Origin of the sequence: Streptomyces sp. DT2A-34, assembly GCF_030499515.1 — a bacterium.
In the GTDB taxonomy this organism is placed as follows: Bacteria; Actinomycetota; Actinomycetes; order Streptomycetales; family Streptomycetaceae; genus Streptomyces.
Genome location: NZ_JASTWJ010000001.1, coordinates 5,607,603 through 5,835,660, shown reverse-complemented (window position 1 = coordinate 5,835,660; position 228,058 = coordinate 5,607,603). Strand labels below are relative to the sequence as shown.

206 protein-coding genes, 1 tRNA gene and 14 pseudogenes (1 of these 221 running past the window's edge) are annotated in these 228,058 nt (G+C 70.0%); 97 read left to right on the top strand and 124 right to left on the bottom strand.

What is annotated here, in order from left to right; translation table 11 throughout:
- The 3 genes from QQM39_RS26160 to QQM39_RS26150 all read right to left on the bottom strand — a co-directional run.
- A protein-coding gene (locus tag QQM39_RS26160; protein WP_301999977.1) for a hypothetical protein crosses the window boundary here: on the bottom strand, positions 1–81 show its beginning. The gene continues 111 nt to the left of window position 1, outside the view; only the first 81 of its 192 coding nucleotides appear in the window; it begins with the start codon at positions 79–81; the stop codon falls past the left edge of the window.
- Positions 82–416: 335 nt separating this feature from the next.
- Entirely contained in the window at positions 417–746 is a 330-nt protein-coding gene (locus QQM39_RS26155; protein ID WP_301999976.1) for a hypothetical protein, read from the bottom strand.
- Positions 747–836: 90 nt separating this feature from the next.
- On the bottom strand, positions 837–2,528 hold the full coding sequence (locus QQM39_RS26150; RefSeq protein ID WP_301999975.1) for a recombinase family protein: 1,692 nt from the start codon (positions 2,526–2,528) through the stop codon (positions 837–839).
- A 42-nt stretch (positions 2,529–2,570) separates the two neighbouring features.
- On the opposite strand from QQM39_RS26150, the pseudogene QQM39_RS26145 reads away from it, so the two are divergent.
- From QQM39_RS26145 to QQM39_RS26130, 4 genes and pseudogenes are all read left to right on the top strand, one after another.
- A pseudogene (locus QQM39_RS26145) lies at positions 2,571–3,572 on the top strand (low temperature requirement protein A); the annotation flags it as partial.
- 86 nt (positions 3,573–3,658) lie between these two features.
- The gene (locus tag QQM39_RS26140) at positions 3,659–4,687 is read left to right on the top strand and encodes a P1 family peptidase (RefSeq protein WP_301999974.1); all 1,029 of its coding nucleotides are present in this window, start codon (positions 3,659–3,661) and stop codon (positions 4,685–4,687) included.
- A gap of 167 nt (positions 4,688–4,854) precedes the next feature.
- Positions 4,855–6,072, top strand: coding sequence for an Ig-like domain-containing protein (locus tag QQM39_RS26135; protein WP_301999973.1), 1,218 nt, complete (start codon positions 4,855–4,857; stop codon positions 6,070–6,072).
- A gap of 178 nt (positions 6,073–6,250) precedes the next feature.
- Positions 6,251–6,997, top strand: a complete 747-nt coding sequence (locus QQM39_RS26130) for a DUF6227 family protein (protein ID WP_301999972.1) — start codon at positions 6,251–6,253, stop codon at positions 6,995–6,997.
- A gap of 48 nt (positions 6,998–7,045) precedes the next feature.
- On the opposite strand, the gene QQM39_RS26125 is transcribed toward QQM39_RS26130, so the two are convergent.
- From QQM39_RS26125 to QQM39_RS26105, 5 genes are all read right to left on the bottom strand, one after another.
- Positions 7,046–7,300 carry a hypothetical protein gene (locus QQM39_RS26125; protein WP_301999971.1) on the bottom strand — a complete coding sequence of 85 codons (255 nt, stop codon included), beginning with the start codon at positions 7,298–7,300 and terminating at the stop codon, positions 7,046–7,048.
- Positions 7,301–7,419: 119 nt separating this feature from the next.
- Positions 7,420–9,492, bottom strand: coding sequence for a fructose-specific PTS transporter subunit EIIC (locus QQM39_RS26120; protein WP_301999970.1), 2,073 nt, complete (start codon positions 9,490–9,492; stop codon positions 7,420–7,422).
- 247 nt (positions 9,493–9,739) lie between these two features.
- The gene (gene pfkB, locus QQM39_RS26115) at positions 9,740–10,687 is read right to left on the bottom strand and encodes a 1-phosphofructokinase (RefSeq protein ID WP_301999969.1); all 948 of its coding nucleotides are present in this window, start codon (positions 10,685–10,687) and stop codon (positions 9,740–9,742) included.
- On the bottom strand, positions 10,684–11,445 hold the full coding sequence (locus QQM39_RS26110; protein WP_301999968.1) for a DeoR/GlpR family DNA-binding transcription regulator: 762 nt from the start codon (positions 11,443–11,445) through the stop codon (positions 10,684–10,686). Before QQM39_RS26110 ends, pfkB begins: the two co-directional genes overlap by 4 nt.
- A 204-nt stretch (positions 11,446–11,649) precedes the next feature.
- Positions 11,650–13,101, bottom strand: a complete 1,452-nt coding sequence (locus QQM39_RS26105) for an MFS transporter (protein WP_302003731.1) — start codon at positions 13,099–13,101, stop codon at positions 11,650–11,652.
- A 203-nt stretch (positions 13,102–13,304) separates the two neighbouring features.
- On the opposite strand from QQM39_RS26105, the gene QQM39_RS26100 reads away from it, so the two are divergent.
- Complete coding sequence (locus QQM39_RS26100) at positions 13,305–14,276, top strand: YafY family protein (protein ID WP_301999967.1); 972 nt, start codon at positions 13,305–13,307, stop codon at positions 14,274–14,276.
- Positions 14,277–14,532: 256 nt separating this feature from the next.
- Here QQM39_RS26100 and QQM39_RS26095 read toward each other — a convergent pair whose 3' ends face one another.
- Entirely contained in the window at positions 14,533–15,195 is a 663-nt protein-coding gene (locus QQM39_RS26095; RefSeq protein WP_367669106.1) for a TetR/AcrR family transcriptional regulator, read from the bottom strand.
- A 395-nt stretch (positions 15,196–15,590) separates the two neighbouring features.
- Positions 15,591–16,586 carry an RNA polymerase sigma factor RpoD/SigA gene (locus tag QQM39_RS26090; RefSeq protein WP_301999966.1) on the bottom strand — a complete coding sequence of 332 codons (996 nt, stop codon included), beginning with the start codon at positions 16,584–16,586 and terminating at the stop codon, positions 15,591–15,593.
- Positions 16,587–16,755: 169 nt separating this feature from the next.
- Between QQM39_RS26090 and QQM39_RS26085 the strand changes: the two genes are divergently transcribed.
- Positions 16,756–17,286 (top strand): GNAT family N-acetyltransferase, encoded by a 531-nt coding sequence (locus QQM39_RS26085; RefSeq protein WP_301999965.1) that lies wholly within the window; start codon positions 16,756–16,758, stop codon positions 17,284–17,286.
- 39 nt (positions 17,287–17,325) lie between these two features.
- On the opposite strand, the gene QQM39_RS26080 is transcribed toward QQM39_RS26085, so the two are convergent.
- A complete protein-coding gene (locus QQM39_RS26080) occupies positions 17,326–18,111 on the bottom strand; it encodes a dioxygenase (RefSeq protein WP_301999964.1) in 786 nt (261 codons plus the stop codon).
- Positions 18,112–18,232: 121 nt separating this feature from the next.
- On the opposite strand from QQM39_RS26080, the gene QQM39_RS26075 reads away from it, so the two are divergent.
- Positions 18,233–18,766, top strand: coding sequence for a MarR family winged helix-turn-helix transcriptional regulator (locus QQM39_RS26075; protein WP_301999963.1), 534 nt, complete (start codon positions 18,233–18,235; stop codon positions 18,764–18,766).
- A gap of 116 nt (positions 18,767–18,882) precedes the next feature.
- On the opposite strand, the gene QQM39_RS26070 is transcribed toward QQM39_RS26075, so the two are convergent.
- On the bottom strand, positions 18,883–20,424 hold the full coding sequence (locus tag QQM39_RS26070; protein WP_301999962.1) for an MFS transporter: 1,542 nt from the start codon (positions 20,422–20,424) through the stop codon (positions 18,883–18,885).
- Positions 20,425–20,595: 171 nt separating this feature from the next.
- Complete coding sequence (locus QQM39_RS26065; protein ID WP_301999961.1) at positions 20,596–21,240, bottom strand: TetR/AcrR family transcriptional regulator; 645 nt, start codon at positions 21,238–21,240, stop codon at positions 20,596–20,598.
- 273 nt (positions 21,241–21,513) lie between these two features.
- Here QQM39_RS26065 and QQM39_RS26060 point away from each other — a divergent pair, with 273 nt between their 5' ends.
- Together QQM39_RS26060 and QQM39_RS26055 are read left to right on the top strand one after the other, a co-directional pair.
- Positions 21,514–22,794 carry a M6 family metalloprotease domain-containing protein gene (locus tag QQM39_RS26060; RefSeq protein WP_301999960.1) on the top strand — a complete coding sequence of 427 codons (1,281 nt, stop codon included), beginning with the start codon at positions 21,514–21,516 and terminating at the stop codon, positions 22,792–22,794.
- A 133-nt stretch (positions 22,795–22,927) separates the two neighbouring features.
- Positions 22,928–24,610 (top strand): IclR family transcriptional regulator C-terminal domain-containing protein, encoded by a 1,683-nt coding sequence (locus tag QQM39_RS26055; RefSeq protein WP_301999959.1) that lies wholly within the window; start codon positions 22,928–22,930, stop codon positions 24,608–24,610.
- Positions 24,611–24,702: 92 nt separating this feature from the next.
- On the opposite strand, the gene QQM39_RS26050 is transcribed toward QQM39_RS26055, so the two are convergent.
- A complete protein-coding gene (locus QQM39_RS26050) occupies positions 24,703–25,314 on the bottom strand; it encodes an NADPH-dependent FMN reductase (protein ID WP_301999958.1) in 612 nt (203 codons plus the stop codon).
- Between the two features lie 204 nt (positions 25,315–25,518).
- Between QQM39_RS26050 and QQM39_RS26045 the strand changes: the two genes are divergently transcribed.
- The 3 genes from QQM39_RS26045 (at position 25,519) to QQM39_RS26035 (ending at position 26,780) form a co-directional block, all read left to right on the top strand.
- Positions 25,519–25,591 (top strand) — tRNA-Arg (locus QQM39_RS26045).
- A 113-nt stretch (positions 25,592–25,704) separates the two neighbouring features.
- A complete protein-coding gene (locus tag QQM39_RS26040; RefSeq protein WP_301999956.1) occupies positions 25,705–26,052 on the top strand; it encodes a hypothetical protein in 348 nt (115 codons plus the stop codon).
- Between the two features lie 176 nt (positions 26,053–26,228).
- Positions 26,229–26,780, top strand: coding sequence for a hypothetical protein (locus QQM39_RS26035; RefSeq protein ID WP_301999955.1), 552 nt, complete (start codon positions 26,229–26,231; stop codon positions 26,778–26,780).
- On the opposite strand, the gene QQM39_RS26030 is transcribed toward QQM39_RS26035, so the two are convergent.
- Positions 26,737–27,045: a transposase gene (locus QQM39_RS26030; RefSeq protein ID WP_301999953.1), complete on the bottom strand. Its 309-nt coding sequence runs from the start codon at positions 27,043–27,045 to the stop codon at positions 26,737–26,739. The genes QQM39_RS26035 and QQM39_RS26030 overlap by 44 nt on opposite strands.
- A 70-nt stretch (positions 27,046–27,115) precedes the next feature.
- Positions 27,116–27,376, bottom strand: a pseudogene (locus QQM39_RS26025) (IS5/IS1182 family transposase); the annotation flags it as partial.
- 197 nt (positions 27,377–27,573) lie between these two features.
- Here QQM39_RS26025 and QQM39_RS26020 point away from each other — a divergent pair.
- A pseudogene (locus tag QQM39_RS26020) lies at positions 27,574–27,705 on the top strand (transposase domain-containing protein); the annotation flags it as partial.
- 339 nt (positions 27,706–28,044) lie between these two features.
- Here the strand turns inward: QQM39_RS26020 and QQM39_RS26015 are convergent.
- The 6 genes and pseudogenes from QQM39_RS26015 to QQM39_RS25990 all read right to left on the bottom strand — a co-directional run bounded on the left by QQM39_RS26015 (position 28,045) and on the right by QQM39_RS25990 (position 33,498).
- Positions 28,045–28,371, bottom strand: coding sequence for a hypothetical protein (locus QQM39_RS26015; protein ID WP_301999951.1), 327 nt, complete (start codon positions 28,369–28,371; stop codon positions 28,045–28,047).
- Complete coding sequence (locus tag QQM39_RS26010) at positions 28,356–28,826, bottom strand: hypothetical protein (RefSeq protein WP_301999949.1); 471 nt, start codon at positions 28,824–28,826, stop codon at positions 28,356–28,358. The genes QQM39_RS26015 and QQM39_RS26010 overlap by 16 nt, the downstream gene beginning before the upstream one ends.
- Before the next feature lie 114 nt (positions 28,827–28,940).
- Positions 28,941–29,060, bottom strand: a pseudogene (locus tag QQM39_RS26005) (IS5/IS1182 family transposase); the annotation flags it as partial.
- Between the two features lie 151 nt (positions 29,061–29,211).
- A complete protein-coding gene (locus QQM39_RS26000; protein ID WP_301999947.1) occupies positions 29,212–31,956 on the bottom strand; it encodes an amino acid adenylation domain-containing protein in 2,745 nt (914 codons plus the stop codon).
- A 16-nt stretch (positions 31,957–31,972) separates the two neighbouring features.
- Positions 31,973–32,797 (bottom strand): SDR family oxidoreductase, encoded by an 825-nt coding sequence (locus tag QQM39_RS25995; protein ID WP_301999945.1) that lies wholly within the window; start codon positions 32,795–32,797, stop codon positions 31,973–31,975.
- Entirely contained in the window at positions 32,788–33,498 is a 711-nt protein-coding gene (locus QQM39_RS25990; protein WP_301999944.1) for a thioesterase II family protein, read from the bottom strand. Before QQM39_RS25990 ends, QQM39_RS25995 begins: the two co-directional genes overlap by 10 nt.
- Positions 33,499–34,117: 619 nt before the next feature.
- Here QQM39_RS25990 and QQM39_RS25985 point away from each other — a divergent pair.
- The 3 genes from QQM39_RS25985 to QQM39_RS25975 all read left to right on the top strand — a co-directional run bounded on the left by QQM39_RS25985 (position 34,118) and on the right by QQM39_RS25975 (position 38,901).
- A complete protein-coding gene (locus QQM39_RS25985) occupies positions 34,118–36,679 on the top strand; it encodes a type I polyketide synthase (protein ID WP_301999943.1) in 2,562 nt (853 codons plus the stop codon).
- A complete protein-coding gene (locus QQM39_RS25980) occupies positions 36,672–37,454 on the top strand; it encodes a thioesterase II family protein (RefSeq protein WP_301999942.1) in 783 nt (260 codons plus the stop codon). The genes QQM39_RS25985 and QQM39_RS25980 overlap by 8 nt, the downstream gene beginning before the upstream one ends.
- Before the next feature lie 211 nt (positions 37,455–37,665).
- Positions 37,666–38,901, top strand: coding sequence for a condensation domain-containing protein (locus QQM39_RS25975; RefSeq protein WP_301999941.1), 1,236 nt, complete (start codon positions 37,666–37,668; stop codon positions 38,899–38,901).
- Between the two features lie 275 nt (positions 38,902–39,176).
- Here QQM39_RS25975 and QQM39_RS25970 read toward each other — a convergent pair whose 3' ends face one another.
- The gene (locus QQM39_RS25970; RefSeq protein WP_301999940.1) at positions 39,177–40,508 is read right to left on the bottom strand and encodes a condensation domain-containing protein; all 1,332 of its coding nucleotides are present in this window, start codon (positions 40,506–40,508) and stop codon (positions 39,177–39,179) included.
- Positions 40,509–40,829: 321 nt separating this feature from the next.
- Here QQM39_RS25970 and QQM39_RS25965 point away from each other — a divergent pair, with 321 nt between their 5' ends.
- The 4 genes from QQM39_RS25965 to QQM39_RS25950 all read left to right on the top strand — a co-directional run bounded on the left by QQM39_RS25965 (position 40,830) and on the right by QQM39_RS25950 (position 45,139).
- Positions 40,830–41,591: an AMP-binding protein gene (locus tag QQM39_RS25965; RefSeq protein ID WP_301999939.1), complete on the top strand. Its 762-nt coding sequence runs from the start codon at positions 40,830–40,832 to the stop codon at positions 41,589–41,591.
- Positions 41,588–42,556, top strand: coding sequence for a non-ribosomal peptide synthetase (locus QQM39_RS25960; protein WP_301999938.1), 969 nt, complete (start codon positions 41,588–41,590; stop codon positions 42,554–42,556). Before QQM39_RS25965 ends, QQM39_RS25960 begins: the two co-directional genes overlap by 4 nt.
- A 117-nt stretch (positions 42,557–42,673) precedes the next feature.
- Positions 42,674–43,870, top strand: coding sequence for an MFS transporter (locus QQM39_RS25955; RefSeq protein ID WP_301999937.1), 1,197 nt, complete (start codon positions 42,674–42,676; stop codon positions 43,868–43,870).
- A gap of 273 nt (positions 43,871–44,143) precedes the next feature.
- Positions 44,144–45,139, top strand: a complete 996-nt coding sequence (locus QQM39_RS25950) for an aldo/keto reductase (protein ID WP_301999936.1) — start codon at positions 44,144–44,146, stop codon at positions 45,137–45,139.
- Positions 45,140–45,308: 169 nt separating this feature from the next.
- On the opposite strand, the gene QQM39_RS25945 is transcribed toward QQM39_RS25950, so the two are convergent.
- The 3 genes and pseudogenes from QQM39_RS25945 to QQM39_RS25935 form a co-directional block, all read right to left on the bottom strand.
- Positions 45,309–45,554, bottom strand: a complete 246-nt coding sequence (locus QQM39_RS25945) for a phosphopantetheine-binding protein (RefSeq protein ID WP_301999935.1) — start codon at positions 45,552–45,554, stop codon at positions 45,309–45,311.
- 7 nt (positions 45,555–45,561) lie between these two features.
- Entirely contained in the window at positions 45,562–47,577 is a 2,016-nt protein-coding gene (locus QQM39_RS25940) for an amino acid adenylation domain-containing protein (RefSeq protein ID WP_301999933.1), read from the bottom strand.
- Positions 47,578–47,734: 157 nt separating this feature from the next.
- Positions 47,735–48,070, bottom strand: a pseudogene (locus QQM39_RS25935) (transposase); the annotation flags it as partial.
- Between the two features lie 145 nt (positions 48,071–48,215).
- Between QQM39_RS25935 and QQM39_RS25930 the strand changes: the two are divergent.
- Both QQM39_RS25930 and QQM39_RS25925 read left to right on the top strand, forming a co-directional pair.
- Positions 48,216–48,437, top strand: a complete 222-nt coding sequence (locus QQM39_RS25930) for a hypothetical protein (RefSeq protein ID WP_301999932.1) — start codon at positions 48,216–48,218, stop codon at positions 48,435–48,437.
- 332 nt (positions 48,438–48,769) lie between these two features.
- Complete coding sequence (locus QQM39_RS25925; RefSeq protein WP_301999931.1) at positions 48,770–49,009, top strand: hypothetical protein; 240 nt, start codon at positions 48,770–48,772, stop codon at positions 49,007–49,009.
- Between the two features lie 7 nt (positions 49,010–49,016).
- On the opposite strand, the gene QQM39_RS25920 is transcribed toward QQM39_RS25925, so the two are convergent.
- Both QQM39_RS25920 and QQM39_RS25915 read right to left on the bottom strand, forming a co-directional pair.
- Positions 49,017–50,255, bottom strand: a complete 1,239-nt coding sequence (locus QQM39_RS25920; RefSeq protein WP_301999930.1) for a site-specific integrase — start codon at positions 50,253–50,255, stop codon at positions 49,017–49,019.
- Positions 50,256–50,537, bottom strand: coding sequence for a helix-turn-helix domain-containing protein (locus QQM39_RS25915; protein ID WP_301999929.1), 282 nt, complete (start codon positions 50,535–50,537; stop codon positions 50,256–50,258). It lies immediately after the preceding gene.
- Positions 50,538–51,003: 466 nt separating this feature from the next.
- Between QQM39_RS25915 and QQM39_RS25910 the strand changes: the two genes are divergently transcribed.
- From QQM39_RS25910 to QQM39_RS25890, 5 genes and pseudogenes are all read left to right on the top strand, one after another.
- Complete coding sequence (locus QQM39_RS25910) at positions 51,004–51,246, top strand: AlpA family transcriptional regulator (protein WP_301999928.1); 243 nt, start codon at positions 51,004–51,006, stop codon at positions 51,244–51,246.
- Positions 51,247–51,382: 136 nt separating this feature from the next.
- Positions 51,383–52,641, top strand: a pseudogene (locus QQM39_RS25905) (DUF3631 domain-containing protein).
- 216 nt (positions 52,642–52,857) lie between these two features.
- Positions 52,858–53,715, top strand: coding sequence for a DUF2637 domain-containing protein (locus QQM39_RS25900; RefSeq protein ID WP_302003729.1), 858 nt, complete (start codon positions 52,858–52,860; stop codon positions 53,713–53,715).
- Between the two features lie 146 nt (positions 53,716–53,861).
- A complete protein-coding gene (locus QQM39_RS25895; RefSeq protein WP_367669101.1) occupies positions 53,862–54,464 on the top strand; it encodes a MobC family plasmid mobilization relaxosome protein in 603 nt (200 codons plus the stop codon).
- A 4-nt stretch (positions 54,465–54,468) separates the two neighbouring features.
- The gene (locus QQM39_RS25890; RefSeq protein WP_301999927.1) at positions 54,469–56,169 is read left to right on the top strand and encodes a relaxase/mobilization nuclease domain-containing protein; all 1,701 of its coding nucleotides are present in this window, start codon (positions 54,469–54,471) and stop codon (positions 56,167–56,169) included.
- A 262-nt stretch (positions 56,170–56,431) separates the two neighbouring features.
- On the opposite strand, the gene QQM39_RS25885 is transcribed toward QQM39_RS25890, so the two are convergent.
- Positions 56,432–57,337: an FkbM family methyltransferase gene (locus QQM39_RS25885; RefSeq protein WP_367669099.1), complete on the bottom strand. Its 906-nt coding sequence runs from the start codon at positions 57,335–57,337 to the stop codon at positions 56,432–56,434.
- Between the two features lie 110 nt (positions 57,338–57,447).
- On the opposite strand from QQM39_RS25885, the gene QQM39_RS25880 reads away from it, so the two are divergent.
- Positions 57,448–57,984, top strand: coding sequence for an ATP-binding protein (locus QQM39_RS25880; RefSeq protein ID WP_301999926.1), 537 nt, complete (start codon positions 57,448–57,450; stop codon positions 57,982–57,984).
- Here QQM39_RS25880 and QQM39_RS25875 read toward each other — a convergent pair.
- From QQM39_RS25875 to QQM39_RS25860, 4 genes are read right to left on the bottom strand one after another with little or no spacing between them, the layout of a single operon-like run.
- A complete protein-coding gene (locus QQM39_RS25875) occupies positions 57,921–58,844 on the bottom strand; it encodes a glycosyltransferase family 2 protein (protein WP_301999925.1) in 924 nt (307 codons plus the stop codon). The two genes, QQM39_RS25880 and QQM39_RS25875, sit on opposite strands and share 64 nt — an antisense overlap.
- The gene (locus QQM39_RS25870; protein WP_301999924.1) at positions 58,838–60,073 is read right to left on the bottom strand and encodes a glycosyltransferase; all 1,236 of its coding nucleotides are present in this window, start codon (positions 60,071–60,073) and stop codon (positions 58,838–58,840) included. Before QQM39_RS25870 ends, QQM39_RS25875 begins: the two co-directional genes overlap by 7 nt.
- Positions 60,070–60,777 carry a hypothetical protein gene (locus QQM39_RS25865; protein ID WP_301999923.1) on the bottom strand — a complete coding sequence of 236 codons (708 nt, stop codon included), beginning with the start codon at positions 60,775–60,777 and terminating at the stop codon, positions 60,070–60,072. Before QQM39_RS25865 ends, QQM39_RS25870 begins: the two co-directional genes overlap by 4 nt.
- Positions 60,774–61,931 carry a glycosyltransferase family 1 protein gene (locus QQM39_RS25860; protein WP_301999922.1) on the bottom strand — a complete coding sequence of 386 codons (1,158 nt, stop codon included), beginning with the start codon at positions 61,929–61,931 and terminating at the stop codon, positions 60,774–60,776. Before QQM39_RS25860 ends, QQM39_RS25865 begins: the two co-directional genes overlap by 4 nt.
- A gap of 145 nt (positions 61,932–62,076) precedes the next feature.
- Between QQM39_RS25860 and QQM39_RS25855 the strand changes: the two genes are divergently transcribed.
- From QQM39_RS25855 to QQM39_RS25845, 3 genes are all read left to right on the top strand, one after another.
- Positions 62,077–63,051, top strand: a complete 975-nt coding sequence (locus QQM39_RS25855) for a helix-turn-helix transcriptional regulator (RefSeq protein ID WP_301999921.1) — start codon at positions 62,077–62,079, stop codon at positions 63,049–63,051.
- The gene (locus tag QQM39_RS25850; RefSeq protein ID WP_301999920.1) at positions 63,048–63,611 is read left to right on the top strand and encodes a peptide deformylase; all 564 of its coding nucleotides are present in this window, start codon (positions 63,048–63,050) and stop codon (positions 63,609–63,611) included. Before QQM39_RS25855 ends, QQM39_RS25850 begins: the two co-directional genes overlap by 4 nt.
- 284 nt (positions 63,612–63,895) lie before the next feature.
- Positions 63,896–64,978, top strand: a complete 1,083-nt coding sequence (locus QQM39_RS25845) for an IS630 family transposase (RefSeq protein WP_301999919.1) — start codon at positions 63,896–63,898, stop codon at positions 64,976–64,978.
- Positions 64,979–65,022: 44 nt separating this feature from the next.
- On the opposite strand, the gene QQM39_RS46270 is transcribed toward QQM39_RS25845, so the two are convergent.
- The 3 genes and pseudogenes from QQM39_RS46270 to QQM39_RS25840 form a co-directional block, all read right to left on the bottom strand.
- Positions 65,023–65,634 carry a WD40 repeat domain-containing protein gene (locus QQM39_RS46270; protein WP_367669703.1) on the bottom strand — a complete coding sequence of 204 codons (612 nt, stop codon included), beginning with the start codon at positions 65,632–65,634 and terminating at the stop codon, positions 65,023–65,025.
- Positions 65,586–65,780: pseudogene (locus tag QQM39_RS46265) on the bottom strand (WD40 repeat domain-containing protein); the annotation flags it as partial. The gene QQM39_RS46270 and the pseudogene QQM39_RS46265, both read right to left, overlap by 49 nt.
- Before the next feature lie 305 nt (positions 65,781–66,085).
- Positions 66,086–67,189: an IS701 family transposase gene (locus tag QQM39_RS25840; protein ID WP_302003726.1), complete on the bottom strand. Its 1,104-nt coding sequence runs from the start codon at positions 67,187–67,189 to the stop codon at positions 66,086–66,088.
- Between the two features lie 965 nt (positions 67,190–68,154).
- Here QQM39_RS25840 and QQM39_RS25835 point away from each other — a divergent pair.
- Positions 68,155–68,316, top strand: coding sequence for a hypothetical protein (locus tag QQM39_RS25835; RefSeq protein ID WP_301999918.1), 162 nt, complete (start codon positions 68,155–68,157; stop codon positions 68,314–68,316).
- Positions 68,317–68,853: 537 nt separating this feature from the next.
- On the opposite strand, the gene QQM39_RS25830 is transcribed toward QQM39_RS25835, so the two are convergent.
- Together QQM39_RS25830 and QQM39_RS25825 are read right to left on the bottom strand one after the other, a co-directional pair.
- Positions 68,854–70,452, bottom strand: coding sequence for a DUF4041 domain-containing protein (locus QQM39_RS25830; protein ID WP_301999917.1), 1,599 nt, complete (start codon positions 70,450–70,452; stop codon positions 68,854–68,856).
- Positions 70,453–72,049: 1,597 nt separating this feature from the next.
- Entirely contained in the window at positions 72,050–72,343 is a 294-nt protein-coding gene (locus tag QQM39_RS25825) for an AbrB/MazE/SpoVT family DNA-binding domain-containing protein (protein WP_152169615.1), read from the bottom strand.
- Between the two features lie 914 nt (positions 72,344–73,257).
- On the opposite strand from QQM39_RS25825, the gene QQM39_RS25820 reads away from it, so the two are divergent.
- From QQM39_RS25820 to QQM39_RS25800, 5 genes are all read left to right on the top strand, one after another.
- Complete coding sequence (locus QQM39_RS25820) at positions 73,258–75,282, top strand: type I restriction-modification system subunit M/S (protein ID WP_301999914.1); 2,025 nt, start codon at positions 73,258–73,260, stop codon at positions 75,280–75,282.
- A 38-nt stretch (positions 75,283–75,320) separates the two neighbouring features.
- Entirely contained in the window at positions 75,321–75,539 is a 219-nt protein-coding gene (locus QQM39_RS25815; RefSeq protein ID WP_301999913.1) for a hypothetical protein, read from the top strand.
- Positions 75,540–76,357: 818 nt separating this feature from the next.
- Positions 76,358–76,924, top strand: a complete 567-nt coding sequence (locus QQM39_RS25810) for a Uma2 family endonuclease (protein WP_301999911.1) — start codon at positions 76,358–76,360, stop codon at positions 76,922–76,924.
- A 157-nt stretch (positions 76,925–77,081) separates the two neighbouring features.
- Positions 77,082–77,273 carry a hypothetical protein gene (locus QQM39_RS25805; protein ID WP_301999910.1) on the top strand — a complete coding sequence of 64 codons (192 nt, stop codon included), beginning with the start codon at positions 77,082–77,084 and terminating at the stop codon, positions 77,271–77,273.
- A 104-nt stretch (positions 77,274–77,377) separates the two neighbouring features.
- Positions 77,378–77,713, top strand: a complete 336-nt coding sequence (locus tag QQM39_RS25800) for a deoxyxylulose-5-phosphate synthase (RefSeq protein ID WP_301999909.1) — start codon at positions 77,378–77,380, stop codon at positions 77,711–77,713.
- 30 nt (positions 77,714–77,743) lie between these two features.
- Here the strand turns inward: QQM39_RS25800 and QQM39_RS25795 are convergent, their stop codons facing one another.
- A complete protein-coding gene (locus tag QQM39_RS25795) occupies positions 77,744–78,247 on the bottom strand; it encodes a response regulator transcription factor (protein WP_301999908.1) in 504 nt (167 codons plus the stop codon).
- Between the two features lie 117 nt (positions 78,248–78,364).
- Complete coding sequence (gene chvE, locus QQM39_RS25790) at positions 78,365–79,450, bottom strand: multiple monosaccharide ABC transporter substrate-binding protein (RefSeq protein ID WP_301999907.1); 1,086 nt, start codon at positions 79,448–79,450, stop codon at positions 78,365–78,367.
- A 791-nt stretch (positions 79,451–80,241) separates the two neighbouring features.
- On the opposite strand from chvE, the gene QQM39_RS25785 reads away from it, so the two are divergent.
- Positions 80,242–80,637 (top strand): hypothetical protein, encoded by a 396-nt coding sequence (locus QQM39_RS25785; RefSeq protein ID WP_301999906.1) that lies wholly within the window; start codon positions 80,242–80,244, stop codon positions 80,635–80,637.
- Positions 80,638–80,799: 162 nt separating this feature from the next.
- On the opposite strand, the gene QQM39_RS25780 is transcribed toward QQM39_RS25785, so the two are convergent.
- From QQM39_RS25780 to QQM39_RS25770, 3 genes are all read right to left on the bottom strand, one after another.
- Positions 80,800–81,822, bottom strand: coding sequence for a DNA-directed RNA polymerase subunit alpha (locus tag QQM39_RS25780; RefSeq protein WP_301999905.1), 1,023 nt, complete (start codon positions 81,820–81,822; stop codon positions 80,800–80,802).
- Between the two features lie 29 nt (positions 81,823–81,851).
- Entirely contained in the window at positions 81,852–82,286 is a 435-nt protein-coding gene (locus tag QQM39_RS25775; RefSeq protein WP_301999904.1) for a hypothetical protein, read from the bottom strand.
- A gap of 155 nt (positions 82,287–82,441) precedes the next feature.
- Positions 82,442–82,795 (bottom strand): hypothetical protein, encoded by a 354-nt coding sequence (locus QQM39_RS25770; protein WP_301999903.1) that lies wholly within the window; start codon positions 82,793–82,795, stop codon positions 82,442–82,444.
- A gap of 196 nt (positions 82,796–82,991) precedes the next feature.
- Between QQM39_RS25770 and QQM39_RS25765 the strand changes: the two genes are divergently transcribed.
- Positions 82,992–83,462, top strand: a complete 471-nt coding sequence (locus QQM39_RS25765; protein WP_301999902.1) for a DUF3592 domain-containing protein — start codon at positions 82,992–82,994, stop codon at positions 83,460–83,462.
- Positions 83,463–83,469: 7 nt separating this feature from the next.
- Here QQM39_RS25765 and QQM39_RS25760 read toward each other — a convergent pair whose 3' ends face one another.
- The 3 genes from QQM39_RS25760 to QQM39_RS25750 form a co-directional block, all read right to left on the bottom strand.
- On the bottom strand, positions 83,470–83,610 hold the full coding sequence (locus QQM39_RS25760) for a hypothetical protein (RefSeq protein ID WP_301999901.1): 141 nt from the start codon (positions 83,608–83,610) through the stop codon (positions 83,470–83,472).
- A 100-nt stretch (positions 83,611–83,710) separates the two neighbouring features.
- Positions 83,711–84,598 (bottom strand): hypothetical protein, encoded by an 888-nt coding sequence (locus QQM39_RS25755; protein ID WP_301999900.1) that lies wholly within the window; start codon positions 84,596–84,598, stop codon positions 83,711–83,713.
- Positions 84,599–84,755: 157 nt separating this feature from the next.
- On the bottom strand, positions 84,756–85,001 hold the full coding sequence (locus QQM39_RS25750) for a hypothetical protein (RefSeq protein WP_301999899.1): 246 nt from the start codon (positions 84,999–85,001) through the stop codon (positions 84,756–84,758).
- 149 nt (positions 85,002–85,150) lie between these two features.
- Between QQM39_RS25750 and QQM39_RS25745 the strand changes: the two genes are divergently transcribed.
- Complete coding sequence (locus QQM39_RS25745; protein WP_301999898.1) at positions 85,151–85,582, top strand: SRPBCC family protein; 432 nt, start codon at positions 85,151–85,153, stop codon at positions 85,580–85,582.
- Between the two features lie 61 nt (positions 85,583–85,643).
- On the opposite strand, the gene QQM39_RS25740 is transcribed toward QQM39_RS25745, so the two are convergent.
- Both QQM39_RS25740 and QQM39_RS25735 read right to left on the bottom strand, forming a co-directional pair.
- A complete protein-coding gene (locus QQM39_RS25740) occupies positions 85,644–86,441 on the bottom strand; it encodes an SAM-dependent methyltransferase (protein ID WP_301999897.1) in 798 nt (265 codons plus the stop codon).
- 105 nt (positions 86,442–86,546) lie between these two features.
- Positions 86,547–87,755, bottom strand: coding sequence for an MFS transporter (locus tag QQM39_RS25735; RefSeq protein ID WP_301999896.1), 1,209 nt, complete (start codon positions 87,753–87,755; stop codon positions 86,547–86,549).
- 91 nt (positions 87,756–87,846) lie between these two features.
- Here QQM39_RS25735 and QQM39_RS25730 point away from each other — a divergent pair, with 91 nt between their 5' ends.
- From QQM39_RS25730 to QQM39_RS25720, 3 genes are all read left to right on the top strand, one after another.
- The gene (locus tag QQM39_RS25730; protein WP_301999895.1) at positions 87,847–88,866 is read left to right on the top strand and encodes a helix-turn-helix transcriptional regulator; all 1,020 of its coding nucleotides are present in this window, start codon (positions 87,847–87,849) and stop codon (positions 88,864–88,866) included.
- A gap of 9 nt (positions 88,867–88,875) precedes the next feature.
- A complete protein-coding gene (locus QQM39_RS25725; RefSeq protein ID WP_301999894.1) occupies positions 88,876–89,379 on the top strand; it encodes a glutathione peroxidase in 504 nt (167 codons plus the stop codon).
- A gap of 65 nt (positions 89,380–89,444) precedes the next feature.
- Positions 89,445–90,314 (top strand): MerR family transcriptional regulator, encoded by an 870-nt coding sequence (locus QQM39_RS25720; protein WP_301999893.1) that lies wholly within the window; start codon positions 89,445–89,447, stop codon positions 90,312–90,314.
- Positions 90,315–90,438: 124 nt separating this feature from the next.
- On the opposite strand, the gene QQM39_RS25715 is transcribed toward QQM39_RS25720, so the two are convergent.
- The 3 genes from QQM39_RS25715 to QQM39_RS25705 all read right to left on the bottom strand — a co-directional run bounded on the left by QQM39_RS25715 (position 90,439) and on the right by QQM39_RS25705 (position 92,853).
- Positions 90,439–90,630, bottom strand: coding sequence for a DUF397 domain-containing protein (locus QQM39_RS25715; protein ID WP_301999892.1), 192 nt, complete (start codon positions 90,628–90,630; stop codon positions 90,439–90,441).
- Positions 90,631–90,880: 250 nt separating this feature from the next.
- The gene (locus QQM39_RS25710; RefSeq protein WP_274239962.1) at positions 90,881–91,738 is read right to left on the bottom strand and encodes a helix-turn-helix transcriptional regulator; all 858 of its coding nucleotides are present in this window, start codon (positions 91,736–91,738) and stop codon (positions 90,881–90,883) included.
- 359 nt (positions 91,739–92,097) lie between these two features.
- Complete coding sequence (locus tag QQM39_RS25705; RefSeq protein WP_301999891.1) at positions 92,098–92,853, bottom strand: GPP34 family phosphoprotein; 756 nt, start codon at positions 92,851–92,853, stop codon at positions 92,098–92,100.
- A gap of 252 nt (positions 92,854–93,105) precedes the next feature.
- Between QQM39_RS25705 and QQM39_RS25700 the strand changes: the two genes are divergently transcribed.
- Positions 93,106–95,868: a D-alanyl-D-alanine carboxypeptidase gene (locus tag QQM39_RS25700; protein WP_301999890.1), complete on the top strand. Its 2,763-nt coding sequence runs from the start codon at positions 93,106–93,108 to the stop codon at positions 95,866–95,868.
- Positions 95,869–96,075: 207 nt separating this feature from the next.
- Positions 96,076–97,932 (top strand): MFS transporter, encoded by a 1,857-nt coding sequence (locus QQM39_RS25695; RefSeq protein WP_301999889.1) that lies wholly within the window; start codon positions 96,076–96,078, stop codon positions 97,930–97,932.
- 129 nt (positions 97,933–98,061) lie between these two features.
- Here the strand turns inward: QQM39_RS25695 and QQM39_RS25690 are convergent, their stop codons facing one another.
- Positions 98,062–98,916 carry a hypothetical protein gene (locus QQM39_RS25690; RefSeq protein WP_301999888.1) on the bottom strand — a complete coding sequence of 285 codons (855 nt, stop codon included), beginning with the start codon at positions 98,914–98,916 and terminating at the stop codon, positions 98,062–98,064.
- Positions 98,917–98,992: 76 nt separating this feature from the next.
- On the opposite strand from QQM39_RS25690, the pseudogene QQM39_RS25685 reads away from it, so the two are divergent.
- Together QQM39_RS25685 and QQM39_RS25680 are read left to right on the top strand one after the other, a co-directional pair.
- Positions 98,993–99,777 (top strand): annotated as a pseudogene (locus QQM39_RS25685) (SDR family oxidoreductase).
- Positions 99,778–99,903: 126 nt separating this feature from the next.
- Positions 99,904–101,472 carry a sodium:solute symporter family protein gene (locus QQM39_RS25680; RefSeq protein ID WP_301999887.1) on the top strand — a complete coding sequence of 523 codons (1,569 nt, stop codon included), beginning with the start codon at positions 99,904–99,906 and terminating at the stop codon, positions 101,470–101,472.
- Positions 101,473–101,654: 182 nt separating this feature from the next.
- Here the strand turns inward: QQM39_RS25680 and QQM39_RS25675 are convergent.
- The 5 genes and pseudogenes from QQM39_RS25675 to QQM39_RS25655 form a co-directional block, all read right to left on the bottom strand.
- Positions 101,655–102,769: pseudogene (locus QQM39_RS25675) on the bottom strand (ADP-ribosylglycohydrolase family protein).
- A gap of 135 nt (positions 102,770–102,904) precedes the next feature.
- Positions 102,905–103,166: pseudogene (locus QQM39_RS25670) on the bottom strand (hypothetical protein).
- Positions 103,163–103,510 carry a DUF6247 family protein gene (locus QQM39_RS25665; protein WP_301999886.1) on the bottom strand — a complete coding sequence of 116 codons (348 nt, stop codon included), beginning with the start codon at positions 103,508–103,510 and terminating at the stop codon, positions 103,163–103,165. Before QQM39_RS25665 ends, QQM39_RS25670 begins: the two are co-directional and overlap by 4 nt.
- A gap of 100 nt (positions 103,511–103,610) precedes the next feature.
- Positions 103,611–104,399: a helix-turn-helix domain-containing protein gene (locus tag QQM39_RS25660; protein ID WP_301999885.1), complete on the bottom strand. Its 789-nt coding sequence runs from the start codon at positions 104,397–104,399 to the stop codon at positions 103,611–103,613.
- Between the two features lie 364 nt (positions 104,400–104,763).
- The gene (locus QQM39_RS25655; RefSeq protein ID WP_301999884.1) at positions 104,764–105,201 is read right to left on the bottom strand and encodes a tetratricopeptide repeat protein; all 438 of its coding nucleotides are present in this window, start codon (positions 105,199–105,201) and stop codon (positions 104,764–104,766) included.
- A 243-nt stretch (positions 105,202–105,444) separates the two neighbouring features.
- On the opposite strand from QQM39_RS25655, the gene QQM39_RS25650 reads away from it, so the two are divergent.
- A complete protein-coding gene (locus tag QQM39_RS25650; protein ID WP_302003725.1) occupies positions 105,445–105,954 on the top strand; it encodes a DUF2165 domain-containing protein in 510 nt (169 codons plus the stop codon).
- Between the two features lie 6 nt (positions 105,955–105,960).
- Here QQM39_RS25650 and QQM39_RS25645 read toward each other — a convergent pair whose 3' ends face one another.
- From QQM39_RS25645 to QQM39_RS25630, 4 genes and pseudogenes are all read right to left on the bottom strand, one after another.
- A complete protein-coding gene (locus tag QQM39_RS25645) occupies positions 105,961–107,142 on the bottom strand; it encodes a DUF418 domain-containing protein (protein WP_301999883.1) in 1,182 nt (393 codons plus the stop codon).
- An 82-nt stretch (positions 107,143–107,224) separates the two neighbouring features.
- On the bottom strand, positions 107,225–107,776 hold the full coding sequence (locus QQM39_RS25640) for a hypothetical protein (RefSeq protein ID WP_301999882.1): 552 nt from the start codon (positions 107,774–107,776) through the stop codon (positions 107,225–107,227).
- Between the two features lie 78 nt (positions 107,777–107,854).
- The gene (locus tag QQM39_RS25635; protein ID WP_301999881.1) at positions 107,855–110,440 is read right to left on the bottom strand and encodes a bifunctional FO biosynthesis protein CofGH; all 2,586 of its coding nucleotides are present in this window, start codon (positions 110,438–110,440) and stop codon (positions 107,855–107,857) included.
- A 166-nt stretch (positions 110,441–110,606) separates the two neighbouring features.
- Positions 110,607–111,479: pseudogene (locus QQM39_RS25630) on the bottom strand (TIGR03619 family F420-dependent LLM class oxidoreductase).
- A gap of 223 nt (positions 111,480–111,702) precedes the next feature.
- Between QQM39_RS25630 and QQM39_RS25625 the strand changes: the two are divergent.
- Positions 111,703–113,238: a CehA/McbA family metallohydrolase gene (locus QQM39_RS25625; protein WP_301999880.1), complete on the top strand. Its 1,536-nt coding sequence runs from the start codon at positions 111,703–111,705 to the stop codon at positions 113,236–113,238.
- A gap of 24 nt (positions 113,239–113,262) precedes the next feature.
- Here the strand turns inward: QQM39_RS25625 and QQM39_RS25620 are convergent, their stop codons facing one another.
- The 5 genes from QQM39_RS25620 to QQM39_RS25600 all read right to left on the bottom strand — a co-directional run bounded on the left by QQM39_RS25620 (position 113,263) and on the right by QQM39_RS25600 (position 119,336).
- Positions 113,263–117,681 (bottom strand): trypsin-like peptidase domain-containing protein, encoded by a 4,419-nt coding sequence (locus QQM39_RS25620; RefSeq protein WP_301999879.1) that lies wholly within the window; start codon positions 117,679–117,681, stop codon positions 113,263–113,265.
- Positions 117,682–117,755: 74 nt separating this feature from the next.
- The gene (locus QQM39_RS25615; RefSeq protein WP_301999878.1) at positions 117,756–118,130 is read right to left on the bottom strand and encodes a CU044_2847 family protein; all 375 of its coding nucleotides are present in this window, start codon (positions 118,128–118,130) and stop codon (positions 117,756–117,758) included.
- 109 nt (positions 118,131–118,239) lie between these two features.
- Positions 118,240–118,521: a hypothetical protein gene (locus QQM39_RS25610; RefSeq protein WP_301999877.1), complete on the bottom strand. Its 282-nt coding sequence runs from the start codon at positions 118,519–118,521 to the stop codon at positions 118,240–118,242.
- A 111-nt stretch (positions 118,522–118,632) separates the two neighbouring features.
- Complete coding sequence (locus tag QQM39_RS25605; RefSeq protein ID WP_301999876.1) at positions 118,633–118,797, bottom strand: hypothetical protein; 165 nt, start codon at positions 118,795–118,797, stop codon at positions 118,633–118,635.
- 92 nt (positions 118,798–118,889) lie between these two features.
- The gene (locus QQM39_RS25600) at positions 118,890–119,336 is read right to left on the bottom strand and encodes an ATP-binding protein (protein WP_301999875.1); all 447 of its coding nucleotides are present in this window, start codon (positions 119,334–119,336) and stop codon (positions 118,890–118,892) included.
- A 213-nt stretch (positions 119,337–119,549) separates the two neighbouring features.
- On the opposite strand from QQM39_RS25600, the gene QQM39_RS25595 reads away from it, so the two are divergent.
- From QQM39_RS25595 to QQM39_RS25585, 3 genes are all read left to right on the top strand, one after another.
- Positions 119,550–120,401 carry a helix-turn-helix transcriptional regulator gene (locus QQM39_RS25595; RefSeq protein WP_301999874.1) on the top strand — a complete coding sequence of 284 codons (852 nt, stop codon included), beginning with the start codon at positions 119,550–119,552 and terminating at the stop codon, positions 120,399–120,401.
- A gap of 10 nt (positions 120,402–120,411) precedes the next feature.
- Complete coding sequence (locus QQM39_RS25590) at positions 120,412–120,597, top strand: DUF397 domain-containing protein (RefSeq protein WP_301999873.1); 186 nt, start codon at positions 120,412–120,414, stop codon at positions 120,595–120,597.
- Positions 120,598–121,035: 438 nt separating this feature from the next.
- Complete coding sequence (locus QQM39_RS25585; RefSeq protein WP_301999872.1) at positions 121,036–121,482, top strand: hypothetical protein; 447 nt, start codon at positions 121,036–121,038, stop codon at positions 121,480–121,482.
- 45 nt (positions 121,483–121,527) lie between these two features.
- Here the strand turns inward: QQM39_RS25585 and QQM39_RS25580 are convergent, their stop codons facing one another.
- Together QQM39_RS25580 and QQM39_RS25575 are read right to left on the bottom strand one after the other, a co-directional pair.
- Entirely contained in the window at positions 121,528–122,331 is an 804-nt protein-coding gene (locus QQM39_RS25580; RefSeq protein ID WP_301999871.1) for an LPXTG cell wall anchor domain-containing protein, read from the bottom strand.
- Between the two features lie 117 nt (positions 122,332–122,448).
- The gene (locus QQM39_RS25575; RefSeq protein ID WP_301999870.1) at positions 122,449–123,276 is read right to left on the bottom strand and encodes an endonuclease/exonuclease/phosphatase family protein; all 828 of its coding nucleotides are present in this window, start codon (positions 123,274–123,276) and stop codon (positions 122,449–122,451) included.
- A 102-nt stretch (positions 123,277–123,378) separates the two neighbouring features.
- Between QQM39_RS25575 and QQM39_RS25570 the strand changes: the two genes are divergently transcribed.
- Complete coding sequence (locus QQM39_RS25570; RefSeq protein ID WP_301999869.1) at positions 123,379–123,774, top strand: nitroreductase family deazaflavin-dependent oxidoreductase; 396 nt, start codon at positions 123,379–123,381, stop codon at positions 123,772–123,774.
- Positions 123,775–123,843: 69 nt separating this feature from the next.
- Positions 123,844–124,260 (top strand): hypothetical protein, encoded by a 417-nt coding sequence (locus QQM39_RS25565; protein WP_301999868.1) that lies wholly within the window; start codon positions 123,844–123,846, stop codon positions 124,258–124,260.
- Positions 124,261–124,353: 93 nt separating this feature from the next.
- On the opposite strand, the gene QQM39_RS25560 is transcribed toward QQM39_RS25565, so the two are convergent.
- The 4 genes from QQM39_RS25560 to QQM39_RS25545 all read right to left on the bottom strand — a co-directional run bounded on the left by QQM39_RS25560 (position 124,354) and on the right by QQM39_RS25545 (position 129,705).
- Complete coding sequence (locus tag QQM39_RS25560; RefSeq protein WP_302003724.1) at positions 124,354–125,820, bottom strand: aldehyde dehydrogenase family protein; 1,467 nt, start codon at positions 125,818–125,820, stop codon at positions 124,354–124,356.
- A gap of 44 nt (positions 125,821–125,864) precedes the next feature.
- Positions 125,865–127,595, bottom strand: a complete 1,731-nt coding sequence (locus QQM39_RS25555) for an amidohydrolase family protein (protein WP_301999867.1) — start codon at positions 127,593–127,595, stop codon at positions 125,865–125,867.
- A gap of 96 nt (positions 127,596–127,691) precedes the next feature.
- Positions 127,692–128,810, bottom strand: coding sequence for an LLM class flavin-dependent oxidoreductase (locus QQM39_RS25550; RefSeq protein WP_367669087.1), 1,119 nt, complete (start codon positions 128,808–128,810; stop codon positions 127,692–127,694).
- Between the two features lie 124 nt (positions 128,811–128,934).
- Positions 128,935–129,705 (bottom strand): SDR family NAD(P)-dependent oxidoreductase, encoded by a 771-nt coding sequence (locus QQM39_RS25545; protein ID WP_301999865.1) that lies wholly within the window; start codon positions 129,703–129,705, stop codon positions 128,935–128,937.
- Between the two features lie 196 nt (positions 129,706–129,901).
- Between QQM39_RS25545 and QQM39_RS25540 the strand changes: the two genes are divergently transcribed.
- Together QQM39_RS25540 and QQM39_RS25535 are read left to right on the top strand one after the other, a co-directional pair.
- Positions 129,902–130,645: a hypothetical protein gene (locus QQM39_RS25540; RefSeq protein ID WP_301999864.1), complete on the top strand. Its 744-nt coding sequence runs from the start codon at positions 129,902–129,904 to the stop codon at positions 130,643–130,645.
- 34 nt (positions 130,646–130,679) lie between these two features.
- A complete protein-coding gene (locus tag QQM39_RS25535; RefSeq protein ID WP_301999863.1) occupies positions 130,680–131,471 on the top strand; it encodes a hypothetical protein in 792 nt (263 codons plus the stop codon).
- A gap of 17 nt (positions 131,472–131,488) precedes the next feature.
- On the opposite strand, the gene QQM39_RS25530 is transcribed toward QQM39_RS25535, so the two are convergent.
- From QQM39_RS25530 to QQM39_RS25520, 3 genes are all read right to left on the bottom strand, one after another.
- Positions 131,489–132,124, bottom strand: a complete 636-nt coding sequence (locus QQM39_RS25530; RefSeq protein WP_301999862.1) for a response regulator transcription factor — start codon at positions 132,122–132,124, stop codon at positions 131,489–131,491.
- A gap of 109 nt (positions 132,125–132,233) precedes the next feature.
- Entirely contained in the window at positions 132,234–133,154 is a 921-nt protein-coding gene (locus QQM39_RS25525) for a TIGR03619 family F420-dependent LLM class oxidoreductase (RefSeq protein ID WP_301999861.1), read from the bottom strand.
- Positions 133,151–134,392, bottom strand: a complete 1,242-nt coding sequence (locus QQM39_RS25520) for an amidohydrolase family protein (protein WP_301999860.1) — start codon at positions 134,390–134,392, stop codon at positions 133,151–133,153. Before QQM39_RS25520 ends, QQM39_RS25525 begins: the two co-directional genes overlap by 4 nt.
- Before the next feature lie 186 nt (positions 134,393–134,578).
- Between QQM39_RS25520 and QQM39_RS25515 the strand changes: the two genes are divergently transcribed.
- Positions 134,579–137,545 carry a BTAD domain-containing putative transcriptional regulator gene (locus tag QQM39_RS25515; protein WP_301999859.1) on the top strand — a complete coding sequence of 989 codons (2,967 nt, stop codon included), beginning with the start codon at positions 134,579–134,581 and terminating at the stop codon, positions 137,543–137,545.
- A gap of 217 nt (positions 137,546–137,762) precedes the next feature.
- On the top strand, positions 137,763–137,951 hold the full coding sequence (locus tag QQM39_RS25510) for a hypothetical protein (RefSeq protein WP_301999858.1): 189 nt from the start codon (positions 137,763–137,765) through the stop codon (positions 137,949–137,951).
- Positions 137,952–138,110: 159 nt separating this feature from the next.
- Here QQM39_RS25510 and QQM39_RS25505 read toward each other — a convergent pair whose 3' ends face one another.
- Positions 138,111–139,661: a FadD3 family acyl-CoA ligase gene (locus QQM39_RS25505; RefSeq protein ID WP_301999857.1), complete on the bottom strand. Its 1,551-nt coding sequence runs from the start codon at positions 139,659–139,661 to the stop codon at positions 138,111–138,113.
- Positions 139,662–139,766: 105 nt separating this feature from the next.
- Between QQM39_RS25505 and QQM39_RS25500 the strand changes: the two genes are divergently transcribed.
- From QQM39_RS25500 to QQM39_RS25490, 3 genes are read left to right on the top strand one after another with little or no spacing between them, the layout of a single operon-like run.
- Positions 139,767–140,915, top strand: a complete 1,149-nt coding sequence (locus QQM39_RS25500; protein WP_301999856.1) for a lipid-transfer protein — start codon at positions 139,767–139,769, stop codon at positions 140,913–140,915.
- A gap of 6 nt (positions 140,916–140,921) precedes the next feature.
- Positions 140,922–141,338 (top strand): Zn-ribbon domain-containing OB-fold protein, encoded by a 417-nt coding sequence (locus QQM39_RS25495; protein ID WP_301999855.1) that lies wholly within the window; start codon positions 140,922–140,924, stop codon positions 141,336–141,338.
- Positions 141,335–142,105: an enoyl-CoA hydratase/isomerase family protein gene (locus QQM39_RS25490; RefSeq protein WP_301999854.1), complete on the top strand. Its 771-nt coding sequence runs from the start codon at positions 141,335–141,337 to the stop codon at positions 142,103–142,105. Before QQM39_RS25495 ends, QQM39_RS25490 begins: the two co-directional genes overlap by 4 nt.
- 1 nt (position 142,106) lies before the next feature.
- Here QQM39_RS25490 and QQM39_RS25485 read toward each other — a convergent pair whose 3' ends face one another.
- The 3 genes from QQM39_RS25485 to QQM39_RS25475 all read right to left on the bottom strand — a co-directional run bounded on the left by QQM39_RS25485 (position 142,107) and on the right by QQM39_RS25475 (position 146,237).
- Positions 142,107–142,610: a hypothetical protein gene (locus QQM39_RS25485; protein WP_301999853.1), complete on the bottom strand. Its 504-nt coding sequence runs from the start codon at positions 142,608–142,610 to the stop codon at positions 142,107–142,109.
- Between the two features lie 242 nt (positions 142,611–142,852).
- The gene (locus QQM39_RS25480) at positions 142,853–145,228 is read right to left on the bottom strand and encodes a PQQ-binding-like beta-propeller repeat protein (RefSeq protein WP_301999852.1); all 2,376 of its coding nucleotides are present in this window, start codon (positions 145,226–145,228) and stop codon (positions 142,853–142,855) included.
- A 238-nt stretch (positions 145,229–145,466) separates the two neighbouring features.
- On the bottom strand, positions 145,467–146,237 hold the full coding sequence (locus tag QQM39_RS25475) for a VOC family protein (RefSeq protein ID WP_301999851.1): 771 nt from the start codon (positions 146,235–146,237) through the stop codon (positions 145,467–145,469).
- Between the two features lie 134 nt (positions 146,238–146,371).
- Here QQM39_RS25475 and QQM39_RS25470 point away from each other — a divergent pair, with 134 nt between their 5' ends.
- The gene (locus tag QQM39_RS25470) at positions 146,372–147,007 is read left to right on the top strand and encodes a TetR family transcriptional regulator (protein ID WP_302003723.1); all 636 of its coding nucleotides are present in this window, start codon (positions 146,372–146,374) and stop codon (positions 147,005–147,007) included.
- Positions 147,008–147,073: 66 nt separating this feature from the next.
- On the opposite strand, the gene QQM39_RS25465 is transcribed toward QQM39_RS25470, so the two are convergent.
- Positions 147,074–147,526 carry an Lrp/AsnC family transcriptional regulator gene (locus QQM39_RS25465; protein ID WP_128431729.1) on the bottom strand — a complete coding sequence of 151 codons (453 nt, stop codon included), beginning with the start codon at positions 147,524–147,526 and terminating at the stop codon, positions 147,074–147,076.
- Positions 147,527–147,608: 82 nt separating this feature from the next.
- On the opposite strand from QQM39_RS25465, the gene QQM39_RS25460 reads away from it, so the two are divergent.
- Complete coding sequence (locus tag QQM39_RS25460; protein WP_301999850.1) at positions 147,609–148,232, top strand: LysE family translocator; 624 nt, start codon at positions 147,609–147,611, stop codon at positions 148,230–148,232.
- Positions 148,233–148,271: 39 nt separating this feature from the next.
- On the opposite strand, the gene QQM39_RS25455 is transcribed toward QQM39_RS25460, so the two are convergent.
- Positions 148,272–148,745 carry a nitroreductase family deazaflavin-dependent oxidoreductase gene (locus tag QQM39_RS25455; protein ID WP_301999849.1) on the bottom strand — a complete coding sequence of 158 codons (474 nt, stop codon included), beginning with the start codon at positions 148,743–148,745 and terminating at the stop codon, positions 148,272–148,274.
- On the bottom strand, positions 148,742–149,977 hold the full coding sequence (locus QQM39_RS25450; RefSeq protein ID WP_301999848.1) for an acyl-CoA dehydrogenase family protein: 1,236 nt from the start codon (positions 149,975–149,977) through the stop codon (positions 148,742–148,744). The genes QQM39_RS25455 and QQM39_RS25450 overlap by 4 nt, the downstream gene beginning before the upstream one ends.
- 76 nt (positions 149,978–150,053) lie before the next feature.
- Here QQM39_RS25450 and QQM39_RS25445 point away from each other — a divergent pair, with 76 nt between their 5' ends.
- Genes QQM39_RS25445 through QQM39_RS25435 form a run of 3 tightly spaced genes read left to right on the top strand, consistent with a single transcriptional unit; the run spans position 150,054 to position 152,369 of the window.
- Positions 150,054–151,226, top strand: coding sequence for an acetyl-CoA acetyltransferase (locus tag QQM39_RS25445; RefSeq protein WP_301999847.1), 1,173 nt, complete (start codon positions 150,054–150,056; stop codon positions 151,224–151,226).
- 38 nt (positions 151,227–151,264) lie between these two features.
- Entirely contained in the window at positions 151,265–151,723 is a 459-nt protein-coding gene (locus QQM39_RS25440; RefSeq protein ID WP_301999846.1) for a pyridoxamine 5'-phosphate oxidase family protein, read from the top strand.
- Positions 151,707–152,369, top strand: coding sequence for a pyridoxal 5'-phosphate synthase (locus tag QQM39_RS25435; protein ID WP_301999845.1), 663 nt, complete (start codon positions 151,707–151,709; stop codon positions 152,367–152,369). Before QQM39_RS25440 ends, QQM39_RS25435 begins: the two co-directional genes overlap by 17 nt.
- Positions 152,370–152,440: 71 nt before the next feature.
- Here QQM39_RS25435 and QQM39_RS25430 read toward each other — a convergent pair whose 3' ends face one another.
- Positions 152,441–153,322 carry a GNAT family N-acetyltransferase gene (locus QQM39_RS25430; protein ID WP_301999844.1) on the bottom strand — a complete coding sequence of 294 codons (882 nt, stop codon included), beginning with the start codon at positions 153,320–153,322 and terminating at the stop codon, positions 152,441–152,443.
- A gap of 294 nt (positions 153,323–153,616) precedes the next feature.
- On the opposite strand from QQM39_RS25430, the gene QQM39_RS25425 reads away from it, so the two are divergent.
- A complete protein-coding gene (locus QQM39_RS25425) occupies positions 153,617–154,645 on the top strand; it encodes an NAD-dependent epimerase/dehydratase family protein (protein WP_301999843.1) in 1,029 nt (342 codons plus the stop codon).
- A 10-nt stretch (positions 154,646–154,655) separates the two neighbouring features.
- Here QQM39_RS25425 and QQM39_RS25420 read toward each other — a convergent pair whose 3' ends face one another.
- Complete coding sequence (locus tag QQM39_RS25420) at positions 154,656–155,978, bottom strand: DNA-binding protein (protein ID WP_301999842.1); 1,323 nt, start codon at positions 155,976–155,978, stop codon at positions 154,656–154,658.
- 550 nt (positions 155,979–156,528) lie between these two features.
- On the opposite strand from QQM39_RS25420, the gene QQM39_RS25415 reads away from it, so the two are divergent.
- From QQM39_RS25415 to QQM39_RS25400, 4 genes are all read left to right on the top strand, one after another.
- Positions 156,529–156,978: an ATP-binding protein gene (locus tag QQM39_RS25415; protein WP_301999841.1), complete on the top strand. Its 450-nt coding sequence runs from the start codon at positions 156,529–156,531 to the stop codon at positions 156,976–156,978.
- Positions 156,979–157,205: 227 nt separating this feature from the next.
- Positions 157,206–158,231, top strand: a complete 1,026-nt coding sequence (locus QQM39_RS25410; RefSeq protein WP_367669702.1) for a radical SAM protein — start codon at positions 157,206–157,208, stop codon at positions 158,229–158,231.
- Complete coding sequence (locus QQM39_RS25405) at positions 158,228–158,365, top strand: hypothetical protein (RefSeq protein WP_301999839.1); 138 nt, start codon at positions 158,228–158,230, stop codon at positions 158,363–158,365. Before QQM39_RS25410 ends, QQM39_RS25405 begins: the two co-directional genes overlap by 4 nt.
- A gap of 70 nt (positions 158,366–158,435) precedes the next feature.
- Positions 158,436–159,215 carry an aminoglycoside phosphotransferase gene (locus tag QQM39_RS25400; RefSeq protein ID WP_301999838.1) on the top strand — a complete coding sequence of 260 codons (780 nt, stop codon included), beginning with the start codon at positions 158,436–158,438 and terminating at the stop codon, positions 159,213–159,215.
- Positions 159,216–159,286: 71 nt separating this feature from the next.
- On the opposite strand, the gene QQM39_RS25395 is transcribed toward QQM39_RS25400, so the two are convergent.
- From QQM39_RS25395 to QQM39_RS25385, 3 genes are all read right to left on the bottom strand, one after another.
- Complete coding sequence (locus QQM39_RS25395) at positions 159,287–159,703, bottom strand: Zn-ribbon domain-containing OB-fold protein (RefSeq protein ID WP_301999836.1); 417 nt, start codon at positions 159,701–159,703, stop codon at positions 159,287–159,289.
- Positions 159,703–160,149, bottom strand: coding sequence for a DoxX family protein (locus QQM39_RS25390; RefSeq protein WP_301999834.1), 447 nt, complete (start codon positions 160,147–160,149; stop codon positions 159,703–159,705). The genes QQM39_RS25395 and QQM39_RS25390 overlap by 1 nt, the downstream gene beginning before the upstream one ends.
- An 80-nt stretch (positions 160,150–160,229) precedes the next feature.
- Positions 160,230–161,087, bottom strand: coding sequence for a helix-turn-helix domain-containing protein (locus tag QQM39_RS25385; RefSeq protein WP_301999833.1), 858 nt, complete (start codon positions 161,085–161,087; stop codon positions 160,230–160,232).
- A gap of 240 nt (positions 161,088–161,327) precedes the next feature.
- Here QQM39_RS25385 and QQM39_RS25380 point away from each other — a divergent pair, with 240 nt between their 5' ends.
- The 4 genes from QQM39_RS25380 (at position 161,328) to QQM39_RS25365 (ending at position 165,309) form a co-directional block, all read left to right on the top strand.
- Positions 161,328–161,999 (top strand): DUF4097 family beta strand repeat-containing protein, encoded by a 672-nt coding sequence (locus tag QQM39_RS25380; RefSeq protein ID WP_301999832.1) that lies wholly within the window; start codon positions 161,328–161,330, stop codon positions 161,997–161,999.
- A 32-nt stretch (positions 162,000–162,031) separates the two neighbouring features.
- Complete coding sequence (locus QQM39_RS25375; RefSeq protein WP_301999831.1) at positions 162,032–162,994, top strand: ATP-binding cassette domain-containing protein; 963 nt, start codon at positions 162,032–162,034, stop codon at positions 162,992–162,994.
- Positions 162,991–163,809 (top strand): ABC transporter permease, encoded by an 819-nt coding sequence (locus QQM39_RS25370; RefSeq protein WP_301999829.1) that lies wholly within the window; start codon positions 162,991–162,993, stop codon positions 163,807–163,809. The genes QQM39_RS25375 and QQM39_RS25370 overlap by 4 nt, the downstream gene beginning before the upstream one ends.
- A 282-nt stretch (positions 163,810–164,091) precedes the next feature.
- Positions 164,092–165,309, top strand: coding sequence for an NAD(P)/FAD-dependent oxidoreductase (locus QQM39_RS25365; RefSeq protein WP_301999828.1), 1,218 nt, complete (start codon positions 164,092–164,094; stop codon positions 165,307–165,309).
- Positions 165,310–165,382: 73 nt separating this feature from the next.
- On the opposite strand, the gene QQM39_RS25360 is transcribed toward QQM39_RS25365, so the two are convergent.
- Positions 165,383–166,603, bottom strand: a complete 1,221-nt coding sequence (locus QQM39_RS25360; protein ID WP_301999827.1) for a transposase — start codon at positions 166,601–166,603, stop codon at positions 165,383–165,385.
- Positions 166,600–167,028 (bottom strand): IS200/IS605 family transposase, encoded by a 429-nt coding sequence (gene tnpA / locus QQM39_RS25355; RefSeq protein WP_302003721.1) that lies wholly within the window; start codon positions 167,026–167,028, stop codon positions 166,600–166,602. The genes QQM39_RS25360 and tnpA overlap by 4 nt, the downstream gene beginning before the upstream one ends.
- Before the next feature lie 278 nt (positions 167,029–167,306).
- Between tnpA and QQM39_RS25350 the strand changes: the two genes are divergently transcribed.
- The gene (locus QQM39_RS25350) at positions 167,307–169,553 is read left to right on the top strand and encodes an acetate--CoA ligase family protein (RefSeq protein WP_301999826.1); all 2,247 of its coding nucleotides are present in this window, start codon (positions 167,307–167,309) and stop codon (positions 169,551–169,553) included.
- A 16-nt stretch (positions 169,554–169,569) separates the two neighbouring features.
- Entirely contained in the window at positions 169,570–170,460 is an 891-nt protein-coding gene (locus tag QQM39_RS25345; protein ID WP_301999825.1) for an enoyl-CoA hydratase-related protein, read from the top strand.
- A gap of 142 nt (positions 170,461–170,602) precedes the next feature.
- On the opposite strand, the gene QQM39_RS25340 is transcribed toward QQM39_RS25345, so the two are convergent.
- Positions 170,603–171,442 carry a hypothetical protein gene (locus QQM39_RS25340; RefSeq protein WP_301999824.1) on the bottom strand — a complete coding sequence of 280 codons (840 nt, stop codon included), beginning with the start codon at positions 171,440–171,442 and terminating at the stop codon, positions 170,603–170,605.
- A gap of 81 nt (positions 171,443–171,523) precedes the next feature.
- Between QQM39_RS25340 and QQM39_RS25335 the strand changes: the two genes are divergently transcribed.
- The gene (locus QQM39_RS25335) at positions 171,524–172,162 is read left to right on the top strand and encodes a flavin reductase family protein (RefSeq protein ID WP_301999823.1); all 639 of its coding nucleotides are present in this window, start codon (positions 171,524–171,526) and stop codon (positions 172,160–172,162) included.
- A gap of 84 nt (positions 172,163–172,246) precedes the next feature.
- On the opposite strand, the gene QQM39_RS25330 is transcribed toward QQM39_RS25335, so the two are convergent.
- On the bottom strand, positions 172,247–173,575 hold the full coding sequence (locus QQM39_RS25330; RefSeq protein WP_301999822.1) for an MFS transporter: 1,329 nt from the start codon (positions 173,573–173,575) through the stop codon (positions 172,247–172,249).
- 72 nt (positions 173,576–173,647) lie between these two features.
- On the opposite strand from QQM39_RS25330, the gene QQM39_RS25325 reads away from it, so the two are divergent.
- Positions 173,648–174,793: a GlxA family transcriptional regulator gene (locus QQM39_RS25325; protein WP_301999821.1), complete on the top strand. Its 1,146-nt coding sequence runs from the start codon at positions 173,648–173,650 to the stop codon at positions 174,791–174,793.
- On the opposite strand, the gene QQM39_RS25320 is transcribed toward QQM39_RS25325, so the two are convergent.
- The 4 genes from QQM39_RS25320 to QQM39_RS25305 form a co-directional block, all read right to left on the bottom strand.
- Complete coding sequence (locus QQM39_RS25320) at positions 174,713–175,954, bottom strand: MFS transporter (protein ID WP_301999820.1); 1,242 nt, start codon at positions 175,952–175,954, stop codon at positions 174,713–174,715. The genes QQM39_RS25325 and QQM39_RS25320 overlap by 81 nt on opposite strands.
- A 214-nt stretch (positions 175,955–176,168) precedes the next feature.
- A complete protein-coding gene (locus QQM39_RS25315; protein WP_301999819.1) occupies positions 176,169–177,218 on the bottom strand; it encodes an alcohol dehydrogenase catalytic domain-containing protein in 1,050 nt (349 codons plus the stop codon).
- Entirely contained in the window at positions 177,218–178,369 is a 1,152-nt protein-coding gene (locus QQM39_RS25310; protein ID WP_302003720.1) for an acyl-CoA dehydrogenase family protein, read from the bottom strand. The genes QQM39_RS25315 and QQM39_RS25310 overlap by 1 nt, the downstream gene beginning before the upstream one ends.
- Positions 178,370–178,482: 113 nt before the next feature.
- The gene (locus QQM39_RS25305) at positions 178,483–179,394 is read right to left on the bottom strand and encodes an SDR family oxidoreductase (protein ID WP_301999818.1); all 912 of its coding nucleotides are present in this window, start codon (positions 179,392–179,394) and stop codon (positions 178,483–178,485) included.
- 95 nt (positions 179,395–179,489) lie between these two features.
- On the opposite strand from QQM39_RS25305, the gene QQM39_RS25300 reads away from it, so the two are divergent.
- The gene (locus QQM39_RS25300) at positions 179,490–180,416 is read left to right on the top strand and encodes a cyclase family protein (RefSeq protein WP_301999817.1); all 927 of its coding nucleotides are present in this window, start codon (positions 179,490–179,492) and stop codon (positions 180,414–180,416) included.
- Positions 180,417–180,784: 368 nt separating this feature from the next.
- Here the strand turns inward: QQM39_RS25300 and QQM39_RS25295 are convergent, their stop codons facing one another.
- The 3 genes from QQM39_RS25295 to QQM39_RS25285 form a co-directional block, all read right to left on the bottom strand.
- Complete coding sequence (locus QQM39_RS25295; protein ID WP_302003719.1) at positions 180,785–181,246, bottom strand: ATP-binding protein; 462 nt, start codon at positions 181,244–181,246, stop codon at positions 180,785–180,787.
- A 507-nt stretch (positions 181,247–181,753) separates the two neighbouring features.
- Positions 181,754–182,632: an acyl-CoA dehydrogenase family protein gene (locus QQM39_RS25290; RefSeq protein WP_301999816.1), complete on the bottom strand. Its 879-nt coding sequence runs from the start codon at positions 182,630–182,632 to the stop codon at positions 181,754–181,756.
- A gap of 3 nt (positions 182,633–182,635) precedes the next feature.
- Positions 182,636–183,769, bottom strand: coding sequence for an acyl-CoA dehydrogenase (locus QQM39_RS25285; protein WP_301999815.1), 1,134 nt, complete (start codon positions 183,767–183,769; stop codon positions 182,636–182,638).
- 151 nt (positions 183,770–183,920) lie between these two features.
- Between QQM39_RS25285 and QQM39_RS25280 the strand changes: the two genes are divergently transcribed.
- Positions 183,921–185,426 (top strand): class I adenylate-forming enzyme family protein, encoded by a 1,506-nt coding sequence (locus QQM39_RS25280; RefSeq protein WP_301999814.1) that lies wholly within the window; start codon positions 183,921–183,923, stop codon positions 185,424–185,426.
- Positions 185,427–185,464: 38 nt separating this feature from the next.
- Here the strand turns inward: QQM39_RS25280 and QQM39_RS25275 are convergent, their stop codons facing one another.
- Together QQM39_RS25275 and QQM39_RS25270 are read right to left on the bottom strand one after the other, a co-directional pair.
- The gene (locus QQM39_RS25275) at positions 185,465–185,977 is read right to left on the bottom strand and encodes an EF-hand domain-containing protein (RefSeq protein WP_301999813.1); all 513 of its coding nucleotides are present in this window, start codon (positions 185,975–185,977) and stop codon (positions 185,465–185,467) included.
- Positions 185,978–186,158: 181 nt separating this feature from the next.
- On the bottom strand, positions 186,159–186,539 hold the full coding sequence (locus tag QQM39_RS25270; protein ID WP_302003718.1) for an STAS domain-containing protein: 381 nt from the start codon (positions 186,537–186,539) through the stop codon (positions 186,159–186,161).
- A 356-nt stretch (positions 186,540–186,895) separates the two neighbouring features.
- Here QQM39_RS25270 and QQM39_RS25265 point away from each other — a divergent pair, with 356 nt between their 5' ends.
- On the top strand, positions 186,896–187,480 hold the full coding sequence (locus QQM39_RS25265) for a sigma-70 family RNA polymerase sigma factor (RefSeq protein WP_301999812.1): 585 nt from the start codon (positions 186,896–186,898) through the stop codon (positions 187,478–187,480).
- Positions 187,481–187,605: 125 nt separating this feature from the next.
- Positions 187,606–188,880, top strand: a complete 1,275-nt coding sequence (locus QQM39_RS25260) for a zf-HC2 domain-containing protein (protein ID WP_302003717.1) — start codon at positions 187,606–187,608, stop codon at positions 188,878–188,880.
- A 191-nt stretch (positions 188,881–189,071) separates the two neighbouring features.
- Here the strand turns inward: QQM39_RS25260 and purU are convergent, their stop codons facing one another.
- Together purU and QQM39_RS25250 are read right to left on the bottom strand one after the other, a co-directional pair.
- A complete protein-coding gene (gene purU, locus QQM39_RS25255) occupies positions 189,072–189,953 on the bottom strand; it encodes a formyltetrahydrofolate deformylase (RefSeq protein WP_301999811.1) in 882 nt (293 codons plus the stop codon).
- Between the two features lie 47 nt (positions 189,954–190,000).
- Positions 190,001–190,501, bottom strand: coding sequence for a hypothetical protein (locus QQM39_RS25250; protein WP_301999810.1), 501 nt, complete (start codon positions 190,499–190,501; stop codon positions 190,001–190,003).
- A 117-nt stretch (positions 190,502–190,618) separates the two neighbouring features.
- On the opposite strand from QQM39_RS25250, the gene QQM39_RS25245 reads away from it, so the two are divergent.
- Positions 190,619–191,929, top strand: coding sequence for an ABC transporter substrate-binding protein (locus QQM39_RS25245; RefSeq protein WP_301999809.1), 1,311 nt, complete (start codon positions 190,619–190,621; stop codon positions 191,927–191,929).
- A 14-nt stretch (positions 191,930–191,943) separates the two neighbouring features.
- Here QQM39_RS25245 and QQM39_RS25240 read toward each other — a convergent pair whose 3' ends face one another.
- Together QQM39_RS25240 and QQM39_RS25235 are read right to left on the bottom strand one after the other, a co-directional pair.
- Positions 191,944–193,761, bottom strand: a complete 1,818-nt coding sequence (locus QQM39_RS25240; RefSeq protein WP_301999808.1) for a hypothetical protein — start codon at positions 193,759–193,761, stop codon at positions 191,944–191,946.
- Positions 193,762–193,963: 202 nt separating this feature from the next.
- A complete protein-coding gene (locus QQM39_RS25235) occupies positions 193,964–195,349 on the bottom strand; it encodes a transcriptional regulator (RefSeq protein ID WP_301999807.1) in 1,386 nt (461 codons plus the stop codon).
- Between the two features lie 321 nt (positions 195,350–195,670).
- Here QQM39_RS25235 and QQM39_RS25230 point away from each other — a divergent pair, with 321 nt between their 5' ends.
- The 3 genes from QQM39_RS25230 to QQM39_RS25220 all read left to right on the top strand — a co-directional run bounded on the left by QQM39_RS25230 (position 195,671) and on the right by QQM39_RS25220 (position 198,814).
- Positions 195,671–196,333, top strand: a complete 663-nt coding sequence (locus QQM39_RS25230; protein ID WP_301999806.1) for a bifunctional DNA primase/polymerase — start codon at positions 195,671–195,673, stop codon at positions 196,331–196,333.
- Between the two features lie 121 nt (positions 196,334–196,454).
- A complete protein-coding gene (locus QQM39_RS25225; RefSeq protein ID WP_301999805.1) occupies positions 196,455–197,225 on the top strand; it encodes an ABC transporter ATP-binding protein in 771 nt (256 codons plus the stop codon).
- A complete protein-coding gene (locus tag QQM39_RS25220) occupies positions 197,222–198,814 on the top strand; it encodes a transporter (RefSeq protein ID WP_301999804.1) in 1,593 nt (530 codons plus the stop codon). The genes QQM39_RS25225 and QQM39_RS25220 overlap by 4 nt, the downstream gene beginning before the upstream one ends.
- A 136-nt stretch (positions 198,815–198,950) precedes the next feature.
- Here the strand turns inward: QQM39_RS25220 and QQM39_RS25215 are convergent, their stop codons facing one another.
- Together QQM39_RS25215 and QQM39_RS25210 are read right to left on the bottom strand one after the other, a co-directional pair.
- Positions 198,951–199,832: an alpha/beta fold hydrolase gene (locus QQM39_RS25215; RefSeq protein ID WP_301999803.1), complete on the bottom strand. Its 882-nt coding sequence runs from the start codon at positions 199,830–199,832 to the stop codon at positions 198,951–198,953.
- A gap of 617 nt (positions 199,833–200,449) precedes the next feature.
- A complete protein-coding gene (locus tag QQM39_RS25210) occupies positions 200,450–201,142 on the bottom strand; it encodes a metal-dependent transcriptional regulator (RefSeq protein WP_062703554.1) in 693 nt (230 codons plus the stop codon).
- Positions 201,143–201,397: 255 nt separating this feature from the next.
- Between QQM39_RS25210 and QQM39_RS25205 the strand changes: the two genes are divergently transcribed.
- The gene (locus QQM39_RS25205) at positions 201,398–202,153 is read left to right on the top strand and encodes an SIS domain-containing protein (protein WP_301999802.1); all 756 of its coding nucleotides are present in this window, start codon (positions 201,398–201,400) and stop codon (positions 202,151–202,153) included.
- A 10-nt stretch (positions 202,154–202,163) separates the two neighbouring features.
- On the opposite strand, the gene QQM39_RS25200 is transcribed toward QQM39_RS25205, so the two are convergent.
- The 4 genes from QQM39_RS25200 to pdxH form a co-directional block, all read right to left on the bottom strand.
- On the bottom strand, positions 202,164–203,630 hold the full coding sequence (locus tag QQM39_RS25200; protein ID WP_301999801.1) for a PAS domain-containing protein: 1,467 nt from the start codon (positions 203,628–203,630) through the stop codon (positions 202,164–202,166).
- Between the two features lie 146 nt (positions 203,631–203,776).
- The gene (locus QQM39_RS25195) at positions 203,777–204,178 is read right to left on the bottom strand and encodes a GNAT family N-acetyltransferase (protein ID WP_302003716.1); all 402 of its coding nucleotides are present in this window, start codon (positions 204,176–204,178) and stop codon (positions 203,777–203,779) included.
- A gap of 40 nt (positions 204,179–204,218) precedes the next feature.
- On the bottom strand, positions 204,219–204,629 hold the full coding sequence (locus QQM39_RS25190) for a RidA family protein (RefSeq protein ID WP_301999800.1): 411 nt from the start codon (positions 204,627–204,629) through the stop codon (positions 204,219–204,221).
- Positions 204,630–204,962: 333 nt separating this feature from the next.
- Entirely contained in the window at positions 204,963–205,652 is a 690-nt protein-coding gene (pdxH, locus tag QQM39_RS25185) for a pyridoxamine 5'-phosphate oxidase (protein WP_301999799.1), read from the bottom strand.
- Between the two features lie 291 nt (positions 205,653–205,943).
- On the opposite strand from pdxH, the gene QQM39_RS25180 reads away from it, so the two are divergent.
- Both QQM39_RS25180 and QQM39_RS25175 read left to right on the top strand, forming a co-directional pair.
- Positions 205,944–207,044: a citrate synthase 2 gene (locus QQM39_RS25180; protein ID WP_301999798.1), complete on the top strand. Its 1,101-nt coding sequence runs from the start codon at positions 205,944–205,946 to the stop codon at positions 207,042–207,044.
- A gap of 239 nt (positions 207,045–207,283) precedes the next feature.
- Entirely contained in the window at positions 207,284–208,624 is a 1,341-nt protein-coding gene (locus QQM39_RS25175) for a serine/threonine-protein kinase (RefSeq protein WP_301999797.1), read from the top strand.
- Positions 208,625–208,627: 3 nt separating this feature from the next.
- Here QQM39_RS25175 and QQM39_RS25170 read toward each other — a convergent pair whose 3' ends face one another.
- From QQM39_RS25170 to QQM39_RS25115, 12 genes and pseudogenes are all read right to left on the bottom strand, one after another.
- Entirely contained in the window at positions 208,628–209,209 is a 582-nt protein-coding gene (locus QQM39_RS25170) for a hypothetical protein (RefSeq protein WP_301999796.1), read from the bottom strand.
- 34 nt (positions 209,210–209,243) lie between these two features.
- Positions 209,244–209,867: a TetR/AcrR family transcriptional regulator gene (locus QQM39_RS25165; protein WP_301999795.1), complete on the bottom strand. Its 624-nt coding sequence runs from the start codon at positions 209,865–209,867 to the stop codon at positions 209,244–209,246.
- Entirely contained in the window at positions 209,855–210,589 is a 735-nt protein-coding gene (locus QQM39_RS25160) for an enoyl-CoA hydratase family protein (protein WP_301999794.1), read from the bottom strand. Before QQM39_RS25160 ends, QQM39_RS25165 begins: the two co-directional genes overlap by 13 nt.
- Positions 210,586–212,163 carry a 4-coumarate--CoA ligase family protein gene (locus tag QQM39_RS25155; RefSeq protein WP_301999793.1) on the bottom strand — a complete coding sequence of 526 codons (1,578 nt, stop codon included), beginning with the start codon at positions 212,161–212,163 and terminating at the stop codon, positions 210,586–210,588. The genes QQM39_RS25160 and QQM39_RS25155 overlap by 4 nt, the downstream gene beginning before the upstream one ends.
- 24 nt (positions 212,164–212,187) lie before the next feature.
- The gene (locus QQM39_RS25150; protein WP_301999792.1) at positions 212,188–213,321 is read right to left on the bottom strand and encodes an acyl-CoA dehydrogenase family protein; all 1,134 of its coding nucleotides are present in this window, start codon (positions 213,319–213,321) and stop codon (positions 212,188–212,190) included.
- A gap of 82 nt (positions 213,322–213,403) precedes the next feature.
- Positions 213,404–215,245, bottom strand: a complete 1,842-nt coding sequence (locus QQM39_RS25145) for a biotin carboxylase N-terminal domain-containing protein (protein WP_301999791.1) — start codon at positions 215,243–215,245, stop codon at positions 213,404–213,406.
- Positions 215,246–215,250: 5 nt separating this feature from the next.
- Positions 215,251–216,849: an acyl-CoA carboxylase subunit beta gene (locus QQM39_RS25140; protein ID WP_301999790.1), complete on the bottom strand. Its 1,599-nt coding sequence runs from the start codon at positions 216,847–216,849 to the stop codon at positions 215,251–215,253.
- A complete protein-coding gene (locus tag QQM39_RS25135) occupies positions 216,846–218,549 on the bottom strand; it encodes an acyclic terpene utilization AtuA family protein (RefSeq protein WP_301999789.1) in 1,704 nt (567 codons plus the stop codon). Before QQM39_RS25135 ends, QQM39_RS25140 begins: the two co-directional genes overlap by 4 nt.
- A complete protein-coding gene (locus tag QQM39_RS25130; protein WP_301999788.1) occupies positions 218,546–219,340 on the bottom strand; it encodes a TIGR03084 family metal-binding protein in 795 nt (264 codons plus the stop codon). The genes QQM39_RS25135 and QQM39_RS25130 overlap by 4 nt, the downstream gene beginning before the upstream one ends.
- 130 nt (positions 219,341–219,470) lie before the next feature.
- Positions 219,471–219,692, bottom strand: a pseudogene (locus tag QQM39_RS25125) (DUF2637 domain-containing protein); the annotation flags it as partial.
- Between the two features lie 62 nt (positions 219,693–219,754).
- Entirely contained in the window at positions 219,755–220,153 is a 399-nt protein-coding gene (locus tag QQM39_RS25120; protein WP_302003715.1) for a DUF6195 family protein, read from the bottom strand.
- Positions 220,154–220,171: 18 nt separating this feature from the next.
- The gene (locus QQM39_RS25115; RefSeq protein WP_301999787.1) at positions 220,172–220,528 is read right to left on the bottom strand and encodes a DUF4326 domain-containing protein; all 357 of its coding nucleotides are present in this window, start codon (positions 220,526–220,528) and stop codon (positions 220,172–220,174) included.
- 128 nt (positions 220,529–220,656) lie between these two features.
- Here QQM39_RS25115 and QQM39_RS25110 point away from each other — a divergent pair, with 128 nt between their 5' ends.
- The 6 genes and pseudogenes from QQM39_RS25110 to QQM39_RS25085 all read left to right on the top strand — a co-directional run bounded on the left by QQM39_RS25110 (position 220,657) and on the right by QQM39_RS25085 (position 224,301).
- Positions 220,657–221,052, top strand: a complete 396-nt coding sequence (locus QQM39_RS25110; RefSeq protein WP_301999786.1) for a hypothetical protein — start codon at positions 220,657–220,659, stop codon at positions 221,050–221,052.
- Between the two features lie 130 nt (positions 221,053–221,182).
- Positions 221,183–221,383 carry a hypothetical protein gene (locus QQM39_RS25105; protein WP_301999785.1) on the top strand — a complete coding sequence of 67 codons (201 nt, stop codon included), beginning with the start codon at positions 221,183–221,185 and terminating at the stop codon, positions 221,381–221,383.
- A 130-nt stretch (positions 221,384–221,513) separates the two neighbouring features.
- Positions 221,514–221,792 (top strand): hypothetical protein, encoded by a 279-nt coding sequence (locus QQM39_RS25100; protein ID WP_301999784.1) that lies wholly within the window; start codon positions 221,514–221,516, stop codon positions 221,790–221,792.
- 19 nt (positions 221,793–221,811) lie between these two features.
- On the top strand, positions 221,812–222,819 hold the full coding sequence (locus QQM39_RS25095) for a hypothetical protein (RefSeq protein WP_301999783.1): 1,008 nt from the start codon (positions 221,812–221,814) through the stop codon (positions 222,817–222,819).
- 139 nt (positions 222,820–222,958) lie between these two features.
- A pseudogene (locus QQM39_RS25090) lies at positions 222,959–223,198 on the top strand (ATP-binding protein); the annotation flags it as partial.
- A gap of 446 nt (positions 223,199–223,644) precedes the next feature.
- A complete protein-coding gene (locus tag QQM39_RS25085; protein ID WP_301999782.1) occupies positions 223,645–224,301 on the top strand; it encodes a pectinesterase family protein in 657 nt (218 codons plus the stop codon).
- A 596-nt stretch (positions 224,302–224,897) separates the two neighbouring features.
- On the opposite strand, the pseudogene QQM39_RS25080 reads toward QQM39_RS25085, so the two are convergent.
- Positions 224,898–225,425: pseudogene (locus tag QQM39_RS25080) on the bottom strand (ATP-binding protein); the annotation flags it as partial.
- Positions 225,426–225,675: 250 nt separating this feature from the next.
- On the opposite strand from QQM39_RS25080, the gene QQM39_RS25075 reads away from it, so the two are divergent.
- A complete protein-coding gene (locus QQM39_RS25075) occupies positions 225,676–227,010 on the top strand; it encodes a cytochrome P450 (protein ID WP_301999781.1) in 1,335 nt (444 codons plus the stop codon).
- Positions 227,011–227,092: 82 nt separating this feature from the next.
- Here the strand turns inward: QQM39_RS25075 and QQM39_RS25070 are convergent, their stop codons facing one another.
- Positions 227,093–228,049 carry a DMT family transporter gene (locus QQM39_RS25070; RefSeq protein WP_301999780.1) on the bottom strand — a complete coding sequence of 319 codons (957 nt, stop codon included), beginning with the start codon at positions 228,047–228,049 and terminating at the stop codon, positions 227,093–227,095.
- Positions 228,050–228,058: the final 9 nt, after the last annotated feature.

Below are 228,058 nucleotides of genomic sequence, written 5' to 3'. Positions count from 1 at the left end.
GGCGTCAGCGCTTGTCAGTTCGTCGCGCAGTCGCTTTCGGCGGGCGCCGATGGACCGTACGCGCTGTGTGATTTCGTCCATGTGGACTCACCTCCTAGCGGTGATTGGGGCAGGCAGAAGGGCAAAGGAAAAGCCCCAGTCGTAATGACTGAGGCTCTGCCCTCCCACCGGCCAAGGCGGAAGCTGTGTGAGGCGCTGTGCGCTGTCCTCTGCTGAGTAACTAGCGAGTCGGTTACCTGCCGCCGTGTCCCGCTCTACTGAGTAGCTAGCGAGTCGGTCACCTGCCCCGCTCTATGGGTATCTGTCGAGTCGGTTAGCTGGGGCGCCACGCAGCCGTCAGAGCGCACAGCAGAACCCCGCCCGACCACAGGGGCCGGACGGGGCTCAGAGGTTCTTAGCGGGGCGCGTAGCGGCGTCTATGCGGCCAGCGCCGACGGGTTACCCAACAGCGCCTGCTGGAGGCACTCAAGTCTGGCTATGCGGCTCGCCAGGTACATCGATCTGTCCCCAGCGCGCTGGGCTGCCTCCAGAGCTTCGAGACGCCGGGCGATCGTTTTCCACTGGTAGGTCAGCTCCAGTTCGGCATCGCCCATGTGTCGGACAGCGTCGCCGGACCAGGTGCCGCCCGTGTCGTCGATGTGGTCGTCCTGATGACCGGCTGCCAGCGTGCAGGGGAAATGCGTCGGGCCGATCGGCGGACGCCGGGAAAAGACCAGCCGACGTGCACCGCAGACATTCTCAGACATAGGATTGCCCTTCCTCGATGAGGAACACGGGCCCGGCTGATCTACCGCCAAGTTGATGTTGCCGGGCCCGTGCCATTGGTTACTGCTCCATCAGACTGCGGGTTGCGAGCGCCGAGCTTCCCAGCCATCCCACGCGGCCTCTACCGCTGGGTTCATGCTGTCGTCGTGCCATTCGGGCTCTAGCCGATCGAGAATGGGCGTACGGTCCCCCACGGATTTCGGCGCCGACAGGGTGACGCGCTTCAGTGCAGCTTGCAGTAGCGCGCGCTGTCCGTCGATTCCGGCGTCCTCCCACATCTCTGCCAGCGAGAAGGGATCCATCAGCGGGGTGAGGTCTGCCTCTTGTGACAGCTCGGCCAACTCGGCTTTCAGCCCTGCAATCTGCGCGGACAGCTCAGCGCGAAGCGATTCGTACTGCGCCTCGGCCATGCTCCCGCCGATGAAGAACTCCTTTTGCAGGCGAAGCTCACGCGCTGCCGCATTGTCCAGTGCTGCACTTACGCCACGCTTCCGAGTTTCCTTGGCAGGGTCGTTGTACGACAGCCAGCGGCGGGCAATAGCGTGGATGGTCGGAGACTCGGGCGGCAGCGCAAGCACGTGGTTGATCCACAGAACGGCAACCGCTTCGTCAGCGCGCTCGCGCAGGGTGGCAATTCCCTTGCACACGGACGGCCCCTGATTGATACGGGCCAGACAGCGGTAGTTGCGCCCGCCATTCCCCATCGGCCCCTTACAGCGCGGACAGCGCAGAACGCCCGTAAGTATCGTCGCTGCCTTGCGCTTACCGCGCGTCCGGTCGCCAATCGCTGTGCCGGGACGACTGCGCGCTGCGAACTTAGCCAGAATTGCCTCACGCTCGGCGAAGGTAACAACACCCTGCCCGCACTGGATTGGGTGCCCGTCCGGCCCCATCAGCGGAGTGCCGCCACGGTGCCACTTGTCCAGCGTTTCACGGGTTCCATCCTCGTAGACCTTTACAGCGCGCTCGCGTACAGGGACGAGGCCCGCCCAACTCGGCGACTGCGCCAGGTGAATTACGGTCTGTGCGCGCCATTGCTTGCCCTTACGGGTGCGTACCCGCTTACTGTTGAGTTCCTCCGCGATGGCCGCTGGGGTTTTACCGTCCAACAACGCCTCAGCGATACGGCGGGCAGTCGGATATTCGGCGGGATCGTGCTCCAGCTTCCCCGTTCCCTTGGGGCAGCGCAGACCGTAGGGCACCACTCCCCCTGGCCAACGTCCCTCACGCTTGTGCGCGTCGCCACCTGCCTTCGTCCGAAGCGCAATGTCCTTGGCTTCTTCCCGAGCGCGCTCACTGAGAATGGCGAACACCATGCGCGAACCCTTGGATGAATCCAGTCCCTCAGTCACGCTGACCAGTCGCGCAGACCGCTTATCGAAATCGTCGAGCAACAGACCCACCTGGCCCATGCCTCGGCGCGAAAGCCGGTCGGTTTTCCAGACATAGAGAGCCTTGGAGAGCCCGACCAGCACAGCACGAATGCAGTTGTCGAACTCCTCACGCCGAACATACGCCTTGCTCGCGCTGAGCTGCTCGAACCAGATTCGCCGAATGCGCACGCCGTCAGCGGCGGCAGCCCGGCAGACATCCCGGACATGGGCCCGGAGGGTGGCAAGGTCGTCGCGCTTCTTACTGCGCCGGATATAGGCGTCTGCCAGCGAGGCAGGGTCGCCGGTTGCTGGCTCCCAGAGTCCGAGCGCGCGAAGCTCTTCGTCCTTGAACCCCAGCGCGCGCAGGGTGGGTAGGTCGTCCCGTTCCATGTCTCTCCGTCGTTCGCAGGTCAGAGCAGTGTTGCACCCTTAGCTCACGGGTGGGCCTGGATGAACTTCACCTGGTTCGCCTCGGCGTACGACAACGACGACGTGCTCTACCGGGTCGTCACCCTGATCCAGATCGCCGGTGTGCTGGTGCTGGCGGCCGGGGTCTCGCGGGCGTTCGAGGGTCACGAGTACCAAGCGGTGCTGGTGGGCTATGTGATCATGCGGCTCGCCCTGGTGACGCAGTGGCTGCGCGCGGCCAGGACAAGTGCGGGGCCGGAACGGACGATGGCCCTGCGGTACGCCGGCGGGGTGCTGCTGTGCCAGATCGGATGGGTCGGCCTGGTGGTCGCGCCCGAGGACGCCAGGGGCTGGGTGTTCCTGGTGATGGCGATCCTCGAGATGTGCGTGCCGCCGTACGCGGAGAAGGACCACCCCACGTCCTGGCATCCGCGTCACATCGCCGAGCGGTACGGGCTGTTCACGATCATCGTGCTCGGCGAGACCATCGCCGCGGCCACGGTCGGCGTGAAGACCGGCATCGACGAGAACGACGCGCTGGGCGATCTGCTGCCGATCGCCGCGGGCGGGCTGTTGATCATCTTCGCCGCCTGGTGGATCTACTTCGTGGTGCCGATCCATGGCCACCTGCGCTCCAACAAGCAGGCGTTCCTGTGGGGTTACGGCCACTACCTGGTCTTCGCCTCGGCGGCGGCGATCGGCGCGGGCCTGGAGGTGGCGGTCGAGCAGGTCGTCGGCAAGGCGCACATCTCGACGCTGGCCGCGGCGGCGGCGGTGACCCTGCCCACGGCGCTCTACCTGCTCACCGTCTGGGCGCTGCACTCGCGTTACTTCAAGGTGGGCATCGCCCAGCAGCTGGTGCTGCCGACCACGGCCCTGCTGGTGATCTGCTGCACGTTCCTGGGCGACTGGGCGGTGCTCGCGGCCGGCCTCGTCTCGGCGGGGGCGGTGGCGACCGGGGAGACGCTGTCGGCACGCGGGACGCCCCGGGAGCGTGGGACGGCGGCGCGGGCGCCGGTCGCCTGACCGGTCCCGCATGGCCCGGACGCCTGACCGGCCCTACATGGCCGGACATCGCGGGCCCGCGCCGGTGACTGGACGAGACTGGGCGCATGACAGTTGACGCTCTGACAGATGTCGCCGGGCTGCGGGTGGGGCACGCGACGCGCATCGGCGACGGTTGGCTCACCGGCACCACGGTCGTCCTCGCACCCGAGGGCGGGGCCGTCGCAGCCGTGGACGTACGCGGCGGCGGTCCCGGCACCAAGGAGACCGACGCCCTCGATCCGCGCAACGTCGTGCAGAAGGTCGAGGCGATCGTGCTGACGGGCGGCAGCGCGTACGGGCTCGACGCGGCGTCGGGGGTGATGGCGTGGCTGGAGGAGCGGGGGCGGGGGGTGCGCGTCGGGGTGGATCCGGCGCATGTCGTGCCGGTGGTGCCCGCGGCCTGCGTCTTCGATCTGGGCCGGGGCGGCGACTTCCGGGCGAGGCCGGACGCGGCCACCGGGCGGGCGGCGGTCGAGGCGGCCGCGGCGAGCGAGACGGGGGCGCCCGTGCGGCAGGGGTGCGTGGGCGCTGGTACGGGGGCGACGGTCGGGGCGGTGAAGGGCGGGGTCGGCACGGCGAGCGTCGTTCTCGACTCGGGGATCACGGTGGCCGCGCTCGTGGTGGCCAACGCGGCGGGGGCGGCGGTGGACCCGGAGACGGGAGTGCTGTACGGGGAGTTGTTCCAGGGGCGGGTGGAGTATCCGCAGGAGCAGGTCCATGAGGCCGCGCGCCTGCGCCTCACGGAGATCGCCGCGAAGAACGCGCCGCCTCCGCTGAACACCACGCTCGCGGTGGTCGCCACCGACGCGGACCTGTCGAAGGCGCAGGCGCAGAAGCTGGCCGGCACAGCGCACGACGGCATCGCACGCGCCGTGCGGCCGGTGCATCTGCTCAACGACGGGGACACCGTGTTCGCGCTGGCCACCGGGGACCGTCCGCTCGGCGCCGGGCACCCGCTCGCGCTGAACGAGCTTCTCGCGGCGGGCGCGGACGCGGTGACGCGGGCGATCGTGCGTGCCGTGCGCGCGGCCGAGTCGGTGGACGGACCGGGTGGAGTGTGGCCGTCGTACGGGGAGTTGTACGGGGAGCCGTGACGACTGGGAGCGACACTGAGGGGTGACGCCTGCTCCGCGCGGGCGATTGTCGCGGTTGTGTCACGTGATGGCATTCACCGCGAACGACGGGAACCCGGCCCGGTGACGGTGGCTCTTCCACCGTGGAACGGAACGGATCCCGCAGATCGCAAGAACTGGAGCAGCTCGTGACAACGCCGGACATAGCAGCGCGGCGCGCACTGGGGGCCTGTGCCGCCCTGATGATCGGCGCCCTGACCCTCACCGCCTGTGGTGGGAGCGCCAACGCCGACCACGACGACAAGGGGGGCAGCGACTCCTCCAAGACGTCCGCCGCGAAGATCGCGATCTCGGCGAAGGACGGCTCGACCGGCGCGTCGATCAACACGACCGGCGTGAAGGTCAGCGACGGCAAGCTGACCGACGTGAAGATGACGGTGGCGGGGACCGGGCAGGCCGTGCCGGGTTCGCTCTCCGCCGACGGGGGCAGCTGGCAGCCGAAGGAGCAGCTGGAGCGGGGGACGAAGTATCAGATATCGGCCACCGCGAAGGATGCCGACGGGCGTACGGCCGCCGCCGACTCCCACTTCACCACGGTCACTTCGGCCGACAGCTTCATCGGGACGTACACCCCCGACGACGGCACCACGGTCGGTGTCGGCATGCCGGTGTCGTTCAACTTCGACAAGGCGATCAGCGACCAGAAGGCCGTGCAGTCGCACATCAAGGTCACCTCCAGCAGTGGGCAGAAGGTGGTCGGGCACTGGTTCGGTACGCAGCGGCTCGACTTCCGGCCCGAGGAGTACTGGAAGGCCGGCTCCAAGGTCACGATGAAGATCGACCTGGACGGCGTCGAGGGCGCGAACGGCGTGCGCGGGGTGCAGAAGAAGACGGTCACCTTCACCATCGGCCGCTCGCAGGTGTCCACCGTCGACGTCAACACGCAGACCATGACGGTCGTGCGCGACGGCAGGACCGTCAAGTCCGTTCCGATCTCGGCGGGCAGCTCCGAGTTCACCACGTACAACGGGCAGATGGTGATCTCCGAGAAGTTCACGAAGCTGCGGATGGACAGCAGGACCGTCGGCCTCGACAACGCGTACAACATCCCGGATGTGCCGCACGCGATGCGGCTGACGCAGTCGGGAACCTTCCTGCACGGCAACTACTGGTACAACAAGGGCAACCCGCCGTTCGGCAGCCAGGGCACCAGCCACGGCTGCGTCGGACTGCGGGACGTGCAGGGCGGGCAGGGCGACACGCCCGCCAAGTGGTTCTACGACGACTCGCTCCTCGGCGACGTGGTGATCGTCAAGAACTCCCCCGACAAGACCGTGGCGCCGGACAACGGGCTCAACGGCTGGAACATGTCGTGGAACGAGTGGGTCGCGGGCAGCGCCGTGTGACCCAGGGAAATACCGTCCCGGCAGGGATTTTTGACAGTTCGTCGGGCCGCGCGGGAACTTCTCGCGCGGCCCGTGCGTTTTACCGGACGTACGTTTTCTCGGTTCCCGGACATGATGTCCGCCCGAGGGGCTACGGTATGCACCCACAAGGTGACATGCAGCAACGCCGGGAGAAACCTTGAGCGTTCCGTACGAGACGGCAGCGTACGAACCACCCGAGTCTCCGGAGTCTCCGGAGGAGCACCTCGCGCGACTCCTCGGCCGCGCCCTGAACTCCTTCGAGCTGCCCGACGAGACGATACGGCTGCTGGACTGTGCGCTGGCCCATGATGGCTCACTGCACTCCGCGCACCACAGCGCGGGGCTGCACCGCGAGACGTACCGGCACACCTGGCTGCTCGCCGACGGCTCGGCGCTCACACTGTGGGAGCTCGTACACAACACCGCGCGGGGCCGCGCCCCGCAGCACGAGGTGTACGTCGACGAGGAGGAGCTGCGCGCCGCGACCGCGCGGCTGCCACTGCCGCCGGACGCTCCGGACTTCGAACTGCCGGTGACGGTACAGCTGTCGCCGATACCCGCGCCTCGGCACGCGTATGTGCCGGACGACTCGGCCGACCACGCGCGCCGGCTGCTGCGCCGGGCGGAGAACCACGACCGGCCGGACGCGGCGACGGCCGCCCTGCTGGCCACGGCGTTCGCGCACCGGATCACGCAGGCGTTCGGGCGCCCGAGCCGCACCGGGCGCGCCGGCTTGTCCTTCTCGCTCTACGAGCACGCCTTCTTGCTGCACGACGGCAAGGAGGTCTCCCTCTGGGAGGTCGAGCACACGGCCACACCGGACGGGCGGCACATGTGCGAGGTGTACGTCAGCGAGGACGCGGCACGGGATGCGATGGAGCGACGGGCGGCGCAGGTGTCGTAACACCGGCTCCACCGCTGAGCGCAGGTGCTGTGCCGCCGGGTCCTCCGTTCAGCGACCGTCGCCGAGCTGGCGTACGAGTCCCGCGAACGCGTCCCGTTCCGCCGGGGTGAGCTCCACGGCCTCCAACTCGGGGGCGGGCTGCCGCTGCTGCGGGAGCGCGGAGAGAGCCGGGCCCGTGCGCCACGGCGATGACTCGGTGCGGGCACGGCGCAGGACGCGGGTCAGGCCGATCACCCAGAGCACGGCCGCCAGCGCGAGGACGACCGGCCCCAGCAGCTGGAGGAACGAGACATGCTCAGGCATACACCCCAGTAGACACCACGGTCCGGGCCTTTGGGCCCGGACCGTGACGTATCTCGCAGGTGCCGTGAACAACTCACAGCGCCCCAAAGGGACAAGCGGGAGGCTTGCCCGGCGGAGGCTTACGCCGCCACCGGCTGCTTCGCCTCCGTGGTCGCGGCCGCCGGAGACTCGGCCGTCGAGGCCTCCGGCGCCGTCTTGCGCATGCCCTTCAGGACGATGACCAGGCCGGCCGTGATCGCCGTACCGATCGCGATGGCCAGCAGGTAGAGGAACGGCTTGCCGATCAGGAAGGTGACCCAGATGCCGCCGTGCGGGGCGCGCAGGGTCGAGCCGAACGCCATGGTCAGCGCGCCGGTCACCGCGCCGCCCGCCATGGAGGCGGGGATGACGCGCAGCGGGTCGGCCGCGGCGAACGGGATCGCGCCCTCGGAGATGAAGGAGGCGCCCAGCACCCAGGCCGCCTTGCCGTTCTCGCGCTCGGCCGTGGTGAACAGCTTCTTGCGGACCACGGTGGCCAGGGCCATGCCCAGCGGCGGGACCATGCCGGCGGCCATCACGGCGGCCATGATCTTCATCGCGGAGTCGCTGGGGGACTGCACGGCGATACCGCCGGTGGCGAAGGCGTACGCGACCTTGTTGACCGGTCCGCCCAGGTCGAAGCACATCATCAGGCCGAGCAGGATGCCGAGCAGGACCGCGTTGGTGCCGGAGAGGCCGCTGAGCCAGTCGGTCATGCCCTTCTGCGCCTCGGCGATGGGCTTGCCGATGACGACGAACATCAGGAAGCCGACGACGATCGAGGAGAACAGCGGGATCACGACCACCGGCATGATGCCGCGCAGCACCGGAGGAATCTTGATCCGCTGGATGCCGAGGACGACCGCGCCGGCCAGCAGACCGGCGGCCAGACCACCGAGGAAGCCGGCGGCGATGTTGGAAGCGATCATTCCGCCGACGAAACCGGGGACGAGACCGGGGCGGTCCGCCATGCCGTACGCGATGTATCCGGCGAGGACCGGGATCAGGAAGCCGAAGGCCACGCCACCGATCTGGAACAGCAACGCCGCCCAGCTGTCGATCTGGATCCAGTCGAAGTGCTCGGTGACCGGCTTGGCCTCCGTGATGTCCCAGCCGCCGATCGCGAACCCGAGCGCGATCAGCAGACCGCCCGCCGCGACGAACGGGACCATGTAACTCACGCCGGACATCAGCCACTTGCGCAGCTTGGTGCCGTAGCCCTCGCCGGGCTCGCCGGCGCGCTCGACGGGGGTGCCGCCGCCGGGCCTGGCCGCCGCCGTGACCTCACCGCGGGCCGCCTTCTCGCGCACCTCGGCGATGAGTTCGGCGGGACGGTTGATGCCCGCCTTCACGCCGACGTCGACGGTCGGCTTGCCCGCGAACCGGTCCTTCTCCCGTACGGACACGTCGTGGGCGAAGATCACGCCGTCCGCCGCCGCGATGACGGCCGGGTCGAGCCGGGTGAAGCCGGCCGAGCCCTGCGTCTCGACGACGAGCTCGACGCCCGCCTCGCGGCCCGCGTTCTCCAGCGACTCGGCCGCCATGTACGTGTGGGCGATGCCGGTCGGGCAGGAGGTGACGGCGACGATACGGAAGGGGCGCTCGCCGGCCGTCTCGGCGGGGGCCTCGGAGGTGGTGCCCGTGGCGGCGTCGGCGGAGGCCGCCACCGACGACGCCACGGAGTCTTCGGAACCGGACGCGTCGGAGGCATCGGCGGCGTCGGCCGCCGGGGGCTCCTCGCCCCGGATCAGCGCCGCCGCCGACGCCGCGTCGCCCGCCGACCGCAGCGCGTCCGTGAACTCGGCGTTCATCAGCTGGCGGGCCAGCGACGACAGGATCGTCAGGTGGGCGTCGTCCGCGCCGGCCGGGGCGGCGATCAGGAAGATCAGGTCGGCAGGACCGTCCGCCGCGCCGAAGTCGATACCGGCGGCGCTGCGCCCGAAGGCGAGCGTCGGCTCGGTGACGTGCTCGCTGCGGCAGTGCGGGATGCCGATGCCGCCGTCGAGGCCGGTGGGCATCTGTGCCTCGCGCGCGGCCACGTCGGCGAGGAAGCCGTCGAGGTCGGTCACCCGGCCCAGGGCCACCATGCGCTCGGCGAGGGCACGCGCCGCCGCTTCCTTGGTGTCGGCGGACAGGTCGAGATCGACCAGGTCCGCGGTGATCATGTCGCTCATCGCGGGCTCCTTCGCACGCGTATCGCCCGGGGAGTCTGGTGGGCGGTGAAGGGGACGGGGGTGCCGTGGGGGGCGGCGTGAAGGTGGGGGGTGGTGGGGGTGGGGGAGGCGAGGTCGGGGAAAACCCGCCTCCCCCGGGCGGCAGAGCGGCTCAGGAGGCCCTGCCGTCCGTCGGCGGGCGTGAGTAACGCCGAGCTTCGCCGCTTACGGGCCGGATCGGCAAGAACTGTGACAACCACGACATTCGTCATGACACCGGCTCCTTCAGTGCGCGATCCACCGGCACCTCGGCCGTGACCGTCACCGCGGCCATGTCCAGGTCACCCGGGGACGGCATCACACTGCCGGGGAGCTGTACGGCCGCCGCGCCATGGGCGACCGCCGAGGCGAGGGCCTCCGGGCCGCTGCCGCCGGCGATCAGGAAACCGGCGAGGGAGGAGTCGCCGGCACCGACATTGCTGCGTACGACGTCGACGCGCGCACTGGCGAACCAGGCGCCCGCGTCGTCCACCAGCAGCTGCCCGTCGGCGCCCAGGCTCGCGAGCACGGCGCGCGCGCCCATCTCGCGCAACTCCTCGGCCGCCTTCACCGCATCGCCCACGGTGGCCAGGGGGCGCCCAACGGCCTCCGCGAGCTCCTCGGCGTTCGGCTTCACCACGTCGGGCCGCGCGCGCAGGGCTTCGAGGAGGGCGCGCCCGGAGGTGTCCAGTGCGATTCGCGCGCCGCCCGCGTGCGCCCGGGCGACCACATCGGCGTACCAGGACGGCGCGAGCCCCCGGGGCAGGCTCCCGCAGCAGGCGATCCAGTCGGCTTCGCCCGACTGCTCGCGGACCGTCTCCAGGAGCAGCTCCTGCTCGGCCGCGGACAGCTCGGGACCGGGCGCGTTGATCTTCGTCAGTACGCCGTCCGACTCCGCGAGCGCGATGTTCGAGCGGGTGGCCCCGGCGACCGGGACCGGCGCCACCTCGATGCCCTGCGCGTCGAGCAGGTCGGCGACGAGCGCGCCGGGCGCACCACCCAGGGGCAGTACCGCGACCGTGCGCCGCCCGGCCGCCGCGACGGCGCGCGAGACGTTCACACCCTTGCCGCCCGGGTCCATGCGCTCGCCGGTGGCGCGTATGACCTCGCCACGGTCGAGGGAGGGGACCTCGTAGGTGCGGTCCAGAGACGGGTTCGGGGTGACGGTGAGGATCATGCGCGCACTACTTCCGTGCCGCCGCGCTCGATCGCGGTGGCGTCTTCGGGGCTCAGCCCGCTGTCGGTGATCAGCAGGTCCACGTCGCTCAGGTCACCGAAGCGGGCGAAGTGCTCCTGGCCGTGCTTGGAGGAGTCGGCGAGGAGGACGACACGGCGGGCGGCGGCGACGGCGGCGCGCTTGACCGCGGCCTCGGCGAGGTCGGGGGTGGTCAGACCGTGCTCGGCGGAGAAGCCGTTGGCCGCGACGAACAGGACGTCGGCGCGGATCTCGCCGTACGCGCGCAGCGCCCAGGCATCCACGGCGGCGCGCGTACGGTGCCGTACGCGCCCCCCGATGAGGTGGAGCTGGATGCCGGGGTGGTCGGCGAGGCGGGCCGCGATGGGCAGGCTGTGCGTGACGACGGTGAGGGACGTCTCCAGCGGCAGCGCGGCGGCGAGGCGGGCCACCGTCGTACCGGCGTCGAGGATCATCGTGCCCTCGGTGGGCAGTTCGGCGAGGGCCGCCTTCGCGACGCGGTCCTTCTCGTCGGCCGCCGTCGACTCGCGCTCGGCGAGGTCCGGTTCGAAGTCCAGGCGCCCGGCCGGGATCGCACCGCCGTGCACCCGGCGCAGGAGCCCGGCGCGGTCGAGGGCCTTCAGATCCCGGCGGATCGTCTCCGCCGTCACCTGGAACTCCTCGGCCAGCGACAGGACGTCCACTCGGCCGCCGTCACGGGCGAGCCGGAGGATTTCCTGCTGCCGCTCCGGTGCATACATGTCCGTTCGCCTCCGAACTGTGCCCGAGCTTGTGGTTTCGCTGGGAGGCTACGCCGGGATTTCCGGAAAGTAAACAGGTTCGGGCGCAATCGGGCATGAACGGGCTTCTGGGCTGGGGAGATACGGATCCGAGCTGGGGGATACGGACGGCGAAGGGCCCGGCACCGAAGCGCCGGGCCCTCCCCCGCTCTCTGGACATCGCCCTCAGGACACCAGCGCGGGCTCCTTCTCCGTCGTCGGCGACGGCGCCTCGGCCGCTCCCTCGAGGTGCTGCGCCGGACGCCCCGGCAGCGCGAACATCAGCAGGAAGATGACGCCCATCACCGCGGCCACCCACCCGAGCGCGTGCTGGAAACCGTCCGCGAAGGCCGGGCCGGCCGCCGTGCGCTCCCTGGCCTCGGTCAGCCGGTCGTCGACCACCCCGAAGAAGACCACCGAGACCAGGCCGAGGCCGAGCGCGTTGCCCATCTGCTGGACGGTGCTGATCAGGCCCGACGCCGAACCCGCGTGCTCGCGCGGCACCTCCGACAGGATCGCGTCCGTCAGCGGGGCCACGATCAGGCCCATGCCGACGCCCATGACGACCAGGGGCAGGGCCATCTGCCAGGGAGCGATGGACAGGCCGTAGCGGCCGGACTCCCAGATGTAGAGCAGCACGCCGATCGCCATCACCAGCGCGCCCGCCTGGAGCACCTTGCGGCCGAAGCGCGGGACCAGCTTCTGCACGGACAGGCCGGCCGCCATCGAGACGGCGATCGAGAACGGGATCCCGGTCAGGCCGGCCTTCAGGGGGGACCAGCCCAGGCCGAACTGCATGTACAGCGTCCAGACCAGGAAGAAGATGCCGAGTGCCACGCCGAAGACGGTCTGTACGGCGATGCCGGCCGCGAAGCTCTTCACCTTGAACAGGGACAGTTCGATGAGCGGGGAGCCGTCGCGGGCCGCTTTCCGCCTCTCGTACGCCACCAGCGCCCCGAGGACGACGAGGGCGCCGGCCATCGACACGTACCCCCACGTCGGCCAGCCCAGCTCGCGGCCGCGGGTCAGCGGGTAGAGCAGCATCAGCAGGCCGAGGATGACGAGCGAGACGCCGACGAGGTCGAGCTTCAACGCCTTCGGCGCCTTGGACTCGGTGATGAAGCGACTGCCCAGGATCAGGCCCGCGATGCCGACCGGGAGGTTGATCAGGAAGATCGGGCGCCATTCGAGGCCGAAGAGGTTCCACTCCGTCAGGAGTGCGCCGAGGAGGGGGCCGGTGACCGCGCCGAGGCCGACCACGGCCCCGAACAGGCCGAAGACCTTGCCGCGTTCGTGCGCCGGGAAGGTGGCGTGCACGATCGACAGGACCTGCGGGACCATCAGCGCCGCCATCGCGCCCTGCAGGATGCGGGAGGCGACCAGCATCTCCGGGTTCGCGGCGAAGCCGCACAGGGCGGAGGCGAGGGTGAAGCCACCGATGCCGATGAGGAACAGCCGTTTGCGGCCGTGGATGTCGCCCAGGCGGCCGCCGGTGATCAGGCCTGCGGCGAAGGCGAGGGCATAGCCGGCGGTGATCCACTGGATCTGGCTGAAAGTCGCGCCTGCCTCCCGCTGGATCGACGGGATCGCGACGTTGACGATCGTGACGTCGACCAAGTCCATGAAGGCCGCGGTCATCACGATGGCCAGGGCGAACCATCGGCGGCGGTCGGCTGTGGCTGCTGTCGCGGCTGTGGCCGCTGTGGCCGCTGTGGCGGGCTGGGCGCCGCGGTTGGGCCGGGGTGATGGTTCGGTCTCGGCTGAGGTCCTTGAGGTCATGGGTTGAAGCTATGGCTTCATTAGGTCAGATCACGTCCTAGTTGTGCGGCATCCTCGGACTCATGACGACGGACACTCCGGCACGGCTCCTGACGCTCCTCTCCCTTCTGCAGACGCCCCGCGAATGGCCCGGCGGTGAGCTCGCCGATCGGCTCGGGGTGTCCCGGCGTACGGTGCGGCGGGACATCGACCGGCTGCGGGAGCTGGGGTATCCCGTGCAGGCGACCAAGGGGGCCGACGGTGGTTATCGGCTCGTGGCGGGCAAGGCGATGCCGCCGCTCGTCCTCGACGACGAGGAGGCCGTGGCGATCGCGGTCGGGCTGCGGGCCGGGGCCGGGCATGCGGTCGAGGGGGTGGAGGAGGCGTCTGTGCGGGCGCTGGCGAAACTGGAGCAGGTGCTGCCGGCGCGGCTGCGGCACCGGGTGACGACGCTTCAGGCCGCGACCACGCCGCTGACCAGTGGGGACGGGGCGAGTATCGCGCCCGAGACGCTGACCGTGATGGCCTCGTGTGTGGCGGGGCGGGAGCGGTTGCGGTTCGCGTACCGGGCGGGGGACGGGACGGAGTCGCGTCGCTTGACCGAGCCGTATCGGCTCGTGTCCACGGGGCGGCGTTGGTACCTCGTCGCGTACGACCTCGACCGGGAGGACTGGCGGACGTTTCGGGTGGACCGGGTGAGCGAGCCGTTCGCGACGGGGGCGCGGTTCGCTCCGCGGGAGTTGCCGACGGGGAGCGCGGCGGAGTATCTGCGGCAGTCGATGTGGCGGCGGCAGGAGACGTACGACTTCTCGGTGACCTTCGAGGCGCCTGCGGAGTTTGTCGCGGCTCGGTTGCCGGGGTGGTTGGGGGTGCCCAAGCCGATCGACGGGCGACGGTGCCGGCTGCGGGGTACGGGTGCGGACTCCGTGGAGTGGATGGCGGTGCGGTTGGCGATGGTGGACTGCGAGTTCGTGGTGGAGTCGCCGGGGGAACTGGTGCGGTGTGTGCGGGAGTTGGGGGGGCGGTTGAGTCGGGCCGCTGCCTCCGGCGGTTAGGCGAGGGTGCCTGCGGGTGCCTCCGGCGGGTGGGCGGGGGGTGCCTGCGGCGGCCTGTGCGGGTGAGTGGGGGTGCGCGTAGCGCCTGCGGGTGGGGGGTGGGTCGGGGCCGTGCCGGGGGGTGTCCGTCCTCGGTCCGGTGGTTGGCGTTGGGCGAGAGGTGCCGTTTCTTGACACCGGACTCTGCGGGCGGACACCCCCCGGCACGTCCCCTTCCCGCCGTACGCGACTGCGGGTACGTCCATCCCCCTCGGCTTCACGCCGGGCGTACGGCCATGTCCTCCCACGGGAAGTCCCTCAGCGCCGCCAAGTTGCGCATCGCCAGGGCGGCCGGGCCCTGGGGGCCCTGTGCGGGGGCGTCTCCCGCTGCCCAGGTTTCTACGGCCACGCGTACGGAGGCGGCGGCAACTGCGGCGGCGAAGTGGAGGGCGGGGGTGTCGGCAACGTTGTCGTCGGCCTTGCTCCTCGTCGCCAGTACCTCCGCCAGCCTTGTCTCCGCCTCATGGCATACCTCCGCCCACACCTTGCGCAGGGCGGGGCTCGTGTCGGCCAGGCGGACCAGGGTGCGGATCCACTCCCAGGAGGGTGCGGAGACTCCGGCGCCCGGGGTGAGGGTGCGGCGGGCCGCGTGTTCCAGGGCTTGGGGTAGGGGCAGTTCGGGTGGGGCCGTGCGGACTGCTTCCGCCCAGCGGTCGGCGCCGGCCGCGTAGAGCGGGGCCACCGCCTCCTCCTTGGTGGCGAAGTAGCGGTAGAAGGTGCGGGGCGCTATGCCGGCGGCCTGGGCGATGTCCTCGGCCCGGGTGGCCCGTAGGCCCTGCTTCACGAAGAGAGCGGCCGCGGCGCGGGCGATCTCCATGCGGGTCGCTGCCTTGCGTCGCTCCGTGAGGGAGGGGGCGTGTGCGGGGATGGGGCTGCTCACGTTCGGCAGGCTATGCCTGTGTGGCACAATCTGCCATTCGGGTGGGTCACCCCGTGGTTCAGGTACGGGGTGACCCGCCCCTCTGCCTGCGGGCCCACAAAAGAGCCGGGCCCCGGCACCCAGGGGGGATGGGCGCCGAAGCCCGGCTCGGGGAAAGTCCCGGCGCCGGGGGGAGTGCGTCGGGACTTGGTCTGTGGGTGGTCGTGGGGCTCCGTGGTCTTTGTCCGGGGGCCCGAGGGCGGTCGCCTCAGGGCCCGAACTCCCTTACCCGGTTGTCTTGTTCCCGGTGGCCCGTGCATTGAAGCGGCGTTACATCGCCATGTTTGCGCGGTCTTTGGCCACCCGGCGTACGCGGCGGCACGGGTCGTACGCCCCCGCCCCGTCGGCCGGAGGGGCTACGCGGCCGCGTCGAAGCCGGTGCTGCGGGCCAGCTTCTTCAACTCCAGCAGGGCGTGCTTCTCGATCTGGCGGATGCGCTCGCGCGTCAGACCGTGCTCCTTGCCCACCTCGGTCAGGGTGCGCTCGCGGCCGTCCTCGATGCCGTACCGCATCTTGATGATGGACGCCGTGCGCTGGTCGAGGCGGCCGATCAGGTCGTCCAGTTCCTCGCTGCGCAGGAGGGTGAGGACCGACTGCTCGGGGGAGACCGCGGAGGTGTCCTCCAGGAGGTCGCCGAACTGGGTCTCGCCCTCGTCGTCGACCGCCATGTTCAGCGAGACCGGGTCGCGGGCCCAGTCCAGGACGTCGATCACACGGTCCGGGTTCGAGCCGAGCTCGGCGGCGATCTCCGCGGGCTCCGGGTCACGGCCGTGCTCACGGTTGAACTCGCGCTGGACGCGGCGGATGCGGCCCAGCTCCTCCACCAGGTGGACGGGGAGGCGGATGGTGCGGGACTGGTCGGCTATCGAGCGCGTGATGGCCTGGCGGATCCACCAGGTCGCGTACGTCGAGAACTTGAAGCCCTTGCGGTAGTCGAACTTCTCCACCGCGCGCACCAGGCCGGCGTTGCCCTCCTGGATCAGGTCGAGCAGGGGCAGGCCGCTGCGGGGGTAGCGGCGGGCCACCGCGACGACCAGGCGGAGGTTGGAGCGGATGAAGATGTCCTTGGCCCGCTCGCCCTCGGCCACCAGGGCCTCGAGCTCTTCACGGGTGGCGTCCGCCCTGGCCTCCTCGCACCCGTCGAGGACCTGCCTTGCGAACACACCCGCCTCGATGATCTGCGACAGCTCGACCTCTTTGGCAGCGTCGAGCAGCGGCGTGCGCGCGATCTCGTCGAGGTACATGCCGACCAGGTCGCGGTCCGCGATCTCGCCGCCATGGGCGCGACTGCTTGCCGCGTCGGCGGTCCCGCCGGTGGCGGACTGACGACGGGCGACGGCACGGGTTGCCATGCGTGCTCCCTTGCGATGTGGGCTGGCGGGTGGTTCTTGAACGCTTGGGACTCTTCTCGAGTGCCCGCCGTTCGATGGAAACAACGACTGGAATCAGGACAGAATTCCCAACCCGCACCCCTATTTTTCTGATCTTGCAGTACCCTGTCCGGCCACATGAGGAGGCACGATGCCGTCGGAACGTACAGAGGTGCAGGTCAGGCCGGGAGTCGAGGATGACCTCGAAGCTCTCACCAGCATCTACAACCACTATGTACGTGAGACGCCCATCACATTCGATACTGCGGTCTTCACGCCGGAAGAGCGCCGCCCTTGGCTGCTCTCCCACCCTGAAGACGGCCCGCACCGGCTGATGGTTGCCGAGGAGAACGGGCCCGGGGACGACTCACAGCGGATTCTTGGCTACGCCACATCCAGCGCCTTGCGGGCGAAGCCCGCCTACGAGACCTCCGTCGAGGTCACGATCTACCTCGCTCCGGACGCCGGCCGGCGCGGCGTCGGCACCCTCCTCTACAAGGCCCTCTTCGAGGCGCTGGCGGACGAGGACCTGCACCGCGCCTACGCCGGGATCGCCCTGCCGAACGAGGCGTCCACGCGTCTGCACGAGCGGTTCGGCTTCCGGTACGTCGGCACGTACCGCGAGGTGGGCCGCAAGTTCGGCCGGTACTGGGACGTCGCCTGGCACGAGAAGGAACTCTGAGCCCCGTCGGCGAGGAGGCGCCCGCCGACGGGGAGGCCCTCAGCCGAACTGCACCGAGCGCTTCGCCAGCCCCAGCCAGAACCCGTCGATCACCGACTTCTGCGCCGTCGCCTCCCCGGCCGCGTCCGCCGCACCCATCGCCACGAACAGCGGGGCGAAGTGCTCGGTGCGCGGGTGGGCGTAGCGGCCGGCCGGCGTCTTGTGGAGGAAGTCCAGCAGGGCGTCCCAGTCGCCGCTCTCCAGCGCCCGGCGGCCCCAGTCGTCGAACTCCACGGACCAGGCGGGGATGCCGCTCTGCCGCAGGGCGGCGAGGTTGTGGGTGAAGAAGCCGGAGCCGACGATCAGTGCGCCCTCGTCGCGCAGCGGCGCCAGCTTGCGGCCGATCTCCATGAGCCTCACCGGGTCGAGGGTCGGCATGGAGACCTGCAGGACGGGGATGTCCGCCTCGGGGTACATCTCGACGAGCGGGACGTAGGCGCCGTGGTCGAGGCCGCGGTCGGGGATGTCCTGCACGGGCGTGCCGGGGGCGCGCAGCAGTTTCCGTACGGACTCGGCGAGTTCGGGCGCGCCGGGGGCCGCGTACGTCACCTTGTAGTAGTGCTCGGGAAATCCCCAGAAGTCGTAGACGAGAGGAACGGTCTCGGTGGCACCGATGGCGAGCGGGGCCTCCTCCCAGTGGGCGGAGACCATGAGGATCGCCTTGGGGCGCGGCAGCCCGGCGGACCAGGCGGCGAGCTCGCCGGGCCAGATCGGGTCGTCCGCGAGCGGCGGGGCGCCGTGGCTGAGATAGAGAGCGGGCATGCGCTCCTGCGTGGCGGCGGACATGGCGGCGACTCCCTCCGGAGACCTGAAGCGTTATTTGCTTCAAATCTAAAGCTTATCTGCTCACAAGACGGTACGCCGCAGTAGTTAAAAATTCAAGGAGAGCTCTCGTACAGTGGAGTACATGAATACGGCACCGACCTCCGCACCCTCGCCCGCATCCGCATCCGCGGCGGAACCGCGCTGGCTCACCGACGAGGAGCAGCACGTCTGGCGCTCCTACATCGACGCGACCACCCTGCTCGAGGACCACCTGGACCGCCAGCTCCAGCGGGACGCGGGGATGCCGCACGTCTACTACGGCCTGCTGGTCAAGCTCGCCGAGTCCCCGCGCCGCCGGCTGCGGATGACCGAGCTGGCGATGTACGCCAAGATCACCCGCTCCCGTCTCTCGCACGCCGTCGCCCGGCTGGAGAAGAACGGCTGGGTCCGGCGCGAGGACTGCCTCGACGACAAGCGGGGCCAGTTCGCGGTCCTGACCGACGCGGGCATGGAGGTGTTGCGGGAGACCGCGCCGGGCCATGTGGCGGCCGTGCGCCAGGCGATGTTCGACCGGCTCACCCCCGAACAGCAAAAGGCCCTCGGCGAGATCATGCGGATCGTCGCCGAGGGCCTGCAGCCCAGTGAAGCGGGTGCGGACCTGCCCTGGCTCCGCTGAACCGCTCATTCAGCGGCGAGCCGGGGCAGGTCCTGGGGGTCGTACGTACGGAGCGTCCCCATCCCCGTACGTACGCCTGGTCCCGAAGTGGTACGGCCGTACGGTCGTCGCCGGCCTCAGTGCGCGACGACCGGCACCCGCACCTCGTCCTCGGTGCCCTCCTCGGAGGACGCCACCGTCGCACCGTCCGGGCGGCCGGCGTTGACGAAGGTCACGACGATCACCGCGGCGAGCACCAGCATGCCGACGGCGAACCAGATCGCGTTGGTGTAGCCGTGCACCATGCCCTCCAGCTGGACCAGCTGCTGCTGGGAGCGGGAGCTCGCGGAGCCGATGTGGTCGGCGATGTAGGAGGTCGTGGCCGAGGCCGCGATCGTGTTCAGCAGGGCCGTGCCGATCGCGCCGCCCACCTGCTGCGAGGTGTTGACCATCGCGGAGGCGACACCCGAGTCCCGGGGCTCGACGCCCAGGGTGGCCAGGGACATGGCCGGCATGAACGCCGTACCCATGCCGAGACCGAGCAGCAGCATCGCCGGCAGGATGATCGAGGCGTACGACGAGCCGATCTCCAGCTGCGTCATCAGCAGCATGCCCACCGCGGCGACCAGGAAGCCGGGGCCCATCAGCATGCGGGCCGGCAGGCGGGTCATCAGACGGGTGCCGATCTGGGTCGAGCCGACCATCATGCCGACGATCATCGGCATGAAGGCGAAGCCGGTCTTGATCGGCGAGTAGCCCTTCACGATCTGCAGGTAGTAGGTCAGGAACAGGAACGTGCCGAACATCGCGATGATCGCGATACCGAGCGAGAGGTAGATCCCGCCGCGGTTGCGGTCGGTGACGACGCGCAGCGGCAGCAGCGGGGCCTTGACCTTGGCCTCGGTGACGACGAAGGCGAGCAGCAGGACCACGGAGGCGACGAACATGCCCACGGTCACGGAGTCGCCCCAGCCGTCGGACTCGGCGCGGGTGAAGCCGTAGACCAGCGCGACCAGGCCCAGGGTGGAGAGCAGGACGCCGGGGATGTCGAGCGGGTTGCGGTTGCGGCCGCCCTCCGGCTCACGGATGACGAAGTACGCGCCGGCCGCGGCCGCGATCGCGAACGGGATGTTGACGAAGAACGTCCAGCGCCAGTCCATGTACTCGGTCAGCACACCGCCGAGGATGAAGCCGACGGCGCCGCCGCCACCCGCGATCGCACCGTAGATGCCGAACGCCTTGGCGCGCTCCTTGGCGTCCGTGAACATCACGGCGAGCAGCGAGAGCGCGGCGGGTGCGAGCAGCGCGCCGAAGACACCCTGCAGGGCGCGGGCGCCGAACATCATCGCCTCGTTGGTGGCCGCACCGCCGAGCGCGGAGGCACCGGCGAAGCCGATGAGACCGACGACGAAGGCGTTCTTGCGGCCCCACAGGTCGGCTATCCGGCCGCCGAACAGCAGCAGACCGCCGAAGGCGAGCGCGTAGGCCGTGACGACCCACTGGCGGTTGCCGTCCGAGATGCCCAGGTCCTGCTGGGCGGAGGGCAGGGCGATGTTCACGATGGTCGCGTCGAGGACGACCATGAGCTGGGCCAGCGCGATGAAGACGAGCGCTTTCCAGCGGTTGGAATCGGCGGCACCGAGGGTGCTGCCGGGGGCCTTTGCGGCCGTTTCAGACATGGGGGTACCCACTTCGGGACTTCGTGACGGAAAAAGTGAAAGGTAAAGGGGACGGCTCGTCGGCTGTGACGGCCGGTGAGATTCGGTGTGGTGACTTCTGCCAGGTAGTGACTGCTGCCGAGTAGCGACTGCTGCTGAGTAGCGACTGCTGCCGCGCTCTGAACTGATCGGTCAGGCCTGGCGCAGGTCCTCCATGGTCATCGCCGTGCCCGGCAGGACCGAACGGGCCGGGGCCCGCAGTCCGTCCAGGAACAGCTGCAGATGGCGGTGGACGAAGCGGTCGACGCTCTGGCACCCGGTTCCGGCCGGGGGCCGGCTGAGCTGGGCCACGGCGACCATCAGGTCACCGACCTCCACGTCGGAGCGGAGTTGGCCGGCCGCCCTGGCGCGGTCCATGACCTCCGTGACGAGCTGCTCGAACCGCTCTCGTGCGGCTTCCAGGTCCGGATGATGCTTGTCGAAGGCGCTCTGGACCATCGGGCACAGCGCGCTGATCCGCTCGTCGGCGGCGGCGTGCACGAAACGCTCCAGAGCCTCGAAGGCGTCCCCGGTCTGCGCGAGCGCCAGTTCGACCGCCGCCACCGTACGGTCCATGACGGAGCAGACGACCTCGCGGACCAGCGCGTCGCGGTCGGGGAAGTTGCGGTACACCGTGGCATTGCCGACGCCGGCCCGGCGGGCGATCTCGTCGAGCGGCACATCGGGGCCGAACTCGACGAACATCTCCCGGGCGGCGGTGACGATCCGCTCCCGGTTGCGCAGGGCGTCGGCGCGCGGCCGGGTCGCCTTGCGCGCTACGGGGGTCGCGGTCTGCACGGCGTACTCCTGAGTTCCAGTGGAACGAGTTCCAGTGTGAGGCGATCCGGGGAAGGTGTCCCCGTTTCGCTCGGACACATGGCTAAACGGGGAAGACCTCCCCGGTTATTTCCCGCCTCGCGAAAAGATTCATGTGACCTGAGTCACAAGTTCGCGTGCCAGGTACCCACGTTCGGTCTCATCCAGCGCGCGCCGGCGCACCCCTCGACACAGGGTGATCGAGAGGGTGCAGCGCGCAGTACGGGCGGCTGCCCTGGACTGAAGGGCCCATGCATGCAGCTGAGCCGTCGGATACGCCCCCGCCGTGTGGCCGCCCTCGCCTCCGTGACCGCCCTGACCCTGGCGGTCAGCACCTCGGCAGGCACCGGGCACCTCACGGCGGGCACCCCGACGGCCACCGGAGCGGGCCCGATCGCGCCGGCCCGCTCCTCCCCCCTCGGCCCCTGCATGATCAACGGCCGCCCCACGGTCCAGATGTCGGAGGGCATACCGACAGCGCGCGGCTACGCCCGCTCCACCGGCACCGTCCGCGCCCTCACCCTGATGGTCGACTTCCCCGACACGCCCGGTCCCGGCCGCGCGCTCGACCGTTTCGCGGAGTTCTTCCCGAAGACCCAGGAGTGGTTCCGCACCAGCTCCTACGGCCGCCTCGACTACCACGCCCGGACCCCGATCCGCGGCTGGCTGCGCATGCCCAAGTCCTTCCACGCGTACGGCATAGAGCGCGGCGCGCCCTTCGACCCCGGGTACCGGCAGCTGGTCCAGGACATCGTGGCCGAGGCCGATCCCAAGGTGGACTTCCGGTCGTACGACTTCCTGAACGTGCTGGTGACGCCGAACGCCGGCCCCTCGGCCCTGGACACGGTCCTGTCGGTGTCCTTCGCCGGCAACATGGAGGCCCCGGTCGCCGACGGCGTCTCGGTGGCCAACGCCTCCTTCGTCTACTCCCGCCAGGACGACGGCTCCGGCACCTACCACCGCACCGGCTACCGGGTCCTCCCCCACGAGAACGGCCACGTCTTCGGCCTGCCCGACCTGTACACCGCCGAGGGCGGGGGCGCGGTCGGCCACTGGGACATCATGAGCGAGGACTGGGGGGCCAACAACGACCTGCTCGGCTGGCACAAGTGGAAGCTGGGCTGGCTGGACGCGGCACAGGTACGGTGCGCGGCCGCCCCCGGGACGACCGAGTACGCCCTGACCCCGCTGGCCCTCAAGGGCGGCCCGAAGCTGGTGTTCGTACCGCTGGACCGCCGCAGCGGCTACGCCGTCGAACTGCGCACCCGCGAGGGCAACGACGAGACCGTGTGCCGCCCCGGCGTCCTGATCTACAAGGTCGACGCGGACGTGGACACCGGGATGGGCCCGGTGAAGGTCCACGACTCCCACGAGGACAGCGGCGGCTGCACCCGCAGCCCGAACGTCCACGCCGAGCTGTCGGACGCGACGTTCGTGCTGGGGGAGGAATTCCGGGATACGAAGCGGGGGGTGCGGATCGCGGTGGTGGGGGCGGATGTGGGGGGTGAGTATCGGGTGCGGGTGTCGCGAAGGTAGGGGTAGGGGTAGGGGCGGTGACGGGGATGGCATGCCCGGCGATGTCGTACGCGCGCGTGGGTCCACGTCGGCGTACGCGCGCGTGGGTCGCATTACGGTGAGAGCCTGCCGCGACCGCCGTACCGGAGAGCCGATGCCCGCGAAGACGACCATGGACGCCGCCCCCGCCGTACCGGCGGAGGCGGTGACGCCGTTGATCCGTGGCGTCGCGGTGCTGCGGCAGCTGACGGAGGCCGGCGGGACGCTGAGCGCGAGCGGGCTGGAGCGGGCCACGGGACTGGCCCGCTCCACGGTGGACCGGATCGCGTCCACGCTCGCGCGCACGGGATACGTCCGTCTCGACGGCCGCGACGTCGTCCTGGCGCCCCGGGTGATGGAACTGGGCAACGCCTACCTTGCCGCCCTGGGCCTGCCCGCCCTCCTCTCCTCCCACGCGGACGCGCTCGCCGACGAGTGGGACGAGTCGGTGTCGCTGGCGGTCGGCGACCGCGACGGCATCCGCTTCATCCACCAGGCGACCCGCCGCCGCGCGATGTCCCTCAGCTTCCGCATCGGCGACCTGCTCCCGGCCGAACGCACCGCACCGGGTCCGCTGTTCGCGACGGAGTGGACGGACGCGGAGTGGCACGCCTGGCGCGAGCGCCGGGCGGCGGACCCGCGGGACCGGGGCTTTCCCGCCGTACCGCCCCGGGAACACGCCTCGCCCGACGAGGACTTCGAGCGCCGGGCGGAGCGGGCACGCAAGGACGGCTGGGCGTTGGACGACCAGTTGATCGAGCCGGGTCTGGTGGCCGTGTCCGTACCGGTACGGGATCCCCGCGCGGGCGGCCGTATCGCCTGCGTGGCGAGCGTGGTCAGCCACACGAGCCGCCACACCGCCGCGAACCTGCGCGACACGCTCCTCCCCCGCCTGCGGGCGGCGGTGACGAAGATGGAGCGCGAGCTGCGCGAGGCACCGCAGCCGAAGCCCGGGGCGGCACCGGCGGGCCTGGCGATCTGGACGGGCGCCTCCAAGCAGGAACTGGGCCGGGAGTTCGTCGAGTCGCTGGCGCGCGGGCTGACCGTACTGACCGCCTTCGGCGAGGGCCGGGCCGAGCTGACCCTCACGGACGTGGCCCGCGCGACGGGCCTGGCCCGGGCCACGGCACGCAGGGCACTGATCACATACGAGCATCTGGGCCTGGTACGCCAGTCGGGGAACCGCGGCTTCACACTGACCCCGCGCGTACTGTCGCTGGGCTACCCGCCCCTGTCCCGCACGTCCCTCTCCCAGATCGCGACCCCGCATCTGGCCGAACTCGCCGAACGCGTCCACGAGTCGGCGTCCCTGGCGGTGCTGACGCCGTCGGGCGAGGAGATCCAGTACACGGCCCGGGCCGCCACCAGCCGCGTGATGAGCGTCAACATCACGATCGGCACGCGGCTGCCGGCGTATGCGACGTCCCTGGGCAGGGTGCTGCTGGCGGATACCGGGCCCGGGGAAGGGCAGTCGGCTGCCGCCCTGACCGAGCTGCACCCGCTGACCCCTCGTACGATCACGGACCCCTCGACTCTCGCAGCGGTACTGGAGGACGTCCGCGAGCGCGGATACGCCCTGGTCGACGAGGAGTTGGAGGAGGGCCTGCGCTCGGTGGCGGTACCGGTGCGCGACCGGACGGGCCGGGTGGTCGCCGCGGTGAACGTGGCGATGCATGCGGCGCGGCGGTCGGTGGAGGAGTGCGTGCGGGAGGTGCTGCCGGAGCTGGTGGAGACGGCGGCGCGGGTGGAGGGTGATCTGCGGGTGGCGGGGCGGTTCGCTCGGGTGGCGGTGTCCTGACCCCTTTGTTTTTTGAGGTTCGTTTTTGAGATTCGTCTTTGAGGTTCGTCTTTGAGGTTCGTCTTTGAGGTTCTTCTGTTCGTATTCGAGGTTCAGCCGTCGTACGGCCTGACGGCACGGCCCTCGCGCAGGGTCAGCCCCCACCAGGCGAGCTGGTCCAGCAGCACGGCGGCGGCCTTGGCGGTGCCGTCCTGGTCGTACGGGCGCCCCTCGTCGTCGAACCGCTCCCAGGCCATGTGGAAGCTGACCGTGTCGCGCAGGGTGACGGCGTGCAGCTCGGCGAAGACCTGCCGCAGCTGCTCCACCGCCCGCTGTCCGCCGGCCATACCGCCGTACGAGACGAAGCCGACCGGCTTGGCCCGCCACTCCCGGTAGACGTAGTCGATGGCCAGCTTCAGCGCTGCGGGGTACCCATGGTTGTACTCGGGCGTGACGACGACGAACCCGTCGAGCCCACCGATGCGCTCGGCCAGCGTCGGGGCGCCGTCCTCGGCGTCCGGCCGCTCCAGGGTCAGCTTGAGTTCATCGGCGAGAGCAGGTTCGGACAGGTCGATGACATGCGTCTCCATGTCGTCACGCCGCCCGACCTCGGAGACGAACCAACGGGAGACCTTGTCGGCGAAACGCCCGGGGCGGACGCTGCCGATGAGGACGCCGATCTTGAGCGGGGGGTGGGAGGTGGAGGTGCGCGGGGACTGGGACATGGGGGTGCCTCGATTCCGGGTGGTCGGGAGAGTCCGTGATTCGGCCCTGGGTGGGCCCGCGCAAGCAACGTAAAATCTCAAGTTCGCTTGAGGTCAACCGCGCCCCGGAGCAGATCGAAGAAGATCGACGAGGCGCGTCACCGATCACCGACAACCGGCGCGAACCCCGAGGGACGGATCCGCTACCCTGTCAGGGCACCTTCTGCCTTCGTAGCTCAGGGGATAGAGCACCGCTCTCCTAAAGCGGGTGTCGCAGGTTCGAATCCTGCCGGGGGCACAGAGAAACACCTGGTCAGAGGCCCTTCCGTCCGTCGGACGGGAGGGCCTTCGTACTCGCAGCACACATATGGCACACATGCGGCTGCGGGCAGAGGTGGGGAGCTGTGCGAGATGCCCGCGAAGGACGAGCCGGCTCGGCGCCGGCACGAGAAGCTGGTCGACCGCCTCGAGTCGCTGATGCGGGCCGCACTGAAGCCCGAGTACGAGGGCTACTACGGGCAGCTGATCCTCGGCGCGGACGATCTTGCGGAGATGGGCGAGCTCAAGGATGTCCGGCGTGCCGCCAGGGAGGCAGGACGGCGTCTCGGCTGGAAGACAACCACGCACCTCGTCGGCGGGAGGCTCTTCGTCCTCGACGAGCGCGAGGTGCCCGAGAGGATCGAGCGGCTGGCCGGGGATGCGGCCGCTGCTGCGATGGACCGGTTCTGGGAGGAAAGCCGCCGGCCGCGACTGACCTGATCAGAGGGAGACGCAAGGGGCCACCCCACCGCATGAGCGCGGTGGGGTGGCCCCTTCGCTTAAGAAGCTGTTGTCGTTCCGGACGTGAGGGCTGCGTTTTCGCTGGTGGGGCATAGGTTCGGCAATCTCGTGGGAGTGACGGCTTGTCATGTCGTCGCTGCTGTGGGGGGGCGTGGATGCCGTCGGTGGTCGGGCTGCTGGAACAGCGCGAGCTGGGTGCTCGCCGTCGGGTGGACGAGCTGCGGGAGGAAGCAGACCGTGTCCAGGCCGAACTGGCCGTGGCCGAGCGGGAATGGCAGGAGTGGACGATTGCCCGCTCGAAGGTCGGCGAGGTGCTGGCCCCGGAGGAGGAGACCGGGCGCGACCGTGCCCGGGCTGATGAGAGGGTGCCGGCCGCTGAAGGGCAGCCGGGAACGGCCCCACAGTCGGCGGAGGCGGTGAAGCCGAAGTCGCAGGTGCCCGTGTGGCGTGAGGGGCTGTCCTGGTCGGCGCTGTCGGTGGACTACCAGCGCATCCTGCAGTTGGGGGCGGACCGGGCCCGGCTCGGGCAGGGGCCGGTGACCTGCCAGGGGATGGCCGCCGTGTTCGGCATGGACGTGGTGCCAGCAAGGGTGGAGGCGCTGCGGTCGAAGGCGAAACGCCTGGTGGCCCGGGGCTGGCTGGCCGAGCCCGCGCCGGGCCGGTTCACGCCCGCGCCGGGCGTGGCCGGGCCAGGCGGCGGGTCATGACCATGGTCATCGACCACAGGATCATCGCCTCGGCACTGGTCGTGCGGCGCTCGTAGTCGCGGGCCAGGCGGCGGCTTCGCATCAGGTGGGCGAAGAGACGCTCGACGATCCACCGCTTGGGCAGCACCACGAACCCCTTCTGGTCGTCGCTGCGTTTGACGATCGCCAGCACCAGCGCGAATGCGGCCAGGCAGTGCTCGACCAGGCTGCCGGTGTAGCCGCCGTCGGCCCAGACGAGGGCCAGGCGATGGCGTGCATCGGCCACCCGCACCAACAGGACCTGCGGCGGTGCGGTCGCCGACAGCGGCGCTGGTGACCATCACGCCGAGCAGCAGGCCGAGGGCGTCGACCACGACGTGCCGTTTACACCCGTTGATCTGCTTGGCGCCGTCGTAGCCGCGGCTGTCCGCGCCGACGACGGCGTCCGCCTTGACCGACTGTGAGTCGATCACCCCGGCCGTGGGCTCCGTGTCCTTGCCCAGCTTCTCGCGGACCCGCTCACGCAGCCGGTCGTGGAACTCCCTGGCCAGGCCGTGGTCGCGCCAGCGGCGGTAGAACGCGTACACCCGGTCCCACGGCGGGAAGTCGCACGGCATGGCGCGCCACTTGACGCCGTTGTCGACCAGGTAGCGGATCGCGTTCAGTATCCAATGCCACGAAGTTAAGGCCCAGTTGACGGTGTCAAGCACGACCGCGACGTGAGACGTGCCTCTGCTATCCAGGGGATCGACCAAGATCTTCCTGAGAGAGCAGAGGCCCTGCGACACAGTCTGTCACGCACAGAAACGATGACGTGTTCGCGCCCGGACACGTCGGTGAATTGACGCAGGTCATCCCGACCGAGCTGGTGGATGCGGTGCTGGAGGAGACAGGGACGCGCGAGCGCCGGCTGCGCAGTCTCCCCTCGCGCGTCGGGGTGTACTTCGGAGACGTGAGGGAGCTCCAGGCCGAAGTCAACGGCCTGGACGGCGAGCTGTGGGAAGCGTTGATGAAGCACGTGGGTCAGTGAGCCGATCCGGCGGGCTGACCCTACGTCTATGGCACAGCCCTGGAGTACTACAGCGTGTAGCCAGCGGCTACGGACTGGCTCGCTGGGCGAAACCCTCGGTCGACACTTCCGCCGTGACGCCCTTCTTCCTCGGGTGGCTCAGGCAGGTTGCCGGGCGCCGACGTGCCCGTACTGACGTCGGAGGCAACCACGGAACCCCGTCTGATCAGCACGGACAACTTGGAAATAGGTACCGAGGGCTCTTTGCCTCATGTGTCAGTATTCGGTGAGATCCACGATCACATCGCAGTGTGGATCGTCGGAAGGCGCATGCAGGTTCTCGTTCGCCAGGAACGCCGGGGAGACCAGAGAGCCGAGCAGGCCAGGGCCTGTATTGCTGATCAGGACGTCCACACCGTACACACGGTCCCGCTCAGGTGAACGGAAATAGAGGCGCATGAGGTCGTCGCCGGTGATGACCGCGCCGATGAACATCGGCTTCCACGACACGTGCGTGGTGACGAAGGAGCGCACGAGATCGAGCAGATGACCCGCGGCTGTCTGCTCGGTGCCTGAGTCGGGAGAATTCACATCTTGGCCCATGCCGGACACTTGTTCCCCGGTTGGTTGTGGCAGTACGCCGTGATGACGCCGATCTTCTGACCGCGACCGGCATCATAATCGCCATCCGTGGTCTTGCGCGTGTACTGCACGACCACCGTGAACTTCACCTGCCGCGGCCTCGGGCCTGTCTCGATCACAACCCCGTCGTACTCCAGGTGCCCGTGGTGGTCGTTCCGGTCCACACGGTCTCGCAGGGCCGCATCCAGGGAGGAGCACTTCTTGATGTTGTGGCGGCCGGTGAAGTGGTGCCAGCCCAACTTCGAGTTCCCGTAGCGGGTGACGATTTTCCTGCCTTCCTTGTCCTTCGACTCGCACTTGACGCGCTTGTCCCACGGGTTCGGCTGCGCCGGCCTCAGATCGGCAGCATCGGCAGTCCCCGACATCAGCGAAGCGGCGAACACCGTGGCGGCAGCGACTATCGTGATCTTCTTCATGGACGTGATCACATCATCGCGCACCAGAAACTCAACAGGCACCTATCGGACAAAGTGAGGCTGGCCCGCGGCTGCGCGTCTCCGGGATCCCTTGGCCTGACACCCCGCTGGTGCGGCTGGCACACCGATGACCGCGCTGGTGCAGGCGTGCGCGATGCCGACCGGGATGGTGGACCCGGCAGCGATCTGTGCGAGGGACCCGTGCCTGCGCAGGTGCACCGGAGCGACCAGGGCATAGGGCAGGTCGAGTGCGGCAGGACGGGAAACCGACAAGGCTCCTGGGCCGGCTGAGTCGAGACGTCGAACATCTCCCTCCACGGCACAGGAGCCTCGTCTGTTGCGGGTGGCTATGTCGTCACCCGATCAGTGGCCACCTTGAAGGATCTCAGTCGTCGGCTCCGCTGAGTTGTTGGACGAGTCCAATGAACTGTGCTGCGGTGGAGTGGCTGTAGAACTGCCTGGGTGAGATCTTGGGTAGGTTCTGGTCCCGCATCTCCGCGAGAACTCGGGTGACAAGAAGTGAGTTGCCGCCGAGGGTGAAGAAGTTGTCCTGGAGGTTCACCGGGGTGTTGAGCTGCTTGCTCCAGATGCCCAGGACGGTGTCGGCGACGGTACTGGTGGCGGGCTTTGGGGCGTCGAGCGGCTCAGTCGGCACGGTACGCGGGTCGGGCAGTTGAGTGGTGTCGGGTTTCCCGTTGATGGTCAGCGGGATTTCGGTGACCTGGGTGATCGTCGCAGGCGTCATGTAGTCGGGAAGTGTGGTTTTGGCGTGCGCGAATACGTGTGCGCGATCGGCGGCACCCTCCAGGACGACGTAGGCGTCGATCCTACTGCTGGCGGGGTCGTCGGGATGGTCGCGGTTGACGACGACGGCTGCTGCGGTCACGTGGGGTGCGCCCAGCAGCACGGTGCGGATCTCGTCGAGTTCGATGCGGTGTCCGCGGATCTTGACCTGGTTGTCGAGCCGACCCAGGTGGTCCAGGCGCCCGTCGGGGTGCAGCCTGCCCTTGTCACCGCTGCGGTAGATCCGTTCGCCTGTGGATTCGTCGAGGATGAACCGTTGCTGGGTCAGTTCGCGCCGACCGAGGTATTCGCCGGCAACTCCGGCGCCGCCGACGTAGATCTCGCCGGAGGGGCCGGGCGGCAGGACCCGTCCTTGTCCGTCGCGTATGGACACCGTCCACCCCGGTATCGGACGGCCGACCGATCGCGAGCCGGTGACGACATCGTGCGGGGTGATCGTCTGGGCGGTGACGTGCACAGTCGTTTCGGTGATGCCGAACATGTTGACCACTCGGCAGTCGGATGCCGGATGCCGGGTGAACCAAGGCGCGAGCATGCGCACCTCCAGCGGTTCGCCGCCGAAGATGACCAGGCGCAGGGCCAGGTCCCCGCGGACGCGTCGGTCGGTGCGGATGAGCTGCGCGAACGCGGACGGCGTCTGGTTGAGCACGGTGACGCGCTGCCCGGCCAGCAGGGCGTAGAACTCCTCGGTGTCGCGGGTGGTCCAGTAGGGCACCACGACCAGGCGTCCTCCGGTGAGCAGGCACCCCCAGATCTCCCAGACGGAGAAGTCGAAGGCGCTGGAATGGAACAGCGTCCAGGTGTCGTCGGGGCCCAGGGCGAAATCCCCGGTGGTGGCGTGCAGCAGCGCCAGCACGTTGCGGTGCGGCACCACCACGCCCTTGGGCGTGCCGGTCGAACCGGAGGTGTAGATCACATAGGCGGGGTTCTCGCCGCCGTCGTCGGCTCGTGCACCGGCCTCCGTCCGGCCTGCTGCCAGTCGGGTCAGTTCGCCCGGGGACAGCAGCCGGGTCCCGGGGACCGCGGGGAAGTCCGGTGCGGAGGTGATGATGACGGGCATGCCCGCGTCACGGACGGTGAAGCTCAGGCGCTGCTCCGGATAGCGGGGATCCATCGGCACATACGCACAGTCCGCCTTGAGCACGCCGAGCAGAGTGACCACCAGGTCGGCGTCTCGCTCCAGGCAGACACCGATCCGGCTGCCCGGTGCGATGTCCAGCGCACGCAGGCCCGCAGCTACCGCTTCCGCCCGCTCGTCCAACTGCCGGTAGGTCAGCTGCTCCTCGCCAGCCAGCAGGGCCACGGCCTGCGGCTGCTTGGCGGCCATCTCCTCGAAGGCGCGGTCGATCCGCCCCCGCGCGGGGGCGCCGTTGCCTGCTTCGCCCGCCCGCAGGACTGCCGCCCGTTCGGCTTGCGACAGCAGTTCCAGCTCGGACAGCGGCCGCTGCGCCGCGCTGTTCGCCAGTTGCCCGGCCAGGTGGGCCACGTGTGCGCTGAACTGCCGCGCGATGGAGGCGTCCACCATGCCCTGGTCGAAGTGGCAGGTCGCGCGTGCCGAACCGGGGTCGAGCTGGACGGTGAGCGGGAAGACCGGCGCCAGGCAGGCCGTATAGCTCCCCTCCTCGAACTCCGGGCTCAGGACGACCCCGGCCGGCGGCGGCTCGTGGGGGGTGACCGGTGCCTGGTCGAAGCGGTGCAGGAAGTCCGCGACCGAAGCCTGCGCAGGCTCGCCCAGCGGGTAGGCGCTGATGCGTTCGGCTGCGCCGTCGCTCAGGTCCAGCACGCCCAGTTCCGTCCGGCCCTCCCCGCTGTACCGGCTCACGGCCAGGGCGATCGCCGGCAGCAGGAACGATTCACCTTGCCCGGTGAGGTCGATCTGCACCCGGCCAGCGACCCCGCGCAGGTCCGGATCGCCCAGACCCCAATCGAGTCGTCCGCGGTGCGCGAGGCCGGGCCGGGGGGCGGCGGGCCACGCCGGTACGGCGTCGCCTGACCCGTCCAGCAGCAGCCGGGCAATCCGCCGCAGCGCGGCCGGCGGGATCACCGCGCGGACCGCCACCAGAACCAGGTCCGTCGTTCCGTCAAGGTAGTTCAGGGCCACGGCCCGCAGGGGAGGGCCGTCCTGGTGGATCGGCCGCAGGGACTCGGCACGCCTGCGGTCCTGGCCGGCCGGCTCGTCGGCGCCGGCCGGCACCGGGGTCTGCCAGACCTGGACCGGATCGGGTAGCGCCTTGGACAGCAGGCGCTGCGGTTCGGCTGTGCCGGGCAGCCGCAGGACAAGGCTGTGACATCCAGCGGCCAGTTCATCGATCGTCGGTGTCGTCACGGTTGGGACCTCCTGGTCATCGGGACGTGAAGCCGCCGTCCACGGTCAGCACGCTGCCAGTGACCTGGCGGGAGTCGTCCTCCGCGAGCCACAGCGCCGCGTTCGCGATGTCGGACGGTTCGATCAGCGCGTTCATCGGCTGGTCCCGTACGAAGATCTGTTCGTGCTCGGCGACCGGGACCTCCAGCGACCGGGCGATCTCGGCGAGCATCCGCCCCTCCATCACCGGCTCGTCACGGACCGAGCCGGGGCACAGGGCATTCACCCGGACCCGCATCGGGGCGTAGTCCAGGGCCGCGGCCTTGGTCAGTCCGATCAGCCCGTGCTTGGCCGCGACATAGCCCGCGAAATGCCGGTATCCGACCGTGCCCGCGGTCGAGGACACGTTGATGATGCTGCCGGACCTGCGCTGGACCATCACCGGTGCGACCGCCTTCATCATCCGCCAGGCGCCGGAGAGGTCGATGTCGAGCATGAGCGACCACTCCTCTTCGGTGATGTCGTGGGCGATCTTCCCGGAAGGCGAGGCGATTCCGGCGTTGTTGACCAGCACGTCCACCGTGCCGAACCGGTCCAGCGCCTGCTCGACCGCCAGCGCGCACTGCTGGGCGTCGCGTACGTCGACGGCGGCCGTCACGGTCGCGGCGCCCGCGCGCCGGCACTGATCCGCGGTGTGTTCCAGCTGGCCGGCGGATCCGAGCGGGTAGGGCACGCCGGCCAGGTCCTGCGTGATGTCCAGCAGCAGCAGGTCGGCTCCCTCGTCGGCGAACCTGAGCGCGCAGGCCCGGCCCAGGCCGCGGGCCGCGCCGGTGATGATCACGGTCTTGCTGGTCAGTCGCATGCCGGGCTCCCGGCTACCGTCCGCAGCACCCGCTCGGCCTCGTCGACCAGGTACATGTGGCCACCGGGCAGTTCCTGGTAGGCGAACGGACCCCGCGTCACCTCGGCCCACTGCTCGGCCTGCTCCCGGGAGACGAGTTCGTCGTGCTCGCCGCGCAGCGCGGTGACCGGCACCGAGAGCGGCTCCGTGCCGGTCGCCCGGTAGTTCTCGTGCATCTCCACGTCGGCGCGCAGGATCGGGAGCAGGACCTCGACCATGTCGGGATCGTCGAACGCCTCGTGCCGGTAGCCGGCGAACCGCTGCACCCCGGCCAGGAACTCCTCGTCGGGCAGGCCGGTCGCCCGTTCGGTCCGTCCGTCGTGCGGCGCCGGTGATCCACTGACGAACAGGTGGCGCAGCCCGGGGTGGCCCGTCCGCTCCAGTTCCCTGGCGATCTCGTAGGCGAGCACTGCGCCGAGGCTGTGCCCGAACAGCGCGATGGCCGCCCCTTCTCCGGCGGCGGAGACGATCTCAGGCGTCAGTTCGGCAACTGCGTCGGAAACTTTGGTGAAAGGATCGTCAAGAAATCGTTCCTCGCGGCCCGGTAGCTGGACCGGAAGTACCGCGACTTTGGGTATGCCTGTCTTTCCCCATTCCCGGAAGAAGGCGGCGCCACCGCCGGCGAAAGGCAGACAGGCGAGAAAGAGCTGCTGTGCAACCACGGTCCCCCAACTTTCTCATCGTTGACGACGGGGAGTGTAACCCAGGAGTCGCGGTAGTTGATCTTGTCTTGGAGTGGGCCGTGTTGTCACGGGTGCACGGTGCCCGAGAGGGGAGCCGGGCATGAGCTTTGATGGTGAACTTTCTTGCCTCGTAGCCTAGTTGGCGACAGCACGGACCCGGCACGGTCAGCCTGCGCGGGCGCCCCTGTGTCCTCGGTGAGCCGGAGCCGACGGTGCTGGTCCGAGCGGTTTTGTCCGACACCGGCCACGAGAAAACCCTTATGCCCTTATGGATCGAACTCCGCACCAAAAACAGACAAAGACCGACTGCCGGTCCTGCCCGCCCCTCCGTGGCCCCGTCGCCGCCCCGACCGACTGTGGAGGCGTGCCTGAGCTGGGATTTGACAGGACGTCAGATATTTGACGGGTGGCGCCCGCACCAGCGAAGGTGATCTTGTAACCGTGGAGTCGACGTCGTTATAGTCGCTGGCGTTGTGGATCACCACGCTCGCTGACCGAGAAAGTTGACGGGGAACATGAGACTGAGCGGTTTGATAGCTGCTTCACGCCGGGCGATATTCGCTGACCATGAAAACGGACGACGCCAGGATGTGATCCGGTGAGCGCCCGTCAGCCCGCAGCGACCGAGACCGAGCGAATTCTCGCCGAGATCTGGTGCGACGTCCTCGAGATAGACGACGTCGGAGTGACCGACAACTTCTTCGAAGTCGGCGGATACTCGATGCTCATGCAGATGGTGCGCGCACAGATCGAGGAGCGTCTCGGTATCCGGCCGACTCTGCCGCAGCTTTTCATCTACTCCACGATCCGGTCGTGCGCCGCTTTCCTCGACGGATCGATACCGGCGCAGGAACCGGTCGCGAACGCCCCGGAGAAGCCGGAGAAGGCCGAGGCGGCGACCTCTGCCGGCCAAGAGGCCGACTGGCGTGACACGGACATCGCCGTCATCGGACTGGCCTGCCGTTTCGCGGACGCGGAGGTGCCCGACCAGTTCTGGGACAACCTCGTGTCCGGCGTGGACAGCATCAGCCGTTTCCCCAAGAAGAGCTTCGTCACTCCCGGCGGCAGCACGAAGGAATACGTCCCGGCGAGCGGACTGCTGAAGGCACCGGAGTGGTTCGACGCGAGTTACTTCGGATACACCCCGCGTGAGGCCCTGCTCATCGACCCCCAGCACCGGATCCTGCTGGAGTGCTCGCTGGAGGCGATCGAGGGCGCCGGTTACGACCCGGACCGATTCCCCGGCCTGATCGGCATTTACGCCGGGTCCAGCCTGTCCACCTACACGGAGACGATGCGGGCCAGGCAGCAGGAAGACGCCACGATCACCAACTGGGACATCCTGACCGGCACCACCAGCGACTACTTGGCCAGCCGCGTCGCCTACAAGCTCGGTCTGCGGGGACCGACGACCAATGTGCAGGCGGCCTGCGCGACCTCGCTGTACGCCGTGCACTTCGCCGCCCGGGCCCTGCTGTCTGGGGAATGCGACCTGGCCCTGGCCGGCGGTACCTCGGTACGGCTGCCCGCCGCGCTGGACAACTACCGGGTCGGCGGAATCACCTCACCCAGCGGCACGTGCAGCCCGTTCGACGCGACTGCCGACGGCGTGATCGGTGGCCAGGGGTGCGGCATGGTCGTCCTCAAACGGCTGTCCGAGGCCATCGCCGACGGCGACCACATCCACGCCGTCCTGCGCGGTTCCGCGGTCAACAACGACGGCAGGGACCGTGCCGGGTTCACCGCCCCCGGAGTGCGCGGGCAGGTCGAGGTGATCAAGGCCGCTCAGCAGGTCGCGGGGGTGACGCCTTCCTCCATCACCTACGTCGAGGCACACGGCACCGGCACCCGGGTGGGGGACCCGATCGAGATCGCCGGGCTGAACCACGCCTTCGCCGACGGGGAGCCGCGTGAGCAGCCGTGCCTGCTCGGCTCGGTCAAGGCCAACATCGGGCACACCGATGCCGCCGCCGGCATCGCCGGGTTCATCAAGGCGGTGCTCGCCGTGGAACACGGGGTCATCCCCCCGAGCCTGAACTACAGCGAACCGAACCCGGACATCGACTTCGCGGCGGGCCCGTTCGCCGTCGTGACCGAACCCACGCCGTGGGAGCCTGCCGGGCTGCCGCGCCGGGCGGGCGTCACCGCACGCGGCCTGGGCGGCGGCAACGCGCACGTCGTGCTGGAGCAGCCGCCGGCGCCGCAGGCCCGGGAACAAAGCACGCAGGACCAGGTACTGGTGCTGTCCGCCCACACTCCCGCCGCCCTGGACGAACTGACGAAACGTATCGCCGGCCATCTGACCGACCACCCCGAATCCGACCTGCGGGATGTGGCGTGGACGCTGCAAGTCGGCCGACGGCTGCACGGCTACCGCCGCTACGCGGTGGTACGGGACACGCAGGACGCGCTGCGGGTGCTCGGCGGGAACGAGCCCGGCCGACTGATCTCCGGTGACCACGCCCGGGACGGACGAGCCGTGGCCCTGCTGGTGTCCGAGACGGCCTCTTGGCAAGCGGTACAGCGCTGGACGGCGCTCGGCCTGAAGCCGGATCTCACCCTTACACCAGACAGCAGCGACGCCCAGCTCCAGGCCGCTCTGGACACTCCGGGCCGGGTGTTCCTGGAGATCGGCGACTCGCGGCTTCCCGCACGGCTGCGCGAGCAGCCGCAGTGGACGCCGGACCACGTCACCATCACGGTCACCGACCCGCTGGCAGCACTGGGCGAACTCTGGCTCGCCGGGCTGCCGGTCGACTGGGCGCAAGCCCACGCGGAGCAGCCGCGCAGGGTGACCCTGCCCAGCTACCCGTTCCAGCGGCAGCGCTACCTGCTGGAGGCCGGGCCCACCGCACAGCCGTCGGCGCCCACCGCACCCACCGCGGACGCCGGACCCGCTGCGGACGCCGTGGTGGACACCGAACAGACGGTGTCCAGGCTGTTCGGCCAGATGCTCGGCCTGCCCAGCGTCGACCCGGACGAGAGCTTCTTCGACCTCGGCGGGGACTCGCTGGTCGCGCACGAGCTGCTGGGCCAGCTCGAGCAACTGCTGCCGGTGGAAATGGAAATCCGCGCGATGTACCTCGCGCCGTCGGTGCGCGAACTCACCGCACTGATCGAAGAGCAGATGCGCGACGTCCCGGCGGCGCCTCGTGGCTGACATACGTGTGATCACACGCCCGGCACCGCACGCCTCCGTCGCCACCCTGTACTGCTTCCCGCACGCAGGCGGGGCGGGCGGGGAGTACGCGCGGTGGGTGGCACACACCCTCGGCTTGCGCCTGGCGGCCATCCAGCCACCTGGCAGGGCCCACGACCTCAAGCAACCGGCGCTGACCTCGATGCCGGAACTGGTCGGCGAGATCCTCGCGCAGGTGGAGTTCACCCCGCCGTTCGCCCTGTTCGGACACAGCATGGGCGCGCTGGTCGCGTTCGAAGTGGCCCGGGCCCTGCAACCGAAGCCACTGCGGCTCTTCGTCTCGTCGTGTCCGGCCCCGCCACGGCTCACCAAGTCCCGGTCGCTGCACCTGCTTGACGACGCCGAGCTGCATGCCGAGATCGAACGGAACTGGGGCCCGCTGCCTGCGGCGACCACGTCCGACAAGGAACTGCTCACCGCCGCGCTGGCCTGCTACCGCGCCGATCTCCAGGTACTGGAAACCTACGAGTACGTGCCGGGCCCCCGGCTGCGCAGTCCCATCACCGCCATCGTCGGTGACGCGGAGCCGAACGGCGAGGCGTGGACGGCGGGATGGCGCGACCAGACCGACGGAGGCTTCGCGTCGTCCGTGCGGCCAGGAGGTCACTTCCACACACGGCAGGACACCGAGGGCCTGGTCGGACTGCTCACCGACACGGTCCGGTCCGATCTGATCCGAGCCGTCCGGTCCGAGCCGTCCAATCTGGCGCGAGCCAAGCGAGTCATGAACCGATGAGAGACCCAGCAGGGGCCCTGAGCCGCTGCAACCGCCCTTGAACGGCGGACGTTCCCGCAACGACCGCCCCGGCCAAGGGCATTCAGCGCGATCCAGCTCGGGCAGGTACGTCGACCTGCCCGAGCTGGATCGCTTTCGGCAGGACGCCGGCGGCCCCCCTTCGGGGCGGACAACAGGCCGGCGTGGAAACAGAACACAGTGGAGGCATGCTGTGCACCGCAGCATCACCAGGACCTACCTCAAGCACTACGCGAACGTCCACAACGGAGTCGACGAGCTGATGCCGCTGACCGGCGCGCAGCGGAGGTTCCACCACTCCAGGTCCACCGACCCGCACGGCCGGGCGCAGATCCTGCCGGTCTTCCTGGAATTCCCGCCCGGCTTGCTGTCGGCCCACCGCCTGGAGCAGGCAGCGCGATCGGTCCTGCTGAGGCATCCGGCCCTGCGCGGTGCCGCGGACACCGCCGGAGGCGTGCCGGTACTGCGGATAGACCCCCTTCCCGACTCCCCGATCGTGCGGGAGATCACAGCCCCGGACACCGAGCGCGCTCTGTGGGCCGCCCTGGACCACTGGCCCACCGGGCTGGGCTCGTTCCGGGTGCTCCTGGCCAGGGACGAGCGGCGGGATCTGTTGGCCATCGGCTTCGACCACCTGATCTGCGACGGGGAGTCCACCGGGCTGGTGGTGGACGAGCTGATGTCCGCCTACCACAGCCCGGCACACGAGCCGGACTCCGGGTCCGCCACCGAACTGCGCCGCTACCGCGAAGCAGTGGAGCAACAACTGGACAGGGAGCACGAGGCCAGCGGGCCGGAGGCGCTGGAGCACTGGACAGCGCGGGTACGCGACGCGGGGCCCGGCCTGTGGGGCACGGGCATGTACGAACCCGGCCCCAGCGCCTCGGTCTGGCAGCACCTCACGTTGTCGGGACCGGCCGCGCTCCGGCCGTTCCCGGCAGTGCTGGCCGGCTGCCACGAGGCGCTCGCCCGTACGGCGGGAGCCGCACCGGTCGCCTATACCTGGGGCGGCCAGGACGGGGCGGGCGTGGTCGGGTGCTTTATCAACACGGTGCTGGCCCACCCGCAGCACGACGGCATCCGCGAGAGCTGGCTGGAGGACCTCGAATTCATCGACACCCCGTTCGACGAAGTCGTCCGGGCGGCCAGGGCGTGCCAGGCGCCGTGGACCGGCCACCTCGATCTCGTGCTGACCCTCATCGACCGCACACGCCGCCCGGCGCCGATACTGGAGGGCGAGCCCGGCCGGTTCCTCTATGTGTCGGGCCACAGGGCCCACGAGCCAGTGGTCGTTTCGGCCCTCCACGACGGTGAGGAGTTGTCGCTGCGCATCGACCACGATCCCGCGATCGTGCCCGGTGCCTCCGCGACCGCGCTCGCCGACGCACTGCGCGAATCCCTTGCGGACAGCGGCCAGGACGCGCGCTGAAGAGTTCGGCCAGGGGGCTTCGGAGAGGCGGTGACGGTGTGGGCCGCAAGCGGGACGAACGCCTGATGCGCCGGAGCGGCTGCGGGGCACCGGCCTGACGACGATCTCCACCGGCGAGGGCTCCTGCCCCCTCTGGAACACGCCCTCGCGTCGCGCGAGGTGGGCAACGAACCGAGCAGCGCCTCTCACACAGCCCGGAAGCTCAGTCCGCGACTACGCGCACCGCCGGGTCTCCTCGGCCTCCCGCGCGATGACCCACGTCATGGTCCGTCGTCTCACCGGCGTCGACCCGTTCCGGGGGACATGACCGGCTCGTTCAGGGCCTGCGGGAAGCCGGTCAGCACATCGGCGAACTCGGCAGCCAGTTCCTGGGCGTGAGAGGCGCTGAGCTGGTCTCCGCGATAGGCCATCAGCGCGATCAGCCGGCCGTCTCGTTGCGCCATCGTCGTTGTCAGGCCGAACTTGGCGTAGTTGCTGCGCAGCGAGTCGTCCAGAACCGGTGTCAGCCGCGTGCCGTCCAGATCGGCGGCGTGGTCGTCCAGCAGGTTCATGTTCAACGTGACGTTGGTGTAGGGGGTGCGTCCGAAGTGCCGGGGCGGCTTCAGCCGGGCGACCACATCGTCGAACTCGACGCTCTGGTGCTCCAGCGCGTCCAGGGCCTGGTCGCGCATCTGCATCAACGCGTCCAGCAGCGTGCTGTCCGAGGTCACCCGGGAGCGCAGCACCACGGTATTCAGGCACGGACCGAGCAGTTCGGCGAACGGGGGCTCGTCCCGGTTCGCCGTCGGGGAACCGAAGGTGATGTCATCCAGGCCGGCCCACCGGTGCAGGGTTACCGCCAGGGCGGTGGCGGCCACCATGAACCAGCTGACGCGGCGCTCGGACTGCACTTTCTGAAGCGAGTCCAGCAGCCCTGCGGGCAGCGAGACCTGGAACGCCCCGTTCGGCTCCGGTCGCTCCGGTACGGGCAGTGGTGTGTCCGGGGACGCTCCCTGCAGCGTGGACTCCCAGTACAGCAGGTCGGTGTTCCAGGCGTCGGTATCACGCTGACGCTGCTGGAAGGCGGCGAACTCCCGGTACTGGACGACCGGTCGCGGCCTGTCCGGCGTGGTGTAGTGGCGGTCGAGTTCCGCGAGCAGGAGGGGGACCGACTCCCCGTCGATGACCAGGTGATGCAGGCACAGAAGCAGCACCTGCCGATCGTCGCCCAGCTCGCCGAGGGCGGCGCGCAGCAGTTGTCCGGATTCGAGGTCGAACGGCCGGCGAACGCCAGCGTCCAGCCAGTCCATCATGCCGTCGGGAGCCTCGCGCAGGTCGAGTACCTCCAGCTCCGGCAGCCACGGTTCGCGCAGCCGCACCGACAGCCCGTTGTCGTCTTCGATGAAACGGGTGCGGAGTATCTCGTGCGCGGCCACCAGTTGGCCCAGCGCGGCGCGCAGCCGACCGGGGTCCAGGCGGCCCGCCACCTCCCAGGCGAGCGGCACGTGGTTGCGCACGTCAGGATCGATCAACTCGGCCAGCCAGATGCGCCGTTGGAAAGCGGACATCGCCAGGGGCGCATCTGCGGCGGCGACATCGGGCGGCGACATCCTCGACACGGAGTCCATGAGCGCGGCTTCTCCTCATTTCGCGGCGTGAGATGCCTGCGCAGACACCCTGTCCGCAGGCCGGTCCGCAAGGGCACGCGGCCCCGGACAGACGTTCTCGGCGGCGGTGCAACCCTGCGCGATCAGGGGACCCCCCCGAACCTGTGATCATGTTACAACCCGGCTGTGAGCAGGGCATTGTTGTGTGCGACACGAAGGCCGCCAACGACCATCCAGCCAGGAGCTTTTGATGATCGTTTATTGACTAGGTCTCTCCTGCTGTGATCCGATCGAGCGACTTTGACTGATCCACTTTGAGTGATCCACCCGCGGGGGATGAGCATGTCGGACGAGGGTTTGTTGCACGCCCAGGTTCTCGGTGGAGCGCAGGCGGCTACGGCCTGGCTCGACAGTGACGGCACGTCGCTGACCTACCAGGAGCTGGAGGAGCGGTCGGGGCGGCTGGCGAGACGGCTGGCCGAAGCGGGCGCGGGCCCTGGTGAGCGGGTCGCGCTGTTCCTGGAGCGCGGGGCCGACATGGCTGTCGCGATGCTGGGTGCGCTGCGGGCCGGCGCGGCGTTCGTGCCCATGAGTCTGGCGGAACCCGCTCCTCGGCTGGCACGGATACTGACGGACTGCGCGCCGGCCGCGGTGCTGGTGCACGACGCGACCGCGGCCCGGTTCCGGCACGACGGTGTCCGCACACTCGGCGTGGACGCGGACGGGGACGTGGGCGGGGAGCACGGACCGGCCGTGGCCGGCTCCCCGGAGGATCCCGCTTACGTCATCTACACCTCGGGCTCGTCCGGCGCGCCCAAGGGCGTGGTCGTCGAACACCGCAACCTGACGCCGCATCTGGACTGGCTCGCCGAGCGGCTGCCGCTCGGGCCGGGTGACCGGCTGTTGCAGGTGGCGCCCTACACGTTCGACGCCTCGCTGACCGACTTCTTCTGGCCGCTCCGGGCGGGTGCCACGGTGGTCTCGGTCGCCGAGGGCGACCATCTGGACCCGCTCGCCATCGCCACCGCGCTGGTCGAGCAGGAGATCACCGCGGTCCGGCTCCCCCGGCAATTCTGCCGTTGCTGCTCGACGAGCCGCGCTTGAGGGAAGCCCGCAGCCTGCGGTACCTGATCAGCGGCGGGGACCGGCTGCCGACGTCAACGGCACGCCGGGTCGCCGAACTGTTGCCCGCGGTACGGGTGTTCAACCGGTACGGGCCGACCGAGGCCGCCGTAGCGGTCACGTACCACGAGTTCGACGCCGGCACGGACACCGGGTCGGATGTGCCGATCGGCCTGGGTGTCACCGGGGCCGAGCTGCATGTTTCGCCGGACGGGGAGCTGCTGATCGGTGGCGCGTGCGTGGCGCGCGGCTACCTGGGTGATGCCGCGCTGACGGCGGACCGTTTCTCCTGGCTGCCCGACCTGGGCAGGGTGTTCCGCTCCGGAGACCGTGTCCTGAAGAATGCCGCGGGCGTGTTCGAGTTCCTGGGCCGGGATGACGAGCAGGTTCAGATCAATGGGCACCGGGTGGAGATCGGCGAGGTGCAGTCGGCTCTGCGCACGCATCCGCACGTCGTGGACTGCGTGGTCCTGCCGCAGGAGCAGGCCCTGGCCGGGTATGTGGTGGCCGAGGCCGGCCCGCGGTCGGCCGATGAGATCCACGAGTATCTGCGCGCCAGGCTGCCTGGCCACATGGTGCCCAACGTCATCACGTTCGTGGACCGGTTGCCGATGACCGAGCGGGGCAAGGTAGATCTCGCGGCCCTGCGCGCCCTGCACGCCTCGCCCGCCGCGGACCCGGTGCCTGCCGCTGACCCGATGCCTGCCTCGGACCCGGTGCGGGAGGTGGTCGTACGGGTGTGGTCCGAGCTTCTGGGCGGTATCGAACTGCGGGAAGACGACGACTTCTTCGAGCGCGGCGGGCATTCGCTGCTCGCAGTGCAGGCGGCAGGCCGGATCCGCAAGGCGCTGGGCCACCGCATACCCCCGCGGATCATGTTCGAGAAGACGACCCTGGGCGAGTTCACCGAGGCGGTCACGGAGATCGTCTCCCCGGCCGCCGGGTGATGGTGTCCTCGGGGGCTCGGTGGGCTGCCGGTTGTACGTCTGGGATCGGGGTCGAGGCACGGGCAGTGCGCGGGTGTTCCGTTCCCGGTCCGTGCCTGGGCCGGAGGGAGAGTTTCTGTGCCGACTGAGCTGAGTTCCGAGGCCGCCGAGACCACTGACAAGAGGTCCATGCGGTACGCACTGCTGATCTCGCTGGCCACGGGGATCGGTTATCTGCCGTTCGCCCTGACGATTCCGATCCTGCCCGGTCACGTGACGGACCGGCTGCACGGCGGTCCGGCGGACGTCGGTGCGGTCGTCAGCAGTTACGCGGTGACGTCGCTGCTGTCGCGGCCGGTGTCGGGCGCTTTGATGAACCGTCTCGGTACCCGGGCCCTTTCCATCGGCGGCGCGGTGCTGACGGCGCTGGCCACGGTGTGCTACCCGCTGGCCGGGTCGATCGGCCAACTGGTGGTCCTGCGCCTGGTGGTGGGTGTCGGTATGGGAGTGATGCAGGCCGCGACCGGGGTCTGGCCGGTGCAGCTGGTCGCCAAGGACCGGCAGAACTGGGCGTTGGGGCTGGGCGGTACGGTCAACTACCTGGCCCTGGGGCTAGGCGCTCCGCTGGGCACTCTGCTCGCCGGCTGGACCGGCACGGCAGAGACGTTCGTGATCGCCGGGCTGGTCACCCTGATCGTCATCCCGATCGCCGCGTACGTCCCCGAAGTACGTATCCCCCCGAAGACGGAGAAGGCTGACGTCGATCGGCGCCAGGCGCTCCTGGGCACAGTCCTGCCGAGCGTCGCACTGGTCTTCACCGCGTTCGGCTTCGCGGCGGTCGCCAGCTTCGCGGTCGCGAAGTTCGACGCCCTGGGTGTCGCCGGCGGAGCGGCCGTGGTCACCGCGTACTCCCTGACCGTGGTGGTGTTGCGCATAGCGGGTACGTGGATCCGCTGGGAGGTCACGCGGCCGGTGGAACTGGTGGTCCTGTTCGTGGTCGAGGCGGTGGGGATCGCGCTCGTCGGGCTGTCGCACGGGCTGGCCATGGGTGTGGTCGGCGGTGTGCTCACCGGCGTGGGCATGTGGCAGATCTACCCGGCGCTGGGGGTGTTCGTGGTGCGCTCGGTCAGCGAGCGCGGGCGCGCCATGGCGCTGTCGGTCTTCGGCGCCTGCTTCACGGTGGGGGTCGCCATCGGCAGCGGCTCCCTCGGGCTGATCGCCCAGGCCGCCGGGTACCGGGCGATGTTCCTCGTCTGCGCGGCCTGCATCCTTCTGGGCCTGCTGGTGGCGGTGACCGCGTCCCGCGTGCGAGGACCGGCGGCAGCCCAGGGCTGAGGCATCGCCGCCACCACCGGGTTGTTATTGAGCGTGATTTCATGGCATCGGTCGATAGCCTACCTTTCTCCCGTTCAATCATGCGGGAGCATAAAACTATGCCAAGAGGGCTTCAAAACCCACTCGGCTGCGTTTAGCCAGTGTTCTTCGGATCGATTTGCCACTGCATCCTGACGCTCGGATCACGTAAGATGATCATGCTTGCAAAGGCGCAATATCCTTTGCAGATACAGCGTGTTTGTTCTGATTCTGAACCGATCAAGGGGAAGCATCTTGAAGTACGTCAAGCTGGGCTCGACCGGCATAGACGTGTCGCGGATCTGCCTGGGGGCCCTGAGCTTCGGCACACCGGGCAAGGGGGTCCACAATTGGACTTTGGACCTGGACCAGGCGCGGCCTTTGATGCTGCACGCCCTGGAGTCCGGCGTGAACTTCGTGGACACCGCCAATGTGTACTCCGCGGGGTCCAGCGAGCAGATCGTCGGGCAGATCCTGCGCGAATACGGTCACCGCGATGAGGTCGTGCTGGCGACGAAGGTTCACGGGCGGACGCGGCCGGGACCCAACGGTGTGGGGCTCTCCCGCAAGGCGATCATGACGGAGATCGACAACAGCCTTCGCCGGCTCGGCACCGACTACGTCGACGTCTACCAGATCCACCGGTGGGACCCGGCGACGCCGATCGAGGTCACCATGGAGGCCCTGCACGATGTGGTGAAGGCCGGCAAGGCACTGCACATCGGCGCGTCGTCGATGTGGGCCTGGGAGTTCTCCAAGGCCCAGTACGTCGCCGACGCGAACGGCTGGACCCGCTTCAGCACGATGCAGAACCACTACAACCTGATCTACCGCGAGGAAGAGCGGGAGATGCTGCCCCTCTGCGCCGACCAGGGCATCGGCGTCATCCCGTGGAGCCCGCTGGCGCGGGGGCGGCTCGCCCGCCCGTGGGACGTCGTCAGCGCCCGCAGCGAGACCGACGAGTTCGGCAAGATGCTCTACTGCGACAGCGATCGCGAGATCGTCGAGCGGCTGGAGCAACTGTCCGACAAGCGTGGCGTGCCGATGGCGCAGATGGCGCTGGCGTGGATGCTGTCGAAGCCGACGGTGACCTCACCCATTGTTGGTGCCAGCAAGATGAGTCATCTCCAGGACGCCATCGACGCGTTGGACGTGGTGCTGGAGGAAGAAGAGATCAGCTACCTGGAAGAGCTGTACCAGCCGCACAACGTCGCCGGGCACCCGATCACCTCGCTGCCGGGCCAGCACTGAGGCTGACGTCCGGCCTCGTGTCCTGACAGGCTCCCCGACCTGGTGAGTGCCGTTCCTTCCGGAACAGGGGATGCGGTCGTTCTCCGTGCTTCGCGATATCGCGTGACGAAGCATGCGCGATATCGCGTGACGAAGCATGAGAGAACGACCGCTGAGCCGTTCTAACGATTTACGGCTGGGCCGCGGCCCGGTCTGCCACCAGCCCGACGAAATCATCGAGCTCCGCGTGATCGAACACTTCGCGCAGCCGTACCTTCACACCCAGAGTCTGTTCGACGCGTGCGATCATCCGCGTTGCCAGCAGAGAATGCCCTCCGAGGAGGAAGAAATCCGCGTCCGGGGTCACCTCGGTACCCAGGATCTCGGTCCAGATCGCGACGACTGCTTCGTGGACACCGGTGGCGGGGGTGGTCATGGGTGATTCAGTCCTTGTTCGATGGAGTGGCGGCGAGGCGAGCACGGTCGACCTTGCCGTTGTGGGTCAGCGGCAACTCGTCGAGCACCGTGTAACGAGTCGGCACCATGTAGTGCGGCAATTGCGCGCGCAGGGCCTTTCGCAGCTCCAGCCTCAACCGCCCGTCCGTGTCCTCGGCAACCACATAGGAAGCCAGCCGCTTTCCGCCGACGGCGTCCTGTTCCACGATCACACACGCCTGGCGGACCCCGTCGCAGGCGAGCAGAGCCGACTCGATCTCCGGCAACTCGATGCGGAACCCGTTGACCTTGACCTGCAAGTCGGTGCGTCCCAGGAATTCCAGGGCACCGTCGGCGAGGAACCTGACGCGATCTCCGGTCCGGTACATCCGTACTCCGCGCAGCGGCCCCTCCTGCGGAGTCACGAAGCGCTCCGCCGTCAGGTCCGGACGCAGCGCGTAACCGCGGGCCAGGCCCTCGCCCGAGACCCACAGTTCGCCGGGGACTCCAGGCGGCACCAGCTGCCCGTACCGGTCCAGCACATGCACGCGGGTCCGGGCGACGGGGCGGCCGATCGGGACACTGGTGCAGAGATCCGTCGGTCCGTCGCGGTTGATGGGGTGAAAGCAGGTGAACGTGGTGTTCTCCGTCGGGCCGTATCCGTTGACCAGTTCCAGGTGCGGCCACATGCGCGCGACCCGATCGACGTGATGAGGCGATACGACGTCACCACCGACGAAGAGCCGGCGCACCCCACGCAGGCAGTCCGCCTCGTACTCGGCGATCTGATGGAAAAGGCCGGAGGTGAGCCAGAGGACGGTGACTCCTCGCTCTTCGATCACCTCAGCGAGTTCAGCAAGCCCCAGCGGTCCTGGCGGGGCAAGCTCCAACCGGGCTCCACGTGCCAGTGCTCCCCAGATCTCCAGGAAGCAGGCGTCGAAGGTCAGCGGCGCGTATTGCAGCACGACGTCCTCAGCCGCGAAGCCGGTGCACTGTTCGTCCATGACCAGCCGGGCGACACCGCGATGCGTGATCTCCACCCCCTTGGGAACGCCCGTGGAGCCTGAGGTGAACACGAGTGTGAAGAGCGGGTCTTCGGGAGCTTCGACATGCCCGGGTTCGCCATCCCGAGGGGCGGATCCGGGATCGGCCTGGTCGGTGAGCTCCGCCAGCGGCAGCATGGCAGTGCCTGCTGGAGCGGAAACAACCGGTTCGCCGCTGTAGACCACGGCAGCGATCCGGGGATCGTCCAGCATGATGCGCAAACGTGCTGCCGGGTAGGAGGGATCGAGCGGCACAGAAGCCGCCCCCGCCATCGCCACGGCGAGCAACGCGACGATCGCATCGATGCTTCGCTCGGTCATCAGACCGACCAGCGAGCCGGACCTGATTCCTGCGGCGCGAAGGCGCTGTGAGGCGCGGACGGCAGCGGAATGAAGCTCCGCATAGGTGAGTTCTCGCGTGCCGTCGCTCACGGCGCTGGAATCGGGCCTCAGCAGGGCCTGACGCTCGACCAGTTGATGCACGAGAGAAAGCGGTGCGGTGTCGTCCCACTGATCACCCGACAGTACCAGCAACCGTTTCTCCTCATGGGGAGCGACTGTGCTGATTTCGCTCAGAGGAAGGTGGGGCAGCCGTGCGATCTCATCGGCAAAGTGTTGGACGGCCCTCGCGACCGAGTCGCCCAGACCATCGACCGCCAGGTGTTCAGCCAGTTCGACGACTGCCTCGGATCCGTTGCCCGGCACCGCGTTGACCGTGATGGTGACGTCGGGCGCCCTGTCTTCGAGGGGGCGGAGCTCGGCTCGCGTGAGGCTCTCCGCCAGTGAGCAGGCCATGAGGTCGGCGTCGACCAGCAGCGGCGCGAGGAAGAGCAGATCCTCCGACCGGCGGCCCTGCACGCTGAGATCGTGTCCCGAGAAGCGGTGGACCAGGGCTGCCAGAGCCACGACCGTTTCCGCTGGATTGAGGGCACGGCCCCCCGAGGCACCGGTCGTCGGGCGAAGTTCGATGCGCAGCTGCATCCGCGCGACCTCAATCATCGGAATGGCGAGAATTGACGATGTGTCAATTCACTTACAAGATCGACGCGAGGTTAGCAAGATCAACATCTCGCCCGCAAGGCCGCTAAGGAAAAGGAGCCATAGCTTGACTCTGTCGGGGATCTTGGAGTTGCCGAGGTCAGGCGCCCAGGGTTCGCCAGGATTTTGGCCTGGAGATCCCGCAACGGTCGAGGTAGCTCTGGAAGGCGGTCGGTCGTCGGGAAGGGGGTGCCCTCGCAGGTGGGAGACCGCTGAGGTGCTCGATGTTGATGGCGGTGGCCGTCAGGACGTGCTGGACGTGGGCTCTGCTCTGTCCTCGGTAGCGGCAGCGTCGCACGCCGTGTTCGTGGGCGAACTCGTTGACCGTGCCCTCCGCTCCGGATCGGACCGCATAGCGGGCCTTCCACTCGGGTGTCTGCTGCTCGGCACGGACGCGGCTCGCCCGCGCCCTCGCACTCGTCCGCGACCTCGGCCGTGACCTCGACCTCGACCTCGTTTTCGTCCTCGTCCTCGTCCTCGTCCTCGTCCGCGACGCCTACATCGAGATCCGTACCAATGAGGTTTGCCGGGCCATCGGCTTGGCCCTACACCGAGAACCCCCTGTACTCGATTCCGCATCGGTGCTCACGCTCCTGGACGACTTCACCCATGACGACCTGCGCGACACCGACCTGAGGGGCATCGACTTCAGCGGAGTGCACTGGTCTCAGCGCACGCAATGGCCCCCGGTCGTAGACGTCGAAGCCCTCAAGGCCCGCTCGGACGAGACGCCGCCTGGAAGCGGGACCTGGATCATCCGGTCCGGAACCACGACCATCCGCGACTTCGTCGATCTGACATGAGAAGCCGTATCTCAACCGAACTTGGAACGTGCGGTTCGAACGGAGTTCCTGGTCGGGTGATCTTCCGCCCGTACGCGCATGAAGGCAGGGCCTCCTGGTAGCTCGGGGGGTGCGACCCCATTCCGAGCGGTTCCCGGTACGTGGAAGCACTGCGCTATTGGATCCGCGGCGACTATGACTGGCACCGCTCCACGGGCCGCTACCGAGCCCAGGCCACCGCCCAAGCCAGGCCGGACCATCTCGGCTACCTCAACTTGGAAGACCTCTCCAGCCTCACCACTATCCGAGCCGATCATGCTGCGGAGCCTGCCGATTGACGGCTCGGTCTGGTCATGGCCACCATCCGCAACCTCGCCGTCGGCACCCGGAAGATCGTCGGAGCCGACAACAGCGCCAAGACCACCCGCGCCATCCGCCACGAACCCGAACGAGCACTCGCCATCCTCGGCATCACCAACAACCCGGACACTCCCGGAACTCGATCAAGCCCTGCCCGATCGAGACTCCCGTTCGAAACACATCACTCAAGATCGGAACGACAACAGCTTCTAAAGCTCCCCGGCACGGATTAGACACACATCAGGCGGCATCTTCCTCCAGGGCAGCCACCGTCTCGGCAGCCTTGCGGGCCTTCTTCTCGGCCTTCTCCAGCTTGGCCTTCGCCTTGGTCAGTTGCTTGGAGCGGCGCTTGTGCATCTTCTTCGAGACCTCGTCCAGGCGGTCCGGGAAGAGGTGCCCGTAGGTGTCCAGGGTCAGCGTCGCCGACTTGTGGCCCAGCATCGTCTGTACGACGTTGACGTCCGCGCCGCTGGCGATGGCGAGCGAGGCCGCCGTATGGCGCAGCTTGTGCGGGGTGACCTTGAGATGCCCCAGCCCGGCCTTCACGACCGCCGGCGCGAAGAACCGCTGACGGAAGTTGCGAGCTCGTAGCGGTCCGCCCTGCGGAGCGGTGAAGAGCAACTCCTCATCTCCACGCCGCTGGACGTGGGGCTTCAGCTCCTCTGCTAGGAACCGCGGGATCGGTACGGACCGGCGCTCGTGGTTCTTGGGGGTGTCGAGGTAGAGCTTTCCGTTGTCCTCGGCGTACGCCTCGACGATGTGGGCCCGGCAGGCGTCCAGGTCGACTCGGCCCACCTTCAGCGCGGATGCCTCGCCCCAGCGCAGGCCGGTGTAGGCCAGCAGCAGGATGAACACGCGGTAGGCGCCTGACGCGTTGGCCAGCGCTTCGACCTGCATGTCGTCGAGGTACACGTGGTCGGCCGGCGGCGCCTTCGGCAGGGGCACGCCGACAGCCGGGTTGACCGCCAGTCGACGAGCCTTGACCGCAAAGCCGAGAACTCGACTGAGGACGACGTACGCCTTGCGGACGGACCGGGGGCTGAGCTTCCTGCCGCCGGTCGCCTCGCCGGACAGCAGGTCCGCGAGCCACTCGGCGATGTCCTCGAAGTGGATGCGGTCCAGTGGAGTGGTGCCCCACCTGGGGATCACGTGGACATCGAGGACACCTCGATAGCGGCCCCGGGTCGAGCGCTTGAGATGGATCTGCGCGGCCAGCCAGGACTCCGCCACCTCTGCGAACTTCACCCGCGCGGCTGCAGGGTCGCGGTAGGAACCGTCACTGAGACGGGACTCCATCCTCGTCCGCTCCGCCTCGGCATCGACCTTGCGGGCGAAGGTCTTCATCTTCGGTTTGCCGTCGGGGTCGTACCAGCGCACGCGGTAGCGCCCCGGCGGCGTACGACCCGTCCGCTTGGCGTCCGCCGCGGCACGCACATACGCCGCGTGCCCTATGCGGTCCTCAATCCAGACCCGCGCCAACTAGCACCCCCTCCGGTCATCACTGGACACGGACGGGAGCGGGAGGAGCAGCGTCGCGGGAGGGACACCGAGCGCGGTGGCGATGACGAAGAGGTCGTCCATGTCGCAGCGCCGACGGGCGCGTTCGGTGCGGCTGAGGGCGGTGTTGGTCATCGGGCGGCCCAGTGCGGTGCAGCGAGCGGCAAGTTGGTGCTGGGTCAGGCCGCGCGCGAGGCGTAGGTGCTCGATGGCGCGGGCGGCGTGAAGGCCGGCGGGGCCTATTTCGATAGGTCGGGTTGCCATAACAGGTAGCTGTAACTTGCGTACGGCTGCCATGGCAAGAGTTGGTTCTTAAACTCTACAAAAGTCGCTCGGGACCGAAGTGGTGTTCGTCTCATCGAATTCCGGCATATCACGGGCCGTTTCCAAGGGGAGGCCGTGCTACCTTCCCTAAACGCTTCCAAGATGGGCGATTTGGGCAGGCATCAACCTTGATGCCCGGCGCACTGGTCGCATCACTTCTGGCTGCGATGCATTGCCTCTGAGCTGCGGGGGTACCGGATTCCGGCACCTCCCCCGATCGCTGCGCCTCAGAAAAATTTCGGGGCTGCGGGAGTGATTTCGGCAACCGGGGATCCACCCTTACTGTTTGGTCTCCTCCGGCCACGCCGAGAGAAGTAGTACAGAGTTTCAGAACTAACTCTGGACTTCTCTTCGGGAGGTGTGGCTGTGTTGTCCAGGCCGTTGTTCAAGACCGAAAAGGAGTCCTGTGCCGAAGACCTCTCCCCGTAGCACCAATTCCCCTGCCGCCACTGCGGCTGCCCAGCGCGGCCCGCTGGCCACCCCCGCAGAGGTCGCCGCGTACCTCGGGGTGCCGGTGAAGACGCTCTACCAGTGGAAGTACAGGGGCATCGGCCCCAATGTGCACAGGGTCGGCCGTCACCTGCGCTACCGCTGGCACGAGGTGGACGCCTGGCTGAATGCCCAGGCCACGTACGACCTCGCGGTCTGACACAGCCCTTTGAGGGACAGCGAAACGGCTCTCGGCAAGCCACCGCCGAAGCCGCACAGTCCCTGCCTCATCGCCCGTGAATGACCGATCCGATGGGCCGGGCCTTACCCGTCCGGCCCATCAGGGAGGAACGCCTGTGGACGAACCTACGTCCTCCACCAGCCCCACCGCATCCCCGACGCCCACTTGGCTGCCTGTCGCCGTCCCTGGCCAGGCAGCCCCCGCAACGCCCGAGCCCTCGCCTACCGAGGACGAGAAGCCGCCCCAGGCCCCAGAGGGCGCCGCCCTGTTGGACGAGCTGCGGGAAGCCATCGCCCGGTACGTGATCCTGCCCAGCAGCGAGGCGCTGACCGCCGTCACGCTGTGGGTGGCGGCCACGCACATCCAGCCCGCACTCCAGCACGCGCCCCGTCTCGCGGTGGTCGGACCGGCGAAGCGGTGCGGCAAGTCCCGTCTGCTGGATGTGATCACGGAGACGGTGCGCGAGCCGCTGATCACGGTCAACACCAGCCCGGCGGTGGTCTTCCGCGCCATCGGCGACGACCCGCCCACCCTGCTGGTGGACGAGGCCGACACCATCTTCGGCAGCGTCAAGGCCGCCGAGAAGAACGAGGAGTTGCGCGGCCTGCTCAACGCCGGCATCAACGCAACCGGCCTGCCCTGCGCATCTCCGGCCCGGAGCACAAGCCGCAGGCGTTCCCCACCTTCGCCATGGCTGCCCTGGCAGGGATCGGGGACCTGCCGGACACGGTCATGGACCGTGCGGTGGTGATCCGCATGCAGCGCCGCAAGGACGGGGAGCGGGTGGAGCAGTTCCGCTCCCGCCGTGACATTCCCGCCCTGCACGAACTCCGTGACCGGCTGGCCGCGTGGCTGCGCCCCCTGATGGACACCGCGGCCGACCTGGTACCGCCGATGCCGGTGCAGGACCGGGCGGCAGACACCTGGGAACCGCTCGTCATCGTGGCTGAACTGGCCGGCGGCACCTGGCCCGAGCAGGCCCGCACCGCCTGCGCGGCCATGTGCGCGGCCGAGGCGGGCAAGGACGACGAGTCGAATCTGAAGACCCGGCTGCTGCAGGACATCCGGCGTGCCTTCGCACGCTGCGGTGATCCCGACATCATGCGCACCCGGGACCTGCTGGACGAACTCCTCAAGGACCAGGAGGCGCCGTGGGCGGAGTACGGCTCCGCCGGCCTGGGCCCACGCCACCTGGGCATTCTCCTGAAGGACTTCGACATCAAGGCCGCCACTCACCGCTTCGAAGGCGGCCGGCAGGCCAAGGGCTTCGCCCGCCTCCGCTTCGCCGACGCCTGGGCCCGCTACTGCCCCGAGGAGCCGACGCCCGACAGCGGCGACGAGAGCACCGCCCCCGCTCCGGGCCCGCACCCGTAAAGACTCGTCGCACTCGTCGCGTCGCAGGTCAGCCCCGCGACGAGTGTCGTCGCCGTGACGAGTCCACTCGTATCACGCCGACCTTCCGTACCTGCTCTGACCAGGCACGCGACGAGTGCGACGAGACCGCACCCCTCCCACCAGCCTCACCCAGTGCCCATGGCACCCCTCCTCGCCTGGAGTACCCCGCTTGCCTTCACCCACCGCCCAACCCCCGTGCCGGTACTGACCACAGCGACCCGCCTAGGCGTCGCCCTGGTCGGCACGATCGGCTTCGCCCTCTCCTACGACGCTCTGCGGCAGATGGCCGTCGCCATCCACATCCGCGGAATCCTCACGTACGCCTTCCCTCTGGTGATCGACGGGTTCATCGCCATCGGCGTCGCCGCCCTGCTCATCCTGCGCACCGCACCCTGGCGGTCCCGGCTGTACGTCTGGGCACTCGTCGGCCTCGCCACGATCACCAGTATCTGGGCCAACGCCCTGCACGCCGTCCGCCTCAACCAGCAGGCTCACACAGCCGGGTTCCACCTGGACGACGTCACCGTCGGCGCCCTGTCAGCCATCGCCCCGCTGGCACTGGCCGGAGCTGTCCACCTCGACCTGGTCATCCGCCGCCACCCGACGCGCCACGTTGAAGAGGCCGCGGCCACAAAGAGCCACAACGTTCCTGGCCGCGGCCACAACCACGCCGACAGCTCCGAGCCAGATCCGGCCTCCGGGGGCGACGCCGGTCTGCCAGAGCATCCAGAGATGCCCGATGTGGCCGGTCACCCAGACGACGCGGTGCGGGACGCCGTCAATGTGCCGCAGGCCCGGAAGCCACTCGTTGCGGTAGAGGACCACGACCGCGACGCCGCCTTCGATGAACTCCTCACCCTCGCCCGCACGGCACCCCTGGGACGCGGAGGCCGCGCTTCACGCCGCAACATCGAGGCGGCGATCCGAGACGCCGGCTTCCGTATCGGCAAGGACCGCCTGACCCAGATCAAGGACCGGGTCCAGGCCGACCTCGACCAGGCCGCCCGCCAGCGGCAGACCGAGCCCGACAAGGAACCCGCCAGCGCCCTCTGAGGCTCCCAGTCGCGCCCATCGCCCTGGGCGCTCGACTTCTCCGCTCGTCCTCTTCTCCGCTCGTCCTCACGCTGCCCAGTGCGAGGACGAGCGCCCATCGAATCCCGTCGCCACCACACCGGCAACACCACATGGAGAACAACTCGATGCCCGACCTCCACAACGAACTCCCCACCAGCGCAGAGGAGATGTCCACCACCTCAGTCACCGCGTCAGCAAGTTGTCGGGTAAGGAGTCCTTACCCGGCCTCCGCCCTGGAGGAGGCGGAGGCATCCGGCGCGGGGGCACCGGAGTCGGCCGGCCCGGGGGAGCCGACCGAAGCAGGGGTCACCGAGCCGTCGTCGAACCTGCCGCAGCAGTCCGCGCCGCGCCGTCGCCTGCGTGACAAGCAGCTGCGCGAGCGCCGCGTCCACCCCCGCTACAACGACGGCGAGTTCGACCTCGTCCGACGAGCCGCCGCGCTGAGCCGCATGGCACTCGGTGGCTACGTGGCCGAGTGCTCGCTCGCCGCCGCCCGCGCCGAGGACCCCACCGCAGCTGTCGCCGACTACCGCACCATGGTGAAGACGCTGATGGCCGCCAACGGGCAGCTTGGCAAGATCGGCAGCAACCTCAACCAGCTCACCCACCACCTCAACAGGGACGACGCCTGGCCACATCACGACGCCGTCCAGCGGCTCCTGGAGCGCGTCGAGGCGTCGGTGGCAGAAGTGGACGCCGCCGTCGCCCAAGTCACTGAGGGGCGGTGAACGGGTGATATCCAAGATCATCCTCGGCAAGGGCCCGAAAGCCACGCGCCGCACTATCGGCTACCTCTTCGGCAAGGGCCGCGCCAACGAGCACACTGACCCGCACCTGGTGGCGTCCTGGAACGGCTTCGCCCCCGACCCCGGCCGCAGCCCCCACCGCGACCCGAGAGAGGTGGAGGCCCAGCTCGTCGCACAGCTCGACCAGCCCGTGAAGATGCTGAGCGACAAAGCACCCAAGTACACCGTGTGGCACTGCCCGGTCCGCGCCGCACCCGAAGACCCGATCCTCACCGACGACCAATGGGCGGACATCGCCCGCCGGATCGTGGCCGCCGCCGGCATCGCCCCCAACGGGGACGAGGAAGCCTGCCGCTGGGTGGCCGTCCGCCACGCCGACGACCACATCCACATCGCCGCCACCCTCGTGCGCCAGGATGGCCGCCGGCCTAAACGCGACTACGACCAGCGCGCTGTCCAGCGCGAGGCCCGCAAGATCGAAGTCGACTACGGGCTCAGGCGGTTGAAGCCGGGCGACGGCACTGCCGCCAAGCGCCCCACCAGCAAGGAGCACTTCAAGGCCAAGCGCCTGGGCCAGGACGCCACCGCCCGCGAGATCCTCCGCATGCGGGTCCGCCGTGCGGTGACCGCCGCAGCCGACGAGACCGAGTTCTTCGCACTGCTGGAGGCAACCGGGGTGACCGTGCGCCTCAAACACGGCCCCTCCGGCGACGCACTCGGTTGCAACTTCGCCCTGCCCGGCGACACCAATGACAAGGGCGAGCCGGTGTTCTACGCGGGCTCCACCCTCGCCCCCGACCTCTCCCTGCCCAAAATCCGCGAACGCCTCGCTGCGACCAGCCCCAAGCCGGCCACTGCCCAACCCGGCAACCCGTGGCACCAGGCCACCGCCGCCACCGAACGCATCCCCCACCACCTCACCCACGGCGACGAGCACACCGCCCAGGGCCAACTGGTCGCGCTCGGCGCAGCACTGGACCTGCTGCCGGTCACGGCACCGGCCGCGCTCAGGGCCGAACTCGAACAGGCCGCAGCCGTCTTCGAGCGCGCCACCCGATCCCGCATCGCCGCCGACCTCGACAGCACCCGCGTACTCTGCCGCAGCGTCCAGGCGATCTGGCGCGACAGGCCCCAAGACAGGGACGCGGCCGGGTTCGCCATGCTCCTGGACGCCGCACTCACCGCAGTGGCCTTCGCGATGCACTGGCACCGCACCCGCCAGCACGCCCAACAGCAGGCAGCAGCCGAGCAAGCCCTCGTCCACCTGCAGATCGCCTACGCGCAGGTCTCCGGACCAGTCCTGGCGGGCCTCGCGCAACGCTCCCCCAGCCCCCAGACCAAGCGCCGCTTCGTCCATCACCTCCAGGAAGCGGTACCAGAGCACGCGGAGCGCATCCTGGCCGACCCTGCCTGGGACGCACTGGCCACCGTGCTCGCCGAGGCGGAGACCGCAGGGCACAACGCAGCCACCGCGCTTGACCAAGCGCTCGGACAGCGCACCCTGGACGACGCCCACAGCCCCGCCCGTGCCCTGACCTGGCGCATCCGCCGCCTCGGTGAGCGCCACGCACCCAGTCCCCGAGCCGAGGCGGCCAGGGCCCGCAGCACAACGCAGCGCCCCGCCGCTCCGGTCCCCCCATCGGCAGCCATGCCGTCACCGCAGTCGCCACCGACGCGGCGACGCTGATCACGGCGATTCAAGGCATACACCGTTGTCCAGTTTTGGCGATGGCCTCCTACGTCGCGTGCAGCTGGACGCAGCCCCATTGTTCAAGCGGGCACAGGGGCCGAGCCCGCTCAGCTCCACAGCGCTTGTGGTTACGCCGAAAAGGGGCCCGTCGTACGGCTATGCCTTGGGCAGGAGCCAGGAGATACGTCTGCCTGACCGCTCGGTCCACATCGATGCTTCGTCAGCCGATGTGACGTGCGGGTGGTGTGATTCAGGGCGTTCACGGGAGCGTCTCGGTGTCGGTGCGGGAGAAGATCAGGTCGCTCATTTCCGTGACGGGCCCATGCCAGCGCACGGCAGGTGCGGTCCTGCGCAGGGCAGCCGGGTAGCTGGCTGCGGCGTAGTCGTTGGCCAGCCGGTAGACGTGGAAGCCCTGCTCGCGCAGGGGTGCAAGCACGTCGTCGGCCTGCTGTCCCTGCTTGGCCAGCATCCGGGGGGTGACCTCAATAACCAGCTCGGCTTCGGGCCGTAGCCGGTGCAGGACGGGGGCCAGCCCGCGCACGGCCGCCGCTTCGCCGCCCTCGATATCGATCTTGATCAGGCGGGCGGCGGCGAGTTCGTCATCGGTGACGAGGTTCGGCAGCGGCGCGGCCTCCGTCTCGAAGGAGGAGACGACGGTTCGCGGGCGGACGGCAGTGGTGCCGCCGAGGTTGGTGGAACGCTCCAGGTAGAACGTCATCCTCCCCGGGGTGTCAGATACGGCGGCGTTCACTGTGCGGACGTTGCTGCACCCATTGGCCTCGATGTTCTCCACCAGAGCCTGGTGGAAGACGGGGGACGGCTCGATGGCGATGACACGGCCGGTGGGCCCCGTGAGCTGGGAAGCCAGCAGCGTGAAGTAGCCGGTGTGTGCGCCGGCGTCGATGACGAGGTCGCCCGGGGTGATGCGGTGGCGCATCCATGCGGTCAGGTGCGGCTCCCACGTGCCGAACAGCCAGAGGTAGCGCTGGATGACGTCACTGGTCGTCACGGGAAAGACGTTGCCGGAGCGGGTGCGGGCGGTCGTGGTGATCGGGTGGTGTTTGAGGTGGTCGCTCAGGTGTCCGGCAAGCCGTGGTGTGCCGGGGCAGCCGGGTGCGTGCCGCACGTACGCACGCAGGGACCGGAGTACGAGCGGAGGGATCACGGCGGATCTCCCTAGGGGGTGGGGCGTGGCCGTTCGGCCGCGCTGCGGGGTGGAGGGGTGGCAGGCTGGGTTCCAGGGAGCAGTCCCCGGAGTACAGGAGGAGAGCGCAGGTGAAGGCCGTGGAGCCCGGCCAGGTGGCCGACCGTGATCGTGAGGACGGGCCGGTGGTGTATCTGCTGGTCGGACTGACCGGGTCGGGCAAGACCACGTACGCCAAGCAGCGGCTGGAGCCGTCCCGGGCGGTGCGGCTGTCGGTGGATGAGCTGGTGCACGCCCGGCACGGCCGCTACGGCGTGGACTATCCGGAGCGGGACTACTTCGCTCTGGAGGCGCCGGTGGTCGCGGAGGTCCGCGAGCGCCTGGTGGCGCTGGTCGCGCAGGGCCGGGACGCCGTGCTGGATCACGGCCTGTGGCTGCACTCGGCCCGCGAGGAGTGGAAGAAGCTCGTCGAGGAGGCGGGCGGCCGGTGGCGGCTGCTGTACTTCCCTGTCGAGCGGGCCGAGCTGCTGCGGCGTCTTGAGGAGCGCAACCTGCGTGGGGACGCCAACGCGCTGACCGTCACGGAGTCGGCGCTCGACGATTTCTATGCCCGGTTCGAGCCGCCCGAGGGTGAGGGCGAGGAGATCGTCACGCCGGGCTGGCTCTGATCCGCCGCCCCTGGTGGCCGCCACGTGGTGACCAGCCGCGTCGCTCGCTCTGCCCACCAGTCGGGAACGGTCTGGAGTGAGACGAGCCTGAAGTCCAGGTTCCGGGATTCGGCCGCGATCCGGCCGCCATGGCGGTGAAGGTGCTGGAGCAGGCGGCGGGCCTCGGCGAGCCGGGCCGGGGAGGCGGTCTTCCAGGTGCCGTCCGCGGAGTGAACGGCCCGCCGCTCGATGTCCTGGCGTACGCCGGCATGCCACTTGAAGTGGTGGACGGCGACCGGGGGCCGGTTGGCGGGGCGGTGGCCCTCCGCGCGGTGGCTGCCGGACGCGACCGAGACGCTGGAGTGCGCAAGGACGATCTTGCGGGGGTCGCCGCGCAGGAGCTGGTGGGTGAGGAAGCCGCCGAGCGGATACGCCGTATCCAGGCTGCCCGTCTGCGGATCCCAGCCGGTCAGGGAGCCGTCAGCGGAGATGCGGTCGAGCATCAGGCCACCCACCACACCGTTCTTGGCGTGCTCGGCCTGGGCGATCACCTCGTCCAGCGGGGCCGGGTACTGCTGGAACTCGTCGGCGTCGGCGAGCAGGTGCCAGCCAGGCCCGGCCTGCTGCCGCAGGGCCTGCCTGAGTTCGCCGTTGGTGTGCTCGTGCCATGGGCCGGTGGTGGTGCCGGTGGGGATGATGCCCAGTTCGCGGCTGGCGGCCTGGAGTTCCTGGCGCTGCTGGTCGGGGACGTGCTCGGGGAAGTGGAAGGCGATGAGGAACCTTTCGATGCCCAGGAGCCGGTAGTGGCGGACCCAGGCGGCCAGTAGCGGCACTTCGACGGGGCCGATGACGGCGATCAGCGGCGGGGGGTTGATCAGCATCGTGACTCCTTGGCGGGCAGGGAGGAGAAGGTGCGAGTGAGGAAGTCGGCCTGTTCGTCGGCCGGCCACATGCCCAGCAGGCGGGGTGCCTCGGGGCCGGGCCGCTCGGGTGGCTGGCGGATGAGCGTGTGCAGGGCTTCCGTGAGGGCGTCCGGGTCGCCGGCGGGGAAGGTCAGGGCCCAGGGCTGGCCGTGAAGCCGGTCGGTGAGCGTGGCGTCGTGGTCGGAGACGATCAGGGCGACGCCGAGGCGGGCGGCGTCCATCACGAGCCCGGATTCCTTGCCGACGCCGGGGTGCCGAGCGACCAGGGCGGCATCGGCGGCGGCGTAGACCAGCCGCAGCACGCTGTCGGTGACAGGGCCGGGCACTGTGTGCAGACGAAGGCAGGGAAGGGCCCGCCACCGCGTGAGGACGGCTTCGTCGAGCGGGGACCCGGTGACGACGAGGTGCAGCGGTTCCTTCAGCCGGGCCAGGGCGGCATCGATGACGGCGATGTCCTTGTAGGGCCACCAGCCGCCCACCAGGCACACCACGGCTTCGGCGGCGGGGATACCGAAGGCCGTCCGGCCGCCTTCGCGTTCGGCTTCGGTCAGGCGGCGGCCGTCGTCGACCGCGAAGGCCCGCACCACCGCGGGCAGCTCCGGGAAGGACGCCGCCATCTGATCGCCCACCGCCCGGGTCGGATACACCGCGATCACCCCTCGCTCGCCCCTGCGGGCGAGATGGCCGAGGAGCCGCACGGCGGTGTCTTCGGTGGTGACCTGTTCGTGGACGAACCGCAGGTGCGGCCTGCCGCCGAGGAGTGCGGCGGCCCCGTGCAGGGCCTCGCTCGCGGTCAGGATCGCGACCGCTGCGGCACCGGGCTCAAGGCGGCGTGCTGTGCGCAGGGCGGATGCCTCGGCCAGGCAGCGGGCGATGAGGGTGATCTGGTGCGGGAGCCGACGAAAGCGGCAGGGCCACCGGCTGGAGCGGAAGATGCGCTGCCCGGCCGTGGAGAGAGCGGCCATGAGGCGGGACGCGGCCAGCAGGACGGCCGCCGGGCGCCCGACAGGGGCGGTGATCAACCGGGCCCCGACCTGGCGCAGGACGGTGGCCGTTTCGCGGGCGGTCCCGTGCGTGGCGATGGCCAGGCTGCCGGGCCGGGCCTGGGCCAGCGCGGTTAGCGTGTGCTGGTGGTGGCCGCCCAGGCGATGCGCGTAGGGCTCGATGAGTACCAGCGGACCGGTCATCCCGAGACCGCCTGGTCCCCGTGGGCAGCGGTGAAGCGGTCCCGCAGCCAGGTGGGGTCGTTGAGGTGATCGAACAGCTTGGGAGCGCGGGCGGCCCCGCGGGCGAAGGCGATGCCCTCGTTGGCTCCGGCAGCGGCGTAGGCGGCGAACTCCCCATCGCGGCTCGCGGTCCATGCCTCCAACCGTTCGCGGGCGTCGTCGTCGGCCATGCCGTACTCGCTGCCGCGGGCGAGCATCGCGCACTCGCGGAAACCGGCCTTCCAGGCATGGAAGGGGCTCTGGTTGAACCGGGTGACGCCCGCGCTCTGCCCCGCGAACTCGATACGGCCAGGGATGGCGGCGAGCACGTCCACCGCCTCGCCCATCTCGCGCAGGGCACTGCGGCGGATCAGCTTCAGCCCGCCGTATCCGTAGGTGAGGCCGTTGACGGGGTTGACCGCCCGCCACACCCGCATGGCCACGCCTTCGTCCAGCGGCTCAACGGTGGCGGGGGCGAAGCCGGTGTCGATGGCGAAGTCGCCGTCGGCGAGAAAGAACTGCTCGCGATCTACGACTTCGGCACACAGCCGGTAGGCCCGGCGCATCCCGTGCACGCCGTGCAGGCGCTTGACCGTGCCGCCGAGGGTTCTTTGCAGGCGGGCGTGAAGGGAGTTGGCCATCGGCTCGTCGTAGGAGAGGAACACCGCATCGAACACGGTCGTCACGAGATGGCCTCCAGGTAGCGGGCGGCGACCAGGGCCGGGGTGAAGCCGGCGGTGGAGGCGTGGGCGCGTTTGGCGTGCAGGGCGTGGAACTCGTCGTCGGTAGTGAGGCGTTCGGCCAGGGCGACGGCCTCGGCCGGGGTGTCGAAGCACAGCTCGGTGTCGATGTGCTCGGCGAGCCAGCCCAGCCGGGGCGAGATGACCGGCAGGCCCATGCCCTGACAGTCGATCACGCTCATGGACCAGGGGCAGCCGGCGCGGAAGGGAGCAATGCCGAAGCGGGCTCCGGCCAGCAGGCTCTTGTAGCGGACGCGGTCGCCCCGGTCGGAGACGATCTGGACGTGCGGCAGGGCGGAGAGCTGGTCGCGCATCTTCTCGGGGCTGTTGTCCAGGCCCTGCCGTTCGGGACGGCGCTGCCCGAACAGGTCCATCACCCGCAGCCGGACGGAGCTGGAGGCGGCCAGGTCGCGGGCCAGGTGCACGAACTGCTCGGTGCCGTAGTGCGCATACAGCCGGTGGTTGTAGATGCCGATCGCCCCGGCGTCGGAGACGGGCTCGGTGGCAGCGGGAGCGCGGACCAGACGCTCGTCACGCGGAGCGGGCACCACCCGCAGCTTCTCGCCGAGGTCCACGGTCATCCGGGCTGCGGCAGCCGAGGCCCAGGAGGCGGCCGTGGAGGAGTGGACCATCACCCGGTCGCAGGCGGCCAGCCCGGCGGCGAACGCCAGCAGCACCGGCCGTCCGAGTCCCGCGTCGTCCAGAGACGGATCCAGCAGGAGCTGACCGCCGCTGGTGAAGGAGAACGGCAGGTAGTGGCAGTACCCGGCCAGCAGCGCGTGAGATCCGGCCTCCAGCAGGGCCGTTCGGATCGCCGGGGCCTCCTCGATCTGGTTGGCCACCACCGCGTCCGGCCTCGTCTGCCGGATCAGGGCCACCAGTTCGTCGATGTCAGCGGAGAACCGGGCCCGGTACTTCGTCCCCGGCACCTTCGTGCGGTGGAAGCCGCAGCGGCCATCCCCGGCCGCCGCCGGCGCCGCGACGGTCACCTCCGCCCCGGCGTCCGCCAGAGCCGGGGCGAGAAGGTCCGCGAAGATCCACCCCGAGTCGGCCGAAAGCCGGTCAGGGTTGGAGATGTTGAGCAGATACAGCACGCGCATGCGTCGCCTCCCTCACGTTGCCCGGATGGTCGATCCGGGCCGGTGAGGGAAGGAAACCGGCGACGCGGGCCGTGACGGGATGATGAACTTGGATCACTCACGGTTCATTCATGCTCACCACCAAGTGACGCGGGGGCGGCCTTTGATGGGCGCGCAAGACGACGAGACCACCGTCGAGCAGGCAGCCGAGGACTATGCGGCCGAAGTGGCGCGGTGGCGGGAAGTACGCGGCATGTCCAAGCGGGCGTTGGCGCTTGCCATGGGCTTCGACCCGTCCTACGTCAGCCACGTGGAGTCGGGCCGCCACAAGCCCAGCGAAGAGTTTTCGCGCCTCGCAGACGAGGCTCTGAACGCCGGAAAGTCGATCTGGCGGCGCTGGTGCGACTACGAGCAGGCGAAGGCCCGTGCCCGGCGTCCGGCAGCCACGCCGCCCGCCCAGCGCAGGCCCGAGCAGCCGTACGCGACCGGATCGGCCCTCATCGTCGAACACGACGCGGCACGGCTCCAGTACGACGGCAGCAAGTACCGGCTGACCATGCGCCGCCGACTGCGGAACACCGGCGATGAGCCAGTGACCCGCTACCTGATCCGGATCTCCGTGGACCGCTACCCCGGCGACCCGGAACGCTCCAACGCCCACTACCGGGCCCACCCGCTGACCTGGAACGAACTCGCCCTCACCGCGACCTGCCGGGGCGAGGCAATGAGCTGGCAGGTGAAACACGACCGCGACGCCTTCAAGGAAGTCTGGCTGGTGTTCGACAACGAACACGGCCGCTTCCCGCTCTACCCGGGCGAGTCCGTGTGGATCGAGTACGCCTACACCGTCGGCGACGACAAGTGGGGCAACTGGTTCCAGCGGGCCGTACGCCTGCCCACCGAACAGCTCGAAGTCCAGCTCGCCTTCCCCGCCGCCCTCGACCCGGTCGTGTGGGGCACCGAGACGTCCATGACTGCCGAAGCCTCTCCGCTGCGGACGCCGCCCGTCCGCAGTGACGACGGTGAGCTACGGCAATTCACGTGGATCACGGCGGCACCCGCCCTGCACGCTCGGTACCGTCTGGAATGGCGGTTTCGGGCACGGCCCGAACGCGACATGAATCAAGGGGAGTTCAGGTGATTGACGTGCGGCCCAGCCAGCAGATGCGAGACCTCGGCGTCGTCCAGCACGGCGCCGGCATCCTCGCCGAACCGGCCCGCGCCTTCGATCTGCCCACCGAGCGCGACGAGGCCGAGCGCATCACGGACGAGCTGTTCGCCGCCATGGATCGGATCGGACAGGTCCACCCCTTCGCCAAGGGCATGGGTATCGCTGCCCCGCAGATCGGCATCGGACGTGCCGTCGCCGTCGTCCAGCCCCCGGGCGACGCCCCGGCCATCATCCTGCTCAACCCGCGCATCACTGACCGCTCCGACGAAGCGGACGAGCAGTACGAGGGCTGCCTGAGCTTCTTCGACGTCCGCGGCCTCGTCCCCCGCCCCCTGAAGATCACCGTCGAAGCCACGGCCCTGACCGGCGAGAGGGTCACCACCGTGTACGAACGCGGCCTCGCCCGCCTCATCCACCACGAGATCGACCACCTTGACGGCCACCTCTACACCGCCCGCATGCGCACCGGGGTCGATCCCATCCCCGTCGAGGAGTACCGGCAGACCGGCCGCGCCTGGGCATACGAGTAGGCCACCGCCGGTGAACCGCGCTGCCGTAGACGGTCAGCGCCCCCTACAGCGACTGCAACGCGGCCTCGTCGTCCGCTTCGCCTCGGTTCCCGCCCGGCCAGTAGGTACTGAAAGTCGTTCAGGAGGTGCGGGAGCTCGTAGCACGACTATCAGGCAGCGGATATTCCCTGCCCGTCCCGGATGGCTGGCAGGGCGCTCATCCTTAGCCTCGGCTCTAGTGTCTCGTGATCGCGTTCGCGTTACGTGATCTTGCGTGTCTCGTTGGTGCTGGCATGGAGCTTTCCGTGGAACAGGCCGCCGAGTTGCGGGAGTTGGCGAATTGTCGTGATGTGTCTGCGGATTTGGCGACGCGGGCCCGGATCGTTCTGTGGTCGGGTGAGGGGCGGCGGCGCAAGGACATTGCCGAGTTGCTCGGGGTGTCGCTGCCGACCGTGGACCGCTGGAAGACCCGTTATGCCCGGCGCGGGCTGGCCGGGCTGGAAGGCGATCGCCCCGGTGGGGCCCGGGACCAGGTACCGGCACGGGTACGGGCGCGGGTGATTGCGCTGACGCGTATGACACCGCCGGCCGGCACCGGGCTTTCGCACTGGTCGACGCGCGAGCTGGCGAAGTACCTGAAGCGGACCGAGGACATCACCGTGTCCTGGCACTACATCGCGCGGATCTGGCGCGAGGAGCAACTCAAGCCGCATCGCAGCGGCACCTTCAAGATTTCCAGGGACCCCGCGTTCGCGGAGAAGGTCGCCGATGTGGTCGGGCTCTACCTTGCTCCGCCCGGTGGGGCGGTCGTGCTCTCGATCGACGAGAAGACGCAGATCCAGGCGCTGGACCGCACCCAGCCGGTACTGCCGGTCGCTTTCGCGGCCACCGAGAAGCGCACCCACGACTACGTGCGGCACGGCACCACGAATCTGTTCGCCGCCCTCAACGTCGGCACCGGTGAAGTCATCGGCGAGTGCAAGCCGAGCCGGAACGGCAAGAACTTCCTGGCCTTTCTGAAGAAGGCAGTGAAGCCGCATGCGGGGAAGGAGATCCACGTCGTCCTGGACAACCTCTCCACCCACACCACACCGGAAGTGAAGGCATGGCTGGCCAAAAACTCCCGCGTCCGCTTTCACTTCACCCCCGTCGGGTCTTCCTGGATCAATCAGATCGAGACCTGGTTCGGCATCCTGACCCGGCAGTCGATCCGCCGCGGCACCTTCGCCAGCGTCAATGTCCTGATCACGCAGATCCACAACTACATCGACTCCTGGAACTCCGAGGCCAGGCCCTTCACCTGGACCGCGACCGCCGGCGAGATCCTGGCAAAGGTCCGCCTCGTCCAGACCAACATCAAGAAGCTCGTCGCGAACAACTCAAAGTGATGCAAACAGGATCACGAGACACTAGGCGGCTCCGGGGCCCCCAACTACCACCCACCAGCACGATGAACGGGCGTGATCCAAATACGGACGCTGTCATCGTCACCGACCGCTGCGAGGAGGCCACCATCCGGAGAAAAAGCAACGTCGTACGCCTCGCCGAGGGAAGCATCGAGAGAGCCGGGAAGTGGCTGGCCGTCAGCCGGATTCCATAGGCGCACTGTGCCGTCCATAGCTGCGCCGGCCAAGAGTTGACCATCCGGCGAGAAGGCCACGGCGCTCACGGCTTTTGTCGGAGCAGACGAACAATCACGGACGGCGTTCCCCGTTCCCGAGACAAGTGGATCCCACAACCGCACCGATCCATCGCTCCCCGCTGAGGCCAGCAGCTTGCCGTCAGGTGCGAACGCAATATCGCAACATCTTCCAACGGTTATGCACCCGGTCACCTCCCATGTGGCGGGTGACCACAGCTGCGTTATCCCGTCGTGTCCGGCAACGGCCAGCAGGGAGCTATCGGGGGAAAACGTAAGCCCGTCAACCCGGGCCTGTCCCACATCCAGAGTCTTGATCATCTCGCGTGTGGCGGTGTCCCACAGGTACACACGCCCTATGTATCCCGCTGCCGCCAGGAGGCCCCCATCGGGGGAAAACGCCAGACTCTCGAGGATCCCCTCGCTGTCAGGCAGGCTTCCCCCACAGGGATGCGGAAAGTCACGTCCCACAGCCACACTGTTCCATCATCGGCCGACGAAGCAAGCAGCCGCCCATCGGACGAGAAGGTCAGGTCACGGACGATGTCTCGGTGTCCGGCGAGGGGGTTAGTACTCCAGCAGGATTTCGCTGTCTGACCTGGTCTTTCGCCGGTGGCGGGAGTGTAGCGGGACTTCGATCGTGCGGGGGCGGTCTCACGGAGACCGCCCCTCGATCGTGCGACAACGCCGCAGGAAGTGACAGCGGCGGGCGACTGCTTGGCGTCGGCGGCGCCAGTTCGACCAGCTCAGCGCGTGGTGTCGTCCGCGGTGTCCGCTCAGGTGCAGGGGCCGGGCACGACAAGCTGCCAGGAGTCGCCGAACCTCCGCCACTGTGAGCCCGATGGCCCCGGTTGTATCACCTGTTCCGCCCCCTTTCCCAGGGCTGGTGCGCCGTGGCGGCCAGGAAAGCGTGCGCGAGCATGGCCAAAGTGATGTGCCGATACCAGCCCGTGTAACGGCGGACCTCGTACTGGTCCAGGCCGCATTCGTTCTTCGCGGCCTGGAAGCACTCCTCGATCGCCCAGCGCGCCCCGGCGACCCGCACCAGCTCCTGGACGGTGACCTGAAGGGGCGTGTAGGCGAGGTAGTAGGCGATCTCCTCGGGCTTGCTGATACTGCGCCGGGCCAGTGCCCACCGCATCCGGTAGGGGACCTCGCCCTGATAGTCGAACTCGGCGACGGCCGGCAGCCGCACCGCTGCCCAGTGGTAAACGCGGGGCCCCTTCGCGCCGTCGCCGCAGGAGATCTTCTCCCACGCTTCGTCCGGGGCCTGCGCGAATAGGCCCTCGATCCGTGAACAGCCCACGCTGAACTGGGACTTGGGGACGGCCAATACGTAGCCGACACCCGACTGCTCCAGCAGCCGGCGGAATCGGTTGTCCTGACCGTAGGCGGAATCCGCAGTGACCCAGGCAATGGGCAGCGGCGAGGCGAGGGCCCGCAGCACCATGCGCCTGGCCAGTTCGCCTTTGGTGGCGAACTCCCGCTCGTCGGGGACCCTTGCGGTGCGGCAGCGTTCCCGGTCCTCAGTCCAGGACTTCGGGAGGTAGAGCTCACGGTCGACCAGAGCCCGGCCGTGGGCGGAGGCGTAGGCGGCGAAGACGCCGATCTGGCAGTTCTCGGTCCGGCCGGCAGTTCCGGAGTACTGGCGCTGGACCCCGGCTGAGGTGGTGCCCTTCTTGATGAACCCGGTGTCGTCGATGATCAGCACGCCGCCAGCCTCGCCGATCTTGTCGGCGACGTATTCCTGCAGGTCGTCGCGGATGTCATCGGCCTCCCACTTCGATCCGGCGAGAAGGTGCTGCAGGCCGTCGGGCGTGCGGTGGCCAGCCTGTTCGGCCAGCTGCCAGCTGTTCTTGCGGGCCACCGGAGCGAGCAGCCCGCGTACGTAGTCACGCATGCGGCGGCGGAGCTCGACCCGGCCGAACCGATGCCCGATGGTCAGGAAGAGATCGTCCAGTTCGAGGGCCCACTGCGCGGCGGCATACTCGGTGATCACCCTTGGAGGCTGCCCCGCCGCTGTCACTTCCTGCGGCGTTGTCGCACGATCGAGGGGCGGTCTCCGTGAGACCGCCCCCGCACGATCGAAGTCCCGCTACACTCCCGCCACCGGCGAAAGACCAGGTCAGACAGCGAAATCCTGCTGGAGTATTAGTGACGGCGTTCCCCATGGGATCCTGCAGGTATACGACCCCGTCGCAGCCGCCCAGGGCCAGGTACTGCTTATCGGGCGAGAAGGCCAATGCGTCGTACTCATCTGCAGGGCCCTGGATAGGCGTCAGAGCCACGGCGTATCCGCCTTCTAGGTCGTCCGCAAGCGCCTGGAGCGCCAGCGGACTTACGGCCCGCACCGGGGCGTGCTCCGAGCTACCCACACCTGTACGGCTACGCTGCGACCGCATATGGTCCAGGTCTCGCCACCGTTCGCGCCACACCCTCATCTCGGGAGCTCCGCGTGCCACGAGGCAGTGCTTGCCGTCCTCGTCGTACGAGAGCAACGTGCGCACCAGAGACATCAGGGTGTCCAGCCGCTGCAGGCGCTTGCCGTTGAATGCCTCGCTGAGGGCCGAGACTGATAAGGAGCTTGTGCCCGGCATAGCCGCCGCGCGGGACACGATCATGCTGAGCGTGGGGCCCCCACGTTCGGCTCGCAGTTGGCGTAGCTCCTCAGCTAGCCGGTCAAGCCCGACCGTAAATTCGGTCTTGTTCGGCGCGCTCATCCGTCCACCCCCAGCTGCGTCTGGTGCCTAGGCTAGGGGGCCTCAGACCGTACCGCGCCGAAATCCGTCGAAACTTTGGCGGCATCACAACTTCGTTCGTGCGATGCAGGTCTACGGGATAGGCACTGCTGCCATGGGATGCATGACGCACTCTCAGGACCCTCAAGTTTCGCCCCCACCCCCACACGCAGGGCCCAGTCCCTTCATGACCGTACGCACCGCGCTCATCCTCCTGGCATCCGTAGTCATCGGTGTAGTCACCGGCGGCCTCACCGTCCTGTGCGGGACTCAGCCCGCTGGTGCCGTTCTGGCCGGACTGACCAGTGTCGGGGCTTCCGTACCCGTCCTGCATGCCCTCATCCAGTAGGAGACAAAGAGCGGCCGGCCTACAGGACGCGGGCTTCGTGCGTGCGCGATGCGTGAGCGGACTGTGCGGCACGAAGCGTCATACGAGGGGTCGACTACACAGTTGCGCGCTGCTGACCAGGGGAAACAGCACCACCTAGCAGCGCCAGGCACCCCCCGGCAAGGATCCAATCCCACTCCTGAAGCGGGTGTCGCAGGTTCGAATCCTGCCGGGGGCACAGCGCCTGACCAGGCACGGAGCTTCGAACAGCCCCCTCGGAGTGATCTCCGAGGGGGCTGTTTTCGTGTGCGCGGGGACGTAACGCTAGGCGACGTCCTGGTTACGGGGCTTTCTACCGACCCCACGGGGGCGTCGGCGGCTTCCTGCTCGAACTGGGGCATCAGCGAGGTGTAGGTGTCCGTGTGGCTCGCGATCACCCCAACCGGAGAAGTGACCGCTCACCTTGCGGCGGGAAGTACCTCCAAGGTCACCTGGATCAGTCTGGATGGCGCCGCCTGCCGTCTGGACCACCCGACGAGGTTGACTGAGTCGAGCCCGTCACCGCCCGGCAGCGGTCTGGCTGGCCCTCCATTCAGGAGCCTCGGGCGTGTCCTGGAACTCCAGGAGGTGCTGTCCGGCGAGCCGCTGCAGGGCGGCGCGTACGTCTGCCGGTGTGACGTAGAAGAACTCCCGGCGTAGGTTTACCCGGTTGACGCGGCGGGACTCGAACTCCTGGTGCAGGCGGCGTTCCAGGTCGACGGCGTCCTCACTGAAGATCAGGGCGTGTACGTCGAAGCGGAAGGGGACGGACGCGTCCCCGAGTTCGATGACGCGGTCCATGGGATCGAGGCGCCGGGTCATACCGATCTTGACCATGCGTTCGCCGAACGCTCCGACGTTGGAGATGACGTAGACGTATCCGGCCCGGATGTTGGCCTCGCGGGCCTCGACCGTCTCCAGTTCGGCGCCCAACTCGGCGAGTTTTCCTTCAAGTTCGGCGATGGCGGCCTCATCGCCGGTGCCGGAGCGCAGGCGGCGCAGGGCGCCCTCGTAGTGGCTGCGTTCCTTCTCCAGCCGCTGCCGCTCGCGCTCGATCTCGCGCTGCAGGCGCTCCTCCTCGCGCTGCTGGGCTCGTAGCTCTCGCTGCTCCTCCCGCTCGGTCTCCTTCCTCACCAGGTAGTCCGCCGTTAGCTCCAACTCCTGGACCCGCAGCTGGTGGTAGTCATCGCCGATGCGGATCTGCATGGTGGCGCCGAGCCGGGCGATCGACTCCCGCGTCTTGCCGAGCCGGTCGATCAGCGAGTCGAGCCGGTGCGGCTTCATGCCGCGCACTGCGTTGTCCGCCTCGGCGTTGTACGCGCGCAGCATCAGCTTGGAGAAGTCACGCACCATCTTGCGGCCCTTGGCAGCTGAGCCGTCCACCATCCAGTACTGGTTCCCGAGCACTGCCCGATCGTCCCTCGCCAACTGCTTGTAGCGGGCCTTGAGACTGTCGAGCCGGTCCTTGTAGGCGAGCGCGTCGGCGAGCGGATGGCGGTACTCGTAAATGCCGGCCTCTTGCAGCATCCGCGTCTCATCGGTGAGCACCAGATCCCGGCGCGCGGCCGTGAGGCGCTGTTCGGCCTCCGCCGTCTGGCGAGCCATGTCGTCGGCTTGGCGGCGCACGTCAACCAGGGACTGCGCGGCGCTCTCGGCGGCGTGCTCTATCTTCTCGTCGAGGAGAGCGTCGATCCGTCCGATCTCTTGGAGCTTCTCCTCATGCGCGCGGCGCAGTCGCTGCTGCTCGGCGGCTATCTGAGCGCTGTCGGCTCCGATGAGACGACTCAATTGCTCCGTCAGCTGACGGTTGTCTTCCTGTAGTCCGCGTACCTGTGTTTCCATCAGCGCCAGCTCGCCCGCCAGACGCGCCGCCTCGGACTCCGCTTGCTTACGGCGCCGGCCGAACAGACCCCCACCTGTGGCCGGGACCGTCGCCTGGGGACCGTAGGGGGACTGCTGAGGAACGGGTGCGCTCGGCTGCGGCACGGCCCCTTCCGGGATCCAGATCTGCCAGCCTGGGGGTGTGGGCCATGCGGGATCCGGTTCCCAGCCCGGTGGCGGGCTCCACCCCTCCGGCGGGGCGGGCCAGGTGGGCGGCGGGTTGAACCGGTAGGTCATGGGGCAACGACTCCTGTCGCGAGGGCGAGAGACGGCCGGCGTAACCCCGATGCCGTCCGGCAGCCAGCGGGCCAAGTCGAACGTACTCGGCCTTGTGGACCTTCGTCCTGCCATCTCCTGTTTTTGGCCCTCTTGGCAGCAGATCCGACGAGGTGGGTGAGCCGCAGGGAGCCGTTCGACTCCGGCCGCTGTCAGGACGGCTCTCCGCCGGCAGCGAAGTGCCCTTCGTCCTCGAGGGACCGGTCCGGCGCCCCCGGGCACGGCCGACCGCCCCTGACGCACAGGGTGAAGGGTGAAGCGAAGGTGGCCACCTTTTTGTCCGCGGACAAGTTCCTGTCCGTTCTCAAGAACGCACGACTTGGCGTTGTCGAACACGGATCCTGGCACACCCACAACCGCGACCAGCACGGCAACTGGGGCCCCGTGAACGGGTGATGATCCACCACACGGGCGCGTACTCCTCCGCGTCTTGTGCCTCCCCCTGGCCACGCCGCGCGCGCCCGCGACCTGTGGCACGAGTTCGCCCCCCTGCAGTCGGCCCGGAACGGATTCAGCACACATGAGGCCGGGAAACCCTGGGAACCTGCAAAAACCACCGAGACATGTTTCTCCAGGTCAAACGCGGTCATGGCGGAGATTCCCCAGGTCACGACCTTGATCAGAGAAAACTCCTAAAGCGGGTGTCGCAGGTTCGAATCCTGCCGGGGGCACAACGCATTACCGCTCTGACCTGGGGTTTCTTCCCCAGGGAGGGCTCCTACTCGGCCTCGGACTCCTCGTCCGGGGCCGTTTGCGTGAGCGGACGGGGAGTTGATCTCCCGAGAATCTCCCAACGGATCAGCATCCGAAACGAACTCCGGGTCGAGCATCTCCGTGCTGTGGGTTTCGACCTCCGCTTCAGGAGCGGTGTTCTCGGAAGTGGCCCGGGGGCGGTACGAGCCGGCCTGCGGCCTCGGTGATCGCCAAGTCCGCCTGGGCGCAGGCTCACATACGTGTCGGCCGTGATGTGATCGAGGGATGGCGAACACTCGGCCGCATAGGCCAGCGTTGCCGCGACGTCGCGCAGGTCGTGAAGCAGGACCGGCGGGAGGCGATCTCCTCGCACAGCTCGATGAACCGCCTGGTGACGCGGGCGAGGTGGATCGGTTCTCCGTTCCAGCCGGTGAAAGCCCCGCCATGACTTTCGGCAGCACGACCCCAGCAGGGCGACACAAGAGCGGCCCACCACGTGTATCAGGTGGGCCGCTCTCGCTCCCTCAGGCGGGACCGGGATCGAAGATCTCGTGTCCACCAACCCGGCGCCAGATAACGTGCGGCTCACCTTCGCGGAGTTCATCTCCGTACTGCCAGGTGGCGCGCCCGTCAGGCGCCCAAGTCATTTCCATGATGGGACGCTCGCCGTCAGGGAGCCTGACTCCCTGGACCGGCTTGACCCGGAGGCCGGGCCGAAACTGCCCAGTCGCAACATCCGGTACGAACTTCTTCCGGACGGTGTCCTCGAACCGCTCTCGCTCCTGCGGAAGGAGCTTCTTGAAATCGCGGTCGAAGCGGGCAGTCGTCGCGAAAGTCGGCAATAGGGCCTCCAGGCGGGTCGGGGTCAGCTCTCCTTGTCGAGGTGCGCGAACATGCCGTCCACGTCCTCGTGACGGGTTGTGCGCCCAGCCGCGATGTCCTCGCTGGCCTCGCGCTCACCCGCCTGCCACCGCTCCGCCCAGAACCATGCCTGATCGGTGCGGATCTTCCTCAGCCCGTGAACCTCGACGACTCCGGCGTCGTTGATCTCGAACTCAAGCTCGTCACCTGGGGAGACCCCCAGCGCCTCGCGTACGCCTGCGGGCAGCGTCAGCTGCCCCTTGTCGCGCACGCTGGCCTGGAACGTAGCCGCAGCCATGGATGACCTCCCACTCTCACCTTCCATGTCTTCCTCGCTACTCAGACTACCCAGGATTTAGTCAAATTGCGACTCTCTAACTTTCCAATTTTCTCACAGTCTACCATCGTCGATAGTAGCCAAGGGGCCCAGCCGCGCGGTACGAGCCGGAGTGCGGCCTCGGCGATCGCCGGATCCACATCGGGGTCCCTACACCGGGATCAACAGAGCGACGGAGGCAGTCAGTTCAGCAAGAGGAGCCCTGACGGCCCCCACGCGCGAGCGAACAGGCCGACCCCAACACCCTCTTCAGGCGAACGCGGCAGTCAAATCCCCTGAGACGGCGGCTAGAACGGTGACGCGGGGCCGACGCCCCGTGTCACCGGGCCGAGTTCAGACGACCCAAGACGGATTGCGCACTCCAGGTGCGCAGTTGTTCAGCAGAGTCACGCGCTTCTAGGCTCACTCTTCATCGACCACTGCTCATGGCGCAGTTGAAGGGGGCCCGCACTCATGCCTTATCCGCCGACCGGTGAGGATCCGTTGCTCGGACGAGCACAGATTGCCACGCTCGCGGGTGTAAGCCGACCGACCGTAACGGCCTGGGAAAGACACGAGACCGGCTTCCCCTCTCCACAGCGCTCCAACGGACAGGACTACTTCCGGCGGTCGGAAATCATGGACTGGCTGGACCGGCGGCCGGTGCCGTCTGGGCGGCTCGTCGCAGGAGAGCCCGTCGGCACCACCTACGGGGACCGTGCCCGGAAGGGGGAAGAAGCCGGGAAGCCCCCAGCCGACGCGGCGAAGCATCGTCTCGGCACGAGGTCGTCCTACCGCATGCCGACCGGCGCTGTCGATGAACCCCGCCCCGAGAACCGGCGGATCGTAACCGATCTGATGGGCAGCCTCATCGACCGGGTACGGGGGCGGCCAGCGTGCTCGACTATCTGAACCTGCTGCTCTGCCTCCACTATCTCCGCGGCGCCGCCCCGGACCGCTTCGACACATTGGCCGCCCGCGCCCACGTCCTCAATGGTCTCGACGATGCAGTCCAGTTGCTCCGGGACGTCGGCCGTGCGGCCGACGAGGACATGCGTGGCCTCGGCGTCCATTCGAGCATGCAGGAGGCGTTGGGTCGCCTGGAGCCGCGGACCGCTCGGGACCTTCGCAACGTCGTGGACGCGATGAGCCGCCTCACCGAGGACGTGTTCGGGCTCATCCTCGACGAGTACGAACAACAAGCCGCGCTGGGCAGCGGCGAGTTCTTCACTCCTCGCCCTGTGGTCCGGCTGATGACACGGCTGGCCTGCTCGGAGTTCGGTCCAGGGGAACCGGAATCCGTCTACGACCCGTACGCCCGTGACGGAGGATTTCTCATCGAGGCCACGGCCGCCTGCGCCTTGGACGAGGATGGTCTGCCTCGCAATGAGACGCTGCGGACGTACGGCGAGACCCGGCGCGCCGACACATGGCGACTGGCGACCATGAATCTCCTTCTTCATGGCGTCTCCCCTGCCCTTGACCTCAAGCGCACACCCCCTTGGCACGACGGTCCGGGGCGGGCTCCGCTGGAGTCGTTCGACATCGTGCTCACCAACCCACCGTTCAACATGAGCGATCCCGGCCGCGGAGAGCGCCACGAGGGGCAGTGGGAGTACGGGGCTCCGCCGCTCGACAACGACAACCTTGCCTGGGTCCAACACTGCCTGGCGAAGCTGCGCGAGCGGGGCCGAGCCGGGATCATCATGCCCAACAAGGCAGGCAACTCCGGTCACAAGGCCGAGCAGACCATTCGGCGGAATCTGGTGGAGAGCGGAGTCGTCGACTGTGTCGTCGCCCTGCCAGCCCAGTTGTTCACCGGCACCGCCGTACCGGTCTCCGTGTGGATACTGCGCCACCCCGGTAACCCGTGCAACAGCACACTGTTTCTCGACGCACGACACATGGGAGCGAAGAACGGAGCACGCCGGGTTCTCAGCGCCCTGGACGCCGAATCTCTCCTCGCCGCCTACCGCGCCCGCAGGAACGCGGGAGGGGCCGCACCTTCCCGCGGGACGACGACCGAGGAGCCGCACGTACCCGCCGCCCTGGTATCTCGGGAAGCACTGCGGCGCAGCGACTACTCCCTCAACCCTCTTGACCATGTCGAACGCCGGAGCGATGGAGGGGAGGGCACCGAGCACGAACTCGTGTCCGCCTGGGAGCGGCTGCGCGATACCGAAGAGCACCTACGGGACATACAGGACCGCGCTGCTCAGCTGCCGTTCGTCGGGGACCGTGGACCGCTGCTGCGGAGGAACCAGCCGGCCTGCGTGGCCAGCCTCGACTCACTGTGCGAGATCCAGGCCGGACCGTCCTATTCCAAGCTCGGCAAGAAGCAGCGCAGCACCCACGGCCCGGTTCCCGTGGTGTTCCCACGGCATCTGAAGGACCGGCGCATCACTGACGAGGAAGACGAGCGGGTGGCAGAGGAGACTGCCCGTCGGCTGAGGAACTTCGAGCTGCGGCACAAGGACATCGTGTGTGTCCGCTCCGGTGCGATCGTTCCGCCGGCACTGGTGCAGCAGCATCAGGCCGGCTGGTTGATGAGCCCCAATGTCATCCGGCTCCGTGTGCCCGAGGCGCAAAAGGACCGGGTGCTGCCGGAGTACCTGCTCCACTACCTGTGCCTGGACGAGTCCGTCGCCTGGATACGGGACCGGGCCGCCGCCACCGCTGCCCCGTCGCTCCGGTCCGAATCCCTCGGGTCGCTGCGGATTCCACTGCCGGAGCTGGCCGAGCAGCAGGAGATCGTGGCCGCGCTGAACGGCCTTGACGAGCTGGACCGCGCGCATCTGGCTGCCGCTGCCTCAGCGCGACGCACCCGCATCGCCCTGGCCGGTGCGCTGCTGGGCCCGTCTACCGAACCCGCTCCTGCCACCTTCCCTCGCCGCCGATTCGAGAAAGAAGCGTCGCTGTGAACACCCGGCACCAATCGTCCGCTCCGACAACCCCTCCCGTGTCGGCCTCCGAGCCCGTGAACAGTGCCTGGATTCCCTGGCTGCTGGTCATGGTGCTGTTCTCTGCCCTTGTCGCGGTATGCGTCGGATTCCTCAAGACCCTCGACGGCACCCCGGCTTCCGCGGCCCTGCTCTCGGCAGGTGCGGCGTTCGGAGGAACCGCGCTGCTCTGTTTGGCCGTGGTGCCGGTGGTCCAACAGCTGCGTCAGCGCTGCTAACCAGCTCCTCGTAGATCTTGCTGGACTCGCGTGCACCAGTGCCCGCTCCGCCTTGAGCGAGAAGCATTCCGGGCGCGTGAGCGATGCGTGAGCGGACAGTCCGGCACGAGGTGTCGACGAGCAGGATTGAGCACGAGGCGGCGTGGCGCTGACCAGGTGCAACAGCCCCGCGCGGCAGCCTCCGGCACTACCCGGCAAGGATTCGATCCCACTCCTAAAGCGGGTGTCGCAGGTTCGAATCCTGCCGGGGGCACCACGCGTTATTGCTCTGACCTGGGGTTCCTCCCTCAGGGAGGGCTCCTACTCGGCCTCGGACGTCTCGTCCGGGGCCGTTTGCGTGAGCGGATGGGGAGTTGATCTCCCGAATTTCTCCCAATCGATCAGCATCATTCGGCACGGAGTCCGGGCCGGGATTCTCCCTGTTGTTGGGCTGAGCCTCCGCTTCAGGGACCGTGTTCCCCGAGACAGCGCGTGCGCGCGGTACGAGCTGGGCCACGGCCACGGCTATCGCCAGGTCAGCCTCGGGAAACAGGCTCGTGTACGTGTCGGCTGTGATGGTGATCGAGGAGTGGCGAGCATCTCCTGGATGTCCTTCAGGTCGGCGCCAGCCGCGCGGGCCGGCGTCGCGGCGCCATGACGAAGTTTTCCGATCCCTGGTGACGAGTCCACCACGCTGGCTCCTCACTGGCGTGGGCTCGCTGGTCGGATGCCGGCGACGGGAAGGGGGCGTGAGCGAGATCAGCGTGCCGGACGGGTGGCAGACAGTACGCTCGATCCAGTGGGATCGGGCCCGCAGCACAGCGTCCGGGAGGTGCTTCATGACGGCCGAGATGGTGGCCCCGGCGTGGATGCATGAGCAGATCACGGCGGAGGAGTACGAGTCCTGGTCCGAGGAGCAGTGCGCCGGTATCGAGATCGTGGACGGGATGGTCGTGGTGAGTCCGAGTGTGTCCAAGCGGCACAACCGGCTGGCTCGGATTCTGGCGAACGCCCTGGATGCCGCCGCGGGCCCGGAGTGGAACGCCGACACTGACTTCGACGTCCGGCTTCAGGATGTCCCGCTCACCAATCGCCGCCCAGACGTCGTCGTGTACCGCGCAGACGCGATCGACATCACCCCCACCCGTCCTGAGCACGTGCTGCTGGTCGCGGAGGTGGTGTCGCCAGGCTCGGAGACCACCGACCGGATCGTGAAGGTCGACCAGTACGCCAAGGCAGGCATCGGCTTCTACTGGCGGATCGAGCAGGCCGCGACAGGCGTTCCTCTCGTGTACACCTACGTTCTCGACCCCGCGACGAAGACCTACCGGGACGGAGACGTGTTTACCGGCGTCCTCAAGGTAGCGGCCCCCTTCCCCGTGGAGATCGACCTCGGCCAGATCTGACCACGCGCTGCTCAGCAGCCAGCAGCGCGTAAGCGATGCGTGAGCGGACGGCCCGATACAGGGCGGCATGAGCCGGATCAAGTGGCCCGCCGTGCCGTTTTGACCAGGGGAAACAGCACCGCGCGGCCGCGCCCCGCATCCCCCGCCCGGAGAGGAGATGGGCGAACTGAAGGACGTCCGTCGCGCTGCACGCGAGGCGGGCCGTCGTCTCGGCTGGCAACCGAAGACCCAAGTCGTCGACGCAAGACTCTTCGTGTACGACGAGCGCGAGGTCCCCAGGGAGATCAGCGAGCTGGCCGCCGGGGCTGCTGTTGACGCCGTCGACGCAGAACTCCGCGGCCGCGAGTAGAAGCAAGTACGGTCGGCCGTCGCCGCCCCGCCTTTGCTGAAGAGCCTGCGCAGCCTGCCGGAAATCTGTCGAGCCCGACCCTGTGGTGGCTCTACCCTTCCCGCATGGCTCATGCCAAGACCTCGTACGTTTGCCTGCCCTGCCGGGCCTCGTACAAGCAGCCCTACGCCGGCTACCACGACCACGACCGGGTCTGTCCACGCTGCGCCGAACCACTGATCCACGTCGGCTCCGCTTTCGCGGCACCCAAGAGGCGGGACACCGCCGCCTGGCGCACCCTCTCCGTGCTGCTGCACGCCGGTGTGCGCTTCCACAAGAGCTGTTGCGGCGGCCCCGGTTACCGCCCACGCACCCTCAGCGAGGTGCGCGAGCGGATGGCCTACGCCCGGGCCACCGGAGAACCGTTCGCTCAGGCGTTGGTCCGCCGCGACCTGCCCTAACGATCTCTGTGTTGGACAGGCCGCAGGCGATCAGACCGAGCACTTCCGGCTGGCGTTGGTCATCGCGTCCAGCGAGCTGCTCGGCGGTCGCGTCGGCTCTGGGCGGCGGGCGAACCCGGCGATCAGGCGGCGGGTCACCGAGGGGGCGAGCAGTGCCTCGCCCCCTCGGTGACAGCCGCGATGGCGGTGAGGACGTCGGTCGGCGGGGTTGTCCTTCAGCAGAAAGCCCGCGGCTCCCGCGCGCAGGGCGGCGTACACGTACTCGTCCAAGCCGAAGGTGGTGAGGATAAGGACGCGGACGCCGGCCAGGGCCGGGGCCGAGCAGGTCTGCCGGGTCGCCTCGATGCCGTTCGGTTTCGGCATGCGTACGTCCAGCAGCACGGTGTCCGGCCGTTCACGGCGGGCGAGTTCCACGGCCTCTGCTCCATCCGCGGCCTCACCCGCGGCGGTCATGCCGGGCGTGTGGTCGGCAAGGACGCGGAAGCTGCCGTGCACCATCGCCTGGTCGTCGTACGAGCGGGCTGAAGGCATCATCCGCAACTACCTCAAGCCGACCTTCGGCACGCTGAAAGCCGGCAACTCACGGCTGGGAGGGGGGTGTCAGTGTCATGACGAGCGTCGTGCAGGCGTTGTCGTGCAGGGGCCGTGCCGCTACTTGAGCTCGTCGGCGGTGAAGTAGCCGTCCGTGACAAGGGTGTCGTAATTGGTCTTGTCGACGCTCGTGGGCTGCAGCAGGACGGCGGGCACCGCCTTGACGCCGTTCTTGTAACCCACGGAGTCGTCTACCCACGGCACCCTGCCGTTGAGTATGTCGTCGACCATGATTGTGGCGGCCTCGGCGAGCCGACGGACGTCCTTGTAGACGGTCTGCGACTGCTGCCCCGCGATGATTGACTTCACCGACGCCAGTTCGGCGTCCTGACCAGTGATGACTGGGAGGGGCTTGATGTCGGAGCCGTAGCCGCCCGACTTCAGCGCGGACAGGACGCCCCTCGAGATGCCGTCGTACGGCGACAGGACCGCGTCGACCCGCTCACTGCGGTACCACTTGGTGAGGATGCCGCTCATGCGTTTTTGCGCGGTGGGCCCGTCCCAGCGAGGGGTGGTGATCTGGTTGAGCGCGATCTCGCCGGACCGGACGACCAACTGCCTGCTGTCCAGAAACGGCTGCAGGTGCGTCATCGAACCGTCGAAGAAGTATTTGGTGTTGTTGTCGTCGGGAGAACCGGCGAACAACTCGATGTTGAACGGGCCTTTGCCGTCCTCCAGGCCGAGCTTGTCGACGATGTAGTGGGCCTGGATCATGCCGACCATCTCGTTGTCGAAGGAAACGTAGTAGTCGACGTTCTTGGTGCCGAGGATGAGCCGGTCGTAGGAGATCACCGGAATGTCCGCGTCGGCGGCCTTTTGCAGCACGCCATTCAGCGACTTGTTGTCGATGGCCGCGATGATCAGGGCGTCGACGCCCTGCTGGATCAGTTTCGCGATCTGTGAGACCTGGGCTTTCGGGTCGTCGTCGCCGTAGACCAGCTTGGTCTTGTACCCCCTGGCCTTGAGGCCCTCGACGACGCTCTTGCCGTCGGTGAGCCAGCGCTCGGAGGACCGGGTCGGCATGGCGATGCCGACGGTACCGCCCCCGGAGCTGCCCGCAGAGCCGCCCTCACTGTCCTTACCGCAGGCGGACAGGGTGAGGGCGAGGGAGGCGCCTCCGGCGAGGACGGTTCTTCGATTGAACATGGCGATTTGTTCCTTGTCCTTCTCGTCGTTGAGGGGATGACGGCGTGTCAGACGTCGAGGGGAAGCGGTGGAGCGGGCCGGGCAGTCGGCAGGCAGGTCGAGAACGAGTGGGACGCCCCCGCACCCGTTCCTGGGCGCCCTGGACAGACCGAACTTCAGACCGGGCCGTGCGCCGTGACGGAGGAGCTCGGCGCCCTCGTGGATCCGCACATGGCCGCCGCGGTCGTCAGGGTCGGGTCGGCCCGGCACAAAGTTCGAAGCGGTGCCGCGTTCCGACCACATGCGTGCTGATTCCGGCAACGCACAGGGCATTCGCACTTTCAACGTTCGAAATATAGTCACATGTTCGAAATGCTGGCGCGACGTTAAAGGGAAGCGGGTGGGGTGTCAACGGTCCGAACTGGAACGGTTACAGAAGGTGCGACTACGGGACCACCTGAGCGATGGCCCGAAGCGCGTGACGTCGTCGAGATGCGCGGTCGTGACGAACTCGTCGACGCCGCACGGGAGTTTCGTCGGCGCCCCAGGTCGGCGGTGAGGAGTCTGGGCCGCCTCGCGTTCGCGGCGCGGCCACACGGGTGGTTCTGCGCGGAGCGCCCATGCCCGCGTTCGGCTTCGTAATGCCTTGGCCGTACAGGGGACTTGGGCCGACCGTGGGGCCTACAGCCCTGCTCGTCGGTCAGACGATCCGGCGTGCCGACGAGCATATATCAGACATTTGCGCATTAACCTCTCGTCACCTTATGACGTGGCGGATCGCGTACGCGTCCGCTTCAACGCTCGGAGAAGACATGCGCAAGCCTCGCAAGACCGCTGTCGTGGCCGTCCTCCTCGGCGCCATCGGCTTCCTCGGCGCCGGCACCGCCTACGCCGACGGGCAGGGGCACGGACACAAGCAGGGACACAAGCAGGAGCACAAGCAGGGACACAAGCACGGGCACAAGCACGGGCACAAGCACGGGCACAAGCACGGACAGAAGCGCGACAGCAAAGAGAGCAGGACGGTCTTCATCGCCCAGAGCACCTCATGCACGACGACCGAAGAGAACGTCGACGTACAGGGCCAGTACGGGTTCCAGAACGGCCGGGAAGGCAACCGGTCCAACGGTGAGGGCTCGCCCGGCTCGCAGACCACCAACCTCGGCTCAAGCCAGGGCTGCAACAACACCATCGTCCTCGGCAGGTAGCTCACACGGGCCTCGGCGCCGGGAGCTTGGAGAGACATCTGCCCCCTCGGAGTGATCTCCGAGGGGGCTGTTTCGTGAGCGCGCGGGGAGCCGGGCGCGGCCGGCCGGTGCTCCCGGCCGGCCGCTCTGCCGTCCCGGCTCCCCCGCAATCCGGCGCAGCGTTCAGTACTGCTCGGTCTCCACGAAACCCGCGTCCGCGTTGTCGTCGGCGCCAAAGGCGTCGGCGGCGGCGGTCGGGTCGAATCCGGGCGGGCTGTCCTTCAGGCCCAGGCCCAGGCCGGCCAGCTTCGCCTTGACCTCGTCGATCGACTTCGCACCGAAGTTGCGGATGTCGAGCAGGTCGGCCTCGGAGCGCGCCAGGAGTTCACCCACGGAGTGGACGCCCTCACGCTTGAGGCAGTTGTACGAACGGACCGTGAGCTCCAACTCCTCGATCGGCAGCGCGAGGTCGGCGGCGAGGGCGGCGTCCGTGGGGGACGGGCCCATGTCGATGCCCTCGGCGTCGATGTTGAGCTCACGGGCGAGACCGAACAGCTCGACCAGCGTCTTACCGGCCGACGCCATGGCGTCACGCGGACGCATCGCCTGCTTGGTCTCGACATCGACGATCAGCTTGTCGAAGTCGGTACGCTGCTCGACACGCGTCGCCTCGACCTTGTACGTGACCTTCAGCACCGGCGAGTAGATCGAGTCAACCGGGATACGACCGATCTCCTGGCCCAGCTGCTTGTTCTGCACGGCGGAGACGTAACCACGGCCACGCTCGACCGTCAGCTCCATCTCCAGCTTGCCCTTGCCGTTGAGCGTGGCGAGGACGAGGTCGGGGTTGTGCACCTCCACACCGGCCGGCGGCGCGATGTCGGCGGCGGTGACCAGACCCGGGCCCTGCTTGCGCAGGTACATCACAACGGGCTCGTCGTGCTCGGACGACACGACCAGCTGCTTGATGTTGAGGATCAGGTCGGTGACGTCGTCCTTGACGCCCGGCACGGTGGTGAACTCGTGCAGGACACCGTCGATACGGATGGACGTGACCGCCGCACCCGGGATCGAGGACAGGAGCGTACGGCGCAGGGAGTTGCCGAGGGTGTAACCGAAGCCCGGCTCCAACGGCTCGATCACGAATCGGGAGCGGAACTCGTCGACGACCTCTTCGGTCAGTGACGGACGCTGAGCAATCAGCACGAGGTATTGCCTCCAGTGTTTGGCGCCCGCTATGTGACGCCGTGGATACCAAGAAGGGTACGGGCGGTTCGGCCTCTTACGAGACCGAACCGCCCGTCCCGCCCCAGGCACCGCCTCCAGCCTGCGGTCGGCATCGCTGCCCGGCCCGCGACGCCCGGAGCTTCGCCCGGCGGGACGAAATCTCGCGTCTCGGCATTGAGCGAGCAGCTCATCAGTCCGAGCGTCACCAGTGTCAGCGGCACCCAGCGCAGCACCACCGCCCGGCTGGGGCGGGGTGCGTCGCACAGCAGCGCCAGGCCCGACGGCACTAGTGCGGCGCACAGTCCGGCCAGGGCCACCAGCGACAGCGGGGTAGCCCCCTTGAGTACTCCGAGCGGCAGTGCCGCGGTGAGGCCGAGTGCGGCGGCGCGGACCGGACCGAGCACCCGGGTGCGCCAGGCGCCGAGGGCAAGGACAACCCACACCCGGCGACAACGGCGAGGTTCAGCGTGGCGAAGACGTGGAAGGCGCCGTAACCGGCCGAGACCGTTCCGGTGGCGGGCCCGACGCCTTGGGAACGCACCTGCTGGAAGGCCAGATGGTCCACCCGCGTGGAAGGCGCGGGCGAACAGCCCGAACATCACCAGCACTCCGCCCCACAGCCCCCAGCCGGCACTCCGCGCCCCGATCCGTGCGGCCAGCACCGCCACAGCGGCCACAGCAGCGGGCTGCCTGCGGCAAAGAGGCCGTATGCGGTGGCCATCAGGGTGGGGTACCGCTCGTACGCGGCGAGTTGATCGGGGAAGAAGAAGGGGAAGCGGGCCCGCAACAACGCGCCGGTCAGCATCAGGAGCGGGCCGAGCACCATGGCGATGCCGCCCACCCGACGTCCGGGGAAGCCGGTGGCCTCCCACCGCTCCACAGGCAGCGCGCCACGCAGTCGGACACCGGTCGTCGTGAACGGGGTGGCCATGGGTGTCGTCGGGTTCCTCATGCCGACGACGATGCCTGCACCGTCCCTGCGGGGCGTCGGACCAGGAGCTGAACTGCGGGGTCAGACCCGGGTAAGCCCCGCCGGACCGTCGGGCCGTCGGACCGTCGGGCCGTCGGGCCCCCGGACCCTCGGGCCGAGGTTGCTTCGGGTGCCTGGGATACCGTCCCTCTCACTCCGGACGAGTGAGAGGGACGTCGTGCAGGTTCAGGTGCGTGGGTGGGGTGCCCGTCGGTGGTTCGCGTTCGGGGCGATCGCGTTCGGGGCGGTGTTCCTGGTCGTCGGGTTGGTCCTGGCGGGGATGTCGGTGTCGTTCCTGGTGGATGCGGAGCGTGCCCGGGGCACGGTGGTCGCGCTGGAGTGGCGGAAGGACGACAGCGGCACGTCCCGCAAGAAGAGGCAGAACGACGAGCCCGTGGCGTACCCGGTCGTCGAGTTCACGTCGGCGGACGGCACGTCGCGGACGTTCCGGAGCTCGACGGGTTCCAATCCGCCGTCGTACGACGAGGGTGAGCGGGTCGAGGTGCTCTACCGCGCCGACTCCCCCGAGGACGCGCGGATCAACGGGTTCGCCTCGCTGTGGCTGCTGCCGCTGATCTTCGGCGGGATCGGGCTGGCGATCGCGGGGGTCGGGACCGCCGTTGCCACGGCGAGGCGGTGGCGTTCCTAGGCCTTGCCTACACGAGGACGTTGGTGAGGAAGATGTTCCAGTCGTCCCGGCCCATCTCCCCAGGGCTGCCCTGGGCCGCGGCCGGTACGGCGGACAGCATCAGCGCGGCGACGGCAACGGCCAGGGCTGCGACGAGACGACGCTTCACGATTCCTCCTCGACGGCGGCAGTACCGACCACCCTGCTCCAAGCCGGCCGCGCCGCCTGCCAGACACGCTGCCCAGCCTGCGGATTCAGTCGCTCGGTGGTCAGGTGAGGCGCTCGACGTCCGCGGCAGCGGCCGCTGCCCGGCGACGGGCCTCACGGACCTGGCGTTCGGCCATACGCACCTGGTCGCGTGCCGCCTGCTCGGCAGAGCGCGTCTGTCGTTGCTCGTCCTTGGCGCGTTGCAGTTCGGCGGCCAGTTCACTGATGCGCCGCTCCACCTCATCCAGGTGCTTCCTGGCCGCGTCGGCCTCACGGGTCGCGCTCGCCGCCTCGTCCTCCCGCGCCCGTAGTTCCCGCACCGTCTCGTCGGCGTCCTTGCGGGCCTGGGCGAGACGTCTGCGACGGTCGGCGTCGGTCTTGCGGTCACGACGAGGCGGCGGAGAGGGCTCGGGGGCCGGGGGTTCGGTCGGTGGGGGTGTGGCGGGGGCGCGGCGGCGGGCGGCGTTCTCGTTGAAGGCGGGGAAGTCGGCGGTGGCGCTGAAGGGCTTGGTGAGCCTGCCGCTCGCCCACTCCTGGGCGGCCTCGGGCTGGGCGAGGGCGGCGCGCAGGGTGTCTTCGACCTCGTGTCGGGCGGCTTCGCTGATCGGGTGGCCCGCCTGCGCGGCCAGTTGTCCGGCTTGGCGGGACAGCGCGCTGATCAGGGTTCGTTGCCGGCGGCTGAGCTCGCGCAGTCGGGCGCCGTCCAGGTCGCGATGTGCCTGTCGCAGCCCCTCTCCGAGGCGGAGCAGGGGTTCGACCTCGCTGCGGTGTTCGCGGACGAGGAGGTTGCTGGCCCAGGCCGACAGGCTCGGGCGCCGCAGCTTGGTGATCCGGTCCGCGAGGGCGCGGTCGCCGGCTGTGCGGGCCGCGGCCGCGTGCGTGGCGCGGGCGGCGACGAATTCCTCCGGCCGCAGGCCGTACAGCTCGTCGGCGACGGTGTCCAGATCCATCGGCGTCCCTCTCCGCGCCCAGCCCACAGAGGTGCGTATCGATTTTTGCATCTTTGGCACAGATGTCGCCTTGGCGGGACGGGGAGCGGCCGCCGGCGGCGGGGACGCTACGGTCTCCGCCTTTACCCGGCGCCCGGCTCCCCGTCCCTCGGTACCGCTAGAGCAGCTGGCCCACGATGCGCGGAAGGATTCCCTGCTGGAAGTCGGGCTCCGCACTCTCGTCGACGTTGATCCTCATGGGGATGTTGGTCTCGGGTGCGGCCGCGGTGCCGGGCGAGCTCTTCTCGTTGACCTTGGTCTGGTTGACCTGGCGATTTCCGTGGTCTCCGTCCGCCGAGGCTGGGACGGCGGTGGTCAGGATGAGGGTCGCGGCGGCTAGCGCGGCGGTAGCGATGATCTTCATGACGACCCTAACGACGTGCCTGGCGTCAGGGTGCGCCGAGCTGCGGCGATGGTGGGACGGGCGCCGGAGGGCCGGGCCGCCCGGCAGCGCACCGGGCGCACACTGGAAGCAGCAGGCAATGGTTTGTGAGCCGGACGTGGAGGTGGGCCATGAGCACCCTCGAAGAACACGTCGATGTGGGAGTTCCGATCGACACGGCTTGGGAGAGCCTTCACCGGGTCGACGACTATCCGCGCTTCCTGGCGGGAGTACGCGACGCCCGTTCGGAGGCCGGAGGCCGGGCGCACCTGGACGTGGAGGCCGGGGGCGGGACCCGGGAGTTCGATGCCGAGGTGTCCGATCGGGCGGGTGAGCGTGTGCTGGAGTGGCGTACCACGGGCGCTCCCGACCTGGCGGGGTCCTTCTCGCTGCTGCCGATCGACCGGGACCGCACCCGTGTGCAGGCACGGCTCGAGTACGACCCCGGCACCGTCAGGGAGACCTTCGGCGGGCCGAAGGGGTTCGCCCAGGCCAACGCCATCGAGCGGCTCGTCCGCAGCGATCTAGAGCAGTTCAAGGAGTACGTGGAGCGGGGGCGGTGAGCGTGGAGCGGGGGCGGTGAGCGGTACGGCGCCCCCGCGCCGCCGCTGATCGCTCCGGGCCTCAGAGCTTGCGGCCCACCCCGCAGTACGCGTCGACCGCGGCCGTCGCGAGGTCCGCCGGGCCGTGGACGTCGGGGCGCCACTCGGGTACCTGGACGATGCCCGGGTCCACCAGGTCGAGGCCGTCGAAGAAGCCGGCGATCTCGCCGATGCTGCGGACGTGGTACGGCACCGCGCCGCTCGCGTTGTACGCCTCCGACGCGGCGATCACGCCCTCGCTCGTCGCCGTACTGTCGCTGACCACCAGGTGGCTGCCCGGGGGGAGGCCGGCCAGGAGGCGGCGTACCAGGTCGCGGGCCTGGTCGTGGTCGGGGACGTGGCCGAGGGTGTTGAGGATCATCAGGGCGACCGGGCGGGAGAGGTCGAGGGTGCCCGCGGCGGCGTCCAGGAGGGCCTCGGGGGCGTACAGGTCGGCGTCCAGGAAGGTCGTCCTGCCCTCGGGGCTGCTTGTGAGCAGGGCGCTCGCGTGTGCCAGCACGACGGGGTCGTTGTCCACGTACACGATCCGGGCGTCCGGGGCCACGCGCTGGGCCACCTGGTGGGTGTTGTCGGCGGTCGGCAGGCCCGTGCCGACGTCAAGGAACTGCCGTATGTCCGCCTCGCCGGCCAGGTGGCGTACGGCGCGGCCCAGGAACCGGCGACTCGACACGGCCACGTCGACCAGGCCCGGGAAGATCTCCTTGATCTCGTCCCCGATCCGCCGGTCGACCTCGTAGTTGTCCTTGCCGCCGACGAAGTAGTTCCAGAAGCGGGCCGAGTGCGGTGTCGAGGTGTCGATGCGGGTATGGGGGTCGGGCACGGTGGGCTCCTGCGGTCGGGCGGGCGGGCGGGTGGGGGGTGTCGTGATCAAAACAGCAACCAACCTAGGCCCAACTCCCCATAGTTGAGGACGGGTTGACGAGATTCACCGCACGCCTCGTGAGGTTTTGGCCACCTGTCGGAGCCCGCCCTCCTCCGCGTTCCGCAGGCTCGCCACCGTCAGCGAGAGGGTCACCGCGAGGGACGCCACGGCCATCACCGTCATCGCCGTGGCCGGGGAGGTCAGTTGGGCCACGGAGCCCGCGAGCGCCGCGCTCACCCCCTGCATCGTGAGCATGCCGGAGCCGTGCAACCCCAGGGCGTGGCCGCTGAGTTCGTCGGGGGTCAGGGCCATCAGGCGCTCCTGCTGGACGAGACTCGCGCCGAAGCCGATCGAGGCCACGGCCACGGCGACGGCCGCCAACGGCACCGCCGGGCGCAGCGCGAAGAACAGGTACGGCACGGCCAGCAGCACCAGCAGCGGAATGCCGAGGCGCGGGCGCAGCCGGGGCGGCACCAGGCGGCCCACCGTCACGTCGCCGACGAACATCCCCAGCGCCGCGCAGGCGAACAACGTACCCGCGGCGTCGGGGGCGTAGGCGACGTAGAGGGACTCGCAGCCGACGACGAGGCCGTTGGGGATCCACAGGGCGAGGTAGACGTGGCGGCGCGGGCGGGAGGACCACAGCAGGGCGTTGCTGCGCCAGGTCGCCGCGACCGACGGGCGGCCCTGGGCGCGGGGCGGGCGCGAGGTCAGGCCGAGCCGGAGGACGGCGGCCGCCGCGACGTACAGCGCCGCCGACAGCAGCAGCGACAGGCGCGGCGACAGCACCGCCACCAGCAGACCGCCCGTCGCGTACCCGACGACCTGGGCGATCCCGGCCATCATGTTGAAGACCGAACGCCCCAGCATGAAGCCGTCCTTGGAGAGGATCTCGTTCACCAGCCCCCAGCGCACTCCCCCGCCCAGCGACGCGACCAGGCCCTGGCCGAGGATCACGGCGAAGAGCGCCCAGAGGGGAAGTGCGGGCAGCGCGAGGACGGCCGTGGTGGCGGCGAAGGCGAGGGAGATGCCGGTCAGCGCGGAGCGCGGGCGCAGCCGGTCGGCACCGGACAGCAGGAAGGTCGCCCCGAGCATCTGCGCCAGCGACGGGCCGAACATGCTCACCGCCGACAGCAGCGGTGACTCCGTCGCCCGGAACACGAGCGTGCTGAGGGCCAGGCCGCTGATCGTCTGGGCCAGGACGTTGGCGGAGGAGGCGAGGAAGAGGGGCGTGAACTCCGGGGTGCGGAAGAGCTGTCGGTAGCTGCGCATGGGCGGAGTCTGAGAGGGCCGGCGACAGGTCGTTATTGTTTCGCGCGGGAGCGAAAGGTCGGCGTGGACCGGGGGCGGGGGGCTGGGTGGCATGGGCTGGTGGCAGATCAACGCCGACACCCTCGCCGGCAGCCGTTTCGTCCTCTCCCCGCTCGCCGAGACCTTCGCCGCGCTGAAGCTGCTGCACCTGGGGAGCGCCACCCACCCCGGCGAGCGTGCCTGGCTGGACGCGCACCGTCCCGCCTACCGGGCCCGCCTGGCCGCCGACCCGGTCACCGCGCACCTCGTCCGCGCCGGGCTCGGCAAGGACTGGATCGCCGACTTCCTCACCCCGACGCCGAGGGACCGCGAGCCCTTCGAGGAGGGCGTGGCGCGGGTGCGCGCGGCCGACCCCGGCCAGGCCCGCGCCCACCTCACCGCCTCCCTCGCCGGCCCCCTCCCCGCCGTACTGGACCGGGACGACCTGCCCGAACGCGCCGCCGCGCTCCTTGAGTACGTCTGGACCGAGGCCGTACGTCCGGACTGGGACCGGCGTCGGCGCGTCCTGGAGGCCGATGTGGTGGCGCGGACCGCGCAGGTGAGCCGGGGCGGCTGGGCGGCCGTACTGGACTCGCTGCGGCCCGGGAGGACACGCTGGCTCGGCGGCAACCGGCTCCAGGTGAACCTGCACGAGTACCCGCCCCGGGAGATCTCCGGCGCCGAACTCGTCTTCGTGCCGGTCACGCCGAAGGGCGGCTGGGTCTCCTGGGAGGAGCCCGACCGTTACGCCGTCGTCTACCCGTGCGCGGGCGCCCTCGCCGACCCCGGCGCCCGGACGGTCCCCGCGAGCCTCGGCGCCCTGCTCGGGGCCACGCGCGCCGCGGTGCTCGTCCTCCTCGACTCCCCCCTGAGCACGACCCAGTTGGTCGCCGTGACCGGGCAGGGGCTGGGCTCGGTCGGGCGGCATCTGCGGGTGCTGCTGGACGCGGGGCTGGTGGAGCGGCGGCGGGCGGGGCGGTCGGTGCTGTATTCGCGTACGGCGGCCGGGGAGGTACTGGTGAAGGCGGGCGGACCTGGCGGGTCCGACGGCCCGGACGGGCCTGCCCCCGGACCCGGCACCTACCGGAGCTAGCATCCGCTTATGACTGCTGACACCAACGCATCCCCCCTCGACGTCGACATCAACACCCTCACCGGCGGCCCCGCCGACCTCGCCCAGTACGCCGGCAAGGCGGTCCTCGTCGTGAACGTGGCCTCCAAGTGCGGCCTGACCCCGCAGTACACGGGCCTGGAGAAGGTCCAGGAGCAGTACGCGGAGCGCGGCTTCACCGTGCTCGGCGTGCCCTGCAACCAGTTCCTCGGCCAGGAGCCGGGCAGCGCCGAGGAGATCGCCGAGTTCTGCTCGGCGACGTACGGCGTGACCTTCCCGATGACCGAGAAGGTCGAGGTGAACGGTGAGGGCCGGCACCCGCTCTACGACCGCCTGGTCGGCTTCGCGGACGCCGAGGGGCACAGCGGGGACATCCGCTGGAACTTCGAGAAGTTCCTGATCGGCCGGGACGGCAAGGTCGTCGCCCGCTTCTCGCCGCAGACCGAGCCGGAGGCGGCGGAGCTCGTGGCCGCGGTGGAGGGGGCGCTCGCCTAGCCGGTGTTGACCTTGCCCCTGGGGCAGGGCGCAACGTCCTTCGCACCGGGCGCCAGAGCCGCCCGGTGACGGAGGATGAGGCCGTGGACGACGAACTGCTCACCATCGGCGCGTTCGCCGCGCGGGCCAGGCTGTCGGCCAAGGCACTGCGCCTGTACGACCGCCTCGGGCTGCTGCCGCCCGCGCACGTCGACGAGGTCAGCGGCTACCGCTACTACCGCGCCGACCAGATCGAACGCGCCCGCCTGGTGGCCCTCCTGCGCCAGCTCGACATGCCGCTCGCGCGGGTCGCGGAGGTCGTCGGGGCACCGGACGGGGCCGCGGCGGCCGACCGGCTCGACGCGTACTGGGCGGACGTAGAGGCGCGGATGGCCGGGCAGCGGACGCTCGCCGCATACCTCCGTGGACGGCTGTCGGGGAGGAGCTCCGAGATGTACGGGAAGTTCGTGGTCGAGACGGTGGATGTGCCCGAGCAGGTGCTGATCACGGAGACACGGCATGTGCTGGCGGGCGAGTTGCCCGCGTGGATCGGCGCGTCGCTGGGTCGTCTGGAGGAAGGCTCGCGGGAGTGCGGCGGTATCACCGCGGCGCCGTTCGTCGTGTACCACTCCGACGTGTCGATGGAGAGCGACGGTCCGGCCGAGTCGTGCGTGCCGGTGGCCGACGAGGCGGCGGCGCGGGCGTGGGTCGAGCGGCAGGGCCGTACGCGGGAGACGAAGGTGCGGGTCGAGCCGGCCCAGCGGCTCGCCTACACCCGGATCACCAAGGCACAGGTGGCCCATCCGCAGATCCTGGCCGCCTTCGAGGCGGTGGAGGAGTGGATCGCGAAGCAGGGGCTGTGGCAGGCGGGCCCGTGCCGGGAGGTGTACTTCGCGGACTGGGACGCGGCGGGGGCCGAGGACCCGGTGTGCGATGTGGCGTTCCCGGTGAGGTGATCCGGGGCACGGCCGAGCCCTCTCGGCAAGGACGGCGGGCTGGTCGAGAGGGCTCTTGCTGTGGTGCTTGTGCAGTTGTTGACCGTGTGGTCGGGCGAGGGTGAGGATCAGACAGCCTCGCCCCTCACACCTTGACCGACGCCACGAAGGTGTTCCACGCGTTCGCGGGGAACGCCAGGACCGGGCCCTCGGGAACTTTGGAGTCCCGTACCGCCATGGCGGCTGTGACCGGCGACTTGACCTCGACGCACGCGCCGTTCCCGGTGGAGTACGAGGACTTGGTCCACGTGTCCGTGGCACCCTGACGAATTGCCATGTTTGCTCCGAATTGCCAGATGTTGAGTTGCTGTCATCGCGCTGCACGCCCGGACTGAACCGGTCTCCGCAAGACGATTCACGCCAACCTTGTTGCTCGGCGGCGTGATCGACGCTACTAGCCAACATCGGCCTACGAAGCGACTATTCACTCGACTGGATGGCATATTCCAGTGGAGCCTTCCATCCCGGCCTGAAGACGGTGTACGGTACCGCGCCCCTCCGGTCGGGATGGTCCCCCGCAAGGGTGATCAGCGCGCGTAGTCCTTCGCGATGTCCGCGATGAACTGCCGTGACTGGTCCACGTTCAGGGCCTGCGCCCGCAGGTGCTCGTACATCACGCTGTACTTCTGGACGTCGTTCGCCTTCTCCAGGTACAGATCGCTGGTGACGCCCTCGATGTAGACGACGCTGGAGTCGGCCGCGTCCGGGAACTCGAGGATCGCGTACTGCCCGTTGAGGCCCGGGTGCGCGCCCATGTCGAAGGGGATCACCTGCACGGTGACGTGCGGCAGTTGGGACTGCTCGACGAGCTGTTCCAACTGGTCGCGCATGAGGGAGCGGTTGCCGACGACCCGGCGCAGGGCGGCCTCGTCCAGGACGGTCCACAGGCGCAGCGGGTTCTCCTCGGTGGAGATTCGTTCCTGTCGGCGCATGCGCACCTGGACCCGTTTCTCGACCTCGGCGGGCGGCGTCTCCGGCAACGCCCCGGCGATCAGTGCCTCCGCGTACTGCTTGGTCTGCAACAGCCCCGGGACGACCTGCGGGTCGTACACCCGCAGACTCGCCGCGTCGGTCTCCAGCCCGATGTAGACGCTGTACGGGATGTCGCCGAAGGAATGCCACCACCCTTGCTGCCGCGAGTCCTTGGCCATCTGCATCAGCGAATCGACGATGCGGTGGTCCTCCACCTCGTAGACCCCGCACAGATCGCGGACGTCGCGCTGGCTGATGCTGCGCCGCCCGTTCTCCAGCCGGCTGATCTTCGACTGCGACACCAGCAGCCGCTCGGCCACCTCTTCGGCCGTCATGCCCTTGAGCTCGCGGAGCCGGCGCAACTCCTGGCCCAGCCGGCGTCGCCTGACGGTGGGATTGACATTGGACGCCACGGGACGTGCACCTCCGGCTGCGTGACTGCTGATTGCCACTTTGCGTATCTGCTGCTGAGCAGACTGCCACCAAGGTGCTTACTACCGCTGGGAAACGGTGGATATGCGCTGGATACACGCCAGTTCGGGGACACCCCCGGCAAATACGGCCGCACATACCGCGCGGGGCGGCGGGACCGGTGTCGTCGTCCGGACGTACGGTCCCGTCGCCCCGCGCGGACCAGCGGCTCCCGTACCGGGTCTTGGGGACTGCGGTGCGGCGCTGCACGTGGCGTGCGTGGAGTGCTGTGAAGCTTGTGGAACGGGTGGATCAGGTGGTGCATGCGGTGGACCTGTTGGTGCGGTCGTGGGACTGCGGCTCAGTGGGCCACGACACGCGCCATGGATCCGCGGCGCGGTTGCACCGGAACGCCACGGGCGGGTTCCGCTGCGACCCTGCCTCCGGGGGCGGCCTGACGGCCGGCCGGGGCCGGGCTGCGGCGCGGCTGGGCCGCCACGCCGTTCTGGACGTCCATCACGGCGTGCGCGACGAGACCGCCCATGGGGTCGTGCCTGATCAGATCCCGCAACCGAGAACGAGAGGATCGCCCCTCGTTCCCCGGATACAGGTGCTTGCCGAGGCCGACCGCGTGCGCCAGTGCGGCGAGCGCCGCGGTCCGCGGGTCCGGCGGTACGCCGGTGCGGATCGCGGAATCCAGCCGGGCCCTGATCTCCCGGCTGATCTCGTTGTCCGTCGCCTGATAGCGAGTCGTCGGCAACACCCCGCACATCTGACCCGCCACGGCATGCACCATGCCGCACCGCTCCAGATGCGAGAGATAGGTCTGGCGCAGCCCCAGCCGGGGCCCGCCAATCCAGTTCACTGCCCGCACGGGAGCGCCACGCCTTCGCAGCAACTCCAACGCGCAGTCCAATGTTGGATCTCCAGTCGGCCGTGGTACGACCACGGCGATACGATCCCCGTCTGGGGCTATCCGTCCGGCCAGCGCCAGCTCCACTAGCTGCGCTCCGGCCAGACCGAGGTCGAGCGACTGCGGCTGTGCGGTGGTACCCGTGGCCGGGTCCAACGCCAGCAGCAGAAGCTCCTCCGGAATTGTTCTGCGGCTCCTGCCCATCCATGCCTCCCCGCGTGGATGAATGACAGGGTGACCCCTCTCACATTCATCTGTCGAGGGTGCGTGACCGGTTCGTGAGGGAACCAGTAGGTATGTCGTTCTCGTCTACCGCCTGAGTAGAGGGCCGCGCACAGGACACTGGTACATGTTCGGACAGCGGCACGGGGGGTCGTACGGGCACGGAGTCCGGGCGACGGCTCATGGTTCGGCAGACGCACGCAGGGCGTGCGGCGGCACATGGAGGAGGCATCGGTGGCGGGCGAGTCCCCCGACAGGTCGAAGCAGCGCGAGTCGTCGGCAGAACCGACGTCGGGGAGCGCGGGTACGGTTCCCGAGTCCGGCCCCGAAGCCGACGGCACGCGCGCAGCCGACACCGGTGAGAAGCGCGACCCTCGACTGGCGGTGGCCCGCGAGAGCGGCGCACCGCAGGAGCCCGCTGCCACGCGGCGCGGCGGCGTGGACACGGCCACCAGAGTCCTGTCGCGGCGGGAGCTGGAGGCTGTGAGGGCGGAGCTGGAGAAGGCCGGAGGGGCCGAGGACGGCGACGCGGACGCGGGGGCCGGGGGCGGCGACGCCGGGAGCCCTGACGCCGAGGGCGCGAGCGCCGAGGGCTCGGACGCCGCGAGCGCGGAGGGCGGCGACGCCGGGAACCGTGACGCTGAGGCCGACGACACCGAGGCGGCGGACGCCGAAGGCTCGGACGCCGCGAGCGCCGAGGGCAGCGAGGCCGGGAACCGTGACGCTGAGGCCGACGACACCGAAGGCGCGCAGGCCGAAGGCTCGGACGCCGGGAGCGCGGAAGGCGGCGACGCCGGCAACCGTGACGCTGAGGCCGACGACACCGACGGCTCGGACGCCGCGAGCGCGGAAGGCAGCGAGGCCGGGAACCGTGACGCTGAGGCCGACGACACCGACGGCTCAGACGCCGCGAGCGCGGAAGGCGGCGACGCCGGGAACCGTGACGCTGAGGCCGACGACACCGACAGCGCGCAGGCCGAGGGCAAGGGTGCCGTGGACGGGACCTCGTCCGAGGTGCCGGGTGACGGTGACGGTGACGGTGATGAGGCTTCCGGGCCGGGTGACGATCGGCTGAGGGCGGCTGTGGCGGCCTGGGTGGCTTCCTCGGACGACGATGCCGACGCGGGCGATGAGGCCGACGGAGCCGAGGGCGGGACGGACGCCGAGGGTGCCGAGAAGGCCGAGGGCGCCGACTCCGCCCAGTCCGTCGCCGACGCCGAGGCCGACGAGACCTCCGCGGCCGCCGAGGCGCCGGGCAAGGCTGCCGCCGACGCTGACGAAGCCGCTGCCGACGCCGCCCCTGACGATGCCCCGGCAGTCGCCAAGGACGCCGAGGACGGCTCGGGCGACGCCGCCCGGACCCCTGCCGACGCCGCTCCCGACGGCGAGGACGCCCCGCAGGGGCCACCCGCACCCGGCGACGAGAGCCGCACGGGTGGTGCGGGTGGGAAAGCCAAGGCCGACGGCGAAGCCGAGGCCGGGCCGGCCGTCGACCAGCCGACCGCCGTCTTCAAGGCCGTACGTCCCCCGAAGCCCTCCGTCGACCAGCCCACCACCACACTCAAGGCCCCCAAGCAGCCCGAGACCCCCGCCGAGCGCACCAGCAAGTTCGTCGCGCTCAAGCCGGACCTCCCCCGCGATACGCCGAAGGCCCCGGCCCCCGACGCCACCGCCGCCATCCCCCAGGTCGGCCCCGAGCGCACCACCCAGCAGCCGCTGCCCCCCAGGCCCCCGCTCGACCTGCTCGCCGAGCTGACGAACACGCCTCCGCCCCCGGAGACCCCCTTCCGCACGCTCATCCGGCGGATCAAGATCTGGACCCCGCTGGTCCTGCTGCTCGTGGTCATCCTCGGGGTCGTCCAGTCCGTACGCCCGCTCCCGGCCCCCGCCCTCGACCTCACCGCCGAGGAGAGCTACACCTTCGACGGCGGCAAGGTCGACATCCCGTGGCCCGCCGAGGGCCAGGCCGCGCTCGACGTGGACGGCCTCGGCACGTTCGGCTCCTCCGGCGACCAGAAGCCCGTGCCGATCGCCAGCGTCGCCAAGGTGATGACCGCGTACCTCATCCTGCGCGAGCACCCCCTCAAGAGCGGCGCCGAGGGCCCGGACATCGAGATCGACCAGACCGCCGAGGACCAGTCGGACGCCGGCCAGGAGTCGACCGTCGACGTGACCGCGGGCGACAAGATCTCCCAGCGCGAGGCCCTGGAGAGCGTACTGATCGCATCCGCGAACAACATCGCCCGCCGCCTCGCCCGCTGGGACGCCGGCTCCGAGAAGGCGTTCGTGGCGAAGATGAACGCCGCCGCCAAGGACCTCGGCATGACGAACACGACGTACACCGACCCGTCCGGCCTGAACAACACCACCGTGAGCACGGCCGTGGACCAGGTGAGGCTGGCCAAGGCGGCGATGAAGCAGCCCGCCTTCCGCGAGGTCGCCGCGATGATGTCGTACGACGACTACAAGGGAAAGAACCACCCCAACTGGAACCAGCTGGTCGGCCACAACAACGTCGTCGGCATCAAGACCGGCACCACCACCTCCGCCCTCGGCAACCTCGTGTTCGCCGCGAAGAAGGAGGCCGGCGGCGAGACGCGGACCATCATCGGCGCCGTGGTGCGCCAGCCGGACGCGGGCGGCGGCATCCTCGCCGCCGCTCTCGACTCGGGCGACCAGCTGATCCGCGCCGCCCAGGACGCCCTGAAGTCGGCGACGCTGCTGAAGAAGGGCGACGTCGTGGGCTACGTCGACGACGGCCTCGGCGGCCGCACCCCGGTCGTCGCCACCAAGGACGTCACGGCGGTCGGCTGGTCCGGGCTGAAGGTCGAGCTGACCTTCGCCTCCGACGCCGTACCGCACACCGCGAAGGCCGGCACCAAGGTGGGCACGCTCACCGTGGGTGACGGTACGAGCGGTGCGGTCAAGATCCCGGTCGCCCTGCAGAGGGACCTCACCGAACCGGGCTTCACGGACAAGTTGACCCGTCTCGGCTGACCCACGGGACGGGCCGGCGGCATCGCATCGCAGCCCGCCGACGGCGCTCGACGGCGCTCGTCGGCGGGCTGCGTGCTAGCGTCACGAAACGGGCAGGTCGCCGCTGACTACGCGCGGCCGGAGAATCTTCAGCGACAGGGCCGACAACACGGGGAAACGGGAAGCGGCCGGAACAGAAGACGGGACAGTACGGGGAGTGCCTCAAAGGTGGCCACTGCGGAGCCGACACGCGCAGACGACGCCGATCCGGGACGGGGAGCCGGTCCGCGAATACGCGTGCCCGCGCCACGCCAGGGAGACCGTCAAGACCTTCCGGAGGACAGACCGCCGTCGCGTCTGAACGCCGCCGTCCTCACCCTGCGTGAGCGCGTCCTGCGCCATCCGGTGCTGTCGATCACGACTCTGGCCGGACTCCTCCACGTCATCTGGTTCTTCACGTTCGCAAGCAGCGGCGGCGATCTCGCGGCCCAGGACGCCTGGGCCGAGTTCGTCGGCCGGCATCCGGACTCGGCGTACAACCTGGCCTGGTACGGCGGTATGCACCCGGTGTCGTACAGCGTGGTGTCGCCGTATCTGATGTCGGTCCTCGGTGTCCGTACGACGATGATGATCGCGGGGACGGTCTCGGCGGGCCTGCTGACGCTGGTGCTGCTGCGCAGCCGGTCGGTGAAGAACCCGCTGTGGGCGGCGCTGGCCGGGGTCTTCGGGCTGGTCTGCAACGCGATCTCGGGGCGCGTGACCTTCGGCCTCGGCACGATGTTCGCGCTGGGCGCGGTCGCCGTCGTGTTCTGCTGGCCGCACCGCTGGCGTTACAAGCGCTGGGCGAAGGCGTTGTGCGCCGCCCCGCTGGCCGCGCTGGCCACCATGTCGTCGCCGGTGGCGGGGCTGTTCGTGGGCTTCGTGGCGGTGGCGCTGTTCCTGCAGAAGCGGCGGCCGGGAGCGTGGGCGCTGGGCCTCGCGCCGACCGCGGTCGTGGCCGTGTCGGCCTGGCTGTTCCCCTTCTCCGGCACGCAGCCGATGGTGATCGGCTCGGTGCTGCTGCCGCTGCTGGTCGCCGTCGCCACCTTCGTGCTGGTGCCCAAGGAGTGGAAGACGGTCCGGCTGGTGTCCGCCGTCTACGGCCTCTCGGTCGTCCTGGTCTGGGTGATCAGCTCGCAGATCGGTTCCAACATCACCCGCCTGGCGATGCTCTTCGGCGGGACGGCCCTGGTGGCCGCGCTGCCCTTCACGGTGCCGCGCTCACGCAAGTGGTACGCGGGCGTGCTGGCGCTGCTCACCTTCGTCGGCTGGATCGGCTACAAGACGGTCGACGACATCATCCACGCCGCTCCGGAGGCGTCCTGGGCACGCGAGCTGGCCCCGCTGGTCAACGAGCTCCAGGAGGTCGGCGCCGAGAAGGGCCGGGTGGAGGTCGTGCCCGCCCGCTCGCACCGCGAGGCCGCCGCCCTCGCGCCGTACTTCAATCTGGCCCGCGGCTGGAACCGCCAGGCCGACATGGAGCGCAACCCGCTCTTCTACGACGGCACGCTGAACTCCGCGAACTACCACGAGTGGCTCCAGCGCTGGGCCGTGCACTTCGTGGTCCTGCCCAAGGACGAGCCGGACCCCTCGGCGGCGCTGCGTGAGCGGCAGCTGGTGCGGCGCGGGATGCCGTATCTGAAGCAGGTGTGGGGCGACGCCAACTGGCAGCTGTTCCAGATGACCGACCCGACGCCGCTCGCCGAGCCGCACGCCGTCGTCGAGCGGGCCGAGCAGGGCGAGATGACGATGCGGGTGAGCAAGCCGGGCCGCATCCTCATCCGCATCCCCTACTCGCCCTGGCTGAGCATCGTCGACGCCGACGGCAAGAAGCTCGACCCGCCGCAGGAGACGGAGGCGTCCAAGAACCGCCCCGACGACGAGCCGAAGTCGTACGACAACCTCAACGGCTGTCTGATGGAGACGGAGGAGGACGCGCTCGGCGACCGGTGGACGATGCTGGTCGCTCCGCGGGCGGGCGAGTATCGGCTGGCGGCGCCGTACGGGGTGCCGCGGGGGACGCCTTGTCCGGAGGAGTTGCGGTGACCGGCGTTCCTGGGGGCTGCCGCCCCCAGACCCCCGCTTCGGCCCTGAACGGGCCTCGTCCTCAAGCTCCCCCAGAGGGGGCACCCCCAGACGGGCTGAAATGCCTGGGCCGGCGCTGATGGGTGACCGTCAGCGCAGCTGATCCACGTACGTGTCCGTCCCCGGGATCGTCGGGATGAACGGCGCCACCAGTTCCACTCTCCCCAGCCCCGACTCCTCGACCACCGTGTCCAGGCCTGCGAAGTACCCCTCCCAGCACTCCCTCGGGTCCGCCTCCAGGAACCACAGGAGCGTCAGGCGGGTGTCGACCCCCTCGACCTGTTTGACGTACGACATGCGGTCCAGCGGCAGCGGCGTGGGCCGGAAGATCGTCACCATCGCGGTCGGGGAGCCCGCCAGGCGCTTCGGGAGGTGGCGTGCGCGCAGCCACTCCAGCAGTTCGGCGCGCCGCTGCGGTGAGTCCGTGTCGATGACCTGCACCACCAGACCCGCGTAGGGGTGGTCCAGGGCGTGGAAGTCGCGGGGGCCCGCCGCGCCGTCGCGGTACACCGTGGCCTCGTGGTCCTGGAACGCCGTGAAGACGTGGGTGCGGTTCTGGTGGACGCGGGCGTCGCGGCCCAGGCGTTTGTTGATGGCGACCGTCCAGCGCATGTGGTCGTCGTAGCGGCCCTCGGTGATCCAGTACGTCGAGATGTAGCAGCCGGCGGTGACCGGCTGGGCGATCGCCGACTTCTCCGGGCAGCGCAGGAGTTGGAGATCCCTGGTCGCCACCCAGCGGCGGCCCGCGTACATCCAGGGCATGGCCATCGCGCCGGCGTAGTAGTGGTCGTCCTCGTACCAGCGGTTGTAGGCGTACTCGTGGCCCGGATGCGGTTCGACCATGGTGATCAGGGCGTGGCCCGGGTGGACTCCGTACGGGCCGACGGCGGCCAGTTCGGCGTACGTCTCGCTGCGGGTGTCCTCACTACGGGTGTCCTCGCTCATGCGGTTCCCCTTTCCTGCGGTCACCCATACCCTGACGGGCCGTCAGATAGTGCGTCCAGGGTCGGGAGGCAGCGGAATGTCACTGCTCGCGGGCAAGACCGTCGTCGTGTCGGGAGTGGGCGCCGGGCTCGGTCACCAGGTCGCCGCAACGGTGGTGCGCGACGGGGGAACGCGGTCCTCGGGGCGCGCACCGAGGCGAACCTCGCCAAGAGCGCCGCCGAGATCGATCCGGACGGTGCTCACACGGCGTACCGGGCGACCGACATCACCGACGAGCGGCGGTGCGAGGCGCTGGCGGCGCTGGCGCGGGAGCGGTTCGGGGGGATCGACGCGGTCGTCCATGTGGCCGCCCTGGACGGCCACTTCGGCGGTCTGGAAGACGCGGACTTCACCACGTGGCAGTCGGTGATCGACGTGAACCTGCTGGGGTCACTGCGGATGACACGGGCCTGTCTGCCGGCCCTCAAGGAGCGCGGGGGCTCGGTCGTCTTCATCGGGACCCAGTCCTCGGTCGCCGCCCCCTCGCAGGTACGGCAGGCGGCGTACGCGGCGTCGAAGGGGGCGCTGACGAGCGCGATGTACTCGCTGGCCCGGGAGTTGGGGCCGTACCGGGTCCGGGTGAACACCGTGCTGCCGGGCTGGATGTGGGGGCCGCCGGTGCAGGCGTACGTCCGGTTCACGGCGCGGACGGAGGGCGCGCCCGAGGCCGACGTCCTGAAACGGCTGACGGGGCGGATGGCGCTGCCCGATCTCGCCACGGACGGGGATGTCGCGGACGCGGTGGTGTTCCTGACGTCGGACAGGGCACGCTCCCTCACGGGGCAGTCGTTGCTGGTCAACGCGGGGGAGCTGATGCGATGAGTTCACATGGGTGAACCCAGAACCTCATGACGAACACTTTTACCTCCCTTTGACCTTACGCTCACTTGTCGTGTTCACGCGACAGCACCCAGGATGAGCGCCGGGCTGAACCCTGGGAGGGCGCACATGAACGGTCTCGACTGGGCCGTGCTCATCGGCTACTTCGGCGTGATGGTGGCGATCGGCATCTGGTCGCACAAGCGGGTGGACAACGTCAGCGACTTCTTCACCGCGGGCGGCAGGATGCCGTGGTGGCTGTCCGGGATCTCGCACCACATGTCCGGATACAGCGCGGTGATGTTCACCGGGTACGCGGGCATCGCCTACACCTACGGCGTCACCTCCTTCGTCACCTGGTCCTTCCCCATCGCGCTCGGCATCGCCATCGGCTCGAAGCTGTTCGCGCCGCGTATCAACCGCCTGCGCTCGCGCCTCCATGTGGCCTCGCCGCTGGAGTACTTGAAGAACCGTTACGACCTGAAGACCCAGCAGGCGCTGGCCTGGTCCGGGATGCTGCTGAAGATCGTGGACGTGGGCGCGAAGTGGGCGGCGATCGCGACGCTGCTGTCGGTGTTCACCGGGGTGTCGCTGAACCAGGGCATCCTCATCACCGGCACCATCACGGCCGTCTACTGCACCATCGGCGGCCTGTGGGCGGACGCGCTGACCGAACTCGGCCAGTTCGTCATCCAGTTGCTGGCCGGCATCGCGATGTTCGTCGCCGTGCTCATGGAGCTGAACGACAAGGGCATAGGCTTCCTCGACGCCTGGGACAGGCCGGAGCTGCAGGGCCACGGTGAGCCGCTGGTCGGCCCCTACGGCACGGTCTTCCTCCTCGCCTTCCTCTTCATCAAGCTCTTCGAGTACAACGGCGGCATGCTCAACCAGGCCCAGCGCTACATGGCCACGGCCAACGCGCACGAGGCCGAGCGCTCGGCACGGCTGTCGGCGATCCTCTGGCTGGTCTGGCCGGTGGTCCTCTTCTTCCCCATGTGGATGTCGCCGCTGCTGGTCACCTCGCAGAAGCCGGACGGCTCCGACTCGTACGGCCTGATGACCGAACAGCTGCTCCCGCACGGCCTGTTGGGCCTGGTCATCGTCGGCTTCTTCTCGCACACCATGGCCATGTGCTCCTCCGACGCCAACGCGATCGCGGCCGTCTTCACCCGGGACTGCGCGCCGGTGGTGTGGCGCAGGGCGCGGGCCTGGAGCGAGGGTCAGGGCCTGCGGGTCGCCCGGATCACGACCGTCGTCTTCCTCGGCCTGTCCATGGCGGCGGCGACGCAGGTCAACTCCCCCGCCTTCAAGGACATCATCACGGTCGTCATCAAGTGGGTCGCCGGCCTCATGGGCCCGATGGCCATCCCGATGATGCTGGGCCTGCTGCGCCCGTTCCGCCGCTCCGGCCCGACCGCCGCGCTCACCAGCTGGTCGATGGGCCTGCTCGCCTTCTGGCTGGTCAACTACCCGATCAGCTGGCAGATCGAGGGCGGCGTCCCGCTGCAGTACCAGGTCTCGATCCCGCTGGCGGTGTCGCTGGTCCTGTACATCCTCATCGGCTTCATCAAGCCGGAGGACACGCCGGAGCGGCTTGCGATCATCGAGAAGATCAACACGGACGGGGACGGGGCGGCGGCGGCCGCGGTGCCGGTGCCGGCGGGCGCGGTGGAGGACGTGGTCCGCGCGAAGGACTGAGGTCGGGGCGGGGAGCGGGGGCGGCCACTGGCACGCCGGGGGCCGCCGCCCTTGCCGCGTTCCAGGATCGTCGGGCGGCCCCCAGTTCGGCCAGCCAGGGCGGGGCCACCGCCGCCGCCCCCGGCTTCACGGACTCCACCGGCGCCTCCACGGCGCCGCTCACATGCCCGCTCCGCCTCGACTCAGCCCCGCGGATACCGGGCCAGCCAACCCGGCGCCGAGCCGGCCGGGCCGTGCAGGGCCGGGCCCTGGGTCATCTCCATGGCGAAGTCGTCGGCGAGTTCGAGGATCGTGGGGCGGCCCTCCAGTTCGGCCAGCCAGGCCGGGGGAGGGCCGTCTCGCCGTGCAGGGCGCCCAGCAGGCCGCCGGTGAGGGCGCCCGCGGCGGCGGAGGGGCCGTCGTGGTTCACGGCGAGGCACAGCCCGTGGCGGACGTCCTCGCCCACCAGGGCGCAGTACACGGCGGCCGCGAGCAGCCCGTCGGCCGAGCCGTCGGCCGCGAGTTCCTCCACCCGCGCCGGGGTGGGCATCCCCTGCCGTACGGCACCCAGCGCATGCTGCAACGCGTCCGACACGGGCTCGTGCCCCGGCCGCAGGGCGAGCAGCGCCAGCGCCCGCTGTACCGCCCCGTCGAGGCTCTCCCCGCAGGCGAGACCGTGCACGATCACGGCGTACGCGCCCGCCGACAGGTAGGCGACGGGATGGCCGTGGCTCTGCGTCGCGCACTCCACGGCGAGCTGGACGACGAGCTGCGGCTCCCAGCCGACGAGCAGTCCGAAGGGCGCGGAACGGGCGACGGCCTCGGGCCCGAGCTCGGCCGCGTTCTTGGGCGACTCCAGCGTGCCCATGGTCTCGTCACCGAGGCCGAGCAGCAGGGCGCGCGTCGGGTCCCGGCGGGCGTACAGCCACTCCTCCCGCGCCAGCCACCCGTCGTCCTTACGGCGCTCGTCGGGACCCCAGTCCCGTTGCGTGGCGGCCCAGCGCAGATACGCCCGGTGCACGTCGGTCGGCGGATGCCAGGCGCCGGCGTCCCGCCGGACCTGCGCTCTTATCAAGCCGTCCACGCTGAAGAGGGTGAGCTGCGTGAGATGGCTCACGGCACCGCGCCGCCCGTACCCGAACCCGAGATCGACGAGGCCCTCGACGCCGTACTGCTCCCGGATCTCGTCCAGCCCGAGCCCGTCCACCGGCGCACCGAGGGCATCCCCGACGGCCGCCCCGAGGAGCGTCCCACGCACCCGGCTGCGGAAGTCCTGCTGTTCGGTACGGCCCCAGACGGCGCCGACTGTCGCACCCACCAAGACCTCCCCGTGACAGCGTCCGTCCGTACGACAGTTCGCCACTGTAATCGAATGGGGACGGTCGGTTCAGGGGGCGGAATGGTATGCGAGGTGTGACCTAAATGGTCGCGAGTAATCCTGAGTCGTCAGTTATTACCCATACCAAGTGACATTGCAGACGTAGACGCATTCATGTCGTGGCACGGCCAGAAAGCTGATGAAGCCGCGCCCGCCGAGGATGTCGAATTCACGCAGCCCGCCCTCCCGGTCGAGCGGTCTGCCGACCTTCACGGAGTCAAGGCCGAGTGCGGCCAGCTCGGTGGCGAGCCGCTCCACCTCCGCCACGACTCCGGGCGGGAGACCGCCGGTGACGTACTCGGCACTCGGGTTGTAGTCCCATGCACCAGTCCGTCACAGCCCGGCCTCCGCCTCGGCGGCCTCCCTGATCGCGCGGATCTCGGCGATGGCCTCCGCTGGGTCCTGCTCCCCCGCGTCCACGATCTGCTCCAGCTCACGCAGCCGTGCGGCGCGTTCCGGATGCCGTTCGATCGCCACGAACACGGCCCAGGAGTGCACGAAGGTGCGCAGGGGGGCGAGGCTCTGTGTCTGCTGGGCGTTCGTCGTGGCCTCGAAGAGGTGTTGCGTGAGGGCCGGGATCCGGCTCGGCGCGATGCGCGCGACCGCGGCCCGCAATGCGTCCGGGGTCAGCTCGGGCATGGGGATCAGCGGTCCGTAGGGGCCGTCGGCCTGGGCGCTCACGGGGACCTCCAGTGCGGGTGACTCGGTCCTCGTACGGTACCGGCGGTGTCGGTGGCGCGGTGCGTGCGCGGCGCTTGTCACGGGACTCGCTTCCGGGCCTCTACGCCGCCGCGAGGGACGTACGGCAGTCGCGGCACCGGCCCGGCGCAGGCGCGCGGAAGGCTCGGTCACAGCCGTCGCAGGTCTGAAGTGGGTCCGGGCGGACAGGGGACGCGTGGTGTGACGGGGCGGGGAGAGGTGGCGGCAGAAGTGCCTCAAGGCGGTGGGCGAGGAATCCCGCCGGGTGCAGGATCGGGTCCTCGGGCAGGGCGTTCGTCAGCGTCCGCTGCACGGCGGTGGGGGTGACACCCCGCTCCAGCCAGGCGGAGACAGCCGGCGCCAAGCGACGTACGTCGCGCTCGCTGAGCAGCAGGCGGGAGTCGTGGGCGCGCAGACCGCAGAGGAGGTCGGCGGCGGCGTCGGGCGCGGGCGGTGCCTCGGAGACCGGGGCCGGTGCCGGGCGGGACTCGGGCTGCGCAACCGCTCGCGCAACCGCGAGCCGGGGCTTGTTGTACGAGATCGTCCGGGTCACGACTCGGCCCGATTGAAGACGCTCCTTGGTGCGAGCCAGGTATCCGTGCGCCTCCAGCTCCCGCAGGGCGGCGGCGATCCGGATCTCCCCCTCGGGGAACTTCGCGGCGAGGGCCTTGATCCCGATCGGGGTCCTCGCGGGCAGCGACTGGATGTGGACCGCCAGGCCGATCGCCGTCAGGGACAGCTCCGGGTGCTGGGCGAGGTGGTTTCCGACCACGACGAAGTGGTCGGAGTGGGGTTCGGTGACGTGCTCGACGCCTCCGGGGTGACGGCCGGACGAAGGGCGCGCGGGCGCGCTAGGGTGCTGTTCAGTCATCGGGAAGGGTTCTTCTTCCTGGTGTTAGGCCCTCGCACTGGGATGCCAGTCCCGGCGAGGGCCGATTCATGTGTGCGGTTGTCTGCGGCTGACGCTGCACCACCGAAACCCCTCCGCGCCAGCCGAGTTGGCGATGTTCACCCCTGCGGGTGATCGACGGGGGCGGTGGGGGTGGGTTGGTTCTTTTCCGGGTTCTTTGGTTTTTGGCGTCGGGAACCGCCGGGTCACGACTCCCCGCGATCCGGCGCCAGTTCGGCCCGCCCGTCTTGCAGTTGGCCGCCCTGACTCGGCCTCGCCGCCCACCGCATCCCTGACCTGCGGGATCCGGTCGGAGGGGGCACACAACTGCCCGACCTGCCCGGCTTCATGGGGTCTCGGCACCGGTCAGGAGGGCCGCGCGGGCCTCGTCGGCCGTGGCCTCGTCGTGGGCGCCGAGGTTCCGGTGGACGGTCGCCCGTCGCAGCAGCGCCCAGGTGTACGTCGGCCTTCCTTCCAGGACTCGGTCCAGGTCGGCGAGAGCCTCCCCGTGGCGGCCGAGGTTGGACAGCGTGGCACCCCGGCTCGCGCGGGCGGAGTCGTAGTCGGGCTCCAGGGCGAGCGCGTGGTCGTAGTCGGCGAGGGCTTCCTCGTCGCGGCCGGCGACGCGCAGGGCGTCTCCGCGCACGCAACGGACCCAGGCCCAGTCGGGGTCCACGGCCACCGCCCGGTCGAGGTCGGCCAGTTGGCGGTCGGGGTTCACGAGGGCGCGGTGTACGCGGGCCCGGCGGACCAGCGCCCAGGGGTAGTCCGGCTTGAGCCGCACGGCCCGGTCGAGGGAACCGGTGCCGCTCGTCCTCCGGTGCGCTGTCGAAGTTGGCGCGGAACGCGGCCCGTTCGGCACTCCGGCCCACGAATCCGGCCCGGCTGCGTCGGCCGATCAGCTGCTGCATAGACGGCCGCGACTGCGCCACCGTACGTCCTCTCGTCCGTCCGCCCAGAGCTCGTCCTCGTCAATTCTGGCTCAATGCGTACCGAACACACCGCCACCACGGGAAAGATGACCACCATGCCAACCACACCCCCACGCGGCGCCCTCCAGCTGGCCGCCACCCTCCTCACCGCGACCGTCGCCCTCTACATCACCCTCGTGGCCTTCGGGAACATCACGGACTTCGGGACGAACCAGCAGTTCGTGCGGCACGTCCTGGCGATGGATACGACGTTCAAGGACGACGACCTGATGTGGAGAGCCGTCACCAGCAAGGGACTTCAGGACGCGGCGTACGTCGCGATCATCGTCTGGGAGACCGTCGCCGCCCTCGTCCTCATATACGGCACCTGGCTCTGGTTCCGCCGCGACGACCCGCGCGCCCGCCGCTTCTCCACCTACGGTCTGCTGATGCTGATGCTGCTGTTCGGCGGCGGGTTCATCGCGATCGGTGGTGAGTGGTTCTCGATGTGGCAGTCGGGCGACTGGAACGGGCTCGACGCCGCGACGCGGGTGTTCCTGTTCAGCGGGGTCGTGCTGATCGTCAACCACCTGCCGTTCGGGCAGGGACGGCAGGCCGACGCCTGACGCGTATCAGTGGCGCAGGGCCCATTTCTGGACCGCCTCCAGGGGCCCTGCCGAGAAGCGTCGCAGCCACAGCGTGGAGCACACCATCAGCACCGCGCAGACCGCGGCCCACAGTCCCACCACCCACCAGGGGCCCGTGTCACCGAGCCGTTCGGCGAGGCCGAGTCCGATGCCGTAGGAGACGAACGCGCACAGCACGTTCTGCAGGACATAGCCGGACAGGGCGGTTCGGCCCACGGACGTGAGTCCCGTCATCAGCGGGCCCGGGCGCCGTACCCGGTCCACCAGCGCGCCGATCAGCCCGATGTAGCCGAGGGCGAGGAGCGGGGCGGTGCCGTACCGGGCCAGCAGGAACAGGTCCGGGCCGGCCAGGGTCGCCGCCGCGTTGAGCGGCAGTCCGAGGCCCAGGCCCCACAGCAGGAGGCGGGAGCGCAGCCTCCGCGCCGTCTCGTCCGCGCCGAACGCGCCCGCCCGGAACAGCCGTACGCCCAGCAGGAAGAGGAAGACGAGGAGGAAGAAGGTCAGCACTGGTTCCATGCGGAGCGCGATCGCGTTCTCCAGGCGGAAGGCGATCTGGTCCGGGTAACCGCCGTGCGCGTAAAGGTCGACGACCTCTCGGGAGATGGTGCCGCCGTCCTCGGTACCGTCCAGGGCGAGGGCGGCCGTCAGCGGACCGATCACCGTCAGATGCAGCCCCGCCGCCCACCACATCACCCGTCGCTGCGCCCGCTCCGAGCGGGTCAGCAGCCAGGCGACGAGCAGCGCGGTGACCGCGTACCCCATCAGCACGTCCCACGCGAAGACCAGGACGAAGTGCAGCGTGCCCTCGCCGAAGAGGAACAGCGCCCGCCATCGGTAGCGGCCCGGCCACGGCTGTCCGCGCCGCTCAGCCGAGCGGTACTGGATGGCCAGCCCGACGCCGAACAGGATCGTCAGCAGCGACAGGAACTTGCCGTTCGCCAGCACGCTGAAGGTGCCTTCGACGGCTCCCGCGAGCGATCCGAACGACAGCTCGCCCGAACCGGACTCCAGGGCTCCCCACTCCCCGCCCGGACCGGTGAAGATCCATACGTTCGTCATGAGCGTGCCCAGGATCGCCGCTCCGCGCAGTACGTCGAGGAGGGGCAGTCGGCGTCCGGTGGACGAGGAATCCAGTGCCCGCGGGGCTCGCGCGTCCGTGTGCGTCATGGATTCATCGTCACGGCGGCAACGGCCCGAATCGTCGTGAGCGAAGTCGAACCTGCCCTACATCGAAGGATGCAGAGGACGCCTACTCGACCACGACCACAGTCGTACCTGTCTCCCCGAACGTCCACAGCGCCGCCCCGTCGGCCGCGTGCAACCGGACCCCGCCGGTCCGCTTGCCCTCGGCGGGCGGGGGCGAGGAGCCGTCCACGGCGTTGGAAAAGGCGATGGAGACACCGGACTTCGCGGCGAAGTAGATGATGTTCTCGATCTGCACGCCGTCCGAGCCCGTGGTGGCCATGTTGCGCGACGACACCGTGTAGGTGCCGGGGTCCGGGCTCACCGTGCCCGGCCAGACGGTGAAGGTACGGCGGGCCGCGTCGCTCGCGTCGACCAGCCAGACCCGCTTCTGGCCGAGGGAGTAGACGACCCGGCGTCCCGTGCCCGAGCCCTCCGGCACGGCGGCGGGTGCGGTGGACTTCGACGGGGCGGGGCTCGCCCCCGCCGACGCGGACGAGCTCGGGCGGGCCGCCGTCGCTGTCGGGTGCGGCCCCTTGTCGGCCTGCACGGCGAGAACGGTGACGGCGGCTATCGCGCCCACCGTCAGACCGGTCACCCAGACCTTGGGAGCAGGCACGGGCACGCATCTCCTCAGCTACGGAACCCCTCCGGCGGGGGTCGGATCATCGTACCGACCCCCGCGGCGGGGTCCTTCTCAGTCCAGCACCGGCAACAACTCCGGCAGATGCCCGTCCGAGGCCGCCGCCGCCCGCTGCCGTTCCTCCGTCACCTCGCCGTACAGGGTCGTGCGGGGCTTCGCCGGACGGCCGGCCACCTCGGCGACGGCCACCAGGTCGCGTACCGACTTGTACGAGCCGTACGACGACCCCGCCATCCGCGAGATCGTCTCCTCCATCAGCGTGCCGCCGAGGTCGTTGGCGCCGGAGCGGAGCATCTCGGCCGCGCCCTCGGTGCCCAGCTTCACCCAGCTGGTCTGGATGTTGGGTATCCAGGGGTGCAGGAGGAGACGGGCCATCGCCGTCACCGCCCTGTTGTCGCGGATCGTCGGGCCGGGCCGCGCGATCCCCGCCAGGTACACCGGCGCGTTGGTGTGGATGAACGGCAGCGTCACGAACTCCGTGAAGCCGCCGGTGCGTTGCTGGATCCCGGCCAGTGTGCGCAGGTGGCCGAGCCAGTGGCGGGGCTGGTCGACATGGCCGTACATCATCGTCGACGACGACCTGATGCCGAGCTCGTGCGCGGTCGTGATCACCTCGATCCACGTCGCCGTCGGCAGCTTGCCCTTGGTCAGGACCCAGCGGACCTCGTCGTCGAGGATCTCGGCGGCGGTACCGGGGATGGAGTCCAGGCCGGCTTCCTTCGCCGCCGTCAGCCATTCCCTGATCGACATGCCGGTGCGGGTGGCGCCGTTCACGACCTCCATCGGGGAGAAGGCGTGCACATGCATGCCGGGGACGCGGGATTTCACGGACCGCGCGATGTCGAAGTACGCCGTTCCCGGCAGGTCCGGGTGGATGCCGCCCTGCATGCAGACCTCCACGGCGCCCAGGTCCCAGGCCTGTTGGGCGCGGTCGGCGACCTGGTCCAGGGAGAGCGTGTAGGCGTCGGCGTCGGTCCTGCGTTGCGCGAAGGCGCAGAAGCGGCAGCCCGTGTAGCAGACGTTGGTGAAGTTGATGTTCCGCGTGACGATGTACGTGACGTCGTCGCCGACCACCGACTTGCGCACGTCGTCGGCGATGCGGGTGAGCGCGTCCAGCGCCGGGCCGTCCGCGTGGAGCAGCGCCAGCGCCTCGTCGTCGGTCAGCCGGGTCGGGTCGTCGGCCGCGACCCGCAGCGCCTGGCGTACGTCGGTGTCGATGCGCTCCGGCGCCATGCCGGGCGCGGCGGCCTCGCGCAGGGCGCCCCAGTCGCCGTACACCTCGTCGAAGTCGTCGCGGCGGTCGGACGTACGGCCCTCGGTGTCGATGGTGGTGTGCAGATCCGTACGGCCGGAGGCGACGAAGGCCTCCTCGGGCTCCTGCCACGGGTGACCCTCGACCACCGCGTCCGCACGCGCCAGGCCCGTCTCCGGGTCGGCGAGCGCCCGGACGTGCGGGAGCAGCCGCGGGTCCAGCCAGGGCTCGCCGCGCTGCACGAACTCCGGGTAGACGCACAGCCGTTCACGCAGCTCGAAGCCGGCCGCCGCCGACCGCTCGGCCAGTTCCTCGATCTGCGGCCAGGGGCGCTCGGGGTTGACGTGGTCGATGGTCAGCGGGGAGACCCCGCCCCAGTCGTCGATGCCGGCCCGGATCAGCCGCTCGTACTCGCTGTCGACCAGGTTGGGCGGGGCCTGGAGGCAGGCGCTCGGCCCCATGATGTGCCGGGCGACGGCCACCGTGGCCACCAGCTCGTCGAGTTCGGCGTCCGGCATGCCGCGCATCGCGGTGTCCGGCTTGGCGCGGAAGTTCTGGATGATCAGTTCCTGGACGCCGTGGTAGGCCCGGGAGATCTTGCGGAGCGCGAAGAGGGACTCGGCCCGCTCCTCGTACGTCTCGCCGATGCCGATCAGGATCCCGGACGTGAAGGGGACGGAGGAACGCCCCGCGTCCTCCAGTACCCGCAGCCGTACGGCGGGCTCCTTGTCCGGGGAGCCGTAGTGCGGGCCACCCGGCTCCGACCACAGGCGGGTCGCGGTGGTCTCCAGCATCATGCCCATCGACGGGGCGACGGGCTTGAGCCGCTGGAAGTCGGTCCAGGTCATGACGCCCGGGTTGAGGTGGGGCAGCAGCCCCGTCTCCTCCAGGATGCGGATGGAGATGGCGCGGACGTAGGCGATGGTGTCGTCGTACCCGTGCGCGTCGAGCCACTCCCTGGCCTCCGGCCACCGGTCCTCCGGCTTGTCGCCGAGGGTGATGAGGGCTTCCTTGCAGCCGAGGGCCGCGCCCTTGCGGGCGATGTCGAGGACCTCGTCCGGCGACATGAACATCCCGTGCCCGGCGCGGCGCAGCTTGCCCGGGACGGTGACGAAGGTGCAGTAGTGGCACTTGTCCCGGCACAGCCGGGTCAGGGGGATGAAGACGCTCTTCGAGTACGTGATGACGCCGGGCCGGCCGGCCGTTTCGAGGCCCGCGTCGCGCACCCGGCCGGCCGACGCGACGAGGTCGTCGAGGGCCTCGCCGCGGGCCTGGAGCAGCACGGCCGCCTCGGAGACGTCGAGGGCGACGCCGTCCCGGGCGCGTTTGAGGGCGCGACGCATGGAGTTCTCAGTCGGGCCGGTTCCGGGGGTCGCGGGAGTCGTCATTCTTCGAGCATACGGAGGGGCTCCGCCGGTTCAGCGGGGGCGGGTGGGGTCCCGGGGACTGCGGTGCGTTGCCGGTTGCGGGCTCGGTGTGGCTGGTCACGCCCACGCGGCGGAGCCGCGTATTGACACAGCCCCGCGCCCCTGGGGTGGGCGGCCTGCCGTCGGCTTACAAGTACTCGGCGTACCCGTCCAGTAGCCGCAGAACCTCCGCCTCCCCCGCCGGAGGCAACTGCACCACGACCTCCTCGATCCCCGCCTCCGCATAGTGCGCGAGCTTGCCGGGCTGGGATACACGGCGTACGGCACGACCTGAAGGGCGTTCGGATCGCGCCCGGCGTCGGCCCAGGCGGCCCGCAGCACAGGCAAGGTTTCGGACAATCCGCGACCGCCGATCGGCAGCCACCCGTCGGCGTACTCGCTGATGTGCGCGAACAGCTTCGGCCCGGCGGCTCCGCCGATGAGCGTGCGAGGCCCGACGACCTTCGGCGCGCGCGGCTTCTGTACCGGTTCGGGATAGGCGAAACTGGCCCGCACCGCACCGAACTCCCCCTCGTACGCGGTGGGTTCGTCCGCCCACAGCGCCCGCATCAGAGCCATCCGGTCCCGGACGAGCTCGCGGCGCGTGGCCCACTCGACGCCGTGATCGGCGGCTTCCTCCACGTTCCAGCCGAAGCCGAGGCCGAGGGTGAACCGCCCGCCGGAGAGGTGGTCCACGGTCGCGATCTGCTTGGCGAGGTCGATCGGGTCGTGCTGGGCGACCAGCGTGCTGTATCGATATGCGGCTCCGCCGCGCGGCGGTGCCGAGGCCCAGCCGTTCGGTGACGGCGGCGGCCTGGCCGAGGGCGACGAAGGGGTCGAGGGTGCGGCCGTACTCGGGCGGCAGGTCGCCGCCGGCCGGGTACGGGGTGACCCGCTCGACCGGGATATGGGTGTGCTCGGGCAGGTACAGCCCGGCGAACCCGCGCTGCTCCAGCTCACGGGCGAGCCGGGTCGGGGTGATGGCCTCGTCGGTGAGGAAGATCGTGACGGAGATGCGCATGACCGCATCTGTACCGCGCGACCGCCCGATGTCCATACCGACCAGTCGGCGCATATGCATCGTCTCCGGGGCGGACCGGAGCTTCGACAACTCCCGCTCGGCTGCCGATTGGCTGCCGATTCCCTTCCCTTGCACGGCAGTTCACGGCTGAATACGAGAGTTGCACGCACCACCACTGCACCACCCACGCCATGTCACTCACGACGACCTGGGGAGCAGCAGCATGTGCGAGGACCACCACGCGGGCCAGGCGGACCACACGGGCCTGGGAAGACGCGCGCTGTTCGTGACGGGCGCCGCCGCCGCGCTTACGTTGGGAAGCGTGACCTTCGCCAGAGGCGCCGACGACACCCAGGACGCGGAGACCCGCACGGTGCGGGGCACCCTGCCGCCCGGGTCCCCCGACTTCGTGTACGTACCGCTCGAAATCCCCTCCGGGGTACGGGAGATCAAGGTCTCCTACACCTACGAGAAACCGTCCGTCCCGGCCGGCACCCCGGGCAACGCCCTGGACATCGGCATCTTCGACTGGCGCGGCACGGAGCTGGGCGGGAAGGGCTTCCGGGGCTGGTCGGGGGGCGCCAGGACCGAGTTCTTCATCCGGGCGGACGAAGCGACGCCGGGGTACATCCCCGGGCCGGTCCGGGAGGGCACCTGGTCCATCGCCCTCGGCCCCTACACGGTGGCGCCGCAGGGCCTGCCATACGAGATCACCATCACGCTGACGTACGGCGAGCCCGGCGAGGCCGTCGAGCCGACATACCCGCCGGAGCGGGCGAAGGGCCGGGGCCGCGCCTGGTACCGGGGCGACTGCCACTTGCACTCCTGGTACTCCGACGGCCGCCGCACCCCGGCGGAGATCGCGGCGCTGGCGCGGGCGGCAGGCCTGGACTTCATCAACAGCTCGGAGCACAACACGCACTCCGCGCACGCGCACTGGGCGAACGTGGCGGGCGACGACCTGCTGGTGATGCTGGGCGAGGAGGTCACGACGCGCAACGGCCACGTGGTGGCGCTCGGCACCGAGCCGGGGACGTTCATCGACTGGCGTTACCGGGCGCGCGACAACCGCTTCGGCAAGTTCGCCCGCCAGATCCGCCGCTCCGGCGGCCTCGTCGTCCCCGCCCACCCGCACGCCACGTGCGTCGGCTGCAACTGGAAGTTCGGCTTCGGCGAGGCGGACGCGGTGGAGGTCTGGAACGGCCCCTACACGCCCGACGACGAGGTGACGCTGGCGGACTGGGACAGCATGCTGGTGGCGTCCGTGCGCTCGGGGTCCGGCGCCTGGATCCCGGCGATGGGCAACAGCGACGCCCACCGCGACCCCGACCCCGTCGGCAGCCCGCAGACGGTGGTCCTGGCGGACGACCTGACGCGGGAGGCGATCCAGGAGGGGATCAGGGCCGGGCGGTCGTACATCGCCGAGTCGAAGAACGTCTCACTGACCTTCGGCGTCTCGGGCCCGAAGGGCGAACACGCCGGCATCGGCGAACGCCTGAACGTCGACCGGAACTCACCGGTGACCGTACGCCTGGAGGCCACGGGCGCCCCCCGCTGCACGGTCCGCTTTGTCACCGACCAGGGCGTACTGTTCACCAGCCCGCCGCTGCCGGTGTCGGGGGCGGGGGTCGTGGAGTGGCGTACGACGCCGTCTTACGCGGCCTATGTGCGGGCGGAGTTGCGGCATGAGGCGGCGGTGGGGCCGTTGCCGGGGGCGTTGGCGGCGTTCACTAATCCGGTTTTCCTGGGGAGGTCGTAGCACCTGGTCCCGTACTTGGGCGGTTCAGCCGGACCGCCCGCCCTGCCCTTGCGGGCAGATCGTGTCCGGCAGCCCCTCGGGCAGCCCTCGGCGCTCGTCGGGGGTGATGTCGCGGCCCAGGGTGCGGCAGAGGTCACTCTTCCAGCGGGCGGGGTCGAGGCGGAGCAGGTCGACTTGCCCGTCTTTGCTCCGGACCAACGAGGTCCCCTCGTCGCCTAGCCCCAAGTACTGCTGAGGCATGTTCCCGAAGAAGATATTGCCCGAGGGGCCGAAGTCGTAGAACTCCACGTGGCCGGGATTCGCCGTGTCGTAGACGCGCACTGAGTTCGCGTTGGCGATGAGGAACGTATCGCCGTCGTTCACGAAGGTGGCCAGATACGGGATCGTCAGCGGCCCGAACGGCCCAGCCACCCGCTCTGGTGCCGACCCGGACTTTAGCGACCACAGCTCCACCAACCCGCCTAGCGTCTTCGCGAGTGCGTAGCGGCCGCTGGGGTCGAGGAAGGCCCGGTCGATGTCCCCGCCGAGTTCGACGCGCAGTCCTCTGTTCTCCTTGCCGGTCCCCAGATGGACAGCGTGCAGGATCGGATCACCCTGGACCATGATCTGCACATATCCCGGTTTGGGATGTGAGTTCACCCAGAAGCCGGAGTCTTCGGGTTGTTCCTCCGACGAGAACAGGGGCGGATTCTTCTCGGAGAGATGGAGGGCACGCACGTCGAAGGGCTCCGAGAGTCGACGGCCGTCGGGGGCGTTCCAGCTCTCGATCCAGCTGCCGGAGACCGTCACCAGCCTGTTGCCCGAGCCGAAGTCGACGCGCAGAGGCTCCCTTTCCCCGGACGTGTCGGCAGGGGGCATGCGGGTGGTGATCTCCGCTGTCTGGCGCAGCGACGGGAGCTCGCGCACGATTATCTTGTTCTCGCCGACGATGTCGGCCACCAGCGTGCCGGCCTCGTTGACCGCCAGTACTTCCGCCGGGTACAGAAAGGCGCCGAAGGGGCCGACGCCGCTTCCGGCCTCCTTGTCAGGCCGTTTCACCGAGGCCGTCGTACGCCCGGTTTCCAGGTCGACGAGTGCCAGCTCGTCGTCGATGATTCCTTCGGAACCGGATCGGCCCCGATGCATCACCATCGTGGTGCCGTTGAGCAGCTTCGGCGCGCCGAAGACGTAATTGTCCCAGTCCCTGCCGTTCTCGGTGCCCTCCTCCAGGGGCAGCCCCTTCATCGTGCGCACACCCCAGGTGGACACCACAGGACCCCGGGGGCTCTGGAGGAGACGGTCAAGCCGGGTATCGGGGCTGGGCCCCGCTACATTCCTCACGCTCTTGCCCCGCCCGTTGTCGACAAGGAACCAGTCGTCACCGTCATTTACGACGAAACGCTGCCCTGTCGCGTCCAGGGCGGCTTTCGAACAGCTGCCGTCCTCACTCTCGTAACGGCCCAGTACCTGTCCGTCCGCCACACGGACGGACCAGTAGGAGGAGGAGCCGTTGTCCGAATCACTCCGGCAGACGGCCAGCACTCGTCCGTCGCCGGACAGGGAGGGCAGGAATGAGGAGCTTGAGGAGCTTGTGTCGACCTCCTTCGCCAGTTCACGCGTCTTTCCGGTGCTGGCGGAGATGGACACCATGGAGGAGATGGAGGAATAGTCGTCCAGAAGGGCTTGGCGCTCGGCCACGACTGTGCCGCTGTCCGGCCCGAACCGCACCGTCTCCAGCTCGGGATCGTGCCCGGGCACCTCCCGGCTGCGTCCCGTCCTCAGGTCCCACAGCCGAATCCGTCCGTCCAGCAGCGTGGCCACCTGGTCGGCATCCGGGGACAGGTCTGCGGTGTCGGTGGGCTCCGAGCCGCTGCCCTTCGCGTCGGCGACGCCCGCGAAGTGCGCGTTGCTGAGGGGATGCGCCCGTCCGAGCACCTCCTTCGCGGCGGGACGCACGTCATGCCAGACCAAGCTGCCCGCCGCCGTCATGTACGCGATCCGCCGCCCGTCCCGGGCGACCATCGGCTGGAAGACCCGCCCAGGGGCCCGAAGCTGAGTGCGCGAGACCTGTCCCCCGGCCTCACGGACGAACAGCGTCGCCCGTCCGAGTTCGGTAGTCATCAGGGCCACCGTGCCGTCCACGCTGGTCGCCACATCGCCGACCGGGCCCTCCGCGCCGCTCATGACCCACTCGGCGTCCCGCAGTTCTTCGTACCTGCGCAGCAGCGCGCTACGGGCCTCCTGCGTCGGTGAGACGTCGTACGCGGCCATGGCCGTGAGCGCGGCGAGACCGACGTCCTGATCCACCTGGCTGTCCGAAAGGACGGCCAGGGCCCGCGAACGCGCCTCCGCGTCCCGCTCCTCGCTGACCCGGGACTGATAGACGAGGAAGGTCCCGAGCCCCACGATAAGCGCGAACACAGCCGCCACCGCAACCCACGCGGCGCGCACTCGTGCCCGGCGCGCCTTGTCCCGGCGCCGGGCGAGGTCGAGGAAGTGCTTCTCGTCGTTGGTCAGTTCGTCTTGGCGCTCACCCAGCCAGTCCTCGATGGCACGGAGCTGCAAACGACCTGGCAGCAGATGCGGCGAACGCTCCTTCTCCTCCCACCGCTCCCGGTCGTGGCTCAGTTCCGCCCGACCGACGAGGAACTTCCGATCGTCCACCGTCTGTTGCTTCAGCTCGGGCCAGGCGTCGATCAGAGCCTCGTGGGCCAGTTCGACGCTTTCCGGGCCCCCCTTGCTCCCGTGCAGGACCAGCAGCCGCTTCTTGGCGAACGACAGGGCGAACGGCCAGCCTTCCCCTGCTTCCTCCCGCGTGAGCCGACGGCGCAGCAGGGTCGTACTGCCCGGCAGCATGCGTACCAGGCCGGTGAGCAGCCGTCGTGCCGCGGCCTGGTCCTCCGCCGGTTTGGTGCCGACATGGACCTCCCATGCGGCCTTGGCATGCTGGGCGAGCGCGCCGGAGACGCCTCCCAGATCCCCGTATGCCTTCACCGTCAGCCGTCCGCGCTCCTGGAGGCGCCACAACTCGTTCAGGACGAAGCCCAGCAGCGGCAGAACGCCGGGCTCGCCGCCCGCGTCCTGCAGGATGCGCTGATCGAGGCCGGGGTCGTATCGGACGGTGGGGATCCCCTCGACCGGTTTGGTGATCACTTCGCGGAGCTGGTCCGGAGACATGGGTGTCAGAGGGACGATCCTGCCGCGTTTGAGGAAGGGGCCGAGACTCGGATGCTCCAGGAGCACGTGCATGACGTCCGCGCGCAGGGTCGCCAGAACCTTCAACGCGCGGCCTTCCGGGCCCTCGGGGGCGAGCAGCCGAACGATGTCGTCGATTTCGGTCGGGGTGCGGTCCAGGAGGGCCTCGGCCTGGTCGAGTACGACGAGGAGATCGTCCGGCGCCTGCCGTTCCCGCCCGCGGACATAGTGGTGGTACGTGCCCCAGAGACTGTGGGTGGCGAGCCGTTCCTCCACCTCGTCGGCGCCCCCGGGCCACGGAGCGCCGGGCTCCTCCGGTGCGGCCCGGACGGTCTTGTACAACGATGTCGCGAGCGCGGACACGGGAGAGGCGTTGCCTCCGGCGTTCACCACCAGCACCTCGTAGCCGTGCGCCCGCATTTTGGGCACTGCACCGGCCAGCGCAAGTGACGACTTTCCGCAGCCGGAGGGCCCGCAGAGGGTGACGGTCCGGTCATCGCCCTGCAGGAGCGCCACGACCTCCTTGATGTCCCCGTCCCGGCCGAAGAAGAGGGCGGTGTCCTTCTCCTGGAAGGTGTTCAGGCCACGAAACGGTGAGGGCGGGAGAAGCAAGGGCGCGAGATCCAGCTTTGATGCCTCGGGTAACTCGCGTAACTCGCGTATCAGTGTCCGGGTGCGGATCACGAACGTCTGCCGGGCTTCCCCCTCGCGCTCCGTCACGACGATGATCCCGACAGCCGCGCCCAAATCCTCGTCCCACACAGGGCTGCCGCTGAAGCCCCCTCTGACATGTGCCGTCTCGCCGTCGGCCCGCGCCAACTGCCACCAGCCCTTTACGGTGGCTCCGCTCAACCTCCCCTCAAACCAGTGCGTGCCGGCCTCCCCGCCGGTGAAACCCACGGCACGTGCGGTGTCCTTCCAGACGGTGTCGGGGTCCGCCATCGGCACTGGGCGTGTACCAGGGACGGCCTTTTGCAGCCGCAGGACGGCGATGTCTCCCGTCTGGTCGGATTCCCGCATGGGAATCCACTGCTCGACCACGGCGATACCCGACGGGGTCTTCCCGTCGTCGGTGAACGTCTCGGCCAGCGGGAAGTCGACGACGACCTCGGTCCCCACGGCGACTGTGTCCCCGAGTGCATCGGAGACCACGTGAGCGCACGTCAGCACCCGATCCTCGGTAACGAGGGCGCCCGCCCCACCGACTCTGCCGCTCGCTGCGCCCGTTCCCATGATCCGGACGACGGCCCTGGCCAGCGTCTCGTCCACACTTTGCGGCTCATCCGCCGATACCACCACCGCGACCTCCCCGTCCCCATCCCGTTCCCAGCAAGCCGGCAGTATCAACCGACCTCTGGAGTATTCCCGCCCGGTTCACTCGTGCCACTCCTGTTCCAGGTCAGACTCACGGAGAAGTTGGCCGATGTGGCGGTGCTCGCGATCACCACGTCCGCCTCGGCCGACAACGACACCCCGAACGCCAACGTGATCTCGTCCGGTGCGTTCGCCAGCCCCCGGAACCGCCCCACGAAGCTCTCCGCCACCGGTCGCACGGTGTCCAGCATCTGACCGAAGGACCGCTCCGCCCGCGCGATCGGGCTGCCGCCACGGCCGACCCTGACGAGAGCCGAGTCCACTTCACGGATCTGGACCCGGATGGTCTCGTCACTTCCGTCGCCCAGCGGCACCTCGACCGTGTGGACGGGGCGATCACTCATGGCATCCTCCAGCCTTTGGGCTGAAGATCCTAGCCAAGACAACTCCCGCAAAATGTAAGGGAGTTGAGGAGGTCCGAGCTTTGGGTCAGGCGAGCAGTGCGACCGCAGCTCAGTCCACTACCTGTGGATCACGAAAGTAGTAGACGACGGTCACACCCATCCCCGGAGTGTGCGTGTACACGACCGTGATCGCCTCGGCCGAGTCCCGCGCCAGGCGTGTCGTGTACGTGTACTCCACAGACGGAGGCCGCCAGCCGGGAATCTCGCGCCCCACCGCCGGATCGCGACCGATGGCCGTGAGTGCCTCCCGTACGACGTCCCGCTCCCCCTCCGTCAGGTCACCGAACGCCTTCCTGGCGGGTTCGGCCTCCTCCAACTGGACCTCGTTCACGTGCCGCCGCCTCCGGTCCGGGCATCCTCCAGGGCGGACATGATCTCGGGCGAGTTCCTGATCAGGACCCGGTGCCGGTAAGCCCGGACCACCGCCGCGGCACCCGCGAAATCATTGGTCGGCGAGGCTCCTATGGCCGCCGCCAGCTCCTCCTTCGAACCGCTCCCGGTCGCCCGGGAAGCCGTAGCGGCTGAGCGCACTGCGCAGGTCGTCCACGGTCCGGATCTCAGGGACGGGCATCGTTCCCCAGCCGCCGTGCTCGGGCTGTTCGCTCATGGTCCGCTCCTGGTGAAAGGGCATCGCTCCACCTCCCAGTATGGCGCCGCCCACGCCGGGCGAACATCGCGTTCCCACACCCAGGGCCCCGCTCACCACGCCGCCACCCCGCCTCCGCACTCGGCCCACAGCAGCTTGCCGCTCTTCGACGCGACCGACTCGCCGAGCACCGACGCGCCGCACGCGTCCGCGCAGCTGCGGACCAGGTGCAGTCCTCGGCCGTGCTCGTGTTCAGTGGGCGGCGGGGGCTGCGAGGTCGACTGGTCCGAGAAGCCGGGCGGGATGGTGGGGTCGGTGTCCCATACGGCCACACGGAGTCGGCCCGGTGCGGAAGAGCGGAGTCGGAGGGCGTATGGGCCGTCCGTGTGGCGGTGCGAGTTGGTGAGCAGCTCCGTCGCCAGAAGTTCTGCCGTCGGGGTGAGCTCGGGCATGCTGTGGGCGGCCAGAATCAGTCTGAGGGTGCCGCGTGCGATGCCCGGTGCGCGTGGATCGTGCGGGAGATGAAGGGTGTAGTTCCAGGACGGGGATACGGTGGCCATCGGAAGTCTCCTATCACTGAGGGGAGTTGGGGCGTTGCCTACGGTGCCTGGTGTCTCTGCCGTGGCGTCCCACGGTGCGCTGCCAGGCGGGGCGCCCGAACATGAAGGTAAGGGCTCAGCAAATGCCATTTGCGAGATCTGGAGATACTTGGGTCCAGCTTCACTCCTGTGAGTGACCTGCCCACGGAACGCGCGTTCAGGAGGAGTTCGCACATGCCCGCCAGACCCCCTCTGACGGCCCGCCGCCTCCGGCTCGCCGTGGAGCTACGCAAGATGCGCGAGCGCGCGGGCATGACGGCGACCGAGGCCGCGCGCACCCTCGGCACGAGCCAGGGTCAGCTCAGCAACGTGGAGTCGGGCCGGTTCGGGGTGAGCCCCGAGCGCATCCGGGCGCTGGCACACATCTACTCCTGCCCTGACCAGATGTTCATCGAGGCTCTGGTCAGCATGGCGACCGACAAGGCGTTCGGCTGGTGGGAGTCGTATCGGGAAGTTCTGCCGTCAGGGCTTCTCGACCTCGCCGAACTGGAGCACCACGCCACCGCCGTACGCACTGCGTACACCTCTCACATGCCGGGGCTGCTCCAGACTGCCGATCACGCGCGTGAGATCTTCCGGCACGTCATTCCCGCACCCACGCCACCCGAGATCGAGCATCGAGTCTCGCACCGGATCAAGCGGCAGGGCGTGCTGTACGGGGCGCATCCGACTCCGTACAGCACCGTCGTGCACGAAGCCGCCCTGCACATGCGAGTAGGCGGCCGGAATGTAGCGCGTGCGCAACTGCAACATCTGCTCGACATGGGGGAACTGGAACACATCACCATCCGCGTACTGCCCCTCGGCGTCGGCGCGTTCCCCGGTTCCGGTCAGTCCATCAACTACCTGCGCGGCCCCGTGCCGCAGCTCGACACCGCCCAACTCGACCAGTTCCACGGCCCGGCCCTCCTCGATGCCGAGGCACTCCTGGAGAAGTACCGGAATCTTCTCGACATCGTGGAAGCCACCGCCCTCAGCCCTGAGAAGTCCCGCGACCTGATCCACGCCCTCGCCCAGGACCTGTGAAGGAGCCGACATGTCCCCGCACCGCTGGCAGAAGTCGTCCTACTGCCAGGAAGGCGACGCCTGCGTCCACATATCCGCCGCCGGCCCTGACACAATCCGCCTCACCGAAAGCGCCGACCCCGCCCAAGCCGTCCTCACCACCACCCCCGCCACCTTCGACACCCTCCTCAACGCCCTGAAGTCCCCCCGCACATGACCCTCACCACCGGCCCGGCCTCCCACGACCCCGCCGTGGACTTCCCGGAGTTGGCGCCCCACGCCCGGACCACCGTCCGACTGCACCCCCGCCGAGGTAGGCCCGGACCCCGCGACAGCCACATCGGCGGCCCCCTGTGGTGGCCGACCGCCGAGCCATGGCCGTACTGCGCGGAGCACAGGGACGTGAACGGCCGGCAGCAGGGCCCCCTACCCGCTGGTCGCCGAGGCGCAGCTGACGGCGGTGGACTTCCCGGAGATCCGGTTCCCGGAGGGCACGGACCTGGTGCAGCTGCTGTGGTGCCCGGAGTGGCACGACCAGCCGCACCCGGAGGGGTGAGGACAGGCGTGCCGGCTCGTCTGGCGGCGAACCGACGATGTCACCGAGCCGCTCGCCGCGCAGCCGGATCCCGAGGAGCACTGGGACCTGGAGTTCGACATGATCCCGAGGGTGTGTGTGCTGCGTCCGGAACGGCTCACGGAGTACCCCTGGCGGGACGAACTCCCGGCCGCTCTCGCCGATCGCCACGAGGTCTGGCTCGAAGAGCGGGGCCTGGTCGACGACGTGTCGACCATCCCGGGCTACAAGCTGGGCGGCAGCATGAGATGGGGCGTGACGGATATGCCGGGGACGATGGAGTGCGACGAGTGCCGGGCGCCGCTGGAGTTGTTCCTGCAGTTCGACACGTACGAGTACGAGCTGGGCCAGGGGGACGGCGAGCCGGGCCGGTTCCAGCCGCTGGAGGAGCGTGGTCTGGAGCCGAGGAGCGAGGAGGCGTCCGCGGCGCGCGAGCCGGTCGGTATGACCGTCGGTCGGGGCGGGCACGCGGGGCTGTACGTCTGCTCGGCGGACCCCCGTCATCCCGCGAAGCACTTCACGCGGTGACCCCGTCCGGCCGGGCCCCGGTCCCGGTCCTTGTCGCCGGGCCGGTCAGGACCCGCCGTCGCCCGCCCTGCGGCGTCGTACCGCGTAAACCGTGCCCCCGCCCACCGCGACGGCCGCCCCACCCGCGAGGGTGAGCAGCGGGAGTGCGGAGGAAGGGCCGGTGTCGGCGAGGTCGTCGGTTGGGGGTGTGGAGGCGTTTCCGTTTGCCGTGTGCGAGCCGGCCTCGTGGATGCCGAAGCCTTCCCAGTCGCGTGACCAGGTGCACTCGCCGTTGTCGTCCAGGCGTCTGGCGTAGGCCGTGACGTCGCCTTCCCCCTTGCCCTCGTCCTTCGGAAGCCCCGAGTTCCCCAGGGGTACTCCCCTGTTGACGCGCAGGCGGAGCTGGAACGTCAGCGTCTCGCGAGGGGCAATGTCCGTCGTGGTGAGGACGCCCTCGTAGTCGTCCGGGAAGGGGATGTCCACCCAGGCCCGGGACTTCGGATCCTGGCGCTGAAGGTCGACGTACTCCGGGCTTTCGGTGGGCATGTCGGGCCTTCTGTCGTACGCCACCTTGGTGAGGGTGATTTCGACGTCCTCGACGGCCGTGTCCCTGAGGTTCAGGACCTTGAGGGTGAGGCCGTGCCAACCGCTGCCTACGGCGATGGCTCCGGGCAGACCGTCAAGCGTCGTCCGCAGGCGCGGGTCCTCTTGGTCGCTGTAGCAGTCCCACGGGTTGATGGAGGACGGGGACGGGGACGCCGTGGCCGGGAGCCAGGGCGTCGGAAAGTCGGTGGCGTGCGCTGCCGTGCCGGTCAGCAGTGCCGCCGGGAGCAACGCGGCGGCGGCCAGCAGAGCCTGACGGGGTCTCATGTGATCAACCTCGGATACGGGGACCTTGGGCACCTGTGTGACCGTTGTGATCAGGCGCCAGTTGCCGCGGCCCACCATCTCGTCACCGGATGTTCCCCTGGGCGTGACTGTCCCCTCTCAGGCCACCGGCCCGTCCCCCAGGTCCGCGACCACCGCCGCGTGGTCCGACGGCCAGACCCCGTCGACCGGGCCGTCGCCCGCACGCCGTACGCCCCGTACATGGCCCAGTCCCCCCGTCCCGGGCGGCCCCACGTGGATGTAGTCGATGCGCACGCTCGGCTCCAGGCCCGCCGCGACGTACGGGTTCTCGCGGTCCCAGGTGACGGAGGGCGCGGCCGGGTCGGCGTACTGCCACGCGTCGAAGAAGACCTGGCCGGGTACGAGCGGCGCGGTCCGGTAGCCGCCGAAGAGGCGGATCTCGTCGGAGTCGGGCCAGGCGCTGAAGTCGCCGGTGACGACGGTGGGAAAGGGCGTGTCGCCCCGGTTCTCGGCGATGAACTCGGCGAGCGCGGTGACCTGGCGGCAGCGTACGGCCGAGGCGTGCAGGGCGGAGGTGAGGTGGGTGGTGAAGAAGGGGATGTCGTAGGAGGGGGTGACCAGGCGGGTGTATAGGGCGAGGCGGCCGTCGTCGACGTCGGAGGGGGCGGGTAGGCGCAGGGTGCGCCGGTCGGCGACCGGCCAGCGGCTCAGTACGGCGTTCCCGATGTCCACCGTGGGGTCGCCGATCCGCCGGCGCCAGCGCTCGGGGGCGGGCGAGGGGGCCCAGGCCCAGTGCATGCCGAGTTCGCCGGCCAGCCACTCGGCCTGGTTCTCGCCGTCGGCGGCCCACACCTCCTGCAGGCCGACGACGTCGGGGCGCAGTTCGCGCAGCGCGGCGAGGATCGCCTTCTGGCGGTCCTCCCAGGGCCCGAAGCGCCACCACAGGTTCCAGGTCACGACCCGCATTCCGCAGCCACCTGCTCTCGTCATGCCGCGTCGGGGACCATTGAAGCAACAGTTCGACCGTCGCGCCGTGACACCCAGCAGGAGACAGGAGACTCACAGACGATGTCCCGCCTCGCCGACCTCAGGTTCCGCGCCGCCACCGCCTTCCAGCGCCACGTCGGCAATCCGGTGCTGCGCCGCCTCCCCCTCCAGACGGTCCTGGAGACCACGGGCCGGGTCTCCGGCCTGCCCCGGCAGACACCGGTGGGCGGCCGCCGGGTCGGTGACTCCTTCTGGCTGGTCTCGGAGTTCGGTGACAAGTCGCAGTACATCCGCAACATCAAGGCGGATCCGCGGGTGCGGGTGCGGATCAGGGGGCGCTGGCACACCGGCACGGCCCACCTGCTGCCCGACGACGACCCGATCGCCCGCCTGCGCGGCCTGCCGCGCTTCAACAGCGCGGGCGTGAGGGCCTTCGGGACGAACCTGCTGACGGTGCGCGTGGACCTGGAGGACTGACGGTCCGACGGGCCTGATCAGGGCCGCACGTCGGGACCCGTCCCACGGCCGGCCCGCTAGAACCGCCACATGGAACACACCACGAAGACGAAGGGGGGAGCGACCAGGCGCGCAGCCGCTCGCTCCCGCAAAGCAGCCATGGGCGCGGTCGCTCTCGCTCTGACCGTGACCGGTGTCGCAGCCCATTCGGCGGCGGCAGCGGACACCCGGGCCATCTCCTATCCCTCGCGCCTGAAGAAGTGCGCCGACCTCGACTGCAAGGTCCAGGTCAAGAAGGGCGAAGGGTTCAGGGCTCACCGCTTCTGGATCGAACGCGTCACCTTCCCGCAGATCAGCAAGAACAACATCCAGATCAAGGCCTACGGCGACGGCACGGAAATGGGCTGCGGAGGCACCCCGCCGCTGCACTGCACCATCAACGGCGTCGACTTCACGGTCAAGGACGTCCGCGGCAACACCGCCCGGACAGTCCGGATCCACCCGTAGACGACCCCAGAGCGCAGGGTGCCGACGAGCGCTACCGCGCGAGCCGGCATCCTGCCTGTGCGCGGGCGCGAGCGAACGCCACCCCGACCACCGTCACCCCGGCCACACGATCGCCTGCACCTCGCTGTACGCGTGCAGTGCGTACGACCCGACGTCCCGGCCCACCCCACTCTTCTTGAAGCCCCCGAACGGCGCCTCCATGTTGCGGCCGACGGTGTTGATCCCGACCCCGCCGGCCCGCAGCCGCCGCGCGACCCGGAAAGCGCGGGCGACATCACCGGACCAGACGTAGTCGATCAGCCCGTAGTCGGTGTCGTTGGCGAGGGCGATCCCTTCTTCCTCCTCGTCGAAGGGGATGACCGACACGACCGGTCCGAAGATCTCCTCCCGGGCGACCCGCATGTCGTTGGAGCAGTCCGCGAGAAGCGTCGGCGCGACGTAGAAACCCCGCTCGTACGGCGGCCGTTCGCCTCCCGTCACCACCACCGCGCCCTCTTTCCGCCCCGTCTCCACGTACGCCTCCACCCGGTCCCGGTGCTCCGCCGAGATCACCGGCCCGACGATCGTGGACGCCTCACGCGGATCCCCGACCTTCAACCGACCGGCATACACGGCCAGTTGCTCGACCAGCCGGTCGTACACGCCCCGCTGGGCCAGCACCCGCGTCGGCGCCGTGCAGATCTGCCCGCTGTAGAAGGAGAACGTCGTCCCGATCCCGGCCACCGCCGAACCGAGGTCCGCGTCGTCGAAGACGACCGCCGCGCCCTTCCCGCCGAGCTCCATCAACTGGCGTTTCATGTCCCGCCCGCACACCTCGGCGATGCGCTGCCCGACCGCCGTGGAGCCGGTGAAGCTCACCATGTCGACGTCCGGGGACGACACGGCCGCCTCACCGACCTCCACGGCCCGCCCGGAGACGACGTTCACGACACCCGCCGGCACCCCGGCCGCCTCCAGCGCCTCCGCCATCCGGTAGACGGAGAGCGGATCCTGCGGCGCCGGTTTCACGACGACCGTGTTGCCCATGGCCAGCGCGGGGGCGATCTTGCCGGCCGGGTTGGCCCACGGGTTGTTGTACGAGGTGATGCAGGTGACCACCCCGACGGGCTGGCGGACGGCCAGCGCGCCCAGCACACCAGCCTTCCCCTCCCCCACTGCCTTGAAGGCGTGGGAGGTACCCCCATGCCCGGCCTCGTTGATCTGCGGCGGGATGGCCCACTCGGCGGGCTCCACGCGCGCGTACCGCCGGAAACGGGCCGCCCCGACACCGACCTGCATGCCCCGGGCCGTCCCCGTGGTCGCGCCGGTCTCGGCCTGCGCCAGTTCGGCGTACGGCACGAGGTGGCCGCGGATGATGTCCGCGGCCCGCGCCAGCACGGCCGCCCGCTCCTGAGGCGTCGTCCGCGACCACGGCCCGAAGGCCTCGCGGGCCGCGGCACAAGCCGCGTGCACCTGATCCCGCGAGGCCTCCGGAGCCCACCCGACGGTCTCCTCGGACGCCGGGTCGACGACGGCGTAGTACCCGCCCTCCGGCTCGACCCACGCCCCGCCCACGAACAACCGCTGCCGACCAGGACCATCAAGACCATCAGGACCTCGGACGCTCACCTGGTGGCCACCGTCCTGGTGTCCCGCCCCGACCGCAGCACGCGCCCCGGCACGGCCCCGGTCACCACGTCGTCCCGGATCGCCTCGACCCCGTTGACCCACACGGCCCGCACTCCGATCGCCTTGGAGTCCAGCCGCGGGCTGTCACCCGGCAGGTCGTGCACCAGGCTGGCCGTGCCGGCGTCGATCCGCTCCGGGTCGAAGAGCACCAGATCCGCATGGAAGCCCTCCTCCACCCGGCCCCGCTCACGCAGCCCGAACAACCGCGCCGGATCATCGGTCAGCATCTTCACCGCCTGCTCAAGGCCGACCAGCCGCCGCCCCCGCAGACAGTCCCCGAGGAACCGCGTCGTGTACGGCGCCCCGCACATCCGGTCCAGATGCGCCCCGGCGTCCGAGCCGCCCAGCAGCACGTCCTCGTGCTGCCAGGTCTCGGCGCGCAGGGACCAGGACGCGGGGTCGTTGTCGGTGGGCATGGGCCACAGGACCGTACGCAGATCGTCGGCGGCGCAGATCTCCACCAGGCACGGGAAGGGCTCCTGGCCGCGCTCCCGGGCGATGTCCTCCACGACCCGCCCGCTCAGCCCTCGGTTGGCCTCGCTGTAGGTGTCGCCGATGACGTACCGCCCGAAGTTCGTCAGCCGTCGGAAGACCCCCGCCTCCTTGGCGGTGGCGTGCCTGAGCAACTCGGCCTGTACGTCCGGTTCGCGCAGCTTGGCGATCCGCTCGGGCACGGGCAGCCCGAGGACCGGCCCCCACCCGGGGATGAGGTTCAGGGCGCAGAAGGTGCCCAGGGACATGTTCATCGGCGTGAGGATCGGCATGGTGAGGGCCACCACCCGGCCGCCCGCCTTCCGGGCCTGCTCACTCGCGAGCAGCTGCCGCGGCACCCGCTCCGGAACGGCCGAGTCGATGGTCAGCACGTTCCAGTTGAGCGGCCGTCCGGCGGCGGCGCTCATCTCCACGAACAGTTCGATCTCGGCGTCGCTGAACTGGTCCAGACACCCCGCGACGATCGCCTCGATCTGTGTCCCCTCGTGGTCACCGACCGCCCGCGACATCGCCAGCAACTCGTCCGGCTTCGCGTGCCGGGAGGCCACCGGCTTGCCGTCCCCGTCGGAGTGGCTCGACGACTGGGTGGTGGAGAAACCCCACGCACCGGCGTCCATGGCGTCGTGCAACAGCCGGACCATCTCGGCCAGCTGCTCCGCACTCGGCTGCCCGCCGATCGCCTCCGGCCCCATGACATACCGCCGCAGCGCACAATGCCCCACCATGAACCCCGCGTTGACGGCGATCCGCCCCTCAAGGGCATCCAGATACTCCCCGAAGGTCCGCCAACTCCAGGGCGCCCCCTCCTCCAGCGCGACCAGCGACATGCCCTCGACCTTGGACATCATGCGGCGCGTGTAGTCGGCGTCGTCCGGACGGGCCGGGTTCAAGGGGGCGAGGGTGAACCCACAGTTCCCGGCGGCGACGGTGGTCACCCCGTGGTTGAGGGAGGGGGTCGCGTACGGGTCCCAGAAGAGCTGGGCGTCGTAGTGGGTGTGGGGGTCGACGAATCCGGGGGCGAGGACGAGCCCGGTGGCGTCTTCGGTGGTGCGGGACTCCTCGGTGACGATGCCGATGACGGCGATGCGACCGTCCCGTATACCGACGTCGGCGGTGTGGGCGGGCGCGCCCGTCCCGTCGACGACGGTCGCGCCTTTGATGACGTGATCGAGCATGACGGTTCCTCCTTGAATTCCGGGTGCGGGCCGCGCCCTCAGGGGCGCGGGGAACCGCGCGACCAGCCCCCACGAACCCGCAGCCGCCAACGACGCTCAGGCACCCCTCCGGAACCGCGAAGTCCGATGAACAGGATCCGTGTCGATCTTCGGAATCACGTGCTCCCCGATCAACCGAATCGTCTGCAACGTCTCCTCCTTCGGCACCCCCACCGGCAACCCGAAGCTCAACTGATCGGCCCCCGCCTGCTCCCACCGCTTGCACTGCCGGAACACCTCATCCGGATCCCCGCAGATCAACAACTCCTCCTCGATCAGCAGCTCCACGAACTCCGGCGTGTACTCGGGCAACGTCTCCGGCCACACCGGGAACCCCTCGGGACGAGGAAACGTGTCGTGGTACCGGAACACCAGCGACGGCAGATAGTGCAACCCGCCCCGCACCGCGATCCCGATCGCCTCGGCATGCGTGGGCGCACAGATCGCCGTCGTCGTCACCATCACGTTGTCGTTGACGAAGTCACCGATGGGCTCGGCGTTCACGACCGCCGTCTTGTACTGCTCCAGAACCCACTCCATGTCGGCGACCTTCTGCACACTGAACCCGAGCACCCCGAGCCCCTTCTTCGCCGCCATGGCGTACGACGGCGGCGACCCGGCCGCGTACCACATCGCGGGGTGGGACTTCCCGTACGGCTTGGGGAGCACCTTGCGCGGCGGAAGCTGCCAGTGCTTGCCCTGGAACCCCTCGTACTCGTCCTGGAGCCACATCTTGGGGAACTCGGCGATGGTCTCCTCCCAGATCCCCTTCGTGTGGTTCATGTCGGTGATCCCCGGCAGAAACCCGAGGATCTCGTGCGACCCCGCCCCTCGCCCGCTGCCGAACTCGAAGCGGTTCTCGGTGAGATGGTCGAGCATGGCCACCTTCTCGGCGACCTTCACGGGGTGGTTGACCTGGGCGAGGGGATTGAAGATCCCGGAGCCCAGGTGGATCCGCTCGGTCGCATGGGCCAGATACCCGAGGAAGACGTCGTTCGCGGAGAGGTGCGAGTACTCCTCCAGGAAGTGGTGCTCGGACGCCCAGGCGTACTTGAAGCCGGACCGGTCCGCCTGGATGACGTACTCGGTCTCCTCCATCAGTGCCTTGTGCTCGGCGAGCGGGTCGGTCTCGGCGCGCTTGCCCACGTATCCCTGTACAAAGAGCCCGAATTCCAAGGAGGTTCACCGTCCCCAGTAGTTTCTGACGCTTCGTCAGATCGGCGGTATGCCGCCGACTGTGGCACCGGGCGCACGGATGGTCAATAGCTGACGGCCAGTCAGGCAACTGTCCTCGCCGGGGTCAGAGAACCGAGACGCCCGCCAACCATCCCCCGTCGATCACGAACGGCTGCCCGGTGATGTACGAGGAGTCCTCCGAGGTCAGGAACAGCGCGAGGCGCGCCACCTCCTCCGGCTTCCCGATCCGGCCGAGCGGCACGAGCTTGCGGTAGAGCCCGTCGAGCGCTCTCGACGTCTCCTCCGCGTCCGCTTCCGGATCCAGCAGCGACGGGTTGGACATCGCGGTGTCTATGGCGCCGGGACACATGGCGTTGACCCGGATGCCGCGGGGCGCCAGCTCCAGGGCGGCGACCCGGGTGAGGCCGAGGATGGCGTGCTTGGTGGCGGAGTACGTCCCCACGGCCGCCATGCCGGTCACCGCGGTGTACGAGGCCGTGTTGACGATCGTGCCGCCGTCGGCCATCTCCGGCGCGACGGTCTTGATGCCGAGGAAGCAGCCGACCTGGTTGACCCGTACGACCTGCATGAACTCGTCGAGGGGCGTGTCGACGAGGGAGTTGAAGCGCAGGATGCCGGCGTTGTTGACCAGCGCGTCGATATGGCCGTAGGCCCCGCGCGCGGCGGCGACGGCGGCCTGCCAGTCGGCTTCCCGGCCCACGTCCAGGTGGACGTACAGCGCACCGAGCTCCTCGGCGAGGGCCTCGCCCTGGTCGTCGAGCACATCGGCGACGACGACTCTCGCGCCCTCCGCCGCGAACAGCCGCGCCTCCTGCTCGCCCTGTCCGCGCGCCGCCCCGGTGACGATGACGACCCGTCCGTCGAGCTTGCCCATTACGGCCCCCTTCACACGGTGGACACCGTGGACACGGTGGACACGGTGGACTTCGCATCGTAGCGGCATACCTGACGGAGCGTCAGATGCAAGTCAGAGGCGCCACTGGGGCGTTGCTGAGGCGAATCTCACGTGACCCACAAGTAGGGATGTTTGACCCTGTCGGCGCCCGTCAAGGGAATCCAAAATCTTCGCCATGTCCAAGCGGAGACTGAAGAACAAGAAGATCAGGATCGTGGCGGTCGGATCGGCCCTCGTGACCGGCGGAGCCATCGCCACCGTGCTGCTGCCGTCGGCGAACGCCGCCGACGAGAAGACGCCCGAGCAGATCATGACCTTGTGCCAGCGGGCCAGGGTGCTCAATGGCAAGCAGCAGTCCATTTCTGATTTCGGCGGCCATCCGATCGCCGGACCGAGTTTCGCCTCCGACAACTGCGATTTCGTCGAGACGAAGTTCGAGACCTTCGACGGGCCGACCGAGAAGGCCTCCATCGACTTCCCGAACTGCGAACCGAACGCCACCGAACCGGCGAAGGTGTCGATCACCTGGTCGGCGACGGCGGCCCAGGGACGGGGCAAGTACACCGTCACGCAACAGGGCGGCGGCGGAGGGATCTTCGGAGCCCTGACCGGATCCTGGCTCAAGCACAAGGGCACCCTCGACATGACGGTGAAGTCCGCGACCGCGGGTGACACGGAACAGCGGGAAGTGCCGGTCGGCAAGGTGCTCCACATGGAGTTCACGCCGAAGACGCAGCGGATGACCGGCGAGTGGCGGGTACGCATCGACGCCCGTGAGGCGACGACCGTCACCAACCCCTCCCCCGAGCAGAACTTCGTGGCACCGGAGGTCGTCGAGGGCCCCGTCATCCTGCCGGGCGCGGCGGGTGCCCCCGGTGTCATGGACGGCACCTCCAAGGCCGTACTGACCGACTGCTGAACCCTTGACCCCCCACATTCCACAGGAGAGCCCCATGACACGCGCCGGCCGCACCAGAAGCCACCGGAGCAAGAAGAAGCGCATCACCCTCGTCCTGTCCCCGCTGGTCGCCGTCGCGGTGGCCGTTCCGCTGATGAACTCGGCGGGCGCCGCCACCCCCTCCGAAGTGACCGCCGACTGCTCGGCGGACTCCGACAAGCTCGAGAACTGCGCGTTCGTCGATGTCCAGTTCAAACGGGACAACCTCGGGCCCAATCAACGGGTCTCCACGGTGAGCGACAACTGCGGATCGACGGGCACCGCCTCGAAGACCTTCGACGTGAGCGCGTCCGTCACCAGGACCATCCAGCTAGAGGACGGATTCACCGCGGAAGCCGGCACGAAGCTCGCCAATTCCGTCTTCGAGATCGGCGTGAAGTTCAGCACCTCGGAAATCAACATCACGCGTGACGACAAGACGACCACCCTGGCGTTCAGCAGGACGGACACCGTACAGGCGGACAGCATCGCCTTCTTCATGTGGTCCGCGAAACGCACGGACGTGAGTGGCTTCCTACGAGCCACGTACAAGGAGGCGCAGGACGGCCAGAAGGTGTTCTTCTCCCCGAGCGAGGGCGCCACGGGCGTACACGTCTTCTATCCGCAGGTCCTGAAGAACGGCACCCCCGACGGCCGCCTCTGGCTGCGCAATGTGAGGTGCGGAACCCCCGAGGCGGCAGGGCTGCGGAATTCCACGCGCGCCCTCAGGTCGGAACCGGGATTCGGTGCGGCCGGCGAGAACGTCACCGACGTCGAAATCCCGCTGTCGGAGGTTCCGGCACCGTAATCCACGGTTGCCGGTTCTCAGGTGCGAAGCACGGGCGTGGCTCCCAGCCAGCGCAGGACCGCGTCCGTGCTGCCGCGTGCGTCCAGCTTGGCGTAGATGTTGCTGAGGTTGTTGCGGACGGTCTTCTCGCTCAGCCGTAATCGCAGCCCGATCTCCTGGGCGCCCAGGCCGGTCGACAGCAGCTCCATGATCTGCCGCTCACGCGGCGAGAGCAGCGACCGCAGCCGCTCCATGGCCTCCCCGCCGGTGGGCATCCGCCGCGCCCCTTCGCGCAGGGCGGCGCAGGCCGCCGGGGAGAGGTACGTGTGCCCGACGGTGGCCCCGACGACGGCCGAGGAGAGCATGCAGGTGCAGTAGTCGCCCTCGACCAGATAGCCCGCTCCGCCGCGGAACACCTCGACGATGGTCTCGGTGTCGCGGCGCGGGCTGATGACGATCACCGGGACGTCGGCGGCCCACAGCTCCCGCAGGGCCGCCGAGGGGTCCTCGCAGCGCAGGATCACGACGTCCGCGTCCGCCCGCGCCGCCTCGAAGGGCGCGGCCGGCCGCACCACCCGCCCGACGTACGGGTCGTCCGGAGCCGGCCAGTCGGGATGCGGCCAGGCATCCTCGGGGCAGGCGAGGGCGACGGTGAGTTTCCGGGAAGCGCGCACGTCGTTGTGTCCTTCCGCCGAAGCCGTACATCAACGTCAGTACGTCGGTACATACGGCGGTCGGCGTGGACATGTTCAAGCTTTCAAGGAGCGCACGGTATCGGCCCGGCTACAGCAGCGGCGCCACCTCCGTCCCGAACGCCTCGATCTGGTCGGTGAGTTCGGCCCGGCTGCGGCACCGGATCCGCACCTGGACCTGGTGCACGCCCATGGCCCGGTAGGCCCGCAGCGACTCGGCCAGCTCCTCGGCGTCCTTGGCGACGGTCCGGCGTCCGACGTCCCAGCCGGGCTTGCCGACGTACAGGGGCTCGGTGATGGCACCGATGACGAACGGCCCCTCGACGGCCGCCTCCTCCCGCAGCCGCCGTATCCGGGCGATCTGCGCGGGCAGCCGTTCCCGCGGATCCCCCTGCGGCAGCCACCCGTCCCCCTTCAGGGCGGCCCGGCGCACCGCGGCCGGGGAGGACCCGCCGACCCACACCGGGACCTGCTCCTGGGCGGGACGCGGTCGCTGGCCGAGCCCCTCGAAGTCGTAGAGCCTGCCGTGGTGTTCGGGGAACTCGTCGGGCCCGAGCGCGGCTCGCAGCGCGTCGATCGACTCGTCCAGCGCGGACCCGCGCCGCTCGAAGTCGACCCCCAGCGCCTCGAATTCCTCCCGCACATGCCCGGCCCCCACCCCGAGGATCAGGCGGCCGTTCGACAGGTGATCGAGGGTCGCGAACTGCTTGGCGGTCAGGAGCGGATGCCGCAGCCCTACGACCGCGACATGGCTGAGCAGCCGTATGCGCCCGGTGGCCGCCGCGAGGAAGGCGAGGGTGGCGACGGGGTCGTACCAGACCGTGCTCATCGCGGACGCGAGGCGGCGCGGGATGGCGACGTGGTCGCAGCTCGCGAGGTAGGCGAAGCCGGCGCGGTCGGCGGTGCGGGCGACGGCGAGCAGGTCCTCGGGCCCGGCGTCGGCCTCCCACGTCTCGGCGTAGATCGTGCTCTGCGACTGGACGGGGAGCTGGATGCCGTACCGGAGACTCACCGGGCACCGCCGCCGCCCGGCCAGAGCCCGTCGTCCGTCAGGCCCAGCAGCTCGATGGCGTTGCGCCGCACGATCCGCTCGACCACGTCCGCGTCCAGGTGCCCCATCTGCGCCTCGCCGACCTCGCGGGACTTGGGCCAGGTGGAGTCGGAGTGCGGGTAGTCGGTCTCGTACAGGACGTTGCCGACGCCGATCGCGTCCAGGTTCCTGAGCCCGAAGGCGTCGTCGAAGAAGCAGCCGTAGACGTGGTCGGCGAACAGCTCGGACGGCGGCCGGTGCACCTTGTCGGCGACCCCGCCCCAGCCCCGGTTCTCCTCCCACACCACATCCGCGCGCTCCAGGATGTACGGGATCCAGCCGATCTGGCCCTCCGCGTACATGACCTTGAGGTGGGGGAAGCGCTCGAACTTGCCGCTCATCAGCCAGTCGACCATCGAGAAGCAGCAGTTGGCGAAGGTGATGGTGGAGCCGACGGCGGGCGGCGCGTCGGCGGAGGTGGAGGGCATACGGCTCGACGAACCGATGTGCATGGCGACCACCGTGCCGGTCTCGTCGCACGCGGCGAGGAAGGGGTCCCAGTCGTCGGTGTGGACGGACGGGAGCCCGAGGTGCGGGGGGATCTCGGAGAAGGCGACGGCACGGACGCCGCGGGCGGCATTACGGCGGACTTCGGCGGCGGCCAGCTCGGCGTCCCAGAGGGGGATGAGGGTGAGAGGTATGAGCCGCCCTCGCGCGCTCGGCCCGCACCACTCCTCCACCATCCAGTCGTTGTAGGCCCGCACGCACAGCAGCCCCAGCTCGTGGTCGGCCGCCTCGGTGAAGGTCTGGCCGCAGAAGCGGGGGAAGGTCGGGAAGCAGAGGGCGGACTGGACGTGGTTGACGTCCATGTCGGCGAGGCGGGCGGGGACGTCGTACGACCCCGGGCGCATCTGCTCGTAGGTGATGACCTCCAGCTTGATCTCGTCCCTGCTGTAGCCGACGGCGGTGTCGAGGCGGGTGATCGGCCGGTGCAGATCCTCGTACACCCACCAGTCGCCGATGGGCCCGTCGTCGCCCGGCCGGCCCATGACGGGCTTGAACCGGCCGCCGAGGAAGGTCATTTCCTTCAGTGGCGCGCGGACGATGCGCGGACCGGTGTCGAGGTACTTCTTCGGAAGCCGGTCCTGCCAGACGGTGGGCGGCTCGACCGTGTGGTCGTCGACGGAGATGATCAGCGGAAACGCGGTCTCGGTGTCCATGTCCGTCACGGTAGCGCCGATCTGACGGTCCGTCAGCTACGCGGGAGTGGGCTCCGCCGTGCGAAGAGCACGTGAGGGCCTTGTGATATCCCGCGTGCCTGCCTGTGATCAGCCGCTCCACAGCTGACGCATCTGCCGGAACAAGGCAAACTGGCGGGGATGTAAACAGGTCCTAGGGGGACTGCGATGGACGGGGTACCGCGAGTGCCGGAGCAGAGGCGTCCCGGCTCCTCGACAGATACGGCGGGGCCGGCGGCGGCGCTGCGCTTCAGCGTGCTCGGCCCCGTACGCGCCTGGCGCGGCGAGGAACAGCTCCCCACCGGTTCCCCCCAGCAACGCGCCCTGCTCGCGGCCCTGCTGCTGCGCGAGGGCCGTACGGCCACCGCGGCGGAACTGATCGACGCCCTGTGGGGCGAGGAACCGCCCTCGCAGGCACTGGCGGCGCTGCGGACGTACGCCTCCCGGCTGCGCAAGGTGCTGGACCCCGGGGTCCTGGTGAGCGAGTCGGGCGGCTACGCGGTGCGGGGCCTGGCCGAGGGCGCGCTGGACCTGGCGGTGGCGCAGGACCTGGCGACGGAGGGGGAGAAGGCCAGGAACGCCGGGGATCTGCGCCATGCGCGCAAGGTGCTGGGGCGGGCGCTGGCCCTGTGGGACGGGGAGGTGCTGGCGGGAGTCCCCGGGCCGTACGCGGAGGCCCAGCGGGTCCGCCTGGAGGAGTGGCGCCTCCAGCTCCTCGAATCCCGCCTGGACATGGACCTGGAGCAGGGCTGCCATGCGGAGGCGGTGTCGGAGCTGACGGCACTGACGGCGGCACACCCGCTCCGGGAGCGGCTGCGGGAGCTGCTGATGCTGGCGCTGTACCGCAGCGGGCGTCAGGCGGAGGCGCTGGCGGTGTACGCGGACACGCGGCGCCTGCTGGCGGACGAGCTGGGCGTGGACCCGCGCCCGGGCCTGAAGGAGCTCCAGCAGCGGATCCTGCGGGCGGACTCCGGCCTCGCGGCGCCCTCGGCGCCGGTCGCCGAGCCGCCGACGGCCCCGGTGCGCCCCGCCCAACTCCCCGCGACGGTCCCTGATTTCACGGGCCGTGCCGCCTTCGTCTCGGAGCTGAGCGACGTCCTCGCCTCGGCCGAGGGCCGGGTGATGGCGGTGTCGGCGGTGGCGGGCATCGGCGGCGTCGGCAAGACGACGCTGGCCGTACACGTGGCCCACCAGGCTCGGGGCGCCTTCCCCGACGGGCAGCTCTACGTCGACCTCCAGGGCGCGGGCGCGCGGGCGGCCGAGCCGGAGACGGTACTGGGCTCGTTCCTGCGCGCCCTGGGCACGGCCGACTCGGCGATCCCGGACTCGCTGGAGGAGCGGGCGGCGCTGTACCGGTCCGTGCTGGACGGCCGCCGGGTCCTGGTCCTGCTGGACAACGCCAGGGACGCGGCCCAGGTCCGCCCGCTGCTGCCGGGCATGGAGGGCTGCGCGGCGCTGGTGACGTCCCGGGTCCGCATGGTCGACCTGGCGGGTGCCCACCTGGTCGACCTGGACGTGATGTCGCCGGACGAGGCGTTGCAGCTGTTCACGAAGATCGTGGGCGAGGAACGGGTGGCGTCCGAACGCGAGGCGGCCCTCGACGTGGTCGCGGCGTGCGGCTTCCTGCCGCTGGCGATCCGCATCGCGGCGTCCCGCCTGGCGGCCCGCCGCACCTGGACGGTCTCGGTCCTCGCCGCCAAGCTCGCCGACGAACGGCGCCGGCTGGACGAGCTCCAGGCCGGCGACCTGGCCGTGAAGGCGACCTTCGAGCTGGGCTACGGCGCCCTGGACGCCGCCCAGGCACGGGCGTTCCGCCTGCTGGGCCTGGCGGACGGCCCGGACATCTCGCTGGCGGCGGCAGCGGCCGTACTGGATCTGCCGCCGGAGGAGACGGAGGACCTGCTGGAGTCCCTCGTCGACACGTCGCTGCTGGAGTCGGCGGCGCCCGGCCGCTACCGGTACCACGACCTGGTACGGCTCTACGCGCGTGCGTGCGCGGAGCGGGACGAGTGGCCGCCGAGCGAGCAGGATGCGGCGCTGTCGCGGTTGCTGGACTTCTATCTGGCCACGGCAGCAGGCGTGTACGCGATCGAGCGGCCGGGGGACCGGCTGGTGGACCACCTGGCGGCCACCACATATCCGGCCAGGACATTCCACTCCCGCACAGACGCGCGGGACTGGCTCTACACCGAGGCGAACTGCCTGCTGTCCTTCGCCCGCCAGTGCGCCGACCGCCCGCAGGCCCTGCGCCGCGCCATCGACCTGCTGTGGGCCGCCGTCGACATCTCGGAGTCGGGGGCCAACTCCAAGGAGTACGAGGCCACGGCGCGGACCCTGATGGAGGCCGCCCGGCAGATCGGCGTGGAGCAGGTCGAGGCCCGTGCGCTCATGACCTTGTCCCACGCACACCTCGACAGCGGCCGGTTCGACCTGGCCGACCAGGAGGCCGAACAGCTCATCAGCCTCGCCCACCGGGCCGACGACCTCCTGCCCGTCTGCTGGGCCCACAACGCCCTCGGGGTCATCGCGCTGTACCAGGGACGCAACGCGGACGGCGAGGAGCACCTCTCCCACGCCATCAGGCACTTCCGCACCCTGGTCGACCGCCCGGGTGAGGCCAGCGCACTGTGCAACCTCTCCCGGATCCACCTGGCGACCGGCCGCACACAGAGCGCCGTGTCCCTCGCCCAGGAGGGCATGGAGATCTACGACGCCATGGGCAACTCCATGCGCGGCGCGAACGGCCGCTACGCCCTGGGCATGGCTCTCACCCAGAGCGGACAGCTCGGTCCCGCGGCCGACCGGCTCCTCGAAGCCCTGGAGGTCTTCCGCGACAGCCGCCAGCGCCTGTGGGAGGGCATGACCCTGTTCCGCCTGGCGGAGGTCGACATCGCCGCGCGCCGCTACGCCCAGGCGGCGGCGAACGCCGAGATGGCCCTGACCGTGCTGCGCGGCATCGGCGGGGAATGGCGGCGCGGCAACGTCCTCACGGTGCTCGGCCACGCCCTGACCGCCGTCGGCCACACGGGGCGCGCCCGGGTCTGCTGGGAGGAAGCCGTCTCCATCTACGACGAGTTGGGCTCGCCGGAGGCCGCCACCGTGCGGGCGCTGCTGGCTCCCGCCCGGGCAGTCTGAGCGGGCCCGCCGCGGCGTTCATCGTTCGTTTATCGCCGGGTTCCATCCTCTAGGCAGTCGATCCGTCGCGTCGGGGGGCAGACGGGTCGAGGAAGAGGGCCACACATCAGCGGTTTAAGGTGAACGGCCCAACGGCCCGTCCGGCCATCCTCGGGGGAGTGACCGGACGGGCCTTGCCCAACCTACTGCCGGACAAGACCAGTGGAGAGCAACGATCATGAGTGACGAGCAGGTCGTCAAGCTGGAGGACATCCACGCCACCTCGGAGCCCGCCGACACCGCGGCCGCCGACACGAAGGCGACGGACGGGGGCGCCACCACTCAGGGTGACATCCACGCCACCGAGGAGCCTCTCGAGACGAAGGACATCCACGCCACGTCGGAGCCCTTCAAGCCGACGAAGTAACCCTCACCCCACGGGGATCGGCCGCGGCGGCGCGGAGGGGAGGCCGCCGCGGCCGCCGTGCGTCATGGCGGAGACCCCTACGAGGTCACTCTCCCCGGCCGCTGCCCCCACCCGGCTCAAGCGACCCCGGCATGGCCCACAACGCGTCGGCGCGCCGGCCTAGTTGCCCCGCAGCTCGCCCTTGAGGACCTTGCCGCTCGCGTTCCGCGGCAGTTCCCCCAGGAACTCCACCCACCGCGGCACCTTGTAGTTGGCCATCTCCCGCCGTGCCCACGCGATCAGGTCGTCCCCCGTCAGTACCGCCCCCGGCCGCCGTACCACGTACGCCTTGCCGACCTCCCCCAGCCGCGCGTCCGGTACGCCGATCACCGCCACGTCCGCGACCTCGGGGTGGAGGCCCAGCAGCTGCTCGATCTCCGCGGGGTACGCGTTGAAGCCGCCGACGATGAACATGTCCTTGATGCGGTCGGTGATGCGCAGGTTCCCGGCGGAGTCCAGGACGCCCACGTCGCCCGTCCGCAGCCAGCCGTCCGGCGTCAGTACCTCCGCCGTGGCCGTCTCGTCCTCGTAGTAGCCCCGCATGACGTTGAAGCCCCGCACCAGGACCTCGCCGGGCTCGCCGGGCGGGGCCTCGACCCGGATCTCCGTGCCCGGTATCGCCCGCCCGGACGTCGACGCGATCACCGTCGGATCGTCGCCGCGCCGGCACATCGTCACGATGCCGCTGGCCTCCGAGAGGCCGTACGCCGTCAGGACCGTCTCCACGCCCAGTTCCCCGCGCAGGCGTTCCACCAGGCGCAACGGAACCACCGCCGCGCCGGTCACCACCAGCCGGAGCGCGGAGAGGTCGTGCGACGCCCTCGCCGGGTGGTCCAGGAGCGACTGGTGGAGGGTGGGTGGGCCCGGGAGGACCGAGACCCGTTCCGCCGCGATGTTCGCCAGGGCCGTACCGACGTTGAAGACGGGCTGGGGGATCATCGTCGCGCCCCGCATCAGGCAGGCGATCACGCCGGCCTTGTAGCCGAAGGTGTGGAAGAAGGGGTTGACGATCAGGTAGCGGTCGCCCTGGCGGAGGCCCGCGAGGTCGCTCCATACCTCGTAGGCGCGCAGCGTCTGGGCATGGGTGATCACCGCGCCCTTCGGGCGGCCCGTCGTGCCGGACGTGAAGACGATGTCCGACGGCCAGGAGCCCTCCACCGCCCCCGCGCGCGCCCGCACCTCCGCCTCGCCGACCCGGTCCCCGCTCGCCAGGAAGTCCTTCCAGGTGCGGTAGTCCGCCGGGGCGTCGTCCGACAGCACGACCACCTGTTCCAGCTCCGGCAGCCCCGGCCCCTCCGCGACCGCCCTGCGCAGCGACGCCACGTACGAGGTGCCCAGGAAGGTGCCGGTCACGAAGAGCAGCCGGGCCCCGCTGCGGCGCAGTACGTCCGCGGCCTCCGTGCCCTTGAAGCGGGTGTTCACCGGCACCAGCACCGCCCCCGCCGACACCGCGCCCAGCGCCGCCACGATCCAGTCGAGCGTGTTCGGGGCCCAGATGGCGACGCGGTCGCCCGGCGTGATGCCGTTCGCGATGCAGGCCGCCGTCGACCGTTCGACGCGGGCGCCGAGTTCGCCGTACGAGATCCGGGTCCGGCCCTCCACCACCGCCTCGGTGTCCGCGTACCGCTCGGCCGCCCGGCGGACCAGTTCCGGGATGCTCTGCCACTCCATGAACCCGCCTCCCCGAACCCCGGACCCCCAACAGCTGACTACCCGTCAGATTAGCTGTAACCTGACGCCCTGTCAGCAGCCCGTCCGCAGCGCGGAGGTGTGCACATGGCCGGACTCAAGGACGCGACCGCGATCGTCGGCATAGGGCAGACGCCCTTCGCCAAACACCTCCCTGAGGACGAGCGAACCCTCGCCTGCCGCGCCGTCCTCACCGCCCTCGACGACGCCGGCATCGCCCCGGGCGAGGTCGACGCGCTGGCCAGCTACACCATGGAGGAGACGGACGAGGTCGAGCTGGCGAAGGCCGTCGGGTTCGGGGACCTCACCTTCTTCAGCAAGGTGGGGTACGGCGGTGGCGGTTCGTGTGCCACCGTCGCGCATCTCGCCGCCGCCATCGCCACCGGGCAGGCGACGGTCGGTGTCGCCTGGCGGTCGCGGAAGCGGGGAAGCGGACCCCGGCCCTGGCGCGACACCGCCGCCCAACTGCCCACACCCGCCCAGTGGACCCGGCCGTACGGCCTGCTGCGCCCCGTGGACGAGATCGCCATGCTCGCCCGCCGCTACATGCACGAGTACGGCGCCACCCGGGATCACCTGTTCAACGTCGCCCTCGCCTGCCGGAACCGGGCCAACCAGAACCCGGCCGCGGTGATGTACGAACGGCCCCTGACCCGCGAGATGTACATGACCTCCCGGTGGATCAGCGAGCCCCTCTGCCTCTTCGACAACTGCCTGGAGACGGACGGCGCATTGGCGTGCGTGATCGTCAGCCGCGAGCGCGCCCGGGACTGCCGCCACACCCCCGTCTACGTCCACGCCGCCGCCCAGGGCCTGCCCGCCCAGCACCACGGCATGGTCAACTACTGGAACGACGACCCGCTCACCGGACCGGCCTGGACCGCCGCCCGGCATCTGTGGAAGCACGCCGACTTCACTCCACAGGATGTGGACGTCGCCCAGATCTACGACGCGTTCACGGCTCTCATACCCCTCTCTCTGGAGGGGTACGGGTTCTGCGGGCGGGGTGAGGGCGGGGCGTTCACGGAAGGGGGCGCCCTGGAGATCGGCGGGGCGCTGCCGGTCAACACCGGGGGCGGCGGGCTCAGCGAGGCCTACGTCCACGGGTTCAACCTCATCAACGAGGGCGTCAAGCAGCTCCGCGGCACCAGCACCGCCCAGGTCCCCGGCGCCGCCACCTGTCTCGTCACCGCCGGCGAAGGCGTCCCCACCTCCGCGCTGCTCCTGAGGAGTTGATCAAGGATGCTCTCCCCCGTCACCGACCCCGACGGCGCCCCCTTCTGGCAGTACGCCGCCCAGGGCGAGCTCCGCGTCCAGACCTGCGCCGACTGCCGCGAACCCCGCTTCCCGCCCCGCCCCTGCTGCCCGCACTGCCAGTCCTTCGCGAGCGAGTGGCGGCAGGTCGGCGGGCACGGCCGTATCTGGTCGTACGTCGTCCCGCACCCGCCCCTCCTGCCCGACTACGCCGAGCAGGCGCCGTACAACGTCGTCGTCGTCGAACTCACCGACCTCCCCCGCATACGCCTGGTCGGCAACCTCGTCACCGGCCCCGACGCGCCCCTCAACTCCCTTGCCCCGGACCGGATCCGCATCGGCGCCAAGGTCCACGCCGTGTTCAGCGGCAGCGGGCTGCCCCAGTGGGTCCTGGAGCGACCGTGAGCCTCACGGTCACGAGCGACAAGAACACCGGCGTCGCCGTCGTCGCCCTCGACCGGCCCGAGCGTCTCAACGCCATCGACCTCGAACTGAGGGACCAACTGGTCGGCTGCTGGCGGGAGTTACGGTTCGACGACGCCGTGCGGGCCGTCGTTCTCACCGGTGCCGGGGAGCGGGCCTTCTGTACGGGGCTGGACCGGGAGGCCGTGGTGCCGCAGCCCAACTCGCCGTACATGACGGACGATCCGCTCCTGCGGGTCGGGCCCAAGGCCAACGACCTGTGGAAGCCGGTCGTCGCCGCCGTGCGGGGCATGGCCTGCGGGGGCGCCTTCTACCTCCTCGGCGAGGCGGACTTCATCGTCGCCGACCCGACCGCCACCTTCTTCGACCCGCACACGACGTACGGCATGGTCAGCGCCTACGAGTCCGCCCTCATGGCCCTGCGGATGCCGTACGGCGAGGTCGCGCGGATGATGCTCATGGGGAGCGCGGAGAGGCTCTCGGCCCGGCGGGCCCACGACATCGGGCTCGTCTCCGAACTCACCGAGCCCGGCGAGGCGTTGGCGGCCGCCGTCGACCGCGCCACCGTCATCGCCGGGTATCCGGCGGAGGGCGTGCAGGGGACCGTACGGGCGTTGTGGGCGGCCAGGGAGGCCGCGCTCGCCCACGCCTTCGCGCAGGCGCCGCATCTGATCGCGCTGGGGAACCTGCCGGGCGAGCGGCAGGCGGAGCTGTTCGCCGCCCGCCGCCCCGGGTTCAGGACACGGTGACCTAGTACGAGTCGGACATACGCAGCGCGTCGCTCAGCTCGCAGCGGACACCGCCGGAGGCGGACTGCGGGACAGCGACGTCGGTGGTCTCGGTGGCGCCGGCGTCGACCGTCAAGATCCCGGAGCTGGTGGTGTGCAACTCCTTGCCGGCCGGGTCCTTGAAGGTGACGGTGAAGGAGTAGGAGTACGTCGTGGTCGCACTGCTGTTGGTGGCGCGGACGCGCGCGACGAGCCCCTGGGCCGCGTCGTACTCGCACTTCTCGATCTTCAGGTCGTCGGTGTCCTCCGCGGCCGGCACCTGGCTTTCCTCCGCACCGCCGCCGGACGACGAGCCCGTGTCGTAGTCGTCGTCATCGTCGTAGTGGGTGCTGCCGCCCGAACTGCTCGACGAGCTGTGGGAGCTCGAGCTGTCGTCGCAGCCACCACCGTGGGAGCGCCGGGCTCCGGTCAGGGCGACCACCACGCAGACGGACACGGCCACAGCGCGCGCATGGCGAAGCTTCACGTTGTTCAACCCCCGGAAAATGTTGCGCAACCCCGCTGTACTGATCGTGAGCACGTCACGCTAGCAGCGCCGCATGGCGGGGACCGCTCACCGGGCGTAGCGTCTTGTGTGAGAGCGGTGAAGAAAGCCCCCGCAGGCCGCGAACCCGCTTCCCCCTGGCGACGGCCGCCGTCCGGCCCCCTTCCGTGCAGCCGGCACGACGGCCGTCACCGGGCAGAACCAGGCAGCAGCAGGCGATTGCGCTAGGCCGTTCTGGCCGTCCCCGTGCCCTTCTCCGCGTCCAGCGCGTACACGCACCGGTCCTTGCTGCACGCGTACACGACGCCGTCCTTCACGACGGGCGAGCCCGTGATCTCGCCGCCGGTGGCGAGCTTCCATCTCAGGCGGCCGTCGTCGGCCTTGAGGGTGTAGAGCAGGTGGTCGGTGGAGCCGAAGTGGATACGGCCCTCCGCCACCGCCGGTGCGCCCACGATGTCGCCGCCTGCCTGGAAGCGCCACTTCGGCGTCCCGGTGACCGCGTCCAGTGTGTACAGGCCCTTGCCGCTGCCGACGTGGACATGGCCGGCGGCCACCAGGACCGGCTCGACCGAGGAACGGGACTCGGTGGCGATGCGCCAGCGGTCGCGGCCGTCGGTGGCGTCCAGGGCGTAGACCGTGCCGAGGTAGTCGGCCAGGTAGACGCCGCCGCCGGTCACCGCCGGGCCCGGCACGAAGGCCGGCGGGCACAGGAACACCGCCGGGGCCTCGAAGTGCCAGCGGACGTGCCCGCTCGCCGCGTCGACGGCGAGCACGCGGGTGCCGGCCGACACGTACACATGGCCGTCCTGGGCCTGCGCCACCCGTACCGGCACTCCGCCGCAGGAGGCGGCGTCGCCGATGGGGTACGACCAGCGCTCGTCGCCCGTGCGGGCGTCCAGGGCCCGCAGGCGGGCGTCCTTCCAGACGTACACCGTGCCGTCGTACAGCGCGGGGCCCGCCTCGGGGGACTCGAAGTCGGTCTGCGCGCCGGTGATCTCCCACAGCTTCTGGCCGTTCGATGCCTCCCAGGCCTGGACGCCGCCGCCGCGGGTGCCGGTGACGACCGTGCCCCGCTCGGCCTTCAGGGAGTACACCCACGCGTCCGTCTGCAGGCGCCAGAGGTCCGCGCCCTCGCGGCAGTCCAGGGCGAACAGGGTGGGGCCGTCGGAGGCGTGGATACGGCCGTCGGCGACCGCCATCGACCAGGCCACGTCCCGCGTCTTGAAGCGGCGGCGGCCGGTGGCCACATCGAGGGCGTGGACCTCGAAGGAGGTGACGTAGACGAGGTCGTCGGCGACGGAGGGGGTGCCCCAGACGTCGTTCGACATGCGGAAACGCCAGGGGCGCCAGCCGGCCGCCGTCTCCGGGGGAACGGGCGGCGCTGCCGGTACGGCGGGGCCCACGGCGGGGTCCGTGCCGTTGACGCCGGGGTGGGGCCGGGCCCAGGAGGCGACGAGGCCGGCCTCCGGAGGGGGCGCCTTGACGGCGGCGGCGCGGGCGTCGGCGACGCGGGGGCCGGGGCCAATGGGCACCGCGGCGCCGGCCAGGCGTACGGGGCCGGTGTCGGGGGCGCCGACCGCGACGGGCGCGGGCTGCGGGGCCGGGACCACCGGGTCGTGCGAGGGCGGGGGCGGGACGGGCGCGGGCGCGGGGGCGATACGGCCGCCGCTGCGGCCGGAGGACGACGAGGGCTTCGCCGCCGGGCGGCCGCCGCGCCGCGACTCGATCAGGCTCACCGCCCGCTCGGGCAGCCAGGCCGACGCCGTACCGCTGTCGTCGGAGCCGGAGCCGAAGAGGTGGGGGGCCAGCTGGGCCTGGAGGTCGGCGGGGTTGGGGCGGGCGGTCGCCTCCATCTGCATGCAGGACTCGATGAGCGGGCGCAGCTCGTCCGGGAGGCCTTCGAGGTCGGGGCCCTCGCGGAGCAGCATGAAGACGGTCTCGACCGGGTTGGCGCCGTGGAAGGGCGGGTGTCCGGTGGCGGCGAAGACGAGCATCGAGCCGAGCGAGAAGACGTCGCTCGCGCCGGTCACGCTGCGGGAGTCCTTCGCCTGTTCGGGCGACATGTAGGCAGGCGTGCCGACCGCGACGTTCGTCATCGTCAAACGCGTATTCGAGACGCCGGAGGCGATACCGAAGTCGATGACCCTCGGGCCGTCCTCGACGACGAGCACGTTGGACGGCTTGAGGTCGCGGTGGACGAGACCGGCGCCGTGGATGGACTGCAGGGCTTCCGCCACCCCCGCCGCCAGCCAGCGCACCGCCTGGGCCGGGAGCGGCCCGCACTCGTTCACTATCTCTTCGAGGGAGGGCGCGGGGACATACGCGGTGGCCAGCCACGGCACGGCCGCACGCGGGTCGGCGTCGACGACGGCCGCCGTGTAGAAGCCGGAGACCGCCCGTGCCGCCTCCACCTCACGGGTGAAGCGGACACGGAACAGCTGGTCCTCGGCGAGCTCGGTCCGGACCGTCTTGATCGCCACGCGCCGACCGGACGCCGAGCGCGCGAGATAGACCAGCCCCATGCCGCCGGCACCCAGCCGTCCGAGCACCTCGAACGGCCCGATCCTGCGCGGATCGTGCTGCGTCAGCTGATCCACCACTCTGCCTGCCACCTCCCCGTACGAGCCGCGCCACCGACATGTTTACGCGACCCCGTGCAGCGTCTCACCACCGCACCGCCTTGGCGGCACGCACCCTGATTCTTCCTGTCCTGGGGCGTGGTTGCGAACCCAAGGGCGGAACGGGGTGTCTTGGGACAAAACCACACTCCGGCACCCGACGGAAAGCACCGGTTCGCATGTTGGGACGCCGGAGGTAAGAGTGAGGTCAGAAATGAGGTCAGTCCTCCGGCGCTCCTCGGCGTTCCAGCGGCGCGCGTTCCAGCAGCGCGAAGGACGCCCCCTGATTGTCGGTGACCACGGCGACCGTTCCGTACGACGTCTCGAAGGGTGGAACCTGCACCCGCCCGCCGAGCCGGGTCACCTCGGCGAGCATGGCCTCGCAGTTCTCCACCCGGAAGTGGACGACGAAGTGGGGCGGCATCATCGCCGGAAAGACCTCCTCGACGGCCGCACGCCCGAAGTCCGGCTTGGCGTCCGGCCCGAACAGGGCGTCGGCGAAGAGCCCGCCGTAGAAGTCGTTGGCGACCTCGGTGTCCCGGGCGTACAGCTCGGCCCAGCCGAAGCTGCCGACCTCGTGCCGGCGCCCGAAGCCCGGGTGCTCGCCCGCCTGCCACAGCCCGAAGACGGCGCCCTCGGGGTCGGTGACCAGGGCGACCGCCCCGAGGCCCTCCCCCACCGCCACGGGCGCGGTGATGACCTGCCCCCCGGCCGCACGGACCCGCCGGACCAGCTCCTGGGCGTCCGGGGTCGCGAAATACACCGTCCACACGGTGGGCATCCGCCCGTCCGTCTTGCGCGAGAGCGAGGCGACGGGCTCGCCGTCCAGCCGGGCGAGGGCGGTGGAGTCGAAGGCCTCCTCGAAGTCCCACCCGAAGAGCTCACCGTAGAACCGCTTGCCCGCCTCCACATCGGGAAGCTGCGCGTCCACCCAGCACGGAACGCCCTCGGAGTATTCCGTTCCGTATGCGGATGCCCTGTTTTCGGCCATGCGGCCAAAGTAACGGCGTCTTACGCACCGCGCAGACCAGGCACACCAGCCTCGGCATCCCCGTGCACCCCATTTGCAGTCGGCCGAATCGCGCCCCGATCACGCCTCGGTAAGCTGACGACATGACAGGACAAGTGCGTACCGTCGACGGCCGCGTGGCCGGTCGGCGTGGGCAGGCGACCCGGCAGAAGCTGCTCGACTGCCTCAGCGAGATGCTCAGCTCCTCCCCCTACCGGGACGTCAAAGTCATCGATGTCGCCCGGAAGGCGGGGACTTCACCCGCGACCTTCTACCAGTACTTCCCGGACGTCGAGGGCGCCGTCCTGGAGATCGCCGAGCAAATGGCCACCGAGGGCGCCGGGTTGACCGAACTCGTGGAGGGCCGCAGCTGGGTCGGCAAGGCCGGCTGGCAGACGGCCCAGGAACTCGTCGACGGATTCCTGGAGTTCTGGCGCAAGAACGACGCGATCCTCCGCGTCGTCGACCTTGGCGCGTCCGAGGGCGACAAACGGTTCTACAAAATCCGCATGAAGATCCTGAACTCCGTCAACAACTCCCTGGCGGACGCGGTCAGTCAGCTGCAGGCCAAGGGCAAGATCGACAAGGACGTCAACCCTGCCGCGGTCGCGGGTTCGATCGTCGCGATGCTCGCGGCGGTGGCCTCGCACCAGAAGGGCTTCCAGACGTGGGGCGTCAAGCAGGCTGAACTCAAGCCGAATCTCGCCCTGTTGGTGCACCTGGGCGTGACCGGCAAGAAGCCGACGAAGTAGTCACGTCCAGCTCAAGTCCTGTCTGGCAGGCGGCGGCTCACCCGACGTGAGCCGCCGCCTGCCGTGCTATGCGGGCAGCGGACGGTCCCGTACGACGTGCTTCATCACCAGCGTCGACGTCAGCCGCTGCACCCCCGGCAGCGTGGCCAGCCGCTCGTCGTACAGCCGCTGGAAGGCGGCGAGGTCGGCGGTGGCCACCCGTAGCAGGTAGTCGGGCTCACCGAACAGCCTTTGCGCGTCCAGGACATGAGGGATGTCCGCGATCGCCCGCTCGAACCCCGCGACCGTGTCCCGGTCCTCCTGCCGCATGGACACGAAGACCAGCGCCTCGAAGGTCAGCCCCACAGCCGCCGGGTCCACGACGGCCCGGTACCCGCTGATGGCTCCGACCCGCTCCAGCTCCCGCAGCCGCCGGTGGCACGGCGAGACGCTGAGCCGCACCCGCGCGGCCAGCTCGGTCACGGTCAACCGCCCGTCCTGCTGAAGCTCGGCAAGAATCTTTCTGTCCACGTCGTCCATGAGGCAGATCTTCCCTCATAACCGCTGGTTACGGGAAAACATCGACAACACTTTCGGACCATCCCCGCCTAATCTCGCCACCATGGACTCCGGACTGCTCATTTCCTTCCTCGCCATCGACCTGCTGCTCGTCTGCGTGCCGGGCGCCGACTGGGCGTACGCGATCTCTGCCGGGCTGCGCGACCGCTCGCCGGTGATGGCGGTGGCGGGCCTGGTCAGCGGGTACGCGCTGCACACGGTGCTCGCGGTGGCGGGTCTGGCGGTGCTGGTGGCGGGCGAACCGGGTCTGCTGACCGCGCTGACGGTGGCGGGTGCCGCGTACCTGGTGTGGCTGGGCTGGAGCGTGCTGCGTCGGCCGGGCACGCCGGGGGCGGCCGAGGAGGCCGTGGCCACCCGCCCGGCCCGGGTCTTTCTGCGCGGCGCCACGATCAGCGGCCTGAACCCCAAGGGCCTGCTGCTCTACCTGTCCGTGCTGCCGCAGTTCCTCGTGCCGAAGGGCGAGCACCTGCCCGTCCCCGCCCAGACCGCCGTACTCGGACTGCTCCACATGGCGTGCTGCGCCGCCGTCTATCTGACGGTGGGCCTCGCGGCCCGCGCGGTCCTCGGCGCCCGCCCGGCGGCGGCCCGGGCGGTCACCCGCACGTCCGGGGCGGCCATGCTGGGCATCGGCGCGTTCCTCCTCGTACAGCGTCTGGCGACGCTCTGACCTGCGCCGCCCTGACCTGCGCCGCTATGCCCTGCGCCGCTAGGACCTGCGGACGACCCTGAAGAGCCGGATCTCCCGCTCCACCCGGGCCTGATACGTCGCATACGGCGGCCAGAAGGCCAGCACCGCCTTCCATACGGCCGCCCGCTCCTCCCCCTCCAGCAGCCGGGCCGTGACAGGGATGTCCCGGCCCTTCCAGCTGACCTCGGCATCCGGATGGGCCAGCAGGTTCGCGGTCCAGGCGGGGTGTCCGGTGCGCCCGAAGTTGGAGCCGACGAGGATCCAGCCGCGGCCGTCCTCCTCGGGCATGCAGGCGAGCGGCGTACGGCGGGGCAGCCCGCTGCGGGCGCCGGTCGAGGTCAGGATCACGCCGGGCAGCATCTGGGCGCTGAGCAGCACCTTTCCGCGGGTGAGGCGGTGGACGGCCCGGTCGAGCGCGGGGATGACATGGGGGGCGGCCTTGGCGAAGGCCCGCGTCGAGGACACCTTCTGCACCACGCGTGCGCCGATCACACCACCACCTCCTGGGCGTCGAAGAGCCGCGCGGTGTCGGCGGCGTGCGCCCGCAGCCGATGCACCGGCCCGAAGAGCAGCTCGTCGCCGGCGGCCCGCTTGAAGTACAGGTGAGCCTCGTGCTCCCAGGTGAAACCGATGCCGCCGTGGAGCTGGATGCCTTCGGCGGAGGCGGTGCGGAGGGCTTCCAGCGATTGGGCGAGGGCGAGTGCCGCGATGTGTCGTGTTTCGTCTGCGGGTTCGTTGTGGCTGGTCGCGCAGTTCCCCGCGCCCCTTGAGGGCGTTGCAGCCCAGGCCGCGTAATAAGCCGCCGATTTTGCCGCCTGCACCACCACATATACGTCCGCCAGTCGGTGCTTCACCGCCTGGAACGAGCCGATCGGGCGGCCGAACTGTTCCCGTTGTCTGAGGTACTGCACGGTCGCCTCCAGCGCCCGGTCGGCGGCCCCTACGGCCTCGCAGGCCAGGACGGCGGCGACTATGTTGCCGGCGTCGGCGAGGGCACCCAGGACGTCCGCGTCCTCCTCACCCAGCAACTCTGCCTCCACATCGCGCAGTTGCACCCGCCCCTGCGGCCGCGTGGCGTCCAGCGCGGTCTGCCGCACCCGTACGACCCCTGCCGCATCCCCCGGCACCAGGAACAGCAGCGTCCGTGACCGGGCGAACCCCCCGGCGTGCGCGGCGACCACCAGGAGCCCCGCGCTGTGCCCGTCCAGCACCTGGTCGACCTGCCCGTACAGCCGCCAGCCGCCCTCCACCCGCCGTGCCTGCACGCCCCCGGCGCGCCCGCCGCCGGCCCAGTCGCCGCCGCCGGGGCCGGTGAGGGCGAGGGCGGTGGCGAGGGCGGTGCCGGGGACGGCGAGGGCGGCGGTGAGGGTGCCGGCGGCGATGCGGGGCAGCAGTTCGGCGCGCTGGGTCTCGGTGCCGAGGGCGGTGATCAGCGGTGCGGTGAGGACGGCGGTGGCCAGCAACGGGGAGGGGCAGAGCGCCCGCCCTGCCTCCTCGCCGGCCAGGGCGAGTTCGGTCGCCGAGCAGCCGACACCGCCGTATGCCTCGGGCAGGGCGAGTCCGGGCAGGCCGAGCTGTTCGGCGAGGGCGGTCCACAGGGCGGGGTCGTGGCCGGCGGGGGTGTCGAGGGCCGCGCGCAGCTCTCGGGGGCCGCAGCGGCTGCGGAGCAGTTCGCGGAGGGTGCGGCGGATCTCGTCCTGCTCGGGAGTGAGGCTGGCGTCCATGGCTCTTCCCTCCGTATCTGACGGGCCGTCATATTAGGAGGGCCGCAACGAGATGCACAGAGGTTGGAGGCCTCGCATGACTCCCGGGAACCGGAAAGTCGCCGTCGTGGGCGTGGCCCTCTCCGACTGCGGTCGGGTGGATGACGCGACCCCGTACGCCCTGCACGCCCAGGCGGCCCGCCGCGCCCTGGCCGACGCGGGGCTCGGCCGGGAGGTGGTGGACGGCTTCGCCTCCGCCGGGCTCGGCACCCTCGCGCCCGTCGAGGTGGCCGAGTACCTGGGCCTGCGTCCCACCTGGGTCGACTCCACCTCCGTCGGCGGCTCGACCTGGGAGGTCATGGCGGCCCACGCGGCGGACGCGATAGCGAGGGGGCACGCGAACGCCGTACTCCTCGTCTACGGCTCCACGGCCCGCGCCGACATCAAGGCGGGGCGGCGGACGGGCAACCTGTCCTTCGGCGCCCGGGGGCCCTTGCAGTTCGAGGTCCCCTACGGCCACACGCTCATCGCCAAGTACGCCATGGCCGCCCGCCGCCACATGATCGAACATGGCACGACGATCGAGCAGTTGGCCTCCGTCGCAGTCCAGGCACGGGCCAACGCGGCCCTGAACCCCGAGGCCATGTTCCGCGACCCGATCACGGTCGACGACGTCCTGTCCGGCCCGATGATCGCCGACCCCTTCACCAAGCTGCACTGCTGCATCCGCTCCGACGGCGGGGCGGCGGTGCTGCTGGCCGCCGAGGAGTTCGTACGGGACTGCCGTACGGCACCGGTGTGGGTGCTCGGCGCCGGGGAGCACGTCTCGCACGCCGCGATGTCCGAGTGGCCCGACTTCACGGTCGGCCCGGCGGCGGTCAGCGGGCGGCTCGCCTTCGAGCGGGCCGGGGTGCGGCCGCAGGAGATCGACTTCGCGGAGATCTACGACGCCTTCACCTACATGACCCTGGTGACCCTGGAGGACCTCGGCTTCTGCGGGAAGGGCGAGGGCGGGGCGTTCGTGGAGAAGGGGCGGCTGCTGGTGCGGGGCGGGGAGCTGCCGGTCAACACGGACGGGGGCGGGCTGTCGGCCCAACATCCCGGGATGCGGGGGCTGTTCCTTCTGGTGGAGGCGGTGCGGCAGTTGCGGGGGGAGGGCGGGGATCGTCAAGTGCGGGGACAGGGAGGGGAGTTGCCGCGGTTGGCGGTCGCTTCGGCGACCGGGGGATGGTTCTGCTCGTCGGGGACGTTGGTGCTGGGGAGGGATTGAGATTGAGACTGTCGAGAGCACATCGAGAGGAAACAGGCATGGCCCTGACCCGCGAACAGCGTGAACAGTTCCTGTCCGAGCCCCACATCGCCGCGCTTGCCGTCGACGCGGGTGCGGGACGCGCCCCGCTCACCGTGCCGATCTGGTACCAGTACGAGCCCGGCGGCGACGTATGGATCCTGACCGGGCCCGACTCCCGGAAGAACCAGCTGATCCAGGCGGCGGGCCGGTTCTCGCTGATGGTCGACCGGCTCGAACCGACCCTCCGGTACGTGTCGGTGGAGGGACCGGTCGTCGAGACGACCACCGGCACCGTCGAGCAGCTCCGGGAAATGTCGGCTCGCTACTTGCCGGCCGAGACGGTCGACTCCTACGTGGAGTTCTCCCTGAAGAACCACGGCGAGAGTGTGCTCATCCGGATGAGGCCCGAGCGCTGGGTGTCGTCCGACCTGGGTTCCGTGTCCGACTACGCTCCGGAGCATGCCGGATCTTCATGAGTTGCTGAGGTCGCTGCGGGTGTGGGACTCGGCGGTCACCGAGTTGCCGGACTTCGACCCGGCCACCGCACCCGCCGACCCGCTCGCCCTCTTCACGACCTGGTTCGCGCAGGCCGTCGCGGCGGGGCAGGTGGAGCCCCCCACGATGTCCCTCGCCACGACGGACGAGGAGGGCCTGCCGGACGTACGGACGGTGATGCTGCACGGCGCCGACGCCTCCGGCTGGTCCTTCGCGACGCACAGCGACAGCCGCAAGGGCCGCCAGCTCGCCGCCCGCCCCTACGCGGCCCTCGGCTTCTACTGGCCGGCACAGGGCCGCCAGGTGCGGCTGAGGGGCCCGGTGACGAACGCCCCGTCCGCCGAGTCCCAAGCCGACCTGCACGCCCGCTCGACCGGCGCCCTGGCGGCCGCCCTGACCGGCCACCAGAGCCAAGTCCTCGGCTCGCTGGACGAGCTGGCGCACACGTCGGATGCGGCCTGGGAACGGGCCCGGCGCGAGCCGGACGCTCCGGTCCCCACCTGGACGCTGTACCACCTGCGCCCGCAGCAGGTGGAGTTCTTCCAGGGGGACGCCCGGCGACGGCATGTGCGGCTCAACTATCGGCGTATCGAGGGCGGTTGGGCCAAGGAGCTGCTCTGGCCTTGATGGGCTGATGCGCTGATGCGCTGATGCGCTGATGCGCTGATGCGCTGATGGGGCAAGCCGTACCGGCTTGGCTAGAAGCCCCGCGTGCCCCGAGTGCCGCGGAAGTCGTACGCCGTGAAGTCCGCCACCGGCCGGTACCCGATGCGCTGGTAGAGGCTGTTGCTCGTCTGGTTGGCCAGGTCCGTGAAGAGCAGCACCTCACGTACCCCCGAGGCGAGCACGGCCCTGCTGACCTGTGCGGTGACGGCGCCCGCGTAGCCGCGTCCGCGCAGGTGGGCCGGGGTGTAGACGGGGGCGACCCGGACCTGGCCGGCGACCACCGGGGTCACGCCGGCCATGGCGAGGGGCGTGCCGTCCTCGCTCTCCCAGAACGTGACGCCTCCGTAGGCGATCCGCGAGTCGGCCCATGCGGCGGCGTCACGGGCGGCATGGTCGCCCACGGCCTCGCCGAACTCGCGGTACCAGCGCACCAGTTGCTCCCGGTCTTCCTTGCCCGCCACCCGTGCCCGGCCTGCGGGAAGAGGCTGCGGGGCGGTCAGGTTGCCGAGCCGGTACAGGCGTTGGCGCTGGCTGACCGTGCATCTGGCGCCCGCCTGCCGGCGCCAGGCGGTGGCGAAGGCCTCGGCGGTCTCGTGGGCCGCGACGACGCCGGGGACCGGGTGGCCGAGGGCGACCAGGTGGGCGGCGAGGGACTCGGCCTCCTCGGCGGTGAGGGGGGTGACGTTCAGCCGGAAGGGCGGGGTGCGGAAGTAGGCGGCCCGCACCTGCCCGCCCAGCTCCAGTACGCCGAAGACGGGTGCCTCGTCGCCGTACGCGTGCGCGCCGCTCCTGCGCAGCGTCTCGGTCACCGTCAGGGCGACGGTGTGCAGATCGGGGCGTGAGCGCAGGAAGCCACCGGCATGGGAGAGGAAACCGGTGAGGTCCTGGGTGCAGTACCAGTCGTCCGGGCGCATACCTCATGATCCCGCGCCGGGGCGGTGGTTGTGCACCCTTTTCCGCCGTGGACACGAAGCCGACACAAGACCCCACTCCCAGGCGGGGGTTGAGGGTAGAGGGGTTCACCGGTCCACACGCCCATAGGTTGACGACCGGGTGCGTCGGGGCCTACACCTCGACGTCCGGATCAGCCGCCAGCCGCGTGTGCAGATGCGTGTCCCGGTGCACGTCATGCCGCGCCGCCTGAGGTATGCCTCCTGTCGGTTCCCTGAATTTCCTCTGGGCCAATCCGCCCGGCAGGATCAGGGCCCATGAGGATTCTGGTGCTGGGTGGTACATGGTTCCTGGGCAAAGAGCTGGTCGTCGGCGCGCTGGCGCGTGGGTGGGATGTGACGACGTTCAACCGTGGCCGTTCGGGACCCGATGTCGTCGGCGTCGACGCGGTGCATGGTGACCGGACCGACCCGGAAGACCTTCAGCGGCTGGCTGGACACGGTCCGTGGGATGCCGTGGTGGACACGTCCAGCTCAGAACTTCCGCCCCGTGACGTTCTCCTGGCCACACGTGCTCTGGCCGGTCAGGCGGCTCGGTGGGTGCACATCTCCACGGTGTCCGTGTACGAGGGCTGGCCCCACCACCCCCTCACAGAGGAATCGCCGCTTCTCGACTGTCCTGCGGACGCCGACGAAACGTTCGGCTACACCGGTAAGGACGGCTCGCCGACGAAGTACGGGTTCCAGAAGGCGGGGGGAGAGCGGGCCGTGTCCGAAGCGCTCGGCGACCGGGCGGTGTTCCTGCGGCCCGGGGTGATCCTCGGCCCCGGCGAGTACGTCGGGCGCCTGCCCTGGTGGCTTACCCGTGCCGAGCGTGGCGGCCGGATCCTCGCGCCGTCTCCGAGCCAGCGGCGGATCCAGCCGGTCGACGTCCGCGACGTGGCCGCCTTCGCCCTGGACCAGGCTGCCGATACGAACGCCGGTGGGGCCTTCAACGTCGCCCACCCCGACGGACTGACGTTCGCCGAGTTCGTGACCGCGTGTCTGACCGTGACAAGCGGCGCAGGGCGGCCCGTGTGGACAGCGCCAGAGGACCTCACCCGCCACGGCGTCAAGCAATGGACGGAATTCCCGCTGTGGCGCACGCACGCCGGGGTGTGGGCCGTCGCCCCCTCTCGGGCCGTGACTGCCGGTCTGCGCTGTCGCCCGCTGACCGAGACGATCGCCGACACCTGGACGTGGATTCAGGCCGACGGGCGCCCCATCGAACATCCACGGTGGGCCGAACACGGCATCGCCCCCGAGAAGGAGGCCAAGATCCTGGCGTCTCTCCCGGGGGCCGGCTGACAGACGCCGGTCAGGCCTCCAGGGCGGCCAGCGGGCCGAAGCCGGTTCCGAGCTGATGCTGTGCGGACAGGCGGGTGAAGTCCTCGATCCGCTCGCCAAGTTCTCCGGCAAGCGGGGCACCCCGGAACGGCTCGCCGGTCAGCGCGCGCCGCACCCGAGAGGTGCGGGTCAGCAGTCCGGTGGCGCGCTGGTCGCGCGGCACGATCCACACCCGTTCGAGGGCGTCGGCCGCGCCGTCGAGGTCACCGCGCAGCAGCCGAGCGGCGGCCAGATCCGCACCTGCCCCACCGACCACGCGGGCTGAGCGCTGCTGCGCCGGTCGCTGGGCCGCAAGCTCCAGTGCCCTCGTCGCGGCGGTCTCGGCCTGGTCCCCGTCACCGAGCAGCAGGCACGTCGAACTGTTCGACATGGCGAGGCGTTCGGCGGAGAAGCCGAACTCTCCGGCCACCCCGTCATGGAGGTCGTCTGTCGCCCCCGGCCGGTCGAGCTGCGAGGCGTCCAACGCCCGCTGTGCGGAGGCGGCATCACCGAGGTACCCGAACGCGCGGGCCTCGATCGCCGCGAGCCTGCGCCGCGCCACATCCCCGAGGCCCGTGAACATCTGGGCCTGCCGCGCCAGCCTCGCGGCCTCCGCAGGCTGATTCGAGAAGTACGCGATGTACGCCAGCGTCCCGCCGGCGAACCCGCGCAGCGGATCGAACCGCGCCGTCTCCCCATACAGAGCCGCCGAACGGCACAAGCGCTTCGCCCCGTCCAGTGACCCCAGGTCGAATGCGGCCGTGGCCAGCAGCGCGCACGCCTGGCCGGCCACGATCAGCAACTCTCGTGATTGCGCCGGGACTTGCGTCCGGCCGCGCTGAGTCTCGGCCTCCTCACGCAGCCGCCGCGCCTGCTGGAACACGTCGAAAGGCGACGTGCTGCTGTACGTGCGCGCCAGCGTGGCCACGTCGTCCCGCAGTTGGTCAAGGGTCGTATCCGAGATGGCAGCGGCGGCAGCCTCGGCGGCCTCGCTCTGGGCGTCATGTGCAGTCATCAGAATTTCGTCTTCCAGGTTGAACGCGGGTGCGGGTGCAACGGAGGGAGGCGCATCAAACAGCGCTGCCGCATCGACCCCGAACATGTGCTCCAGCGCCGTGCACGCCTCGGCGCCTGGAAGGGTCTGGACCCGACCGGCCGTCCAGCGCCGGAACTGCGCCTCGGACACCGTCAGATTCCGGGACCCTTCATCGAGTGCCTGAGCTGCCGCGCGGCGGAAGGCACGCTCGAAGTCCACATAGCGCCAACGCCGTTGATCCACTAAAACCTTCAGCAGCGTCCGAGCCGTCGTACTCATGTCGCTCCCTGGTCTGCCGTCGCGCTCGCGCCGGCGTTTCCCTCACTGGAAGGGGACCCGCCAACGCCCCGGCAGCGCAACACCCCCACCGCACATGACACGTTGACGCTACCCTCACGCCACGTTGGTCACCTGAAAGCGCACCGGATGAGACCCGGTACGGCATGGCGACGCCACCCGGAACGGGCGGAATCTGTCCGTCGTCGCTCGACGCTCCGTAATCCGTACGTACCTGCCCGGAGCCCGACGGCATACGGCCCCGCCGCCCCTTCATCCGAGGGCAGCCGGGGCGCCGACCGCGACCGCTAGGGCGAGGCAGACGACCCATGACGACGCGAACCACCCCCACATCCGCAGCCGGTGAACTCGTGGACGCCCCCTTGAGCCATTTGAAGAGACTGAGCGGCCGACAGCGCGAGGGGACCTCGTGCTGCTGGTGCAGCGGCACCCCGGACCGCCGGTCTCCCGTCCGGATACTCCGTCTGACCGGTGTCCGCCTGTACGCGTGCACCCCGTGCGCGGGCATGTACGGCGTGCAGGAGGCAGCCTCGTGATCCTGATCGCTCCCGACCTCAGGCCCACCCCGCACACGGTGCCGACCTACACGCAGACGCTGTCCCTGGTGACCTCCTCTGCTGCCTTAGCCCGTCTGTCGACGCGCACCACACTCAGGTGCTGGTCGCTCGACGAACTGGCCGATGATGCCGAGCTGATCGTGTCGGAGCTGGTGACCAACGCCGTACGGCATGCACGCCCACCGGCAGCGACTCGGGATGAGCCGGGCCGGTGCAGGCTGACGCTAGAGCACCCGGAGCCGGACAGGCTCCGGGTGTGGGTCACGGACACCTCATCGCGTCCCGTCGTACGACGCGAGCCGGGCGACGGTGAAGAGGGCGGCCGCGGCCTGAACATGGTGGACGCCCTTGCCACAGCGTGGGACGTCTTCGCGATGCGCGGCGGCGGGAAAGCGGTCTGGGCCGAGCTGAAGGCGTCCTCGTGATCCTCGACTGGATCGACAAGGCCCTCGAAGAAGCCAGGGCCACCGGCCGGGGCTGCCTCATTACTCCACCCGCCCCGGCCGGGATCACAACACCATCCGCGCCACCGACGACACGGAGAGGTAGTGACGCGAGCATGCATGACTTGATCGCGAGTCCGTTCCAAGACGATCACCTGGTGCTACGTCCGGGAAGCCCAAAGGCCCTCAAAATCCCCCGCTTGAAGTTCGTGCAGCTCAAGGCGGCCGTCTCCGGCGGCGAACCAGTCCCTGTGTGGCTCGCGGACGCGGTCAGGCGTTCCTGGAAAATCGACCTCGCCGGGCGCCCCGCCGCAGGAACCGTCCTGATTCGCGCCACCGGGCCCTACAAGATCAGCCGGGCCACCTGGGAACTGAACCTCGGCTGTGACTACGACTGCGTGATGTGCTACCTCGGTGAGAAACGGTTCGAGGGCCTGGACATGGCTGGGAAACGACGGCTGCTGGAGGTCATGACCGAAGCGGGGGTCATCTGGCTTCAGATGACCGGCGGCGAACCACTGATCGACCCGGACTTTCCAGCGGCATACCGGTACGCACATGAGCTGGGCATGCAGGTCGAGGTGCTGTCGAACGGATCGCGGCTGCACAAAGATCACGTCCTGGAGCTGCTTGTCGAGCTGCCGCCTTCGAAGATGTCGCTGAGCGTGTACGGCGCGACGGCCGACACGTACGACACCGTGACCCGCAACCGAGGCGCCTTCGAGCGGTTCTCCGCCGGGCTGGACAAGGCCATCGGCGCCGGTCTGAATCTCGATCTGAGCCTGATCATCACGCGGCAGAACGCGCACGAGATCGACGCGATGCGCGTCTGGGCGAAACGGCTCGGGCTGCCGTTCCGCGAGTACGCGAACCTCTCCCCGACTATCCACGGCACCGCCGAACCGCTGCCGTCGCAGTCGCCCGAACACCTCACCAGCAGGGCGCCGTTCACCGGCTGCCCCGCTGGCGTCACGTTCTTCCACGCCGACCCGTTCGGCCGCGGGTCGATCTGCAAGGTCAGCCGCGAACCGAACATCGACCTGATCGCGGAAGGTACGGACGGACTCGCCCGGCTGGGCAGCATCGCCGAGTCCCTGATGCTTCGCACCGGAGGATGCAACGGCTGCAAGCTCTCCGATTCATGTCGGGTGTGCAGGCCGATGGCGAAGGTCTTCCAGGAAGCGAAGGCACCACTGCACCACTACTGCCAGCACGGAATGAAGGAGACAGCATGAACACGCTCCTGCTCGAACTCGGCCCCACCCGGACCGAGGAAACCGACGAGATCGTCCTCATCGACGACGTGGAGACCTACACCGCCGCCGCCGGGACCCTCCCAGGATGCGGCGACGACAACCCTTACAACTGATCCCCACCCGATCCGGGGCTCCGGCGCATCGCGCGCCGGAGCCCCCGCCCTATGTGGAAGGGTGGCCACCATGCCGACCGTGCGCCTGCCCGAGCTTCCCGCCGACGTCCTGGCCCTAGTGGAAGCCAAGTCCGGTTCTGTGATCAAGACGGAGAACCTGAATGCGGGCCTCAACAGCGAGATCGCCGCCCTCATCCACACCACAGACTCGACGATCTTCGTCAAGGGCTTGCGCGAGGAGAACCGACGGGTGTGGACACAGGCGCGCGAGGCGGCCGTCAACCCTCACGTGCGAGGCATCGCCCCGGCCTTGCTGTGGCACATCCAGGCAGGCGGCTGGGACCTCCTCGCGTTTGAGGCAATCCCCGGCAGCCACGCCGACTACGCGCCCGGCTCTTGCGACCTCCCGCTGGTGGCCGACGTAATCGGTCGCCTCTCCACGGTCCAGGCGCCGAACGGCATCACGCGCACCATGCCCGACCGGATGAAGGCACACACCGACGCCCCGGAGCTGTTCGCCGGCGACACTCTCTGTCACACGGACTGGTTCCCCACCAACATTCTGATCACCAACCGCGCCGTGATCGTCGACTGGGCATGGGCCTCCCGAGGAGCAGCATGGATCGACCCCGCTCTGTGGGTCGTGTGGCTCATCAACTACGGGCACACACCGGCCCAGGCCGAGCAGTGGGCCGCCCACATCCCCGCATGGAACACCGCTCCGGCGGAGAGTCTCGACGCCTTCGCCCGCGCCACCGTCAGTGTCTGGGAAAGGATCGCGAACGGCCAGACGGAGCCCTGGGTGCTCGACATGCTGAACGCCGCCCGCACGTGGAGTGCCCACCGCTGACGGCTTTTCCAAGCGTTGGCACAGGCCCAGCAACAACTTCCCGCAGCAGAGCGGCGCTCAACCGGCCTTGATCACCTTGCTGCTGGCCGGAACACCGGCACCCCGTCCCGGAAGACGACCTCCAGCTCCGACCCGGCCCGCAATCGCCCGCCGTCCCCGCACTCCACGACCTCGGTCATCATCCGCGGCCCCTCGGCGAGGTCGACGACGGCGGCGACGTACGGTATCCGCTCGCCGAAGGGCGGCAGGTCGTTGCGGTGCACGACGGACCAGGTGTAGAGGGCGGCCCGGCCACTCGCGGGCTGCCACGCCACGTCCTCGCTCCAGCAGTGGGGGCAGAACTCGCGGGGGTAGTGGTGGGCGCGCCCGCAGGCCCGGCAGCGGCGGACCAGCAGCCGCCCTTCGGCGGCCGCGTCCCAGTACGCGCGCGTGAAGGAGTCGGGTTCCGGGATGTCGTAGCGTCGGCCATCGAAGCGCGGACCGTCCATCAGAACAACCCCAACGCGCTGTCCACCGACCACGACTGCCAAGACATCCCGAACAGCGCGACCAGCGAGATCAGCGCCATCATCGAGTTCTGTCCCTGCTCGGCCCAGTCGTGGATCATCAGGACGAAGTAGAGGCCGTTGAGCAGCAGTCCGCCGACGAGGGCGATCGGGGTCAGGAACCCGAGGACGAGTCCGAGCCCCAGGGCGAGTTCCGCGTACAGGACGACGTACGCCATCGTGCGCGGTCGTGGCGTGACGACGGCCGCGAAGCCGGAACGTACGGCGTTCCAGCGGTGCTTGGCCGCCACGTCCGCCGCCCACGCGATCCCGGACCCCTCGAACCAGCTCTTCTTGTCCTTGTGCCGCCAACTCTCCAGCCACCACAGCCCGAGGCCTATGCGGAGCACGGCCAGCCATTCCGCACCTGTGAGCCAGATCGCGTCCATGGATCTGACGGTACGTCAGGTCTGGCGGTCCGGGAAGCCTTGCGCCCGCCGCGAGCGACGCCACGCCTCGAACCCGCTGATCAGCGACCCGAACTCGGCTCGGCGGCGGCGCGCGAGGTCGTTTCGGATTCCGTGTAGTCCAGTTCCGCGCGGTCCGGCTCCATGTGGTCCGGCTCCATGTGGCCCGGCTCCATGTGGCCCGGCTCCATGTGGCCCGGCTCCGTGTACTGCGGTTTCGCGTAGAGGATCTCGCGGGCCTGGTCCGCGGCGCGGGCCATGCTCTCGGAGACGAAGTCGAGGAAGCGGGCGGTGTTTTCGAGGCGGACGCCGGCCGGGGTGCCGGAGCCGAGGATGCCGACACCCTTCCGTGCGGTCTCGGCGACCTGGGCGGTGGACCGGACGCTGGCCATCATCGAGTCGTACATGATGTCGTCGTCGAGGAAGTAGCGCTCGCGGCGGCGCTCGTCGCGTTCCCGGCGGACGAACTCCTGGCTCTCGAGGAACGCGATCGCCTTGGAGATGGACGCCGGGCTGACCTGGAGGCGCTGGACGAGTTCGGATGCGGTGAGACTGCCCGCGTCACTGATGGTGAGGCAGGCCATCACCCGGGCCGTCATCTTGGTCATGCCCGATTGCATGAAGACGGTGGTCAACGTCTCCTCGTACTCGCGCACGGCCTCGGCGTCGCGCCCGTGGGCCTGCGTCGGCGCCTCCGCCCCTCGGGGTGCGGCCTGCCTGCGACGGTGAGCGCGGCGTTCGGTGGCCCGGTGGGCGAGGTCGGCGCGGTAGGCGGTCGGTCCGCCGTTGCGCATGACCTCGCGCGTCACGGTCGAGGTCGGGCGGTCGAGACGTCTGGCGATCTCCGCGTAGGCGAGGCCGTCGGCCAGCCCCAGCGCGATCTGCTGGCGTTCCTGCTGGGTGAGTCTGCCTCCCGGCATCGCGGTCCCCTTCGTGGTGCGTAGCGCCTCTGTCTCGACTATAGCGTTCACCACCATTTCATTGCAACGAGCCAGGACGGGTCGTTGCATTACTCCCGAGAGCCATTGCAACGAAATATCAGCTCCGACCTGCGATTGCAGGAGATCTATGCAACGAATCTGTTGCCAGAGCCTGAAACGCAACGTAGCTTTTCCATCATCGGAAACAACACCGAGCACAACCGAGCACAGGAGAGCACGATGCAGAAGTTCCACACCCCCGCCCCGGTCTCCGCCGTCCTCGACGTCCCCGCGGGCCGCATCCAGTTCATCGCCGCCGACCGGGCCGACACCACGGTCGAGGTCCGGCCCGCGGACGCCTCCAAGAACCGCGACGTGAAGGCGGCGGAGCAGATCGAGGTCGCCTACGGCGACGGCGTCCTGCGGATCGAGGCCCCGGCGGCGAAGAACCGGATCCTCGGCTCCTTCGGATCCGTCGAGGTCACGGTCCAGCTGCCGGCCGGCTCCCGTATCGAGGCGAAGACGGCCGCCGCCGAACTGCGTGGCGTCGGACGGCTCGGCGACATCGCCTTCGAGGGCGCGCACGGCGCGGTCAAGATCGACGAGGCCGCGAGCATTCGCCTCACCGCCGCCGACAGTGACGTCTCGGTCGGCCGCCTGGGTGGCTCCGCGGAGATCAGCACGCAAAGGGGCGACATCCACATCGCCGAGGCGCTGCGCGGCACGGTCGTGCTGACCACCCAGATGGGAGACGTGTCCATCGGCGCCGCCCAGGGAGTGTCCGCCTCCCTGGACGCCGGCACCGGCTACGGCCGGATCGACAACTCGCTCAAGAACGCCGACGGCGCCGACGCCGGCCTGACCATCCGCGCGACCACCTCCCACGGCGACATCACCGCTCGCAGCCTCTGAAAAACCGCGGCCTTTCCCTAGGAGCACCCCTCATGACCACCTTGGCCATCGCGGCGAACGGGCTGCGCAAGTCCTACGGCGACAAGACCGTCCTCGACGGCGTCGACCTGACCGTCCCGGAAGGAACGATCTTCTCTCTGCTCGGCCCGAACGGCGCCGGCAAGACCACCGCCGTCAAGATCCTCTCCACCCTGATCTCCGCCGACCCGGGCACCGGCGACATCCACATCGGCGGCCACAACCTGGCCGCCGACCCCCAGGCGGTGCGCGCCTCGATCGGTGTCACCGGGCAGTTCTCCGCCGTCGACGGCCTGATCACCGGCGAGGAGAACATGCTCCTCATGGCGGACCTGCACCACCTCTCCAAGCGCGAGGGACAGCAGGTCACCGCCCGACTCCTGGAGCGCTTCAACCTGGTGGAAGCTGCGAAGAAGCCCGCCTCCACCTACTCCGGCGGCATGAAGCGCCGCCTCGACATCGCCATGACCCTGGTCGGCAACCCGCGGATCATCTTCCTCGACGAGCCGACCACCGGACTCGACCCCCGCTCCCGGCACAACATGTGGCAGATCATCAGGGAGCTGGTCTCCGACGGCGTCACCGTCTTCCTCACCACCCAGTACCTGGAGGAGGCCGACGAACTCGCCGACCGCATCGCCGTGCTCAACGACGGCAAGATCGCCGCCGAGGGCACCGCCGAGGAGCTCAAGCGGCTCGTCCCCGGCGGTCACGTCCGCCTCCGCTTCACCGACCCGGGCGCCTACCAGAGCGCCGCCTCCGCCCTCCGCGAAGTCACACGTGACGACGAGTCCCTCACCCTCCAACTCCCCAGCGGCGGCAGCCAACGCGAGCTGCGCTCCCTCCTCGACCAGCTGGACTCGGCCGGCATCGAGGCCGACGAGCTGACCGTGCACACGCCCGACCTCGACGACGTCTTCTTCGCCCTGACCGGCGGAACCGCCATCCCCAACCAGCCCAAGGAGACCGCCCGATGAGCACCCCCCTGGCCCCCGCCCGCCCGACCCGGCTCTCCCTCGCCGTACGCGACTCCTCCACGATGCTGCGCCGCAACCTCCTGCACGCCCGGCGCTACCCGTCCCTCACGCTGAACCTGCTGCTCACCCCGATCATGCTGCTGCTGCTCTTCGTCTACATCTTCGGCGACACCATGAGCGCGGGCATCGGCGGCGGTGGCGCCGATCGCTCGGAGTACGTCGCGTATCTCGTCCCGGGCCTGTTGCTGATGACCATCGGCAGCACCACGATCGGCACCGCGGTCTCCGTCTCCATGGACATGAGCGAGGGCATCATCGCCCGCTTCCGGACGATGGCGATCCACCGCGGTTCGGTGCTCGTCGGGCATGTCGTCGGCAGCGTGCTGCAGTCGATCGTCAGCGTGGTCCTCGTCGGCGCCGTCGGCGTGGCCATCGGCTTCCGCTCCACCGACGCCACCGTCCTGGAGTGGCTGGCGGCGTTCGGACTGCTCGTGCTGTTCGCCACCGCGCTCACCTGGATCGCCGTCGGCATGGGCCTGGTCAGCCCCAACGCCGAGGCCGCCAGCAACAACGCCATGCCCCTGATCTTCCTCCCGCTCATCTCCAGCACGTTCGTCCCGGTCGACGCGATGCCGGGCTGGTTCCAGCCGATCGCCGAGTACCAGCCGTTCACCCCGGCCATCGAGACCCTGCGCGGCCTGCTCCTCGGCACCGAGATCGGCCACAACGGATGGCTCGCCATCGCCTGGTGCCTGGGCCTCGCGGTCCTCGGCTACTTCTGGTCGACCTCGAAGTTCAACGACGACCCGAAATAACCGCCATGACGACGCGGGCCACCTCCCGCAACCCGTCCACCCGAGGGCGGCGTACACCGACACCCCGTCGGAGTGCGCCGCCCCGTTCGCGTGCGAGTTCGGCTGCGAGTTCGGGCACCTCCGCCTCCGCTCACCCCACCCCCACAGCAGCAGATCCACGGCCACAACCAGGAGATCTACGCCACAGATCCCACCCACCCCTCCTACAGCCGTGATCGATCCGCAACCAATTCCGGTCTTGACCGAGACCCATCAACCGGCTGCGTGATTACGCTCCCGACCATGGCCGACCCCACAGCGTCCCCGAGCACCTCTGCGGAACCGGGACATCCGACCCCTGCGGACCGCCCCGTCTACGTCATCGGCGGCGGCCCCGGCGGACTCTCCGTCGCGTACGCGCTGCGCGCCCAGGGACTGCGCGCCGTGGTGCTGGAGAAGTCGGACCGGGTCGGCGCCTCCTGGCGACGCCACTACGACCGGCTCCATCTGCACACCACCCGACGGCTGTCGGGCCTGCCCGGGCTGCCGATGCCACGCCGCTTCGGGCGCTGGGTGTCCCGGGACGACGTGGTGCGCTACCTGGAGAAGTACGCCGAGCACCACGACCTGGAGATCGTCACCGGCGTCGAGGTCTCCCGCGTCGAGCCCTCGCCCGACGGCTCCGGCTGGCTGCTGCACGCCACCGGCGGCCGTGAACTGACCGGCGCCGCGGTCGTCGTGGCCACCGGCCACAACCACACCCCGCACATCCCGCGCTGGCCCGGACGGGACACGTACAGCGGCGAGTTCCTGCATGCGGGCGAGTACCGCAACCCGGCCCCCTACGCCGACCGCGACGTCCTGGTCGTCGGCGTCGGCAACACCGGTGCCGAGATCGCCGTGGACCTGGTGGAGGGCGGGGCGGCGCGGGTGCGGCTGGCGGTGCGGACGGTTCCGCACATCGTGCGCCGCTCGACCGCCGGGTGGGCCGCCCAGTTCACGAGCATCCTCGTACGGCGGCTGCCGGTCGGGCTCGTCGACCGGCTCGCCAGGCCGGTGGCGAAGCTCAGCGTGCCGGACCTGTCGGCCCAGGGCCTGCCTCGCCCCGACACCGGTCTGTACAGCCGGGTCAAGGAAGGCGCGATCCCGGTTCTCGACGTCGGCCTCGTCGACGCCGTACGCAAGGGCCGGGTCGAGATCGTGGCCGCCGTCGACGGTTTCGAGGAAGGGAAGGTCATCCTCGCCGACGGCAGCCGCCTCTCGCCGGACGCCGTCATCGCGGCCACCGGATACGTTCGCGCGCTGGAGGACCTCGTGGGCCACCTCGGCGTGCTCGACACCCGCGGCAAGCCGGTCGTCCAGGGCGCCCGTACCCCGGCGAACGCGCCCGGCCTGTTCTTCACCGGCTACACCAACCCCATCAGCGGCAACCTCCGCGAGATGGCAATCGACGCACAGAAGATCGCCAGGGCCATCGCCGGCGACCGTGGTCAGCAAGTCTCCCGGCTGCCGGTGACGTAGACGCGCCCGCGCCTACTGGATGGGCTTCGTGACTCCACCCGCCGCTAAGGCGGCGGGCTTCCTGCGTCGGTGGCTACGCCTCCACGCAGAGGACCAGCCCGGCCCTGTGCAGGACGTTCAGCGCGCCCACGCGGTCGGCGTTCTCCACCAGGCCGCATTTGACGCACTCGAACTTCGCTTGGGTGACACGGTTCTCCTTCGCGACGTACCCACATCCGCCTATCTCGGGCGGGCACGTACGGGAGGTGTTGCGGGCGTCCACCGGGATCACGCGGCGAGCGGCACTCTCAGCCTTCTGCGCCAGGATTCCGAGGAACAGCCCCCAACCCGCATCCAGGATGCTCCTGTTGAGCCCGGCCTTGGCGGCGGCACCGTTCGGAAGGAACGAGCCTTCGTTGTCCGGGTCGGGCTTGGGTGCGGGCGTTTTGGTCATGCCCGCTGTGTTCAGGATCTCGTGACCGATCACGTCATGCTCACGCACAAGCGCGAGGGCCTGCTTGTGGTGGTGGTCGAGCCGTTGGCGCCGGATCTTGGCATGCAACTTGGCCACCTTCCGGGCTGCTGCCCGGTGCTTCTTCGTCCGGCGCTTCGTGCGCTTGGGGAAGGTGTCGAGGTGCCGCTGAGCGGCGGCCAGTTCCTCGCTCATCGCCTCCAGGAACCGCGGGTTCTCCACGTGGTTCCCGCCTGAGTCGGTGAAGAAGTGCACGGTGCCCATGTCGATGCCGACGATCGACCCGGTGGCGGGCAGGGGCTCGGCCGGTACCTCGTCACAGGCGAGGATCACGTACCAGCGGCGGCCCTCCCGCTTCATGCTGACCGTCTTCACCCGGCCCTTCACGGGTCGGTACTGGTGCACACGCACGTGCCCGACGCCTTGCAGCCGTACGCGGGTGTGTTTGTCGTGCGGGGTGGAGTCCCAGCGGCAGCCGTCACCGTCCTTCGGGAAGGTCACGGTGTCGAAGTGCCCGACGCCCTTGAACCGGGGATAGCCGGGCGTCTGACCGGCCTTCACGCGCTTGAAGAAAGCTTGGAACGCCTTGTCCAGGCGACTCAGGGTCGCCTGCTGGGAGGAGAACGACCAGCGCCCCTGCCGCTCCGGGTCGAATGCCCGGACCGCCTTGAGTTGGGCGGACTGGTGGCCGTACCGGATCGCGCTCTTCGAGATATGCCGGTAGGCATCGCGGCGTTCCTGTAACGCGCCGTTGTAGAGCGAGCAGTGGTCGGCCAGCGTCGCCTGCAGCACGGCTTCCTGCCGGGCCGTGGGGCGAAGGAGGAACTTGTACGCCCGGATCAAGGACGCTCCTCCTGCCCCTTCTTCCATGGCCGTTCCCACTGGGTGTCGATGTACTTCTTCACGGTCTCCGCCGAAACGGCGCCAACCGAGGCGGCGAAGTACGACGACGACCACAGCGTGGGCAGCCGGGTCTTCAGGTGCGGAAACTCCGAGCGCAGGACGTGGGAGGTGAAGCCCTTGAACTGGTTCGCGACGTATGAGGCGGACGACTTCGGGTCATGTTTGACGAAGAGGTGCACGTGGTCGGGCATGACCTCAAGGGTCACGATCTCCCACCCCTTCTCGTCGGCCTTCGCCCGGATCAGCTCGTCCAGGCGTGCCGCGACCCGGCCACCGAGAACCGGACGGCGGTACTTCGGGCACCACACCACGTGCAGCCCAAGGTCGTACACACCGCCGGAGAACTGGCGAACCTTCCTGGCCACAGCCACATGACCATTATACAGACGCGGCGTGACTATCAGTCGACCCTCGCCGGGGCGGGCGCGGACAGTGCAGATCCGCGCAGAAAGCTGATGTCAGAGCAGTTGAGAGAAAGCGCCCCTGACGGCCAGTGCGGCCGACCCCCTCACCAGACACCGGACAGGCACCCGCGGACACCCCACGCCCAACTTTGCGTGCACAGCCATTCCTGACGATGCATCAGTTCCTTTAATCTGACACTGCGTCAGTTAATCGCTGTCACACAGGAGCGGGCGGACCGATGCTTGGATCAACCCACGGCACCCTCACCACCGACTCCCGCCGGGCCCGGGTCATCGCCTGTGGCGAGCAGCCCGGGCCCGCCGTCCACGGCCGCCCGGCCGAGGTCGACGATCTCGACGTCAGCGGCCGTCCGCTGCACTCCGACGTGCCCGATCTGGACCACTTCTTCCGGCCGGAGTCGGTCGCGGTGATCGGCGCCTCGGACGCCGAGGGCCGGCCGAACACCGGTGTCACCCGCCAGCTGATCGCCTGGTCCGAGCGGGTCGGCGCCCGGCTCCATCCCGTGCACCCGAACCGCCCGTCCGTCTTCGGCATCCCTTGCTCTCCTTCCGTCGCCGACCTGCCCGAACAGGTCGATCTCGCCGTACTGCTGGTCGCCGACCCCCTTCCGGTGATCGAGGAACTGGCCGAGGCCAAGGTGAAGTTCGCCGTCGTCTTCGCCTCCGGGTTCGCGGAGACCGGCGAGGAGGGCGCCGTCGCACAGGACCGGCTCACCGCCGCCGTCGAACGGTCCGGGATGCGGCTGCTGGGCCCCAACACCAACCTCAACGCCTTCGAACGGTTCCGCGACGACCTGGCCGGCCCCGCGATCGCCCTGATCACCCAGTCCGGCCACCAGGGCCGACCCGTCTTCGCCCTCCAGGAGCTCGGCATCCGCCTGACCCACTGGGCGCCCACCGGCAACGAGGCCGACCTGGAGACCGCCGACTTCATCTCCTACTTCGCCGAGCGGCCCGAGGTCGGAGCCATCGCCTGCTACGTCGAGGGCCTCAAGGACGGCCGGTCCTTCCTGCTCGCCGCCGACCGGGCCGCCCGCCGCAAGGTGCCGGTCGTCGCCGTCAAGGTGGGCCGCACCGAGACCGGCGCGCGCACGGCCGCCTCACACACCGGCAAGCTGACCGGCGCGGACGCGGTGGTGGACGCGGCGATGCGGCAGTACGGGGTGATCCGGGTCGACGGCCTGGACGAGCTCCAGGACACCGCGGCCCTGTTGGCCCGTGCGAAACCGCCGCGCGCCGACGGCGTCGTCGTCTATTCGATCTCGGGCGGCACGGGCGCGCACTTCGCCGACCTGGCGAGCGAGGCGGGGCTCACGCTGCCGGTGCTGTCGCAGGCCAAGCAGGCCGAGCTCCACCAGTGGATACCCGAGTACCTGAGCGTGGCCAACCCGGTCGACAACGGCGGCCATCCCGTCGGCGACTGGCGCGGCCGGAAGATCATCGACGCGATCCTCGACGACCCCGCGGTCGGGGTGCTGATCTGCCCGGTCACCGGCCCCTTCCCGCCACTCAGCGACCGGCTCGTCCAGGACCTGGTGGACGCGGCCGAGCGGACGGCCAAGCTGGTGTGCGTGGTGTGGGGGTCGCCGGTCGGCACCGAACCGGCGTACCGCGAAGTCCTGCTCGGCTCCTCGCGCGTGGCCACCTTCCGCACGGTGGCGAACTGCATCACCGCCGTCCGCGCCTACCTCGACCACCATCGCTTCGCCGCCGGCTACCGCTCCCCGTTCGACGAGGCCCCGCGCACCCCCTCGCCGTCCTTCCGCAAGGCGCAGGCGCTGATGCGCCCCGGCCAGCAGTTGAGCGAGCATGCGGCGAAGCAGTTGCTGCGGGCGTACGGAATCCGCGTCCCGCGCGAGCAGTTGGTGACCAGCGCGGCGGCCGCCGTACGGGCCGCGGGCCTGGTGGGCTACCCCGTGGTGATGAAGGCGTCCGGCGCGCGGATCGCCCACAAGACCGAACTGGGCCTGGTCAGGATCGGGCTCACCTCTGCCAGCCAAGTACGCGATACCTACCGGGAGTTGACGGAGATCGCCCGCTACGAGGACGTCTCCCTGGACGGCGTCCTGGTCTGCCAGATGGTCGAGCGGGGCGTCGAGATGGTGGTGGGTGCCGCGCACGACGAGCTGTTCGGGCCGACCGTGACGGTCGGACTCGGCGGAGTGCTCGTGGAGGTGCTCGGCGACACCGCCGTACGCGTGCCGCCCTTCGGTGAGGAGCAGGCGCGGGACATGCTCGCCGAACTGCGCGGGCGGGCCCTGCTCGACGGGGTCAGGGGGCGCCCCCCGGCGGATCTCGACGCGCTCGTGGAAGTCGTCCTGCGGGTGCAGCGCATGGCCCTGGAACTGGAGGGCGACCTCGCCGAGCTCGACATCAACCCGCTGATGGTGCTGCCGCAGGGGCAGGGGGCCGTGGCGCTGGACGCCTTGGCCATCTGCCGGCCGGCCCCTGAACAGCCGTTGTAAGAAGCGGAGTACCTCCATGCCTTCCTCCCCCGAAAAGTCCGTCGAACCAGCGAATGAGCCGGAAATCGATCCGGAAACCGAGCCGGAAACGCGACCGGAAACCGAGCCGGAAATTCCCGCTGAGTCATTGGTACAACACGCCACTGACAACCGGGTCTGCCGCATCACCCTCAACCGCCCCGAGGCCCTCAACGCCATCACCCCTGACCAGCGCGAACGCATCATCCAACTACTCGCCGACGCCTCCGCGGACCCCGGCGTGCGGGCCGTCGTGCTGACCGGCACGGGCCGTGGCTTCTGCGCGGGTGCGGACCTGCGAGGGGCGGCGACCGGAGCCGAGCGCGTCGCCGGTGACGTCGCCCGCACGCTACGGCTCGGCGCCCAGCGGCTGATCGCCGCCGTCCTGGACTGCGAGAAGCCGGTGATCGCGGCGGTCAACGGCACCGCGGCCGGCCTCGGCGCGCATCTCGCGTTCGCCTGCGACCTCGTACTGGCCGCCGAATCGGCGAAGTTCATCGAGGTGTTCGTACGTCGCGGCCTCGTCCCCGACGGCGGCGGCGCCTATCTCCTGCCCCGCCTCATCGGCCCCCAGCGGGCGAAGGAGCTGATGTTCTTCGGCGACGCGCTCACCGCCGCGGACGCGGAGCGGCTGGGCCTCGTCAACCGCGTCCTGCCGGACGGCGAGTTGGACAAGACGGCCCGCGAGTGGGTCGAACGCCTCGCCACCGGCCCGACCCGCGCCCTCGCCCTCACCAAGCAGCTCGTCAACGCCTCCCTCGACGCCGACCGCACCACGGCCTTCGCGGCGGAGGCGGCGGCGCAGGAGATCAACATGACGACGGAGGACGCGCGGGAGGGGGTGGCGAGTTTCGTGGAGCGCAGGGGCGCTTCGTACCGGGGGCGGTGAGCGCGAGGAGGGTGAGCACAAGGGGCGCGGCCCCGGGAACTCAGTGCCGCACCAGGATCCACAGTTCGCCGGCGTCCGGGTCGCCGAAGCGGGCGAAGAGCTCGGGCTCGCGCTCCGTACCACCGATCGTCCAGTACGTCGCTTACCCGCATCCGCCGTCGAGTCGTACGAGCACGGCGTCGCGACCGCCCTGCTCGCCGGGGGACCAGCTGCCGGTGCCGTCGCACACGTCGATCGGGTCGGTGTACCAGTCACCTGACTCGGACTCGGTGGGCAGCTTGGTGAGCTCGGCCTTTCCGCCCGAATCCAGCCGAAGGACCGCTCCGTCCGCGCCACGCCAGTCCCCGGCGAGCCGCCCGGCGGACAGCGCAGGGGGCTCGTATCCGAGGAGCCTCGTGACCGTGCCCAGCACGCCTCCGACGAGGACCAGCAGGAACAGGGTGACGGAGGCGAACAGCGAGGGCAGCCACACCGCCCAGAACCCCTGCGGCCGACCCGTGCGCCGCGCCCGCCCGCGGAGGTACGCGAGGCCGAACACGGGCAGCACGCCGAGGGCCGCGAGGAGCGCCGCCGTGCTGGTGAACGACCAGCCCCACAGCAGGGCGGCCAGTGCCGCCCAGACCACACCGAGCGCCCCGGTGCACACCAGGTGCCAGGCCCATACGGGCCCGCGTACGTGACGAGCCGCGAGGCGCGCGAGAAGATCCGCCGGCCCGATGTGGGCGACGGCGTGCGCGAGGCCTGCGAACGGCATCAACACCGGCGTCACGGCGAGCAGGAGGGCCAGGGCGAGATAGGACAAGAAGCTGTACGGGCCGCCGTAGTCGTCGCGGCTCAGCTGGGTCCCGATCAACCAGATGAGGCCGATCGCCGGGAACTGGGCCGCGCACACCGCGGCGGCGGCGTTCAGGTCGACGAACCTCCGGACCACATCGCCGGGTCTGTCGCCCTCCGGGCCGTCAGCACTGTTGTCCCACCCCATATCCGCAGCGTACGCGCGCGCGTGCCGCGCCCCGCAGACCCCTTCCGATCTGACGTACCGTCAGCTTCAATGGTCGGTGTGATGGGACACGCAGGGATGGCGGCCGCCGCCGTCCGCTACCTCAGGTCGACCAAGGCATCCCGCCGGCGGGAGCCTGTCGAAGTGCTGCCCCGCCCTGAGCTGCGATGCGTCGGCGAGGACGAGCGGGCAACGGTCGGGAAGGCCGAGTTCCGGCGGGTGCTGGGGAACTTCGCGACAAGCGTGGCCGTTGTCACGGCACCGGCTACCACCGACGCCCCGCAGACCCCCGCCCCCGACTCCACCCCCACACCCAGCCCCGCCGGCTTCGCCTGCCAGTCCTTCTCCTCCCTCTCCCTCGACCCACCCCTGGTCGCCTTCATGGTCGGCCGTACGTCGACCACGTGGCCGCGCATCGCCCGCGCGGGCGTCTTCTGCGTGAACGTCCTGAGCTCCGGTCAGGGCGAGTTGTGCCGCGCCTTCGCGGTGAGCGGCGCGGACAAGTTCGCGGGCGTCGCGTACGACGCGGCGCCGGTTTCCGGCTCTCCTCGCCTCGCGGGCACGCTCGCGTGGATCGACTGCACGATCCACGCGGTGCACACGGGGGGCGACCACCTGATCGTGGTGGGCCGGGTGGAAGCCCTGGGAGCGAGCGACGGGGACGAGGCTCCGCTGCTGTTCCACAAGGGGCGGTTCCTCTAGGCGTCTTCCGGGCCTCGTCCGGGGCCCGTCCAGGCCTACTCCAGGCCTGGACGGGCCTGCTCCAGGCCTGGACGGGCCTGCTCTCTAGACCGCTGTAACCTCCGGCACCGTCCGCCGCCGGATCACCAGCGCCATCAGCGCCGCCGCCGCGCACAGCGCCCCCGACGCGTACCAGACCATGTCGTACCTACCGAAGACGTCCCGCGCGACCCCGCCGAGGAAGGCCACCAGCGCGGCGCCGACCTGATGGGAGGCGAGGACCCAGCCGAAGACGATCGCGCTGTCGTCGCCGTACTGCTCCCGGCACAGGGCGACGGTGGGCGGCACGGTGGCGACCCAGTCGAGGCCGTAGAAGACGATGAAGAAGATCATCGGCGGGTGGACCGACGGAGCGAGCAGCATCGGCAGGAACAGCAGCGAGACGCCGCGCAGGGCGTAGTAGACCGCCAGCAGGCGGCGCGGATCGAAGCGGTCGGTGAGCCAGCCGGAGGCGATCGTGCCGATCACGTCGAACACGCCGATGACCGCGAGCAGCGAGGCGGCGGCCGGGACGGGCATGCCGTGGTCGTGGGCGGCGGGCACGAAGTGGGTCTGGATGAGGCCGTTGGTGGAGGCGCCGCAGATCGCGAAGGTGCCGGCCAGCAGCCAGAAGGGACCGGTGCGGGCCGCCGAGAAGAGCACCGTCACCGCCCGGCGCGCGGCGCCCGGCACGGGGGCGGGCTTGGGCACGAACTCCTTCGCGCCGTACGGCTTCAGGCCCACGTCGGCCGGGTGGTCGCGCAGCAGCAGCCAGACGAAGGGGACGACCGCGAGGGCCGCGAGGGCGACCGTGACGGCGGCCGGGCGCCATTTGCCCGCCTCGACCATCAAGGCGAGCACGGGCAGGAAGATCAGCTGGCCGGAGGCCGAGGCGGCGGTCAGGATGCCGGTGACCAAACCGCGCCGCTCGGTGAACCAGCGGTTGGTGACCGTCGCGGCGAAGGCCAGCGCCATCGAACCGGTGCCGAGACCCACCAGCAGGCCCCAGCACAGCAGCAGTTGCCAGGCCGCCGTCATCCACACCGTCAGGCCCGAGCCGAGCGCGATCATGATGAGCGCGACCGCGACCACGCGCCGGATGCCGAAGCGGTCCATCAGGGCGGCGGCGAAGGGGGCGGTGAGCCCGTACAGCGCGAGGTTGATCGAGACAGCGGCGCCGATCGTGCCGCGCGACCAGCCGAACTCCTGGTGCAGCGGGTCGATGAGCAGCCCCGGCACGGAGCGGAAGGCGGCGGCGCCGATGATCGTCACGAAGGCTACGGCGGCGACGAACCATGCCCGATGCAGTGACCATTTGCGGCTGAGCCGCGGGCGGGAGCTCTTGATCGGCCGGATGTCCTCTGCGGTGGCGTCTGCCTCGGTTGTCTGGGTCACGACATAGAGCTTCGGGCCTGCGATCGTCCCGAAACGAGTGGCCCGAAGGACAGCATTCGTTAGGATCGGGCCATGGATGCGGAGACCGAGCACATGGACGCCCCGGACGCGCGGACGGAGCACACGGAGGCCCCGCACACGCAGACGCAGACGCAGACGCAGAGCACGGAAGCCCCGGACACGCAGACCGAGGGCACGGAGGCCAAGGACCGCGGCTTCCGGCCGCACCGCACGGTCGTCCTCGCCCTCGACGGCGCCCTCCCCTTCGAACTGGGCATCCCGCACCGCATCTTCGGCCGGCCCAAGGACGCCCGGCGACGACATCTGTACGAGGTCGTCACCTGTTCGATCCGGCCACCCGGCCCCGTGCAGACCGACGCCGACTTCGCCATCCAGGTCGAACACGGCCCGGAGGCCCTCGCCACCGCCGACACCGTGATCATCCCGGCGTCCTACGAACTCGGCCCGGTCTTCGAGGAGGGCGTCCTCACCGACGAACTGGCCGCCGCACTCGCCCACATCCGCCCCGGCACCCGGCTCGCCTCGATCTGCACCGGCGTATACGTCCTGGCCGCCGCCGGCCTCCTCGACGGCCGCCCGGCCACCACCCACTGGGCGGACGCCGAGCGCTTCCAACGGCTGTTCCCGAGGGTCAAGGTCGACGCGGACGTCCTGTTCATCGACGACGGCGACGTACTGACCTCGGCCGGTGTCGCGGCCGGGATCGACCTGTGCCTGCACATGGTCCGCCGCGACCACGGCACGGCGATCGCCAACGAGGTGGCCCGCCGCACGGTCGTACCGCCCCACCGGGACGGCGGCCAGGCCCAGTACATCCACCGCCCGGTCCCCGACCCCCAGCAGGCGTCCACGACCTCGGCCCGCGCCTGGGCCCTGGGCCGGCTCCACGAGCCGATCCAGTTGCGCGACATGGCCGAGCAGGAAGCCATGTCCGTGCGGACCTTCACGCGCCGCTTCCGCGAGGAGGTCGGCGTCAGCCCCGGCCAATGGCTCACCCAGCAGCGTGTCGAACGCGCCCGGCACCTGCTGGAGTCCACCGACCTGTCCGTCGACCAGGTCGCCCGCGACGCCGGCTTCGGCACCGCCCAGTCGATGCGGCAGCACCTACAGGCGGCGCTAGGCGTCACACCCACCAGCTATCGGCGCACCTTCCGCGACGGCAGCAGTCCCAACTCCCCTCTCTTCAGCGGCACTTGAGACGTCGCGGCGAACCTCTCCCCACCAGCCGAGCGCCGTCAGCAGCAACGTCACCGCCACGCCGGCCAGGACCGCCGTGGACGGCGCGACCACCTGGAGCAGGCCGCCCGCGAGGGAACCCGTCGCCGCGTAGCCCGCCCCCGCGGCCGCGTACATCACGGAGTAACCGGCGGCCAGGGCTCCCGGCGGCAGGGCCTCGCGCAGGGACAGGTTGCGGGTGACCAGGGCGCCCGCCTGCAGCGTGCCCGCCAGGACGAGGGCGCCCGCGATCCCGGCCGCGCCCGGTATCAGCGCGGCGAGGGTCACGAAGGCCGACATGCCGCACATCAGCACCACACTGCGCGCGCGGAGCCGCCCCGGCCACGACCGAAGGCCGTACAGGAACGCCCCGAGCCCCGCCCCCGTCGCCATGCCCGCCAGCATCAGGCCGGACCAGCCCACGCCGATGCCGCGCTGCTCGAGCAGGGCGGGCAGGGTGAGTTCGGCCAGGCCGAGCAGGGTGAGGCTGGCCGCGCCCGTGACGTACACCGGCCAGGCGCGTATCAGCAGGCGGATCCTCGCCCGGCCTTCCTCCCCGTCCTGGTCCCCCTTGCCCCAGCCCGCGGGCAGCAGCCAGTGGCCCGCGATCGACGACGCCATCAGGGCGGCCGCGAGGAGCAACGGCACCCGCGGCGCCACCCCGAGGGCGAGGCCGGCGACCGCGACCGGGGAGACGGCCCACACGCCCGACATCAGCATCGACTCGGCGGACAGCGCCTGCGCCACGGCCCGCTCCGGGACCAGCGAGGTCAGCAGCGCCCGCTGACCTCCGGCGGCCGCGGCCGGAGCCCCACCGGCCAGGAACGCGAACGCCCCCAGCACCACGGGGTGCGCCCCGGCCAGCACCCCGAGTCCCGCGAACCCCGCCGCCCCGCCCACGAGCCCGACGGCCAGATGACGCCGGCCGCGAGCCGGGTCCAGCCGCATCCCGAGGACCGGGGCGGCGATGATCTCGCCCAGCACATAGGCCGCCGCGAGCGTCGCACCCAGGGTGTAACCGCCGGGCCGCTCCCGCACCAGGAACACCAAGGCCAACGGCGCCATGGCGACCGGCATACGAGAGGCGACGGCGGTGCAGGCCCAGATCAGGACCTGCTTGGAGGCGACGTCTCGATAGGTCATGGAAACGACGGTAGGCGCCGCCACTGACAACACGGCAGGGCATTTCCGGGCCTGTGGAAAACGGCGCGGAGGAGCCTCAGAAGGCCGAGGAGTCTCAGAGACCGAGAAACTTCAGAAGCCGAGAAACCCGGAAGCGGAGGGATCTCTGAGGCCAGGAATCCGCAGAAGCCGAGTCATCTCTGCCGCCGAAAACCCGCAGAAGCCGAGGGCGACCTCAAAAGGTGAGCACCGCGCGAGCCACCTTCCCCGCCTCCGCATCCGCCGCCGCCCTCTCGAACTCCTCGACCGGATACGTCTGCGTCACCAGCTCGTCCAGCAGCAGCCGCCCGTCCCGATACAACTCGGCGTACAGCGCGATGTCCCGCTGCGGCCTCGACGACCCGTACCGGCACCCCAGGATCGACTTGTCCAGGTACATGGAGGACACGACGAAGGAGGCCTCGGCGCCGGCCGGCGGAACCCCCAGCAGAATCGCCTGCCCATGCCGGTCGAGCAGATCGACGGCCGCCCGGATCAACTCCACCCGCCCCACGCACTCGAAGGCATGGGCGGCCCCCGCGGGCAGCAGTTCCCGCACCCCCTCCACCGACGTCAGGAAGTCGGTCGCCCCGAACTGCCGCGCCACCGCCTCCTTCGCCGGATTCGCGTCCACGGCGACGATCCGCAGCGCGCCCGCGATCCGGGCCCCCTGAATGACGTTGAGACCGATACCGCCGGCACCGATCACGACCACGCTGTCCCCACGGTCCACCTTCGCCCGGTTGAGCACGGCGCCCACCCCGGTCAGCACCCCGCACCCGATGAGCGCGGCCGAGGGCAGCGGAATGTCCTTCGGAATCCGTACCACCTGCACGGCCTTCACCACGGTCCGTTCCGCGAACGCGGAGTTGGACGCGAACTGGAAGACGGGCCGCCCCCGTCGCTCGAACGGCTGCCCCGGACGCCCTATGGCCTGCCGGCACATGGTCGGCCGCCCCCGGTCGCACTCGGCGCACGTCCCGCAGTTGGCGAGCGTGGACAGGGCCACATGATCTCCCCGCTCGACATGGGTGACTCCCACACCCACCGCTTCCACCACCCCCGCCCCCTCATGGCCCAACACCACAGGAACCGGAAAAGGTATGGTCCCGTCCACCACGGAGAGATCGCTGTGGCACAGTCCCGCAGCCAAGATCGCGACCAGCACCTCACCCGGCCCGGGATCCCGCACCTGAAGGTCGTACGCGACCTCGACCCGCTTCCCGTCGAACACCACGCCGCGCATCACACAACCCCCTTGGGTTCCCTTGGCAGCCCGAGCACCCGCTCGGCGATGATCGTGCGCTGAACCTGGTCCGACCCGCCGTAGATGGTGTCGGCGCGGGAGAACAGGAACAGATGCTGCGCCTCGTCGAGTTCGTACGGCGTCGAAGGCGACCACTCCCGGGGCCCGACCCCCGCCGCCGCCCCCCGCACCTGCATCGCCAGCTCCCCGAGCCGCTGATGCCAGCCGCCCCAGAGCAACTTGGCCACACTGGGCGCCCCCGCGTCCCCGGCCCTGCCGAGCGTGCGCAACGCGTTCCAGCGCATCACCCTCAGCTCGGCCCACTGCCGCACAAGCCGCTCCCGCACGACGGGATCCTCGACCGCCCCCGACTCGACGGCCGCCCGCACCACCCGCCCCAGCTCAGCGGCGAACCCGACCTGCTGGGCAAGCGTCGACACCCCCCGCTCGAACCCGAGCAGGCTCATCGCCACCTTCCATCCCGCGCCCTCGCCTCCGACGACGTGCTCCACGCGCGCGTGCGCACCGTCGAAGAAGACCTCGTTGAAGTCGCTCGTGCCGGTCATCTGACGGATGGGCCGGACTTCGATGCGACCCGGCTGGTCCATGGGGACGAGCAGAAAGCTGAGTCCGTGATGGCGCCGGGAGTCGGGCTCGGTACGGGCCAGCACGAAGCACCAGTCGGCCTCGTGGGCGAGAGAGGTCCAGATCTTCTGCCCGGTGACGCGGTATGTCCCGTCCGAGGCGCGTTCGGCTTTCGTACGAACCCCTGCGAGGTCGGAACCCGCACCGGGTTCGCTGTACCCCTGACACCAGAGCTCGTCCCCGGCCGCGATAGCCGGCAGGAACCGGCCCTTCTGCTCCTCCGTGCCGTGCGCGATGAGCGTGGGCGCCAGAAGCTTCTCACCGATATGCCCCGAGCGAGCGGGCGCGCCCGATCGGGCGTACTCCTCAGCCCAGACGACCTGCTGAGTGAGAGTCGCGGTCCGATTGCCGTATCCGCCCTCGCCCCAACCCAGCCCAATCCAACCGGCTTTCCCAAGCGCCCTTTCCCAAGTCCGCCGGTCCTGAACGTCCTCGGCATGCACGTCGAGCCACGCCCGCGCTTCCGAACGAAAGGCCTCATCCTCAGGCGCAAACCCGAAGTCCATGGGGGTCTCCTCAAAATCGCCGGTCAGCGACAACGCCCCTTCAGGGGCGCGGGGAACTGCGCGATCAGCCACAAACCACCCGCACCCGCGAATCCAGAACACCTCCCGAGCTCTTAGGCGTTAGGCCGCTCCCCCTCAGCGGCAGCGCGCCGCATCGCCTCCACCCGCTCCAACATCGGCATCGGATCCACCCCCACCGACCCCGGCAGCACCTCCGCAATCCGCTCCGGCGTCCAAGAACCGTCGGCATGAGCCGAGCGCAGCTCCCGCGGCTGCGCCCACACCGCGATCTTCGCCCCCGCGACCGTGTACACCTGCCCCGTGACCCCCTGCTCCCGAGCGGCGTCCGACAACAGGTAGACCACCATCGCGGCGACGTCCTCCGGCTCCCCCATCTCCGCCAACTCCGTGGGAACCCCGGCCGACATCCGCGTACGCGCCACCGGCGCCACGGCATTGGCGGTCACCCCATACCGGTGCAGGCCCAGCGCAGCGCTCCGTACCAGCGAGATGACCCCGCCCTTCGCCGCGCTGTAGTTGGCCTGCGACACCGACCCCTGATGGTTGCCACTGGTGAATCCGATCAAGGTCCCCGCCCGCTGCTTGCGCATCACCGCAGACGCGGCCCGGAACACCGTGAAGGTGCCCTTCAGATGCGTGGCGACGACCGGGTCCCACTCCTCCTCGGTCATGTTGAACAGCATCCGCTCGCGCAGGATCCCGGCGACACACACCACCCCGTCGATGCGCCCGTAGGCCGACACCGCCGTGTCCACGACCCGCTGCCCACCGGCCATGGTGGACACGTCGTCGGCCACGGCGACCGCTTCGCCGCCCGCCGCCTCGATCTCCTTGACGACCCCTTCGGCGACCTCACTCGTGGGCGAGACCCCGTCCACGGACACCCCGTAGTCGTTGACGACCACCCGCGCTCCCTCGGCCGCGGCCGCCAGGGCCACCGCCCGTCCGATGCCCCGCCCGGCGCCCGTCACGGCGACGACCTTGCCTGCCAAGAAGTTCCCCATACTCCGGCCCCTTCCTGCAGTTTCTGACGGTCCGTTAGATTCGACTCGATTCTACGACCCGTCAGATACGCGAAGACAAGCCCCGGGGAGGACTCATGTCACTGCCGGAGGAGTTCCACGAGATCGCCAAGCGCGTGAACAACTGGGGACGTTGGGGGGCCGACGACGAGATCGGCACCCTCAACCTGATCACCGACGAGGTGGTCCGCGAGGCGGCCGCCTGCGTCCGCACCGGCCGCCGCATCCCCCTTGCCCTCCCCCTGCGACAGGACGGCATACAGACCGGCATGATCCCCGGCCGCGTCAACCCGCTGCACGCCATGGTGCAGATCAACCAGGAGATCTTCGGCCCGGGCACCGTCGCGTGCAGCGACGACGCCGTGACCATGGGACTGCAGGCCGCGACCCACTGGGACGCGCTCACTCACGTCTCCCACTCGGGCCGGCTCTACAACGGCCGTCCCGCCGACACCATCACCGCGCACGGCGGCGCCGAGTTCAGCGGCATCGACAAGGCGCGGCACATCGTCTCGCGGGGCGTACTGCTGGACGTGGCACGCGCGCGTGGCGTCACCCGGCTCGACGGCGGACACGCGGTCACCCCGGAGGACCTGGAGGCAGCGGAGGAACTCGCGGGCACACGCGTGCGCGCCGGCGACATCGCGCTCGTACGGACGGGGCAGATGCAGGTCTGTCTCGCCGGCGACAAGCACGGGTACGGCTACCCCTCGCCCGGCCTGTCGATCCGTACGCCGGAGTGGTTCCACGCGCGCGACGTGGCGGCCGTCGCGAACGACACCCTCACATTTGAGATCTTTCCGCCCGAGGTCGAGGATCTGTGGCTGCCCGTACATGCGCTCGATTTGGTGGAAATGGGGATGCTTCAGGGCCAGAACTGGAATCTCGAAGAGTTGTCCACAGCCTGTGGACAAGAGGGCCGCTACGCGTTCCTGCTGTCGGCGATGCCCGAGCCCTTCGTCGGCGGTACGGGAACTCCCGTGGCGCCCGTGGCCGTGCTCTGAACGAGGTCGGCTGGCGGCGCGGCAGTGATCGCCCCGAGCACGGCACCGCGCGCCGCCATCCGACTTCGGCGTACCCGCCCCAGCTCTCCGGGCCCTGAGAGAACCGACGCCGAATCACGACCCACACTCGGCGAGGGCCTCCGTCACCGAAACCCTCGTCGTCCCCTCGCGGCGAATCGCTGACCACAAGCGTGATCAACCGGACACTCGACGTCAACACCCACTCGGGGATTTGTTACTTACCGCCCTATTTGTAGAAGCCGCGCACGGAAGCATGCCCGGGCGCACCGACGCTCACCCGGACAAGGGCGACAGCGCTTTCTGCAACCATGCACCGAACCCGGCGCAGTTGGCGCGCCGTGCGCCCGTCACACCGCTTCGTACGCGAGGCCCTCGTACGCCGACGCCCCGCTCCCGTAGGCGGAAGCGGGCCCCGCCGACTCCGACTCGCGGTCCAGTTCGCACCAGATCCGCTTGCCGGCGCCCTCGCAGCTCCAGCCCCATCGGTCCGCGAGACCGTCGACGAGCGCGAGGCCCCGGCCCCCGGTCGCGTCGTCGTCGGCGCACCGGGGCACGGGCGCGCGGTCGCTGCGGTCGGCCACCTCCAGCCGTACGGTGGCGGACTCCTGGGCCGCACCCGGCAGGGACAGGCGCAGTACGGCGGGACAACCGGTGTGCACCACGGCGTTGGTGACCAGTTCGGAGATGAGCAGGATCAGCGTCTCGGCGAGCGGTTCATCGGCCTCTATCCCGGACCCGGCAAGCCGCGAGCGGGCCCACCGCCGGGCTCGCCCCACTTCAGCGGGGTCGGGCCGGATCTCCAGCTGCACTTGAAGCACCTGCACCGCTCACACCATCCGAACCGGCGGACACTTGGCCCCGCGCCTCACGAGGGCCACGATCCTAGCCATTCTTTTCATGGCCAGAACAATGGCCAAAGCCAGGGTCACGGAACGTGAATCCCTTAGCTGACAGCATGGTTGACGTACAGTCACCCCAACAAGCGCTTCGGGCATATTCCAGCGCGAAGGAGTACCCCTGCGGCATACTGTGCGACGCTTGTTTCGGGGAGTCGAACAGACGGGGGCGAAGAGCCCTCCCGCCCTGCGAGCACTGGCGCGCACCGCCGGATCCGGCGCCGCCTCAAGGGCAACTCCGGCATGGCTCGTGCTCGGAACCACTCGCATCTCACACAAGGTACCGGAGCGGGCAGTCGACTCCAGGCCGTGACGAGTCACGCGTAGGACACAACCCGATATCAACGCTCCGTAATTCCGGTATGCCACAATCCGCGACATCCGTGCGGGCCCCTCGGCGATGCCGCAGACCAGGCGGCCTTAGCTCGACTGTGCGAGAAGGTCGACGGCCAGCCTTTCCTCACTCTCCGTAGCATCGCCCGCACGATGCGTTCGCACCCATGCGCGCTTCAGATGCAGGTGCACCTCGAACTCCCAGGTGAATCCCATGCCGCCGTGCACCTGGAGACAGTCGCGGGCGCCCCGCACGGCGGCCTCGTCGGCGAGCAGCCGGGCGGTGTCGATGTCCGCCGGGTCGGCGGTGACGGCCGCGGCGTAGACGGCGGCACGGGCTGTCTCCGTCCGCACCAGCATGTCCGCGCACAGATGTTTCACCGCCTGGAAGCCTCCGATCGGCTGCCCGAACTGCTCGCGGGCCCGGGCGTGTTGCACGGCCAGCTCGCACGCGCGCGTGGCGCCGCCGAGTTGCTCGGCGGCGGTGAGGAGTACGGCGACGGGGTCCACGCCACGGGCTGCGGGAACCCGGTGCAGGGGCGTCAGCGGATCGACCGACCGCAGCGGTACGGACCCCGCCGCGTCCCCCCGTACGACGTCCGCCTCGGCGAGCCACTCCACCAGCCCGCACGCGCCGACGTCCGCCACGACCGCCTCCCCGGCGGCCGCGCCCGGCACCTCCCCCGCCGCGAGATGCGTGGCCACCAAGGGTCCGGGCAGCAGCACGCGCCCCGCCTCCTCGAAGGCCAACACCGCCTCGGGCAACCCGAGTCCGACCCCGCCCCGCTCCTCCGGCAGCCGTAGGGCGAAGAACCCCGCCGCGCCGAGTTCCCGCCACAGCGCCCGGTCCAGGCGGCCGGGCTCGTCGACGGCTGCCCGCAGGGCCTCCCGGCCGAAGCGCCGCGCCAGCAGCTCCCGCACACCGGCCCGCAACGCCCGCTGGTCTTCGGTCAGTTGGAAACGCATCCGTCACCGCCCCTTCGGCAGCCCGAGGATCCGCTCGGCCACGATGTTCCGCTGGATCTGCGAGGTGCCGGCGGCGATGGTGTACGACAGCGAGGACAGCCGGTCGAGCACCCACGGCCGGTCGAGGTCCAGCGACTCCGGGCCCAGGACGTCGGCCGCGGCGTCGTAGAGCTCCTGGCGGGCATGCGAATATCTCAGTTTGAAAACCGAACCCCCCACGCCGGGCATCCCGCCGCTCAGTTCCGCCTCACTCACGTTCCACTGCGTCAGCCGCCACAGCGCCCGGAACTCGGCGTTCAACCGCCCCAGCCGCCGCCGCAGCACCGGATCGTCCCAGCGGCCGTTCTCGCGCGCCTCGGCGGCGAGTTCGCGCAGCACGCGACGGCACGCGACGACCTCGCCCACGAAGGCCGTACCGCGCTCGAAGGACAGGGTCACCATCGTCACGCGCCAGCCGTCGTTCTCGTCCCCGACCCGGTTGGCGACCGGCACCCGCACCTCGTCGAGGAACACCTCGGCGAACTCGGCGGACCCGGCGAGGGTCTTCAGCGGCCGTACGGTGATGCCCGGCGCGTCCATGGGCATGGCCAGCCAGGTGATGCCCCGGTGTTTTGCGGCCGCCGGGTCCGTCCGTACCAACAGCTCGCACCAGTCGGCCACTTCGGCATGGGAGGTCCAGATCTTGGACCCGGTCACCACATAGTCGTCGCCGTCCCTACGCGCGCGCGTGCGCAGCGCCGCGAGGTCGGATCCGGCGTCCGGTTCGCTGAAACCCTGGCACCAGACCTCCTCGCCGCGCAGGATCGGCGGCAGCCAGCGCGCCCGCTGCTCGGCGGTTCCCTCGGCGGCGATGGTCGGCCCCGCGTGCAGCAGCCCGACGAAGCCCGCGCCCACATAGGGTGCGCCCGCCTTCTCGGTCTCCTCCAGGAAGATCAGCCGCATGGTCGGGGAGGCGTCCCAGTGGACGTCGGCGTACCCGGCGTCGTACAGCCTGCGCTGCCAGCCGAGGTCGTAGGCACGGCGCCCCGGCCATTCGTCCGGGGAGGGCTTCGGCGGGAGCGTGGGCAGCACCTCGCCCAGCCACTTCCGCAGCCGGGCACGGAACTCGTCCTCTTCCGGTGTGTGGGCGAGGTCCATGTGCGGCCACTCCATATCTGATGCGTCGTCAGATAGCGCTCTGCGGGAAGGCTAAGTCCCGCACCCCTGGACCGACAAGGCGGCGAGGCCTACGCTCTGCCCACGATCTGACAGATCGTCAGTTACGTTTCTTCGGTGGCAGGGGGCCGTCATGAACGACACCGCTCACTCCCTGAGTTCCTCGCGCACCCTCTGGGACCTGGTCGCCGGCCGCGCCGACCACACCCCCGGCCGTCCCGTTCTCCTCCAGGACGAGCGCTCCCTGTCCTTCGGCGACCTACGCGCGCGTGCCGAGCGCGTGGCGGCCGGCCTGTACGACATGGGCGTACGCCCGGGCACGGTCGTCGCCTGGCAGCTGCCCACCCGCATCGAGACGGCCCTGCTGTCCTGCGCGCTGGCCCGCCTGGGCGCCGTGCAGTCGCCGGTCATCCCCTTCTACCGGGACCGCGAAGTCGGCTTCGCGCTGCGGGAGTCGAAGGCGGAGTTCTTCGCGGTGCCGGGCGAGTGGCGGGGCTTCGACCACGCGGAGATGGCACGGCGACTGGGTGCGAAGGGGATCTTCGAGGCGTACGACAGCCTGCCCGACGGCGATCCGTCGGTCCTGCCCCCGCCGCCCTCCGAGGGCACCTCGGTGCGCTGGATCTACTGGACCTCGGGGACGACCTCCGACCCCAAGGGCGTCCTGCACACCGACCGCTCACTGATCACGGGCGGCTCGTGCCTGGCGCACGCGCTGCGTCCGACGGCCGACGACATCGGGTCGATCGCCTTCCCGTACGCCCACATAGGCGGCCCGGACTACATGGTGATGCTGCTGCTGTACGGCTTCCCGGCGGTGATGTTCGAGCAGTTCGCGCTGCCGGAGGCGCTGGCGGCGTACCGCGAACACGGGGTCACGATCGCCGGCGGGTCGACGGCCTTCTACTCGATGTTCCTGGCCGAGCAGCGCAAGGAGCCGGGCGGCGGGAAGGTCGTCCCCTCGCTGCGGCTGCTGGCGGGGGGCGGGGCGCCGAAGCCGCCGGAGCTGTATCACGCCGTGGTGCGGGAGATGGGGGTGCAGCTCACGCACGGATACGGCATGACCGAGGTGCCGATGATCACGATGGGGGCGCCGGACGACACGGCGGAGAACCTGGCGACCACGGAGGGGCGGCCGCCGGAGGAGATGGAGATCCGGATCGTGGACGGGGAGGTGCGGCTGCGCGGGGAGGCGGTGTGCCGGGGCTATCTGGATCCGGCACAGACGGCGGCGGCCTTCGACGAGGAGGGATTCCTGCGGACCGGTGACCTCGGACATCTGACGGACAGCGGGCATCTGGTGCTGACCGGCCGCCTGAAGGACGTGATCATCCGCAAGGGCGAGAACATCTCGGCGAAGGAGATCGAGGACCTGCTGCACCGGCATCCCGCGGTCGGGGACGTGGCGGTGATCGGGCTGCCGGACGCGGAGCGCGGGGAGCGGGTCTGCGCGGTCGTGGAACAGCCGGCGGGAGCGGAGAGGCTGACCCTGGCGGCGCTGACGTCGTATCTGCGCGGGGAAGGGCTGTCGACGCACAAGCTGCCGGAGCAGCTGGAGGTGGTGGACGCCCTTCCGCGCAACGACACCCTGCGGAAGGTGCTCAAGTACAAGCTCAGGGAGCGCTTCTCAGGGGCGTAGGGGCTGGAGTGCCGGTCTCACTGCACGGTGTGCCGGTCTCACTCGGGCACGGTGAAGTAGCGGGCGAACGCGGTCACGATCTCGCTCTCCGCCACCTTGCCGTCGCTGTCGGCGTCGAGCGTGCCGGCGGCCGCCTGTGCGACGTCCCGCTGCACGCCGAGGCAGACGAGCACGCGCGCAGTGTCGGCGACGGTGGCGGAACCGTCGCCGTCGGGGTCGGCCACGGCGAGGGCGGCGTGCAGGAAGGGGCGGGCGATCTCGGCGAACCGGTCCGGGTTGTCACGCAGCCGCTTGACCGCGCCGTTCACGAACTCCTCGCGGGTGATGCGCTGGTCGCCGTCCCGGTCCGCGATCCCGGCCATGCCCTGCCAGAACGCCTCCGCGCCGATGTACAGGGCCTGGCCCTTGTCGGACCGGGCAGTGGTACCGAACTCCGCGAGCAGCGCCTTGGCCGCCGCGCTGAAGTCCTCCCGGTCGATGTAGCCGTTGCCGTCCTGGTCGAAGGTGGCGAACCGGGCGGCGATCCTGCGCTCGTACTCGCTGCTGACCATGTCTTATCGGGCCGCCTTACGTCACGTGGGGTGCATCTCGCACGGAGCGTACGACGCCCGGGGCCGTCCGGGCGCCCGAAAGCGGCGGTTGTGCCAAGACCGGGGGAATTTTGGGACAACGGTGTGGCACTTCGCGTGCGGTGTCGCCGCGGTCAGGTCGGGAACCGTCGGGCCGGAACCGTCAGGCCGACAGTGGCCGGGCGTCGTCCGCGACCGCCGCCGTGACGTCCGGGTAGACCTCGAAGAGCCGGCGTACACCCAGTGCGCCCAGGACCCGGTTGACGTGCGACCCGTCCGCCGCGCCCTGTGCCGGCAGTATCAGCCGCAGGCTGCCCTGGCAGGAGCGGATGAGGCGGCGGGCGGCGATGAGGACGCCGACGCCGCTGGAGTCGCAGAACATGACCTCGGAGAGGTCGAGCACGAGGCTGTGGCGCCCCTCGGCCACCACGTCGTGGATGTGCTGCCGCATCACCGGCGAGGTCACCAGATCCAGCTCGCCGGACACCTCGAGCACAGCCCAGTCGCCTCGCTCGCCACCGATCACTTTCAACGTCACCACCACGCCCCTCGTCGGCCAAAACGGAAGCGACACCTACGCTTCCTTGCAGCGCGGCTGCCCAGCGGCTGTTCCCTGAAACACCCTGCCGAAAACGGTCACCGATCAGAAGAGGCTTGTTTCAATCGCATTCGATCCTGTTCGATCGGTTCCGATCGCACGATGGCCGGGTAACCGAGCGACTGCAAGGCCGACCAGACGGGACAGACAGAACAGACAGATCAACGTCCACTACCACCCACTGCTCGTCGAGGGGCGCACAATGCGACAAAGGGGCGTGCGCTGTCAGACGTGCCGACTACATTCGGGGAGAAGGTGGACGCACGCTGGACAGGGACGGACGGACCGGTGAGGGGGGCCGCATGGCGAAGAAGGACGCACCGCCCCGCTGGGACCGCAAGATGCAGCAGCGCCTGGCCCGCGGCGAGGCGGCCGCCCTCGGCGAGCTCTACGACCGGTTCGCCTCGCTCGTGCACGGCCTCGCCCACACCGTGCTGGGCGACGAACACGCCGCCGACCGCGTCACCCGCGACGTCTTCGCGTACGTCTGGGAGCACCCGGACACCTACGACCCCAAGCAGGGCCCGCTGCGCTCCTGGGTCGCCACGCTGACCCACCGCCTCGCCGTGCAGCGGCTGCGCGACACCGAGACCGCCGCCCTCGTCCGGGCCGGCCGGGGCGCCACCGACGAGCTGGAGCGCAAGGTGCGCCACGCCTCGGTCGCCGCCCGCGCCGACTACATCGTCCAGTCCATGCCCGTCCCGCTGCGCGCCGCACTGGAGCTGGCCTACTTCCAGCGCCGTGACTACCGGCAGACCGCCGCCGACCTCGGCGTCACCGAGGACGAGGCCCGCCGCCGCCTCCGCCTGGGCCTGCAGCTGCTGTCCACGGCCCACGACGCGGGAGCCGCCCCGGGGGCACCGCCGGGATACGGGGGTGCGGTGTGAACGAGGCGGAGCGGTTCCCCAACGAGGACCATGACCATGACCATGATCAGGGCCAGAAGCAGGACAAGCACGCCCGGGACAAGGAGGAGAACGGCTCCGCGGACACCACCCGCGCAGCCGACGGCATGAACAGCGGCAACGGCGACGACCAGCACCCCACCCCGGAGCCGAGCCCGGACCAGCCGCCCCGCATACCGCTCCCCCGCTCCTCCGTCGAGGACACCGGACGCGCCCTGCCCGCCCTGGAGGACCTCGGCGACCTGACACCGCGCCCGGCCCCGCTCGTCCTCGAACACCGTGTCCTGAAGTCGCTCCTCGGAGCGTGGGCGCTGGCCGCCTGCTCGCCGGAGGAGACGGCGGCCGTCGAGGAGCACCTCGGCGACTGCGGCTCCTGCGCGGACGAGGCGCGGCGGCTGCGCGAGGCCGTGGGCCTGCTGCACCCCGCCGAGTCCCTCGACCTGGACCCCTCCCTGCGCGCCCGCGTTTTGGAGGGCTGCCTGGAGCGGCGCCCGCCGCGCATCCCGGTGCCCGAGTGGGCGACGCCGTACGACGCCGAGACGGCCCGCCTCGACGCCCTGCTGCAGGACTTCGGGGACGCCGAGTGGCACGCGCCCGTGCGGCTGCGGTGGTTCCGCAAGGACGAGCCGACGAGCCGTCGTACGACCGTCGCCGGGGTCATCGCCCATCTGCTGACGGTCGACGGGCTGGTGGCGATCGCGCTGGGCCTTCAGGACCCGCTGGGCGACGTCGCCGCGGACCGGCCGACCCCGTCCGCGCGCACCGAGGCGTACTGGCGCGCCTCGCACTTCCCGCCGACGCGGGCCGTGCGGGCCCCCTGGCGGGAGCAGACCCACGACCTGGTCCGCACGGTGTCCTTCACGGGCGGCGGCACGGGCCAACTGTCCATCCCGTACGGCGACTTCGAGCTGGCGCTGCGCGACGCGATGCTGGACCGCGCCTTCGAGTGCTGGGTGCACGCCGAGGACATCGCCGAGGCGGTGGACTACCCGTACGAGCCGCCGTCCGGGCGTGACCTGCACCCCATGGTCGACCTGGCGGCCCGCATGCTCCCCACGGTCCTGGCGGCCCGCCGCCGCGCGGGCCTGGCGGCGCCGTCACCCGGCCCGCACCGCCACCTCGTCCCTGCGGGTGAGCCCGGCCGCAGCCTGCGTCTGGAGATCGAGGGGTCGGGTGGTGGGGAGTGGCTGATTCCCCTGGACTCCCCGGCGGCGGTGGGCTCCGCCGAGCACGAGGTGGCCCATGTCGCGCTGGACGGCGCGGAGTTCTGCAGGCTGGCCGCGGGCCACGTGTCTCCTGCGGAGGCTGCGGCAGGGCAGGTGGGTGACCGGGAGGCGATCAGGGATGTGCTGTTCGCTGCGGCGAGCTTGAGCCGGATGTAGGGATGGGTGGCGGTTTCGCGGGCGGCCGCGGGTAGTCGTGGGCTGGTCGCGCCCACGCGGCGGAGCCGCAAATCGATACAGACCCGCGCCCCTGAAGGGGCGCGCAGTGGACGTACTTCCAGGGGCGCGGGGAACTGCGCGAGCGACCACGAACCAGCCGCAGTCGCCCTGAAACAGATGAACCCGAGCTACTAGGCGAAAACGACCGTCCGCCGCCCGTTCAGCAGAATCCGCCGCTCGGCATGCCACTTCACCGCCCGAGCCAGCGCCTGGCACTCCACATCGCGCCCGATCGCGACCAGCTGGTCCGGCGTGACGCCATGCCCGACCCGCTCGACCTCCTGCTCGATGATCGGCCCCTCGTCCAGGTCCGCCGTCACATAGTGCGCCGTCGCCCCGATCAGCTTCACACCCCGCGTATGCGCCTGGTGATACGGCTTCGCGCCCTTGAAGCTCGGCAGGAACGAGTGGTGGATGTTGATGATCCGCCCGCTGAGCGCCTTGCACAGATCGTCGGAGAGCACCTGCATGTACCGCGCGAGGACGACCAGCTCCACGCCCTGCTCCCGGACGATCTCCAGCAGCTGGGCCTCCGCCTCGGCCTTGTTGTCCCTCGTCACCGGAATGTGGTGGAAGGGGATGTCGTACGACCCCACAAGCTCGGCGAAGTCGGTGTGGTTGGAGACCACGGCGGCGATCTCCACAGGAAGCGCCCCGATCCTGGCGCGGAACAACAGGTCGTTCAGGCAGTGCCCGAACTTGCTGACCATCAGCACGACCCGCATCTTCTCCTCGGCCCGATGGATCTGCCAGTCCATCTGGAAGGAGTCCCCGATCGCCGCGAAGCTCGCCCGCAGCTTGTCCACCGTCACCGGCGCCTCCGCCGAGAAGTGGACGCGCATGAAGAACAGTCCCGTGTCGTGGTCACCGAACTGCTGACTGTCCTCGATGTTGCAGCCGGTCATGAAGAGGTAGCTCGACACGGCGTGCACGATGCCCTGCTTGTCGGGGCAGGACAGGGTGAGGACGTACTGCTCGGCGGGGACCGCGGCTCGGGTGGACTGCTCGTTCATGCAGCACAGGGTCCCATATCCGGGGCCCGCCGTGGACGGTCGTCCCGTTACGCGGACCGCGTCATGATCCGCAGCACCTCGAGCGTGCGCGGCGCGGTCTCCGGGTCCTCGCCGTCGGCCATGGCCATCCGGACGTGCGCGTCCCGCGCCGCCCGCACCGCCTCCGGCCAGCCCTGGTTCTCGACGTACGCGGAGACCGGGGCGTCCGGGCCGACCTGGTGCATGATCCGCAGCACGCGCAGCACGGCGGTGTCGACGAGCGCCGCCTCCTGCGAGTCCCGGAAGATCGTGCCGACGTACTTCTCGGCGGACCAGTTGTCCAGCCAGGTGTCCTCGACCAGGCGGTACACGGCGTCGGTGACGTCGCCGTATCCGTCGACGCCGGCCAGCCAGATGTCTCGCTGGAACACCGGGTCGGAGAGCATGTGCAGCGCGGAGCGCACATTGCTGCGCCAGCGCCACCACGGCATGTCGTTCTGTGGCATGCCGCCCATGGTGGAGGAGCGACGGCCGCGACGGGAAGAGTTCTCCGAACCTTGCACGGTCATCGATCGTACGTTCCCCGTCACACGCGGCCCACCAACCCCCGTAATTCACCTTCTCGTCACCATGTGATAGCCAAGGGTCGCGCCATGGTTTGTTGTGTGGCGGAATCGTGCGGAAGCATGACCGGCAGGCGACGCACCCGCAGCACCGTCCTCCCCATGATCACCAACCCGCCCGTCAGAGCAGCCGCTCGCACGGCGGCGGCACTGGTGGCGTGTGCGTCGCTCGCCGCCGGATGCGGGGTCGTCCCCGGTACCGCGGGGAGTTCCGGGGACGACACGATCACCGTCATGACCTGGGCGCCGGAGAACACCAAGGCGACCAACAAGCCCGGCATACCGGCCTTCGCACAGGCGTACGCCCGCTGGGTCAACGCCCACGGCGGCCTCGGCGGCCGCGAGCTGAAGGTCCTCACCTGCAACGACCACAACGACAGCGTGTCCGCGGCGAAGTGCGCCGACCGCGCCGTCGAGGAGAACGTCGTCGCGGTCATCGGCTCCTACAGCCAGTACGGCGACACCTTCCTGCCCTCGCTGGAGGGCGCCGGCATCCCCTACATAGGCGGCTACGGTGTCACCAACGCCGAGTTCACCAGCCCGCTGTCCTACCCCGTGAACGGCGGCCAGCCCACCCTCCTGGCGGGCCTCGGCAAGGAACTGGCCCGCACCTGCGGCCCCGTCGCGCTGGTACGCCCCGACAACATCGCCGGCGACGAGCTGCCGCCCCTGCTCAACTCGGGCCTGAAGGCGGGCGGGCACCCGGCCGCGGCCGACCAGCTGGCCGAGGAGGACGCCACGGAGTACGGCAGCCAGTCGACGCGGGCGCTCGAGTACTCCACCGACGACCCGACGGAGACCGGCTGTGTGGTGCCCGCGCTCGGCGACCGCACCACCACCTTCATGGACTCCTTCCGGCGCTCCCGCCAGGACTATCCCGACGTGCGCACCGCCACCGTCCTCGGCAGCGCCGACCAGACCGTGATCAACGCGGGCGGCGGGACGTCGGGGCCCTACGAGGGGTCGTACATCACCGGCTGGTACCCGGTCGCGAGCGATCCGCGCTGGGACGCGATGAAGAAGGTGATCAGCGAGCAGGCCTTCGGCGACAACCGCATCGACCCTGCGGACGCCGGCGTGCAGACCACATGGATCGCGTACACGGTGTTCAAGAAGGTCGTCGAGTCGCTGGGCGACGACGAGGTGACCGCCACTTCCGTGCGGGAGGCTCTGAACGAGGGCCTGAAGGTCTCCACGGGCGGCCTCACACCGACCCTGCAGTGGAAGTTCCAGGACGTCCTGGCCGCCGTCGGCTTCCCCCGGCTGGTCAACCGCGAGGTGACCCTCCAGGTGGTGCGGGACGGGCGGCTGGTGGCGGCCCGCAAGGGCTTCACCGACGTGACGAAGACGCTGCAGAGCGCCGACGTGAACTGACCGCCCGGCCCCGACTACAGCTGGGTCGGCTGGCGCTGCGTCAGGCCGTACTTCCCGGCGATCGAGTTCCACAGCTGCGCGGCCGTCTTCTTCTGCGCGCTGGCGGTGCCGCTGGCCCGGTTGCCGGCCTGGGTCTGGTTGGTGGCCTGGGCCTGGCCCTTCTTGCAGAGCTGCTTCTTCTTGGCGGCGACCTGGTCCGCCCACGCCGCGTAGTGGTTGTCGGCGGACGCCGACGCCTGCCACGCCTTGGTCAGCGCGGTCGTCAGGGCGGTGTGGTTCGGGAGCTGGTCGACGGTGAGCTTGGACAGGTCGGTGACCAGCTGGTTGCGCTGCTTGGCCGCGCCGCGCAGGTCCGTGGCGGCCTGGGCGAGGTTGCCGCAGGACTTCACGTCGGCCACCGCGTTGATCACGGCGGTACGGCTGTCGCCGCTGTCGGCCAGCAGCTTGTCCAGGGCGACCGCCTGCTCCTCGGCCGGATCGGCCGACGGGGAGGGAGAGCCCTCGGTCGCCGGAGCCGTGGCGGAGACGGGAGTGTTGTCCTCGCCGCTGTCGTCGTCCTTGCCGCCACCGGCGAGCAGTGCGCCCGCGCCGATGCCGAGCACGGCGATACCGACGCCGACGGCGGCTATGAGCGGCAGCCGAAAGCCCGTACGACCGCCACCGCGGCCTCCCCGGCCGCCGTCGTCGCCGCTCGGGCCGGGCGGGAAGTACGCCGTCTCGGGCCGGCCCTGCGGCTGCGGTTGCGGCTGCTGGAAGCGCGGCAGCTGCTGGGTGGCCGGGGGCTCGCCGCCGCCCGGCTCACTGCGGAAGAGGTTGTCGAAGTCGGAGAGCGGCTGCCGCTCCGCCCCGGCGTGCGGCGGACCGCCCGCCTGTCCGGGCACGGGCGGGATGTACTGCGTGGCCTCGGCGTCGGCCCCGGAAGCCGGCGGCAGCGGTCCGGCACCGCCCTGAGGACCGGCGGCGCCTGCCTGCCGGACGCGCCCCAGGAACTGCGTGCTCTCACCGGCCACCTCGGGCGGCAACGCCCCCGGCCCCACCGGCGGCATGTACTGCGTCGCCCCCTCGGCGGCCGCGGGAGCGGGGAACGCGGCGACGGGCGGTATGTAACGGGTGGCCTGGTCGTCCGCGCCCGCGGGGGCGCCGCCGACCGGCGGTATGTACTGAGTGGCGCCCTCGTCGGCCGGAGGCAGCGGTGCCCCGAAGCCACCGGCACCGGCACCGGCGTGCGGGAGGGGCGCGCCAGGGGCGTTGTGCGCGGCGGGCGGCAAGGGCGCGCCGGCGCCCGGGGAGCCGTACTCCTCGGCGCGGGCGGGCGGCAGCGGCGCGCTCCCGCCGGGCGCCCCGTACGGCTGCTGCGGCGCGGGCATCGGTGAACCGGCCGGGGCGCCATGGCCGTACGACGGCGTGCCCGGCGCAGAGTGCGCGCCCCCGCCGTACGACACGCCCTCCGGCGGCAGCGGTTGGGACGGCGCACCCGCGGCGGCGTCCGGCGCCGCGCCCCACTGGGCCGGCGGCGCCGACTGGTACGGCTGCTCCTGCCCGCCCCAGGACTGGCCGGGCGGCGTTCCCCAGGCCTGGCCCGGCGCGGCCGGCGGCGGGGTCGGGGGCTGGTACTGGTTCTGGTCGGGTCCCCAGGGGGTGCCCCAGGCCTGGCCGCCGGGCGGTGCCGAAGGCGCGGGCTGGGTCGGCGGCGTGGCCGGTACCGAGGTCGGCCGGCCGCCCTGCCCGCCCGTCATGCCCGGCAGCAGCGGCTCACCACCGTCGGAGGGCAGCACGATGCCTTCGCGCGCGGGCCGCGCCGAGGGCTCCTCACCCTGTCCACTCTGCGTCACCGGGACTCCTACTAATGGGGGACCTTGTGAATCGTCGGCTCACGCTACCGGCTCCGCCGATCCCCGTGCTACGCAGCCCGGGACGTGACCTGCGTCCCTGTGACCGCCGTAACAGTCCCGGTCCCCCATCCGCTATATACGCCCTCCTTCCCGCACCATCGCCTTCGTTTCCCTGCCGTTCACGCCCTCGCACCCCGTGGTTTCACGCCGCCGCCTGCAGATCCAGCCGTGCCCCGAAGTCCCTTACCACCGGCTCGTCCCGGTACGGCTCCAGCCGCTGCTGGAAGTCCTCCAGATACTCGGCGCCCCGGTTGGAACGCAGGGTCTCCAGGAGTTCCACGGCCTTCAGCCCGGTGTGGCAGGCCTGTTCGACCTCACGCTGCTGGACCTGTGCTGTGGCGAGCAGCACATAGCCGATCGCCCGGCGTCGCGCCTTCGTCTCGGGGAGCCCGGCGAGCGACTCCTCCGCGCGTCGCGCCGCCGCCTCGGCCTGGCCGAGGTCGCGGTGGCAGTGCGCCAACTCGTCGGCGAGATAGGCCTCGTCGAAGTGCGCGATCCACGCCGGGTCGTCCCCGGACTCCGGGTCGGCCGTCTCCAGCGCGGTCACGGCCCGTCCGGACGCCACCTGCGCGGCCCGCGCGTCGCCCATCAACGCATGCCCGCGCGCCTCGGCCGCGTAGAACATCGCCTCCGCGCGCGGGGTCACGCGCCCACGCGCCCCCTCCTGCGCCGCCCGCGCCAACTGCGCGATCTCACGCGGGTTCCCGAGCTGCGCGGCGAGGTGGCTCATGGAGGCGGCCAGCACATAACCGCCGTAGCCCCGGTCTCCCGCCGCCTGCGCGAGCCGCAGCGCCTGGATGTAGTACCGCTGGGCGAGCCCCGGCTGCCCGGTGTCGATCGCCATGTACCCGGCGAGCTCGGTCAACCGCGCGACGGCGGCGAAGAGTTCCCGCCCGACCGCCTCCCGGTACGACCCGGCCAGCAGCCCGGAGACGACACTGTTCAGGTAGTGCACGACGACCGGGCGGACATGCCCGCTGCCGTACTGGTGATCAAGGTCTACGAGCGCCTGCGTCATCGCCCGCACGGCCGCCACGTCGGACTGCCCCACGCGCGGCCCCGCCGAGCGCGCAACCTGCGAGTCGGGCGACGAGATCAGCCAGTCGCGGCTGGGCTCGACCAGCGCGGACGCGGCGACGGAGGAGCCGGACAGGAAGTCCCGCCGCCCGACGTCGCTGCGCCACAGCTCGCAGACCTGCTCGATGGCCCCCAGTACAGTCGGCGAGAACTGGAGACCGACGCCCGACGCGAGATTCTTGCCGTTGGCCATGCCGATCTCGTCGATCGTGACCGTACGGCCCAGCTTGCGACCGAGCGCCTCCGCGATGATCGCCGGCGCCCGTCCCCGCGGCTGCTGTCCGCGCAGCCAACGGGCCACGGAGGTCTTGTCGTAGCGCAGATCGAGGCCGTGTTCGGCGCCGCACATGTTGACCCGGCGGGCCAGCCCGGCGTTCGAGCAGCCCGCTTCCTGGATGAGCGCCTGCAGCCGTTCGTTCGGCTGTCGCGCGACGAGAGGCCTGGCGGCCATTGGCGTACCCCCTGTGGCTGCGGTGCCTGCCCACGCACCGAGTTGATGTGTCTTTCACCACCGAAATCCGGCGCGGGGGCACTGGCTTGTGCACCGCAAGGTTCCGGCCGTGAAGATCAATGCCCCGTCGGCATACCGAAAATGCGAGGCTTGCGAGGATTGCCGGGGTAAAGGCGGAAGCCGACCCCACAGGTGGTTACCCAGCTCGACCCACGGTTCCTCCCACGCGCCCCCACACGTGCACCCATGCGCCCCAGATGAGGAATCGATGCTCCTCCCCCGCGCGCGCTCCGGCCGTAACCCGAGGTGGGTGCGGGAGTTGTGTTCAGCGTGGAAGAGACGATCCCGGCCACCGAAGCCGCACAGATTCCCAAGCAGCGCGGCGAAACGCTGCTGGAGACCGCCGTTCGCTATGCCGAGGAGCGCCACTGGGACGTGTTCCCGGGGACCTGGCTGGAAGCCGTCGAGGGCGTGCAGGTGTGCTCCTGCGGCGACACCGCGTGCCCCGCGCCCGGCGCGCACGCCGCACGCCCCGACTGGGCGACGCAGGCGACGGGAAGCGCGACGGTCGCGCGACGGATGTGGCAGAAGCAGCCGAACGCGTCGATCCTGCTGCCGACGGGACGGACCTTCGACGCGATTTCCGTCCCGGAGACCGCGGGGTTTCTCGCCCTGGCCCGTATGGAGCGGATGGAACTGACGCTGGGGCCGGTGACGTTGGCGCCCGATCGGCGGATGCACTTCTTCGTGTTGCCGGGTGCGTCGGTGAAGGTTCCCGAGCTGGTACGCAAGTTGGGCTGGTCGATCGGGTCGCTGGACATGGTCGCGCTCGGGGAGGGGGCGTATGTCGCCGGGCCTCCTACGCGGTTCGGGTCTCGGGGGGCTGTGCAGTGGGCCTGTCGGCCTACGCCGGCTAATCGGTGGTTGCCGGATGCGGAGGAGTTGATCTCGCCGTTGGCATACGCCTGCGGGCGGGATCGGTAGTTCGCGGGTTCATCTGCCTGGTTGATCACCGTTGGCGGCTGCCGGTTGTTCTTGGCTGGTCGCGCCCACGCGGCGGAGCCGCATATCGGATACAGCCCCGCGCCACCTAAGGTGGGCGTCCATGACGTCGGCCGTATGTGTGCGTGGGCTCTGGAAGCGGTTCGGGCAGCAAGTCGCCGTTGCCGGGATTGATCTGGAGTTGCCTGCGGGGAAGTTCATCGGGCTCGTCGGGCCCAATGGAGCGGGGAAGACCACGACCCTCTCCATGGTGACTGGGCTGCTCAGGCCCGATGGCGGGACTGTCGAAGTCGTCGGGCATGACGTGTGGCGGGACCCCGTCGAGGTGAAGGCGCGGATCGGGGTGCTGCCTGAGGGGCTTCGGCTCTTCGAGCGGCTCTCCGGGCGGGAACTGCTCGCGTACTCGGGGCGGTTGCGCGGGCTTCCCGGGGCCGAGGTCGACAAGCGGGCCACCCAGTTGCTCGACGTACTCGATCTGGCGGGGGCCCAGCACAAGCTGGTCGTCGACTACTCGACCGGTATGCGCAAGAAGATCGGACTCGCGGCCGCGCTCCTCCACAATCCCGAAGTGCTGTTCCTGGACGAGCCGTTCGAGGGCGTGGACCCCGTCTCCGCGCAGACCATCCGGGGCGTCCTGGAGCGCTACACCGCCTCCGGCGCGACCGTAGTCTTCTCCTCCCATGTCATGGAGCTCGTCGAGTCGCTGTGCGACTGGGTCGCCGTCATGGCCGCCGGACGCATCCGGGCCCACGGCCCCCTCGCCGAGGTGCGCGGGGAGGCGGCCTCGCTACAGCAGGCGTTCCTCGAACTCGTCGGCGCGAACGGCCGCGACGCCGGATCCGACCTCGACTGGCTGGGCGGCGGGGCGCGATGAGCAGCGACGTGACGGGGGTCGTCGTACGGCTGAAGCTGTCGCTGCTCAGGAACGGGCTGCGGCAGTCAGGCGGGCGCCGGGCCGCCTACGTCGCCTCGGCCGTCCTCGTTCTCCTCTTCGCCGCGCTGCAACTCCTCGGCCTGATCATGCTGCGCGGCAACGCGCACGCCGACTCCGTGGTCGTCCTGCTCGTCGCGGTGCTCGCGCTCGGCTGGGCCGTGATGCCGCTGTTCTTCCCCGGTGGCGACGAGACCCTGGACCCGACGCGGCTGGTGATGCTGCCGCTACGACCCCGGCCACTGGTGCGGGCGCTGCTCGCGGCCTCACTGGTCGGTATAGGCCCGCTGTTCACGCTGTGCCTCTTCACCGGTTCGGTGATCGCGGTCGCGCGGGGCTGGGTGGCGTACGTCGTCGGGGTCGTCGGCGTCGTCCTGGCCCTGCTGGTGTGCGTGGCGCTCGCGCGGGCCGTCGCCGCGGCCAACACCCGGCTGCTGACCAGCCGTAAGGGGCGCGATCTGGCGGTGCTGAGCGGGCTGGTCATCGCGGTCGGGGCGCAGGTCGTGAACTTCGGGGCGCAGCGGCTTGGTTCGTCGGGGCTCGGTCGGCTCGACCCGGCGGCGGATGTGCTGCGGTGGGTGCCGCCGGCGTCCGCGATCGGGGCGGTGGAGTCGGTGAGTGAGGGGTCGTACGGCGTCGGCGTGCTCCAACTCGTCTTGACCGCATGCGCGTTGGCGGCCCTGATCGCCGTATGGTCACGCCACCTGACGCGGCTGATGACCTCCCCCGACGGCTCCGCACTCCAGGCGGTCACCGAGGCCGCCGTACGGGAACGGACCTCGACCGGGCTGGCCCGCCTGCTGCCGGCCGGGCGCACCGGCATCGTCATGGAGCGCAGCCTGCGCTATGTCTGGCGCGACCCGAAGACCAAGGCGGCCTGGGTGACCTCGCTCGCCATCGGCCTGATCGTGCCGCTGTTCAACGCCCTGCAGGGCACCGGCTCGATCTACTTCGCCTGTTTCGCCGCCGGGATGCTCGGCATCCAGATGTACAACCAGTTCGGGCAGGACACGTCCGCGTTCTGGATGGTCGCGCTGACCATCTCCTCCCCCCGGGACGCCTACGTCGAGCTGCGCGGCCGAGCCCTGGCCCTGCTGCTGATCACCCTGCCGTACGCCACCCTCGTCACCGTCCTGACGACAGCACTCCTCGGCGACTGGCCCAAGCTCCCCGAGGCCCTCGGCCTGTCCTTCGCCCTCCTCGGCGCGATGCTGGCGACGGGCGCCTGGACCTCGGCCCGCTTTCCGTACTCCATCCCGCAGGAGGGCTACAAGAACGTCGCTCCCGGCCAGACGGGCCTGGCCTGGATCTCCATCTTCGGCGGCATGATCGCGGCGGCCCTGCTGTGCACACCCGTGATCGCGGTGACGATCTGGCTGAACGTGAGCGAGGGCGGGGATGCGTGGGGCCGGCTGCTGCTGCCCGTGGGCGCGGCGTACGGCGCGACGGTGACGTGGCTGGGTCTCCGGCTGGCCGCCCCGCGCACGGCGGCCCGCCTACCGGAGATCCTGACGGCAGTGAGCAAGGGTTAGCGGCACCCTTCTGACGCCCGGGGGTGCAGCGCCGCAAAAGGGGCGCGGGGCTGTGCCCGATATGCGGCTCCGCCGCGTGGGCGCGAGGAACCACGAACAACCACCCGCAGCCACCATCGAGCAGAAGACCCCGAGCTCATAGGCGCCCGGCATCACTCCACACCGACTCGAGAAACGGCTCGATAGCGGCGCGCCAGCCCTCGGGCTGGTCGTAGTGCACCAGATGCCCGGCGTCAGCCACCTCCGCATACTCCCCCCGAGGCAGCACCCGCACCATCTCCTGCGCCTCGGCCCGCCCCAACTCCCCATCAAGGCCGCGCACCACCAACGCAGGGCACTGAACCTGCGCCAACTCCTCCCAGTGCGCGTCGAACACCCACGTCTCCCGGGACTTGAGCATCTGGTCCGGCTCGAACACCGGCCGCCACCCGTCCTCGTGCTCCCGCATCACCTCGGCGTAGAACTCCCCCCGCGCAGGATTCGGCCGCTCGACCCACGGGTCGTCCTCGCCGAACCACTTGCGCACATCGGCGAGCGTGGCGAAGGGAACGGGCCAGGCCTCGAACCAGTCCGCCCACTCCCGCTGCGAGGCCGAGCCGAGCGCGGAGGCCCGCATGTCGCAGATGATCACGCCGCGCACCAGGTCGGGCCGCTTGGCGGCAAGCTGCCAGGCGGTCAGCGCGCCCATGGCGTGGCCGATGATGACGGCCGGGGCGAGGCCGAGCTGTTCGAGGGCGGCCTCCGCGTCGTCGACGTACGCCTCGCGCGTGAAGGCGGCCTGTGCGGGCTTGCCGCTACGGCCGTGGCCACGCTGGTCGAGGGCGACAGCGCGGTGCCGCTCGGAGAGCCAGCGGGCGGTGGAGGCCCAGTGTGAGGCGCGGCCCATCAGGCCGTGCAGTAACAGCACGCCGGGCGTGCGGTCGTGCTCCTTGGCGGGGTCGGTCTTGGGTGGGTCGCCGAACTCCCAGGCCGCGAGACGTACGCCGCCTGTACCGGTCACGTCGATGCGCCGCGCCATTGATCCTGGCACCCCCCTGCGTCCTGCTTGCTGTGCCTGCTCCGCCTGCCGTATCTGCCGTCGCTCACGCGAGCACCGCGTGCCACCCGCGTCGCACGCAGCGTAGATGCCTTCGCACGCGATGTGCATGTCCTGTGTGTCTGACGTGATCTTATGCGCACATTCATGAAGTGCACGTTCCGCATGACCCGTCACTCGCAGACTATCGAACCCCTATTCGAAAATGCGGTCTCTGCGGGCAACACCCCTCATTCGAGTGACCCCTCTCCAGGATTGATCGGCGTCGCCGAGGGGAGATCTTCACCGGGAGGCGGACCGCTCGGGGAAAGCGGTCCGAGGGGAATGACCCTGGGAGCTCGGGGCTCCGGGTCAGCACAGGGGAGGACAGGCCCCGGCGCCGCACGGCGCCGGGGCCCTCTCCACACTCACGGCACATCCTCCCGCCCCCTCCCCGGCCGGATGCATCGCCTCACGACAGCCTGGCACGCGAAACGGCCGAGCGCTGCGATTCAGCGCACTGAATCCTGGAATCGCCGAGATCGACGGATCGCCACAACTCCCGCTCCATTACCGGGAATTACGGGGAAGGGAACCCGAAGACGACAGCTACCGCCGACTCAGCGCTTCGCGACGAAGACATGGGAGGCGACGTCCGCCTCCAGCTCGGCCGCCTCACCACCGCTGCCCACGAGCACACCACCCGCGGACTCGGTCACACTCACCACCGACCCCGGCTGCACGCCCGCCCGGCGCAGGGTGTACATCAGCTGCGCGTCGGTCTGGATCGGCTCGCCGATACGGCGCACGACGACCGTCTTGCCCTCGACGCCGGGGTCGAGATCGGCCAGCGAGACCATGCCCTCGTCCAGGAACGGATCGGCACCGTCCTTCTCGCCGAGCTCCTCCAGGCCGGGGATGGGGTTGCCGTACGGCGACTCGGTGGGATGCCGCAGCAGCTCCAGCACCCGCCGCTCCACGGCCTCACTCATCACGTGCTCCCAGCGACACGCCTCGGCGTGCACCTGCTCCCACTCCAGCCCGATCACATCGACGAGCAGACACTCGGCCAGCCGATGCTTGCGCATGACACGGGTGGCCAGCCGCCGACCCTCGTCCGTGAGCTCCAGGTGCCGGTCGGTCGCCACGGACACCAGCCCGTCACGCTCCATCCGCGCCACCGTCTGACTGACGGTCGGCCCGCTCTGGTCCAGCCGCTCGGCGATCCGGGCGCGCATGGGGACCACACCTTCCTCCTCCAGCTCGAGGATGGTGCGGAGATACATCTCCGTGGTGTCGATCAGTCCGGACATACGTGCCCCTCGATTAGCTCTGCGATTAGCTCAGCCGGAAGCGAGACAGCTCCACGGCGCGTGCGCTGGCCCTGCAGTCAATTCTGCCGGATACCACTGACAACCGTGCCGCGCCGTTGAAACGAGCGAATTTCCGAGATCGCCCGGGCGCGCACCCCCCAAGCCCGCACAGGCCGCCGCAGGCGCCCCGCCGTATTGACACCACACTGGTCCAGACCGCACGGTGATCCGCAACACACCCCCGGAGGAGCCCGCATGAGCGACAGCAAGCCGGCCGACCAGTTCATCGACGCCGCGATCGGCCTGCTCCAGCGAGTCCGTACCGAGGAGGCCGAGAACATCGAGGCAGCCGGCACCCTGCTCGCCGACACCGTCGAAAGCGGCGGCCGCCTCTTCGCCTTCGGCGCCGGCCACTCCTCCCTCGCCGCCCAGGACATCGTCTACCGCGCCGGCGGCCTCGCCCTGATGAACCTGCTGGCGGTCCCCGGCGTCGTAGGCGTCGACGTCATGCCCGCCACCCTCGGCTCAGCCCTGGAACGCGTGGACGGCCTCGCGAGCGCGGTCCTGCACAGCTCCCCCCTCCGCGACGGCGACGCCCTCGTGATCATCTCCCTCTCGGGCCGCAACGCCCTCCCCGTAGAGATGGCCATGACCGCACGGGCCCTCGGCATCAGGGTCATCGGCGTGACATCAGTGGCGTACGCCTCGGAGACGAAGTCCCGCCACACGTCGGGCACCTACCTCAAGGACCACTGCGACATCGTCCTCGACTCGAAGATCGCGATCGGCGACGCGGAGCTCACCCTCGACACGATCCCGGCCCCTTTCGCCCCCGCGTCCACGGTCGTCACCAGCGCGCTCCTCCAGGCCGTCATGGCCACGGCAGCCGCCACCCTGGCCGCCCGCGGCATCGAGCCCCCACTCCTGCGCTCCGGCAACGTGGACGGCGGCCACGACTGGAACAACCGGGTGTTCGAGAAGTACGGCGACAGGATCTTCTACCGGCACTGACACGGCAGCGCTAATCAAAGCCCTCCGAACCCTCCCCGCCCCTGGAACCCTCCGAGCCCAGGGCCCCCGCCAGATCCAACGCGGAAGCGATCCGCACCGCCACCCCCTCCGCGTACACCGCGTCGCCCCGCTCGAACGCACTCCGCCCGGCGCCCCGCAGAAACGTCACGACCCCGAGCGTGCGCCCCCGGCTCCGCAACACGGCGCACAGCGCGTGCACCGTATCCGCCGGCCACTGCCGGCCCACCGCCCACGCACGCGCCTGCTCCGCCGGCACATCGCCCGCGTCGGCCCGCACGGACCCGGCCCGCGCCACACACCGCAACGCCGGATGCCCTTCGCCGTACCGCACCGGCAACCCGGCCTCCCCGCCGAGCAGACTCGGCCCCGGCGCACCGGAGGGCGTCACCGCGATCCGAACCAGCCGCACCGGCCCGGCCGTGTCCGCGTCCATGACCGCCCCGCCCGCGACCCGGTCGATCAGCGCGTGATCGGCGAACCCGGCCAGCGCGAAGTCCAGATGCACGGTCGCCGCCTCGGCGGGGTCCTCGCACTCCGCGGCGGCCCGAGCCGCCCGGTGCAGCTGATTGGTCCGGAACCGCAGCTGCGCCGCCTCCTGCTCGGCCTGCTTGGCCTCGGTCATGTCCTGGAAGAGCCAGCCGACCCCCAATGGAACCGGTTCCTCCGCGAGCGGCGAGGCCAGCCGTACGAAGCCACACCGCCAGCACCGACGCCGCTCGCCCTCCGGCGTCCGTACGCTCACCCAGATCTCGGCCGGCGCGGGCGGCGCGCCCTCCGCCAGCACATGCGTGAGCGCGCTCTCCAGCTCCTCGACCCCCTGGGCGAGCAACTCCCCCAGTGGCCGCCCGAGCACGGACGTACGCCCGATACCCAGCGCCCGAGCCGCATGAGCGTTCACCACCGCCGGCCGCAGATCCGCGTCGACGAGCACCACGCCCCACGACGCGTCCTCGAACAGCGCCTCGCTCAGCGCGATCGACCGCTCCAGATCGATCTGCACATGCACCTCGCTGAAGGCGCAGTACAGCCCGGCGGGCTTCCCGTCCGGCCCCCGCACGGCCGCCGACTGCGTCCGTACGAGGACCCGCCCGCCGTCCTTCGTCAGCAGGGCGAACTCGTGCACCTGCCGCCCGGGGGCCTGCATGGCGGACATCAGCCGCCCCTCGACGTCCTGGGCATCGGCCTCCCGCACGGCCCACCCGGCGAACCCGTGCCGCCCCACGGCCTCGGCCGCACTCCACCCGAGGATCCGCTCCGCCTCACGGTTCCAATGGGTGACGACCCCGTCCGCGTCGAAGGCGCACAGGGCCGCGTCCATGCCGTCCAGCAGCGCGGCCAGCAGATCCGAGCCGCCTGCCGAACCCTCCGAACCACCTGCCGGACCGTCCGGACCGTCCCGCTCGGGTTCGTCCGGCCCCAGCTCGTCGGTGGTCCCACTACGCCGGGAAGCACTCACCTGGACCCCCTGCCAAGCTGCGTCCGCACGTACGACGCGTCGGTTCGCTCACTTGCAATCATCTAACTCGAACGTGACGCAGCACACACCATGTTCCCCAAGATTGAAGGAATCGTTGTACGAGCGCTGTACGAGTCGCTGTGGGCCTACTCCAGCCGCAGGTCCACCCACAGATCGGTCTCACCGTCCAGCACATACCGATCGATCTCGACGAACCCCCGCGCCTCGGCGAACCGCAGCCCGTCCTCGTTGACGGCCAGCACACACGTCTCGATCGCCTTGGCGCCCAGCACGCGCGCGCGGGCGAGCCCGTCCTCGTACAGCCGCGTGCCGTACCCGCGCCGCCGGTACCCGGGCAGCACGCGCGCGATGACCGTCGCCACCGCGTCCTCGCCCTCCGGCGGGCGCACGGTCGAGCAGCCGACGAGGACGTCACCGACGTACGCGTTCCGCAGGCGGTACCTCCTGCCGCGCTCCCTTACCTCGTCGAGATCCATGGCCGCGGGCGGAACGATCACGTTGTGGACGTGCCGCCACTGCTGAAGCATGGCCTCGCCGTCGACCGGCGCGATGCGAAGTCCGGGAAGGTCAGGCACGAGCGCCGCTCCCCCGCCGGGCGTAGACCTCGATCTCGATCTTCATGCGAGGGTCGGCGAGCCCGCACATCATCATCGTCGCCGCCGGCCGCACCTCCCCGAAGTACCGCCGCAGCACCGGCCAGCACGGCTCGAAGTCCTCCCGCTCCGGCAGCAGGTACCGCACCCGCACCACATCGGCGAACGAACACCCCGCCTCCTCCAGCGCGGCCCCCACGTTCCGCAGACACTGCTCGGCCTGCTCCACCACGTCCGCGGAGATCGTCATCGTCGCGTAGTCGAACCCGGTCGTCCCCGACACATGCACCCAGTCCCCGTCGACCACGGCACGCGCGTACCCGATCTGCTCCTCGAAGGCCGAGCCGCTGAGTATCGCCTGCCGCACCGCCTGCTGCTCTGTCATGTACGGAACGCTAGGTGACCTGCCCGGACAGGTCCAAGGAAAAAAGCTGTTGATCGCGGCCGAGCCGCTTCTTAGGGTGTGGAGCACACGAGAAGGGAGGTGGTTCGGCAGATGTATGAATACCGGACGCGTGAGGTGGCTGCGGGCTAGCGGCCCGTCGCCCCACCCAGTGCGGTGCCGGACCGGCACGTGAGAGACGCGTGCAGCCGGCCCAATCCCAAGCAGTCACCCGACCCGCGAGCTCGCCGGTACGTCCGGCCGGCTCCCCCGCCCCGGCGGAGGGACCCGAGCTCGCGGGTCGTCTGCTTTCGTACCGCCCGCACCTGCCCCAGCTCAGGGACTGAGCCGCTCCACCCGCCAGCTCCCGTCCTGCTCCGCCACATACCGCAGCCGGTCGTGCAGCCGGTTCTCCCGCCCCTGCCAGAACTCCACCGCCTGCGCCGCCACCCGGAAACCGCCCCAGTTCGGCGGCGCCGGCACCTGCTCGCCCTCGGGATAGCGCGCGGCCAGCTCGGCGTACGAGCCGTCGAGGTCGGCGCGGGTGGCGATGACCGAGGACTGGGCGCTGGCCCAGGCGCCGAGCTGGGAGCCGTGCGGGCGGGTGCGGAAGTACGCCGCCGTCTCGTCGCGGCCGGTGCGTCGCGCCACGCCCGTGACGATGACCTGCCGGGCCACCGGGTGCCAGGGGAAGAGGAGGCAGACGTACGGGTTCTCGGCGAGGTCGCGGGCCTTGCGGGAGTCGTAGTTGGTGTAGAAGACGAAGCCCTGCTCGTCGAAGTGCTTCAGCAGCACCGTGCGGGAGCTGGGACGCCCCTCGGCGTCCGCGGTGGAGACGATCATCGCGTTCGGCTCGAAGAGGTGGGCCTCCGCCGCGGCCTGCTTGAACCAGCGCGCGAACTGCTCCACCGGAGTGGCGGCCAGGTCCTTCTCGGCGAGACCCTCGGCCCGGTAGTGCTTGCGCATGGCGGCGGGGTCGGGGACGGGCTCGGCGGGATCGAGGGGCACGGCGTCTCGGTCGGTCACGCGGTCATCTTGCCGTATGCGGCGGGCGCCGTCCGGGACGGTGCCGTACCCCACCGCATGGCACTGAGTGCCGCAAGGCCTCCCCAAAGGTGGCACTCGGGGATATCGTTCTGATGTCGTCGCGGTTTGGATGACCGTCGGCCGCACGGGGCATCACAGGGGTACGCGTACGCCGGACCGCGAGTCTGTCGAGTGACCGTGGATCCACCGGGCTGTCCCGATCTCTGCCGACCGACATGTGGTCGTCCCACCCACAACCCATCCGTCGCACACATCACGAGGAGCCGCCTGATGTCCGACTTCGTACCCGGACTCGAGGGAGTCGTCGCGTTCGAGACGGAGATCGCCGAACCGGATAAGGAGGGCGGCGCACTCCGGTACCGGGGCGTCGACATCGAGGATCTGGTCGGCCATGTCTCGTTCGGCAACGTCTGGGGACTGCTCGTGGACGGCGCCTTCCGGCCCGGTCTGCCGCCCGCCGAGCCCTTCCCGATTCCCGTGCACTCCGGCGACATCCGCGTCGACGTCCAGTCCGCGCTCGCCATGCTGGCGCCCGTGTGGGGCCTGAAACCGCTTCTGGACATCGGCGAGGAGCAGGCCCGGGAGGACCTGGCACGGGCCGCCGTCATGGCCCTCTCCTACGTCGCCCAGTCCGCGCGCGGCCAGGGCCTGCCGATGGTTCCGCAGCGCGAGATCGACAAGGCCCAGTCCGTCGTCGAGCGCTTCATGATCCGCTGGCGCGGCGAGCCCGACCCCAAGCACGTGGCTGCCGTCGACGCCTACTGGACGTCCGCCGCCGAGCACGGCATGAACGCGTCCACCTTCACGGCCCGCGTCATCGCCTCCACCGGCGCCGATGTGGCCGCCGCCCTCTCCGGCGCCGTAGGAGCCATGTCCGGCCCGCTGCACGGCGGCGCGCCCTCCCGTGTCCTGCACATGATCGAGGAGATCGAGCGCACCGGCGACGCCGAGGCGTATGTGAAGCGGACCCTCGACAAGGGCGAACGCCTCATGGGCTTCGGCCACCGCGTCTACCGCGCCGAGGACCCCCGCGCCCGCGTCCTGCGCCGCACCGCCCGGGAGCTGGGTGCCCCCCGCTTCGAGGTCGCCGAGGCCCTGGAGAAGGCGGCCCTGGAGGAGCTGCACAATCGGCGCCCGGACCGGGTCCTGGCCACCAACGTCGAGTTCTGGGCCGCCATCATGCTGGACTTCGCGGAGGTCCCGGCGCACATGTTCACGTCGATGTTCACCTGTGCCCGTACGGCCGGCTGGTCGGCGCACATCCTGGAGCAGAAGCGCACCGGCCGCCTCGTGCGCCCCTCCGCGCGCTACATCGGCCCGGGCCCGCGCGACCCGCGCGACGTCGAGGGCTACGCGGACATCGCCCACTGATCCCGGGCGCTCCGGGATCCCCGACCCCTCCGGCGGGCCGGCGTCACGCGGCGCGGACCAGCTCCGTGTGACGCCGCTCGGCGGCCGGCCCGCGTCGGCGAAGTCGCCGTACGGAACGTGACTGATCCACTGCGCCAGTATGCTGGGTCGGCTGCGGCGCCCCTCACCATCATTCGTCCCCACGTGGTGAGTTACGGCGCGCGGCACTGAGACGTCCCACGGCATGAGGATGAGAACAGGTGCTGATAGCGGGCCGCTACCGGCTGAGCGAGTCGATCGGGCGCGGTGGGATGGGGGAGGTCTGGCGGGCGTACGACGAGACGCTCGCCCGTGCGGTGGCCGTCAAGCTCCTGCTGCCCCAGGACTCCGACCCCACCGCCGCCTCCCGGTTCCGGCTGGAGGCGCGGACCGCGGCACGGATCGACCATCCGAACGTGGTCGGCGTCCGGGACTTCGGCGAGCACGACAACCGGCTCTTCCTGGTGATGGAGCTGATCGAGGGTGACAGCCTCGCCAGGGTCGTGTCGCAGTTCGGCGCGCTGCCCGCCGAGCGCGTGGCCCGTATCGCCGCCCAGGCCGCCGCGGGTCTCGCCGCCGCGCACCGGGAGGGCATCGTCCACCGGGACATCAAGCCCGGCAACCTGCTCCTGGACGCCGACGGCACCCTCAAGATCGGTGACTTCGGCATCGCCCGCTTCCTGGACGACCCCGGCGCCGCGCTCACCGCCACCGGACAGATCGTCGGCACGAGCCTCTACCTCGCCCCCGAGCGGGCCCTGGGGAAGCCGGCGGGCCCGGCCTCCGACGTGTACGCGCTGGGCTGTGTGCTCTACCAACTCCTCACCGGCCGCCCGCCGTTCCACGCGGACACCGCCATCGCCATCCTGCACCAGCACCTCGACGCCGCCCCCGTACCGCCCCGCGAGCTGGGCGTCCCCGGCCTCCCGCCCGCCTTCGAGAACTACCTCCTCGGCCTGCTCGCCAAGGACCCCGAGCACCGGCCCACCGCTCAGCAGGCCGCCGACTGGTTCGCCGACGGAGCCTGGCAGGGACGCCCCGAGCCGTTGCCCGACACGGCCTCGCCGTCCGGGCGGCCGACGGTCGCGTCGGCGCCCGCCCCCGGGCCACAGGTGGGTGAGACCAGCACCCCGACCACGTACATGCTGCCGTCGGCCCAAGGGACGGCGTCCGTCGGCCGAACCAGATCCGGATCCAGATCCAGGCCCCAGTCCCGGACCGGGTCCCTGTCCCGGATCGCGACACGGCGCGTGGTCGTCACGGCCGCCGGAGCGGTGCTCTTCGTGGCCGCGATGTTCCTCGGCATGCTGTGGTTCTCCCCCGACAACACCGGGACGGAGGGCACGAAGTCCGAGGCACCCCCCAGCCCGAGTGCCTCCGCATCTGTGTCCCCCCTGCAGTCGAGCCCGTCCCCGACCGCGTCCCCATCGCCGACTCCGGCGGTGGAGACGAGCGCCGGTCCACAAGGGCAGGACGAGGAGAAGCAGGCGCCGAAGAAGCGGGACCAGCAGAAGCAGCGCGAGGCGTGGCAGGACGACGACGAGAGCGGCGAGGACGACTGAGGGTCAGAGCTTGCCCCACACGTACGCCGTACGGTGGCCGTCCAGAAGCTCGGATATCCGGGTGCGGAACTCCTCGGTGAACGGGGGCCAGTTCCAGAACTCGAAGCCGAGGTGGGCGAAGGCGAAGTAGTCGTCGGCCCAGGCCCAGTCGGGCAGGGGGACGGGCCTGGTGCATGCGGGGCAGTCGACCTGGGCCGTGCCCGTCTTGTGCCAGACGTCGATGGCCAGGCCGAACGGCACCCAGACGTCGTTGATCAGGTCCCACTCGTCGGTGATCAGCCTGGTGGTGACCCCGCAGCGCGGGCAGGTCACCGCCTCCGGCCCGCCCTGCCCGCCGTGGAAGACCGTGCGCCCGGTGTACACGGCGAGACCGTCCCAGGGATCCGCGTCGGCGTCGTCCGGTGCCACAGCGCGCTGCCAGTTCGGGCCCGGAGGATGGCCGAGCGGCTGCCCGAGAACGCAGTCCGTGAGCTCGGCGAGCACGATTCCCTCGGCCACCAGCCACTCGACCACGCGCTCGGCGAGCTGTGGCGCCTGCTGCGGGCTCGCCCCGAGGTCGACGATCGCCTGGAAGTGATCACCCATACCCGAACAGTAAGTCCCGCCACTGACAACGCCCTCAGCCCAGCGCCTCCTCCAGCAGCACCGCCCACTGCGCCACCACACGGTCGCGGCGGACCGTGTCGTCGGTGAGGAGGTTCGCCAGGCCCAGGCCGCGGGCCATGTCCAGGAGGCCCTGGACCGTCTCCCGTACGCCCGGCCTGGACTCGTCGGCACCCAGGAGGTCCACGGCGATGCGGTGGGTCTCGCGGCCCACCCGGGCCTCCAGTTCGGTGACCCTCGGGCGCAGTTGCTCCTCGTTCGACGCGGCCACCCACAGGTGCAGGGCGGCGCGGAACAGCGGGCCGGTGTAGAGGTCGACGAGGGCGGACACGACCGCACGCCGGTCGCCCGCGGCGCCTTGCGGGAACAGGGCGCGCAGGGCGAGGGAGCGTTCCTCGGCGACGTACTCGACCGCCGCGGTGAAGAGGTCCTCGCGGGTCGGGAAGTGGTGCTGGGCGGCGCCGCGGGAGACTCCGGCGCGTTCGGCGACGACGGAGACCGTGGAGCCCGCCCAGCCGTGCTCGGCGAGGCAGGCCACGGCGGCCTCCAGGAGCCGTTGCCGGGTGGCGCGGCTGCGGTCCTGTTTGGGCACACGGTCCGCTCGGTCCACGCGGTCGCCGACTGTGCTCACACCGCCCATTCCGGATCCCGTCTTTCGAGGAAGGCCGTCATCCCCTCGCGGGCCTGCGCGGAGGAGAACAGCCGGGCCGAGAGCGCGGTCAGGTCGGCCGCGTCCCGGTCGAAGGTCTCCAGCACCTTAGCCGTGAGCAGCGCTTTCGTCTCGGCCAGGGCCTGGGGGGAGGCGCGGCGCAGACCGTCCAGGACGGGGGCCAGCGTCTTGTCGACGTCCTCGCCCTCGGCCGTGAGCAGGCCGATGCGGGCCGCCTCCGGCGCGGTGAAGCGTTCGCCGGTGAGGTAGTAGCGGGCCAGGGCGCGCGGGTCGGTGCGGGGCAGCAGCGGCAGGGAGATCACCGCGGGGGTGACGCCTATGTGCACCTCCGTGAAGGCGAAGGTGGCCTCGCGCGACGCCGCCGTGATGTCGCAGGCCGCGAGCAGGCCCAGGCCGCCCGCGCGTACGTGGCCGGTGACGCGGGCGACGACGGGTTTGGGCAGCTCCACGATCTGCCGGAGCAACGCCACCAGTCCCTGCGGCGGCGGGGGATCGCGCAGGTCGGCGCCCGCGCAGAAGGTGTTGCCGGTGTGGGTGAGGACGATCGCGCGTACGTCGGCGTCCTTGGCGCAGTCCGTCAGCGCGTCGGTCAGCTCGCCCACCAGTACTGCCGAGAGCGCGTTGCGGTTGTGCGGGGAGTCCAGGGTGAGGGTTTCCACGGCACGCGCGCGTGTACGGGCGATCAGCGTCATGCGCCTTGCCTGAGTGCCCGCAGTTCGCGGCGCAGGATCTTGCCGGAGGTGGCCCGCGGGACGCTGTCCGTGAAGGTGACCTGGCGGACGCGCTTGTAGGGGGCGACGCGTTCGGCGACGTACATCATGACCTCTCCTTCGGAGAGGTCGGTGGCGGTGGGCTGGCGGACCACGTACGCGTGCGGGACTTCGTTGCCGTCGTCCTCGTAGACGCCGATCACCGCCGCGTCCGCGATGCCGGGGTGGGTGAGCAGGAGGGCCTCCAGTTCGGCGGGGGCCACCTGGAAGCCCTTGTACTTGATGAGTTCCTTGACCCGGTCGACGACGAACAGCCAGCCGTCGGCGTCGACATGGCCGACGTCGCCGGTGTGCAGCCAGCCGTCGGCGTCGATCATCTCGGCGGTGGCGTCGGGGCGGTTGAGGTAGCCCTTCATCATCTGGGGGCCACGGATGATGATCTCGCCGGACTCGCCGACGCCTAGGTCCTTGCCGGAGTCGTCGAGGGAGACGATGCGCATCTCGGTGCCGGCGATGAGCCTGCCGACCGTTCCGGGGGGCGCGTCGTTCATGGCGCCGAGGGGTACGAGGTGGGTGGCGGGGGACAGTTCCGTCATGCCGAACGCCTGGCCGACCGGCGGCAGGCCCAGGCGCTGCGAGCAGGCCACCGCGAGCTTCGCGTCCAGCGGCGCGGCGGCGCTGACGATGTACTTCAGTGACGACAGGTCGTACTGCTCGACCAGCGGGTGCTTGGCGAGGGCGAGGACGATCGGCGGGGCCACGTACAGGCCGGTGATGCGGTGGTTCTGGATGGCGGCGAGGAAGGTCTCCAGCTCGAACCGGGGCAGGACGACGACCGTCGCACCGGTCCTCAGCGGCTTGTTCATCAGGGCCGTCAGGCCGTAGATGTGGAACAAGGGCAGCACGGCGAGGATGCGGTCGCCGGGGCCGGTCGGGAGGGCGGGTTCGATCTGGGCGAGGTTGGTGGCGATCTGGCGGTGGGTGAGCATCACGCCCTTGGGTATGCCGGTGGTGCCCGACGAGTACGGCAGGGCCGCGACGTCCGTCACAGGGTCGATGTCGACCTGCGGTTCGGGGGCGGCGGACGCCAGCAGGTCGATGAGGGACCGGTGTCCCGGCGCGCTGTCGCACACGAAGATCTCCTGCACGCCGCCCGCAAGTTCGGCGGCGTGGCGTGCCGTCTCCAGCAGCGGCGAGACGGTGACTATCCAGCGGGCCTCCGAGTCCTTCAGCTGCTTGGCGAACTCTTCGGGCGTGGCGAGCGGGTGCACCATCGTGACCGAGGCACCCGCGCGCGTGGCGGCGTAGAACGCCGTGGGGAAGGCGACCGTGTTGGGGCTGTGCAGGGCGAGGACGTCCCCCTTGCGTAGGCCCGCCTCGGCGAGGGCGGCGGCGACGCGCCGGTGGAAGCGGTCGAGCTGTTCGTACGTGAGGGTGGTGCCGTCCGTGCCGTCGATGAGCGCGGGTGTGTCACCGAACGCGGCGGCCCCGCCCAGCACGGCCTCGTGGATGGGGAGCTCTACGGACGGGACCTCTGCGTATTCGCTGCGGAACACGGTTTCTCCTTGCGCAGGTGCCGGTCAGTACGACCTGGGCATACCGAGGGACTGGTGGGAGACGTAGTTGAGAATCATCTCCCGGCTCACCGGAGCGATCCGGGACACGCGCGCGGCGGTTATCAACGCGGCAAGTCCGAATTCTCGGGTGAGTCCGTTTCCGCCAAGAGTATGCACAGCCTGGTCGACCGCCCTCACGCAGGCCTCCCCGGCCGCGTACTTCGCCATGTTGGCGGCCTCGCCGGCGCCCACGTCGTCACCGGCGTCGTACAGGTACGCCGCCTTCTGCATCATCAGGCGGGCCAGTTCGAGGTCGATGTGCGCCTGGGCGAGGGGGTGCGCGATGGCCTGGTGGGCGCCGATGGGGGCGTTCCATACGGTCCGCTCGCGCGCGTACTCGACGGCACGGGCGAGGGCGTACCGGCCCATGCCTATCGCGAAGGCGGCCGTCATGATGCGTTCGGGGTTGAGGCCGGTGAAGAGCTGGAGGAGGCCCGCGTCCTCGTCGCCGACGAGGGCGTCGGCGGGGAGCCGTACGTCGTCGAGGGTGAGCTCGAACTGCTTCTCGGCGGCGTTGAGTTCCATGTCGATCTGGCGGCGCGTGAAGCCTTCGGCGTCGCGCGGGACGATGAAGAGGCAGGGTTTGAGGCGGCCGGTGCGGGCGTCCTCTGTGCGGCCGACTATGAGGGTGGCGTCGGCTATGTCGACGCCGGAGATGAAGACCTTGCGGCCGTTGAGTACCCAGTCGGCGCCGTCCTTGCGTGCCGTTGTCGTGATGCGGTGGCTGTTGGAGCCGGCGTCGGGCTCGGTGATGCCGAAGGCCATGGTGCGGGTGCCGTTCGCCAGGCCGGGGAGCCATTCGCTCTTCTGCGCGTCGGTTCCGAAGCGAGCGATGACTGTGCCGCAGATGGCCGGAGACACGATCATCATGAGGAGGGGGCAGCCTGCGGCTCCCAACTCCTCCAGAACTATGGAGAGTTCGGCGATTCCGCCGCCTCCGCCGCCTTGTGCCTCCGGCAGGTTGACGCCGAGGTAGCCGAGCTTGGCTGCCTCGGACCAGAGTTGTTCTCGGTCGAAATTGCGGCCGTGGCGCTTGCCGAGGGCGGCTACTGCGGATCGCAGGGCCTTGTGTTCTTCGGATTCGAGAGTGGGGGGCATGGGGGCTCCTTCCGGCTGCGGGTTCGTCGGGGCTGGTCGCGCCCACGCGGCGGTAGCCGCATATCGATACAGCCCCGCGCCCCTAGGTTTCTTGCACTACCGCCAGCAATGCGCCGACCGTCACCTGATGGCCAGGCACGGCGTGCAGAGCCGTGAGCGTCCCTGTGACCGGCGCCGCGATCTTGTGCTGCATCTTCATCGCCTCCAGCCACAGCAGGGGCTCTCCGGCCCGTACAGCGGCTCCTGCGGTCAGGCCCTCGGCGACTCGTACGACCGTCCCCGGCATCGGCGCGAGCAGGGAACCCGGCGCGTGCTGAGCCGTCGGGTCCGGGAAGCGGGGTAGCGCGGTGAGGCGTGTGGCATTGACGTGGATCTCGTCGCCGTACCTCGCGACCTCGAAGTTCCTTCGTACGCCGTCCACTTCGAGGACGACCAGGGCGGCATCGGCGTGCACGACCCGCACCCCGTCGGCCTCCAGGCCCACGCGCGTGTGCCGGTAGCGGACCTCGTGCTCCTCGCCCGCCATGACGTATCGCTTGACCTGCGGCTGGGACGGCACGTTGCGCCAGCCGCCGAAGCGGGAGCGGCCGTGGGCGGCGGCGAGGGCGGCGGCCAGGGGGGCGTACGGGTCCGGGGCCGGCTCGGTCAGTTCGGTGAGGTGGCGGTCGTAGAAGCCGGTGTCCGTCCGGGCGGTCGTGAACTCCTCGTGGCGCAGGGAGCGGACGAGGAGGTCCCGGTTGGTGACCGGGCCGTGGAGCGTCGCCCGCTCCAGGGCACCCGCGAGCTTGCGGATCGCGCCCGCGCGCGTGGGGGCGTGGGCGACGAGCTTGGCGAGCATGGGGTCGTAGTGGACGCCGATCTCGTCGCCGTCGGTGAAGCCGGTGTCCAGGCGGACGCCTTCGGGTACGGCGAGACGGCGCAGGGTGCCGGTCTGCGGGGCCCAGTCGTGGGCCGGGTCCTCGGCGTAGAGGCGGGCCTCGATCGCGTGGCCACGCGCGCGTGGGGGCTCGGTTTCGAGGGCGTGGCCCTCGGCCACCTGGATCTGGAGGGCGACCAGGTCGATGCCGTGCACGGCTTCCGTCACGGGGTGTTCGACCTGGAGGCGGGTGTTCATCTCCAGGAAGTGGGGCTTGCCGTCGGCGACGAGGAACTCGACGGTGCCGGCGCCCACGTAGTCCACAGCGCGCGCGGCGCGTACGGACAGCGCGCACAGCTCCTCCGCGAGGCCCGCGGACAGGCCGGGTGCCGGGGCCTCCTCGATGACCTTCTGGTGGCGGCGTTGGAGGGAGCAGTCGCGCGTGCCGAGGGCCCAGACCGTGCCGTGCGTGTCGGCGAGGATCTGCACCTCGACGTGGCGGCCGTTCTCGATGTACGGCTCGACGAACACCTCGCCGTCGCCGAAGGCGCTCGCGGCCTCGGTGCGCGCGCTCTCCAGGGCGGCGGTCAGCTCCTCCCGACGGCGCACGACACGCATGCCGCGCCCGCCGCCGCCCGCGGCCGCCTTCACCAGCACGGGCAGGTCGGCCTCGGTCACCTCGCCCAGGGGCGCCAGCCCCATCAGCTCCTTGGCGCGCGTCTTGGACGCCATCGCCTCGATGGCCTCCGGCGGCGGTCCGATCCAGACGAGTCCCGCGTCGAGGACGGCGCGTGCGAAGCCGGCGTTCTCGGAGAGGAAGCCGTAGCCGGGGTGGACGGCGTCCGCACCGGACGCGACGGCCGCCTTCACGATCAGGCCGCCGTCCAGGTAGGTGTCGGCGGGCGCCGCTCCCGGCAGTCGTACCGCCGTGTCGGCCACGCGCGCGTGGAGGGCGTTCGCGTCGGCGTCCGAGTGCACGGCGACCGTCCGGATTCCCCACTCACGGCAGGTGCGGAAGATGCGGCAGGCGATCTCGCCCCGGTTGGCGACCAGCAGACTCGAAATCATGGACCTCACATCCGAAAGACGCCGAAGCCACCGCGTGCACCCTCATAGGGGGCCGTGTGGATGGCGGACAGGCACATACCGAGGACGGTGCGGGTGTCGCGCGGATCTATGACGCCGTCGTCGTACAGCCGCCCGGACAGGAACATGGGCAGCGACTCCGACTCGATCTGCTGCTCCACCATCGCGCGGAGGGCGGCGTCGGCGTCCTCGTCGTACGGCTGGCCCTTCGCGGCGGCCGACTGCCGGGCGACGATCGAGAGCACGCCGGCGAGTTGCTGGGGGCCCATGACGGCGGACTTGGCGCTGGGCCAGGCGAAGAGGAAACGGGGGTCGTAGGCGCGGCCGCACATGCCGTAGTGGCCGGCGCCGTAGGACGCGCCCATGAGGACGGAGAGGTGGGGCACGCGGCTGTTGCTGACCGCGTTGATCATCATCGCGCCGTGCTTGATGATGCCGCCCTGCTCGTACTGGCTGCCCACCATGTAGCCGGTGGTGTTGTGCAGGAAGAGGAGGGGGATGTCCCGCTGGTTCGCCAGCTGGATGAACTGGGCCGCCTTCTGGGACTCCTCGCTGAACAGGACCCCTTGGGCGTTCGCCAGCACGCCGATCGGATAGCCGTGCAGGGCCGCCCAGCCGGTGGTCAGGCTCGTGCCGTACATCGGCTTGAACTCGTCGAAGTCGGAGGCGTCGACGATCCGGGCGATGACCTCGCGCGGGTCGAAGGGGGTCTTGAGGTCGCCGGGGACGATGCCGAGGAGTTCGTCGGCGGAGTACTTGGGGGGTTCGGCGGGGCCCGGATCGCCGTACGCCTTGCGGTGGTTGAGGCGGGCGACCACGCGGCGTGCCTGGCGCAGGGCGTCCGGTTCGTCGACGGCGAAGTAGTCGGCGAGACCCGACACGCGCGCGTGCATCTCCGCACCGCCCAGCGACTCGTCGTCGCTCTCCTCGCCGGTGGCCATCTTCACCAGGGGCGGGCCGCCGAGGAACACCTTGGCGCGCTCCTTGACCATGATCACGTGGTCGGACATGCCGGGGACGTAGGCGCCGCCGGCCGTGGAGTTGCCGAAGACGACCGCGACGGTGGGGATCCCGGCCGCCGACAGCCGCGTCAGGTCCCGGAAAATGGCGCCTCCGGGGATGAAGATCTCCTTCTGGGACGGGAGGTCGGCGCCGCCCGACTCGACGAGGTTGATGACGGGCAGCCGGTTGGCGAGCGCGATGTCGTTCGCGCGCAGGGCCTTCTTCAGCGACCAGGGGTTGCTCGCGCCGCCGCGCACGGTCGGGTCGTTGGCGGTGATCAGGCACTCCACGCCCTCGACGACCCCGATGCCGGTGACGAGGGAGGCGCCGACGGTGTGGTCGCTGCCCCAGGCGGCCAGCGGCGACAGCTCCAGGAAGGGCGTGTCGGGGTCGAGGAGCAGTTCGACGCGCTCCCGGGCGAGGAGCTTGCCGCGCTTTCGGTGCCGCTCGACGTACTTGTCGCCGCCGCCCGCGAGGGCCTTGGCGTGCTCGGCGTCGAGGTCGGCGAGCTTGGCGAGCATGGCGTCGCGGTTGGCCCGGTGGTCGGGGCCGGTGGTGTCCAGGGTGGAGGGCAGGACGGTCACAGCAGACTCTCCGGGATGTCCAGGTGGCGGGAGCGCAGCCATTCGCCGAGCGCCTTGGCCTGCGGGTCGAAACGGTGCTGCGCGGCGACGCCCTCGCCGAGGATGCCCTCGACGACGAAGTTGAGGGCGCGGAGGTCGGGCAGGACGTGCCGGGTGACGTCCAGCTCGCGGCTCTCGGGGATCAGCTGCTGGAATGTGCCGACCGTCAGCTCGTGCGCGAGCCAGCGCCAGGACTCGTCCGTACGCGCCCACACACCGACGTTGGCGTTCCCGCCCTTGTCCCCGCTGCGGGCACCGGCGACCAGGCCGAGCGGCGCGCGTTTGGTGGGCCCGGCCGGAAGGGGCTCCGGAAGCGGCGGCTCGGGAACGTCGTCGAGTGCGACTGTGTCGTGGGCCGGCGGCACAGTGATCCGGCGTCCGTCGTGGAGGACGGCCACATGGTCTACGGCACCATGGGGGACGTACACACCCTCGAAGACCCCATAGGGCGTGCCCTTTCCAGGTGGCGCGAGCACATGGAAGCCGGGATAGCTGGCGAGCGCCAGCTCCACCGCCGCCCCGCTCAGCAACCGCCCGACGTTCTCCTGGACCGGGTCCCTCACGACCAGCCTGAGCAGCGCGCTCGCGGTCTCCTCGGTCGAGGCGTCGGGCCGGTCGGTGCGGACGAGGTCCCAACGCACCTCGGCGGGCTCGGACTTGGCGAGGGCATCACTCATCTGCCGCCGCACGAGAGCCGCCTTGGACTCGATCTCCAGCCCGGTCAGGACGAAGACGACCTCGCTCCGGAAGCCGCCGAGGCGGTTCACGCCGACCTTGAGGGTCGGGGACGGGGCCTCGCCCCGTACGCCCTCGATCCGCACCCGGTCGGGGCCGTCCTGGGTGAGCCGTACGGTGTCCAGGCGAGCGGTGACATCCGGTCCCGCGTACCGGGCGCCCGCCGTCTCGTACAGCAGCTGGGCCGTCACCGTGCCGACGTCGACGAAGCCGCCGGTGCCGGGGTGCTTGGTGATGACGCAGGTGCCGTCCTCATGGAGCTCGGCGAGCGGGAAGCCGGGGCGGCGCAGGCCGCCGCCGCTCTTCCGGAACTCGCCGAAGAAGGCGTAGTTGCCGCCGGTCGCCTGCGCCCCGCACTCCAGCACATGCCCGGCGACGACGGCGCCCGCGAGCCGGTCGTACTCCCCCGGGCCCCACCCGAAGTGTGCGGCGGCGGGCCCGGTGACCAGGGCCGCGTCGGTCACCCGCCCGGTCACCACCACGTCGGCGCCCTCGCGCAGGCAGGCCGCGATGCCGAAGCCGCCGAGGTAGGCGTGGGCGGCAAGACTGTCCGGATACCGGTCCTTGAGGTCGTCGCCCTCGACATGGGCGACGCGTACGGGGATGCCGAGCCGGTCCGCCAGCTTCCGTACGGCGTCGGCGAGTCCGGCCGGGTTGAGGCCACCGGCGTTGGTGACGACACGGACCCCCCGCTCGTGCGCGAGCCCGAGGCACTCCTCCAGCTGCCGCAGGAAGGTACGGGCGTATCCGCCGCCGGGGTCCTTCAGCCGGTCCCGGCCGAGGATCAGCATGGTCAGCTCGGCGAGGTAGTCGCCGGTGAGGACGTCGAGTTCGCCGCCGGTGAGCATCTCGCGCATGGCGTCGAAGCGGTCGCCGTAGAAGCCGGAGGCGTTGCCGATCCGCAGCGGACGGGGCGCCGGTGTCACCGTGCGGCCCCCTTCGGCGCTCGGCCCTCGCCGGGCGGGCCCGCGAAGACCTGGGCGATGTCGAACCAGCGGTCGGCGTCCGGGCCCTCGGCGCGCAGGGCGAGGTCACCGCGGTGGGCCCGCTGGGTGACCAGCAGGCAGAAGTCGAGGGCGGGGCCGGTCACGCGCTGCGGGGCGTCTTCGGGGCCGTAGGTCCACAACTCGCCGGAAGGTGAGACGAGTTCGACTCGGAAGGCGTCGAGCGGCGCGGGGAGTCCGTGCACACCGAAGGCGAAGTCCCGGGTCCGTACCCCGATCCACACCACATGCCTCAGCCGGTCGGTAGGTGTGCGCACCACACCCAGTGCGTCGGCGACATCCAGACCGTGGGCCCAGGTCTCCATAAGTCGGGCCGTGGCCATGGAGGCGGCCGACATGGGTGGGCCGTACCAGGGGAAGCGGGCTCCCTGGGGCGCCTCGCGCAAGGCCGTGTCGAGGGCGAGGCGCCCTTCCCGCCACCGCGCCAGCAGCTCGGCGGGCGGGAGGCCGGCCCCCTCCTCCGCCCCCTTGTCGACGAACGACCCCGGCGTCGCCAGCGCCTTCTCCACCAGCGTCTGGAAGGCCTCCACGTCGGTCACCGCCAGCAGCGCCGAGCGGTCCGTCCAAACGAGGTGCGCGATCTGGTGGGCGACGCTCCAGCCGGGCGCGGGAGTCGCGAGCGCCCACCGCTCGGGGCTCAACTCGGCGACCAGCCGGTCGAGTTCCTCGCTCTCCTCGCGCAGATCGTCGAACACGGGCGTCGGATCGGGCACGGTGCGCTCCCCTCGGGCACGGCGGTGTGCGGGGTGGTGCGGCGGGGTCGTACGGCGTGGTGAGGAGCATGGCAGCGCGGGCGAAAACAAGCAAGCGTGCTTGCATTAATCTCGCCCCGGTGGCCGCGAGGAAGAGAAACCAGGCGTAAAGACGAGCGCCGCAGCTCTGGTGTCGAAGGAGCACTATCGCTCGGACGCCGTACGCAATGAACCCGTCGATGAACACCGGAAACAGGTAGCTCAGGGTCTCCCGGGCGTGGACCGCGATGGCGATCTGCCGCAGTGCGTCGTAGGAGAACGCGAAGCCGGCCGCGCCGAGCAGGATGATCGCGGAACGGTCCCAGGCCGTCATACCGCGAAGGCTGTAGACACCCTGCGGCTCGGTCACCGGCTCCTGTATGTGCGCGCGAGACATCAGAGATTGCCTCCGTCGCGCGGGTCGATGGACTGCCAGGCCGGTGTCTGGGACAGCAGTTGCCCGAGCTGTTCCAGCGACGTCACCTCGTGCACATGCTGACTCGGGCAGCTCACGCACGACACCCGCAGCAGGATGCGCTCCGTGCCTCCCTGGTCGGTGTAGTACAACTCCAGGTGCTGGCCCCCGACGGTGTCGAGCGAGGCGAAGGCTTGCAGGTGTTCTTCGAAGGAGAGGAGACCCAGGACCTCCCAGTCGAGGGTGACCGCCTCGTCGCCCAGGAGGCGGCGCGCGTACTTCGAGGCTGCTGCGACGGATCTCGGCCCCCAGGTGCGGAAGGCGTTCTCCCGCGCGGCCGTACGCCGCTCCTCGGCGGTCGTGCGGTGCCTTGGCCGCAGCGAACATGATCGGGTGACTCATTGGGGGCCTTCCAGGGAGTTGCAGGTGCGGATCACGTCGCCGTCGCCGGATTCGTTGGCGAGGCGGAGGAGAACGTCGGCGTGGCACGGCACGTCGAGGGGACAGGTGCACATCAGGTCCCGACCGCGCAGGGCGCGGGCGAACCGGGCGGCGTAGCAGCGGCCTACCAGGCCGCGGAGCGTGGCGGCGAAGAGATCCACGGCCTCTGCCGCGTCCATCGGCGGGCCGAGGGGAGAAGGAGCGCGGTCTCCCGCCCTGAACGGGTTCGCGAATCGGCTGCGGGGGCCGACGTATACACAGGCTGTGGGCAAGTCTGCGGCGTCTTGGGACGCTCCGCGAAGACGGACGGGCATCAGGCTGCCCTCCCGCCACGCCGCCGGTCGGCGCCGATCATCGGGACGAGGCTGCCGGAGAAGGCGGAGAGGACGAGTCTGCTGCGGTCGCTGAGGCTGAGGAGCCTCCGCGGACACTCGCCGAGAAAATGACTCTCCTCATTGAGCGCTCGTACCCGGCGGGGACCGCACCGGGGGACGAAGAGATCGCGGACGCGGTGAACGCCTACGCGGGCTCGCAGGTAACTACGGCCGCGAACGTCGAGGCCCTTCGAACGGGAACCGACGAAGCCCCCGCGCCAGTTGTCCTGGAAGGTCTCGCCCAGTTCTTCGGCGTCGCTCGGATGTACTTCGAGCCGGACGACGCTGTCGCCCGTCAGGTCTACGAAGGGCTTCGCCTGATGTCGGCGGCCAAGCAGGGGAAGGTGGGCCGAGTCCGAGCCCGCGGGATCGGTTCCGAGGGCCTGTCGGCCGACGTCCTCTCGATCCTGAACGACCTCGCGACCGAGCTGGACAAGAAGACCGGTCCCGACGCCAACAGCTAGGGCCTGTTGCGAAAGTGGATCTTCTGTCAGAGGACGGTATGTGAGTGCATAGGTGATTTGTCGTCGCCTGAACGCGTGCAGGACGGTATCCTGGCCGGCTGGCGGCCATGGGCGTGCTGGGCTGGTCGCCGTGAGCGAGTGCAAGCCCTACAAGGCCGACCTGTCCGACGAGCAGTGGCCGCGAAGCAGGGGCACACTCCGGTGCGGCACCTACGAAACGCGCAGGGGCGGCCTCGTCGAGTCGGTGGGGCTCTCCGATCGCGAGGCTGTCCAGCTCGGGACTGATCCGGGCTTCATCATCGAGTCGGACACGTCCACCGACGGGTCATGAGAATGTCAGCAGGCCCGAGCGAGAGCAGCACGGCGCGCAACCGGATCGGGTGACCTTGAGTTACCGCGAACGGCGGAACAGCGTTCTTGTCATGCAAGCTGATGAGGTCACACGACAAGGACATCTCCCTGTGAATCTTTCGTCTCGCGCCGCCCTTCTCGCCCTTGCCGCGGCCGCCGCCGTCGGTACTTCCGCCGCTCCCGCCGCCGCGGGTGGCATCGGCGCGATCGGACTGCCGGCCCACGACAACTACTGCGCGAACGTCGGGCAGCAGTCGCAGGCCGACCGCACCCAGGAGGGTGCGGCCCCGCTGGGCGCCAACCTGGTGCAGGCGCCGCTGCTCATCCAGCGCAACAGGTGCGCCAACACCGACTACGGCACCGGGCTGGGCGGGCCGCTGGGCGCGTGACGGAGCACGGAGGACAGCGGTGACCGAGACGGTTGTGGCAGCAGACTCGCACGTTGTGGTGGTGTCGCTGCGCAAGAGCGGCACCCACCTGATCGGTGAGGTGATGAAGGCGCTGGGCTATGCGCCGTTCGGCGCCGTACGGGCGTCCGACGACGTGGAGTTCGCCGACCCGGTACAGGTACGGCGGCTTCTGAAGGTCGCCTACGGGTCCGAGGAGGCCGCACGGCTGCTCGGCGGCCACGACCGAACGGCGCTGGCGGCAGCGTTCGAGGCCGTCGTCGCGGCCCTGCACAAGGTGTGGGCGATCCGGCTCGGGGCGCCCACACCGCTGTCCCTGCCCGGCGTTCCCGGGGTGGACGCCGGCCTGGTGGGGCGTCTGCTGTGCCCGCCGGAGGCCGCCGACTTCCATCTGCTGCCCGGCCGGTGCTGCTGGTTCGTCCACCAGCTCGACCTCACCGCAGCCGACCCCGCCTTCCTCAATACCTGGCTCGACACCGGCAGGCCGAGGATCATCTTCAACTACCGGAGCCTGCCGGACATCCTCGTTTCCACCATCAACTTCCTGGTCCGCGACGCGCCACCGGACCGGCCCGACCCGGTGGGTACCTTCCCAGACCACCGCGTCTACCGCGACATCCTGCGCTCCCTGCCCGACATGGACGCCCGACTCCACCTCGCCCTGACCGACCCCGGCTTCCCCGGCATGGAGACGGCCCGCCGTTCCCTGTGGCTGCTGCGCCACCCGGCCGTGTGCAAGGTGTCGTTCGAGGAACTCATCGGGCCTCACGGCGGCGGCACCAGCATCGCCCAGCAGGCCGCCGTCGCCCGCATCGCCGACTTCCTCGGCAACCACGCCGCCCGCCCCGCAACCATCGCCGAGCAGATCTTCAACCCGAACTCCTTCACCTTCCACCAGGGCAGGACAGGAACATGGCGCGAGAACTTCGGCCCGCGCCATGAGGAACTCCTCCAGCGCAACTACGGTGACGTCGCGTCTGCGTACCGAGGCCCTGGGCTACGTGCCTGAGCCTCCGCCTGGCGGGCACGCCACGTGGCGTGCTTACTGGGCGGCGGTGGGGGTGCCCGAGGCAGAGTTGCCGGCCGGTGCCGGGGAGATTCCGGAGTCGATCATCGATCCTGCGGGACGTGGACCGAGGGTGTGGTTCCAGCAGGTACCGGACGCCATCCGATATGGAGAACCACCCATACATCTGCGCCTGATTCACGACCGGAACCTCATCTGCGAAGTCTCCGACGGCAGTGCCAACGCCCCTCACATGCGACGCGCCCGCACCTTCGACGAGGGCGGCCGAGGTCTGCTCCTGGTCGCCCAGCTCACCCTCGCCTGGGGCACCCGCCAGACCAACGAGGGCAAAACCATCTGGGCGGAACAGAACCTGGCGTGAGCGGCAGAGTTCGGCCCCGGAGCCACGGTGTCCCGGGGGGCGCGGTTGGCCAAGATCACCCGTGCGGCGCCGATGGCCGACAGTCACGGGGCCTCACCGGCCTCTCGCGCGGGACGAATCCGGCCGGCGCACTCGCGGTGGAGTGGCACCGTCGTCCGTAAGAGACCGGTCACTGCCGAGTACTCGTGAGATCTGAGCCACAGCCCGCCCCTGGAACCTATGCTCACTTGATACTTTTCGGTGGCATAAACGCGACTGTGCCCGTTCCTCTCCTCTGCGTACCGCACCCGAAGTTGTCACTGTTGACATGCTCGTGCCGGTCGTGGGGATGAAGGCACGGCGGCAGGACTGCGCCCCATCTGCCCGCGACGAAGCGTGCTGCCACCGTCGACAGTCGTCCTGGAGGCTCCAGGACGCGCGAGCCGTTGAAGGCGAGAAGGAACGTGATGCTCAGGATCGTCAACACCTTCGACCGCAAAGCGCACCCGGAGATCAGCCCGTACGACACCCAGGCCGTGGCGGTCGTCGCCATGGGCGACCGGCAGGTGTACGACAACGTCGAGATCTGGAGCCACCAGGACACCCTGTACGTCAAGGGGGTGACGCCCACGACCCAGGCCCGGCAGTACTTCGTCGGCTGTCACATCCGGGGAGACGTGGACTTCATCTTCGGCAACGCCACCTCGGTGATCGCCCTGTCCACGATCCAGTGTCTCCCGTGGCCCAACGGCACGATACTGGCGCCGAGCACCGACGACACCAATGGTCAAGGGATCCTGATCGACAGTTGCACGATCAAGACCGACGGTGTGCCGAACGACACGATGCACCTCGGCCGACCGTGGCTCAACACGGCGAGCGCATATCCCCGGGCGACAGTGCGCAACTGCGAAATCGGCCCGGGCATCAACGCCGACTCACCCTGGATCGAAATGGTCCCCGGCCAACCCTGGTATTACAGGACCAACTTCAATCAGTACCACAACTTCGGCCCCGGAACCGACAACACCCCGCCACTGCCTGAAGAGTATGGGGACGTTTACACCGCCCGGAAGTTCCTGGCCGGCAGCGACGGATGGGACCCGATCACGCACGGGTGGTGACTCCACCGAGGTGAACCACGGCGGGGCCGGGACAGCACGACCGTCCCGGCCCCGCCGCTGTGTCCTCCGCCAACCTCTGGCCGGCCGTAGCACCGCGCCAGCTGTAACCGCCGACGCCAGGGCGCCCGCCCCGCGCACGAGGCCCGTGCAACTCGTGGACCGCAGGACTTCGTCACTTCGCAGGAGCCATGCCTGCGGTCCGATCAGGCTTGTGAGCGAGCAGCCGTTCACCGAAGGCGGCGTCCTCCAGGGCGATGGAGGTCACCCGCCGGGGTCCTGTCCGGTTCCGGTGGGTCTTCGGGCTGCGCCGTAACCCACTCAACGGTCCTTCCTGCCGGTGAGGCAGGGTCTCCGTGCGGCTGTACCGGAGAGTGGCTCGAACGGGAAGGGGTCGCATTCCCGCGTGCGTGATCGAAATCGCCTCCGCCTGTGTTGGTGATGTGCCGCTGTCTCTGGGTGTGCTGACCGCGCCGAATTCGCCGGGGTGGTCGCCCTGTTCAATGGCGGCCGTCACTGCACGCCGCCGACTGGCCGTCGCCGCCGGCGTCACCCTCGTGCAACTTTGATCTTGAACGGTGAGACGGCCGTGGGACCGCTCACGGAGGGAGGCTCTGTTCCGCCCAGATCGTTTTGCCCTCCGTTGTCTGGCGGGTGCCCCAGGCGTTGGTGAGCTGGGCGACCAGGAGCAGGCCGCGGCCGCCTTCGTCGAAGGTGCGGGCGCGGCGCATGTGGGGTGCGGTGCCACTGGCGTCGGACACTTCGCAGATGAGGTTTCGGTCATGGATCAGGCGCAGATGTAGGGGTGGGGCGCCGTATCGGATGGCGTTGGTGACGAGTTCGCTGACGACCAGTTCGGTGACGAAGCCTGCGTCGTCCAGTCCCCAGGCCGCCAGTTGGGCGGTGGCGTCCTTTCGGGTTCGGGCGACGGCTGCCGGCTCGGCGGGTATTTCCCAGGTGGCGACGCGGTCGGTGTCCAGTGCTTTGGTGCGGGCGATGAGGAGGGCGATGTCGTCGGAGGGGCGGTCGGGCAGCAGGGCTGCCAGTACGGCGTCGCACAGGTTGTCCAGGGGAGCGGACGGGTGGGCGAGGGTCTGGCAGAGCAGGGACAGGCCGGCGTCGATGTCGTATTGGCGGGCAAGTCGCCCAGCGGGAACGGTCCGGGGCCGCGCGTCGCATGCCGACGTTCAGGGCACGCGGGCCGCTACCGCCAACCGGGTGATGCGCACATGTGGGCGCGAAGCGACCCGTCTTCACTCCTGCGTGCCCCCCTGTCACGCGTATGCCCCAAGCGCCCCCGCAAACGCTTGCTTGAGCTACGTGCACCTGGGGATGGTCGCGATCAAAGATCCACCACAGCACTGCGAGAGGTCTTCGGTGATCAAGACCGACACGACGCCCGCCGCTCCTGGAGCGCTCCCCCTCATCGGCCACGCGGGCCGACTGGCACGCGACCGGTTGGGCTTCCTCGAAGACCTGCGCTCACTGGGGCCGGTCGTGCGGATCCGGCTGGGGCGCACCCCCGTCCACGTGGTCAGCGCTCCCGAACTCGTCCAGCGGATGCTGGTGGCCGGCAACGGAGTGGAGTTCGACAAGGGCGGCCCGTTCTTCGACCAGGCCGCCCGGCTCGTGGGCGACGGTCTGTCCACCTCGCTCGCCGGGCCGCACCGCCCGATGCGCGCCTTGCTGCGGCCGGTGTTCGCCCGCCAGCAACTGCCCCACCACACCGAGCGGTTCCGCGACTGCGCCCTGGAGGTGTCCTCGACCTGGCAGTCCGGACAGGTCATCGACGCGTACACGGAGATGAAGCGCTTCGCGGTCACCGTCCTGGCCCGGACCCTCTTCCTCGCCCCCGAGGACCGGCAGGCCGTCGAGGCCGTCCAGCGCAACGTGCCGCTGATGCTCTCCGCCCTGACGACCCACATGATGGTGCCGGGCAGCAACCGGCTGCCGACCCTCGAGAACCTGCGCTACGTACGGGCCACCCGGACCACCCGGGAGGCGGTCGGCGCGATGATCCGGCGGCGCATGAGCGACCACACCGACCACCACGACCTGATGTCGGCGCTGGTGCCCCCCGACAGACCGGTGGCCCACACCGAACAGGAGGTGTTCGACCAGGTCATCACGTTCTTCATCGGCGGCACCGAGACCATGGCGGGGCTGCTGTCCTGGACCATGCACCTGCTGACGCGCCACCCGAGCGAGTACGAGCGGCTGGAGGCCGAACTGTCCGAGGTGCTGGGCGACCGCCCCGTCACCTACCAGGATCTGCCCCGGCTGACCCATATGAAGCGGGTGATCAACGAGTCGCTGCGACTGCACCCTCCCGTATGGCTGCTCAGCCGCGTCGCCCTCGTCGACACCGAGCTGGGCGGTCACCCTCTGCCCGCCGGCGCGGGTGTGCTGTTCAGCCCCTACGCCCTCCACCGGGACCCCGACGTGTTCGCCGAGCCCGGGCGGTTCGATCCCGACCGTTGGCTCGACGAACGGGTGGGGCGCCGCCAGCGGGAGGCGTTCATTCCCTTCGGCGCGGGCGCCCGCAGGTGCATCGGCGACGCGTTCGGGCTCGCGGAGGCGCAGGTCGCGCTCGCGGTGCTGCTTCGCCAGTGGCGGGTACGGGCGGTGGCCGGCGGCAGGGTCGAGCCGCAGCTGCGTATGACCATGCGGCCGCAGGGGGTGCGACTCGTCCTCGACAGGCGTGCGGACTGAACGGGCGCGCCCCTGATGGACGAGGCCGTCGGCGGATGGGCGGCCTGCTGGAAGCCGCTCGGCCCTCGCCGGGCTGCGGCCCTCAGTCCTCGCCGGGCTGCCTGACGGCCTTTGCCTTCCCTCGCCCCACCTGCGTCCGCACCGCGCCCATGCTCGCGGCGATGACCAGGGCGATCGCCAGAGCCTGTACGGCGGACAGGGCCTGGTCGAGGATGAGGAAGCCGGCGGTGGCGGCGAGGGCCGGCTCCAGGCTCATCAGGACGGCGAAGGTCGCTGCGGGCAGGCGGCGTAGGGCGAGGAGTTCGAGGGTGTAGGGGAGGACCGAGGAGAGGATGGCCACGGCCGCGCCCAGTCCGAGGGTCACCGGGTCGGTGAGCTTCATGCCCGATTCGGCGATGCCCAAGGGGAGGAAGAGTACGGCGCCCACCGCCATCGCGAGGGCCAGCCCGTCGGCCTGCGGGAAGCGTCGGCCCGTACGGGCGCTGAAGATGATGTAGGCCGCCCACATGGCGCCGGCCCCCAGGGCAAAAGCGACACCTATGGGGTCGAGGCTGCCGAAGCCTCCGCCGCCGAGGAGCAAGACACCGGCCAGGGCGAGTCCGGCCCACAGGACGTTGATCGCGCGACGCGAGGACAGGACGGAGAGGGCGAGCGGGCCGAGCACCTCGAGGGTGACCGCGGGGCCGAGCGGGATGCGGGCGACCGACTGGTAGAAGAGGCCGTTCATCGCGGCCATGGTGATGCCGAAGACGATCACCGTGCCCCAGTCGGTGCGGGAGTGGCCGCGCAGGCGGGGCCGGCAGACCAGCATCAGGACGAGGGCGGCCGCGAGGAGGCGCAGGGTCACGACACCGAGCGCGCCCGCCCTCGGCATCAGGGTCACGGCCAGCGCACCGCCGAACTGCACGGAGACACCACCGGCGAGGACCAGGCCGACGGGGCCGAGGGAGCCCCAGCGGTGCGGGGCGCCGGCCGTCGGCTCGGGGACGGCCCGGGTGCGGGTCGGCGCGGGCGTTGCGGCGGCGTCAGGGGTGCTCACGGGCGTTCC

Coding starts and splice junctions, on each gene's coding strand:
- QQM39_RS26155 (WP_301999976.1), bottom strand. CDS start 746: ATGTCTGAGAATGTCTGCGGTGCACGTCGGCTGGTCTTTTCCCGGCGT.
- QQM39_RS26150 (WP_301999975.1), bottom strand. CDS start 2,528: ATGGAACGGGACGACCTACCCACCCTGCGCGCGCTGGGGTTCAAGGAC.
- QQM39_RS26140 (WP_301999974.1), top strand. CDS start 3,659: ATGACAGTTGACGCTCTGACAGATGTCGCCGGGCTGCGGGTGGGGCAC.
- QQM39_RS26125 (WP_301999971.1), bottom strand. CDS start 7,300: ATGCCTGAGCATGTCTCGTTCCTCCAGCTGCTGGGGCCGGTCGTCCTC.
- QQM39_RS26120 (WP_301999970.1), bottom strand. CDS start 9,492: ATGAGCGACATGATCACCGCGGACCTGGTCGATCTCGACCTGTCCGCC.
- pfkB (WP_301999969.1), bottom strand. CDS start 10,687: ATGATCCTCACCGTCACCCCGAACCCGTCTCTGGACCGCACCTACGAG.
- QQM39_RS26110 (WP_301999968.1), bottom strand. CDS start 11,445: ATGTATGCACCGGAGCGGCAGCAGGAAATCCTCCGGCTCGCCCGTGAC.
- QQM39_RS26105 (WP_302003731.1), bottom strand. CDS start 13,101: ATGACCGCGGCCTTCATGGACTTGGTCGACGTCACGATCGTCAACGTC.
- QQM39_RS26100 (WP_301999967.1), top strand. CDS start 13,305: ATGACGACGGACACTCCGGCACGGCTCCTGACGCTCCTCTCCCTTCTG.
- QQM39_RS26090 (WP_301999966.1), bottom strand. CDS start 16,586: ATGGCAACCCGTGCCGTCGCCCGTCGTCAGTCCGCCACCGGCGGGACC.
- QQM39_RS26085 (WP_301999965.1), top strand. CDS start 16,756: ATGCCGTCGGAACGTACAGAGGTGCAGGTCAGGCCGGGAGTCGAGGAT.
- QQM39_RS26080 (WP_301999964.1), bottom strand. CDS start 18,111: ATGTCCGCCGCCACGCAGGAGCGCATGCCCGCTCTCTATCTCAGCCAC.
- QQM39_RS26075 (WP_301999963.1), top strand. CDS start 18,233: ATGAATACGGCACCGACCTCCGCACCCTCGCCCGCATCCGCATCCGCG.
- QQM39_RS26070 (WP_301999962.1), bottom strand. CDS start 20,424: ATGTCTGAAACGGCCGCAAAGGCCCCCGGCAGCACCCTCGGTGCCGCC.
- QQM39_RS26060 (WP_301999960.1), top strand. CDS start 21,514: ATGCAGCTGAGCCGTCGGATACGCCCCCGCCGTGTGGCCGCCCTCGCC.
- QQM39_RS26055 (WP_301999959.1), top strand. CDS start 22,928: ATGCCCGCGAAGACGACCATGGACGCCGCCCCCGCCGTACCGGCGGAG.
- QQM39_RS26050 (WP_301999958.1), bottom strand. CDS start 25,314: ATGTCCCAGTCCCCGCGCACCTCCACCTCCCACCCCCCGCTCAAGATC.
- QQM39_RS26040 (WP_301999956.1), top strand. CDS start 25,705: ATGCCCGCGAAGGACGAGCCGGCTCGGCGCCGGCACGAGAAGCTGGTC.
- QQM39_RS26035 (WP_301999955.1), top strand. CDS start 26,229: ATGCCGTCGGTGGTCGGGCTGCTGGAACAGCGCGAGCTGGGTGCTCGC.
- QQM39_RS26015 (WP_301999951.1), bottom strand. CDS start 28,371: ATGGGCCAAGATGTGAATTCTCCCGACTCAGGCACCGAGCAGACAGCC.
- QQM39_RS26010 (WP_301999949.1), bottom strand. CDS start 28,826: ATGAAGAAGATCACGATAGTCGCTGCCGCCACGGTGTTCGCCGCTTCG.
- QQM39_RS25995 (WP_301999945.1), bottom strand. CDS start 32,797: ATGCGACTGACCAGCAAGACCGTGATCATCACCGGCGCGGCCCGCGGC.
- QQM39_RS25970 (WP_301999940.1), bottom strand. CDS start 40,508: ATGGACTCCGTGTCGAGGATGTCGCCGCCCGATGTCGCCGCCGCAGAT.
- QQM39_RS25965 (WP_301999939.1), top strand. CDS start 40,830: ATGTCGGACGAGGGTTTGTTGCACGCCCAGGTTCTCGGTGGAGCGCAG.
- QQM39_RS25945 (WP_301999935.1), bottom strand. CDS start 45,554: ATGACCACCCCCGCCACCGGTGTCCACGAAGCAGTCGTCGCGATCTGG.
- QQM39_RS25940 (WP_301999933.1), bottom strand. CDS start 47,577: ATGCAGCTGCGCATCGAACTTCGCCCGACGACCGGTGCCTCGGGGGGC.
- QQM39_RS25925 (WP_301999931.1), top strand. CDS start 48,770: ATGGCCACCATCCGCAACCTCGCCGTCGGCACCCGGAAGATCGTCGGA.
- QQM39_RS25915 (WP_301999929.1), bottom strand. CDS start 50,537: ATGGCAACCCGACCTATCGAAATAGGCCCCGCCGGCCTTCACGCCGCC.
- QQM39_RS25895 (WP_367669101.1), top strand. CDS start 53,862: ATGCCCGACCTCCACAACGAACTCCCCACCAGCGCAGAGGAGATGTCC.
- QQM39_RS25875 (WP_301999925.1), bottom strand. CDS start 58,844: ATGCTGATCAACCCCCCGCCGCTGATCGCCGTCATCGGCCCCGTCGAA.
- QQM39_RS25870 (WP_301999924.1), bottom strand. CDS start 60,073: ATGACCGGTCCGCTGGTACTCATCGAGCCCTACGCGCATCGCCTGGGC.
- QQM39_RS25860 (WP_301999922.1), bottom strand. CDS start 61,931: ATGCGCGTGCTGTATCTGCTCAACATCTCCAACCCTGACCGGCTTTCG.
- QQM39_RS25855 (WP_301999921.1), top strand. CDS start 62,077: ATGGGCGCGCAAGACGACGAGACCACCGTCGAGCAGGCAGCCGAGGAC.
- QQM39_RS25835 (WP_301999918.1), top strand. CDS start 68,155: ATGACCGTACGCACCGCGCTCATCCTCCTGGCATCCGTAGTCATCGGT.
- QQM39_RS25830 (WP_301999917.1), bottom strand. CDS start 70,452: ATGACCTACCGGTTCAACCCGCCGCCCACCTGGCCCGCCCCGCCGGAG.
- QQM39_RS25825 (WP_152169615.1), bottom strand. CDS start 72,343: ATGGCTGCGGCTACGTTCCAGGCCAGCGTGCGCGACAAGGGGCAGCTG.
- QQM39_RS25810 (WP_301999911.1), top strand. CDS start 76,358: ATGACGGCCGAGATGGTGGCCCCGGCGTGGATGCATGAGCAGATCACG.
- QQM39_RS25805 (WP_301999910.1), top strand. CDS start 77,082: ATGGGCGAACTGAAGGACGTCCGTCGCGCTGCACGCGAGGCGGGCCGT.
- QQM39_RS25800 (WP_301999909.1), top strand. CDS start 77,378: ATGGCTCATGCCAAGACCTCGTACGTTTGCCTGCCCTGCCGGGCCTCG.
- QQM39_RS25795 (WP_301999908.1), bottom strand. CDS start 78,247: ATGATGCCTTCAGCCCGCTCGTACGACGACCAGGCGATGGTGCACGGC.
- chvE (WP_301999907.1), bottom strand. CDS start 79,450: ATGTTCAATCGAAGAACCGTCCTCGCCGGAGGCGCCTCCCTCGCCCTC.
- QQM39_RS25785 (WP_301999906.1), top strand. CDS start 80,242: ATGCGCAAGCCTCGCAAGACCGCTGTCGTGGCCGTCCTCCTCGGCGCC.
- QQM39_RS25770 (WP_301999903.1), bottom strand. CDS start 82,795: ATGAGGAACCCGACGACACCCATGGCCACCCCGTTCACGACGACCGGT.
- QQM39_RS25755 (WP_301999900.1), bottom strand. CDS start 84,598: ATGGATCTGGACACCGTCGCCGACGAGCTGTACGGCCTGCGGCCGGAG.
- QQM39_RS25750 (WP_301999899.1), bottom strand. CDS start 85,001: ATGAAGATCATCGCTACCGCCGCGCTAGCCGCCGCGACCCTCATCCTG.
- QQM39_RS25745 (WP_301999898.1), top strand. CDS start 85,151: ATGAGCACCCTCGAAGAACACGTCGATGTGGGAGTTCCGATCGACACG.
- QQM39_RS25735 (WP_301999896.1), bottom strand. CDS start 87,755: ATGCGCAGCTACCGACAGCTCTTCCGCACCCCGGAGTTCACGCCCCTC.
- QQM39_RS25730 (WP_301999895.1), top strand. CDS start 87,847: ATGGGCTGGTGGCAGATCAACGCCGACACCCTCGCCGGCAGCCGTTTC.
- QQM39_RS25725 (WP_301999894.1), top strand. CDS start 88,876: ATGACTGCTGACACCAACGCATCCCCCCTCGACGTCGACATCAACACC.
- QQM39_RS25715 (WP_301999892.1), bottom strand. CDS start 90,630: ATGGCAATTCGTCAGGGTGCCACGGACACGTGGACCAAGTCCTCGTAC.
- QQM39_RS25705 (WP_301999891.1), bottom strand. CDS start 92,853: ATGGGCAGGAGCCGCAGAACAATTCCGGAGGAGCTTCTGCTGCTGGCG.
- QQM39_RS25690 (WP_301999888.1), bottom strand. CDS start 98,916: ATGAGCGAGGACACCCGTAGTGAGGACACCCGCAGCGAGACGTACGCC.
- QQM39_RS25680 (WP_301999887.1), top strand. CDS start 99,904: ATGAACGGTCTCGACTGGGCCGTGCTCATCGGCTACTTCGGCGTGATG.
- QQM39_RS25660 (WP_301999885.1), bottom strand. CDS start 104,399: ATGACTGAACAGCACCCTAGCGCGCCCGCGCGCCCTTCGTCCGGCCGT.
- QQM39_RS25650 (WP_302003725.1), top strand. CDS start 105,445: ATGCCAACCACACCCCCACGCGGCGCCCTCCAGCTGGCCGCCACCCTC.
- QQM39_RS25645 (WP_301999883.1), bottom strand. CDS start 107,142: ATGACGCACACGGACGCGCGAGCCCCGCGGGCACTGGATTCCTCGTCC.
- QQM39_RS25635 (WP_301999881.1), bottom strand. CDS start 110,440: ATGACGACTCCCGCGACCCCCGGAACCGGCCCGACTGAGAACTCCATG.
- QQM39_RS25625 (WP_301999880.1), top strand. CDS start 111,703: ATGTGCGAGGACCACCACGCGGGCCAGGCGGACCACACGGGCCTGGGA.
- QQM39_RS25615 (WP_301999878.1), bottom strand. CDS start 118,130: ATGAGTGATCGCCCCGTCCACACGGTCGAGGTGCCGCTGGGCGACGGA.
- QQM39_RS25605 (WP_301999876.1), bottom strand. CDS start 118,797: ATGAGCGAACAGCCCGAGCACGGCGGCTGGGGAACGATGCCCGTCCCT.
- QQM39_RS25600 (WP_301999875.1), bottom strand. CDS start 119,336: ATGGCCACCGTATCCCCGTCCTGGAACTACACCCTTCATCTCCCGCAC.
- QQM39_RS25595 (WP_301999874.1), top strand. CDS start 119,550: ATGCCCGCCAGACCCCCTCTGACGGCCCGCCGCCTCCGGCTCGCCGTG.
- QQM39_RS25590 (WP_301999873.1), top strand. CDS start 120,412: ATGTCCCCGCACCGCTGGCAGAAGTCGTCCTACTGCCAGGAAGGCGAC.
- QQM39_RS25585 (WP_301999872.1), top strand. CDS start 121,036: ATGATCCCGAGGGTGTGTGTGCTGCGTCCGGAACGGCTCACGGAGTAC.
- QQM39_RS25580 (WP_301999871.1), bottom strand. CDS start 122,331: ATGAGACCCCGTCAGGCTCTGCTGGCCGCCGCCGCGTTGCTCCCGGCG.
- QQM39_RS25575 (WP_301999870.1), bottom strand. CDS start 123,276: ATGCGGGTCGTGACCTGGAACCTGTGGTGGCGCTTCGGGCCCTGGGAG.
- QQM39_RS25570 (WP_301999869.1), top strand. CDS start 123,379: ATGTCCCGCCTCGCCGACCTCAGGTTCCGCGCCGCCACCGCCTTCCAG.
- QQM39_RS25565 (WP_301999868.1), top strand. CDS start 123,844: ATGGAACACACCACGAAGACGAAGGGGGGAGCGACCAGGCGCGCAGCC.
- QQM39_RS25555 (WP_301999867.1), bottom strand. CDS start 127,595: ATGCTCGATCACGTCATCAAAGGCGCGACCGTCGTCGACGGGACGGGC.
- QQM39_RS25545 (WP_301999865.1), bottom strand. CDS start 129,705: ATGGGCAAGCTCGACGGACGGGTCGTCATCGTCACCGGGGCGGCGCGC.
- QQM39_RS25540 (WP_301999864.1), top strand. CDS start 129,902: ATGTCCAAGCGGAGACTGAAGAACAAGAAGATCAGGATCGTGGCGGTC.
- QQM39_RS25535 (WP_301999863.1), top strand. CDS start 130,680: ATGACACGCGCCGGCCGCACCAGAAGCCACCGGAGCAAGAAGAAGCGC.
- QQM39_RS25520 (WP_301999860.1), bottom strand. CDS start 134,392: ATGGACACCGAGACCGCGTTTCCGCTGATCATCTCCGTCGACGACCAC.
- QQM39_RS25515 (WP_301999859.1), top strand. CDS start 134,579: ATGGACGGGGTACCGCGAGTGCCGGAGCAGAGGCGTCCCGGCTCCTCG.
- QQM39_RS25510 (WP_301999858.1), top strand. CDS start 137,763: ATGAGTGACGAGCAGGTCGTCAAGCTGGAGGACATCCACGCCACCTCG.
- QQM39_RS25505 (WP_301999857.1), bottom strand. CDS start 139,661: ATGGAGTGGCAGAGCATCCCGGAACTGGTCCGCCGGGCGGCCGAGCGG.
- QQM39_RS25500 (WP_301999856.1), top strand. CDS start 139,767: ATGGCCGGACTCAAGGACGCGACCGCGATCGTCGGCATAGGGCAGACG.
- QQM39_RS25495 (WP_301999855.1), top strand. CDS start 140,922: ATGCTCTCCCCCGTCACCGACCCCGACGGCGCCCCCTTCTGGCAGTAC.
- QQM39_RS25475 (WP_301999851.1), bottom strand. CDS start 146,237: ATGGCCGAAAACAGGGCATCCGCATACGGAACGGAATACTCCGAGGGC.
- QQM39_RS25465 (WP_128431729.1), bottom strand. CDS start 147,526: ATGGACGACGTGGACAGAAAGATTCTTGCCGAGCTTCAGCAGGACGGG.
- QQM39_RS25460 (WP_301999850.1), top strand. CDS start 147,609: ATGGACTCCGGACTGCTCATTTCCTTCCTCGCCATCGACCTGCTGCTC.
- QQM39_RS25450 (WP_301999848.1), bottom strand. CDS start 149,977: ATGGACGCCAGCCTCACTCCCGAGCAGGACGAGATCCGCCGCACCCTC.
- QQM39_RS25445 (WP_301999847.1), top strand. CDS start 150,054: ATGACTCCCGGGAACCGGAAAGTCGCCGTCGTGGGCGTGGCCCTCTCC.
- QQM39_RS25440 (WP_301999846.1), top strand. CDS start 151,265: ATGGCCCTGACCCGCGAACAGCGTGAACAGTTCCTGTCCGAGCCCCAC.
- QQM39_RS25435 (WP_301999845.1), top strand. CDS start 151,707: ATGCCGGATCTTCATGAGTTGCTGAGGTCGCTGCGGGTGTGGGACTCG.
- QQM39_RS25430 (WP_301999844.1), bottom strand. CDS start 153,322: ATGCGCCCGGACGACTGGTACTGCACCCAGGACCTCACCGGTTTCCTC.
- QQM39_RS25425 (WP_301999843.1), top strand. CDS start 153,617: ATGAGGATTCTGGTGCTGGGTGGTACATGGTTCCTGGGCAAAGAGCTG.
- QQM39_RS25420 (WP_301999842.1), bottom strand. CDS start 155,978: ATGAGTACGACGGCTCGGACGCTGCTGAAGGTTTTAGTGGATCAACGG.
- QQM39_RS25405 (WP_301999839.1), top strand. CDS start 158,228: ATGAACACGCTCCTGCTCGAACTCGGCCCCACCCGGACCGAGGAAACC.
- QQM39_RS25400 (WP_301999838.1), top strand. CDS start 158,436: ATGCCGACCGTGCGCCTGCCCGAGCTTCCCGCCGACGTCCTGGCCCTA.
- QQM39_RS25395 (WP_301999836.1), bottom strand. CDS start 159,703: ATGGACGGTCCGCGCTTCGATGGCCGACGCTACGACATCCCGGAACCC.
- QQM39_RS25390 (WP_301999834.1), bottom strand. CDS start 160,149: ATGGACGCGATCTGGCTCACAGGTGCGGAATGGCTGGCCGTGCTCCGC.
- QQM39_RS25385 (WP_301999833.1), bottom strand. CDS start 161,087: ATGCCGGGAGGCAGACTCACCCAGCAGGAACGCCAGCAGATCGCGCTG.
- QQM39_RS25380 (WP_301999832.1), top strand. CDS start 161,328: ATGCAGAAGTTCCACACCCCCGCCCCGGTCTCCGCCGTCCTCGACGTC.
- QQM39_RS25375 (WP_301999831.1), top strand. CDS start 162,032: ATGACCACCTTGGCCATCGCGGCGAACGGGCTGCGCAAGTCCTACGGC.
- QQM39_RS25370 (WP_301999829.1), top strand. CDS start 162,991: ATGAGCACCCCCCTGGCCCCCGCCCGCCCGACCCGGCTCTCCCTCGCC.
- QQM39_RS25365 (WP_301999828.1), top strand. CDS start 164,092: ATGGCCGACCCCACAGCGTCCCCGAGCACCTCTGCGGAACCGGGACAT.
- QQM39_RS25350 (WP_301999826.1), top strand. CDS start 167,307: ATGCTTGGATCAACCCACGGCACCCTCACCACCGACTCCCGCCGGGCC.
- QQM39_RS25345 (WP_301999825.1), top strand. CDS start 169,570: ATGCCTTCCTCCCCCGAAAAGTCCGTCGAACCAGCGAATGAGCCGGAA.
- QQM39_RS25340 (WP_301999824.1), bottom strand. CDS start 171,442: ATGGGGTGGGACAACAGTGCTGACGGCCCGGAGGGCGACAGACCCGGC.
- QQM39_RS25335 (WP_301999823.1), top strand. CDS start 171,524: ATGGGACACGCAGGGATGGCGGCCGCCGCCGTCCGCTACCTCAGGTCG.
- QQM39_RS25325 (WP_301999821.1), top strand. CDS start 173,648: ATGGATGCGGAGACCGAGCACATGGACGCCCCGGACGCGCGGACGGAG.
- QQM39_RS25320 (WP_301999820.1), bottom strand. CDS start 175,954: ATGACCTATCGAGACGTCGCCTCCAAGCAGGTCCTGATCTGGGCCTGC.
- QQM39_RS25315 (WP_301999819.1), bottom strand. CDS start 177,218: ATGCGCGGCGTGGTGTTCGACGGGAAGCGGGTCGAGGTCGCGTACGAC.
- QQM39_RS25310 (WP_302003720.1), bottom strand. CDS start 178,369: ATGGACTTCGGGTTTGCGCCTGAGGATGAGGCCTTTCGTTCGGAAGCG.
- QQM39_RS25305 (WP_301999818.1), bottom strand. CDS start 179,394: ATGGGGAACTTCTTGGCAGGCAAGGTCGTCGCCGTGACGGGCGCCGGG.
- QQM39_RS25300 (WP_301999817.1), top strand. CDS start 179,490: ATGTCACTGCCGGAGGAGTTCCACGAGATCGCCAAGCGCGTGAACAAC.
- QQM39_RS25290 (WP_301999816.1), bottom strand. CDS start 182,632: ATGCGTTTCCAACTGACCGAAGACCAGCGGGCGTTGCGGGCCGGTGTG.
- QQM39_RS25285 (WP_301999815.1), bottom strand. CDS start 183,769: ATGGACCTCGCCCACACACCGGAAGAGGACGAGTTCCGTGCCCGGCTG.
- QQM39_RS25280 (WP_301999814.1), top strand. CDS start 183,921: ATGAACGACACCGCTCACTCCCTGAGTTCCTCGCGCACCCTCTGGGAC.
- QQM39_RS25275 (WP_301999813.1), bottom strand. CDS start 185,977: ATGGTCAGCAGCGAGTACGAGCGCAGGATCGCCGCCCGGTTCGCCACC.
- QQM39_RS25265 (WP_301999812.1), top strand. CDS start 186,896: ATGGCGAAGAAGGACGCACCGCCCCGCTGGGACCGCAAGATGCAGCAG.
- QQM39_RS25260 (WP_302003717.1), top strand. CDS start 187,606: ATGAACAGCGGCAACGGCGACGACCAGCACCCCACCCCGGAGCCGAGC.
- purU (WP_301999811.1), bottom strand. CDS start 189,953: ATGAACGAGCAGTCCACCCGAGCCGCGGTCCCCGCCGAGCAGTACGTC.
- QQM39_RS25250 (WP_301999810.1), bottom strand. CDS start 190,501: ATGACCGTGCAAGGTTCGGAGAACTCTTCCCGTCGCGGCCGTCGCTCC.
- QQM39_RS25245 (WP_301999809.1), top strand. CDS start 190,619: ATGACCGGCAGGCGACGCACCCGCAGCACCGTCCTCCCCATGATCACC.
- QQM39_RS25235 (WP_301999807.1), bottom strand. CDS start 195,349: ATGGCCGCCAGGCCTCTCGTCGCGCGACAGCCGAACGAACGGCTGCAG.
- QQM39_RS25225 (WP_301999805.1), top strand. CDS start 196,455: ATGACGTCGGCCGTATGTGTGCGTGGGCTCTGGAAGCGGTTCGGGCAG.
- QQM39_RS25220 (WP_301999804.1), top strand. CDS start 197,222: ATGAGCAGCGACGTGACGGGGGTCGTCGTACGGCTGAAGCTGTCGCTG.
- QQM39_RS25215 (WP_301999803.1), bottom strand. CDS start 199,832: ATGGCGCGGCGCATCGACGTGACCGGTACAGGCGGCGTACGTCTCGCG.
- QQM39_RS25210 (WP_062703554.1), bottom strand. CDS start 201,142: ATGTCCGGACTGATCGACACCACGGAGATGTATCTCCGCACCATCCTC.
- QQM39_RS25205 (WP_301999802.1), top strand. CDS start 201,398: ATGAGCGACAGCAAGCCGGCCGACCAGTTCATCGACGCCGCGATCGGC.
- QQM39_RS25195 (WP_302003716.1), bottom strand. CDS start 204,178: ATGCTTCAGCAGTGGCGGCACGTCCACAACGTGATCGTTCCGCCCGCG.
- QQM39_RS25190 (WP_301999800.1), bottom strand. CDS start 204,629: ATGACAGAGCAGCAGGCGGTGCGGCAGGCGATACTCAGCGGCTCGGCC.
- QQM39_RS25180 (WP_301999798.1), top strand. CDS start 205,944: ATGTCCGACTTCGTACCCGGACTCGAGGGAGTCGTCGCGTTCGAGACG.
- QQM39_RS25170 (WP_301999796.1), bottom strand. CDS start 209,209: ATGGGTGATCACTTCCAGGCGATCGTCGACCTCGGGGCGAGCCCGCAG.
- QQM39_RS25165 (WP_301999795.1), bottom strand. CDS start 209,867: ATGGGCGGTGTGAGCACAGTCGGCGACCGCGTGGACCGAGCGGACCGT.
- QQM39_RS25160 (WP_301999794.1), bottom strand. CDS start 210,589: ATGACGCTGATCGCCCGTACACGCGCGCGTGCCGTGGAAACCCTCACC.
- QQM39_RS25150 (WP_301999792.1), bottom strand. CDS start 213,321: ATGCCCCCCACTCTCGAATCCGAAGAACACAAGGCCCTGCGATCCGCA.
- QQM39_RS25145 (WP_301999791.1), bottom strand. CDS start 215,245: ATGATTTCGAGTCTGCTGGTCGCCAACCGGGGCGAGATCGCCTGCCGC.
- QQM39_RS25115 (WP_301999787.1), bottom strand. CDS start 220,528: ATGCCCGTCCGTCTTCGCGGAGCGTCCCAAGACGCCGCAGACTTGCCC.
- QQM39_RS25110 (WP_301999786.1), top strand. CDS start 220,657: ATGACTCTCCTCATTGAGCGCTCGTACCCGGCGGGGACCGCACCGGGG.
- QQM39_RS25085 (WP_301999782.1), top strand. CDS start 223,645: ATGCTCAGGATCGTCAACACCTTCGACCGCAAAGCGCACCCGGAGATC.